We start from the raw sequence: 219113 nt of genomic DNA on the forward strand, positions 1-219113 counted from the left end.
GTGTAAAAGCAAGTCGCTGCATCAGCCTTGATAGGACACAGTGCTTTAAACAATGCAAAGGCCACCTGTGATGCAGAGGCATACTCTGGTATCACCACGTTGATACTTCCATAGCATGTATTACTCTGATGGTGATCGATATTGATAATATCTCGACCCTCCAGATCAAACCCCAGTCTATCCACACTCCCGCAGTCACAGGAGATTATCAAACTGTCTGCATAATCCATATGATGCTTGATCTTTTTAAAGTGTGGTAAAAAATTAAGATACAGGGGTAACTCAGTTGAAGCATTCACTATTTCAACTTTTAACCTTTTGTCTTTACTTAACAATGCATAGATACCCAAAGCCGTACCCAAAGTATCAGCATCCGGATTGAGGTGCGAAAGTATGCTGACAGAATGTGCAGACGCTATCTTAGATCTGACTTCTTCATAAGGGATACTCTCAATCATCATTTTATTCTTTCATGGTTTAATTCACACAGTCTGAGATTATATACAAAGAGTGTTAATGAAGTGTTACTACTCTACCTTCATAGACAAATCTATCCAATTTGCCTGATGAATAATAGCTCCCGAACTAATAGCATCGACTCCCGTATCGGCAATCTTTTTGATCGTATCAAGTGTCACATTCCCACTGGCCTCAAGCAAAATATGAGGATAATGTTCATTTCTATATGCAACAACTTTTACGGTCTCTTCTGTAGACATATTGTCGCACATCACGATATCTGCTCCTGCTTGCATGGCTTTCTTGGCCATTTCCAAACTTTCACACTCTATCTCAACCTTTGAAGTAAAAGGTATTTTTTGTCGTACCTCTTTCATAAAAGCATCAAGATCCTCTATGGTCTGTAAATGTGTATCTTTGAGCATAAGACAGTCATCTAAGCCCATACGGTGATTGATCCCCCCACCGCAGCGTACGGCATACTTCTCAAACTCACGCAATAAAGGTCTTGTTTTTCTTGTATCCAGCAACTTCACGCCCGTATCTTTAATGGCATCCACATAGGAAGCCGTCAAGGTCGCTATAGAACTTGCATGAATGACCATATCCAAAATAGAACGTTCTAAAGAGAGAATGGTTTTTGAGTCTCCGGAGATAAAAAGAAGCTTTTCACCTTTACTAAAACGGCTGCCATCATTTTTTTTCCACTCGAGTGTCAGGTCATACATTTTTGCAAAGGCATCTATATACTCCTGACCTGCCAATACACCATCACTTTTTGCAATAATATATGCGCGTATGGGCTTACTGGTACTGATACGAGAGAAGAGGTCTCCACGTCCTAGGTCTTCGGCCACTAAAGCCTTTAAAAATTTCTCTTTTAACATTATTTTATCGCCAGCATGCGTTCTAATGCCACATTGGCATATTTGATCGTATCAGGGTCCACTACGATCTCATTGATAGGCTTGTTATCCTCTATCGATTTGAGTGTATTGTAGAGATCTTCCAACGTTGTTTCATTCATCGTAGGACACTCCGGTTTAGTGGAGGAGAGGACATAAGTATTCCCTTTTCTCATTCTATTCACAAGATTGTACTCTGTACCGATGGCTACTTTTTGTTCAGGGTCAAGATCATTAACATACTTGATAAGCTGTGAGGTAGAACCTGAAAAATCTGCTGCAAGCACCACACTTGGATCACATTCTGGGTGTACAGCGATTTTAATGCCAGGGTACTTGTTTCGGTAGAACTCAACATCATCTACTGTAAAGAGCTGGTGTACAGAACAGAAACCATTGAAACAGATGATATCTGCCTCTTTAGGATCACACTCTTTCCCTTCTTCCTCTACACCGATCACACAAGATTTCAATCCCATCTGTATCGCAAAGTTCTGCCCTAGACATCTATCTGGGACAAAGAGGATCTTTTTCCCGCTCTCCAAACCTTTCTCAATGATCTTGAAGGCATTGGAAGAGGTGCATACAAGTCCACCCATCTTTCCTACCTTTGCTTTGACTGAAGCATCAGAGTTAATATAGGTAATAGGCAGGATATTCTCTTTGGCAATACCTCTGTCTACCATATACTGTACCGATTCGTCAAAATACGATCCATCCATCATACGTGCCATAGCACAACAGGCGATCTTTGGCATGAGTACACGTTTTTCAGGCGCAATAACCTTGACGCTTTGCCCCATGAAACCGACACCACAAAAAACGACCCAAGGGTTTGTATCTGCCTGACATCTGCGTGCCAGCTCGAGACTGTCACCCGTGATATCAGCCATTTCAAAGACTTCATCACGCTGATAATAGTGTGCCACTACTGTAACATCCAATTCTTTTTTTAGTCTGTCTATTTCTGCTTTATAATCTATACTCATCTTATATATCCTTATCTATTGTGGCTATTTTATCAAAATTCGGTTAAAATTGCAGTATAAATTTTTATTGTGGACGGATCATGGACTTTTTAACAAATCAGAATATTTTACTTTATCTCGCAGCCTATCTTATAGCCGGGATCCCTTTTGGATACCTGCTTGCTAAACAATTTGCAGGGGTTGACATCAAAGAAGCCGGTAGCGGTAATATAGGTGCGACCAATGTGCTTCGTGTAGTAAAAGAGAAAGATCCTAAACTGGCAAAAAAACTAGGGGCGATCACACTCTTCTTAGATGCTATCAAAGGTGCGCTTGTGATACTCGTAGCAATGATGCTTGATGCACCCGAAAGCGTACTCTGGACCCTTGCAGTACTGGCTGTCGTGGGTCACTGTTTTTCTGCATTTTTGTTTTTTGAAGGGGGAAAAGGCGTGGCTACCGGCTTTGGTGTACTGCTTATTATGATGCCTATCCCTGCGTTGATCGCTATTGTTGTGTGGCTGATCGCAGCCAAAGGATTGAAGATCTCATCACTCTCATCACTGATTGGGCTCGTAGCGTTCATTATCGCCTCTTATCTCATCTATCCTGAAGTACCTGGAATAGGTTCTCATGCACCTATTTGGATCATTGCATTTATCATCTTTTATAAGCATATTCCAAATATCGTAAGACTCTTCAAAAAAGAAGAAGGCAAAGTCTAATATGACCATTCACATAGAGGATCTAACTTTTGATGTGATCATCGGCTTACTGGACTTTGAGCGAGACAGACCTCAACGTGTTATCATCAACCTTCAAGCTTCCTATGATTACAGCGATGATCAGTTCATTGATTATGCAGATATGGTACTGCTGATACAAAATGAACTTAAAGAAAAGCGCTATGAACTTTTGGAAAATGCGCTTTTAGGGCTCAAAGAGATCCTCTACACTACCTACCCACAGCTACAAACACTTTCACTCAAGATTTCCAAACCGGATATCTTAACCCAATGTACAGTTTCCTTAAGTAAAACTTGGAATTTTTAAATTTTTTTTAAAAAGCGCTATTTTTTATGCTATAATATTAAATAAATCTTAAAGATTCAAAAAAGGTGCATGTTATGAGAATATTGATCATAGAAGATGAAGTGGCACAGAGTAAGACACTTTCAGATACGTTGACACAGGAAGGTTATCAGAATGATGTAGCTGAAAATCTTGATGATGCAAGATATTTTCTGCAGATCAGAAACTACGATCTAGTACTACTGGGATGGCCATCTGGCAGTGATAAGAATCTGGATATTATCTCTACTATCAAAACAGAAGCACACAAAACGTCCGTCATTGTTCTTTCTGAACGGGAGGACAAAGAGAGCGAGATCAAAGCACTGAGATCCGGTGCCGATGATTTTGTCAGAAAGCCTCTTGATTATGATATTTTACTGGTACGTATTGAGGCAAAACTAAGATTTGGTGTTTCTAACATTATCGAGATAGAAGACCTCATCATTAATCCTGAAGAAGAGAAGATCATCTATGAGGGTGAAGAGATAGAACTTAAAGGTAAACCATTTGAAGTCTTGACACACTTGGCTATGCATAAAGATCAGATCGTCTCTAAAGAGCAGCTGCTTGATGCGATCTGGGAAGAACCGGAGCTGGTAACACCGAATGTCATTGAAGTTGCCATCAACCAGATCCGTCAAAAGATGGATAAACCTTTAGATATCACTACGATCGAAACGGTCAGAAGACGCGGTTATAGATTCTGTTTTCCTAAAAAGATCTCATAGATCAAACGCCCCTAAGAGCACATTGAAGTATTTTCCTCCTCATTTGGATGAAAATACTTCATTCAGCATATAAAACTACTCCTTTTTACCATGCTATAATGAGAGATAGAGTCTATGATTTCATCAAAAAATATGGTACAAAATTGCTGGAAAAATAGATGATACATCCTGTTCTATTTTACCGAAAAACTACCAAAGTAAAATTTTATTATAAATTCACAGATAATTTAATTTAAGCATAAGCTTTGTTCCGTTATAACTCGTATAAATAACATAAGACAGAGGAAACCATGGCATTAATGATTACTGACGAATGTATCGCATGTGATGCATGTAGAGAAGAGTGTCCTAATGAGGCAATCGAAGAAAATGATCCGGTTTATATTATCGATCCTGACAGATGTACAGAGTGTGTAGGTCATTTTGACGAACCTCAATGTATCGCGGTTTGTCCTGTAGACTGTATTATCCCCGATCCTGACAATAGTGAGACCGTTGAAGAGTTAAAATTCAAATATGATAAACTGCAAGAAGAAGAGTAAATAATCTATGTCAAAACGAACTGCTATCATTGATATCGGTTCGAACTCAGCAAGACTTGTGATCTTTGAAAAAACAAGTCGATATGGCTTTCATCTGATTTGCGAACAAAAATCCAAAGTTCGTATTGGTGAAGCTGCTTATGAAAAAGAGGGGTATCTTCAACCCATCGGTATCAAAAGAGCCTACTTCACCTTAAAATCCTTCCTTCATACCATAGACAAATATCAGGCAAATAAAACACTTTGTATCGCTACGTCTGCACTGAGAGATGCACCGAACGGAAAAGAGTTTGTCCAGTGGATACAAAAAGAACTTGGACTTTCCATCAAAGTGATCGATGGCAACAAAGAAGCAAAATATGGTGGTATAGCTGCAGTGAATTTACTGCCTATCAGTGAAGGGATTAGTATAGATATCGGAGGGGGGTCATCCGATATGACACTTATAAAACATGGATACATCGTCGATACCTACTCCCTTGATCTTGGTACCGTAAGACTCAAAGAACTCTTTTTTGACAAAGGTGTGAACCCTTCAGAGATCAATGAAAAAGCTAAAGCATACATACAACATGAATTAGAGAAGCTTCCAGAGCATTTTAGACATACACTGGCCATTGGTATAGGTGGGACTGCAAGAACACTCTCTAAGGGTATTATGAAACAAGTTGCATACCCTTTAGATAAACTCCATGCTTTTACCTATAATGTGAGTGAACATAGATCCTACCTCGATGCCATCCCGCTCTCAAGTGCCAAGAACCTTAAACGATTCGGATTGAAAAAAAACCGTTATGACACCATACGTGAAGGGACACTGATCTTCAATGAAATACTCTCCCATATTGGTACAGAAACGGTTATTTCAAGTGCAGCCGGTGTAAGAGAAGGGGTATATCTTGAGCAACTTCTTAAAAAAGATAACCTCAAATTTCCAAGCCGTATTAATCCCAGTGTTACCTCTATCTTAGATAGGTTTCAACCTCTGGTCAATATACAAAAAAACCAGAAAACAAAACGTAAACTGGCTTCAAACCTTTATACAGTGCTGCAACAAGATATTAATGATAATAAACAGTATGAAAAAGAACTTCTATGGGCAGTAAAACTCTCCAGTATTGGACAAACACTGACGGTTTATAGATCACATCAACATGCCTTTTATATCGCCATGCAAGAGCTCAACCATGGTTTTACCCATGAAGAGATACTTCTTATATCATTCCTGTTGCGGATGAATGAAAAAGAGCTTTTAAACAAACCTCTCTTTACACACTACAAACCACTTCTTCCGGAAAAAAGTACACTGCTTTGGCTAAGCTTTATCTATACGCTTACCGTACTTCTACAAGAAGCTTCTAACAATGCCGGCATCACATTTACCTATACAAATAAAACGCTTCGTATCATCTCTGACAAACCCTTATACTTGGCAAAAGAGAAAGTAAAAGCTTTAGAAAAACCCATACCGTTTGCCATCATTATAGAAGATGAAAGTACATTGCCTAAAAATAAAAAATTGGGGATTTAAATAGGAGGTAGCGAGCAAGGAGTAAACCTTGCCTTTTGAATGGGGTGATTCTAGAATTTGGTTCCCATGGAGAACTCAAATGCTTGTGTTCGATCATCAACTTCTTCATCTATCGGATACGAGAATACGAGATTGATCGGTCCAAATCCTGACTGCCACTCAACCACCACACCCGTAGATGATCTTGTGATCTCATTAAAACTATCCTCACCGATCATACCGTAATCATAGAAGAATGCCAGTCTCATCTTTGCTGCCTCAGAAAGAGGAATACTGGCTTCAACACTTGCAGAGGCTCTATGTTTACCCCCCGTACGTGTATATGTCGTTGGATCCAATGGAGAAAGAGAGTAAGGGTTATACCCTCTGACTGATCCTATCCCCCCTAAAAAGAGTTTTTCCGCGATTGGAAGATATGCATCATCATCACTTAGAATCGTTGTCATTCTTCCTTTAAGGCGTAAGATAAGATCATAATCGATCCAATCTTCCAAGCCATAAAAGAATCCTACTTTTGCACTTGTCTTAAAAATATCTGCAAAACCACTAGGATATTGCGTCGCATTATAATCATCTCCATCCAATTGTCCATATTCAAAATTCAGTGCTGCGATCATTCCTTCTCTTGGTACATAGAAATCATCTGTGTTGTCAAAACTTATACTTGCAAACAGGGAAGTCTTTTTATACTGATCATTATAAAGATTAAAATAATAGTTATCGAACAATGTGGAATTTGTATCATTCATTGTTGACTGATTATCGACATATCCCAACCCCACGGAAGCATGGAAATATCTATAAAATTCCCTTCCTATGTTCACTGATCCACCTAACTGATCTTGTGTATAATCTATATACTCATACTCTTTTTTGTAAAGACTTACACCCAGACTATACATACTGTCCCACACTTTTGGATTGACGAAAGAGAGCGTATAATTAGTTGACCTTTTTGATACTTCAAAGCCTATAGTCGTATTGATACCCGAACCAAAGAAGTTTCTGTCTGAAATAGAGGCATTAAACATTAACCCTTCCCAACTTCCGTATCCACCACCCGCAGAGATCGTACCTGTGGAGGTCTCTTTTACTTTTACAAGAAGATTGATCTTGTCTGCTGAGATCCTTTGACTCTCAACATCGACTTTTTCAAAGAATCCTGTTCTTCCCAATGCATTCTTTGAGTCTTTAAGATCTCTGGCACTGAATGTATCTCCAGGTGCCAAATAGATATAACGGCGGATCACCCTGTCTTTAGTCGTGTCGTTACCCGAAATGATCACATCATTGATCGTCACAACTTCTCCTGGTTGAACTACATAATTAAGGTTAATGATCTTCTTTTCGGGATCTTTATGCATTTGCGGAGAAACTTTGACAAATGCATAACCAAGGTTACCGACCTCTTCTTCCAAAATACTTATATCTTTTCGCATACGCTTAATGTTAAATATTTTACCTTCTTTCAATATCAGTTCATCTTTAAGATCTTCGGTATCAAGCCCTTTGACATCCTGGGAGATGCCTATGGTTCCTACACGATACTGTACACCCTCAATAACTTGATAATCTACTTTAGCCTTATAAGAACCAAAATCTACCCTCATCAGCGGTTTACTTACATAAGCATCCAAATACCCATGTCTCATATACACATCTTTGACTCTATACGCATCATATTCAAGCTGGTCTACCGTCGCTTCACCATTATTTCTCCAAGGCATCCAACCAAGGAAATCTTTTTCTTTGTTCGCCAGCTCTAATTCAAGATCACTTTGAACCAACTCCTCAGCACCTACGAAGTTTTGTTCCTCGATAATGATCTTCTCACCTTTGTTGACATCAAACGCGATCGCAATACTGCTTTCCCCTATAGGTGTTGTACTCACATCAACCACTGTGTCGTAATAGCCTTGACTCTCCAACTTGGCGATCAGTGTTCTTTTGGCTTTCTTCACACGTCTCTCATCATAGAGATCACCCTTTTTAAGGCCTATACCCTCCAAAAGCTTCATACCATCATCACCTGATCCATACCCTTTGATATCGACATTTGCGATAGCCATTTTTTCTTTAAAATGATAAATCAGTATCCCACCCTGTTGGTCTACCCACACATCTTTAAAATATCCTTGCGCAAAAAATTTTTTAATAGAAGTATTGATCTTTCCAGCATTTATCTCTTCACCTACATGGATGCCGGCGATCTCTTTTGCAGATGTTGGAGAAAGATGCGAAAGACCTTCAAATTTAATCTGTGTGACTTTCTGAGCTGAAAGGAGTGAACCTATAAGCATCCAAGAAAGTAATATCTGAGCCAGTACCGTCTTTTTGATCATCATTAAGCCTTCGTGTAATTTGCCACTATTCTATCTGTTTTTCAATAAGAATCTCATAAGAAACAGATAAATCATGCTATACTCTTTCAAAAAAGAAAGTAGGTATTTTATGGCTAAAATCAAAGTCGGTATAGTTGGTTTAGGTCTGATGGGTGGTTCTTTAAGCCTTGCGCTTAAAAAACATTCCAAAGACTATTATTTCATAGGACTGGACCATAATGAACTTCATTGCTCACAAGCACTTCAACTCGGTCTCGTTGATGAAATCTGTACCTCTACCGAAGCACTCAAAAGCTGTGATATCATTTTTCTTAGTATACCTGTAGATGGCATTATCTCCGTTTCTCAACAATTAGGGCCTTTAAATGATAGATGTACCGTGATTGATCTGGGCAGTACAAAAGAGAAGATCTCTCTTTCTATTCCTTCAGATATCCGGCATCATTTTGTGGCGGCACACCCTATGACAGGTACCGAAAAGTTTGGGCCTACTGCGGCACTTGAAGACCTCTATACGGACAAAGTTGTCGTACTTTGTGACCTTGAAAAAAGTGGGGTACATCAACAAAATGTTGCCAAAAAACTTTTTACCGACATAGGCATGAATATCGTCTGTATGGATGCAAAGGAGCATGACAGACATGCTGCATTCATCTCTCATATGCCCCATGCGATAAGTTATTCCTTAGCAAACTCTGTCATGGCACAGGAAGATTCAAAAAGTATTGTTGCACTGGCAGGCGGTGGATTTAAAGATATGAGCCGTATCGCGAAATCTTCTCCCAATATGTGGGAAGATATCTTCCGACAAAACAAGAGCAATGTGCTTGAAGCCATCAACTCATTTCAGTCAGAACTGAAAAAATGCCAAAAGATGGTAGAGAATGAAGAGTGGGAGACGTTGAACGACTGGATGAGAGAGGCCAATACGTTACATGATATTTTAGACTGACACAGCCTACTAGCATTATGAAACTTTTCACGACTGCTTAACGCGATCCACCATCTCTTTAAGTATTTTTTTGTCTATCTGGACAGATGTATCACCGTTTTTACGGGCATAAAGTTTACGGACCATCTCTTCTATTTTGGCATCCTCGCTCATATGACCATACAGTATCTTCAATGCTTCTGACTCGTTATAAGGACTTTCCGTTCGTCTTATGACTAGAGGCAACCATTTTAGTGTAGACATGAACAGCATACCTAAAGCAAAAGCTGCTGCCAACATCCACCATGCTACACTTTTTACCTCTACCTCTTTTTCTACTACCACCTCTTTGGTCTGTACAGGTTGTGATATCTTTGTTTGCACCACACCGTTTGTATGGGGTTTTGCACTTGATGAAGATGCAGCCGATGACTTCTTAATGGTAATATCGTAGGCATTCACAGCTAGCTCTTTGAGCTGTTTATCTTTTGGTCTTAACATAGAAAAGCTTCGTGTGGGGATCCTAAAATCCTCTTCAGCTATAAAGGCAAAACTTTTACTGTAATTGCTATAGAGCTCTCCATCAATCACCTTCGTCTCTACCTTAGCTTCATCGCTATACACGGTTACTCCAGCTATCTCATATTTAGGGAATTCAAAACTTTCCAGGTTACCCTTCCCCTCTATCTTCACGGTTAGATTGACCGGTTTGTTGGCTTTTACCTCCTGTGCATCAATCGTTGTATCGATCGTGAAGTCTCCTACGAGATCACTCTCTTGAGCCTGAGGGAGAACTTCTATCTGCAACGTGTTTGATGCTGTCTGCTTCCATTTTGTTCCAAAGGTCATCCCGAAGATATCTCTTCTGCCTCTATCTGCTACACCTACTTTGGCATAGGCCGGGCTTACTGTAAAATTCCCTTCTGCTTGAGGGGTAAGAAGATAGCGTACCTCTTGAACCTGATAGTTGCCTTTGATATAGGCATTTTGATCACCCACATCTGTGACGGTAAATCCCGGGAAACTTGGCGGTGTATACTGTATATCCTGTGAGAGTCTTACACTGTTCTTCAAAGCAAAATAGACCGTCACCATGAGAGATTCACCTACCATCACCTTTGTTTTATTTGCACGCATCTGCAAAGAGAACATATCACCGTTCTGCCCTAATGATGCGCTGGATTTAACGATCTTTATCTCAATAGGCTGGGTGTTATACTTTTTGCCATCGATCTTCACTTCATAAGAAGGGATCGTTACATTTTGATCAGGAATAAAAGTAAAGGTTTTAGTCGTCGCATGCTCACTTTTCATTTTTCCGTTGATATAGCTATAAGAACTGCTACTTCCAGAATTCGTCCCAATGACTTTATGTCCATCGATCTTTTGAATATCCGGGAATTCTGCGTCATCTCCTATGGCTTTAATGCGTAGCTCAACAGCATTACCACTGACAACCTCTGTACTTGATACCGTGGCCTCTACACCATCGGCCCGCATCACTTGTAAGACCAATGTCAACACCAATAATACTTTACCAAGGTTTCGCATCTTCACTCCTTTGACCTTTTTTACCTTCACCCATCTGATACATCATCGTAGGTGTTTTTTTCTGTCCCATCTTTTTCATAAGACGTTTTAACTCTTGCTCTTTAAGCTTCTCCTCTTTACTCATCTTCTTGGGTTCTTTGGCTTCAGATGATTCGTTATCACCTTTTTTCTCTTTTTGGGCATCTGATTTTTCCTTATCACCCTCTTTTTTCTTCTGATCTTCTTTCTTTTTTTGACTTTTGTCTTTTTGATCTTTTTTTTGCTCTTGCTGTTTTTTATCTTGATCTTTTTGCTCTTGATTCTGTTTTTGATCCTGTTTCTGCTTCTTGTCTTGATTTTGTTCCTGGTTTTTATTTTGGTCCTGTTGGTCTTGTTTCTTTTGTTCTTCTTCTTTTTGCTTCTGTTTTTTTGCTAACTCAAGGTTGAATTTTGTATCTTCATCCTCTTTCACCTTCAAGGCTTTTTCATATGATTCAATAGCCTTATCCCACTCTTTTTTCTGGAACTGAGCGTTACCGATATTATGTAATCTAGTTCCTTCATCTACACCTTCTGCCTTTTCATAGGCTTTGATCGCATCATCATATTTTTTATCTTTGTATAATGCATTTCCTATGTCATACTGTTTTTGAGGACTCTTTGTATCTAAACTGTTTAACAGAGCGGCACTCTTACCATACTCTTTTGCCTCATAAGCTTTATTTGCCTCTTTGATGGTTTTGAAGTCGGTAATTCCGGCATGAAGCAAAGCACCTGTACTTAGCATCACTAAGATCATCCTTCTCATACTTTTCTCCTTCTGGGCATCGAACTCAATGAAATAAGCAGAAGCAACAGTCCAAGTCCCAATGGATAATAAAAATACTCCACACGCTCTTTCACGGTCACCTCTCCCTTCTGCTGGTTTTGATATTTGCCTTTTATCACGGAAACCAGCTGCTTTATATCTTCTTTTCCTGTACTTGCCACCACATATGCACCATCATTCTCTTTGGCTAATTCACCCAATGCATCGTTTCTTTGAGTGATCGCTATGGTACCGTCTTCAAGCGTGAAAGGTTTGCCATTCTCGTCGATCACAGGTGCTCCTTTTTCAGTTCCTACCAGTACAACATAAAGGTCGATCTTATTTGATTTCAGTATCTCTGCAAACCCTGCAATGGCTTCTTCATCTCCACCATCTGTAAAAAGAATAAGTATCTTAGGTTTCTTTTTTTCTAGTAAAGAGCTTGCCAGCTCACCCAAAGCGGAGAAATCTGTCGAACCCATGTTGATATAGCTGTCATCTACACCTTCCACCATCATTTTCAAGGTCTCTTTGTCACTCGAAAAAGGTGCCAAGACAAAAGGACTGTATGCAAAGGCCACTACACCTATCTCATCGCTCGGCATGGCATCAAAAAAGGTGTTCATCTTCTTTTTTGCGAAGGTCAAACGGTTAGGATAGACATCGGTACTCCGCATAGAACCGGAGATATCCAGTGCAGTCAACAATGTCAATCCCTGCACCTCTACTGTTCTGTCACCTTTTTCAATCACCGGTCTGGCCATTGCAACGATCATCAGAAAGAGTGCTAAGAGCATCAGTATGTTACGTACAACCATAGGCATACTCTCATCTGTCGCACTCAAACGTTTCAGTACCTTCTCATCAAAGATACGGGCAAGTCTCTCCTTATTTGTAGAGATGAGAAATGCAAAGATGACAAAAGGCACGATCAGTGCCCAAAAAAACTGCGGATTGACAAAACTCATCGCTATAAACCCCTACTGTTTCTAATATAGACAAACATCAACAGACTCAAAATGGCCAAGAAAAGCGGGTAGATATAGAGGTAGGTATGCTGTACGATCTTTTTGTCATCGATCTTTGTTGCCTCAAGCTTGTCTATCTCATCATACACTTGAGAGAGTGTCGCTGCATCCTGCGCACCAAATGCCAGTCCCTTACCTGCATCTGCCAATGCCTTCAGATACTGCGCATTATAATCACGGGTATCACCTACACCGATGGCATAGAGTTTGATATCACGCTTCTCTATCAAACTTTTCACATCTCCGAACGGTACCTTGCTCATATTATCTATACCATCGGTAAGTAAAATAGCGATCTTGGACTGGGCCTTGCTTTTGCTCAAAAGATTGTAACTCTGTACTATCGCATCGTTGATCGCCGTTCGTTTCCCTGCCATCCCCATCTCTTGCATTTTTGTGATATCTGTTAAAAACTTCTTTTCAAAGGTAAGCGGTGATGCGATAAAAGCAATGTCTGCAAATGTGACCATACCTATACGGTCATTCTCTCTTTTTTCTATAAAGTCACCCACGACTTCCTTAACGACATCAAACTTGTTTTTCCATGGATCGGAAGGGTCAAACCCTTGCTGTCGCATCGAATCACTTGAATCAATGATCAGTACGATGTCGCGTCCCTCTTTTTTTGTATTCGAGTAGCTTTTTGTAAGTACCGGAGAAGCCAAAGCGACCACAGCGGTTGTGATCCCTACCCATTTTAACACGGAGAGCAGGGAGGACTTACCTGCACTCTTAGCCATCAGTGTATTGACATGAGGGAAAAAAATAGCGCGGCTTCTCTCTTTACACCAGTGGCTGCAAAGAATGAATATGACTAATACCCCTAGTAGGTATGGATACTCAAAACTAAACTGACTCATCCGCCACCTGCACATAAAGGTTAAATTTATTCAGGGTATCCTGATCTACCGTATCTACCTCTTTTTTATATTTATACTGTTCAAGTAGTGGTTCGAGTTGAGAAAAAAGTTCTTTTCGTCTCTCATCTGTTGCCAAAAGTCTTGCATAATGTGTGGCTTCATACGCAGACTTCTTCGTCTCTTTCCAGTCTATCTTTTTCATGGCTTCAAGGTAGCCTTTGGCAAGATTGATCTTTCTGTTATCCCAAAGTTTTTTCGCTATAAAAAATACAATAGCCAGTAGCAAAAAAATAGCAAAGTCGATCAAACCCCAATAGATATAATAAGAACTGTCCGGTATCTCAAGTAAAGGTTTAATGTCTCTAAGTTGCTCGTTTACATTTGCTGTTTCATTCGTATCCATTACTATCACCTCATTCTTTTCATTAATTTGAGTGCCGGTTCTTCATGCGTATAGATCTTGGAGAACCGTATCCCCTGTTTTTTGAACTGTTTATAGAGTTTTTCATCATTGTCATGTAACGCTTTCTTGTAGTTTTTCAGTGTAGCACTGTTCACATCTCCTTCAAAACTCTGTTTACTCTCCATATCTATGAGTCTGAGATACCCAAGTTCAGAAGGATTCTCTTCAAACCTGTCACGTACCATCACGGCAAAGACATCATGTTTTTTACTCAGCAGTTTCAAGTCTATATCACCTACAAAGTCAGACACGATAAAAAGCAAAGACTTCTTTTTTAAACGGTTATGCAGCGTCTCGACCAAGGCAGAAAAATCACCCTCTTTTCCTATCGGGTCAAATGCATAGACATCTTCCACTGCTTTATGTACGGAAAAAAGTTTTTTACTTGCCTTGCTTGCTTCATACAGCTGATCTGCAAAGATCATATGTGAAAAGAGATCACTGTTCTTTACAGCAGAAAAACCAAGGGTAGCCACGACTTCAGCGATAATGTCCGACTTTTGTTTTACGGTGCCAAAATAGACAGACCCGCCGAGCATCGAAACCACCACGACATTAAGCTCCCGCTCCTCTTTGTAGATCTTTACAAAAGGTTTGCCTAGTTTTGCCGTTGTTTTCCAGTCTATCTTACGTACATCATCACCATAGACATACTCACGGAGCTCTGCAAACTCAAAGCCTTCACCCTGAAAGAGAGAGGCATTGTTTCCCAGCATATCTCCATAAACCTGCTTTTTGGTTTTTAGGATAATTTTCTTTACAGCTTTGTTCAAAACAAATACCTCTAAGGAATTGGAACAGCAGCTAAAATCTTCTCTATGATCTCATCTTGTGTCACCTCTTCTGCCTGTGCTTCATAAGAGAGTATGATACGATGGCGAAGGATCTCTTTGGCGATATACGCGATCTCTATCGGTGACACATAATCCTGCCCTTTCAAATAAGCGATCGCACGCGCAGCCTTATACATATCGATACTCGCACGCGGACTTGCGCCAAATTCGATATACGCTTCAAGCTCTTCAAGGCCGTATGCCTTAGGATCACGTGTTGCAGAAATAAGTTCTATGATATAGGCTTCGATCTCTTCATCCATATGCACCTGAAGCGCTTCTTCTCTGATCTTATTGAGATCTTCAATGGTCGCTACCTGCTGGATCTCTTCAAAGCTGTTATTCGCTACTCGTCTTGCGATCTCCAACTCTTCTTCTTTGGTGTTATAACCGACCACCACTTTCATCATAAATCTGTCAAGCTGCGCCTCAGGAAGTTCATAGGCACCTTCTTGTTCTACCGGGTTCTGTGTCGCCATGACCAAGAATGGCAGATCAATTTTGAAGGTTTCGTCTCCGATGGTCACCTGCCTCTCCTGCATCACTTCCAAGAGTGCAGACTGTACTTTGGCCGGAGCACGGTTGATCTCATCGGCAAGTAGAAGGTTGGTGAAAATAGGGCCTTGTTTGATCTTAAATGTATTGTTGGATGGGTCATAGATCTCAGTACCTATGATATCAGAAGGAAGTAGGTCCGGTGTGAACTGAACACGTTTAAAGTTCAGTCCCAGTGTCTTTGCCAATGCATTGACCGCGGTCGTTTTTGCAAGTCCTGGGACACCCTCTAGCAGGATATGTCCGCGACAAAGTAAACCTGCCAAAAGTCCTTCGATCATCTTATCCTGTCCGACAAGGACTTTAGAGATTTCTGTTTTGATGTTTTCTATGGTTTGACTCAAGTTACTCTCCTACATTTTTATGTGAAAAGTATACTTTTGTGAGGTTAATTGAAGGTTAATATCTGAGTCTACTACTTCAAATACCCCATGGCTGTAGCGATAATGTCATCATCATCCTTACTAGGTGATTTCAATACCACTCTCTCTTTGGCCTCATCTATGAATTCGATAAAGACATTTTCACCATACGAAGAGACTTTGGAGATACCTTTTTCTCGTGCCAGGACCTTCATCACGATCACATCAATGAACTGTCTGGTGATAACATCGAGCTTTCCAAACCGGTCTGCTATCTCTGCCTCGATCTCATAGACCTCTCCTGTAGTTTCGCAGAGTGAGAGACGCCGATAGAGTTCGAGGCGCAATCTGTCCTCTTCTATCAACTCTTCATTCAAATACGCATTAATGGAGAGTTTCATATCGATATTCTGTGCTACTTCCTTGTCTTGTCCTGAGAGTTCTTTAATGGCATCTTCAAGCATACGCAGATAGAGGGAATACCCTATCTGCTTGATATGCCCGGACTGTGCTTCACCAATGATATTCCCTCCACCCCGTATCTCAAGATCATGGAAGGCAAGGACTGCACCGCTTCCCAGATCGGAATGTGACTCCAATGCAAGCAGACGGCGTTTTGCATTCTCTGTCAACCGTTCCTTATCCGTGACCATAAAGTAGCAGTACCCCTCCTTAACTCCACGTCCCACACGTCCACGAAGCTGATGCAGATCTGCGATTCCAAAATTGTCCGCACCATCCACGATCATGGTATTGGCATGCGGCATATGTATCCCTGACTCTACGATCGAAGTAGAGAGCAGGACATCATACTCCCCGTCTCCAAAAAGCATCATCTCATCTTCCGTCTCTTTTGCGGAGATCTTAGAGTGAAGCACTGCGATGCGCAGTTTGGGAAGTATCTCAAGCAGTTGCTTCTTTTTCTCTTCTATCCCAGCGATAGAGTTAAAGACATAAAAGATCTGTCCGCCGCGCCGCATCTCACGGAGTATGGCTTCTTTTATCACTTTATCATCATAACTTTTCACAAAGGTACGTACCCCTTGACGCTCTGTAGGCGGCGTAAGGATCTCAGAGAAAGACTTGACTTCAGACATTGCAAGATTCAAAGATCTTGGGATCGGTGTGGCAGACATGCTAAGAAGGTGCACATCGATAGAGATCTCCTTGAGAGCCTCTTTTTGTTTTACACCGAATTTATGCTCTTCATCGATAATGACAAGTGCCAGGTTCTTGAACTTTGCTTTGAGTAGCGCATGGGTGCCTACAACCACATCTATAGTTCCTTCCTGCAACCCTTTAAGCGTAGCATTCTTCTCTTTTGTCGTAGAAAACCTGTCCAGTTTGGCTACTTTGATATCATGACCGGAAAAACGCTCTTTAAGGCTTTTGTAATGCTGTGAACTCAGCAGAGTCGTAGGGGCGATCATCATGGCCTGGTAACCATTTTTGACCGCTACGAACATCCCGTTCATTGCCACCTCTGTTTTTCCGAATCCTACATCTGCAGAAAGCAGTCTGTCCATCATCCGGCCTGAACTCATATCGTCCAACATATCGTTGATGGCACGTTCCTGGTCTTCGGTATGTACAAAACCGGCCTCTGCCATAAAGATAGCATGCTCTTCCATGTCGATTTTGAGTTTGATACCTTTTTTCAAATGACGTTGTGCAGAGAGGTTGATAATCTGTGAAGCGATCGCAAAAAGCTTCTCTTTGACTTTTTCTTTGAGCTTCTTAAAACTGGCTTTCCCCAGCTTGTCAAGTATCGGTAATACACCGCCTTCAGCTACATAACGGTCTACCACTTCAAGGTTCGAGACGGGGATGAGCAACGCATCTTCATTTTGATAATGCATCACTACAAATTCACTGGTTGCACCCAGTACATCACGTTTTTCTATCCCTTTAAAGATACCTACACCGTAATTTTCATGTACCACATAGTCACCGGGCTTCAGTTCATCCAGTACCAGTGTGGCTTTCTTTACCTTTTTACGTTTCACAGGTTTATTGAGTGAGAGTATCAGCCTGTCTGCACCTAAAAGATTGACGATACCCTCTTGGTAGACAAACGCTATATTTTGAAACGACTCCAGCTCTGACCCACGTACAATACTCTCATTTTTAGCGATAATCGTGATCTTTTTGTCTTTGTGTGATTGGAGTAATTTATTGGGGTCTACTGCTTCTAAATCACAATATTTATGCCCTTCCGGAATGGCTGGAAGTAAAAATGACTCCCGTGGTACAAGTGGTGTACCCAGCTCATAGACTTCTTTGAGTTCATCATCCAAAGCAGATGCCAAAACGCCGTCAAAAAGTGTTAAAGCACTCTCCCCCAGATCATCGAGGTGCCATAACCCCAATGAATCGATGTCTTTGACAAAGGTGTCATAATTGCTTCGTTCAGTTCTGCTTTTAAGGGCTTCATGCTGGGTTTTATTAAGCGCCAAAAATGCCGGTGTAAAAGTCAAGGATTCCAACTCATCATTGGAACGTTTCTGAGTACCTTCATCATAGTACTGGATGGTCTCTACTTCCTCATCAAACAAAGAGATACGGTAAGGTTTGTCTGCATCTATAGGATAGATATCTATAATATCACCACGAAAAGAGACCTCCCCATGACTCGCAGCAATATCCGTAAAATGGTATCCCCACTGATAGAGGGTATCCTTGAGTTCCTGCATATTTAAAGTATCACCGAATTCTATAGTGCGGGTCTCAAACAGTTCTGCTTTTGGGAAAGGGATAAGCAATGTACGCAACGGTGAGACAAGTATCTTTTTCTTTGTACTTTTATAGAACGAAGCCAACTGTATAAACAATAGATGTATCTCTTCATCATACGCACGCAGATCTTCCCCTACACTCACTCGAAGGTCTGGTAGTACAAAGGTGTCAAATCCAAGTAAAACGGCTATATCCCGTATCTGAACTGCTTCCTTGTCATCTTTACAGATAAGGAGTTTTTCTTCCTGTAACCCTTCTAGGTATTCGTAAATATTACTTTGGTACATCACTCTTCTTTTGCATCCTGTTTAAAAATTCTTCTACAACATAAAATGACCCAAATACCAGGTACTGCTCATTTTTGTCTATCTTACCCTCAAAGTAGCTATAGTCAATACCTACTTTTTGAATGGCTTTTTCTATCTCGCTTAAAGTGGTCGCTCGTTGTGAATCGATGGGAATGATCTCCACATGTTTGACTTTGGGTTTCAGTGTTTGCAGCACTGCTTCATAATCTTTATCATCAAGACTGTTATAGATGAGAACCACCTTTTTATCTAAAGCTTTCTCTATGGCCTTTGCCGCTAAAGGATTATGTCCCACGTCGATACGGATGTTTTTTGTCAAGGGATAAAAACGTCCAAAAAGTTCCAATGTGCGTAGATCATCGATCTGATAGGAGATATCCAAAATATCCAAAGCCTGTAGTGCCACTGAAGCATTCTCTACCAGATAATTGCCCCAGGATCTTTCCTCTGCAATAACTCCTAATTGTGTCACTCTCTCACTTGGACATTTGGAAAGATAGAGTTTAGCACCCTTCACCTCTGTTATCTCTTTGGCAACTTCTAGTACCTCATCATAGACTTGTGGTGCCAGTAACACCTTTTTTTGGATACTTCGTATCTTTGTACCGGCTATGGCTTCGATACTTTCACCCAAAAAAGCCTGATGGTCAATGCCTATAGGCGTGATGACAGAGAGTGCTTTATCACAGACATTCGTCGCATCAAATTCTCCGCCCAATCCAGCTTCCAAAACCATCAGGTCGCAATTTTCAAAGACAATAAAAGCCAACAGTGTCGTATACTCAAAGTAACTCAAACTTTCACTCAACGCTTTACCCAGGATACCAAAAAGTCTTTGATGCGCCACTTCAAGCACTTCATCTGTACTGTCACGGCCATTGAGCCAGATACGTTCATTGAACTTTAAGATATGGGGGGATGAGAAGTGTCCCACCTTAAGACCGCTTTTATAGGCCAGATGCGCGATCATACGGCCAGTTGAACCCTTTCCGTTGGTACCTACGATATGCACGGTTCTAGGGTGTTTAATATGAGATTTTAATTGTCCGTAGGCGATGTGTACACGCTCGTGGTCTATCTCTTTATAGTAAAGAGGTTTATTTTGAAGAAATGTATCAAAAGAGTCCATCATTTTACTTCTTTTAACATTCCTTTAGCACTCACATATGCCAAGAACTCATCCAATGCTTTCCCCAGTCCTATACGTATAGCGTCTATTCTCAATGCAGAAGAGGTCAATGAACTTGCCTGAATATCTGATTCAACAATACTACTAATGGTTTTCGTTTCTCTACCTGCTTTAGTTACCATATCAAACTTCACTCTGATAACTGCACGGTACCGAGTGACATAACCATTTTCATAGGAAAGTGGTATAAAGCTGCTTCCTGCATAAGAGAGTCGGATTTGACTTTGTGCCTCTTCTTTAGAAACGATACGCCCCTTAAATCGTGTGTAGACCAGACGGTTCATCTCATCTTTTACATAAGGTGCATTTTCAGGCTCAGCCCTATCAACAAGCACCTCTACATACACAGTATCGGAAAAAACATGTTGGATCACATGAGAAGAGGGTTTATATCCGCATGCACTGACAAGTAACATCATACTAATAGTCATCCAAAATTTTACAGTAGTACGCATACGTCCCTCTCTTCTTATCATTGTTTAGCTCGGTTTTACAGCTAAATTGACCAATTTATTCGGTACAACGATCTCTTTGACGATCTGCATGCCCTCAAGCCACTTAGCACCTTCTTCTTTAGCTTTTGCAAGGATCTCATCTTGGCTGGCACTAGGAGAGATCTCAAACTCCGTACGCTTCTTCCCGCCGATCATCACAACATAAAGGATGCTCTCTTGAACAAACACCTCTTCTTTTACTTCAAGTAGTGCTTTGAGGTTTTCCCTTTCAAAGAGTACTTCACTCAGTTCACTTGCTGCATGCGGGATGATAGGCTCAAGGAGGTTGAGCATCACATACATTCCCTCGCTCCATACCTCAGTGCTTTCTTGTTTATCAAGCGCGTTCATCGCCTCCATACACGCTGCAATCAGTGTGTTGAACGCAAATGTCTTTTCGTATACATCTGCTGATTTCTGTAATGCCTCATAGATCTTTTGACGTGCAAGTTTAGACTCTTTTGAAAGGGCTCCGTGCTCAATCACAGGCAATGTTTTACTTGTGACTTTATCCGCTCTGTCATAAAGTTTTTTAATAAATCTGAAGGCACCCTCAACAGCATTATCATTCCACTCAAGCTCTTTTTGCGGTGGCGCAGCAAAAAGGATAAAGAGTCTTGCCGTATCTGCCCCATACTCTTCGATAAGCTTATCAGGGTCTACGGTATTCCCCTTGGACTTACTCATCTTCGCACCATCCATGGTAACCATCCCCTGTGTAAGCAATCTGTTAAACGGCTCATCGATATTGACATATCCCAGGTCACGAAGTACTTTCGTGAAGAACCTTGCATATAGTAAGTGAAGGATCGCATGTTCGATCCCGCCGATATACTGGTCAACACCCAGCCAGTAATTCGCTTCTTCTTTATCGATACCTACCTCATTCCACTTCTTAGGATTGGTTGCATAACGGAACTGGTACCAGCTTGACTGTACAAAGGTATCAAGTGTATCTGTTTCACGAATAGCCTCTTCTCCACATTTTGGACACTTACAATGTTTCCATGTCGGATGGTTTTCAAGCGGATTTCCTTCACCAGTGATCTCTACATCTTCAGGCAGGGCAATCGGAAGATTTTCTATCTTTTCAGGTACCAGTCCACAAGATTTACAGTGAACAAACGGGATCGGCGCACCCCAGTAGCGCTGACGGCTTACACCCCAGTTACGTAGCTTGAAGTTAGTCGTACCCTTACCAAATCCTGCCTCTTCAAAGGTTGCGATGACTTTCGCCTTAGCCTCATAATTATTCAATCCGGTAAATGCAGCGGAATCCACCAATTCACCCTCACCCGTATATGGCAGTTCTTCTCCACCGCTGATCACTCTTTTGATCGGAAGGTCATACTTGCTTGCAAACTCATGATCTCTCTCATCGTGTGCAGGTACAGCCATAACAGCACCGCCACCGTAACTTGCAAGTACGAAGTTCGCTGTCCATACCGGGATTTCTTCTCCTGTGAGTGGATGAACTACAGTGATTCCAAGCGGATATCCCTCTTTGTCTGCCTGTGCTCTTTCACGCTCACTCATATTTGCAATCACTGTGATCTTACCTGCTGTCTCTTCATCGATTAAGTTATGCTCTACGATGTACTTCGTAATAGGGTGTTCTGCAGCAAGTGCCGAGTAGCTAACACCGTAGATCGTATCAGGACGGGTAGTAAATACTGAGTATGTGTCAAACTTGCCGTCAAGCTTTGCCTTACTCTCTTCGCTCAGTTCAAATTCAAACTCGAGTCCCTGAGACTTTCCGATCCAGTTGTTTTGCATAGTAAGTACCTGGTTTGGCCATTTACCCTCAAGCATTTTCAGGTCTTCAAGCAGTTCATCGGCATACTTGATGATATCGAGGTAATACCCCGGCATCTCTTTAAGTTCGACAGGGTTATCACAACGCCAACAGCATCCCTCTTCCACCTGCTCGTTCGCCAAAACCGTATGACAATCTTCACACCAGTTTACTGTCGTGGATTCACGAAAGAGCAATCCCTCTGCAAACATCTTGATGATAAACTCCTGCTCCCACTTGGTATAAAGCGGATCACAGGTAGCGAACTCACGTGTTTTAGAAAAAGAAAGGCCTAACGAGTTAAGCTCTTTTCTCATATAGTCGATGTTAGAATAGGTCCAATCTTTTGGATGACGTCCATGCTTGATCGCAGCATTCTCTGCAGGCATACCGAATGCATCCCAGCCGATCGGGTGCAGTACGTTGTAGTCTTGCTTTCTGTAGTAACGCGCGATCGCATCACCGATTGCATAGTTGCGTACGTGACCCATATGCAGTCTTCCGCTAGGAAAAGGAAACATACTCAAAATATACTTTTTCTTCTGAGTTAAAGAATCTGATGGCTCAAATGCCTGCTCATCGTCCCACTGTTTTTGCCATTTGGCTTCAATCTCACTTGGATTGTAACTCATATTTTCTCGCTTCATTGTTGTGATTATTTAATAAGGGGGATTATATCCAATATGGGGTTAGAGATGCATTGAAAGGGATAGATATCTTATCCCCCCTCTACCTTATGTCCGTGTGTCAAGAGTTACTTCCAGAATCCAAACTTATGTAAAATATTATTGTCACTTTTATACCAATCAAAAGTAAAATTTAACTACAATAATAGCAATAAAACCAAGGAGTTTGTTTGTCTTTAGCATTAGCAAGAAAATACCGTCCTGCAACCTTCGATGACCTCATCGGACAAGAATCAGTTTCACAAACACTCTCACTTGCACTTGAGGGCAAAAGACTCTCTCATGCCTACCTTTTTTCGGGACTAAGAGGAAGTGGTAAGACATCGACCGCACGTATCTTTGCTAAAGCACTACTCTGTGAAAAAGGTGCGACTTCACATCCTTGCGGTACCTGTACACATTGTATGATGGCAAGTGAAAGCAGCCATATGGATATCATCGAAATGGATGCCGCTTCCAACCGTGGTATAGATGACATTAAAGACCTTATTGAACATACCAAATACAAGCCGAGCTCCGCACGTTACAAGATCTTTATCATCGATGAAGTGCATATGCTTACCAATCAAGCCTTTAATGCCCTGCTTAAAACACTTGAAGAACCGCCTGATTTTGTGAAGTTCATTCTCGCAACGACAGATCCGCTAAAACTGCCTGCGACCATCCTCTCCCGTACACAGCATTTCAGGTTCAAAAAAATCCCTCAAAACCTTGTACTCAAGCACTTGGAACATATCCTGGACCTTGAGAACATCGAGTATGAAAGAGAGGCTTTGGACATCATCGCGCGTTCTGGTGCGGGGAGTCTGAGAGATTCTCTAACGTTGATGGATCAGGCCATTGTATACTCTAAGAATTTCGTTGATGTGAATACGGTTACAGGGATGCTTGGTATCATTGAACCTAGTCACTTGGAGACATTGCTCTCCGACATCATGGCCAAAGACACGGCAAAAGTATTAGCCTTTATCAAAATGGCAGCAGACTATGAAGCTGAAATGATCCTGGATGAATTGACACTCTATCTCAAAGATCTGCTGCTCAATGCCAAAGGCAAGTTCAGCCCGATGATCATAGAGCGTTTCTTCAGGGTAATTGCAGAATCTAAAAGCTTACTTGCTCTTGGAAGTGATAATGGATTTGTACTCTCCCTGGCGCTCTTTAAAATGATGGAGTCTTTAGAGATCAAAGATATCGATACCATGATACGTGGCTTGGAACAGGAGCTCCAAGGAGTTGAAGTCTCTGAGATCATGGTGACCACTCCCTCAAGTGATTTGACTGCATCCTCTGAGGTCATCACGATCACTGAAGAGGAGATTGACGCTACACTTCCTAAAACTGCAGCACCTAAAGCAGAACCTGTCATAGAGGAGAAAAACGATGAAGCTTCACCTGAGATTACAGAAACACCGGTCATAGACAATGAACCTACTTCTCCTATACAAGCTGCACAAGAAGAAAAAGCTCCTGCCGATATACAACCGGTAACCCACCCAGAAGTCATACAACCTTCTACACCAGCCATAAACCCACATCAAAAAACATTTGATGCCCTGGTACAAAAACTGTATGACAGAGACTATGATCTAGGTGCCTGTTTCGAACGTAATATCTCTTTTGAGAACTTTGAAGATAATAAATTGACATGGGCTTCTATGGCAGAAGGTGAAGATAAAAAAATGCTCATTACACATTGGGGACTGATCAATATGTTCGTGAAAGATATTTTCGGTTTTGAAACGAAGATTGTAAATATCCCTAAAAAAAAAGTGAATAGTGCTCCCCTAGAGGAAGAAGCAGAGGAGCCTCAAAAAGAGGCTCCTGTACATCAGGATGCAGATTCGGCTTCCATGATAGAAGATATCGAAATGAAAAGCTCCTGTATCGCTCCGGATGCCGGAGAGACAGAAGCAGCCAAAGAGAAAGATCCCTCCACCTTGCTGGAAGAACCTATGATTAAAGAAGCTATCGCTCTCTTTGATCCTAAAAAAGTAAGGATTAAGCGTAATACCTAAAGAGAGTTCTTCTCTTTAGATATCCATCCATGCCTGTGTCACAATTTTGGGTTTATCATCATAGATCTTGATTTTCTCAGCCCCTATACAGCGCCCTTCATCATCGAGTTCAAATACAACCATTTGAAGGAGTGCTTTACATTCATCAGGTACATTGAAATGACCTCCAAGTCCTGTAAGTACTCTTTTAAGTGGTACTTCAGAATCCATTCCTATCACACCGTCCCGACAACCGGTTAAGCCTACATCTGTTACATAACAGCAGCCTTCATGGATCTGCAGATCATCTGTCGCAACATGGGTATGGGTTCCAAGTATTGCAGAGACATCATCTTTAAGCATATGCAGGATCACCTGTTTCTCTGAACTTGCTTCAGCATGCATATCAAGAATGATGTGTTTAAAGCCTTGTGCTTTTAACTTCTCTACCTCTTCAACGATCATCGTAAACGGATTATCAGCCATGGGCATTGTATAATGCCCCATAAGATTTAAAATCGCTGTTTTATGTCCCAGAAGCGTTGTTTCATAAATACCTTTGCCCGGTGTAGCCTTAGGATAGTTCATAGGACGTATAAGAGGGTAACGCTCAAAGATATCAAGGATCTCTTTTTTATCGAAACTATGGTTACCACCCGTCATCATATCGATGCCGTACCCCAGTAGTTCAATGCAGTTTTTTTCCGTTAAACCAAAACCATGACTCGCATTTTCATAGTTGGCTATCATAAAGTCTACAAAATGCTCTTGTTTGAGACGTTTTAAATGACGTTTGATCATCAAACGCCCTGGTTTACCTACAATATCACCGATAAACCCTATTTTCAATTTTATACCCTATTTAGTGTTTGATTTTCCAGTAAAAGGAAGCAGTGCACTGGCCCATGTTAAGCCGCCACCGAAAGTATCGAGTAGCATAAGATCACCTGTTTGTAGTCTGCCTGATTCCCAAATATCATTCAATGCCATAGGTATGGAAGCAGCAGAAGTATTCCCGTATTTACCTACAGTAAGAACCACCTGATCCTCTCTCATCTTCAGTGCATCCCCTACTGCTTTGATAATACGGTAATTTGCCTGATGCGGGATAAAATGCGGTATATCATTCGCATTGATATTATTTTTGGCAAGTATCTCTTTGACATCTTTTGTCAATGTTTTCACTGCCAGTTTAAAGGTTTCATTTCCCTTCATTTGCACAAAATTAAGCCCTTGATCAATCACCTCTTGGCTTGCAGGATGCACTGCACCAGGTGCAGGTGTCACCAAAAAGTCTGCATAAGATCCATCTGCACTTGCATGGATATCAATAAAGGCTTCATCTTTATTCGATGTAGCCGAGATTACTGCAGCACCTGCACCGTCACCAAACAGGATACAAGTACTCCTATCTGTATAGTCAACAACGGAAGAGAACTTTTCCGCTCCAACCACCAGAACATTTTTCTTCATTCCAGACTCTATAAATGCTTTTGCGATCGTAAGCAGATAGACAAATCCACTGCATGCCGCAGAGATATCAAAGGCTTGAACATCTCTAATACCGATCTTGTCTGAAATAAGACATGCTGTAGAAGGCATATTGAAATAATCAGGTGTCACAGTTGCACAGAGAACCAGATCTATCTCATCTTTTGAGAGACCTGAACGCTCTATTGCCAATTCACAGGCTTTTGCAGCCATATCACTTGTATACTCATCTTCTGCAGCTATATGACGCTCTTTTATACCCGTACGCTTTACGATCCATTCATCGGTGGTATCTACCATCTTTTCAAGATCTGCATTGGATAAAATCTTTTCAGGTACATAAGCACCTATAGATCTGAATGCCGCATATATGGGTTTAATTGGTGACATAGTTGTCCTTAACGAATAATATAAAGTCTGTTATTTTACCATAAATTTATAAGTTTTAGGGGGTGTTTTCACTTGGTGGCTGGTCTAAGGTACACAGGTACCTTAGACTTATTTATTGTCAGAGAGAAGAATTTCTATGGTTTTATTGACATCTGACTCTGTATAGCGAATCGCCTGGAATATTGCATTTTTGATAGCTTTAGCGTTAGAACTACCATGAGAAATAATGGCACATCCATTAATACCCAAGAGCGGTGCTCCACCATACTCTGCATAGTCAACTTGCTTCTTCATATTGCCAAACACTTTTCTTTTCATCATCAGTGCACCGATCTTTGCCGGTAATGACTTTCGGATATGTTGTCTCATAAGCGTAAAGATAGTCGATACCACGCCTTCACTGGTCTTCAGTAGTATATTACCTGTAAAACCGTCACAGACCACTACATTCACATTCCCGTTAAAGATATCTCTACCTTCGACATTCCCCACAAAACCTTTTAAACCTTGTAAGAGTTTAAAGGCTGCTTTTGTCAAAGTATTCCCCTTGGAATCTTCGGATCCATTCGATAAAAGCCCTACCTTAGGTGATGCTATACCCAGGATCTGTTGTGCATAGGCTTCACCCATCGCACCAAACTCATACAGGTTTTGAGGAGTACAGTCTGTGACCGCACCTACATCCAGTACCAATGTTTTGGTAGATACAACACTTGGCATCAATGTGGCTAGTGCAGGCTTTGAGATATGCGGTAATCGCCCTATACGCAATGTAGCCAATGTCATGGTTGCACCACTGTGACCCGCTGAAACGACAGCAGATGCTTCTTTCTCACGTACAAGTTCTACCGCTTTATAGATAGATGACTCTTTACGCTTGAGTGCATCCGTTGCCTGATCACTCATCGATATGACATCTGAAGCTTCAACAATTTCAACTTTGTCTGCATAATACGGGGGGAGGAAAGAGCGTATCTCTTCAGTGTTACCTACTAAAATAGGGAGGAATTTTTCAGTTTCCAGTGCTTGAACCACACCTTCTATAATAGGCTCAGGACCAAAGTCCCCGCCCATAGCGTCAATCGCGATCTTGATCATTAAGATTACGCTTTAGTTTTTTTGTACTCACCAGTAGTCATATTCATGTGGTGAGGCATTCTCCATGTTCCATCTGCATCTTTCACTGGCATTGGTAATGTCAATTTGTAATGTGTTCTTCTTTTCGCTGCTCTTGTGTGGCTCACACGTCTTTTAGGTACTGCCATTTTATATCCTTTGTTACAATTTTATTTAATATTCTACTTCAAAATCTTCATCACTATCGACACATTTGCTACAATAGTTATAAGCATTTTTAAATGTATTTATTTCGCTCTGTAGTATGTACGAAAGATCAATTTCGCCATCTAAAAACTCAATTATATCTAAATCATCTTTATCTTCGGATACTATATCGCTCAGTCTAAGTTGCAGTTCATTGTCCACGTCATAGTTATATGTGTCTCCACATCTATCACAGTCCAACTCGATACTGCCACTCATGTGTGCATCTAAAGTTACTTGATGATAACCGCTCTTCTTTAAAGTGCCTTCCAGCGTTATCCCCTCTGAACTCAGTTCAATGGGTTTCGCTGTAGAACCTACCTTGTCAAAAGCTATCTTCACAGTTTAAGCTTAGTGAATTTCTCTCTGTGCAAAAAAGAAGTTAATTTCATTTATTGCATTTTCAATAGAGTCACTACCGTGTACTGCATTTGCATCGATACTCTCAGCAAAGTCTGCTCTGATCGTACCAGGCTCAGCTTCAGCAGGGTTTGTAGCACCCATCAGCTCTCTGTTTTTAGCCATTGCATTTTCACCTTCAAGTACTGTGACAACCACAGGTCCTGAGATCATGAAATCTACAAGATCTTTAAAGAAAGGTCTTTCTGCATGAATCGCATAAAATGCTTCTGCATCTACACGAGAAAGTCTAGTTTTTTTCGTTGCTGCAATTCTAAGGCCTGCTGCTTCAAATCTTGCAAGAATCTGTCCTACAACATTTTTAGCTACTGCATCTGGTTTGATGATTGATAATGTTTGTTCCATACTTATATTCCTAAGCGATTAATTTACTTCCAAAATGAGATGTAGTGGAGAGTATTCGGGCGGAATTTTACCTAATAAAGTATTAAAATAAGTTTAAGTTTTGGGAGGGTTAAAGGGGTAACTATTGAGACTACCAGAAGGTAGTCTCTAAGAAGGACTAAAGATTAGTCTTCTACAACATTTCTATGTGCTGCTCTGTCTTCTAATGAGATATCATCTCTCATTGGCATTTCAGCATCTGGATTTTCCATTACATAGTTTAGACCATCAATGTAGTTTTCACCATTGAAGTGATCTTTATGTTCAGCTGTGAATGGCATATCCCAAGTAATACAACCTTCAGTTGGACATGCTTCTGCACATGCTGGAGAATCGAAGTGATCTACACACTCAACACATTTGTCAGGGTACACATAGTAGTACTCCTCACCCGTTGGATTATCATCCTCGTCTACAATTGCTTCTACTGGACATTCGTCAATACAAGCTGCACAGTTTATACATGTATCACCAATAATTACTGCCATATTTATTCCTTTTTATATAAGATAGCAAACTATAGCTAAAGATTTTTAAAAAAACATTAAACATATTAGATAATTTATTAAAATATATCAAAAATATTCAATTTATGACACGATACTAAACACTAAATATTTAAATATTTTTTGATATCTTCTACCCTATCTGTTTTCTCCCAGCTAAAGCCTTCTTCTTCTCTTCCGAAGTGACCATACGCTGCTGTTCTGCGGTATATAGGTCTAAGTAGATCCAACGCATCCATAATACCTTTAGGGGTAAGATCGAAAAGTGATTCTACACACGCTGTGATCTTTGATTCATCCACTGTTGCGGTCCCATGTGTATCTACATAGATAGACACCGGTTTAGCCACACCGATTGCATACGCTATTTGCAGTGTGGCTTTATCACATACACCTGCAGCTACAAGGTTTTTCGCTACATATCTTGCCGCATAGGCAGCTGAACGATCCACTTTTGTAGGGTCTTTACCAGAGAAAGCACCCCCACCATGAGGGCAAGAACCCCCATAGGTATCTACGATGATCTTTCTACCTGTAAGTCCGGCATCCCCTTGAGGACCACCGATCACAAAACGTCCCGTAGGGTTGATGTGATAGGTAATATCATCAGAGATCAACTCAGCTGGTATGACTGCTTTGATCACTTCTTCAAGTACCGCTTTTTGTACCTGTTCAAGCGTCACTTCCGGATGATGCTGTGTAGATACAACGATCGTATCTATCGCAACAGGTTTGCCATCTACATACTTCACTGAAACCTGCGCTTTTCCATCCGGACGCAAAAACGGGACAGTACCATTTTTACGAACCTCAGCCAGTTTAGCTGTGATCTTATGTGCCAGTGAGATAGGCAAAGGCATAAGCTCCTTAGTCTCATTACAAGCATATCCGAACATCAGTCCCTGATCCCCCGCACCGATCTCACCTGAAGCTTGATCCACACCTTGATTGATATCCGGGCTCTGTTCTCCTATGCCATTAAGTACTCCCGCAGACCTATAGTCAAAACCATAACTTGCATCTGTGTACCCTATCTCTCTTACAACCTCTCTTGCAATCTCTTGCATCGGTGCATACGCTGTTGTTTTTAGTTCTCCTGCAATAACACAAAAACCATTACTCAATAACGTCTCACAAGCCACTCTCGCCTGTGGATCTTTTTCGATGATATAATCAAGTATAGCATCTGAGATCTGATCAGCCATTTTATCCGGATGACCCTCGGTTACCGATTCACTTGTAAAAATGTATTCGTTAGCCATTTTTTTCCTTTATTTAGTTTCTCATTGAAGTATGGCAAAGCCATGCTTCAATTTCCCAGAGAATATACCCTTTGGAGTACCTTTCACTGAAGTTTCACCATTTGGTTCAGAGAATTTTGAAATATTTGTTCACTGTCACTGAACTTGATACAATACCTCAAAAGGTACTGTATCAAATACAGTTCCGATGCAGAAGAAACCTCTTCTACACGATTCTTTCTGCCAATTGTTCCGGCAATATCCCCAAGGACTCTTCTACCAACTTAGTATTACCATGTGTAATAAATGCATCAGGATACTCGAATGTTGTCAAGGCTACATCTTGTACCTTGTGTTGGCTTAAAAGTTCCAAGATCGCTGAACCTACACCACCTTGTGCTGCAGAATCAGAAAACACAAACCATTTTTTGTACTGCGTACTCAATCGTAAAAGCATCTCCTCATCCAACGGCTTTACAAAACGAAGATCCAATATAGCAGGGTTTACTTCAACCAATTCAGCCACCTTTTGAGCACGTCCGACACCATTACCATACCCGATAAAGAGTATCTCTTCACCCTCTTTGAGCAACACAGACTTTCCTAACTCATAGGCTGGACTCTCTGTGTCTTCTGCCAAAAATGCCCCTCTAGGGTATCTAAAAGCACAAGGATGGTCATACTCTTTGGCAAATCTCATACAATGTTTCATCGTTGTTTCATTGTAGGGTGCCAGCAGTGTCATATTAGGAATGCTTCTTAAATAAGAAATATCAAAAGCACCCTGATGTGTCTCTCCATCCTCTCCTACAATACCTGCTCTGTCCAGCGCAAAAGCGACACCTATATCCATCAGTGCTATATCGTGGATGACCTGGTCATATCCACGTTGCAAGAATGTGGAGTAGATCGTACAAAATGGTTTAAACCCTTCTTTTGCCAATGGACCCATAGAAGTCACAGCATGCTGCTCTGCTATCGCAACGTCCCAAAAACGTTCAGGGTATTTTTTAATGGCCGCACTTAAACCTGTACCGCTTGGCATAGCAGCTGTCACACCTACCACTTTGTCATCTTCATCTGCAAGTTCTACCAAGGTGTCTGCAAAAATAGCAGTTGCTGCCTTAGCCGCCCCTGCTTTTTTAGGTGCTTCACCTGTTTTAAGATCAAAAGCACTGACCCCGTGCCAATGCTCTTTTGTACCCTCGGCTATCTCATACCCTTTCCCTTTGGTGGTCTGTGCATGGATAAGCACCGGTTTACCCAGTGCTTTAGCTACTTCCATCGTCTCTATAAGAGATTCAATGTCATGTCCGTCTACGGGTCCAATGTATTCAATACCCATCTCTTCAAATATAATACCCGGCGTGATAAGCTTAAAAGACTCTTCAAACCTCTTTGCCATATAGGTCGCACCCTCAGGCAGATGATCAAGGACCTTTTCTACCCTGCCTTTGAATTTCTGGTAAAATGAACCGGCCATTGTTTGAGAAAGCAGTTTACTGATCGCACCGATTGGTTTGGCGATACTCATTTCATTGTCATTCAAGATGATCACTACAGGGTATTTTCTGTCGCCCAGTTCGTTCAGGGCCTCATACACCATCCCTGCACTCATACTTCCATCACCGATGAAGGCAACCGGTATTCTATCCTCACCTTTCAACGCTATAGCTTTAGCTGCACCTACTGCCAGTGAAATAGAGGTCGAACTATGCCCTGCCACATAATAATCATACTTGGACTCTTTAGGTTTGGTGTATCCGCAAATGCCGCCAAACTGCCGTAAAGAATCAAACCTGTCCCATCTGTCTGTCAAGAGCTTATGGGCATATGCCTGATGGCTGACATCAAAGATAAAAGGGTCCTTCTCTACATCAAACACTTTATGCATAGCCACGATCAGATCTGTTGCACCCATAGTAGAACTCAAGTGTCCCCCATTTTTACTTACCGTATCCAATATCTTTTGTCTGATATCTTCTGCTAAAGTATTGAGTTCATCTATCGAGTGTGCTTTTATATCTATCATCTTTTTATTTCCCTAGTAAATAGGCATTGAGCAGTTTTTTTGTGAAAACGATCTGTGTATCATCATACACCAAACCTAATTCATCTGCTAAATGTTTCAGTTCTTTTTTTGTTACTTTGTTCATCATAGTATGCTGGACTCTATGTTCGATAAAATCATCTAAAATAAAAGGTTTCACCTCTATTTCATCTGCTTTCACAACCTCTACTTTTTTCAAGCTATCACTTCTAAAAAGTGTTTAAAGAACACATCATTTTGTTTGACTGTTCCTATCGTGATTCTCATGGCATTCAACCCATAAGAAGCAAGGTTACGGATGATGACACCACGTTTAAGCAGAGCATCTGCTATCTTTGTAGCATCCATGGTTTCATCAAACATATAGGTGATAAAGTTCGTATAACTCTCTATATACTCAAATCCCTGCTCCTCTGCAAACGCCTCATACCGCTTGATCTGCTCCTGATGCAAAGCTATGGACTCTTCCACGAAACTGTTATCCTTGCATGCTTCTATAGCTACGGCCAAAGAGAGTGTAGAGATGTTGAATGGCGGTCTCATTTTATGGAGTTCTTTAATGAGTTCAGCCTGTGCGATACCGTATCCTACACGCATACCGCCCAAACCATGTGCTTTGGAAAATGTACCCAGATAGATGACATTCTCATACTTCAGCAGGTCATTTGGCGTAATTGCATATTGTGGATCTTTGGCTGCAGCATACTCCATATAAGCACCATCTACAACGACCAACGTATCCGAATCTACAGCATCAATGATCTTCAGAACCTCTTCTTTACTTGTTGCATCACCTGTAGGATTATTCGGCGTACAGAGGTAAATGATCTTTGGTCTATGCATACGGTAGGCTTCCATAAACTCATCATATTTATGCGTATAGCTTGCCGTACGAAGGATCTTTGCACCCATCTGTTTTGCATAGATCTCATACATGGCAAAGGTCACTGCAGACATCAGTACAGAAGCATTCTCATCCAAGAGTGCACGTGAGATGAACTCTATCACTTGGTCAGAACCTGCACCTATAATGATGTTGTTATCCTGAACATTAAACTTTCTGCTCAATGCAGCTTTAAGTTCGAACATACTGTCATCCGGGTAAAGGTGTGCAATATCCGCATTGGATCTGATCACTTTTGCAATAGCCGGGTTTGTACCTATCGGATTTTCATTTGATGCAAGTTTCACCACATCTTTAGCAGCAATACCAAATTCACGTACCACAAGCTCTATCGGTTTACCCGCTTCATACGTTTGTATATTCTCTAATACTTTGTTAAATTTCATACTGATTTTTCTCCCTCACTGCTTATTTCTTATTTTAAATATCGTCTATCTCTTTGACATAAGAACCTAATATTTTGATCTCATCTTTATGTTTTTCCAAAATAGGTTTGATATGTGCATCATTTTGGTGTCCATGAAACTCTATAAAAAAGATCGACTCCCCCTCTACGATATGCGACTTGATCTTTGTCAAATTCACATGTGCTTCTTCAAAATCATTGAGAAAATTCACTAAAGAGCCCGGTTTATTCGAAAGTCTTACCAATAAAGAGGTTTTATCATTTCCTGATGATGCATTTTCGAAGTCAGAGATAATGAAAAATCGTGTTCTATTGTTCGTATCATCTTCTACGTTATTGAAACGTATAGGCAGGTTATTCAACTTTGCTGCCACTGCAGGACAGAGTGCTGCTGCGGTTTCATCTTTCAAGGCAAGTTTTGCTGCTTTGACGGTAGATTCCACAGGAATATGTTCTACCTCATCCAGTCCCAGGTCCTGTAAAAACTTACGGCACTGTCCAAAAGCGATATCTTTAGAATAGATCTTTGTGATCTTTGTAATATCATCACTGACGGTAGCGAAGGCCATATGTACATCCAGACACACTTCAGCGATAATTTTTAGGTCATACTCATCCAGACAGTTGATCGTATCACTTACAATTCCGTTAGAAGAGTTTTCTATCGGAATCACACCAAATTTGGCTGTGCCTTTTTTTACTTCACGAAAAACGCCTGGTATAGAGCTGATAGGCAAGTATGCACTCATGGCTCCAAACTTGCTTTCAGCTGCCTGATGCGTAAAACTGGCTTCTGGACCTAAATATGCTACACCTTCAGGAAGCTCAAGATTTCTGGCTACAGCAAACATCTCCAAAAAGAGTGCATCGATCGCAGCATCTGTCAGTTTACCTTTATTTTGACTTTTCAGACGATTCAGAATGGCTTGTTCACGTTCAGGACGGTAGATAGGAGCCCCTGTAGTATTTTTAACTTCGCCTACCTGATGCACCAACTCCATACGTTCATTGTAGAGTTTTAGCAATGCATCATCGATATTGTCTATCTTATCTCTCAGCTCATCTAAAGTCATATCCTCATCCTGCCTTTTTGCTTTACTTTTCCAAATACTCAAGCTCTAAACGTACCTGATCTTCATACGTTTCACGCTGACGTATGAGTCTGTCTTTTCCACCTTGCAGTGCTACTTCTGCAGCTTTTGCACGTGTATTATAGTTACTTGCCATCGTAAAGCCATAGGCACCAGCAGAGTGAACCACGATAAGGTCATTATGTTCCAGAGGCGGAAGAGGTACATTTTTACCGAAGAAATCTCCACTCTCACATACCGGTCCTACCACATCAGCAGGTGTCTTTTCCCCCTCTTTGAGCACCGCTTCAATCTTATGATAGGCATTATAGAGGCTTGGACGTATAAGGTCATTCATCGCACCATCAACAATGACAAAACGTTTCCCGTCATTGACTTTTTCATAAAGTACCTTGGTAAAGAATGCTCCTGCATTGGCTACCATGTAACGCCCTGGTTCACAAAGTAGTGTCACATCAAGTCCTTTGGTCGCCTCAAATATCGCCTGTGTATACACCTCAGCAGGGATCGTGACTTCATCATCATAGACTACACCGATACCCCCGCCCACATCAAAGAACTTAATATCGATCTTGATCGCCTTGAGTGAACGTACCAGGTCTGCTACAATCATACATGACTCACGTATAGGTTCGATCTTTGTAAGCTGCGAGCCAATGTGGAAATGTATCCCCACAGGATTTAAAAACTCAGACTTATTGGCATAGATATACATACGTTTTGCCATATCTATCTCTACACCGAATTTGTTCTCATGCAACCCTGTTGAAATATACGGGTGTGTCTGCGGGTCGATATTAGGATTGACACGGATAGAGATACGGGCTTCTTTACCCAGCTCTTTAGCCACCATCTCTACACGTTTCATCTCCGCTTCACTCTCTAGGTTGAGAAGTAAAATATCCTGTTCCAGTGCTTCACGTATCTCATCATCACGTTTCCCCACACCGGAGAAAATGATCTTGTATTTATCCACACCTGCGGTCAGGGCACGTTTGACCTCACCGATACTCACACAGTCAGCACCGGCACCAAGCTTTGCCAAATGTGCAATCACAGAGAGATTTGAATTTGCTTTTACTGCATAATTGATAAGTGATTTTTTACCTGCAAACGCATCTTTCAGTGTGGTATATCGATTTTCAATATAATCAAAATCATACATATACAAAGGCGTACCATATTTGTCTGCCAATGCTTTATAATCAATATTCATTTATACTATCCTATATGCTCAATACCTTGAGTCTATTTTAGGGTGATTTTATCTAAAAGTTGATTAAAAGGTACATTTAACGTACTGCAGGGGATTACAGAAGGCTTCTTTCATTTGTAAAATAGATATACATAGCATAGACCCATAACATCATTACAGGCAATATCGCTGTCAATTCAGGTAGTAAGACACCGTTTGCACCCATTTGACTCAAACCAAACAATATCCCCCAAATTCCAAATGTTACCCCCAAAGAGAGTGCGATCACTCCACCCATATTCATCATTCTGGCATGAAACGGAAGTTTGAAAAATAAAATGAGTAACAGGGCCAGTGAAAAAAGTGGTACGATCACTTTATCGTACAAGGATGCTCGGATCTTATCCGAACTTAGATTTTGTTTATGTAACAACTCCCAAGTCATAAAGGCATCCCGTATATTCAATGCTTTCCCCTCATACAGTGACTCTATGATCTTAGGTTTATAGCCCTCTAATGTCTCTATACGCTCTTTATGTTCTACGGTATATCTTTTCAATTCGCCATTTTCATAGATATGTGTTTTCAACGTCGCATCATGTGCCGTCCATCTTGCACCATCAAATGTTGCTAAAGGCGCATTGATCGTATACTGTACCTGATACCCTTCGACTTTAAAGATCGTAATATCTTCTATCTTTTTTTCTATAGGATCAAGTTTGGTGATATAGACGAAGGTATCGTTGTATTTGAAAAAAAGGTCATTCACATCATAGGTACCCAATTTATTTTCTAAAAGGAATTCTGCTTTGTCTTTTGCATAAGAAAACTCTGTCGTATGTAAGATTAAAAAAATCATATAGGTCAAAGAGCTTACTGTGAACAATGGCAAAAAAAGTCTTTTTTTATCATATCCAAAGGCATGAAACGCACCCATCGTGTTATTTTTAACCAGTGAGAGCTTCGTCATAATCAGTGCGAAAACGATGGCCAAAGGGTAAAGTAATCCCAATGCTTCCTGCCACATGTAAAAAATATAGAGAATTTTATAGTTTGAAGCAACATCAAGTTTCTGTAGATGTTGAAAATAATCAATCGCAGCAAAAGCAAAAGAGAGTCCAAACAGTATCGACAATAGATTTTTACTATAGAGTTTGGCTAAATATCCAAAGTGTAATGAAGGATTCAACAGACTCATACACTTAAGCCTTCTATAGACTTCAAACTGTACTTTGACTTCACTTCATTGAGTTCCTCTTGAGATAACACTTTACAAGCTTTTGCAACATGTGTTATCAAACGCTCTAACATGAGATTTTCTTCTTGGGAAAAGTCATGCAGTACATAATCTGCTACCTGTGACTTGTGTTCGGGCTTACCCACACCTACCCTCACACGCAAATACTCTTTTGTAATATGTGCATCAAGTGATCTGAGTCCATTATGCCCACCATGGCCTCCACCTCTTTTAAAACGTACCGCACCAAAAGGGAGATCAATATCATCATGGATCACAATAATATCTTCAAGTTCCACTTTGAAAAAATGTTTGACAGGCTCTACAGAGCTTCCTGAAAGATTCATAAAGGTGGTAGGTTTTAAAAAAAGTGAATTGGCCGCGCGATAAAGCTTGCCCTGAAAAGAATTTTTGGAAATATCTCTGGCATGAAAGTCATTGACAAGCTTGTCAATGACTTTAAAACCTATATTATGTCGTGTGTTTTCGTATTGTGATCCTGGATTACCTAGACCTACGAAAAGTATCACAACTGTGCTTTCATGCTACGATTATTTAGCTTTGATCACACCACAGATAGCAACATCTGGTCTGTCCATCATTTTACAGTTTGCTGGTACTTCAACATCTCTGATAAGGATAGAGTCATCTCTGTTCAATGGTGTAACATCAAGATCAAATTTCGCTGGCATATCTTCGATAGTACCTCTTACTTTTAATCTTCTTTTAGACATAACAAGTACACCTTTGTTCTTAAGTCCAACTGGTGTTCCGTGAGTCACAACCGGTACAAGGAAGTTTGTCACTTGACCTGGTACTGCTACTCTTAGGTCTACGTGAGTCACATCGCCATTTACTGGGTGTAGTTGATACTCTTGAATAAATACATTGATCTCTTTATCGCCAACTTTCACTGGGAATGCAAGTGTCTCTTTATTTCTTACAGTTCTTGCAAATTCACCACGTTTAAATGCAGCGTTGATATTTTCAACACCATTTGCATAAATGTTCGCGATTAGATAACCATCTCTTTTAAGCTGCTTTGCATTACGCTTACCGATACTCTCTCTAACGATACCTTCTAACATATTTGTCCTTTGATACATGTGTATAATTTTTTACCCCATCAATTGCTTCATAGAGTAAAATAGACGCGAATTATACCCAATTTGTATTAAACTATGCTTCATCCTCTTTAAATCCAAAGACATCCACCTCTTTTTCATGGGCATGTTCATCCACGATCGCACCTTTTCCGACACCCTGCATTTTAAGTTTCATATCTGATGGATTTGTTGCATATTCAAGTGCAATCTCTTCTGTGATCTCACCTCTACGGAAAATATCCAAAAGTGCCTGGTCAAAGGTCTGTGTACCGTAGATCTCTTTCCCTTCAAAAAGAGCATCAGGGATCTCTGCATCTCGGTTCTCCGCTATGAGTTGTTCGATCCTAGCTGTTTTTTTAAGGACTTCAATCCCCGCAACCCTTCCTCCACGCTTTGTAGGAATAAGTCTTTGTGAAATCACACCCTCAAGTACCGAAGCCAAAGACATACGGATACGGTTCTGTTCTTCATTCCCGAACATACCGACAATTCTATCTATCGTCTCTTTTGCATCCAGTGTGTGCAGCGTTGAAAAAACAAGGTGTCCAGTGTTGGCTGCATGCAGTGCGATATCGATCGTCTCCAAATCCCTCATCTCCCCGACAAGTATAATATCTGGGTCTTCTCTCAGTGCAGCTCTCAGTGCATCGGAAAAGGAGTGCGCATCCGGACCAATACCTCTTTGGTTGATCAGGCATCCTCTGTCTTTGTGTACGAACTCTATCGGGTCTTCAACCGTGATGATATGTTTTTTTGATTCTCTGTTGATCTTGTCCAAGATCGCTGCCAAAGTCGTTGACTTACCAGAACCTGTCACACCGGTTACAAGTACAAGACCTCTTTGTATCTCTGCAAATGTTTTGATCACCGGTGGTAAATTCAGTTCATCCAGTGTCAATATCTTCACCGGAATAATACGGAAAACCGCGCTCAAACCATCCATTTGATAAAAGAAGTTCACACGAAATCTACTATCCTCTCCCATGACATAAGAAAAATCCAGGTTTCTATCTGTTTGTAGTTTCTCATATTGATCTGCAGTCGTGATCTCTTGAGCCAACTTATCCATCATCTCTGCACTGAGTTCATCTTTGCCCAATACTTTGAGTACACCATGTACACGTACTCTGACTTGTGAACCTGACTTAAGGTGAAGGTCACTCCCATTATGACTGATCATTGTTCTAAGATAGAGCTTGAGTTTTTCTTCCATGCTGGTCCCTTTAGCCTGTGATTTATTTTAAAGTGTCAAGCATCTCTTGGAATGCTTTTTCAAATGCTTCAAGTCCCTCTTTTAAGAGTTGACTATATACTTTATCCATATCAAACCCGTTATCAGCCAGTTTTGTGAAATAGCCCTTGATCTCACTCTCTTCCAAAGGGAATTGAGGTGCCGGTGCTTTTTTGGCTATGAAGGCTTCTATTGTTGCAAGAGGTGCTGTATTGACAGAGTGTGGTGCAAGCAATTCTCTCATATAGTAATCTGCCGGGAGGTCATCACCTTTCACACCAGTACTGGCAAAAAGTGTACGTACACTAGGCGTATGGTTGGATTCAATAAGATTATAAATCTTTGCAGCATTGTAAATACCTGTTTTTGAAACATCGATCCCCTCTTTTTCCAGATCAGTATCGAGTAGCCTGTCAAAACGGCTTACAAAAACAGAGATCACTGCTTCTGCTCTCAATCCGCCATCTTTTTCAAAACAATCCAAGCCTTTTTTCATCGCCTTCAAAGCTTTTTTGGTCTGTTTTGGGGAGAAGATAAGTGTGGCATTCACAGAGATACCTGTACTTAGAAGTTGGGTCATAGCATCATATCCTGCTTCTGTGGCAGGTACTTTTACCATCACATTAGGCTCACCGATAGCCTCAAAGAGTCTTTTACCTTCGGCAACCGTCCCTTCTGTATCGTTTGAAAGGAAAGGGTCGACCTCTATGGAGATATACCCATCATTTCCTTCATCATACAGAGGTCTTAATGCCTGTGCAGCAGTACGGATATCTTCTATCGCCAGTGCTTCATACTTCTCTTTTGGGCTTTTTCCTGTAAGAGAAGCCAACTGCTCTTTATAAGCAGGAGAAGTGGTAATCGCCGAAGCAAAAATAGACGGATTACTCGTAGCACCATTAATGATACCTTTTTCAATCAATGCAGAAAAATCATTTTTAAGGAAATCTCTTTCTACAAAATCTAACCATAAAGAGAATCCTATATCTCTATTTACCATCTTTGTACTCCCAGATAAAATGCTGCCATGAACCAAAATCTGTAGGTTTTTTAAGCGTCTCTTCCAGTGCATCAAGAAAGATATCTCTCTCAACCACCTCAGCCCCCAAGCCCATCATATGATCTGTTTTCATTTGACAATCTATAAAATCATAGCCTCTACTGCCTAAAACATCACTTAGTGCTTTAAATGCCACCTTGGAGGCATCAGGAACCAAAGAGAACATTGACTCACCAAAAAATGCTTTCCCCAGAGCAATGCCGTAAAGTCCACCTACCAGTTTCCCCTCTTTATAGACTTCCACACTATGTGCAAAACCCTCTTCATGCAGGCGACTATAAGCTTCTTCTATCTCACTGACAATCCAAGTGCTTTCTTGCCCTTCTCTATAGACTGTTGCACATTGTTTGATGACTTCCGAAAATCTTTTGTCAAAAGTGACCGTGAATTTTCCAGATCGCAACACCCTTCTAAATGATTTACGTACCTTAAAATTTTCAGGATAAAGAAGAAGACGTGGGTTGGGTGACCACCAGAGTATCGGATCCCCTTGACTGTACCAGGGGAATATCCCTTTTTTGTATGCTGCTATCAATCGATCAGAAGAGAGATCTCCTCCGTAGGCAAGAAGACCTTCATCAGAAGCTAAACGCGGATCGGGAAATGCGGTAGAATCCTTACTCAACGGAGGGATCAAATAGTCATCTTCCTCAAACACAGACGCCAACTATTTATCCCTTCCTCTTGGTAAGTCTATTTAACTTATTTACTATCAAATGAAAAATCTAATTTCTCATTCTTGTAGGTTACTTTAACTGAACCACCTTTTTTAAGTTTCCCAAAAAGGATCTCATCGGTGAGTGCTTCTTTGACCTTGGCATCTATCACACGTGCTATGTGTCTAGCACCATAACGTTCATCGTACCCCTCTTTGGCCAAATACTCTTTGGCTTTTTTACCTAAGGTCACTTTGACATCTTTAGGTTTAAGTAGCAGGTTGAGTTTATCTAACTCTTTCTCGACGATAGTGACAAGGGCATCCAATCCTAATGGATTGAACTCTATGGTAGCACTCAGACGGTTTCTAAATTCAGGAGAGAAAAACGCTGCCAGTGCTTTGTCTGTTTTGATCGACGTATCTTTATTGAATCCCATGACATTTGCTTCTTTAGTACCGATGTTCGAGGTCATAATGAGTATCACATTTTTAAAATCAGAGACCACACCATTGTTATCTGTCAACTTCGCACCATCCATCACCTGAAGTAGAATATTCATGATATCAGGGTGTGCTTTTTCAATCTCATCAAGCAATAAAACCGTATGCGGGTGTTTTTTGATCATCTCGGTCAACAATCCTCCCTGCTCATACCCTACATATCCTGGAGGTGCACCAACCAAACGGCTGATACTATGTGCTTCCATGTACTCACTCATATCCAATCGTTCAAAATGCACATGCATCGTTTTTGCAAGCTGTGTCGCAAGTTCTGTCTTACCGACTCCTGTAGGACCTACGAACAGAAAACTTCCTATAGGTCTATTGGGTGCATTGAGCCCTGCATAGGAACGTTTGATCGCCGTTGTCAATGCAGTGATCGCTTCATCTTGTCCGATGATATGAGAAGCCAGATCTTTCTGAAGTGATTTAAGTTTCTTCGTATCATCCGTACCTATCACCGTTGAAGGAAGCTTCATGATCTTCGCGACACTCTCCTCAATATCTTTAGGTTTGACTGTGACACCCTCTTCTCCTCTAAGCATAAAGTGCGCACCCACCTCATCGATGATATCCATCGCTTTGTCAGGCAGGAACCTGTCATGCAGATACTTTACAGAAAGGTCGATAGCTGATTGTAGTGCCTCATCCGTGAATGTGATCTTATGGTAATCCTCATATTTATGTTTGATACCCTGCAAGATCGTCATTGTATCTTCAAGACTTGGCTCTTCCACATCCACTTTTGCAAACCTACGACTGAGTGCCTTGTCTTTGTCAAAAAAGTTTCTAAACTCTGCATAGGTCGTTGCCCCGATACACTTCAGGTCACCACGTGCAAGTGCAGGTTTAAGTAAATTGGATGCATCCATGCTTCCGCCGCTTGTTGCACCTGCTCCTACCATCGTATGGATCTCATCGATAAATAAAATGGCATCTTTCTCTACAGTAAGTTCCTTAATGATACCTTTGAGACGTTTTTCAAAATCACCTCTGTATTTCGTACCTGCAACCAAAGAACCCATATCTAGAGCAAACACTTTTGAGTTTTTAAGAATCTCCGGCACATCTCCTTCAGAGATCTTCAGCGCCAAACCTTCAGCAATAGCCGTTTTACCTACGCCTGGCTCACCCACAAGCAGAGGGTTGTTCTTCTTACGTCTACAGAGCGTTTGCATCACACGTTCTATCTCGTCTACGCGACCTACCACCGGGTCTATTTTGCCTGTTTTGGCCAAGGCTACAAGCTCTACGGTAAACTGTTCTAAAAGAGTCTCTCCCTCTTTCTTCTCTCCTGTACCATCTTTGACTTTATCATAACGATGTGAGATCACCTCAAGTATATCTACACGGGCTATACCCTCTTTTTTCATCAGGTACACCGCATAGGAGTGTTCCTGCATAAAGATTGCTGCTATCATATCACCGATACTGGCCTCTGTCCTACCTGCACTGTGGATATGTGTCATCATATCATTGATAGCACGTGAGAGCGCTACAGTCTCAAATGGTTCTACCGCTTCTTTCAGCGAAGGGATGGTCTTTGCAATATGCTCGGTGATACCTGTCTCCAATCTCTTAAGATCTGCATCAAGTATAGAGAGTATCTCTTGACCCGCTGGACTTTTTACTATCGACAAGAATACATGTTCTACGGTTAAATATTCATGTCTGTTCTCTTTAGCATATCCTACCGCTGCCTTAAATACATCATTCAGTGCAATACTAATCATATTAACTATCCTCTTCAATGGTTGCGAGTAATGGGAACTCATTTTCTTTGGCCTTTTGCTTGACCTGCTGTGCTTTAGTTTGTGCTATCTCAAAGCTATATACACCACATATAGCTTTATCTTTTTCATGTATCTGCAACATGATCTGTTCTGCCTGTGTATGTGTCTTATGGAAGATCCCCATCAGGACTTCCACAACAAAATCCATACTCGTATAATCATCATTGTGCAGTAACACTTTGAACATTTGTGGTTCGTGTAACTCTAAATCTAGCTCTAACTCTTCTTCAAACTTTGGCATCTTATGTTAAAATCCTCATAAATTATTCTATACTATTATACAAAAAAAATGGAGAAATGCAAGTGCAATCACTTTTCATCACCGCCACAGGCACGAATATTGGCAAAACACATACCACGGTTCAACTCGTTGAAGCTTTTGCTTCCAAAGGTTTATCTGTGGGTGTATTCAAACCTATCGAAACAGGTGTAAATACCCTACCTGCTGATGCCAGTTTACTCTTAAAAGTTTGCCAAAAGGTAAACAAGAATTTCCTTGATCTTACTCCGGAAGATATCACTGCGTATACTTTTCCCCTCCCCGCAGCCCCTTTTTGTGCGGATACAGAACAGATCATTGACCTAAACAGGATCATGGAGAAGTACAATGAGCTAAGGCAACTCTGTGACATCCTTCTGGTTGAGGGTGCGGGTGGCCTTATGGTCCCCGTGACAAAAGAGTATATGATGATAAACTTGGCTAAAGATCTCAATGCAAAAGTTCTTCTGGTCACCCCGAGCAAACTGGGATGTATCAACGATACACTCCTCTCTATGAGTGCACTTCGAACCTATGATCTGGAGTTTGACTGGTGTGTAAACCTCTTTGAGGACAAAGAGAGTTTTGCTGAAGTCACACAGCCTTTTTATGATGCAGTCTTCCCTGACTGGTGGAGTGTTCAGGATCAGTTAGAACGATATACAACACTTATAGTTGATAAAAAATAGATTAATAAAAATCTAATGCTTTATGATCGTAGCACAATACATATACTAACATTGCGAGGGATACGCTAATAATGTTAGCATCACTACATACTTACTTATCTTTACTGAAAACAAAGATTACATCCTTTAAAACATCAAAGAATATACTCCATAAGTCTCTTTATTACAGTACATTTATTCTATGGAAAGTTACAAGTATTCCCTACCGATTTTTGTTTAGTGCGGAGTATCGGTCACTTATTTTATTAAAATATTTTAAAGGAGAGTATGTTCATCAGATATCAAACTATACAACATACAACAGATATCCAGATATTTTTTATAAAACTAAGGAGTTAATAGGAAACAAAAAAAATATCAAAATACTTTCCTTTGGTTGTTCAACAGGCGAAGAAGTATATACACTTAGACAATACTTTCCAAATGCATTGATTATCGGTGTTGATATTAATAAACACAATATTCAAAAAGCTATATCTAAAAATAATGACCCTAAAATTATTTTCTCGTACAAAATTGATGAAACCATCCAAAACAATGGACCATTTGATATCATTTTCGCTTTAGCTGTTTTACAAAGAACACAAAATAGACATGCAAGTACCTATGATAGTAGTCATATATACCCTTTTAACAAATTTAATACACAGATCACACAATTAAATTTCTATCTAAAATCAAATGGAATTTTTGCCATAGATTTTGCTGATTATCTTTTTGAAGATACTGATGTTGCATCACAGTACCATGCTTTAAAAGGATCACATAATGTTATTTCTGATCGATTAATGTTTAAAGCAAATAATCAAAGAATGAAAAATAATGTCTTACTACATCGCATATTTCTTAAAAAATAATTTGAATATATTTCAATATGCGCAATCATTTATGCCCTAAAAATTTTTAAAGACCCATATTTTTATAAATATATTTTACCATCAATCGGATATAATACAAAAACTAAAAAGGATCAAAATGCAACATTTGGTAGATACCACCACCCTATCTGATACACAAATACAACAACTACTTCATGATGCCAAAGCCTTTAAAGCCCAACGTCCTTCCCAACTGCTTAGAGACAAACTGCTTATTACCCTTTTCTTTGAAGCTTCAACACGTACACGCAGTTCTTTTGAAGTCGCGGCCAAAAGACTAGGTGCTGCTGTCGTGCACCTTGATCCGGGTAAAAGTTCTACTAAAAAAGGGGAATCTCTCGAAGACACCTTTGCAAACCTTTGTGCCATGGAACCAGACGGGGTCATCATCCGTCACTCTGAAAATGATGCACCGGGGATCTTAGCTGACATGCAGATGACTTCTGTCATTAATGCTGGTGCAGGCAACTATGCACATCCGACCCAGGCACTCCTTGATCTCTTTACCATGGTCGAACATTTTAATGGTGACATACAGGGGAAGACCATTGCCATTGTAGGTGATATAATAAGCTCACGCGTGGCAAGCTCGGGTATCCGTCTGCTTACACGTATGGGAATGAAGGTCATTTTGATTGCCCCCAAACCTTTTATGCCCAAGAGCGACCTGCCTCAATATGAAACACTTGAAGATGTCATAGACAAAGTGGATGTCATTATGTCTCTTCGAGCGCAACTGGAACGTCATGCTTCTCCTATCTTTGATGATTATCAGGAATATGCACAACACTACTGTATCAACCACGAGCGTTTAGGAGATAGAGATATACTGGTACTGCATCCCGGTCCGGTCATGAGAAACATAGATATCTCTGATGCAATGCTTAAAGATGAACGATGTAAGGTACTTGAACAGGTTAAAAATGGAGTCTATATGCGTATGGCTATCTTAAAACTTCTTTTATTGGATTCATAACAGATTCCTACTTTTTTTATTCTCAAGGTTTTATATTTACTTATTTAATGATAGCGAGGGAGCTCTTTATGACATGGCTTAATAAAGACAATGGTTTTGAACGGATCAACACCCTTGCTAAACAACGTACCCCTTTTCTTTTTATCATCTCTTTTGACAGTGAAAGGATCTTCGCCAAATCCCTTAATGAGCTGGATGATGACATTTTTTATAAACTGGAAGATTGGCGTAACTACCCTGTACAGAAACGTACCGAAACATTCACGTTCTCCAGATCTCCTGTGGATTTCATCACGTACAAAAAAGCGCTCGATAGCGTACTCGAAGAGATACGTTCTGGCAATACCTATCTGCTTAACCTCACATTCAGAACACCTATAGAGAGCTCTTTCACCCTTAAGGAGATATTCACCTATGCCAGAGCTAAGTTCAAACTCTATTTTAAAGATGAATTTATCTGCTTTTCTCCGGAACGTTTTGTAGAGATAGAAGAGAATATCATAGCCACCTATCCTATGAAAGGAACTATAGATGCCCATCTGCCAAATGCAAAAGAAACCATTTTGTCCGATAACAAAGAGATGGCAGAACATGTGATGATCGTCGATCTTATGCGTAATGACCTGGGTATCATCGGTTCAGACGTCAAAGTAGAGAAGTTCCGATATGTCGAAAAGATCAAAGCGGGGGAAAAAGAACTCCTGCAGATCAGTTCCAAGATCACAGCAGTGCTTCCTGATAACTGGAGAGATCATTTGGGTACGCTTCTCAGCCAGTTACTTCCCGCAGGTTCAATCTCCGGGACACCTAAAAAGAGTACGGTCAATATCATCAATCATGTAGAGAATTTTGAGAGAGGATTCTATACAGGTGTCTTTGGTGTTTTTGATGGTAAATCCTTACGGTCTGGCGTAATGATACGTTTCATTGAAAAAGAAAATGAAAAGCTTTTCTACAAAAGCGGTGGAGGGATCACTATAGATTCTGATGCCAAAAGTGAATATGACGAACTGATAGATAAAATCTATTTGCCCTTAGAGTAAAAGAAAATACAACTCTATGCTACTCACTTAAACGTTTCAACGTTGTTGCAATTTTTCCCAAAATTTTGTACACTGTTTTCTAAAATTGTTGAAAGGTGTATCATGTCTAAAGTTTTTTCAAACATTCTTTTCTCGCTTTTTTTACTGCTTCAAAATAGTGCCATAGCAGACGAAAATGAAACCAATGGTACCCAAACAGAGGTCATCCAAGAAAAGCAAAAAGTACAAGAGCCTAAAAAAGAACTTTCCGAAGCACAAAAAGAAGCTATCGCTGCAGAAGAGGCCGAGTTGCGTGAAGCAGGAATGGAACCTGAGCCTCTACCCGAATAAAATTAAGGACATCCCCTTGTGGGTCTGTGTATCCATACATAGTCCGGGTCATCCTCTACTTTGGAGAAATAGAGTTCTCCTGACTCTCTCCACGGATCTATGATGATCCCCTCTTTGATTTTTCCGCCTTTGTCTACCACCACCAGGGCATTATGTTCAAAAAAGTATTCTCCCACATTTGCACCTACTAAATGAAACTCAAAATCAGGATAGTGCTTCTTGGATAAATAGAGATACAAAGCATCACTCCAATGGTAACAAAGTCCTTTTTCACGTACACCCACAGTCACTAAAAAATTGTGAAACTGTGGAGGATAGGTCATTTCAAACGCTTCTGTCAGTTGTCTAGTTTTATGAAAAATATCTTTGGAGAGCTGTATCGCTTCACTTTGTGGGATAGTGCTGTCCATTGACTGAAAAAGCAGTGAGAGTTCTCTGATCTTGTTTTGTGATACTGTAGGGACAGTCACTGCACACCCTGCTAAAAAAAGAAAAAGGATGAGGAATTTAAAAGAGTATCTGTGCATAGTGATCTGGAAGATAAGAAATAATAGCTAAGATGAGTAGTACCATGGTACTACTATAAACCCATATCCATTTTGGATCTTTTGAAAGTACAAAACCACCTATAAATCCTACGATCAGTCCTCCGATATGTGCACTCACATCTATGGAAGGGATAGAAAATCCTATCACAAGGTTGATCGCGATGATGATACTAAAGTCTTTCATAAATGCTTTGGTATGTGAAGCTATCTTTTCTCTATGTGCCAGAAAAAATCCTGCCAATGCACCAAAAACACCAAAGATCGCACCAGATGCACCCACACCTACAGAGACGGGGTGTATATACAAAGAGACAAGTCCACCAATGATCCCAGAGAAGAAGTAGATGCTTAGGTATGACTTTGTATCAAAATACATCTCTGCACCACGGCCTACAAGATACAAAGAGAACATATTCATCAGAAGATGGGTCATACCGCCATGCAGGAACATGGCAGTCAACAGCCTCCACCACTCACCTTTAAGCACAGTCAATGGACCAAACAGTGCACCCATATCTACAAGCACCTGCATATCCATATCACTCAGACTCTGGCTTAATAGTGCAGAGAAAAGATAGACTACGCTACTGGATGCCAGCAGTATATAGGTAAGTCTGTAACGTTGGATATCACCCTTCATAGATAGCATCTGCGAAGATCACGCCATCCACACCACCTCTGGCAATCTTGCTGATCTCTTTTTCACTATGAATGAGCACAAGAATACGGGTATCAAAAAGATACTCATTCGCTATAGGCTGGATCATCAATGCATCATCTTCTTCACAGATAATATATTTTGCCCCTAAAGCATTCGCAAACAGTGCATCTTCCAAATTATTGGCTACGACTGCAAAAGGTACATTGTTTTCTTGACAATGTACAGCATAGGTATGAGAGTCAACTAAAGGTTCCAGTAAAATGATATCATCAGCCTGACTCTTCTCAATACCTTTGATAGAAAAAACTTTAAAAAAACGATTACTTTTTATCCATGGGTGTCCAATAATGATCATGTGTATTCCTTTATAGTTTTATGGTGTACATTCTGGAGAACAGTAATACTTACCGCTTACAATGATACTCTCTTTCACTGTCACATAGGTATGGCATGTTGCACATTCCACAAGTGTATCATCATCCAACTTTTTATCATGTGGGCTTTTCCCAAATGTCGGAAGTTTTCCGCCAAAAAACTTGTAGATAAGCACAGCGGCAATAGCAAAAATAAGTAGTTTTAAGATCATTCTTCAGTCTTTATATAGAGGTAATTTCGTTGATTTTTTTGTACTATATCATATCTTAGCTGATGTTGTACATCTTCTATCTCATCAAATACACGTGACCCTTTATAAAAGAGATACTCAGTGTGTGTATCACTGACCTTAGAGGTCAGATCTAAAAGCAGTTTTGTATTGGTCACTGCACGAGAACTGATCATATCAAACGCATCATGCTCCACGCTTTCAACCCGCTTGGCTTCTACAGTGACATTAGAAAGTCCCAGGTCTATGGCAGCATACTTTAAAAAAGAGACACGCTTCTTAAGAGGCTCGGAAAGTACTACCTTGGTATCGGGCTGTGCTATCGCAAGTACAAGCCCAGGAAATCCTGCACCAGTTCCTACATCTAACAGTGTTTTTGGTTTTTTGATAAAAGTCAAAGGGTAGAGTGAATCCACGATATTCACATAGATGGCATCGACGCTTTTAGCTCCCGTAAGATTATGGATCTGGTTCCATTCATTCAAAAGTGAAGCAAAACGCTCTAGCTTTACGATGATCTCACTTGACAGTAGGATCCCTTCTTTATCTAAGTGTTGTGACAGATTCAATTTGGTGTTACCTCTATCAACCCACTCACTAGTAGCTTATTCACAAAATCAGAAAGATCTTTTTCCAATACTTCTTCTTCCACATCGTACTGTTCCAACATAGCATTAAACACCTCTTGCAGAGTTCCATACTCCTGCATCGCCTGCCAAATAGCCGTACCTACTTCATCCAACCCGAAGTAGTTTTCACTCTCCATATCCAAAAGTACCATTTCACCGTCGACTTTTTGTGCGAAAACCGTCTCTACAAATATCACTGTTTGATTGAGGTTCATGTTATTTCTCTTATTTTTGATAAATTATAGCATTTATTTGAGTATAGGAGTATAAGTGTACTCACATAGATAGGTTAAAATTTAGCTTTTTGTATTGAACTTTCCACATTTAGATGATTTCTCATAAAAAATAATGCTAGATTCATGTATATCATAAATATAATTTAAGATTTTAAGAGTCATTTAATCGGAAATATACAATAATTTGTAATGTTTATATAAAAACTAGCTCTTTTTAAATATTATTTTGTTGTGCCAAACTGGTTGTGAAGCAAGGACGGACAGCAATGGGTCTTACACTGTAAAGATCGCCAGGTTACCAAATACATATCTATGTATTCCCTCTTACTTATCCTTTATTTTATCTCTATCAAATTTTATTTAATTCAATATTATTTTGGTGTGCCAAACTTGTTGTGAAGCAAGGACGGAAAGCCATGGGTCTTATACTATAAGATCGCCAGGTTGCCTAAATAAATTATATTATTTTTAACAGAACATAAAATATGATTATTGTTTTTTGGGAGAAAGTTATACATTTTTAGACTTTCTTTACATTCATTTGTTATGATTCCCCGCCAAATCAAATAGAAATGATAGTAAAACTATAATTTGATGTTGAAAATAATTTATTATTATAGGAGATATAATATGCGAAACAATAAATTCTTTAACCTTTATGCCATCCTTTTGTCTATATTGACTTTTACCTCGGCAATGTTTGCATCACCTGGAGAAACACCACGTAAAATCATCGTTTTCCAAAAAAGTTTCTCGAATAAAGCTGCGCAAGTAGACTTAATAAAAAAAACCGGTGCGATACCCATCAAACCGCTGAAGATCATCAACGGTATGGCAGTCTATCTTCCGGAGCAGGCACAAAGTGCACTTGAAGAGCATTTAGGTGCAGAAATCGTACGTATCGATGAGGATATTATAGTGCATGGAACTGCTCCGGGTGGAGGAGAACAACCACTGCAAGAGCTTCCGTGGGGCATTGACAGGATCGAAGCAGATATCGCCTGGGGAGACTCCAACGGTACTATGGTCAATGTTGCCATCCTCGATACCGGAGCTAATCTCGATCACTTGGACCTGATCGACAATATCAAAGGAAACTATAATGCCATCAGTTCAAGAAAAAGCGCTGCAGACGATCATGGCCACGGGACACATGTCACAGGTATCATCGGGGCAGTGAATAATGCTATAGGTGTTGTCGGTGTGGGTCCACAGGTAAATCTTTATCCTGTCAAAGTTCTTGACCGTAAGAACGAAGGATTTTTGTCTGATATTGTTGACGGGATGCAATGGTGTATCGACAATAATATGCAAGTGATCAATATGAGCTTTGGTTCTCTTGCTACAAACCAGGCATATCACGATGCATTCATCGCTGTCCATAATGCAGGTATTGTACAGGTCGCAGCTGCTGGAAATACCGGTGGTGCTATTCTCTACCCGGCAAAATATCCTGAAACAATCGCTGTCTCATCCGTCGACTTGGCAGATCAGCTGGCTGCAAGTTCAGCAAGAGGTGCAGAGATCGATCTTGCTGCACCTGGCGTAGGAATTAATTCTACTGCAATCGATGGATTATATACAACGATGAGTGGAACCAGTATGGCAGCACCTCATGTTACAGGAGCAGTTGCATTGTTGCTCGCTACAGATGGAACACTGACACCAAGTGAAGTCAAGGTAAAACTGAAAAATACAGCTGAAGATTTGGGATTACCTACTATAGAACAGGGAGCAGGTCTCATTCGTGCGGATCTAGCGATCCAATAGATATATTACAAGTGTTGAGAAGTATTTTCTTTTCAACATTTGTATAAAATGCAAAATATATGACTGCTTTTAATGATTAGGCAATTCTTAACATTCTATGTTAATGGTGGAGAAGGTGATATCCTATGAAACTTGTCCTACGGATTTAGGTGACCCATCCGGATGGCCATTATTTTCATTATTACTTCCTATCCCGCCCAATGTTTTATTGACCTGTAATTTATTGATGGTAGGCTTGTTCCATCTCTTACAAACTCTATTGAGTTCTGAATTTTTCAACATTTTTTATACCTTTTGTATGCTTCAATAGCTAATATCAAATTTGTAATTGCGGTAATTGTACCATAATCTGATTTAGATAAACTGTCTTTAAGGGAAAATTCAGCGATGTCATGAAAAATGGAATTTAACTTAAAATATTCATTTTTCTTATCTTTAATACTATAGTATTGCATCCATTTAGTTTGGGCTTTCTGAGATATTTCCATATATTTTTCCACTCTTTTGGGCTCATATTTTGTGTTTGACCAGATCATTTCATCTGGTAACAATCCATCAATAGCCTGTCTAAATAAAAATCTGCTTCTACCTTCTTGACGAAACATTTCTTCTGGTACACCAAGAGCAAATTCAACGATCCGTTTGTCAAGCAACGGATAACGATATTCTATTTTATGTGAGACCCCTGATGTATTCCAGGACTCAATTCTAGTTTGAATCAAACCATCATAAAGCGCATTCAACATATTGTTTCGTACTCCAACGGACATTAACAGTTTATAGTTAGGACCCAAAGCTTTAATTGATTTTTTCATAGACGGTTTAATATAATTTAATATCCTGTTAAACCTGCAGTAGGATCCACTATATATACGGTAAAGCCAATCAGGCATAGAAGGCAGTATCACTTCTTGGTAAAACCTTTTAATAAAACCTAAAACCGGATATCTTGATCTCAATCCTTCTACACGTAATGCGTTATACGCTCTTTTAAATTCTCCCCTCCAAAAAAACCCTGCGATATATCCATAGCTGTTATTTGAAATGAATTCATCACCACCGGTTCCAGATAAAATCACCCTAATATTCTTTTTGTTTACATATTTCTGTATTTGATGTTCATACCAGAAAGCTATGCTATCACCTTGTGTTATATCAACTGTTTGGTACAATTCAAAAATGTCTTCTTCTGACAGATCAATAGCCTGATGTTCAATATGTTCAAGTGAAGCAATCTTCTTGGAATTCCCCCATTCAAAATAATCCATATCTGTATCTTCATTTAAGACAGGGGTCCAATTGAATCCAGTCAGCTTATAGCCATTTTTACCCAGTTGTCTTGCTGCCAATACAGCTATTGAAGATGAGTCAATACCCCCACTTAAGTGCGAAGCAATTGGATAAATAGAACGAACTCTCACATTTACTGCCATCTCCAATAGCTCTTTTGCACGATCTATGTATTCATCTAAGCTGTTATAGTGAATTTTAGGACATTCTTCTGCTTTCCAATAGGTATCTTCTTTGTTCTCATCTACCATAATCGTAATACTTGTTGCAGCGTGTAACTTGTATATATTTTTATAAAAAGTCATATCTAAATCTGATAATAAACCAAACTTCAAATAATGAGCCATTGCATCATCATTGAGTACCTTTTTAATATCAAAATGGGACAAAATAACTTTAATTTCATTTGAAAAAATAAACTTATTATCATCCACATAATAATAAAATGGTTTTATACCTATATGATCTCTGGCACAAAACATCTGCTGCTTTTTTTCATCCCATATCGCAAAAGCAAAATCACCCAACAGATACTTTGGACACGCTTCACCCCATTTCTCATAGGCAGAAAGAATAAAATCACTGTCCGTTATCTGATCTATCGGACTATCTGTCATTTCAAGCTTCTCTGCCAACTCTTCACGGTTATCCAGACGGGCATCCATAGTAATGATTTGGGATTTTTTTCTATTTGGAAGATGTTCCAGTTTTGATTCGGGAGTGTTCCATAGCATAGTATGACCAAGTGCTACCGGACCATCTACCCATGTCCCTCTCTCATCTGGTTTCCAGTAGGACATAGCCTCAAGCATGGTATCAACGATCTTTTTATCTACAGATCTACCATTACGGTTAAAGATACCAAAAATACCACTCACATGTGTCCCTTTGTTAGTTTTCTATCATAGATATTACAATGATCCCTTTTCAAAATTATACCGATACCAATATTCCATATTGATAATAGTCCAAAGGATAACAATATATTTAATCGTTTTATCTTCATACTCTTGTCTGTACTTGTCAATAAGCGATTGTTCTATAAGACCAAGTTTTACTATATAAGGGTCATCAAGCAAGGCACCAAGGTCAATGGCATCAATTTGCTGTCTGATGGGTTCAGAGAACTCTGCTTTATCTTTTCTATCTCTGATCTTGTCTGGCAAAATTCCATCCATCGCTTTTCTTAATATCCATTTTATGGTTCTTTGTTTGTATTTCATTTCAGGAGGTAAAGAGAGTGCAAACTCTACCAGTTCAAGGTCAAAATAAGGATGGCGGTACTCTATACCAAAATGATTCTCTGCAGCGTGAAAAAGGTTACCATCCATGACTGTAGAGTAAAATGCCGAAGTTATCATATCTAAATCGTTTTGATATGCGGGGTTTTTCATACCAACTACTTGACTCAGGTCTTCTATCTCACTCCCTTCTTTTAAAAAAGGATTTGTCTCATTTTTACCAAGTAATACTTTTATAACATCAATAACTCTTTCACCCAACAAAGGTTTAATGATATAAGCTTTAATAACACTCCATGGCTTAGGATAAAACTTTAGCTCTCTGTAGAGTGTAAAAAATTTAAAACGTCTAAACAAATCATATAGAATATAAGGAGTTCCTGTAAAAAGATGGTCTCCTCCTTGTCCTGTGATAACAATTCTTTTTCCGTCAGTTTTCATCTTCTCAAGCATAGGAAGTGACATGGCAAATGTTAAAGTTATAGGCCAATTTGGACTGATTTTATAAAGATTATTTAATGAATATATTTTCTTATAATCTAGTTTTGATGTACTGATTTTCTGATGATGTAAGTGATATTTTTCCAAAATACTATCAACATACTTACCTTCATCACATTCTAAACCCTTGAAGTCCATAGAATAACTATCAATTTTGTAGGGAGTAATACTTTGACTTAGTACAGAAACGACAGAAGAAGAGTCTAATCCCCCACTCACTTCAAAAGCTGTTTTGTCTAAGTTTGAAACACGTTTCTCTATTGCATGTGAAAAAAATTTAATAAACTTTTTTGTAGCTTCATCTTTAGTGATTTCATAATTTATTTTAATCTTTTCAGGATACCAATAACGCTCTAGATATTCTTTCCCATCTTTGATAGTCAAAATATGCCCCGGAGGAAGACGATAGATCCCTTCATACATGGTGTCAGTATAATCAACAGTACGTTGATAAAGCATCGTTCTCATAGATTTTAAATTTGGTTTTTTTTGCATATGAGGAAGATTAAGAAGTTCATCTATATTGGAGGAAAACTTATAGCCATCTTCTGTCTTGGTAAAATACAGTGATTTTACTCCCAAAGGATCACGGGCACAAAAATAGTACTTATTTTCAGAGTCATAAAGAACAAATGAAAAGTCTCCACCAAGATGAGAAAGTAAATCATTTCCCCACTCTTCATAAGCATAACAAAGAATTACATTCCCTGAGAGATTAGCATCTTCTATATCTAATTTATTTTTTAAATCTATCGTATTATAAAGCGAAGTTTTTGAAAAAATAATATCCAGCATAAATAAAATTTAATTCTAAGATTGATTAGAACTAAAACCAAAACCATCAAATTGAAATGAAAGCGATCCACCTTTAGTTGATTCTTTTATTCTTCCTATCTCTTTTAATTGTGGTTCACTATAACTCTTTTTCTCACTGTATTTTTTCATATTGTCATTCTTCTTTGAAATTGGCACTTTATCTCCCTAAAATATTCGTAACACTCCATTAATCTAACACTTATCATAACTATATTAAATTTGGAAAAAAATTATACTGTGTTATATTTAAATAACAATAAGTATTATATTTTAATTTAATTCTTTACTATGAGCACAAATCATATCGTGGACTTCATCCAGTCTCTCCATATCCCATGGTACTTGCACATGGAAAACCTTTATGCTATTTAACATCTGAGAAAGATACTTTAGTCGTATCAGTTTTAGATGAGAGAACATATAGAGATAGTTGGGCAGAAGAAAATCAAACTTTGCAAAACCTTTAATTTCTTTTATAGTGATGTCTGCATCGCCTTCTACACCTTTAAGTGCATAAAAAGCATGAATGGCTTTAAAGTGTGTAGTAAAGTTTTCAACTCGATACCCCAACTCTTCAAATTTCCTGTAAGGTCTATGATAAGGATGTGACCCCACAGCCATAAACTTACCGTCATCTATGAAAGTCGGTACCTTGTCATCTGAGATGAGAGTATGCCCCTGTTTGATGAAGTAGTCTGTCATTGTAGATTTTCCACCCATAGATGGAGCGATGAAAAAGATAGGTTTCCCCTCCACTTCCACTGCTCCGGCATGGAGGAAATCATACATATTCTCCAATGTCATGAACAGTGGTAAAAGCAGATGAACAAACCAAAAACTCAACAGATTTACATTACCTTTTTCACCTATTTCATAGTAGATCTTCCTCTCTCCGCCAAGCCAGTAAAATCGGACCACATCCTTGACTTCATAACACCAAGGCTGCCCTGTTTCACTGCCATTAAATACACGGTCACTGTAAAGATAGACCTTACGACCATGGGCCCAGTATAATGGAAAACCACAGGTGATGGCACTTTTAAGGACATCAGGTACTTTTGCAGAAAGTTCTACTTCATACCGTGAAGCGGTCTCATGAGATAGATCTAGGGGAAAGTCGATATCACTTTTGATCTTTGTACCGTATACTGTCATTCTTTTCCCCATTCAAACGTCGAAATCACTGTAAACTCTTCATATCCTTTAGCACCCGTAAGTATGACATCGCCACACTGAGACCAGGCGTGTGCTTTCATCTTCTCTTCAACATTTTTATCTTTTGCTACCCCTAGATGAAAGACCCCTGGAATACCGCGTTTTTGCAGCATTTTTTGAGCGGTAAGTGACTGTACCAGACAAGCACTCTCCCAGGGAGTATGCGCAGCGGCTCTAGTAACTGTCTGCCCCACTAAAGTAGCGGTCTGCATTTCATCATCCGTTAATGGAGTCATCTCACCTTTGCTTTTTTGATGTTCCAAAGAATGGGTTAAACGTTTAAAAGAGACACTCAAAATCGCTGCACGCATGATGCCAAGCATCATATAGGCTTCCAAGAAGAGTTTTTTCTCTTTGTTTGTTAAGTTAACAAATTGTTGTATTTTTCTCAGCATCAAACTCTGCCTGTATCAGTCCTATTTTTCGAAGTTCTTCATAACTTCCCTCTGCCTTTACATACCCATCATCAATGAAATAGATATGATCTGCCTGCTTGATCGTTGTCGTTCTGTGTGCAATGATAATCGTGGTACGACCTTTAAGAAATGCCTCCAGTGTTTCATAGAGATGATACTCTGTTTCGTTATCCAATGCAGATGTTGCTTCATCAAATATAACGATCTTTGGATCTGAAAGTATCAACCTGGCGATGGCGAGCCGCTGACGCTGACCACCAGAGAGACGGATACCATTTTTACCGATACACGTTTCCAATCCATCTTCTAATTTGGCTACAAACTCTTCAAGTTGTGCAGCTTTCAGTGCTTCGTAGATCTCTGTCTCACTTTTCTCTTTAAAAAGAGTGAGATTCATACGAATAGTATCGTTGAAAAAGAGTGCTTCTTGTAGCATGAGTGCCGTATTCTCGCGTACAATGGGTAAGCCTATCTTCTCTATAGGAACATCTCCATAAAGTATCTCTCCCCTATGTGAAGGATAAAACCCTACCATGATTTGAGCAATGGTTGTTTTCCCGCTTCCACTTGGACCGATGAGTGCGATCTTTTGCCCTTCTTTTGCTTTTAAATTAATATTATGCAGTACTTCTTTCCCATTGCCATAGGAAAAAGATATCTCTTTTAATTCTAGGGAAGTCGTTTTTTTATCTTCAAATGGGTTACACTCATGTGGATAATGTGGCTCATGGGAAAGAGTAAGTAATGTATTGATACGTTCAAGTGCCGGTTTGATAGTTTGATAGGAGATGACCAATCCCATCAATTGCTGCATAGGAGAAACAAGCGTAGAAAGGTAAAAAAGAAAAGCTATCATCATTCCAACGGTTAAATCTGAATATGCCACTGCAGCTATACCCAGTCCTCGAAAGATATCCACTACCGTATTGGTCAAAAGTGTAGATGAAGTTTGTGCAACAGAAGCTTTGTAACCATAGTCAAGTGATGCCGACTCGATCTCTTTTGCATGTCCCTGAAGAATACCAAAGAAGCTTCGTTCCTGGTTACTTACACGTACTTGTACAAATAGTTCTAAAGTTTCATTGAGGAGTTCATGATAAATTTCATAGGCTTTATATTGACGTCGAAGCAGTTCTCCTGTCTTACGTCCCAAAAGTTTAGAAAAAGCTAAGAAAAAAGGGTTGAGTAAAAACACCAATAATGCCAAGACCCAGTTCATCCAAAGCATGATCACAGCAATACCCAGCAGCATGAGAGAAGCACTCAAGAGTGTGGTAACTATCTGTCCGGAAAAACCACTGATACTCTCTACATCCTGCACACTCTTTGAAGCGATGTTCCCCGACTTCAGTGACTCATATTCTGAAAGTGAGATACGTTCTAAATGATGTAAGATTCGATGTCGTAGTAGATAACTTATCTTTTGTGTGATTTTAGTTGCGTAGAAAGTTTTTTTGTTATTCAAAAAAAATGCTAGAAATCTCAATGTGAGTATCACTGCGAGTATCACAGAGATATACAACCAAACTTCAGAATTCCCAAAGATACTGGAAATGAATTCTGTCATCTTCCCTGGATGCCCGAGCAGGACCTCGTCTATCAAAAGAGGCATAAGCATTGGTATAGGAAGCAAAAGCAACGTTGCACCTATCCCCAATAGGTTGGTACGCCAAAAATCTCTCTCTTGTGCCTTTATCTGATCATGGAGTGTTTTAAATGTATACTTGCCTGTCATCTTAACCTATTGTTTTATTCCGTACATTAAGTTAGGTAACCTGGCAATCTTCTCTGTTACTATCAAATGATAGTATGAAAGACCCATGGCTTTCTGACCCTGCCTCACAACAGGTGTAGCATTTATCTTATCAATTTTTATGAGTATATCATAAAAATTGATATTTTTTTAGTAATGACGTTAAAGCAGATGTCCCATCTGGTCTTTTTTCACTTGTAAATACCCCTCGTTATGAGGATTAGGCGTGATCTGGATAGGAAGTCGTTCTATGATCTCAATGTCACCCAGGCTCTCTATCTTTTTAGGATTATTGGTCAGCAGTTTGAGTTTTTTAATGCCAAAATGATGTAAAATGAACTCAACCACTTCATAGGTACGTTCATCTGCCTTAAATCCTAATTGATGGTTTGCTTCTACAGTGTTAAAACCTGCATCCTGGAGAGCATAGGCATTCACTTTATTGAGCAATCCTATATTCCGTCCTTCTTGACGATGGTAAATGATCATTCCACCCTCTTTTGCAATAAGTTCCAGTGCATATTGCAATTGCTCGCCACAGTCACACTTCACTGAGCCAAGTGCATCACCGGTCAGACATTCAGAATGTACACGTACGATCGGTTCATCCGATAAGTTATCTGTAAAAATGGCCAAATGCTCTTTACCTTCACCATTTTTTGTGACTTCTTTAAATGCTTGTATTTTAAATATGCCATATTTGGTTGGTAACGTAGCGATTTGTGATATATCTATAGTAATCATGATGAGATTATACTTTAAGAATGGACAATTAATAATTAATAATCCATAATTAGTGTAAAATACATATTTAATTATCATGCAAAAAGAATAAAACCCTTTTTTGCTACGCTAACGCTGTGTTTCTACAGTAAAAAGCTCACATGATCAGTCACTACAACAATCAAGGAATACTATGTTCGCACGTTTTAGAAGAAAAAGAATCAATCCCGTCCTAAGAGACCTCCTTCAAGAGACACACCTCAATGTCAATGATTTCATCTACCCGCTTTTTGCAAAAAACGGTACGGGTATCAAAGAAGAGGTAGCCTCTATGCCTGGTGTTTTCCAAATGAGCATTGATGAGATCGTCAAAGAGTGCGGTGAACTCAAAAAACTTGGTATCTACTCTATCATCCTATTTGGTATCCCGGATACTAAAGACTCTGTAGGGTCTGATGCACTGTGTGAACATGGTATCATCGCACAAACGGTACGTGAGGTCAAAGCTGCACACCCTGATATGTTTGTGGTTACGGATCTCTGTTTCTGCGAATATACTGACCACGGACACTGCGGTGTACTTGACCCGGTACTCCACACGGTTGACAATGACATTACACTTGACAACCTGGCTGCACAAGCCGTTGTCCATGCTAAAGCGGGTGTCGATATGATCGCACCTTCAGGTATGATGGATGGGATGATCACTGCCATACGTAACGGATTGGATGAAGCAGGATTTGTAAACCTTCCTGTCATGTCTTACTCCACCAAGTTTGCTTCAGCCTATTATGGTCCTTTCAGAGATGTGGCTGAATCGAGCCCAAGTTTTGGAGACAGAAGATCTTACCAAATGAACCCTGCGAACAGAAATGAAGCCATTCAAGAGAGTATAGAAGATGAAAAAGAGGGTGCAGACATCCTGATGGTCAAACCTGCACTTGCTTACCTTGATGTGGTAAGAGATGTGAAGAACAACACTTCATTACCTTTGGCTGTTTATAATGTTTCTGGTGAATACTCTATGCTCAAAATGGCAGCAAAAGCAGGTGTGATAGACTATGAGAAAGTGATGATGGAAACACTCCTTTCATTTAAACGTGCAGGTGCGGATATCATCATCACCTATCATGCAAAAGAAGCAGCCATACTTTTAAACAAATAACCCATTTATCCCCTGCACATACCTAAAAAGTGCAGGCCTCTACAACTTTCAACCCTTTTATGGTAGAATAATCTCTTTTAAATTTTCAACCCTTTTCTTATCTATAATTTATGCAAGGTTGAAAGATATGAGGATACAGTGATGAGACACTTTTTAACACTCAAAGATTTTACAAAAGATGAGATCTTGGAGATGATAACATTAGCACAGAAGATAAAAGCACAGACAAAGCAACGTAAGTTCGTTCCTTACATGGAACACCAGACACTTGGGATGATCTTTGAAAAGAGTTCTACTCGTACGCGTGTAAGCTTTGAGACAGGTATCTACCAACTTGGTGGTGTGGGACTATTCCTCTCTGCCAATGACATACAATTAGGGCGTGGTGAACCGATGAAAGATACGGCTCGTGTGATCAGCCGTATGGTCGATATGGTGATGATACGTACCTTTGAGCAGTCAAAACTTGAAGAGTTCGCAAATTACTCTAAAGTACCTGTGATCAATGGTCTCACAGACTCTTACCATCCTGTGCAACTCATGACAGATTACCTCACAATGATAGAACATGGTAAAGACAAAGATCCTGTGGTCGCCTATGTCGGTGATGGTAACAATATGACACACTCCTGGCTGATGCTTGCAGCGAAACTTGGTTTTGAACTGAGAGTGGCTACACCTAAAGGGTATGAGTGTGATGAAGGGATCGTCAAAGAGGCACTTGAAATCGCCAAGCAAAGCGGCGCGAAGATCACTTTTGGTAACGATCCTCAAGAGGCAGTCAAAGATTGTGATGTCGTGACCACAGATACTTGGGTCTCTATGGGACAGGAAGATGAAAAAGAAGAACGTGTTCGTGTATTCAACGGCTATATGGTAGATGAAACGATGATGTCATTGGCTAAACCTGATGCCATATTCTTACACTGCTTACCTGCATACAGAGGCTACGAAGTGAGTGAAGAGACCTTTGAGAAACACGAAGAGGTCATCTTTAGTGAAGCTGAGAACAGATTACATGCACAAAAAGGTATTATGGTGTGGTTGGATGCACATCGTAATGACAGCAACGACTAAATGAGTACTATAGATTTCGAAAAGTTCAGTAAATACTCCAAGCCGGGTCCGAGATATACCTCTTACCCTACAGCCTTGGAGTTCAATGAGAACTTTACCTATGATCAATATATTCACTACCTGGAAAATGCAAAGGAGAAACTCTCCTTGTATGTACATCTACCCTTCTGTAGATCCGCATGTTATTTTTGTGGATGCAATGTTGTGTTCACTTCCAAAGAGAAAAAACTCTCTACGTACATTGAGTACCTGAAAAAAGAAGTAGATCTTTTGGCTCAGCATATCGATACCTCTCGTGAAGTGATACAATTTCACTTTGGCGGAGGTACACCGACGTACTACAAAGCCTTTGAACTCGATGAGATCGTGACCTATATCAAATCAAAATTTCCCAACTGGAGTCAAGAGGCTGAGATCAGCTGCGAGATAGACCCCCGTTTTTTTAACGAAGATCAAATGAAAGTCTTTCAGAAACATGGCTTTAACCGTATCAGCTTTGGTGTACAAGACCTGGATGAGAAAGTGCAAAAAGAGATCCATCGTATACAACCTTTGGAACTCACGCAAAAAGCAGTAGAGCTTGCCAGAAAGTATGGTATAAAATCTATCAATACTGACTTCATCTATGGATTACCTTACCAGACTCTGGAAACTTTCAAAAAGACCCTTGAACTCTCCACACAGCTCAATCCAGATAGAGTGGCAGTCTTTAACTATGCTCATGTACCTTGGCTCATGAAAACACAGCGCAAGTTTGATGAAACAACACTGCCGACACCGGACGTAAAATTGCAGATCTTCCAATACACTATTGACTTTTTTGAAAGTAATGGATATAAAATGGTAGGTATGGACCATTTTGCCAAACCTGAAGATGAACTTTTTGGGGCTATCGAAAAAGGTGAACTTCACCGAAACTTCCAAGGCTATACGACAAAAGGCGGCGCGAACCTAGTGGGTATCGGTCTTACCAGTATTGGTGAAGGTGAACGTTATTATGCGCAGAACACTAAAGATATGAAAGTCTATGAGGCTGCACTAGATGCAGGAAAACTGCCCTTTGAGCGAGGGGTAAAACTAAGTGATGACGACTACCTTCGTAAAGCAGTGATCATGGAGCTTATGGCTAACTTTTCCATAGATATGAAAAGGGTGGAAAATGAGCATCACATAGACTTTAAAACATACTTTGCCGATGCCTTGGAAGCCTTGCAAGAGTTTGTAGAAGCAGACCTAGTCACTATAACTGAGGATAAGATCACCGTAAGTACTACGGGTACACTGCTTATACGAAATATAGCGATGCCATTTGATGCCTATATGAAAAAGTATGCCCAAAGCAAGAAAAGTTTTTCAAAAACGGTATAATACCCCATAAATAATGTCGACCTGACACCCTTAAAAGCGAAACGATTCGAGAAGGTCAACGATTTTTTCCTACTTTTTCTAAAAAAGTAGATAACAAAACCTTGAACAAGAGGAATTATGAGTAAACAATTAGAAGAGATTTTCAACTTTACCGATACCAGTGAAGCCTGTATCAAATGCGGTAAATGTATCCCCGTATGTACCATTCACCAGGTCAACCCGGATGAGACGACTTCTCCACGTGGGTTCATTGACCTTTTAGGTGCCTATCAGCAAGGACATTTGGAATTAGATAAAAATGCAAAAGATATCTTTGAAAGCTGCTTTTTATGTACCAACTGTGTCGATGTCTGTCCTAACTCATTGGCAACGGATATGGTCATTGAAGAAGTGCGTGCAGATATTGCTGACAAATTTGGTATTGCATGGTTCAAACGTGCATTTTTCTTCTTGCTTCGCCACCGAAAGATCATGGACCTGATGATGAAACTTGGATTCATGTTCAAAACCTGTGCCTTATCTGTGGATGAAAAAGGCAGAGGGCTTAGAGCAAGGTTTTCTCTTCCAATGGTAAAAAAGGGAAGACTGCTTCCATCCATGGCAAAAACAAGCTTTTTAAACAGCCATCCTGAAGAGATACCAGCACCCGTGCAAGAGAAGAAAAACCCTCGTGTCGCCATCTTCATCGGATGTCTTGCCAACTATAACTATACCGATATCGGTGAGAGCTTGGTAAAGATACTGGCCAAACTGAACATCGATGTCTTCATCCCTAAAAAACAGCTCTGTTGCGGTGCACCTGCTTACTTTACCGGAGATGTGAATTCTGTAGAGTTTATGACCAAAAAGAATATCGAATACTTTGAAGGTTTTATGGATGAATGTGATGCCATGTTGATCCCTGAAGCAACCTGTTCAGCCATGGTAAAGCATGATTGGCAGGTCTTCTTTGAAAATCACGATATGCCTGAATGGAAAGAACGTGCACAAAAAGTAGCTGAGAAGATCCATATGGCCACTGCATGGCTCTATAACAATACCGATCTAGTCAAGCTACTGGAAGAAAAAGGTAAAAAGTTTGATGATGTCGTCACGTACCATGACCCATGCCATGCAAGGAAAGTACAGGGTATCTGGCAAGAACCGCGTAATCTACTTGCGCAAAACTATCCGATGCAAGAGATGAGCGATCCAAACCGCTGTTGTGGGTTTGGCGGTGTCACCATGCAAACCGAGAAGTTCCATCTCGCAGAAGCGGCTGGAAAACCTAAAGCAGCCATGATCAAAGATACAAATGCCAAGTATGTCAGTGCAGAATGCTCTGCCTGTAGAGTACAGCTCAGTGAAGCGATGAACAATGCCGATGTGGAGACGATCTTTAAAAATCCTTTAGAGCTTATAGCTGAGGCACTTAAGGATTGAACCCTCTGAAAAACCCATTATGAGTGCGCAGGCTGTTAAGAGGGTTCAATTAACCAAAACGGCAGGCATCCCCTGCCTTGATCACAAAGATATTGTATCCATCAACATACTTATAGTCCAATCCACACCCTAATTTTTCCAAGATATTATGCACAATATAGAGTCCCAGACCAAAACCTGAACTTCTTTTTTCTTCTTGGGAAAAAGGCTCTACATAATAAGAGAGCGGATGCTGCAGCTTCTCACCTTTAGAGCTTATCTCTAAACCGTCCCCTACGGTTTTGAGTGTGACATGTTTGTCTTTACTGTATTTTATACCATTGTCCAATAGATTTTTAATGGCTAAAGCAAGGAGTTTGATATCTGTGGCTAAAGCAACATTTTTCACATCTACCGTCACATTATCTTTCGCCATCATCAAAAGTTCTTGACTTCTACGTATTACTTCATCAAGCATCACATACTCAAAAGTAGGTTCGAAGCTTTGCGTGGTCACTCTCTCTATCTCTGCAAGCTCTGAGATCAGTTCATTCATCCGTTCAAAGGCACGTACAAGTATCTTCTTACTTGCTTCATCTTCCATCATTTCAACTACGATGCGCCCTTTGGTAATAGGTGTTTTAAGCTCATGCATCACATTACGCATAAAAAGGTTTTTAGAGGTACTCAGAGCATTGATATGCACAATAGCATCATCAAAACTTTTTGCGATCTTACCTATCTCATCATCATAGAGATAGGTAATCCGTGTCTGCATATCACCCTGTGCAAATCTTTGTATCTGTTTATGTAATTTTTTTAAAGGATAGAGCTTTCTTAAAACCGCCAGATAGAGTATAAGAAGCACCGCAATAAGAAACACACCCAAAGCCACAGCGATCTCGAAATAATAATTCTCTGCCCTGTCATCTTCCAACAAAAGATTATGCTGCATGCGTTGTACATAGATATAATGCTCATCTTCTATTCTGAATACCCTTACTTGTCCAAGTGAGGAACCTCCGGTAAACACTGTTTCACCCTCTGTCTCTATCTGTTTTTTGATCTTTGTGGCCTTCTTCTCAGAAAGTGGCTTTACACGTAGGTCTTTATAGAGTGCATCCAAGTCTTCTTTTCCCGGATTAAGCTGTAGTTTTGAGAGAAAGGTAATGGAGATAAGTTGATAACGTTTATACTCTTCGATCTTATGCCGGTCTTTATCCCAGGAGAGAAAAAGTAAAAATGTGGCGATCAAGATCAAAATTGCTACAGAGAAGAGAATATGTATAAAGGTTGTTACAGATAAATTTCTCATACTCTGTCAGTTAAAAGGTATCCTACACCACGGATCGGTTTAATGTAGATGTTGTCAGGATCGATCTTTGCGATCTTCTGTCTTATTCGTGAAATGATCACATCGATATTTTTAATAGAACTTTCATCATCAATATGCTCACTTTCATATAAAAGCTGTTCTCTTGAGACAGAACCATTTTTATGCTGCAGGAGCATGCCTAAGATATCATACTCTGCAGCAGTGAGTTCCAAGGACTTACCTTTGAACCGGATCTCTCTGGCATTAGGATCAGCAACAAAAAGTGCCTCTCTTTCCTGCACTTTCTCATCCACACTGTGTGTACGTCTCAAGATCGTTTTGATACGTGTCACCAGTTCTCTAGGATCATAGGGTTTTGGCATATAGTCATCTGCCCCGCGTTCCATACCGATCACTTTATCGGTGATATCATCTCTCGCCGAAGAGATAATAATCGGGATGTTACTTAGTTCACGTATCTTAGGGATCACTTCCAACCCATCCATACCCGGCAACGTCAGGTCCAAAATGATCAGGTCAAATTCATGCTGGGTTAAAAGTGACAGTCCTATATAAGGGTCTTCAGCACCTATGACTTCCATATCATATTTTGTAAGATAGTTTGTTAAGATGAGTGCTAATTCCGGATCATCTTCTATAATAAGTATTTTTATAATGATGTCTTCCTTCTATAACTTAAGTGATGAGTTTACTTTGTTCTTTATGATTATAATCTATATATACTTTAGTAATCGCTATCAAAAATGATGTAATCGCTGGCCCCAATATCATCCCCCAAAAGCCGTAGGTACTCATTCCTGCAATAATAGAGAAAAAGATAACGATCTCATTGATCTCAATCGTACTTTTTAGAAGATCCTCTTTGATCACTTTGATAATCACAGGTTTGATGAATGTATCTGCAATAATCGAAATAACCACAATAGAATACCCCGCAATAAAAATAGCCGTGTTTGCATCCATATTTGACCAAGAGTACAATGTCACGGGTATCCAGACTACCGCCCCTCCGATGACAGGTATCAACGATGCAAAACCATAAATAACCCCCAAAAGCAACCCGTTAAACCCAAAGTAACTCATCATGATCCCAAAGAGAAAACCTTCAAAAATGGCTGTCACGATAATAGAATAAAAAACCACTTCCATCGTAGAGGAAACCTCATGTATCATCTTGGCACTTTTCATCCTGCTCACAGGCATCAGTGCGCGTATCAGATCAAAAAAGCCTTCCCCATAGAAATTAAATATGAAATAAAAGATAAGTACAAGAATCATGTTCTTCACAAATCCAAGACCGGCACTCCCAGCTGTGGTCATGTAAGATGTTGACTCTTGGATATACCCGGCGATCCTTTCATCACTCAAACCTATCTGACTCCACTCCTTGAGATAAGGTATCTTTTGTGTAAAGGTTTGAACGACCGAGGTAACCTCATTAATGGTTTCAACATCAAGTTTGGCGATATACCCTACCCCTGTGGTGGCCATATAGACAATAGGAGCAAAAAGTATCAATATCAAAAGCAAAGAAGTAAAAATAGCACTCAACTTTCTGGAATTAAAATACTTGATCAACTTTTTTGTCAGGTTATAGGTTGCCATAGTCAGTAACATCGCCACCACAATAGAGAGTAAAAATGGTTTGTAGATACTATAGGCACCCATCAGTGAAAGTACAAAAAGTATGGTGATCGTGATACTTTTATTCGTTATCAAAAAGTCCGTCCTTCACTCCACCAAGCTTAAAATGTTCATAACTCTTTTGTGTAGCAATACGGCCACGTGCGGTTCTCTCTATATATCCATTGGCTATCAGGTAAGGTTCCAAAACATCTTCGATAGTACCTTCGTCTTCACTTAGTGCAGCACCTATGGTACTGAGTCCCATAGGTTTGTTTTTCGCAGAGACCAGCAATTCCAAAAGTTGTATATCTTGTTCATCAAATCCTAAATTATTGACACCCAGTTCATCTAAAGCATATTGGGCTCTTTGCAATGTCACTTCTTCTTCATTGGCCACTTCGGAGAAGTCTCTTACGCGTTTAAGCAAACGAAGTGCGATACGCGGTGTGCCCCTGCTTCTACGTGCTATCTCCGTTGCCGCATGTATTTGCGCCGGCTTGTCCAATTTCTGGGCAGCTTGTGCAACAATCTGTGCTAATTCACCAGGTGTATAAAACTGCATACGGAAATGCATGCCAAAACGCTCTCTAAGAGGATTAGAAAGCATCCCTGCCCTTGTCGTTGCCCCGATCAGTGTAAAGCGCGGCAGGTCTATCTTTACTGTTTGTGCAGCAGGTCCAGAACCTATGATGATATCTAAACGGAAATCTTCCATAGCCGGGTAGAGTATCTCTTCTATCGCCGGAGACATACGATGGATCTCATCGATAAACAGAATGTCACCCTCTTCGATATTGGTAAGCAGTGCCGCTAAGTCTCCCGCTTTTTCGATCATCGGTGCAGCGGTCGTTTTTATATTGGCTCCCATCTCTGTAGAGATAATATTTGCAATGGTAGTCTTCCCTAAGCCTGGAGGTCCAAAAAAAAGAATGTGGTCTAATGCCTCTTCTCTTTTTTTACTTGCTTCTATAAAAACTTTCAGATTCTTTTTGATCTTCTCTTGACCGATATACTCATCCCATGAACTAGGACGAAGTGTTGCTTCATAAGAGACCTCTTCATCAAAACGTTCTATTTCAACCATACGTTCCATCTGTTACTCTACCACCAATCGATTGACTACTATGCCTGAACCTTCAACGGAACGTGCGACCGAACCTGCCAAAAATTTCTGCTTTTGCGTATGCACGGTACCCCATAAAATGTTTTTATCGTTTTGTGTATCCACTTTAATATCCATATCACGTAATGCCTGCGTTGTAAGCAGTTTATCGTGTATATCAGAAGCAGAACCTGCTCTTGCTACCGGACTCTGTACCGATCTGTTGTCACTGCAGCCATCTAAATATAACCCTGTAGCCATTCCCATAGCAAGTAAACCTTTAGTCATTTTTCCCTGTCTCAATAGGTATATTCATCACTAGGAAATTCTCTGGCTTTGACCTCATTACGATAGGCCTCAAGCCCTTCACGTACCTGTTTTGCTCCATCAAAATACTGCTTGACAAACTTCGGTTTAAAAGCTTCAAAGAATCCGAACATATCACTCCAAACAAGCACCTGTCCATCTGTGGCATTCCCTGCCCCTATACCGATGGTCGGGACAGAGACCGCTTCGGTGATCACTTTTGCCGCTTCTGCTTTCACCCCTTCCACTACGATGGCAAATGCACCGGCTGCTTCGATTGCCTTGGCATCTTCAATCAGTTTATCAATGTCAGCCTGGTCTTTTCCACGTATTTTATAGCCACCCTCACTGCGTATGAACTGTGGCATGAGTCCTATGTGTCCAAGTACAGCAATGGAGTTTTGTGTCAATGCCTCAATGATATGCGCTCTCTCTTTACCGCCCTCTATCTTGACCGCTTGTGCGTTGGTCTCCTGATACACTCTTGTTGCATTTTTGACTGCAACTTCAGGTGATGTGTACGTACCAAAAGGCATATCCATGACGATCACAGGTAACGTTGCGCCATTGCAAACCGCTTGTGTATGATAGATCATCTGATCCATGGTTGCAGACAGTGTATCTTCTTTTCCCAGAAAACTCATATTAAGACTGTCGCCGACAAGTATCATCTCTACTTCACCATCAAAAATCTGTGCAAACAATGCATCATACGCTGTCACCATAGTAATAGGTTCAACGCCTTTCATCTTTCCAATGGCCGGTAAAGTGACTTTTTTGTCTATTTTTGGGGTATGAATACTCATAGTCTTCCTACATAGTTAAGTATTTCCTACACGTCCTTGCTTTGCTTAGAGCGCTTCGGTTTAGACACTCAAGAGAAGAAACTCTCCTTCTTATCTCATTTGTCTCATTTTATCTAAAAAATGTATAATAACAAAAATATATTACATATTGTCATAAAAGAGTTCACATTGAAAAATTTAGTTGCCTATATTACCACCGGTTTTCCTTCATTGGAATTTACTGTAGATGCCGCTTTGGCTTTGGCAGAAGCAGGTGTAGATACCCTTGAACTGGGCATGCCTTTTTCAGACCCTGTAGCCGATGGTCCTGTCATTGAAAAAGCCAACCTGAAAGCCTTGGAAAACGGTTTTAAACTTGACCATCTGTTTGAAGTGTCTGCGAAGATAACGCCCCATATAGATACATTATGGATGGGATACTTCAACCCTTTTTACCACAAAGGACTAGAGACTTTCATCACTGAAGCAAACAAAGCCGGTGTGAACGGTTTCATCATTCCAGACCTTCCTTTAGAAGAAGCAAAACCTTATAAACCGGCCATAGAAGCCGCGGGTTTGACCCTGATAGATTTCATTGCGCCTACAGACTCCAAAGCACGGATAGAGCAGATTGTGACGGATGCAAAAAAATTCATCTACCTAGTGGCATATGCAGGTATTACAGGTTCTGGACAGAGTGAAGATCTGCAGCCGATCATCACAGATATCAAAGCATTTACAGATACACCGGTCTATGTAGGATTCGGAGTAGATGAAAACACTGCCAAAGATAAAGCCAAAGGTGTAGATGGGGTGATCGTTGGTTCTGCTTTTGTCAAAGTGCTTTTAGATGAACATTTGAGTGATAGCCAAAAGATCACAAAGATCTCTGCTATTGCAAAAGAGATCAAAGAAAAAATAAACAGCTAAAAGGAGCATATGATGGATCCAGGTATAAAAATCGGTATTATTCTGTTAGTTGCATCGATTATTATCGTGGGTGGCGGATATTACTATATGACCAAAAAGCTCCCCAAAGAGTAATTATTCAACCATAAAAGTGTATTAAATAATTTCGAGTATAATACTCTGAATTACAGAAAGGGTTATACTCTATGGAACATTTTATCTGGAACGTCAATCCCAATATCTTAGAATTAGGTCCTTTACAGCTTCGTTGGTACGGTCTGCTCTTTGTGGGTTCATTTTTTCTTGGACTGATGATCCTCACCAAGATCTATAAACGCGAAGGCAAAGATCCTGCTGTTCTTGATTCCATGCTGATCTATGTCATGGTAGGTGCAGTACTGGGTTCGCGTTTGGTACACTGTTTCTTCTATGAACCGGAGTTTTATCTCTCCCATCCCCTCGAGATACTTAAAGTATGGAAAGGCGGGCTTGCGAGCCATGGTGGACTTGCAGGTGTACTGATCGCACTTTATCTGTTTGCAAAACGCTATCACACATCCTATATGTGGCTACTTTCACGTGTTTCCATACCTGGTGCACTGACTGCGGCCTTTGTGCGTTTTGGTAATCTTTTCAATTCAGAGATACTGGGACTCCCGAGTGACAAACCCTGGGCTATCATCTTTGCACGTGTCGATATGCTCCCTAGACATCCCGTGCAACTCTATGAAGCATTTTCCTATATTATTATTTTCCTCCTATTGATTGTCATCTATCGTAAAGTGACGCCTGCTTTTGCAACCAAGATACTTCCTGCTGTCTTTTTAATTACCGTCTTTACTGCGCGTTTCTTTTTGGAATATACCAAAACCAGGCAGGCAGCCTATACGACAGATCTTCCTTTTACAACAGGTCAAATATTAAGTATACCTTATATAATATTGGGTATCTTATGGATGATATGGGCATTTAAAAGTGTATCGAAGGATCAAAAATATGACAAAGCCTCTCATAGCTAAATATGCACTCGGTATTGACATCGGTTCAACGACCGTAAAGTACGTAGTGTGCGATGAACATTTTAATATACTCCAAAAAGCCTATACCCCCCACGATACCAAACAAGCCCCGACACTTTTAAGACTCCTTCAAGAACTCTCCCTTGCACACCCTGATATCTATAACCACATAGACAAAGTCTACATCACCGGTTCAGGCGCCACCCGTATAGCACCCACGATCAATGCACGTTTTGTACAAGAGGTGAATGCTGTTGTCCTGGCCGTTGAACATCTCCATCCTGATGTAAGGGCTGTTGTCGAACTAGGCGGACAGGATGCGAAGATCATGCATTTTAAAGTCAGTGAGGATGGTAAGAAGTCCGTACTTAGCTCTATGAATGACAAATGTGCCTCAGGTACGGGTGCAACGATCGAGAAATGTACGATGAAAGTAGGCATGGAAAGCGATGAGGTTCAGAAACTTTCTTTTGAAACAGACAAACTTCACCATGTTGCAGCCAAGTGCGGGGTCTTTGCCGAAACAGACATCGTAAACCTTGTCAAAACCTCTGTTCCTTCGCATGAGATCATGAACTCACTTGCTGATGCCATCGTGATGCAAAATCTCACTGTCCTGACACGTGGGAATACCCTGATGCCTAAAGTCCTGCTTCTTGGAGGTCCCAACACTTACCTGCCATTTTTACAAGAGTGTTGGCGTATGCGTATCAGTGAACTATGGGATGAGCGTGGTGTACAGTATGACAAAGAGAAGATCAATGAACTCATCATCGTACCTGACAATGCCCAGTATTATGCTGCGTTAGGGGCCGTGATCTTCGGTGAAGGCGAAGCGAACCATGACAAACCTTTTACAGGTCTTATACAGCTTAAAACCCTGGTCGACACAGGAGGAGTGACACAAAATGAGAATGATGATACCCCTCTGGTTTCCAGCCCTGAAGAGTTACAAGCCTTTCAAGAAGAGTACACGATCAAAACGTTCACCCCTCCTCTACTCACAGAAAAAACCACCTGTTTCTTGGGTATAGACGGAGGTTCCACCTCTTCCAAAGCAGTCTTGTGTGATGCACAAGGAGAACTGCTATTGAAGGTCTATCAACTCTCCAAAGGGAACCCCATAGAAGATACCCTGGAGTTACTACAGAAAATACAGGCACAAGACCCACATCACTTCTATGACATTCAGGGCTTAGGTGTAACAGGTTACGCCGCGGATGTACTCGGCGGTGCACTCAATGCAGACGCGAATATCATCGAAACCATCGCACATATGAAAAGTGCACAAAAAGCCTTCGGAGAAGATATCAATGTCATCTGTGATATCGGAGGGCAGGATATCAAAGTGCTTTTCATGGAAAACGGCATGATGAAAAATTTCCGTCTTTCCAACCAATGTTCTGCAGGTAATGGTACCCTGCTTCAAAGTATGGCAAAACAGTTTGGTGTCCCTGTAGAAAACTACGCATACACCGCCTTTACAGCCAAAAAAGCGCCACTCTTTAACTATGGTTGTGCGGTGTTCCTGGACACGGACAGGGTCAACTTTCAAAAAGAGGGCTACAGCAAAGAAGAACTCTTTGCAGGCATTGCCAAAGTCTTGCCTAAAAATGTCTGGCAGTATGTCGTACAGGCACCCAACCTCGCTGCTTTTGGAGACCATTTTGTGCTGCAAGGTGGTACCCAGTACAATCAAGCTGCCCTTAAAGCCCAAGTAGACTATATCAAAGAGAAAGTACCGCATGCCAGAGTAGATGTACACCCTCATCCCGGAGAAGCCGGTGCCTATGGTGCAGCACTAGAAGCCAAAGATATGGTCGAGCAACGAGGGTATGCGACCTTTGTCGGTATGGAAGAAGCATTACAGATGACCTACACCTCCAGAACCGATGAGAGCACACGTTGTCACTTTTGCAGTATCAACTGTTCACGTACCTTTATAGACACACAAACCCCTTCATCTGACACTGTACGTTACATCGCAGGATTCTCATGTGAAGAGGGTACCGTGGAGTCCCATGAAGCACTCAAACTACTTAAAGAGGGGAGAAAAGCATTACAGAAAAACACCCCTAACCTTGTCAAAAAAGAGTCCATGTCACTCTTTGCACCTACCTATGACCTGGAGACAAAACCTACAGCTGCAACTCAAGTCAAAGAGCAACAGGTCAAAGTGACACTGGGTGGCTGGGGACCGACATTAAGAAAAGAGGTCACCAGAAACTTTTTGGAAAGTAGCCAAGAGAGTAAAACTTACAGAAAGAATCTGCAGATAGCCATACCCAAAGTGCTGAACGTTTACTCTTTGGCCCCTTTTTTACGTACCTATCTCGAAGCACTTGACCTTAGTCCTATGAACATACAGTTTTCAGGTTTTTCCAATGAAGACATGTTCCTGGAAGGGGCAAAATACGGCTCCGTAGATTCTTGCTACCCGGCAAAAGTGGCCCAATCTCATGTCTATTCACTGATGTACTCTAAAAAGTTTTCCAAAAAACACTTTGATCATCTCTGGTTCCCTGCGGTCACCCATCTTCCCGGCTATCTCAAACATACGATGGGCCAAACATCCTGTCCTATCATCTCAGGTACACCAAAAGTAGTCTACTCTGCCTTCACCAAAGAGAAAAACCTCTTTGAAGAAAAAGGCATTGATTACGTAGAAGATGCACTCAATTTTGACAACCATGACTTACTGAAAAAACAGCTTTTTCACACCTGGAGAGATAAACTCCGTATCACTGAAGATGAGAATAACTGGGCAGTAGAGCAGGCATGGAAAGCGTTGGATCAAAATGATGCGAAGATCATGCAGGAGGGACGCAGTATCTTAGATGAAGCTGTTGCTAATGACGAGATCGTGATCTTACTGCTAGGACGTCCTTACCATTCAGACCCGGGACTGAACCATGAAGTCTTGGACGAATTCCAATCCTTAGGGTTTAAAACACTCTCCATGCGTGCCATTCCCAAAGATGAAGATTATCTGATGCAGTACTTCAAAGAGGATGTCGACTTTGGTTATGTTGAATCCCCTTATGACATACGCGATGTATGGGCAGAGAACTTTTCAACCAATTCTGCACAAAAGGTCTGGGCAGCCAAATTTGCAGCACGGCATCCTAATGTTGCCGTACTTGACCTTTCCAGTTTCAAATGCGGTCATGATGCACCGACCTACGCGATCATTGATAAAATATTAGGGGCAAGCCGTACACCACACTTGACCCTGCATGATATCGATGCCAACAAACCCGGCGGATCCATAAAAATACGTGTGAAGACCTTTGCCTATACACTGGAACAATATCAAAAACGACTTACCCATCCACAACAGACAACGCACAATCCAACACAAGAGGAGATAAGAGTATGAGTGAAGTATGCAGTAACATGAGACCTCCCCAAAGTAATGGTGATCTGTCGTTCATCAATACAACCCAGACACAATGGAGGGATGTACCACAAGAAACTATCAAGTATGCACCCAAAGAGGAAACTATTCTGCTTTCGGGTGGATTGACCATTTTGCAGGATAAGCTCATACAGTCTGCCCTGCAGTCACTGGGGGAGAATTATATCTCTATCCCCAACCCCGATTTTGAATCCTTTCAAAAAGGGAAAGCTTTTGGAAACAGAGGCCAGTGCAACCCTACCTATTTCACTGTCGGGAACCTTGTCAAATACTTACAAAAACTTCGTGATGAGAAGGGTCTGAGCAGTGAAGAGATTGTACGAAAATATGTCTACATCACTGCAGGTGGTTGTGGGCCTTGCCGTTTTGGCATGTATATTACCGAATACAAAAAAGCCTTGAGGGATGCAGGTTTTGATGGTCTCAGGATCACATCTTTTGACCACGACAAAGGCATTTTTCAGGGAGATGAGATCGATGATGGAATTTTGAACTTCACCCCTCACTTTTTTATCACCCTCACCAAGGCGGTGATCATCGGTGATATCATGAATATACTTGGCTACAAGATGCGTCCTTATGAAGTAGAAGTTGGCAGTGTCGATGCAGCCATGAAACAGTGTGAAGATCTTGTCTCTGAAGCATTCTTAGAAAAAAAGAGTTTGGTAAAAACATTATGGAAATGCCGAAGGGTCTTGGAAGAGGTAAAACTCGACCGATTGCAGCCCAAAGCCAAGGTCATGGTCATGGGTGAATTTTGGGCGGCTATGACAGAAGGTGATGGAAACTACAACCTACATCGATTTTTAGAATCCGAGGGTGCAGAGTGTATACCGCAGCCTATCATCAACCGTTTGCTTTTAAATCTTTGGGAAGCAGAACGTGCTGTACACAAAAGGGAAAATCTACAGGTTGAAGATGCCAACAAAATAGACTTCTCTTCTGTGAAAACACGGGTGCTTATCAAGCTGGGCAAGGCAGCGATCAAAACCCATTTCGCCCTCTATGCAAAAGCCATCGGTCTCCATGACTATGAGATACCTGACATGGATAAACTTGCCCGTTTGGGACAAGAGTACTATACACTTGACTGTGACGGGGGTGAAGGGCATTTGGAAGTAGCACACCTCATCGAAAGTGTCAAAGAGAACATTTCACACCTTGTCATCTCCGTCAAACCTTTTGGATGTATGCCCTCTTCTTCGGTCTCAGACGGGGTACAGTCGCTGGTCACAAGCCGTTTTCCTGAAGCCAATTTCCTTGCCATAGAGACATCAGGAGAAGGCGCAGCGAACTTTTACTCACGTGTACAGATGGCTCTGTTCAAAGCAAAACAATCGGCAAAAGAGGAATTTGAAAATTTAACACTGCCAGAGGAGATACCGGATAGAATACACAACTATCTCTATCAGCCTAAAAGTGAAAAAGCAGGTACTGCTTCACAATTGGTCGCAAGTTTAGAAGAGAGAAGGCTTTAGCCTTCCTCTGTCTTATGGATAATATCAGCCAACCCCTCTTCTTCGGCTTCATCAATATCCAGTGCTTCTACTTCTCCAGCCTTGGCATCTCTGAATACTGATCTATCCAACTCTTTTTCACTCTTAGCCACGATACAGGTCACAACAGCATCCCCTGTGACATTCACAGAAGTACGTATCATGTCAAGCAGTCTGTCAACACCCAAAATGAGTCCTATGCCTTCTACAGGAAGTCCTACCTGCACAAAGACCATGGAGAGCATGATGAGCCCTACACCGGGTACGCCTGCCGTTCCTACGGAAGCCAGCACAGACATAAGTATCACCGTTAGATAACCGCTTAACCCCAGTTCAACGCCATACACATTTGCTATAAAGACCGTCGCCACTCCCTGCATGATGGCCGTACCGTCCATATTGATCGTGGCCCCGAAAGGTACAGTGAATGAAGCCACCGAGTTATCTACCCCCATACGCTTTGTCACAGATCTCAGTGTGACGGGTATGGTCGCATTGGAACTTGCTGTGGAGAAAGCAAAGACCTGTGCATCCCGTATCTTCTGTAAGAACATTTTAGGACTCAGCCCGGAAAAAAGTTTGAGTAGGATCATCAGCGTGCCAAAAAGATGCAGTAACAACGCAGCCACAAGCACCAGTACATACCCGGCCAGACTGATAAGAAGATCCAAACCGAGTTCAGAAATCGCTTTGGCAAGCAATGCAAACACAGCGACAGGTGCTACAGACATAATGATATTGACCATATGCATCATCGCTTCATTAAGAACTTCTACCCCCTCTGCAATGTTTTGTGCTTTTTTCCCTACCATTAACAATGAGATACCGAACAAAATAGAGAAGAAGATGATCTGCAACATATTCCCGTAAGCAAAGGCATGAATGACATTATCAGGGATAATGTTGATGAGTACTTCCGAAAGAGGTGGTGCTTCCTTGGCTATGAAAGTTGTTGTAGCTGTACCATTCGCACCAGAACCAGGGGCCACTATGATCGCCAAACCTATAGCAGTAGCGATCGCGATAGCCGTCGTTAACATATAAAGTCCAAATGACTTTACCCCTACACTTCCCAACTTCCGTACATCTCCTATACCCAGTACACCCGAGATAAGTGAGAAGAAGACCAAAGGGACCACAAGCATCTTCAGTGCGGTAATGAACATCTTTCCTATGATATAGAAGATTCCTCCTACGACATACTCCTGCACAAAACTGCCTTCATTGTTCCAGCCACCGATATTGATCACCAATCCTACAATGATCCCCAGGAGCATCGACCATAATACTTTTTGTGTGAGTGTCATATATGTTGTTCCTCTTCCCTTATATTCCCAGATTCTAGATACCTATTTATCTATCTTTAAACCATATTTTCTTTGTTTGTCTATCCGAAAAACCTACGTGTAATGGAGTCGATCAGGATTGCTGCATTATAACAAAAAACGTTATTTTCTCACCCTATTGACAAATTAACTTAAAAGTGTTACACTCCGCCATCTTTACAGATATGGGGATGACTTGGTTTCGACTGGAGTAGTCGGGGCTATGTGCATGTCGGACTGGGCAATTCCGTTACGCGGCCCACACGCGAATAAACGCAAACAATACAGATTATCGTCCAGCTTACGCAGTAGCGTAAGTCATTAACCCCGCTAACGCGGAGGACTGCTTCGCCGGTGAGTGTCATCTTAACCGGATTTTGAAGTATCACATCTGATGACTATGCTCCCTGGAAGCTATGCCAGGGTGTGAGAATTTTAGCTCGTCTTGTAAAGTTTTGAGTGTAGTACAAAGCAGGATTAAAATTAACAACACTGACTAAGCATGTAGAGTCATGGTTCTATCTATTTTAGGACAGGGGTTCAATTCCCCTCATCTCCACCAAATCACAAAATTTAAATCACTTCCTTTGCGATATCAGCAGATAATCCTGTTGTAACTTCATAAGAAATAGTCCCAAACTGTTTTGCAGCCACTTGTGCATCATCCATCACACACACTTCTTCTTTATCTGACTCAAGAGAGATAGAGTCCATAGAGACACGTCCTAGTACAGGTAACCCCTCACTTGTGACATAAGGTTGAGCACTATTCCCTCTAGACCATCCATCACCATAGCCTAGATCATAGGTAGATACTGTCATATCCTCTGTAGCGATGAAGTCCCCTCCGTATCCTATGCGTTCTCCAGCTTTTAATACTTTGCTTGATATCTTTTTAGCATGTAGTGACATTACAGGATATAGTGTCACTTCATCAAAAAGGTGCGGCAGTTCATTGTATCCATAAATACCAATTCCTACACGGACAAGATCTTCATCAAAACTTTTACTTCTAAGAATAGCGGCTGTATTATGCGAATGTACTCTTACATTCGTAAAACCGGCTTCTTTTACTCTCTGTTTCACAGTTTCAAACTGCTTCTGCTGCCAAAAGAATTCAGAGCTCAATTCATCTGAACTCCGGTAATGCGTCATCACACCGATAAGGTCTACCCCTTGTTCTTCGATCAAAGCAAATGCTTCATCCAGCTCATCCAAAGCTATCCCGTTACGGTGCATTCCTGTGTCTACTTTGAGTTCTACTTTTGCACCTTTTTGGGCTTTTTTGATATCTTCCAAAGTATTGATCGTAAAAGAATACTTCTCATCTTTTATGATACTGTCACCCAATATCAGTATCGTTTCAAAGAGGGATCTTATCTGCTCTGCTTCTGCCGTTTTACGTACGACTGCATGTCTGATACCAAACTCTGATGCCAGTTTCCCCATCAGTTCCAGCCCATGACCATAGGCATTGTCTTTAAGGACAATTGCGATCTTCTCAACTGAGCCAGTTTTTAGTGCAATTTGGTTAAGATTATGATAGAAATTTTGTTTATTTATTTTAATAAATGCCATGACGAGATTATACCAAAATAGATAATAAAAAGAGGTCCATATGATTACTATGCCGGCTGAATGGGAAAAACAGCGTGCTGTACTATTATCTTTCCCCCATGAAAAGACAGACTGGCATGATCCAGACAATCCAGCAGACTTGGAAGCCAGTCTCTCACCATTTATACGTATCGCACAAGCAATCGCTTATGGAGAGGCCGTTTACATCATCTGTAAAGAGAAAGAAAAAATTGCAAATATGTTCTGTTCCACACGGAATATGACTTTCATAGAGATACCTACCAACGATACATGGATACGTGACTACGGATACATCAGTATAAAAGAAAATGATGAAGTAAAACTACTTGACTTCACCTTCGATGGCTGGGGAGGCAAATTTGAAGCTTCTCTTGACAATGCTGTCAACACTGCTTTACACCAAAAAGGATACCTTGGTACTACGCCTCTTGAACATATTGATTTTGTTCTTGAGGGAGGGTCGATAGAAAGCGATGGTGAAGGAACCATTCTCACTACCTCTACATGCCTTTGTAACCCGAATAGAAACGGTGGGATAAGCAAAAAAGAGATAGAAGAGAAACTACGTACCTACCTGGGTGCACAAAGAGTTCTATGGCTGGACCATGGGTATCTTTCAGGTGATGATACAGACAGTCATATAGATACCTTGGCAAGGTTTGTCAACAAAACGACCATCATGTATGTCAAGTGTGAAGATACAAAAGATGAACACTATGAAGCACTACAAAAAATGGAAGCACAACTGAAAAACTTTACCACAGCAGAGGGGAAACCCTATACATTGATCCCACTCCCCATGTGTGAAGCAAAATATAATAATGAAAATGAAAGACTGCCTGCAACCTATGCCAACTTTCTCATTACCAACGATGCACTGATCTACCCTACCTACGATGATAAAAATGACACTAAGGTGGGAGAGATATTTAAAGAAGTATTTCCTGACAGGGAAATCATCCCTGTGAATTGTTTAAGACTGATAGAACAAGGCGGAAGTCTGCACTGCTCTACGATGCAGATAGTATATTAAAAAGGATTTTTATGAAAACAGCACTGATCCAACAAGCTTACCATGGCAGTAAAGAACAAACCCTCCAAGTCACTTTAGAGAAGATAAAAGAAGCTGCACAAAACGGTGCAGAGCTTGTTGTCTTACAGGAGCTTCACCAGACAGAGTATTTCTGTCAAAGTGAAGATACCAAATTTTTTGATTATGCCGCTCATTTTGAATCTGATGTAGCATTTTGGGGCACTGTTGCAAAAGAGAACCATGTCGTTCTGGTCACTTCACTTTTTGAAAAACGTGCAGCAGGCCTCTACCATAACACAGCCGTCATCTTCGAAAAAGATGGTTCTGTTGCAGGGAAATACCGCAAAATGCACATCCCTGATGACCCCGGCTTTTATGAGAAGTTTTACTTTACCCCGGGAGATCTTGGGTTTGAACCGATACAAACTTCAGTAGGGAAATTAGGTGTACTGGTCTGCTGGGACCAATGGTACCCGGAAGCTGCGCGAGCCATGACACTCAAAGGGGCAGAAATACTTATCTATCCTACTGCTATTGGCTGGTTTGAAGCAGACAGTGAAGAAGAAAAAGCAAGGCAACTAGACAGCTGGATCACCATACAGCGTTCTCATGCCATCGCGAATGGATTGCCGGTAATAAGCTGCAACCGTGTAGGCTTTGAAGCGGACAGTGCCGGTGTGATGGCCGGTACGCGTTTTTGGGGCAACTCTTTTGTATGTGGTGCACAAGGAGAGATGCTGGTACATGCGGATGACAAGAGTGAAACCATACTCTATTCAGAGATCGAACATTCACGCACCAAAGAGGTACGTGATATCTGGCCATTTTTACGTGACAGACGTATAGAGGAGTATAGTTGTTTACTCAAAAGGTATTGCGACTAACATTTTTGCTGTTGTGGCATATGAGTCAACAGAAATTTAATTTCGCTCAAACCACCACATAAATGCAAACATGAGGCCTGGTGTTTTGGCGATGTTTTCATCATAGATCAGTTTCTTTGCATCATCTACAGGCAGGTAGACAACCTCAATCTGTTCATGATCCACACCACCGCCTTCACTCACTTTCATACGCTCTCCGACTTCGGCAAAATAAAGTGTCTGTTTACTCCCTGCAAAGCCAACCGAAGTATGAAAAGAAGTGATCTTTTCGATGTTTGAAAGGGGAACATCATAGCCGCACTCCTCTTCGACTTCCTCTTTTACAATTTCTACTAAAGAAAGTTCTTTATCTACGATACCTGCACACAGTTCTACAGTCATACCATTTTCATTATTCAAGTACACGGCTGGACGAAACTGTTTGACCAAAACAAATGATCGCTTTTCTTTATGATATAGAAGAATGGCAACACTATCATGTGCTTCAACGATCTCCCATGATTTTTGAATACCCTCTTGTTCATAAGTGGCAAAGGATGTTGTTATGAATTGGGCATTGACCAAAGGCTGAAGTTTAAAGTGCTTGATCCGTTTTCCCATCTTCCACACCTATGCTCATTTGTTCATATCCCTCCCAAATAAAAGGGGTACTTTTTTCTTTAAGATATGCCAAAAGCTTTTCTTCATTCTCTTTTGCATTCTTGATCACGACTTTTTTGTATTTTGTTTTAGTCACATCTTTATATTCAGTAATTTTCTTTAAAACGGTATCTTTGATCGACGTCTTACGCAGTACTCGCATCGGGTCTATCCATCTTCCGTTTTTCTTTAGCCCAAAATGTAAATGAGGGCCCGTACTTCTTCCTGTACTACCAACATACCCTATGATCTGACCTTTCTTCACGTGCTCTCCTCTTTTGACACGTATCCGACTCTGATGCGCATAGAGTGATTCATATCCTCCAGAATGCTTGATCTTCACCACTTTACCATATCCTCTCATACGGCCGGAAAAACTAACCTTTCCTGAATTTACTGCAAGAAGCGGTGTACCTCTTCTTGCACCAAAATCTGTACCATGATGTGGACGATATCGTTTTAATATAGGGTGATATCTTCTATGACTGAAGGAAGAAGTGATACGAACATGACGTAAAGGCATACCAAAACGGGAAGAGGTACTTTTTACAGGGACCCTACGGGTATAGGTTACTTTTTCTTTACCTGTTACGGTATAGGCTTGAGACTTTTTAGTGCTTTTATAGCCGTAGCCATCTTCATCTGCATAGATAAACTGCCGTTTCTTTCTAGATTCAAGCAGAGCGATTTTAACATAAGGCATAGTGTGTGGTTGGCCCATTCTCGTTTTTTGTGAATAGATAAATGAAACTTTATCACCCTTTTGAAATTTTTTTGTGTTGACCGTACCTTTAAAAAGTTGTCCTATTTTATCTGCCAATGAAGGATGATACAAGGCATTCGTAACATCTGTATACAGATTTGTTTCTATGGTAACCGTAGCACCGTATTCTTTTTCTTTATACTCTATAGGGATAATGTCGAAGCTATATACATCACTGTTGTGCTCTTTAGCCAACCTTATCTGCATCTCCTCTCCTATCGGGATCAATGCCTGTTCAAGTGTACCATTATGATCTTTCAATTCATAAAAAAGTTGATCCCCCTCTATTTCAGAGAGAAACTGGATATCTGCTTTTGAAATATCACTAAGTATCTCTTTAGAGATCTCTTTAGAGTCTAAATATTCTGAAAATGTTTTCCCTTTTTCCCAATGTCCAAGTGTCACTTTCGCACCAAATAAGGAACTTGATATCAAGATCCATACCACTATTTTTTTAAGACTTCCCATTCGCTACCGTTATCCCTACTGCTTAGTTGGATATTATTATAACTTAAGTAGGTTAATCTACCTGCTACACTACAAACATCAATAAACTTTTACTATATTGTTTGTATAATCAATACGATTATTTAACACTTAAAGGACCGCTATGCGCAAAATAGCTCTTATCACTCTACTCTCTTTACCACTTTTTGCAGGTTTTTTTCCTCAAACAGTGTACACTTCTGTCAAATCTGTAAAAGGAGATACCATTACACTCAATAAAAAATTTCCTGTCGATGGTATGAGTGGTGTTGTAATACATAATTACGGCAATGACCTGACAGCGATCACAAGTCGTATTGCCCAAACTTCATCGGGTGAATCCGTAGCATTGGTCAGTAAAGATATCCTCCATCATGATGAGCTTCCTACTATCAAAACACCTATTTCAGTGAAAGACAAGGTCATCGGCGGATACCTTTATGAGAATGTGCTTCTTTTAGCACCGGATGCAGATACCTATGCAAAAATCACCTCTGCACATCATAAAAAATGGATACATCCGGATCTTTTTGCCATGTATCTTTCTGCTGAAGGGGAAGAACAACCAACAAGAGAAAACCTTGCGCGTTTTGCAAAAAAATATCAAGTAGGTCTGGTCTATATCGTACGTAAGAACTCTGCTGTACTTTTAGACCCTATCTCTGCAAAAATCGTCTCTGAACAGTCCATGACAGATCTTCCTGCTAAAGGGTCATTTCCCTTTTATATGCGTTTGAAATCACTTAATTCAGGATGGTTCGGCAGTGACGTCGAGGGCAACTATTACAATACAATGAAATCTTTATAATGGAAGTCAATCATGTTAGATAAAAAACACATCAAATATTTTGAAACACTTGTCGGGGAAGAGAATGTCTACAGCGACAAAGCTCACCTTATCGCATATTCTTATGATGCTACACGTACACGCTATGAACCTGAAGCCGTTATCTTTCCAAGAGATGAAGCGGATGTAAGTGCCATTCTCAAATACTGTAACGAACACCAGATCGTCATTACGCCAAGAGGTGCGGGTTCAGGATTTACGGGTGGTGCACTTCCATCTCAAGGTGGTATCACTTTGGGCATGGAAAAGCATATGAACAAGATCCTAGAGATCGATATGGAAAACATGGTAGCCGTCGTACAGCCGGGGGTCATCAATATGGACCTGCAAAAAGCAGTTGAAGAAGTAGGACTTTTTTATCCGCCTGATCCTGCCAGTGAGCAGTACTCTACGCTCGGAGGGAACGTCAGTGAAAATGCAGGGGGGATGCGTGCAGCAAAATACGGTCTTACCAAAGACTATGTGATGGCCCTTCGTGCCGTACGTCCGAACGGTGACATCATCCGTGCAGGGAAACGTACCATCAAAGATGTGGCCGGTTATAACATCGCAGGTATTCTTATCGCGAGTGAAGGCACATTGGCTGTGATCACAGAGATCACACTGAAGCTCATTCCTAAACCTAAGTTTACCAAAGCCTATATGGGTATCTTCCCTTCGGTGGATGATGCGATGAATGCAGTATTCAAATCACTTGCAGCAGGGGCAAATCCTGTAGCTATGGAGTTTATGGATGACCTGGTGGTCCAGGCACTCAAAGAAAAACTGGGCATCAACCTGCCAGAAGATGCAGGTGCACTGCTCATCGGTGATGTAGATGGAAATGTGATCGAAGAGGTAGAGTTTCAGTTAGAGACCTTGGAAAAATCATTTAAAGAGAATGGTGCCCAGGAGTTCATCATTGCACATGACGCCCAAAAGAGGGATGAACTTTGGTATGCGAGACGTAATGCTTCCCCATCCATCACGATCTTTGGAAGCAAAAAACTCAATGAAGATATCTCTGTACCAAGAAGTATGCTGCCTGAAGCACTGGAACGTATCTACGCCGTAGGGAACAAATATGGATTTAAAGTGCCATGTTTTGGACACGCAGGGGATGGTAATATCCACGTCAACGTGATGGTAGATGGTTCGGATGAGCAACAGCTTCATGATGGACACAAGGCGATAGAAGAGATCTTTGAACTCGTCGTAGAGATGGGAGGAACTCTGAGTGGGGAACATGGTATAGGAACAAGTAAAGCACCGTTCATGAACATCGCATTTAATGAGGTAGAGCTTGATCTTTTCAAAAGTATTAAACAGGCATTTGACCCGAATAACATACTCAATCCGGGGAAAATGGGATTACCGAACTGACAATTCACACTTTTTGACATAACCTCTCCAGGTATGTCACTTTAGATTGAATATATGCATTCCCGTGTTTTCCACGGGAGTTATGGAGGAATCAATGAATATGCAAATCCATCCTCAATTCAAAAAAATCCTCAAAACCTATTACATCTTTTTACGTGATTTTCTCGGTGATCTTTTTGATAGCAGATTGGGACACTATGCCTCCAGTTTGAGTTGGAGTACCCTTTTCTCTATCATTCCTTTCCTTGTGATCATACTGGCTATTTTTACTACCATGCCTCTGTTTCATACGATGTACGTGAAAGTAGAAAAACTTATTTTCGCCAACCTTCTGCCTACGGATTCCAAAGTCATTATGGAATACCTTAATACCTTTATAGAAAACTCAGACAAATTGGGCTATATAGGGGCATTTTATGTGATATTTGCTGCAATCATGTTCTTCAAGGACTATGATTATATCGTGAATGACATCTTTTCAACACCTAAACGAACGATCTGGCAGGCACTAAAAACCTATCTTTTGCTGATCATCACCATACCAACGATGATGGCTGCCTCTTTTTACCTCTCCGCTGAGATACAAATATATCTTGATAAAAGCAGTATCACCAGTATCATCCATCTTTATGAAATTATCCCTTACTTCATCGTATGGATGATGTTCTATATCGCCTACCAACTCTCTCCGCATACCCGTATAGAGGTCTCCGCTGCACTGGGAAGTTCCTTCATTGCCTCTCTTGTTTGGTATCTTTCAAAAAGTGCTTTCGTCTTCTATGTGGTACACAATAAGACCTATGCAAGTATCTATGGGAGCATCAGTATCGTACTTTTTTTCTTTTTATGGATCTACATCTCATGGGCTATCTTTATCCATGGGCTTAAATTTTGCGCACTACTGAACAAAAATGAAGAGATAGAACATATATGAGACCCCCTCAATCAATGACAAATGATTGTCATTTATAGGTTCGGAACCGTAATGGTGGAGCAACGCAACCTCTCCTGTAGGACACCACAATATTCATACTAAAAAAATGTAATGGGCATAGAGTACTGCCAAACCTGTCAGTGACCAAAAAAGTTTTTTACTCCATATGGCCCCAATAGATATGCTGATATACCCAAATAGTGCCCAGAGAGGTAAAAGTGACTCTGTACTGATTTTTGGCAGTGCAAACAATGCTAACAAACCCGTATCCAACAGACTACCAAAACCCAGTAGATGTAAGAACATCACAAAAGGATAGAAAGGAATGAACAGCAGGGAAAGCCAAGGTGATAAAAGTTGATATCCACTTGTCACAGGGAAAACAGTATGTAAAATAGGTAGCATCAAAACAAAGATACCTAAAGGTATCAACACTAAAGTGATCATCCATGTATGCAACCCTTTTCTATACTGTAACAATAAAAAGATATAAAACACTCCTGCTACAGAGAGTCCGAAACTAAGAGAAACCAGCAGATAAGGGAAGAGTGCCACAAGTATCAGAATGATCGTCGTTAAAAAAGTAAAACTCAGTAGTTCCATACCCAACAAAAGTACCATCCATCCGACCAGTACCATTGCATAAGACCGCAGAAGAGAAGGTGGAAAATCGACAAACCATAAGTAACCACCTAAAAGTAGCATAGCTACGGCCCCTACATCAAACAATGCATGGCGGTATGGAAAAAAGTGTTGCTGCAGTGGTCTATAGAGTAACAAAAGCAAACCATAGACCAATCCCCACAATATCCCTAGATGGAACCCACTCAAGGCAACAAGATGGCTGACACCGAGCATACTGATCTTTTCTCTTAACTCTTTCTCCAGAAAAGTCACAGGAAGAGGTTCTTGGGCTTTCATGCGACTTTTCACATAAAAGGTACCTAGATAATCACTAAAAGATATCTTCTTACTGGGGAATATCTGTAGACGTAGACGTTTGTGATCGAAATTGTCTTGACTGTAATTCGTTGTATAAAAAGTCAACCCCTCATCACTTCGGAGCTTAAGAACCTGATACTCTTGATCTCCTTTGGACTTTTTATACAGATTCAATACATTTGCATGGGTATAGTAAAAAGGTTTTGAAATAAAATCTCGATAGGCTTGGTATTCAAAAAAGAGCCGGATCAGTATGACAAGTAGAAAAAAGAGTATCACCCAGATAAATGTTTTTGTTTCTGGAAATAGTTTTGGTTTTTCTAATTGCACCGAAACTCCTTCAAAGTGAACTCTCTTGAGAGTAGATTCTAGTGCACCCTATATTGCAGGCAACTCTATATTTCCTGTGTTCATAGGGATATCAGCATCTTCATACTCTATTTCAAAGGCCGGCCCTGTTGGTGCATCCACAAAACGTGTAAAGTTCTTTTGGAAAATGAGGTTGACGGTACCCGTAGGTCCATTTCTCTGTTTCCCAATAATGATCTCGGCATCTTCCTCAGGTTTTTTTCTAAACTCAGAGGTATACTCTTTACCTTCTGCTTTGGCTTTCATCTCTTTTTCTTTCTCTTGTGCCTCACGGTAGACATCATCACGGTAGACAAAAAGGATGATATCAGCATCCTGTTCTATCGCTCCCGACTCACGCAGGTCAGAGAGCATCGGACGTTTGTTGTCCCTGCTCTCTACGCCCCGGTTAAGTTGGGAGAGAGCCAAAATAGGTATCTGGAGCTCTCTTGCCAACTGCTTCAGCCCTCTTGATATCTCAGAGACTTCCTGTTGCCTTCCCTCTCTACCTTCACCACTCATTAGCTGCAGGTAGTCTATGATCGCTACAGAAATCTCAGGGTGTTGTGCTTTGAGTTTACGAAGCTTACTTCGTACATGGTGGATGGTCGCATATCCCCCGTCATCGACAAACAGTTTTTTCGAGGCGATATCCTGTGTCGCAGCGGCAAGATCACTCCATTGCTCATCTTTGAGGTCCCCTACCCTTAGTGCTTGAAGCGGTATGGAGGTTTTGGCAGAAAGCATTCTGAGCATGAGCTGTTCTGCTGGCATCTCCAGTGAGAAAAAAGCCACCCCTTCATTACGCTCTATCGCTTTGAGTGCCATGTTGAGTACAAAGGCTGTTTTACCCATCGCAGGACGTGCAGCGATGATCACCAGGTCCCCTTTACCAAATCCGGATGTTCTGTCATTAAGGTTTCTAAACCCTGTATCTGTACCGATGAGCTTAGAGTTACCCAGTGCTTTGAGACGTTCTATCTCCCCCATCATGGACAACGTGATCTCTTTAGATTCTCTAAAGTCATCAGAGGTGGAGTTCTGCGTGATCTCATAAAGCTTTTTCTCTACCAGATTCATGACATCTTCAGCAGGCAAGTCATCTTCTATCGTGACCTTTTTGATCTCCGTAGCAAGTGTAGCCAATGCCCTTTTGCTTGATTTTGCCTTGATCTCTTTGAGATACGCCGCTGTATTGGTAATAGGATTGGCTGAAAGCAAGTCCAGCATCGCAACTTCATCAAATTTACCCATGGCATTGAGTTTTGAACGCAAGAACTCATCATCCAAGGGTTTTTCTTCTGCACTAAGCTCTTCCATCGCAGCAAACACATGCTGATGAAAAGGCAGGTAGAAATCCTGTGGTTTCAGCTTCGCTGCGATCTCCTCGTAGGTTTCCGGATCAAAAATAATGGCAGAGAGTACTGCCCTTTCGATATTTAGGTTGTACATATTTTCCATTATTTATTATCCTCTGCGAATTTCTCTACCTCTTGCACAAATCTCTCAACCAACTCACCTTCAGGGAGTCTAGCAACCACTTCCCCTTTAAGCATAACTAGTCCAGAACCTTTGCCATAGGCTATAGCGACATCCGCATGTTTGGCTTCTCCAATGGCATTGACCACACAACCCATCACCGAAACATCCATAGGTGTTTTAATGTGTGCTGTTCGTCTTTCTACTTCGGCTACTGCACTCACCAGATCTGCCTCTATACGTCCACAGGTAGGACAGGAGATAATGTTCAGTCCCTCTTTCATCCTGCCACTGTCTTTGAGTATAGCTTTACCGACTTTGATCTCCTCTTCTAATTCTCCAGTAATGGAAACACGCATCGTATCCCCTATCCCATCAAGCAACAGGGCACCTAAACCTATAGCAGACTTGATAGTCGCATGAAATACCGTTCCTGCTTCTGTCACACCCAAGTGAAAAGGGTATTCATTTCTAGGACGTAACATTCTATAGGCATCAACCGTTCTATCTACATCCGAAGCTTTCAGTGATACCTTAATATCTGTAAACCCTAGATCTTCCAAAAATTTAATGTTGTACTCTGCAGAAGCGACCATACCTTCAGCTGTTGCACCATACTTTATGTCAAACTCTTTTTCCAATGAACCGGCATTCACCCCTATACGTATAGGTAGGTTTCTATCCTGGCAGGCTTTGACGATCTCTTTAATACGTGATTTTTCACCAATATTACCAGGATTCAGACGGATACAGTCCACCCACTTTGCTGCTTCCAGTGCAAGTTTATAGTTAAAATGAATATCCGCGATGAGGGGTAAAGAGATCTGTTCTTTGATAGCTTTAAGTGCAAGTGCATCCTGCATCTCAGGTACCGCCACACGCACCATATCAGCCCCGGCAAAATGCAGACGGTTTATCTGCTCTACAGTAGCTGCAACGTTATGGGTATCACTGTATGTCATAGACTGCACAGAGATAGGAGCATCACCACCTACAGCAACATTACCTACATAAATTTTTTTTGTTTTGACTCTTTCTTTCACGGTTTGCCTTTTGAATAATTCTCTAATTTTACCTAAACAACCTACAACGGATATTAAGCGAAATCCACAGGGTCAAAATCTATCTCTATCTCTCTACAATCTACCCTGTGTAAAGCCTTAAGCAGAGGGACCCTGTGCTTGGCTCTCAATAAAATATGAAACCTGAATTTATTGGCTATTTTCTCTACCGGTGCTTTACCGTGTCCCACTATCTCTATTTCTTCAAATGCTTTGAGTTTGGTCACTGTATCCAGTGTAATCTTACTTGCTTTGCTTTCATCTTTATGCGCGATAAGTATTCGTGCCAATGAGGCAAAAGGCGGATACTCTGCCATCTCCAAGAATGCCAGTTCATCTTTGATAAAAAGTTCATAATCGGCCAAATAGGTTTGAAAGAATTCCGGATCACCCGTCTGTACGATGATCTGGGCTGCTTTTGCCCGTCCACTTCGACCAGCGATCTGAAAAAGTAAGGACATCGCTCTCTCACGTGCCCTGTAATCTGCCAGTCCCAGGATGTAATCAAGCCCCATAATGATACTCAGGGTGATATTTGCATAGTCATGCCCTTTACTAAGCATCTGTGTACCCAGAAGCAGTTGGCTCTCTCCACTCTCAAAACGCTGTAATGCTTCTTTGAGTTTTTTAGCCGTGGTGATACTATCTTTATCGAACTGCTCTATCTGTATCCCTTCCACAGCTTCAGAGATCACTTCTATAGCTTCTACAGTTCCCATACGTTCACTTTTAAGCGGTGTATGACCACAATGGATACAGGTATCCCGTATAGGTTCCGTATAGTTACAGTAATGGCATTTCAAATGTCTGTGTTTTCTGTGTAGTGCCATCCCCACTGAACAGAAAGGACAAAGATGTGTCTTTCCACAACTCTCACAATAGAGATACTTGAAGTTTCCGCGTGTAGGAAGGAACAACAGTGACTGGTCTCCTGCTTTATAGTGTGTATCTATAGTATCCAACATCGTATTGTTGATCCTGTCTCCAGAGATGAATGTGTACTTTTTTTCTGTCTCTATATAGGGTTTATCAAGCTTGATTACATCATATTTATAGTACGAACTCATCGAAGGTGTTGCAGAAGCCAATACCACTTTTGCACCCAATTTACTTCCCATCAATACAGCCACATCGCGTGCATGGTAACGAGGTCTTGTCATCGCCTTATAGCTATCATCATGCTCTTCATCCACAATGATAAGTCCGAGATTAGACAGTGGTACAAAAAGTGCAGAACGTGCCCCCGCCACAATACGTATCTCTCCTGACTCTATACCTTCCAGAATAGACGCTTTTTTCTTCTTGGTCAACTTGGAATGCCACATCGCCACACTCTCACCAAAATAGACCTTGAGACGCTTTTCCATTTGAGGTGTCAGTGAGATCTCAGGCATAAGAAAGATAGAAGTTTTCCCCTCTTCCATCATCTTTGCCATCAGCGAAATAAAGATCTCTGTTTTCCCTGAACCCGTCACACCAAAAAGAAGGGCTTTCTCTTTTTTGAGGAGTTGATCATAGGCTTTTTGTTGTATGTCACTTAATTTCGGAAGGATCTTCTCTTCTATTTTCTTAGGGAGTAAGTCGGTCAGTGAAGTATTTTTAAATGGAATAAAAAGGGAGATCGCCTCCCCAAAAGAAGAAAAATAATACTCAGAGATAAATTTCGCTATCTCCATCTGTTCCCGATTATAATTCGTATTTAAAACAGAAGTTATCTCTGCAGTTTCAAATTCAGGTTTTTTTACCTTTCTAAAAATCACAGCTTCATTCACTGTTGTTTTTAAAGGTACAGCTACAATGGAACCAATATTTAATGATTGATGAGTAGCGTAAGTCAAGCTTGGAGCACTTGACCTAATAAAATAAACCTCATAATAATATAAAAAAGAATTTGTCAAATGGCTAACTTCATCTCTCTATACTTGATATGTTTTCTCTCACAATAACAAGGAAAAAACTAAATACCACTACCCATTGCAGCACATGTCCCACTAAGTTTATTATTACTTATAGTAAAAGTACACGTACTACCATCTGGTGCAGTCCATGTCAAACCTGACCAATCGGAACCTAAGGGGTACTCTAATAATGCTATGGCTTCCGTAGTAGTAATCGCATCATAGTTACCTTTTAAAATTCTTTTTTGTCTCTCAGTAGCAATAGCAGAACGCAAAGCCCCTACTGTTGCTCTAGCCTTTGAAATCTTAGCATCATCTCTTGTAGCTGCAAGTTTTGGTACAGCAATAGCAGCAAGTATCCCTATCACTACTATCACAAAAACCAGTTCAATCATTGTAAATGCTCTTCTATTTATAATTTTCATTTCTGCCCTCCATTTTAATTATTATATCATATATTTACAATATCCTATACAACTTCCCTACTTAATAACTTCCCTTTTTTAATAAGACAGTCACTATTGTTTTCATCAAAATAATAAAATCTTGTTCAATGGACCAATTTCTGACATACCAAGTATCAAGTTGTACCCTTTCATTATAGTCCACATCATTACGTCCACTTATCTGCCATAGACCTGTTATTCCCGGTTTTACTGCTTTAAAATATCTAAAGTATTCTCCATATTTTTTGATCTCATCCTGAACAATAGGTCTTGGTCCAACAAGAGACATTTCCCCTTTCATAACATTTATTAATTGAGGTAACTCATCCAAAGATGTTCTACGTAAAAATGCTCCTATCTTTGTAATTCTTGGGTCATCTTTTAGCTTAAACTCTTTCTGCCATTCTTTCCGAATGTCAGGATCACTCTCTAATAACCCTTCAAGTATCTGTTTGGCATTTAAATGCATCGTTCTAAATTTATAAACATCAAAAGGCTTTCCATTTTTTCCTATACGCTCATGTTTAAAAATAGGTTTTCCTTTGGTTAATATAAAGACTAAAATATATAAGATAAGTATAATAGGAGAAAATAATAGGATTAAGATACATGTCATGATGAAATCAAAAACCATTTTAAACATTTTATCTACGGGGTTTAAAAGGTTATTCCGTGTACTGAATGCTAACCCACGATGATTAATAGATGTAAATACTTCTGCATTTATCAAAGGTATTTTTGCCATACGTGGTAAGACAATGAGACGATTTACATGATTTTGTAGAAATTCCATATAATAAAAAGTATGCTGTACAGAATAATTGTCTATTGCCACTACAGCCGTATCAAAATTATGTATCTTGAGTGTAGATTCTATCTCTTTACAAGTATTTTTCATCCCTTTGTCAATAAAAATATATTTTTCAACATCAAAACCAAAAGCATTATCTTTTGTAAACCATTGTTTAATATTCCCGTATCCAGATGTGTCACATACCACTATAATATCTTCCCGTAACCAAGGGAGCATCATCATGTGACGTTTAATAACATACATTGAAACAGGAATCAATCCATTTAAAATAAAAAAAACTAAAACGTATAAACGTGAATAACTTTCAGACTCTTTTAAAAGAAATATAATGGAAAATATCGTTATCAATGCTAAAACATTCGCTTTGATTATTAGGTATGATTCATTTGAACTAACCATTCGGCTATGGAAAAGTTTAAAATAAAAATAAAAGAACAAATAAATACCAATTTGCCAAATATATTTACTCATAGGATGATCTTCTATATGTTCAATAAGCAATGAAGAAACACCATAAGCAGCCATAAGATTTATCACTAATAGAAGCGTATAAAGAGATGTTTTAAATAATGTATATCTCATTTTATATACTTTCGTTTTAACATATTTACAGCTTTTAAAATCAAGTTTTCACCTTCAATATTTTTCACTTTTATTTCTTTGACCTTAAGTTTATGGTGAAGTAACCATACATTAAACAAACGTTCTCCTAAAAAACCAAATATACGCTTCTGGTACCTATCATATGCAGAAATATCCACTCTCTTTTCAACTTCAAATAGTATAGTAAAAAGCCAAAGACAGTAATCATCATAATATTTACTTTTCATAACAAACATATTATAAAGGTATAAACTTTTCTGATCCATCACTGCAATAAAAGCCGGCATATATTCTGGGAAATACTCTCGTAAAACTTCTTCTAAGGTATCTAAATCTTTTTTATAATGTGCATGGTCATAATGACTTCGTACAGTTTCAATATAATACTTTCTCTTTCGCGGCACAACAACATCATATTGACTCATATAATGCATTATATCACCTTCACTTAAAATCCTAAATTTTCCAAAAGATTCTGTTCCTTCAAAATAACGTCTATAATGCACTAAACCACAAAAATCACTTTCTTTAAAATATTCATTTTTCCAAGCCCAATATAGTGCACTCAATTCAGAAAAAGAATCATTTTTGTGAGAAATACTCTCTCCACTATCATCTCCTAGATAACCAAAATCATTTTGATGAAGTATACTTCCTACTTGTATAGGTATATATATCTCATTCTTAGGAAATCTGTACTGCTTATGAGTTGCAACCAATATTTTAACTTTCAAATCTATCCTTACTTAAATGCCTAACTTCTTATTGTTTATATTGCTCTACATCATTAATATATCACTCAATTTTTTTGAAAAATCTCTTTTGAATGCATCCAGAATTGCAGTAAACAGTAACTTTTTATATAATTTCTTATTCACATAAAATTTATTTTTATTAAACCAAAATGGTATTTTCAAAAATGTTATTGGAAGATATAGCCATTTGGAACTTATTCTATACATCTCAATCCTATTTCTATATGTATAGTAAACTTTCCAGATGGGATCATAGATATCTTTTTCATCTATAAGAGTACTACAATCATGCGTAAACTTTACATTTGGCATAAAAAGTAACTTATGCTTTTGCATTGTCATTTCTAGCGTATAGATCAAATCATCGGCGTAAATAAATAATTCTTTTCGTGGTAATCCAATTGTTCGTACAACACTAGCTTTTACAAAAAAACCTACAAAGGTTGAAGCATCAATAGAAATATTCGTTTCCTTTTTATAGCTCTCTTCTGAAACATAAATAGATTTTCTTTTTAAAAATGTATCTATAAATATTTTCATATTTTTAAAAGGATTAAACCTTACTTTATTCATAACACTTATTGCACCATTAGGTAGATAAACAGCTGCCGCTACTGCACTTATTTCATCTAAAGATTGTCCCTTAAATGTTGAAATTGCTCCTTTTTTAGGATATGAATCATCATCATAACACACGATCCAATCTACATTTTCTTGTTCCAATGCAAGTTGTATCCCCACATTAAATCCACCTGCACCACCAATATTTTCATCTAAATGCTTTACAACTAATCGTTCACTTTTAAAACTATCCAAATACTCTTTTGTACCGTCATTAGAATTATTATTTACTACAACAATTTTTTCTAGGTCTTCTTGAAGTGAATTGTCTATTGTATATTTTAACTTTTCTAACCGATTATAAGTAACTATAACGGCTGTAACTGTTCTTTTCATTTTAAGCCAATGGATCCACTACAAATGTAGTCATTGTTTCACTCTCTTTTAAAGTTAGAAATTTATCGGCAACATCAAATGCTTCTTTTATTGTAACATCCATATCTAAGTACCGATAAGTACCCAAACGACCTACAAATGTAATATTTTTTTCCATTTCTGCCAATTCAATATATTCTTTTAATAATAGTTGTTTACCGGTTAACCTGATTGGGTAATATGGGATATCATCTGATCCACACTCTCTACTGTATTCTTCAAAATAAACTGTTTTATCATGTTCTTCCCACGGTGCAAAATGTTTATGTTCACTAATACGGGTAAATGGAATATTCGTATCACCATAATTCATAACTGCTGTTCCCTGAAAATCACCTTCTTCACGTTGCATTTTAAAATCCAAGGTTCTATAATCAAGTCTTCCTAGCTTATAGTCAAAATAAGCATCCAAAGCTCCGCTGTAAAATACATGATCATAATTAGTACACTCTTCTCTTTTAAATACTCTATTAAAATGAAGTGTAATATTTTGATGATCCAGTGCCTTTTCAAAAACTTCAGTATACCCATTTTTAGGCATACCCTGAAATTTATGTGCAAAATAATTGTCATCATAATTAAACCTTACGGGCAAACGTTTAAGTATGCTTGCAGGTAGTTCCTTTGGATCTAATCCCCACTGTTTGATCGTATATCCTTTAAAAAATGCTTCATAAAGATCTTTTCCTATAAACTTCAGTGCCTGTTCTTCAAAGTTCCTAGGTTCTTCTATCGACTTATCGGACAAGCTCTCTATAAATGCCTTTGCCTCTTTGGGAGAAAGTGCCTTCTGAAAGAATTGATTAATAGTATGCAAATTAATAGGTAAGGAGTAAACCTGTCCATTGACTGTTGATTTCACCCGATTTACATAGGGCATCATTTGAGTATGTTTAGTCATAAAGTTCCAAGCATTTTCATTATCGGTATGAAAAATATGAGGACCATACTTGTGAATCATCACTCCACTTTCTTCATCACGATAACTATATGAGTTACCCCCTATATGGAACCTTTGTTCAAATACTTCTACTGAATAACCTTCTTCGGCTAACTTCTGGGCAATGACTACACCGGAAAATCCTGAACCTACAACTGCAATTTTTTTCATAATATATTCCTTTTTATAAACCATGGATTTTCAATATATTTATAGCTAATCCAACCAAATAATATGGACAACAAAAAAGCTATAATAAAATATTCTACTAATAATATAGGAGTAACCTGAATATGAAAAACTTCTACAAATATTTACATACAAACCATATATGGATGTGTAATAAATAAATTGAAAAACTAATTTCTCCTATAAATTTAAAAAAGTTAAACTCCAAATTCTTCAAAATATAAATTTTATTGCTTGAAAATATCACTAAAGATACTAAAAATTCGCCCAGACGAGATGCAACAAAATTACCAATAATATAGAATAACTCCTTAAAATCTGAATGCTTTTATTTTTCATTATGGTTCTAACTTAATAACTAAAATAAACTAACTTTTTCACCATTACCTCACTCAAAAAATACGATATTGTATTTGGACTTTTTACACTTTATCTTTTCGAAAAAATTCTTTGTGCCAGAACTCTTTTGATGTCATATATGGGTATGCATTACGATATTCTTCTATCAAACGTTTTCGTTTAAATACAAACTTCATTGTAAGTACACTAAACTGGAACATAAGCTTCCAAAATTCTTTTTTACTATGTGTTAAAATGACACCTTCATTTGTTGCAGAATGGTACATACAAATCTTTGGTCGTCTGAAAATCATTCCGACCTTTGCATTGGTTTTTTCAATAATTGCTGGTGCTTTAAATAAAAAGCTCGGCAATAAATGGCCATTTAAAAAAATAAATTTACTAATTTTACTAATTCCTGCATCATAGAAAAGTCGATTTTTATCAGGATTCTTGAATACATAGTATAAGTCTGATAATTTCATCTTATGAAGGCTTTTTTCGATTACTATGTCATAATTTTCGTAACCTTTACAAGCAGTTGAAACTGAAATTGGCTGCATCTTTTCTTTTTGTGACCAAGGACGGACTTCTTCAAAAATATTTTGCATTAAAAGGTTCTCTTCAAAAAATTTTGGTCCTTTCATTACATCATTAAATGCTTTCAGGCTTGCCCAAGCACTTTTGTACTGATATCTGAAAGCAAACAGCATAACAAAACGCAAAACTATAAGCAAAATAGTAAAGTTACTCGAACTAAGTCGGTCAAAATGTATATGATGTAAAAGATGAGAGCGGTTATCTAGATAGACTTGAAGTGGTGCCTCTTTGTAAAAAAAATCTTCCTGCCATGAACCAATACCGTTAAGTGTGATCCATTGAAAACCATTACGAAAACAAAAGTCAACATCATCCCCGCGTACAAAAAAAGGATATGGGTAAGTGACATCTTTTATCGGGAAAGCAAAAAACCACCACCCCCCATAATCAATTGATTTTTCAACTTCATTATCAAGGATATTCTCTACTTTCGTAAGATCAACATTTAGACCAACAGGACGACAATATCGATCAAATTTTGCACCTTTTTCATGTTGAACACCAGGTTTGGACAAAAGCATCATTGAACCAATAACTGCAACTTGATCTTCTTTTGAATATTCAAGAACTTTATAAGTTCTCCATATACTTTCAAGTTCACATGATGCATCGTCATCCATAAATAAACAATGGGTTACATTATTACTTTGTTCTTTGTAATGATAAAGTCCTCGCGCAAAACCTCCAGACCCTCCAAGATTCTCATTCTGAATAACTGTTATATTATATTGACTTTCAAAATTTAGTGATTTTCCATTATCAATTACAGATACAGAACACTGCATTTTATTATCATGAAGATAATGTTTTAGCCGATCTACAGTTTTACTAACAGCATCTTCTCGTTTATACGTTGTAATGACAATTCCAAGGTCTACATTTCTTACTGGCTCTGTACGTGTACCATAAAACATATTTTTTACTGATGAGTTTTCTAATGCAATCAATTCAAAAAAGATCAACCCATCTTTTATTTGTTGATTGGTATCTATTTGAAAGGTTTCATCTTGATAGCTATCACCATTCCTCAACTCATGTACAGCTATAACTGATACCGATTTTTCACTACTATAATGATAAAACTTTAGTAGAAAATGTCCCTTGTGAGTAATAGAAAACCAAAGGTTGTCTATACCAGTATTTACATACCACTTGCCTATACTAAAACTATTAAAATATGTATCGAAACGAATTGCTGCTCGCTTTTCAAGTATAAAAGATTTTTGTTCTTTAGAAAAATACGCATTCCCCTCGGTCCTAAAATAAAGTTGCTCATCATAAGCACCTTCCATTTCACTACTGATAATATTATTTAAAATGTTTATTTGACTCATTACCTTCCTTCATATAAGCTTCATAGACCTATAGTATTATCAGTATTTCCATCCATACCAATTTGATGACGATCTTAATCTTTTTTTTCTAAAAAATTAAAAAAACCTTTTTGTAGCTAAGTCCTGAATAGAGTTCATACTCTTACCCAATTTCTTATATTATTTTAACAACAACTCTTTCACCACAATATGCCAAATATTGAAATTTTATTTCTCTCTTCTCTACAAACTCAAAAAATGCTTTCATTTCATGTTCTTCATAATTTGGATAATTGAAAAATTCATCAAAAATCACAACACTTCCCTTATCTAAATAGGGATAGATATGATCAAAAACTGTCTTGGTTGATGAATACAGATCACAATCTATATGCAGTAATGCACATTTTCCATTGTAATTTTGTAAAAAAAAGGGCAAGGACTCATCAAACCATCCTTTAATTAATTGAATATTTTCATTAACTTTTGGCAAATTTCCGCTTAAATTAAAATCAAATATATGATAACCATTCCAAACTTCCGGCAATCCTTCAAAAGAATCAAAACCATAAATTTTAACATCTGGAGCCAGCTTGGAAAATTGGTTAATAGAGCTCCCAGAGTAGACACCAAACTCCATTATGTCACCTTCAAATCCTTTCTCTTTAACACTGTAAGCCAAAAATTCTTCATAATCAGTTATGCAGATCGCATGCTTCATATTTTTATAAATAAAGTCAATAGTATTTTCTTGTGCAACTTCACAAACTTTATAGAAAAGTTGTTGTGGTTTTCTTGGATCATTATCATTAATAAGATCAAGTTTTTCATTTATAGAATCAAGTCTGGCACTGATCGTATCTTGCCTTTCAATTAACCTTTTTATATTCGAGCCAACATTTAATAGATCAATAATCTTATTCTTTATTTTCAACAGTGTCACTTACAATCTCCCAATGATAGTCAGGTACAAAAATTCCATCCTCATAGTTATTTTCAGATATAACATTAACATCATAAACACGTTCATGTAGATCATATGGGATCACTATATTAGTATCCCATATACCTATACTGATAGCATACTTGCCTCGTAATAGATTAAAATTATTTAATATACATTTTATCTTTTCTTCTTTATGGTTTAACTTTATATTCTGAAATTTTTGAGAAATACCAAAACAGTTAATCCCTTCTTGATTAAAAAAAGCAATGCTCACAGAAGGTTTGCACTCTAAAATTTTTTTTGCTGTATATTTAAATTCTATCTCTACACGCTCATGTGTCTTCAAAGTAGTTAACGTATCGAATGATACCGGCTTTGTATTTATAAATATTTCCGTTATCTCTGCTGCACCTGTCCCAAAACGAGATTTATAGCTTCCCCAAGCATATTCAGTAGAAATTATATTCAACTTTTCTATTTGAGATATACTTAAGGAATCAGTAAACTGATAGGCATATTTATCTAATACTGATAAAGCTTCTCCATCAATTTTTATTTGTGAGTTTTCTAACCATATCACACGATTTACTAATCGTCGTAAAACTGTAAGGTCATGAGAAACAAATAACAATGTTTTTTCAGAATCTAAAATAAACTCTCTCATTTTATCAATACATTTGTTTACAAAGAAAATATCACCGACACTAAGTGCTTCATCTACAATTAAAATATCTGGTTCTACATTAATAGCAACAGAAAATGCAAGTCTTGCAAACATACCACTGCTATAAGTTTTAACTGGCTGATCTATAAACTCTCCGATATCGGCGAACGTTATTATGTCATCAATACGTTGTTCCATTTCAACTTTAGTGTAACCCATGATCGTACCATTTAAATAGATATTTTCAAGACCTGTCATCTCGGGATTAAAACCAGCCCCTAATTCCAATAAAGATGCTACTTTTCCGTTGACTTCAACTTCACCTTCAGAAGGAAATGTGACTCCTGTTAAAATTTTTAACAATGTAGATTTACCTGCACCATTTTTACCAACAATACCTACTGTTTCACCTTTTTTTATTTCAAAAGAGATATCCTTCAGAGCATAAAAATCATGATGATATTTTTTACGAAATGGATGGAGTAGCTCTTTCAATCTATCCTGAAGTCTGTCAAAAAGATAATACACCTTAGAAAGATTTTGAATTCTTATTGCAGTTTCTTGTTTCATTAAAGCACATCCGCAAAAGAGGGTCTTAGATATTTGTATGTCACTCTACCTACAACTAATAATATTCCTGTAATCATCCAAAAAAATATTGTCATATTATTGTGTTCCCAGAACCATACTTTATTAATAAAAACATCTCTATATCCATTAATAATATAAACCAGTGGATTCAATTCTATTATCATATGATACTTTTTGGGCACTGTGTCTAAATTCCAAAAAATTGGTGTTATCCAAAAACCAAATTGAAGTAGCATTGTCACCAATGGATTAATATCTTTTGCAAATACTGCGAAGGTCGATGTTATCAAAGATATTCCATACATTAAGATAGTTAATGAAAATAAATAATAAACAATTTGAATATAATAAATATTTACACCATAGCCATATGCCATGTAAATGATCACCATAACCATTAAAAAGAATATGTGAATAAAAAGTGCAGTAACAATTTTAATTATTGGAAGTAGTGATACTTTAAAAACAATTTTTTTTACTAAGTAGCTATTTGCAACAATAGATTGTGTAGCTTTTGAAACCCCTTCATTAAAAAAAAACCATGGTATCATTCCAGAAAGTAACCACAAAATAAATGGATAGTCACCAACTGGCTGTGCTTTAAAGCCAACTTGAAAGACAAACCAAAAAATCAAGATAGTAACAATCGGTTGCACAAATGCCCAAACTCCACCAAAGAAGGAACCTGCAAACTCCTGCTTAAAATCATTTCTAATCAATGATAAAAATAGATTCAAAAAATATCCCTTCGGTTATCGCTATTTATATTAAAAATATTCCAAAACTTATGGCTATATTCTGTAAATTGATAATATTATATTATGACAACCCTTACATATACCACTTGAAACTTCACTCTCTTCTATTGCTTCTTTAATTTAAAATCTTTATGTGGGTCGTTTTACCAATCTTCTCAAAGAGATTTTTGTCATATACATCAAATAGCATTGCATGTATGAAAAAGCTATCATAAAGTACTTTATCTAACCAAATGAATTTATCGCGATAAGCGATAACCTGTCCTTCTGGTTTTTCTTGTTTATGCTCAAATAAGTACCCTTATGTTCTTTTATTATATTCAACAATTTTGAGCTCTAAAACTATTGTTTACTTACTTTCAGCATCAGCGACCTTCCCATCAGAACTATCCAAAATATAAGTATATTCTTCAAGTAGGTGTAAATGGATTTAATCATCTTGTAATTTTTATTGATAAGGATAAACCTAATGTCATAGTCTGTTAATCTCCTTTTTAAAAAATTATTAAGCATAGCAAAATAATCTAACATAGTGCGATTCAACAGAACATAGAAATCACATTAGATAAACTTTAAGAAAATAATACTTCCAGCAAACCCAGCACCAACAATAACACAGTCAAACAACTTCTATCCTTTATAAACCTGCCAATAGGAAAATTATAAAATAAACTTCGATATACTAGCCTTTATATACTAAATCTTGATATAATCGAATGTATCATTTTTTACACTAGTCCTAACCCCTCCAAAGAGAATAAGATGATAAAAAAATATTCATTTTTACAAATTAAAGAAGACAGAAAATCTCTTTTTTTAACTGCTTTTTTAAGTATTATCCTCTTTTGGATAGGTCTTGGTATTGGGGACAATATGTCAGACTTTCGTTTCTGGATTGACAATACATGGATGACTGTAAAACTTGAATGGCTTTTTGTTATAGTATATATTATAATCACTGCTAAGTTACCGTCACTCTATATTCTGTGGGGAAAATATAGATTTGTCACGCTTATTGCAGCATTATGGTTGATAACAGTAACACTTTCCTATTTTATCTCTCCCTACTATAGTTGGCAAAATCCACTCGCCTTTATGAGATATGCAGAGACGATATCTCATTTTATTTTTTTTCTGTTTCTTTGGGATTTTTTTAACCGATACCGTGTTGATTACCGCATCATCTTTTCATCTATCATTCTCTCTACTTTAGTAGTGATGAGCTATTTCATATATATTCATTTCACTTTCCCTGATTTAAAAGCGGACTTACATGTCTTCAGTATACGTTCAGATAAGCTTGTTTTAAATACACATATACATAGAATTGGCTATCAGGTAGAGACGACAATTGCATTTGCGATCGCATTTCTTTTTTCAAAAAACCATAAATATATTTCTATCATTCTCATAGGAGCACTGTTTCTATTTTTATTATGGCTTGGAGGAAGGGCTTCTATACTTGGTATAGTAGTCTCTTTACTGGTTATGTTATTCTATTTCAGGCAAAAATTTTCTTTAAAAATTTTTATCTATTCTGGCGTAATCATTACCTTGCTTGGATTCATGGCTTTATATTTTAATTTCCTGGACCTTAGTTATTTTACGCATGCCTTGAAAAAAACATTTCAAGCAGGATCTCTCGAGCATCTAATGAGCGGACGCATTCAGGTCTGGTCTTTAGTTATAAAAGAGCTTCATACTGATTGGCTACTGGGTGCGGGTCCTCAAAGTTACTTTTTCTATCCGGATAGACATCCCGATGTCATACATGCACATAATTGGATATTACAGATGCTTGGAGAGTGGGGTCTAGTCGGTACTGGTCTTTTTGGTATTCTTTTCTATCATGCTATACGATATAGCATGATACATCATCTAAGACAAGTGGCCTATACCAATCCTTATAACCTGGTCGCCGGACTTGTTATCCTCTCCTTAACAATCACAGGACTTTTTAGCGGGACTTACTTTTTCCATCAGACATCGGTATATCTAGCTCTGGCTTTTTCCCTATGGGTTTCTCCCTCTGATATACAGAAATCAAACTGCTAGAAAGTAACTAGCCAATACTTTTGATCTGAAAGCACTAATAGTTAAATATTTTGTATTACAACAAAGTCTCAAGAAACCCTTGATACCCATTTATATTTCTCACATCTATACCCATTAGGAGAGGATGAAAAAATATCTATAACATATTTTATCATTACGATGGCAGAATAGATTACATCACTAAACATACTACATTGCAAAACACCATACATATTTTTCAAAGATTTCATATAAAAAATAAGCATGTATCTGAGGTGAAAGTATTTTATTGATTAGAATTAAAGGATTACTTTAAAAAGGTGATGATAAAAAATTAGAATTTATTGTATTTAAAAGGGGTTATAAAAAAGTGAGATACAAAAGTGTATCTCACTTCAGGTAGGTTAGGTAATTAGAGATTAATAACTAACTCTTGATCCACCGAATGTATGTGTAGTAATCAATGAAGCTGGAGCAGAACCTGATGTTGCTTCTGATACTGACACTGAATTTGTTGCAAATGATGCAGTAACCAATGTATTGGCTGCTGCTGCAGTACATGCTGGTGATTTTGTCCAGCTAGTAAGATCCGTTCCTGTTGTACCTGCAGTACCCGCTGTATATGCAGCACCTGCATCATTTACACAAGTCTTAGCATCTGCGATTGCTTGTGTTAATTTTGCATCATCTCTTGTTGCTGCCAATTTAGGAATAGCAACTGCCGCCAAAATACCAATAATTACGATAACAAAGATCAATTCGATCATTGTGAATCCGCGTCTCATGTTGTTCATGATTAACTCCTGAAGAAAATAAATTTAGCACCAATTCAATAATTGGCCTTATGGATGGTACTCTTAATAAGCTTTAAAAAAGTTTAATATTTTATAAGAATTTATTATTTATTTTAATTAAAATCAAATTTTACTCACTGTATACTATAAATCTATATGTATGTTGTTTCATTTACATGCGCCTTATGTCATTTAGAAAAAGGGGAGGAGAAATGTGAATACTTATCATAAAAATAACACAGTATCTACTATGAGAACAGGATGGACCATACTAGAACTTATCTTCATTTTGATTGTTATAGGGATACTCGCTGCAATTGCGGTCTCAAAGCTAACTGCGACCAGAGATGACGCGAAACTCTCTGTTGATGTTTCAAATATGAATGTCTGTATAAGAAGTGTTGCGGCACACTATACTGCTACAGGAGTTATGGACATCAATATAGCACCCTGCAATGGTATAAATTGTTATACGATTGATATTGATGGATCCAATATGAATGTTGGCATTAATACAAGTGCTCCCAATTATTGTGATGATATAGAAAACGTAGGTGGGCACCTGATACATAATTACCAGTTTGCTGGAACAAGTATTCAAAGATAAAAAGGAAGCCTCATGCAAAAAGAATGGTCATCATTTAGAATAACATTGATACTTTACCTGGTTATTCTTATACTCCCTTTCAGTTTTTATTTCGTGTATACATCATTTCAAACGATGCGAAATGATACAAGGATTGTACACCAAAGTTCTTGGACAGCAGGGGCAATGGTCCATCTTGCGCTTATGCAAAATGATCAAGAGACGGTAGCACATATAGATAAATCTCTTCAAAAGTTATCTCCTTGGGTTTCAAAGAACAATGATTCAAATCTCTATATAGGAAGTCAGACACTCTCTGAAGATTTTTCACAAATAGAGGCTTGCTGGGCTACTTACAAAGAAAATTATTTGAAACATGACAATACAGATAAGACTCAACAAAGTCTTCAATGTTATGAACTCACTGATACATTTGCAACTGTTATTGAGAAAATGGTCTATTTGAAACAGAATAAGATCATTAATGTATTTTATATGAGTCTTGCTCTTGCTATGATCTTTGCTCTTTTAATGATCTATCTAGTAAGGGCCTATATCCATCAACAGATGAAAAAACATGCCATTCATGACCATGAGACCAAGCTCTTTAATAAAACATATTTCTGTGCTGAACTGAAAACCTCTTGTGCCAGAGCGGTACGGAACAACGCTCCCCTCTCTCTTCTCTCTATTTCTATCGATGATTTTGGAAAAGAGAGTAAACACTATAGTCAAAAGATGCAAGCATACCTGCTTAAAAGTTTCGGAGGCTTGATCACCTCTTTGATCAGAGAAAGTGATGTGGCATGCCGATATGATGACAATCATTTTTCTATACTTTTGCCTGATACATCGGAAGAAAATGCATTGATTTTGGAGAAACGTGTACATGAAACACTTGAGAAACACGATTTTGGTGCGATACCGGAACTCAACTTCAAGTTTGCAACAGCTCATCTTCACTACAAAGAGACACCTGAAGCATTCATGGGGCGTATCGAAACGTTGTTAAAATAAACCCCGGAATGGTTTTTTATAGACCATCCAGGGTTTCAATAAGTAGTTCGATCTCATTTTCATAAGAGGTCGCCTGTTTGGCTAACCGCAGATAGGCCTTAAGCAGCTTATCTGGCTTGTTGTCTTGATGTAAGTTTACTCCTGCTGCTTCTAAGTCCTTGTTTACAAAGTCTGCAAAATCATCTTCAAGTTTGATCTCATAACGATTTCCTGAAACAGTAAGTCCAACATTTTTCATGGTATACCTTTACTTATACTTATCTTTATGCTAAGAGTGCTTCAACCTGTGCAATGATCTTTTCTATCTCTGCATCTTTTTCTTCAAGTTCGGTTCTGAGTGCCGCGATTTGTGCCTCTTGTGCATTTTGAGATCCGGATGCATTTGCAAGTTCTGCTTTAAGTTGAGCATTTTCACTTTTCAGTGCTTCATGGTCTGCTCTCCACTGCTCTATCTTCTCTTGTAATTTTTGTAATGCTGCCATTGTATTCTCCATAATTTCTTTGTGTTATAATAGCAAAAATTTAAAAAGAAACAACATAAAAGTAGAGGTTTATTTTGCCAAATTTTACGGTATCAAGTCCATACCAACCTGCCGGTGATCAACCCCAGGCCATAGATACACTTTCAAGCTCCATAGAGGCAGGAAATCAATACCAGACCTTGCTGGGTGTTACAGGTTCAGGGAAAACCTACACCATGGCAAAGATCATAGAGAAAACCAAAAAACCCACCCTCATTATGACCCATAACAAAACACTCGCAGCACAACTCTACTCAGAATTTAAAAGCTTTTTTCCCAATAACCATGTAGAGTACTTCATCTCATACTATGATTATTATCAGCCCGAAGCCTATCTACCACGACAAGACCTATTCATAGAAAAAGACTCTTCCATCAACCAGGAGTTGGAACGTTTGCGTCTAAGTACAACAGCGAACCTGCTCTCACATGATGATGTCATCGTCATCGCTTCAGTCTCTGCCAACTATGGGTTGGGTAGTCCCGATGACTACCGCTCCATCGTACAGAAACTTTGTGTGGGAGATGAGTATAACCAAAAAGCCCTACTTCTCAGACTGGTAGATATGGGGTACAAACGTAATGACGAGTTCTTTGACAGAGGTGATTTTCGGGTGACAGGTGAAGTCATAGACATTTACCCTGCCTACTCTGAAGAGTTTGCCATACGTGTAGAGTTTTTTGGGGATGAGATAGAAGCGATCTATGGCTTTAACTCACTTACAGGAGAAAAAGAAGAAGGTGTCAAAGAGGTCACTATCTACTCAGCCAATCAGTTCATCGTCTCTAAAGAGAAACTTGCCCGTGCTGTCAAGAGCATAGAAGAGGAGCTCGAAGAGAGACTTGCCTATTTTCAAAAAGAAGACCGTATGATCGAGTATAACCGTCTCAAACAGCGTACGGAGTTTGACCTGGAGATGCTGGAAGGTACAGGGATGTGCAAAGGTATCGAAAATTATTCCCGACATCTTACTGGGAAAAAAGCGGGAGAGACGCCTTACACCATGATGGACTACTTTGAAGCGATGCACGATGATTATCTTGTTATTGTGGATGAGTCCCATGTCTCTTTACCGCAGTTCAGAGGGATGTATGCAGGGGATAGAAGCCGTAAAGAGGTCCTGGTTGACCACGGTTTCAGACTCCCCTCTGCACTGGACAACCGTCCATTGATGTTTGACGAGTATATCCATAAAGCGCCTCATTTTCTCTTTGTCTCGGCTACCCCTGCTCCACTTGAACTAGAACTTTCTTCCGCCGTAGCGGAACAGGTCGTACGCCCTACAGGACTGCTTGACCCGGAGATAGAAATCATTGACAGTACGTACCAGGTGGAAAACCTCCATGACAAGATGAAACCGGTCATCGCACGTGGCGAACGTGTACTTGTCACAGTGTTGACAAAAAAGATGGCAGAAGAGTTGACAACCTACTACAATGATCTTGGACTAAAAGCCCGCCATATGCATTCGGATATGGATGCGATAGAACGTAACCAAACCATTCGTTCTCTACGTTTAGGTGAGTTTGACATCTTAGTGGGGATCAACCTGCTTAGAGAAGGGCTTGATATTCCAGAAGTCAGTCTAGTGGCTATCCTTGATGCAGACAAAGAAGGGTTTTTACGTTCACGAACCTCTCTCATACAAACAGCAGGAAGGGCTGCAAGAAATGCCAATGGACATGTGCTTATGTATGCGAAAAAGATCACAGATTCGATGCAATTCACCATCGATACCACACAAGCCAGACGAGAAAAACAAATAGCCTATAATAAAGAACATGGTATTACCCCTAAGACCACACTCAGGGTCCTTGACACAGACCTCAAAGTAGAAGATGCAGGCGAACTCTACAATAAACAGAGTAAACTGGACAAAATGCCAAAAGCAGAACGTCAACAAATGGTCAAAGAACTCAAGGCAAAGATGCTTGCCGCTGCAAAAAATTTGGACTTTGAAGAGGCTGCCAGACTGCGTGATCAGATAGCAAAAATCAAAAAATTGTAGGTTTTTGCTATAATACACGTAAATCTTAAAGTATATAGGCAAAATGCATGGCGTTAGATCTCTCTTCTTCACAACTCTATTTTAACCGTGAACTCTCATGGCTGCAGTTTAACTCACGTGTTCTGGCACAAGCACTGGATGAACAACTACCACCACTTGAACGTCTTAAGTTCCTTGCTATCTACGGAACAAACCTTGATGAATTTTATATGATACGTGTGGCAGGGCTTAAGGCACTCTATAAAGCAGGGATACAAGAGACCGGGCCGGACAAACTGACGCCAAGTCAGCAGCTCGAGCAGATACATGGATACCTACATAAAGAACACAAAGTGTTGGAATCATGTTACACTTCTATCATCTCTGAACTGCACACCCATGGGGTCAATGTAAAGAACCACGATGCACTCAACCAAGATGAAAAAGTGGAAATAAAAGAGAAGTTCTTTAATGAAATTTATCCTGTGATCATTCCCATAGCCGTCGATGCCACACACCCTTTCCCTCACCTCAACAACCTTAGTTTTGGTTTGGCGCTGACACTGGAAGATGACTCTAAACATATCAAACATGGACTTGTGCGTATCCCTAGGATACTTCCTAGGTTTATACAGTTGGGACAAACATTTATTCCTATAGAATCTGTGGTTGAGCACTTTGCCTCTGAACTTTTTCCTGGATTCAGTCCTTTGGCCTCTACACCTTTCAGGGTCACAAGAAATGCAGATATCGAGATAGAGGAAGAGGAAGCCGATGACTTTTTGGAGATCCTTCAAGAAGGGTTGCGTTCCAGAAATAAAGGTTCTCTGATCCGTCTTGAACTCATCGATGGTGCAGACGCTGATCTGATAAACTTTTTACTCTCTCATCTCAATCTTGATGACAAAGATATCTACTCTTACAAAACGCTCCCACTTAACCTGGGAGGTCTCTGGCAAATCGTAGGAGATAAAGCACTCTCGCACCTTGTCTTACCTACATTTAGCCCAAAAATACTCCCTCCGTTGAACAGTGAAAATATCTTTGAGGCGATCGAAAAACAAGATGTGCTGCTTTACCATCCTTTTGACAGTTTTGAGCCGGTCGTAAAATTCATTAAACAAGCTGCCGCAGACCCCGAAACGATCACTATACGTATGACACTCTACCGAGCCGGTCCAAACTCTCCTATCGTCAAAGCACTGATCGATGCCGTACGTGACGGGAAACAGGTGATGGTACTTGTCGAACTCAAAGCAAGGTTTGACGAAGAGAACAATTTACGTTGGGCAAGAGCACTTGAAGATGTGGGTGCACACGTAGTCTATGGTATACCTGGGCTCAAAGTACATGCCAAGATCGCACAGGTGATCAAAAGACAAAATGGGAAACTGAAGAGTTACGTACATCTTGCAACAGGAAACTACAACCCCAGTACCTCGAAGATCTATACCGATATATCATATTTTACAACCAAAGAAATTTTCAGTACAGATGCGACGCACTTTTTTCACTTCCTCACAGGTTTCTCTACCCATACCAAACTTGATACGCTTTTCATGTCACCTACACAGATCAAGCCAAAGCTTCTCAAGCTCATAGAGAAAGAGTATAAACATGGATCTGAAGGGCATATCATTCTGAAAGCAAACTCTTTGGTAGACGCCGATATTATCAAAGCACTCTATATCGCTTCACAAAAAGGGTGCAAGGTCGATCTTATCATCCGTGGGATCTGTTGTTTAAGACCGGGGATCAAAGGTATCAGTGAAAATATTACGGTCTCTTCTGTCATAGGGAAATACCTGGAACATGCACGTGTCTACTTTTTTAAACACGACAAAATCAAATGTTACATCGCTTCTGCTGACCTCATGCCTCGTAACCTAGTCAGACGTGTAGAGCTTATGACCCCTATCTTGGAAGAGAACCTGAAACAGAAGATAGAGCAGATCTTGATGTTGCAGCTTGCAGATAATACCTTACGTTGGAAACTGCAAGAAGACGGAAACTACACCAAAGTACCACCTCTTGGTAAAACGGTCAACAACCATACTGTATTGGAAGAGTATGTCAACAAGATCCATGATAAAACAAAAAAAGAGACACCTGACTATGTAAGCCGTTTGGCAAATCGTATATTAAAGGATAGTTAATGATCATAAAATTTAAAGAGTGGACACCCAAGCTAGGACCTAATGCCTGGATCGCTGAAGGATCTTCTGTGATCGGACGTGTAACCATGGGAGAAGATGCTGCTGTATGGTTTGGCTGTGTGGTACGTGGAGATGTACACCACATTACCATAGGAGACAGAACCAACATCCAAGACCTCAGTATGATACATGTCACACACCATAAAAAAGCAGATATGTCAGATGGACATCCTACGGTTATAGGTAATGATGTCACCGTAGGTCACCGTGTCATGCTTCATGGCTGCACAATAGAAGATGCCTGTCTCATAGGTATGTCTGCCACCATACTCGATGGGGCTGTCATAGGCAAGGAATCTATCGTGGGGGCAGACAGCCTGGTCACAAAGAACAAGGTCTTCCCTCCCCGAAGTCTCATCATGGGAAGTCCTGCAAAAGTCGTACGTGAGTTGACAGATGAAGAAGTCGCAGAACTCTATGCCTCTGCTAAACGGTATGTCTCTTTTAAAAATGAGTATCAGTAGACATCAGCTATTCAAAAATGAAACAGACCATCACAAAAAGTCTACAGGATATGCTCTCTAAAGATGTCATCCTTTTTGTCATCAAGATAGGATTCATCTCATTGGCACTTACACTGCTGTTCGCATGGAATATCTGGGGTCTACTAACAGACATCATTGCTTCATATCTCTCATGGATCCCATGGGAATGGTTACAGACATCAGGAGCATCTATAGGAACCTTTTTATTGACCTATATGCTTTTTATCATTATTGTCTCGCTGCTTACTTCACTTCAGAGTGAAAAGTTACTGGTCTCCTTAGCAAAAAAACGTTATCCTGATGTTCATGTCGTTGGCAGTGCCAATATGACCACTTCCATCCTCTTGACACTGAAAGCCAGTATCGTTTTTCTGTTGCTTTTCATCCTCACCCTGCCCTTACTTTTTATACCCATATTGGGTCAGGTATGGGTACTCTACTTGTGGTCTATCTTACTGAAGGAACCGACTATTTATGATGTAGGAGCACTCTTCATCAGAGAGAAAAAAATACGTAAAGAGAAAAAGAAAAAAACAAGCATTTTGGCTATGATAGCTGCACTCTTTAACTATATTCCTTTAGTCAATATCTTTGCCCCTGTATTTGCACAGATACTCTTTTTGCATCACATCCTGGGAAAAGAAAATAAATTTTAACTCTCTTTTTCTTTTTTGAGCCTTCGCTCTTTCTTACTGGAGACGGAAAAACGTAACAATTCATCTGCACTCTTGACATATTCCGGCACTGTTTCCAAGCTTTTTTCCATCACCTTTGCAGCACATAGCGCATCGCTAAAAGCACGATGATGCGTAGCTGTTTCTATCTCTAAAAAATCTATCAGATAGGCAAGACCATACCGTTCGCTCTCAAAGGTACGTCTGGCAAGATCGATCGTACAGAGTTTAGGGTTCCCGATGTGCCCCAGGCCAAATCTGTCAAAAGAGGCATTCAAAAAACTATAATCAAAATTTGCATTATGTGCGACAAACACCGCATCACCCATGAAATGTCGTAATGCTGTCAATGCTTCTTTTCTAGTGGGTGCACCGATGAGATCAGTGGGTTCTATACCTGTGATCTTCGTAATATATTCTGGTAAAAACGCACATTCAACAAAAGTTTCAAAACGGTCTATGATCTCCCCGTTCTGCACCATCACTGCACCGATCTCTATGACCTGTGAAGTCCCTGGTTTACTCCCGTTCGTTTCTATATCTATGACACAATAACGCTGTTCTTTATGTGAAGTAAAACAGGTTTCAAGTTTATAGTGTTCATCACTTAATTGAGAAATAGGATAGCCTGAAGCTTGAAGAAGAATGAAGATCGTTTCGGCATCTTCCAGTAGGGTTGTATACTTTGTAACAATATGTTTGTATTGTTCTTCATGCAATATGCCTCCATGTTTACGAAAGGCTGTAGTAAGTTCCTCAAAGACTTTTTGCATTGGCTATAAATTGTTGCACTTTTTTAGGGTCTTTTTTCCCCTTAATGGATTCTACACCGGAACTTACATCCACACCGTAAAAACCAAGTTGTTTCACTTGTTCCAGATTCTCAGGGGTTAAACCTCCCGCCAAAATGATCTTAGAACAATCTATGCCATTGAACCATTCAAGATTCAGACGTTCTCCCGCACCGCCATAGACTTCACTGTAAGCGTCTACCAACCGGTATCTGTCTTGGAATTTTGTTAGATCCTCCGGACCTTTTGCACGTACCACAGGCAAAGTCTGTAAACCGATGGCAGCCAAAGACTCTTCATCTACATCAAAATGGATCTGTGCACGTGAAATATCAGAATATCTACACACCGTATCGATCGTCTCTACACCTTCATTGACAAAAAGCCCTACTCTTTCCACAAAAGGGGGAAGTTGATCGATGATTCTTTTCGCTGCTGCCGGTGTGATGTAGCGTGGTGATTTATTATAAAAAACAAAACCCAATGCATCTGCTCCACACTCTACGGCATGCAATGCATCTTTCAAGTTGGTAATACCACAAATCTTCACTCTCATATACACTTCCCTTTTATTCTTATTTTAATGCAGAAATGGCTTTTTCTATACCGTCTGGATGTTTATAGACAAACGAACCGGCCACCACAACATCAACACCTGCTGCTTCCAACTCTTTGACATTTTCATCATTCACTCCGCCATCTACTTCTATCAGACATTTTGGATTGCGTTTCTCTATCAATGCTTTTAAGCGCTTTGCTTTTTCTACAACCGAAGGAATAAATTTCTGTCCTCCATAACCTGGATTCACACTCATGAGAAGTACCATATCTACCTCTTCAATTAAAAACTCTATCGCTTCAATCGACGTATGTGGATTCAGCGTGATCGCAGGACGTATACCCAACGCACGTATTTTTTGGATAAGTCTATGAGGATGTTTCTCCTCTTCGATATGAAACGATATAAACTCCGGTTTCAAAGGTGCGAAAAGGTCAACAAAAAATGTATTATTCTCTACCATAAGATGTATATCCAAAGGTTTAGTTGCAACTTGAGCTACTGCTTCCACAACAACAGGTCCTATGGTGAGGTTTGGTACAAAATGGCCATCCATCACATCGACATGGACAAGGTCACATCCACCCTCACAAATGGCGGCAACATCACGCGCCAAATGTCCAAAATCGGCAGAAAGTATACTTGGGGCTACTAACATAAATATCCTCTTGTGTTATTTTAATTTATTATAGCAAAATCAAACTTTTGACCTAGTGCTATGATACCGCATTACAGTACTATTCATCCAAGAATATGCTTATAAAAAATGTGCTGATTCTCTTATAAACTTCTCTATTTGTCCCTGTTTTCTATTTTGATACTTACCAAAGAGGTATCTTAAGCAAATTTTATGCTCTAATCGTCTATAATCCCACAAAATATTCATCGTTTTACATTTGACTGATACAAAAACGATTAACTTAAAGGACATACTATGGCAAGAAGATGTGACATTACGGGTAAAGGCCCATTGACAGGAAACAACGTTTCTCACGCAAACAACAAAACAAAAAGAAGACAACTTCCAAACTTGAGATCTGTAAAGATCACACTTGAAGATGGAACAACTAAAAGAGTTAAAGTGGCTGCTTCTACACTTAGAACAATGAAGAAACGCGCTGCTCAAGCTGCTACAGCTGAGTAAGTCCCTACCTTTGGGACTCTGGCTGTGAAAGCCACACAAAAATTTAAAAAGTTTCTCGGTTGGAGAAGCGCACCCAAACCTCATATTACACTAAATGATGAGTATTATGGTCATTTAGCCCCTTTTAGACTACCCCTTATACTTACTGTAATTGTTATGCTTATCGGTACGATGGGCTATATGCTTATTGACGGTTTTCCGCTTATGGATGCCATTTATCAAACAGGTATCACATTTACTACCGTAGGTTTCGGAGAGATAAAGCCCATATCAGATATGGGACGTATTTTCACCATCACGCTTATTATCTTTGGCTTTATTGTCTTTTCCATCGCTATAGGTATTATCGCAGAAGTCGTCAAAAAAGGTGAATTTCAAAAAACTGTCAAGGAGCGTAAAATGCTTTACGAAATTGCTAGACTTAAACACCATTTTATTGTCTGTTATCATAATGAATTTACAATACAGGTAACTAAACAACTTCGTGAAAACCACATCCCTTTTGTGGTGGTTGACCCTAGAGAAGATATGGAAGAGATAGCAAAGAAATACCATTATCCTTACTTTGTAACAGCTGAACCCCATACAGAAGAAGGCATCTTAAAATCGCACCTCTCTTCAGCCAAAGGTGTGATCACGCTTGCAGACAACATTGCAGACAATATTGCAACCATTGCTTCTGCAAGACTCTATGAATCAGAGATACACCGCGGGAAAAAGTTCCTTATCATTGCAAATGCCAAAAGCAGTGAAGATGACCAAAAACTGCTTAAACTTGGTGCGGACAAGGTCGTCACTGCAACGAAACTCATGGCACAGCGTATCAATGCTATGGCAGCACGTCCGGACATGGAAAACCTTCTCCAAGAGTTCCTTTACAAAACAGATACCCCTCTTGATATGGAAGAGGGAAAAGTCTTTAAAACATCATGGCTTGCACTGAAAAAAATCAAAACTGCCCGTTTTAGAGATGTGGCAAATGTGACTGTGATCGGTATACGTCAGAAAGATGGCAGATTCATTCCTATGCCCAAAGGAGATACGATCATTATGCCAGAATCCAAGCTTTTACTTATCGGTACAGGTGAAGGTATCGCTAAAGCAAAAAAGATCATCCGTAAAAAAGAAAAACCTGAGGAACTTAAATATGTATAAGCTTATTCCACTTGAAAACGGTCTAGAGAATGTAGAAGGATTCTTCTGTGGAGCGACCAATGTTGGTATGAGAAAAAAACCTGTCAACTCTGATAGTTCTGAACTGGATGGTGATGTTGCTTTTATACGAAGCGAACAACCTTGTGATATCTCCGCTGTCTTTACGAGCAATACATTTCAAGCGGCACCTATCAAACATTTTCAAAAATATCCTAAAGGTTTTCAAACCAACTTTGTCCTCATCAATGCCAAAAATGCCAATGCCATGACAGGGGATAAAGGTATAGAAGATATAGAATCCATTATGTCTATACTCAGTACCAAACAAAAAGTACTGAACCCTGTAATGAGTTCTACGGGTGTCATAGGATACCGTTTGCCTATAGACAAGATCACCTCTGCGTTTGATACACTGGACTTTAATGCTTCAAATTCGCATCAGGCAGCCCGTGCCATCATGACCACTGACAGCTTCAAAAAAGAGTTGGCATATCAAGTAGAACTTGAAGATGGGAACACATTTAATATCGCAGCTATCTGTAAAGGTGCAGGCATGATAAACCCTGCGATGGCTACCATGCTCTGTTTTGTCATTACCGATGCCAAAATCCCCAAGTCTGACATGGATGAACTGCTTACAGAGGCAACAGAGGGCTCATTTAACCGCATCTCTGTAGATGGTGATACCTCTACCAATGATACGGTCATGTTACTTGCAAACAAACAAAGTTCCCATTACAATAAAGAAGCCTTTGCTGAGGCCCTCAACAAGATCATGTTTGAACTGGCGATGCTTATACTCAAGGATGGAGAAGGTGCTAACAAACTGGTAGCCTTTGAAGTCAAGGGTGCCAATAGTGAAGAAGACGCGAAGAGAGCAAGTATGGCATTAAGTAACTCTCTTCTGGTAAAGACTGCACTCTTTGGAGAAGATCCAAACTGGGGACGTATTGCTTCAACCATAGGCGCATCCGGTATAGCCTGTGATGATGAAACCCTTACCATACATTATGATGACCTTCTTATCTACTCCAGTGAATTTAGGGAGTTAGACAAAGTACGTGAAGAGAAGGCATACAAGGTCATGAAACAAGAGCGTTTTAAAGTCACTTGTGATATCGGCTTAGGTGATGCCAGTTATACATCCTATGGCTGCGACCTGAGTTACGAATATGTAAAAATAAATGCAGAATACCGAACGTAAAAAATTGTAATTTTAACTCTTTGCTAACCACAAAAAAGTTATAATTATAGAAATATTAATACTAGGAATTACCATGTTACACGAATACAGAGATGAAATACACGAACTTAAACAAAGTAATGCACACTTTGCAAATATCTTCGATAAACACAATGAACTTGATAAACAAGTAGAAGATGCAGAAGCGGGTCGTACGATTTTAACGGATGTAGAGCTTGAAACACTTAAAAAAGAAAAACTTCTTTTAAAAGATGAGGCCTATAAAATGATCTTAGACTATAAAAATTCTCAAGCATAATCATAGTCTTCAACACCCCATGGGTGTTGCCCATATATTAACCTTCTTACCCTATAATATCTTTAGTCAATTATAGGAACACTCATGAAATTATTACCATTCATACTTATTACCCTGTTTACAACAATAATCCATGCTTTAGAACCTCAAGCCATCTACTATGGTAAAGTGTTGGAGATACAAGGTGCCATGGGATACAAATATCTTAAAGTAGATGAAAATGGTACTCAACATTGGGTCGCCATAGCAAATGCACCAGTTGCTGTAGGTGATAGGATCGGCTATGACAAGAGAACTGTAATGCATGACTTTAAGAGTAAATCACTGGGGAAAACATTTAAAGAGATCATCTTCGCCTCAGATGTTTATCTTCCTCAAAAAGTACAAAGACCTAAAAGTATGAAAGAGATGCTGGGATTAGGCCATCAAGATCCCCACAAAGGTATGAGAAGAGGTATGTCACCCGAAAATGAGGAAAAACCTGCAAAGCCCTTTGTGAAAAAAGACTCTTATACGGTTGAAGAGGTACATATGTGGAGAAAAAGTCTGGAAGGTCAGATCATCTCTTTAGAAGGTACTGTCTTTAAAGTCTCTCATCAAATCATGAAACGTGACTGGGTGCACTTGGGCGATGGTACAGGTAATGAGAAAAAACTTACCGATGATCTGGTATTCACAGCTGCTTCAACCAGTATCAAAGCTGGAGACAAGGTCATTGCCACAGGTAAAGTTATTGTCAACAAAGATTTTGGATATGGTTACTTCTATAAAGTCCTGATCCAGGATGCTACATTTAAGGTGAAATAATATGGCTACGTTTAAAAGTATAGAAGCATTCCCGGAAGCGCTTCTAGAGACACTGGACATACTGGGTTTCACTACGATGACCGAAATACAGGAAAAGGCTATCAACCCTATCCTGGAAGGTAGAGACATTTTAGCGCAATCCAAGACAGGTTCCGGGAAGACATTAGCCTTTGGCTTACCCTGTGTAATACAGACAGATACCAATAACTATAAACCTCAGACCCTTATCATTACCCCAACACGTGAACTCTCCGATCAAGTAGCGGTGGAACTGAGAAAAGTTGCAGCCTACAAATCCAACCTCAAAATACTGACTCTCTATGGTGGTGTGCCACTTCGTACACAAGCCGAATCACTCGCCAAAGGGGCACATATCCTCATCGGTACACCCGGACGGATACAAGACCACTTGGCGAAAGGGACACTGATCCTTGACACTGTCAAAACACTGGTACTCGATGAAGCAGATCGTATGCTGGATATGGGCTTTTATGATGAGATAATCAAGATAGGGTCCAACATGCCACACACAAAACAGACCCTGCTCTTCTCAGCAACATTCCCAGAGAAAATAGAAAAACTCGCCAACGCACTATTGAAACAGCCCATGACCATCAAAGTAGACACGGTTCAAGAGGGCGATAAGATAGCTGAGATAGTCTATGAGACATCTGATAAATTGAAGACACTTACTGCCCTGATCCAATCCTATAAACCAGAGTCACTCCTTATTTTCTGTAATACTAAGGCAGAAGTCGTTTCTCTCACTGATATATTACATCAAAAAGGGCATTCTGTGATAGACATCCATGGTGACCTTGAACAAAAAGACCGTAACGAATCTGTGATCGCTTTTTCCAATGGGTCCAAACGCATTATGGTGGCCACAGATGTTGCTTCAAGAGGTTTGGATATCAAAGACATCGAACTGGTCATCAATTATGATCTGCCCTTTGACCAAGAAGTCTACACCCACCGCATTGGACGTACAGGACGCGCAGATGCCAAAGGTACAGCCATCTCGCTCTATGGTCCAAGTGAGAGTGAAAAATGCGCTTACATTACCTCTGCTGCACGTACAGCAGAGATGAAAGAGTTACGTGTAGATGCAACTTTTAAGATCCTCTCTGAGTATGATACACTTTGCATTAATGGCGGTAAAAAAACCAAGCTTCGTGCAGGAGATATACTCGGTACTTTATGTAAAGAGATAGGTATTGACCCTAAAATGATAGGAAAGATAAATATTACAGACACAAAGTCGTATGTTGCGCTACATCATACTGTCACAGACAAAGTATTGAAAGCATTAAAGAAAACACCGATCAAAAAGAAGAGATATATCACCTGGATATTGAACTAATCTTCCAATATCTTTTGTCTTCTTTTGTGTCTCACGATATAGAAAAGTGTGATCAATATGACACAAAATAGTGCGATCAATGTGGCAGAATGAAGATACTCAGAGATAAGTGCTTCATTGGAGCCCATTAGGTACCCTAAGGCCACTAAAACGATCACCCATATACCTGCTCCGAATCCGGAATAAAAAGCAAATTTAGCCATATTCATACGTGCAAGTCCTGCAGGCAGAGAGATGAGTTGCCGTATACCTGGAATGAGTCTACCGTTGAAAGTGGAGAGTTCTCCATGTTTAGTAAAAAAGGCTTCAAGTTTCTTTAACGTTTCTTCTTTAATAAAAAAGTATCTTCCATAACGTAAAATGAACTTTCTTCCAAAATGCATCGCCAGATAATAGTTAAAAAGTGCTCCTGCTACAGAACCCACTATACCCGCTAAAACTACCATATACAGGTTCATTTCACCTTTAAATGCCAAATATCCTGCAGGTATCATAACAATTTCACTGGGAAAAGGGAAAAAAGTGCTCTCAAGGAACATAAGAAGGAAGATACCCCAGTACCCCATATCACCAATGTAACTTACAATGGTTTGGGCTATCTCGTGTATCATAAAAAGGTATTAGTCACTATTCGCTATATGCGCCAACAGCTGTAAGTCTTTTATACCGCTGATCAAGCATTTCATCTACAGAAAGTTCTTTCAGTGCTTGTACACTCTCTAGGAAATACTTTTTAAGTACCTCTGCTGCGGTTTCTTTATCACGATGTGCACCTATAAGAGGCTCATCCAGTACATCATCTACCAAACCGTGTTCAAGTAGATCTGTTGGTGTGATCTTCAGTGCTTTCGTCGCAGCTTCTACTTTGCTCGGGTCATTCCATAAGATCGCAGAACACCCTTCAGGTGAAATAACGGCAAATACAGAGTACCGCATCATAGCAAGTTTATCAGCAACACCGATGGCAAGTGCTCCACCTGAACCACCTTCACCTATCACAACAGAAACCATAGGTACTTTCACAGAAGCAAATTCAAACAGGTTTTTAGCGATAGCCTCACTCTGACCTCTCTCTTCTGCTCCAAGACCAGGGTATGCACCCGGAGTGTCTATCAGCATCAATACAGGAATGTCAAATTTTTCTGCCATTTTTACTGCACGTAGTGCTTTTCTATAGCCTTCAGGATTTGGCATACCAAAGTTTCTTTTGATCTTGTTTTTAACGCCACGTCCCTTTTGTTCACCGATAAGCATCGTCTTCTGTCCATTGATCCAACCAATATAACATAAAATAGCCGGATCATCTCTAAAGGCGCGATCACCGTGAATTTCATACGCATCATCCATCAAAAGTCTGATGTAATCCAAAGCATAGGGTCTATCCGGGTGGCGGGCAAGCTGAAGTTTTTGAAAGTCACTCAGTGAACCATACGTCTTGTGTACTTCTTTGTCCAGTTCAGCTTGATACTTATTTACAGCCTCGATATTTTCTATGGCTTGTGCCGATACAAGCTCTTCTTGTATCGATTCAATCTTGCTCTCAAAGTCTAAATAAGTTGCCATGCATATACCCTTATATCTTCTTAAAGATAACTACGCCGTTTGTTCCACCAAAACCAAATGAATTACTCATAACAATATTGATATCTGCTTTTCTAGCTTCATTAGGTACATAATCCAAATCACAGTTTTCATCTGGCGTTGTATAGTTGATCGTCGGAGGAAGTACCCCATCTCTCATTGCCATAAGAGATACTACTGCTTCAATGGCACCTGCTGCACCAAGACAGTGACCCACTTGACCTTTGATAGAACTTACCGGAGGACAGTTCTCTTTCCCCCCAAACAACTCTTTAAGTGCTGCAGTTTCATTTTTGTCATTGATCGGTGTTGACGTACCATGCGCATTGACATAGTCTACTTTTGGCTCGCCTGCCATCTTATACGCACCCTTCATCGCTCTGAGAGGCCCATCCATCGTTGGTGTAGTGATATGGTTTGCATCACCGCTTTCACCAAATCCGATCAGTTCACCATAGATCGTTGCACCTCTTGCAACCGCATCTTCATACGTCTCTAATACCAATGCAGCGGCACCTTCACCCATTACAAAACCGTCACGACCACTGTCGAATGGTCTAGAGGCAGTTTGAGGATCATCATTTCTTGTAGAGAGTGCTTTCATTGCAGCGAATCCACCGATACCCACTTCACAGATAGCAGATTCTGCACCCACGACCAACATTTTATCTGCCGTACCGACCATGATAGATTTTGCAGCCTCACCGATAGCATGTGTACCTGCAGCACATGCAGTCACAGATGAAAGATTTGGACCTTTAAGTCCTTGATAGATAGAGATAAAACCACCCAGCATATTCACCAAAGAAGATGGGATGAAGAACGGAGAGATCCTTCTTGGTCCTTTTGTTGCACATACGACTGAGTTCTTTTCGATATTTGGTAATCCACCAATCCCTGAAGCAGAAGCCACACCGAATCTCTCCATATCTACATCTTCTGGAAGTTTAGCATCTTCCATAGCTTCCAACGCAGCTTTAAGGCCAAGTTGTATAAATCTATCCGCTTTCTTTGCCTCTTTTGCATCAAGCACAGTGAGTGGATCAAAGTCTGTAATTTCACCAGCGATACTGACAGCATGCTTTTCTGTATCGAACGTCTCGATAGTTTTGATACCACATTTCCCTTCTAAGATTGCAGAAAATGCACTTTCTTTATCTAGCCCTAGAGAATTTATCATCCCTAAACCTGTCACTACAACTCTTTTCACTGGCTCTCCTATTCCATTTTATATAAAATATATATGAATATTTTTTGAAATACTCATATCTATTTTATCAAATCCCCCGAAGGGAACTTAACTTATACGTTTTCGATAAATTTGATAGCGTCAGCTACAGTTGCAATTGCCTCTGCTTGGTCATCAGGGATTTCGATATCGAATTTCTCTTCAAGTGCCATTACCAACTCAACAACATCAAGACTATCAGCCCCAAGATCTTCTACGAATTTAGATTCCTCTTTCACCTCATCTGGGCTCACATTTAGTTGCTCAACAACTACTTCTTTTACATCATCAAATAATGCCATTGACTTTCTCCTTAAGTTTGTTAAAAATACGGGTAATTATAACAAAAAAAGTATAAAAAGCTTATACGTTTCATCAAATAGGTGTTTGTACTATCCTAAAGTTGATTTTTTAATGAGGTAGTGGGAAGAGAAAAAAAGATCCCTTCCCGTAGTATTAGATTAGAATTTATATTTTATATTTGTATAAAAATAACGTCCAGGCTCATTAAGAAGCATTACATCGCCACCGCCTGCAGTAAGTAAAGTCAAATCTTTATAAGTGTTTGATACTGCATAAGTCTCATCAAATACATTGTCAATACCTACGGTAAGTTCAAAGTTTTTACCAAATTGTTTTGTTCCCTTTAGATTAAGTACGGCATACCCATCTAATTCTTGTTCACCATTGTCTGAATCAAAATCTGACCATTCATCAGATGCGACTATTTCTGCTCTCAATGCCAAACTATCATCATAGTCATAGTTTACTGCCAAGTTAAGCTTAAATGGTGGGATCTCAGGCATATCTGTATCTAATTGCCCACTTAGGGCATTTTCTTTTTCACCTCTTTGGTAAGACATTCCATAATCAAAGTAGAGTGCATCTGTTGCAACATATGTTCCACTTAAATCAAAACCATAGATAGTCGCGTCTACATTTTCAAATGAATGCATCATGTTGTTTGCATTATAGGCAATAAAATCATCTAGTTTCGAATAGAATGCTTTTGCTTTGATCGTAGCATTTTCATACTTCTTTTCAACACCTAGATCAAACTCATAATTAACGGTATTTTCCAAATCTGAGGTACCAACCATTGGGAATGAAGGTGGCATACTCATCATCATCATCTGAATAAAATACAACTCTCTTGCATCAGGTACTCTTGATGATTTACCAAATCCGGCAAAATATTGAGTACTTTCATTCGCTTGATACGTTCCAAATATATAACCATTAAGTTCATTATAGTCATTATCTGGCTGTTGTGTAGTATTAGGATTCTGAGAAGTGATCTTCGTCTCATCATATCTTAGCCCAATATCTAGTGTCAATTTATCCATTTTAATCTCATCTTTAAGGAAAAATGCATAATTTTTAGTATCTACATCATCAATACTCTTTGTACCAGACCAAGACCCCATTCCTATATATGCTCCATCCCAATTACGTATGCTATAGTCTAACCCTGCAGTAATAGTATGATTATCTACATCAAAACTGTTCTTAAGTTTTGCTCCCTGCATCTTCGTTGTAAGTGCATGTGTCGTTTCCATATTATTAGCAGAGTTTCTATATTTATTTGACATTGGATGATCCACTTCTGATTGAAAGAGTTGAAGGTTTAACTCTTTAGAATAAGTACCTAAATCCTTTGCAATATACTCGATATTATAAATATCTGAATCATCATAAAGGGCATCCATTCCAGAAGATGGGTACAATACATCATCACTTCTATTTGCTGTATAGCTCAATCTTAACTCTTGATTATCTGTGATATCCCAGAAAAGTTTCGCCATAAATGTCTTTTTCGTATAAGCGTCCATATCCTTGTATACTGGCTGATAACGTGTCATATTAGAAACTCCTACCTCTTCCATCTGCTCTGCAAAATCGTTACCGTCACCATCTTCATACTGTTCACTTTTCTCAGTTGAACCAGAAAGTAAAACTCTTACATTGTCTGTGATACCCCCACTAAGTGAAAATGCACCTTTTTGGTAGCCCCAAGATCCTAAACCTACGTTCAATTCACCTGCAAACTCTTCTTCTGGTTTCACTGTATGGATCTTTACATCTCCACTGAGTGAACCAAACTCTTCTACATTGAATGGACCTTCATTGATCTCAATATAATCTACATTGTTTGTCAATACATGAGAGACTGGCGGATCCATTCTGTTTGGACATGCACCATAGACTTTTGCGCCGTCTATTGTAATATTGATATTGTCTTTTTTCTGTCCTCTTAAGATAATATCATTTGCGACACCCGATCTTCTTACAAGTGAAACACTTGCTGACTGTTTAAAAAGTGCTTCTCCCAAATCGGCTGACTTAATGTCTTCTCCACTTACATCTTTAACCACTTCTGTATCTACTTTTGTGGCTACGTTTATCGATTCTAACTCAACTTCGGCAGCATTCAAACACACTGAACATACCAAAGAGAGGTAAATTCCCTTTTTCATATAACTCTCCTCAATTAATTTGAGTTATGGTGTCATAGTTGTGTTAATTAAGTGTTAAATCTATCTGATTTGATAGAGAAGTTTGATGGTAATACTTTTTGGTAGCGAAATAGGTGCATTTTTGGTATCTATAGGAAACGCACTTTTTACAGCATTTCGTGCAGAACTATGGAACACTTTAGGCCCGCTTACAGAGATATTTCCCACTTGTCCATTGCTCAAAATAGTAAATTCAACCTTGATCGTACCCTGCATGCCTCTTCTTTGTGCAATACGTGGATATGATTTGTGCTTGTTTATTTTATCCCTGATACTTGCAAGAAATTGATTTTTCTGTGCAGGAGTGATGTTTGCTCTTCGTGAAGAAGCTTTTTGTCTCCTCTGTTTTTTCTTGGCGATTTTCTTACTCGTTCTTGTCTTCGCTTTAGGTTTTGGTTTTTTCTTAACCTCTTTTACAACCGGTTTAGGTATTACTTTTTGCACTACAGGTTCATGCGTAGGTTCCTCTTTGACTTCAGGCTCCTCCTCAGGAACAAGTTCTTTAATGATCTCAGGTTCAACAACAGGCTTTTCTTCGACAACAGGTTCTTCTTTAACGATAGGTTTCTCTATCACTTTTTCTTCTTCTATCTCCTCCTTTTCCACCTGTTCTACGGAAGCAACAGCTTCAGCTTGAAAAGAACATAAGCATAGCTGCGTCGTTTTCTCTTCTGTTTTTTGTGTTGAGACAAGATAACGATCTTCCATATAAAAAAACAAACTTATCATGAAAAGGTATATAAGTGAAGTGCTAAAATAAGAGATAAAATGGCGATGTTTTAACATATTTAGCATAGAAGAATCTTTTTTGGGATGTATTATGACGGAAAAACGTTAAGGAAGTGTTAAAAAGAACAGAAGGAGTTTGTATTTAATGAGGGGGGGTCATCCATACAAGACACCTTCTATGTTCCACTTATTTCGACGTAAAAGAATTATGACGAAGAAGTGTTAATTTAGTGTTAAGCTAAATAAATATTTTGCATTACTTTGTATTTGGATACTCAGGATGACAATATTCAGTACCGAGTGAACAACATCCATCAGCAATACCTTGATTTTTCAGCCCTTTGTCAAATGACCAGTAATGGTTATAGCTACCATCGCGCAAGAAACTGAATACTGTAACAATATCTGTTGCATTTTCAGACTCTGCTAATGCAATATCTCGGTTCAAATCATTCACATCTACTACTTCAATAATACATCCAACTTTAAGCGCATCTATTTCTGATGGAGAACCCTGTGCAACAAGATTCTCATAGAGTGTTTGTATCGCTGAAATATCATAGGTTCCCGCATTCATCTCTTCTATGGGTGTGTTCATATATCCTAAAGGTTCCAAATCCACATTGGTAAAATTCACATCATCACTCAATTTATATTTTTGAATAAGCTCTTGTACCACAGCAATATGCTGATATTCCCCATTACTTGCAATTTTTGTAAACTGTTCTGTACCATATTGATCATACAAAGCATTGTAGACATCATATGCCAATCTTTCTTCATTTCCCATATAAGCAAGTGTATTAGTTAATTCTTGAGACAGTTTTGAAACAGGTGCATCAAGCGCAATTTCTACCTCGGTAGGTATTGAAGAGGATTCAACCACACTGGAAGATCCACCACCACATCCCATGATACTCAACACTAGACCACCAACCAACACACTTTTGAATAAACTATTTTTTTTCAATGTACACTCTCCTTCTCTTTATATTTCTAATATCATAGTAGAGAAGTGTTAAGTAAGTGTGAAATTTATAATAAAAATAATATGAATTTATATTGTTAAGCGGTGTGAACTTTCTCCATGTTTAAACTCACCGTAGTACCAACACCTTTTTCCGACTTGAAATGGATCTCTATACCCTCTTCATCACAATATGCTTTGACCAACGCAAGTCCTATGCCTTCCCCGTCTTTTCTATCATCTGCCTGATAATAACGTTCATGCACACGTAAAAGTTCTGTACTTCCCATACCCACACCCTGGTCTTCCACACTTAATATATGGTTATGCAGTGTGACAACTATCGGTGTATCCTTGGAAGAATACTTCATTGCATTGGAAACAATGTTATCAAACATCTGTTCAAAACCTATTTTATCTACTTCTATCTCATACTGTTCCAGACTGAGTTCAAACGGATTCCGTCTCTGATCTTTGAATACTTCGATCCTATCTTCAATTAATGATTGAAGATCAAAACGCTCTTTTTCTATCGTATGCATCTCTTTATGAATACTATAGACCAACTCATCATAGAGTTTTTTGAGTCTTACACTGGCATCTTCTATACGTTTGATACGCTTTAAGGATTTTTCATCTTCCATGGTTTTTTTTAACATGGATGTATTGGCTTTGATCGTAGAGAGCGGAATGTTAAGTTCATGAATAATATCATTGGTAAGAGAAGTCAGCGTATCTTCCATCTGTTTTTTAGGTGCAAAAATAAGTGTAGAGAGCACATACCCCCATCCTATGGCTACGAGTAGAACCAAAGCACCTGCTATAAAAAAATTAATCTCAATGATATTCCAATTCCCTAAAAAACGATACACGGCAGTCAGCAACGTGAACATAGTCACAAAATAGATAACCGTACCGAAAATAATCTCTTTTTTACGACTCAGCATTTAGTGCTTCGCTTGTACTGAATTTCACATAAATCATTTAGTGATTTATTGCATTGTATTTTAATACTTATAATTCTTGTCATTTAATGCTCATCTGGTACCCTACACCACGTACATTCTGTATCTGCGTAGGGAAATATTTTTTAAGTTGTGCGATATACACTCTCAAGGCACCATCACTGGCTTCCTCTGAAGCACTCCAAAGACGTTCTTTGATTTGATCTAAAGGGACCACGCGTCCCTGACCTTCTAACAAAGTGAGAAGAAGTTCACTCCCTTTCATACTCAACTCCAGTACCTGATCATTTTGATACAAAGTCTTTGTCAATATATCGAACTGATACGCTCCTATCTGTACGATCTGACTGCGTACCTGTCTACGTAACACTGCCTGTATTCGCAGGAAAAGTTCATCCAGGTCGACAGGCTTCTGGATGTAATCATCTCCTCCTTTTTCAAACCCCTCTTTGAGCGATGCTTTATCTTCTCTGGAGGTAATAAAGATACAAGGGGTTTCATCTCCGCTTTGACGTAATTTTTCTAAAAGTTCAAAACCATTTTCATACGGCAGATTGACATCAAAAAGATAGAGATCAAAAATATGCTCATAGGTGAGATCAAGTGCACTATAGGGATCTAGGGTACAGTGTAGAACATGTCCCTCTTCTTCCAAAAAGTCTTCCAGGGTTTCATTGAAGAGTTTGTCATCTTCTAATACCAGTATCCGTGCCAATACTTTCCTTTGCTTGGATATTTCATCTATGATTATACCTCAAAGTTATTTACATGCTAATCCAATTTCATGCTATACTTTGATTTCAAACCCAGATGGAAGGTAAATTATTGAAACTCGATCAATCATTTTTAAAACATAAAGAGGGACAGATCTTGCTGCTTGGACTTATGTTATTAGGCGGCTACTTCATTCTTGTTTTACTTTGTGCTATTTTTTATTCAGATTATTTTCAGGAATTACTCAGTATCACGGTCACGAATGTTATATTTGGACGAATGGCAGGACTCTCTATAGGTGTAGCTTCACAGATGAACACTACGTTTCTTGTGCTCTTCAACTTTTTCATTGAAACCATTATGGTTCTCATTTTATATCCGCTTTTCGTATTCAGTTGGAACAAGCTTGACTTCCTCTCATACCCTCCCCTTAGCCGATACCTGGAACGCTCTAAAATAAATGCCCATAAATATGAGCCCCTTATTAAACGTTATGGGGTCATTGGGCTTATTTTATTTGTATTGACACCTTTTGCCATGACTGGTCCGGTGGCAGGAAGTTTTGTCGGATTTCTAATCGGATTTAGACATCGCGTGACTCTGACTATTGTACTTACAAGTACTTTTGTAGCTATTAATATATGGATCTATTTGATCAAGAATTTTGAAGAAGAACTGGTTGCATACAGTGACATACTTATGATAGGTCTGTTCATAGCTGTCGCTGTATTACTGTTGTGGTATTTTGTTAAGAAAAATTTTCGTTGAAATTTTTCTTGGATATTACATAAACATCCCGCCATTGACTTTAAGTGTCTCACCTGTAATGTAAGAAGAGTGATCAGAGAGCAAAAATGCTACGGCTTCAGCAACCTCTTTAGGTTCACCGAATCGACCCATCGGTATCTTGGCTGTGAATGCATCTTTGACCTCATCTTTAAGCACATCTGTCATCTCTGTCGCGATGAAACCCGGAGTGATCGTATTGTAACGGATATTCCTAGGTGCTGCCTCGATCGCAAAACTTTTTGTCATCGCGATCGTTCCGCCTTTACTTGCCGAATAATTCGTTTGCCCGGCATTTCCTGTTTCACCTACGATGGAAGAGATATTTACCACAGAACCAAAACGCTTTTTCCCCATCACTTTGAGCGCTTCACGACACCCTATAAAGGTCGATGTTAAGTTTGCATTGATCACATCCATAAACTCTTCCGTTTTCATACGCATCGCCAGTTTATCTTTGGTAATACCTGCATTGTTCACAAGATATGCAAGCTCACCGTCTGCATCAACAATGCTTTTTATCCCTGCTACAAAAGCTTCATCATCACTTACGTCAAATCCTATCACTTCAGCTCTACCGCCTTCAGCTTCTATCCCTGCTTTTACAGCATTTGCTTCAGCCTCTCCGGAACGATAATTAATCCAAACTTTCAAACCGAAAGTTGCAAGCCTTTTCGCTATCTCTGCACCTATCCCTCTGCTCGCTCCTGTGACTAAAACATTGTGACCTGTAAATTTCATTTTGACCCTTTTTTATACTTTTGATAAAATTGTACCATGTTTTTATGGTACAATTGCAGAAAGGACAGATGCATGGAAAATAAAATTAAAAAATCAGTAGCTACCTTACTTGCTCATATCATCAAAATTGATGATAGAGATATCGAAAAAGAAACACCGCTTTTCTGTAAACTGATGGAAATTGATTTTGGTTGTAGTCCTGAAGAAGCAAAAACCTTTTTAAAAGAAACATTGCAAGAAGAATATGACCTTGATGAGCATATTGCTATCATCAATGAGGCTTTATGTGATGACAAACTCAGTAAAATGCATATCCTCGAGCAACTGAATCATATTATCTACTCAGATACGATCACACCTAATGATTATGAAGAATTTGAAAAGATCAAAAAGGCACTTTTCTCCTGCTGATCTAAAAATCTGTCTTAGATCAACGGTGCATCCATCTCTTCAGGTATATCCAATCCCATCAGCTTCAATACTGTAGGTGCCACATTATTCAATCCACACCCCTCTTTTACTTCTGTGACTCCATCAGCAATGACAAAACACCATACTTCACCTACCGTATGGTTGGTTAGTACATGCCCTTCACTGTCTTTCATCTCCTCACAGTTTCCATGATCAGAAGTAAGTACCACCGCATACCCATCCTCTTTTGCTTTATCGAGTATTAAGCCAAGTTCCGTGTCAACTGCATTTACCGCTTTAAGTGCTGCTTCATAGTTACCCGTATGACCTACCATATCTCCATTGGCAAAATTCACTACGATAAGATCATAGGATTCATCCATCGCCGTTCGTACGGCTTCACCTACCTCTGGTGCAGACATCTCCGGTTTCATATCATAGGTCTTCACATCAGGACTTGGAATGAGTACCCTGCTCTCTCCTATCATAGGCTCTTCCACACCGCCATTCAAAAAGAAGGTCACATGTGCATACTTTTCTGTTTCTGCCGTGTGAAGTTGTCTCAGCCCTGCATCACTGACCACTTCTGCCAAAGTATGCTTCGGTGTCTCTTTAGGAAAGAGTATCGGATAAGGGAAAGTTGCATCATATTTTGTCATCGTTGCGATATTAAGGGGTGTAGCCTTGCATGCAAACTCATCAAAATGTGCATCTCCCAAAGCTGTTGTGATCTCACGTACTCTGTCTGAACGGAAGTTCGTGATAAGTACCACATCATCCTCTTCCATCCCTCCATACGATCCAAAGGCAACAGGTTCCATAAACTCATCGGTTTCATTCTTTGCATAACTCGCATCAATATACGCTTCTGGGCTCAATGAAGTTGACGGTGTGGCCTCAGCAATAGCACGATACCCTTTTTCCACTCTCTCCCAACGGTTATCCCTATCCATAGTAAAGAAACGACCGCCTATAGTTGCAATAGAGATATCTTCATCGCAGATCTCTTCTATTTGATCCACATAGGTCTTCGCCGAAGTAGGACTCACATCTCTACCGTCCGTGATCAAATGTAAAAAGACTTTTTTCCCTCTGCTTTTTGCAAGTTTTGCCAAACCGATCGTATGTTCGATATGTGAATGTACGCCTCCATCACTCAGCAAACCTATCAAATGCACACGGTCACTCTTCTCCAAAATACCATTGAGCGCCTGGTTTTTTTCTATACTTCCATCTTCAAGTGCCAAAGAGATCTTTACCAGATCCTGGTACAAAATACGACCAGATCCTATGGTCATATGTCCTACTTCAGAGTTCCCCATCTGTCCTTCAGGCAGCCCTACGCTCAAACCATGTGTAGAGATAAGTGCTCTTGGTGCTGTTTCAAAAAGTGTGTCATAGGTAGGTTTAGTCGCATCTTGAAATGCATTACACGTACTGTCAGGTTTACACCCGATACCATCGGTGATGATTAAAACTGTTTTTTGTCTCATATTTTTTCTTTTCGTAGTATTTAATTGAAATAATAGTAAAATAAACTTTCTTAAATCTTTAATACAAAATTTTAAACGAAAGTCGCCCATGCTATACGAACTCTCCCAACTCTTAGATATTAATCTATTCGGATACATCTCAGTACGTGCAGGCGTTGCATTTTTTCTCGCTTTTATACTGACACTCTTTATCATGCCAAAATACCTTGCCTGGGCTATCTCAAAAAAAGCAAATCAACCCATCAGCAAATATGTACCTGCACATGAAGGGAAACGTCATACACCAACCATGGGGGGTGCAATATTCCTGGTCTCTACACTCATTGCTGCCTTACTTACTGTAGACCTATCCAATATCTATATACTGGGCGGCCTAATCACGCTCATTGGTTTTGGTTTCGTTGGGTTTAAAGATGACCTGGGAAAAGTACTTGCAGGGGACAACCTGGAAGGCCTTACCCCCAGAGGCAAGATGGGATTACAGATCATCGTTGCAGCAGTTTCCACAGGACTGCTTCTCTACGGAGGGTTTCCAACAGAGTTCTATGTACCCTTTATCAAAACGCCTCTATTTGATCTAGGGTATGCAGCCATCCCTTTTTGGGTACTTGTGTTTTTAGCTACGACCAATGCGGTCAATCTTACCGATGGGCTTGATGGACTGGCAACGGTACCTTCTATCATTGCATTGGTCTCACTCGGACTGATCATCTATGTGACAGGTCATGCCATCTTCAGTGAGTATCTACTGGTCCCGAATATCAAAGGTGTAGGGGAAGTAATGATACTTGCTGCCGCACTGATCGGTGGTCTGTTCGGTTTCTTATGGTACAACTGCTACCCTGCGGAGATCTTTATGGGAGATACCGGCAGCCTTGCCATCGGTGGTTTTCTGGCCTATCTTGCCATTTTAGGGAAAAGTGAGATCCTGCTTATTCTTATCGGTCTTATCTTTGTTATTGAAACTGTCTCTGTCATACTGCAGGTAGGAAGTTTCAAACTGCGTGGAAAACGTGTCTTCCTTATGGCTCCCATTCACCACCATTTTGAACTCAAAAAATGGGCAGAAAATAAGATCATCATCCGTTTTTGGATGATCTCTTTCATTGCAAACATCCTTGCACTCATCTCATTTAAGTTCAGATAATGATGAAACAGACAAAACCTACACTCTTTGGTTATGGCCTTACTACCAAAGCGATCGCAAAAAAATTAGGCGGCGGATGTACTTTTTTTGATGACAATGTCACAGAAGCCTATACTGACGAAGCAGGTAATCACATACTCCCTTCTGCTCTTTTTGATCCCGAAAAAAGTCTTTTGGAAGTCACTACACCTAGCCTGAAACCTGATCACCCACTGATCAGATCTGCAAAAAACCTGCTCAGCGAATATGATTACTTTGAAAAAGAGATGCCTTTTAGCATTTGGATATCAGGGACCAACGGTAAAACAACGACCACACAAATGCTGACCCACCTCTTGGCCAAACGTGGTGCACTCAGTGGAGGGAATATCGGTACACCTTTGGCAGAGCTCGATCCCAATGCCCCTATCTGGGTACTGGAAAGCTCTTCCTTTGCGCTTCATCACACCAAGACAGCCTCACCGGACATTTATCTTCTGCTTCCTATCACGCCGGATCATTTAGACTGGCACGAAACACCTGAAGCATACAAGGCAGACAAACTCAGACCTCTGCTCACTATGAAAGAGGGGGAACTGGCACTGGTACCCAAAGGCTTGAACCTTCCAAAGACCCATGCCTATGTCGTTGAGTATGACAGTAATGCATTTCTCGAAACATATTTTGGGCTGGATAGTAGCCAGTTGCGCTTCAAAGGTGCATTTTTGCAGGATGCACTCCTTGCACTTGCCGTGACCAAAGTACTGTTTGATGAAGCAGATTATGACTTGATGAATGCATTTATACTGGATGCCCATAGACAAGAAGAGTTCAAAGACGCAGAAGGAAGACTCTGGGTCAACGACTCCAAAGCAACCAATCTTGATGCTACGATCCAAGCTGTCAAAGGCTATGCCGACAAACACATCCATCTCATCCTGGGCGGAGATGACAAAGGTGTAGATCTGACCCCTCTTTTTGAAGTCATGGAACCGCTTAACCTTACACTATATACTATAGGGGCAAATGCTGACAGGCTTTTAACTCTTGCCAAGAGATACCATGTGAAAGCTATAGAATCACTAACCATAGACAATGCTGTAAATCAGATAGACAATGTGCATACACAAGAGAGTGTTGCTCTTTTATCTCCTGCTGCAGCCAGTTTTGATCAGTTCAAATCTTATAAACACAGAGGTGAGACTTTTATGGCATTGGTAAAAGAATTAAAAAAATAATTTATTTTTTATTTTATGTGTCGATTTTTAAGTTTCAGCTGTTATAATTCTATCCACTTAAACAGACATCCCGTCTTTAAGTTGGCTCCATAGCTCAGTTGGTAGAGCAAAGGATTGAAAATCCTTGTGTCGGCGGTTCGATTCCGTCTGGCGCCACCATTAACCTTCAATAATCACCCAAAAAACATTCAAAATCATTAACCAAAATCTTAAAAATTAGTGCATTTGCTTAAAAATCATTTAAAATACTCTTCATTCTGTAGATTATTTCCTATCTTTGAACCCTCTAAACCCTACGTGAAAAAGGGTATCCTGCACAATTATTAACTTTTTGTTAACTATTTATTAATTTTATTGACATTATTCAAAAATTTAGGTTATACTTATGTTGTATTCAAACAAATTCAAGGAGATTACAATGAAAAAAACATTATTACTTTCAGTAGTAGCGTCAACAATGATTATGGCTGGTGGAGATATCGCTCCAGTTGAGCCAGTAGTAGAAGCACCAGCAGCAGCGTCTGCATGGGAATTCAGTGGAAATGCTGTAGTTTACTACCAAACACAAGACAACAATGTATCTGATGTATTTGATCAAGAATCATCTTCAGCACAAGCTGGTATTGAGCTTAGAGCTACAAACAGTGATGTATTTGCAGGAATCGGTGCAGGTGTTGCTGTAAACGGACTTACCACACTCAACCTTGAGAACTTTATGGTTTCTGACGTAATGCACGGTACAGGTAATGGTGATATCGATGATATGACTGATGGTGGATGGATCTCTGAAGCTTACTTGACTTACGGATTTGGTAACACAAGCCTTAAAGCAGGTCGTCAAACACTTCCAAAAGCACTTTCTCCATTTGCTTACTCTGAAAACTGGAACGTATTTAAAAATACATATGATGCAGTTTTAGCTGTAAATACTGATATTTCAAATACAACTTTAGTATATGCATATGTATATGGTGCAAACCAAAATGGTTATGGTGTTGCTAACAACATCACTGACTTCAACTCAGTAAATGGTAACGATGGTGTACATATGTTAACTATTCAAAACAAATCAATTGATGGTTTGACATTAACTGGTACATGGTATTATGGACAAGAGTTTATTACAACTGATGATCTTAATATTCTTTGGGGTGATGCGAAATTTGCAGTTGCTGGTGTGAATGTAGCACTTCAAGGTGGTCAAATTACTCATGATGCAATGGCTAATGAACCAACTGCATTTGGTGCAATGGCAGGGTATGACTTTGGTATGATCAATGCTTCAGTTGCATATTCAACAGTAGATGAAGACAGTGGCGTAACAGGTGTTGGTGGACCGGCAGGTGTATTTAACATAGGTGGTCAGCAAACACCACTTTATACTCAAATGATCATCAATGAAGGTGCTATTGCTTCTGACAATGATACATGGGTAGTTAGAGCAGATATGGATGCACTTGGTGGTAATTTTGCTGCTGCATATGGTATGACATCAGATAATTCAGCTGCATCTCTTGACTACAATGAGTTTGACCTTACTTATGCAACAAATGTATTTGAAAATGTAAATGTAGCTGCTTCATATGTAAATATGGACAGTGATGCAAATCCAGATGCAGAAAACCTAGTACGTTTCGTTGCTAGATATAACTTCTAAGAATCATTCTTAATGACTTTAGAGTTCAGGCCTTTGCCTGGCTCTAACCTTTCTTTTTTCTTTTCAAATCCTTTAAATTTTTTCACTCTTATACATTTTTTTATCTTTTGGCTATAATGCTGAAAAAGTTTAACATACAAACGGATACCAATGAACAGTAAAAAATTACACCTGGTCAGCCTGGGCTGTACCAAAAACCTTGTCGACAGCGAAGTGATGCTTGGCCGTCTAAAAGAGTATGAGATCACTGATGACAATACTCAAGCCGATGTCATCATCGTAAACACGTGTGGTTTCATTGATGCAGCCAAAGAAGAGAGTATCAATACCGTACTGAGCCTCCACGATGAACGTAAAGAGAACTCCATCTTGGTGATGAGCGGATGTTTAAGCGAACGATACAAAGAAGAACTACAGACAGATATGCCAGAAATAGACATATTTACTGGTGTGGGTGACTATGAGAAGATCGATGAGCTCATCGCTTCTAAACAGAGTACCTTTTCTCCAGAAGTCTATCTTGCTACAGAAACGTCTGGAAGAGTCATCACCGGTTCTAACTACCATGCCTATATCAAGATAGCAGAAGGGTGTAACCAAGCCTGTTCTTTCTGTGCTATTCCCAGTTTTAAAGGAAAATTGCACTCACGCTCGCTCTCTTCTATCGTCAAAGAGGTAGAAAATCTTGTCGCCCAAGGTTTTTATGACTTCTCTTTCATTTCACAGGACAGTTCCAGCTACGGACGTGATATGGGTCTCAAAGATGGACTGGTAGAGCTTATCAAGGGAGTAGAAGCTATAGAAGGTGTGCAGTCTGCACGTATCTTATACCTTTACCCAAGTACGACAACTTTTGAACTTGTCGATGCCATTTCGGATTCTGAGGTCTTTCAAACCTATTATGATATGCCTATTCAGCATATCGATGATGGAATGCTCAAAACTATGAAACGCGGCTTTGGAGAGAAGAAGACCATCGAACTGCTTGAGTACATGAAAAGTAAACCCGGTGCTTTTTTACGTACCTCTGTGATCGCAGGACACCCTGGCGAAAGTGAAGAGAGTTTTAATCGCCTATGTGACTTCATGGAAACCTTCGAATTTGACAGATTTAACACCTTCCACTACTCTAATGAAGAGACAACCGCTGCCTACACCATGGATCAGGTCGACGAAGAGACCATTGACCAAAGAGCACAAATTCTTGGAGAGATAGCAGAGAAGAGTACGCTCAAGTCACTTGAAAAGATGGTAGGTCAAACAGTCACTGTTGCTATAGATGGGGAAAGTGATGAACACGAGTACCTGCTTTCAGCTAGACCGCTTATCTGGGCCGTGGATATCGATGGGGAGATACTCATCAATGATACTTCTGATCTACCTGTGGAGTACGGGAAAAGATATGAGGCAAGAGTCACAGAGTTAGTGGGTACCCAGCTGCTTGCTACATTGATCAAGGCACTCTAAACAAGCTTATGCTTACACTCGACCTCTCACACCTCAAAGGGAAAAAGAATTTATTGGCTTTTTCTGCGGGTGTGGACTCCTCTGCACTCTTCTTTTTACTCTTAGAGAACCATATAAAGTTCGATATTGCCATAGTCAATTATGGTACACGCGAAGCAAGTGATGAAGAAGAGATGCATGCAAAAGCCCTTGCTAAAGAACATAAACTCTATTGTCACAGCATTAAAGCCCCGGCATTTCACAGCCATTTTGAAAAACAGGCTAGAGACTTTCGCTATGAATTTTTTGAGTCCCTTATTACCATAGAGGGATACGATACCCTGATCACAGCACATCAGCTCAATGACCAGTTGGAGTGGCTGCTTATGCGACTTAGTAAAGGAGCAGGCTTAAGTGAACTGCTGGGCCTTGAACCTGTGACAAAGAAGAGACACTATGCCCTCATACGTCCGCTGCTCGCCTACAGCAAACAAGAGTTGCTACGTTACCTTCAAACAAAGGGGTATCCTTATTTCATTGATGAGAGCAACACGGATGAAAATTATGAGCGCAATAAATTCAGAAAACACTTCTCCGATGCACTGATAAATGAATACAAAGAAGGCATCAAACGCAGTATGGAATACTTGAGAAAAGACAAAGAGGTACTTGAAAGCGGATTTGAAACGCTCTACAATAACAAACTGCTACACATTGTCAAACTACATACTCCATCTGCCAAGGTCAAAGCAGCGGATATCACCCTCAAAAAACTCGGCTATCTCCTCTCGGCGAAACAGCGTCAAGAGATCGAAAAAGAACCCTCTTTGGTCATAGGTGGAGCTTGGAGTACAGTACAACAAGATGACCTGCTCTTTGTTGCCCCTTATCTCACTACTGATATGCCAAAAAAATTTAAAGAACTCTGCAGGGTGTTAAACGTACCAGGTAAGATCAGGCCCTACCTTTTCAAGGAGCATATTGATCCTTCAGAACTTGTTTTCAACTAGTGATCTTTTGCATCTGCCAAAGGGTGCGCCTTCATGTACTCCTGCATTTTTTTCACGCTTCCAAGCTTCGTATAGACCTGTGTAGTTGCCATCGTTCCATGTCCTAACAGTTCACTCACATCTGCGATACGTGCACCATTATTGAGCAAATGGGTGGCAAAAGAGTGTCGCAGTTGATGCGGTGTTACTTTCAGACCTTGTGCCTTGAAAAGTTTTGTAAGTATATAACGTAACTGCGCAGCGTTCATAGGTGAATTTCCTTTTTCAAACAGATACTTTTTAGGAGATCTTCTCTTAATATATACAGTGATGAGTGCCTGCAAACTCTCCAATAGAGGCAACTCTCTTACCTTGTTTCCTTTCCCATGGATCTGTATCCATCCCTTATTGATATCTTCAAGTTTAAGACTACTCAGTTCAGAGATACGCAATCCCAATCCATACAACATAGAAATAAGCAATTTCTCCTCTAAATTGGCACGACTCAATACTTCTTCAATGTAGTTCTTTTCAATGGGCTTAGGGAGGCTTTTAGGTACCTTTATCGACTCATCCCCAATAAGTTTGATATTCATATGACACTGATCTTCGAGGTATTTTGTAAATGAATGTACCGCTGAGAGTTTTTTGACGATGGTCTTTTTATGATTTTTAACGATCTTAAAACGAAAAGGGGTGATATCCAGTACAGTGACGCCATCTGCTTCATACACATGGCTCTCTTCGAGCATCTGCCTTAAAGCGATCTCATATGTCACGATAGACGTTTCAGAATAACCTCTGACATCAAACAAATAATTCAAAAACTCCTCAGATACCTCTTGAAGTTTAGATTTCATCTTTTAATGTACCGTATGTGCTAACATTTTATCACGTAAAAATGTTCTGGCTTCATCCATTTCCATCCCTTCCAAAGAAACATTTTCCAAATAGAAATCGATGGTAGTGAAAGGTTTGGGAATGACAAATCTGTCCCAACTCTCAAGTTGCCAATACGCTTTAGGTATATAATTCACTGTCAATACTGGTGCTTTGGCCTTGTGTGCCAAGGCTATCGCACCATCACTGATACTGTGGCGTGGGCCTCTGGGTCCATCAGGCGTGACCAGAAGATCATCCCCTTTTTTAAGTGCTCTAAACGCTTCTAAGAGTACCTGTTTGGCTCCCCGACTGCTGGATCCTCGCAAAGGTGCTATAGAAAAATACATCAGTATCCTTGCGATCATCTCGCCATCAAAATGCCTTGAGATGATCCCTGAAGCCAACTGTTTTTTATGAAAATAGCGATAGGCTTGGGGAGACATCAGCAGTTCACCGTGCCAACAGACGACAATAGACTGTTCTTGTGTGATCTCACCTGTAACATGAAAGTTTTTTTTGGAAGTAAACCAATAAAAACGCATCAGAAGATAGCCCAGCGGAGGGAGTAAGACTTGAGCAATGCTTCTTGAGAGTGTTTTAAACATTGGCTTTCCTAAACAAGCACTCCATCAAGAGCACCCCGGGAGGTTTTCGTCACTTTGACATCTACTATTTTACCTAAAAGCTCTTCACTTCCCTGAACAAAAAAGAGTTTACCGTCATCCGAACGTCCAGAAACCCTTCCGTTAGGCTTGAGTTCATCAAAATAGACCTGATGTACCGTACCTAACTGTGCATCCATGATCTCATCCAGGATCTCTGTATGTCTTGCCTGAAGTCGTGTCAATCTCTCTCCTGCTACATCGCTGTCTATCTGGTTATCAAACTCTGCTGCTTCAGTATGCGGACGAGGAGAATACTTGAATGAGAACATCTGCTCAAAACGTACTTTTTCCAGTACATCCATCGTATCTTCAAAGTCTGCATCGCTTTCGCCCGGGAATCCAACGATAATATCTGTAGATATGGTTGCTTCAGGACACAGTGTACGGATCTTTTCACAACGATTCAGGAAATTCTCTTTGGTATATCCTCTTTTCATTGCTTTCAATAGTGAAGTAGATCCGCTTTGAAGAGGCACATGTATCTGTTTACATATCTTAGGATTAGAAGCAAACTCCTGAATGAAAGCATCATCCATATGTAAAGGGTGAGGAGAGGTAAATCGTATACGCTCCAATCCTTCTATCTTAGAGATCTTTTGCAACAACTGCGTAAAGTCACAGCTCTCTTCAGAAGATCCGAATCGTCTTCCGTAGTTATTGACATTCTGTCCAAGAAGCATCACTTCCTTTGCACCTGAAGCCACTGCTTTGGTGATCTCCTGTACGATAAGGTCAGAAGGGATGGAGATCTCTTCTCCACGAGTTGCAGGTACGATACAGAAGGTACAGGATTTATCACATCCTATGGAGATATTTACCATCGCCTTGTAAGGGTTGCTTCTGTACTCACCAAAGGCATAGGTACTTTCATCAAAATCTGTACTGACCTCTACGGCATGCTTTTTATGGACCACTTCAGTGATCTTCGACACATTTCTTGCACCCAATACAAAGTCTACAGAAGGTGCACGTTTGATGATCTCATCACCTAAATGAGAAGCGGTACATCCTGTCACACCTATTTTTGCAGAAGGTTTTTTGTGTTTGTTAAAGACACCGATCTCTGAAAAGAGTTTTGCTACAGGCTTCTCTCTAACAGAACAGGTATTAATGATAATAAGGTCAGCATCTTCTAGATTTTCAGTGATTTCGTAGGATTCTTTTTGGTTCAATTCTGCGATCATATGTTCACTGTCACGAACGTTCATCGCACAACCAAGTGTTTCTATAAATAATTTTTTACTCAAATGTTATCTCTTCTTTAATGGTGTAGTTTTCTGGACTAAAGCCCAAAAACTATGCTTACGCCAAGCCTACCTTAGAAGCAGTCTTATGCGATAATGTGTACTTCGTAGATATATTCATTATCATCCAGCCCGTACTTGACTTCTCTCATATATACAGAGAACCCTTTTTCTTCAAAATATTCAATTAACTCTTTCAGCTCTTTATGCGAGTTATCTTTATCAAAATAAAAGATAGATCTATTCGCTAGCTCGTCTTCTATTTTTTGCAACTCAATCGTTTTCGGCTTCGCTTTAAGTGTTGTTCTAGCAAGTTTCAGTTTCATCGATGGGTACCTTTTAAATTATATTATTTATTCTTCCGATTTATATAACAATTATACTTTATTTTCTGTAAAGCTTAGGTTAGCTATAATAATCAACTTCAAAAACAACACCTCCCAAGACGTTATTGACACTGTTATGTTACCTCTTGTAGCGGTATATTGTATTGATTAGAAAAAACATTTATAAATAGGAAAAATCATGGAAAAAATATTAGACATCATTGAAGCGATCGCACATGAAAAAAATATCTCCAAAGAGCATGCGATAGAAGCCTTTAAAGAAGCTTTGATCAATACAGCTAAGAAACTTACAAATTTTACAAGTACCTTTGAAGTGATCATCGACAATGATACAAAAAAATATTCTATCTATAAGGTCATCACCGTTGTAGCTGATGATGATGAACAACTTTATGTAGAAGTCGGGAAAGAGGGAAACAAGCAAGAAATCGAGTCTGACAGTTTCATTGCCCTATCCGATGCACAAGAGTTTGATGACTCTTTAGAGATTGGAGACCAGTTAAAAGAGGAATTTATCCTGGAAGAGCACGGACGTACAGCTTCAGCAAATCTTTTCAGAGAACTGGAGTATCATGTACAAAGACGTATAGAACAGGACTTGTTTGAAAAATACAAAGAACAAGTAGGTACAGTCATGTTAGGTACCGTTAACCGTGTGGATGCAGATGACAACACGCATGTTGAGATCGGTGAACTTAAAGGTATTCTTACACAGAGAAACCGTATCAAAGGTGAGAAGTTTAAGCGTGGAGACTCCATCCGTGCACTTCTCAGATATGTCAGTGTTGACCCGGATCATGGTCTTTTCCTGGAGCTGACAAGAACTTCACCTAAATTCCTGGAAGCACTTATGGCCAATGAAGTTCCAGAGATCGATGATGGTGTAGTGGAGATCGTTGCTGCAGCAAGAATCCCGGGAGAAAGAGCAAAAATAGCACTGAAGACAGAGCAGATGAATGTTGATCCTATCGGTGCAGCTGTGGGTGTCAAAGGGGTACGTATCAATGCAGTAAGCCAAGAGCTTAATGGTGAAAATATCGACTGTATCGAATTTTCTCCGATCCCTGAAGTTTTCATTACACGTGCATTGAGTCCTGCTATTTCACAAAGTATCAAAGTAGATGCAGATGCGAAAAAAGCAGTGGTAAATATTACAAGCGATCAAAAAGCAAAAGCGATCGGTAAATCCGGAATTAACATCCGTCTGGCCTCTATGCTGACAGGGTATACAATAGAGTTAAACGAAATTGAAGGGGTCACGGAAAGACAAGTAGACAGTTCAGAAACTTCAGAAGCGACAAAAACAACTGATACATCAGCACTCGAAGATCTCTTTAGATAAAAGAGATGCGTAAAAAGTGAGTCGTTAACTCACTTTTTAATGCGACAAGTCGTACTTTATTTTACTTCTCGCCTATCATCGTAGCAAAACTCTCCACATCCAAAGACGCAGATCCAACCAAAACACCATCCACACCACGAATTGCAGTGATCTCTTGAATATTTGCTGGCTTGACACTGCCTCCGTAGAGTAATGGTTTTTGTACGGTTTGCTTTAACGCTTGATGGGTAGAAGCTATCTCTTCAACCGTGGCAGATCTTCCTGTTCCTATCGCCCAGATAGGTTCATAAGCAACAATAAGATCTTTATAGCTGATATCAATACCGTCAAACTGTGCCAACAGATACTCCATCACAGCTTCATCGCCCTTTTCTCTTATCTCAAGCGGTTCACCGATACAGTAGAGTATTTCATATCCCTGCTCTTTAAAAAATGTAAATTTTTGGGCTACTTTGTCTTGAGACTCACCTAAATGTTCTCGTCTTTCACTGTGTCCGATGAGTATGGTTTTGATACCAAATTCCTCAAGCTGCTCTGTACCTATTTCTCCGGTAAATGCACCGTTTTGTGTCGGATAGGCATTTTGTGCACCAAGCGTAAAATCACCCTCATACTTGCCTAAAGCTGTTGCAGGAGGGAAGATATAGACTTGGTCTTCGGGTTTTTTTTCAAGCAGCTTTTCATTCAATACTTCAATGTATTTTTCCGTTGATGCTCTGGTATGATTCGTTTTAAAATTTGCTGCAAAAATCAATCAAAATCCTTTTACTCAAGTGCTTCAATTCCTGGCAGAGAAATACCTTCTATCAATTTCAGACTTGCTCCACCACCTGTACTTACGAAGGTCATCTCATCAGCATCACCGGCACGCTGTGTTACATCAGCAGTATCCCCACCACCTACAATCGTTGTTGCATGTGTTTGTGCAATGTTGTTTGACATTGCGAAACTACCTTTTGAATATCTGTCCATCTCATAGACTCCCATAGGACCATTCCATATGATCGTTTGTGCATCATTAAGTGCTTCACGGAAAAGCCTTGAAGATGCAGGACCTATATCCAGTCCCATCCAACCTGCAGGGATCTCTTGTATAGGAAGAAATTTCACTGTCGTCTTCTCTGAAAACTCCGGCGCTACCACCACATCAACCGGTAAATAGAGTTTAACCCCCAGCTCTTTGGCTTTGGTCATAATACCTTTTGCCTCATCCAACAGATCATCTTCAACCAATGAATTACCCACTTCATATCCTTGTGCCTTCAGGAAAGTAAATGCCATTCCACCACCGATGATGATCTTGTCTACTTTATTGATAAGGTTTGTCAATGCCTGGAGTTTACCAGATACTTTGGAACCCCCAACAACTGCGATAAAGGGACGAACAGGATTTTCAAGTACTTTAGAGAAGAAATTGATCTCTTTACTCATAAGGAAACCTGCTGCTTTATGGTCTGCATCAAAGAATTTGGTGATCGCATCGATAGATGCATGTTTTCTATGACAGGCACCAAAGGCATCATTGATATAAAACTCTGCAAAACTTGCCAACTGTTCTGCAAATACCATATCATTTTCTGTTTCCCCTGCTTCATAACGAAGATTTTCAAGTAAAAGCATATCGCCTTCTTTCATAGCCGCTGCTTTCGCTTTAGCATCTTCACCCACGACATCTTCTGCCATAAAGATATCATTTTCTACTTTGAGTAAGGTGCGCAGTCTTTTTGCGATAGGTGCCAATGAATACTTCTCTTCATACTTCCCTGGTTCCGGTCTTTCATAGTGTGAAGCAAGAATGATTTTACAGTCTCTGTCGATACAATAACGGATTGTCGCCAAAGCAGAACGTATACGTCTGTCATCTGTAATGTTCCCAAATTCATCCTTTGGTACATTAAAATCACATCTTATAAAAACTCTTTTACCATCAATCTTTAAATCTTTTAATGTTTTCATCTATTCCCTGTCTTACTTTTTACTTACATGTACTGCCATGTCTACTAAACGGCGAGAGTATCCCCACTCATTGTCATACCAAGAGAGTACTTTTACCATGTTGTCTCCAATCACCTGTATAGTATCGAGCGGTACGACTGTACTTAACTCTTCACCCACAAAATCTTGAGAAACCCTGTACTCTTCATCCACACCTAAAATACCTTTATGTGATCCTTCACTGGCTGTTTTAAATGCAGCCTGTACCTCTTCAACTGTCACGTTTGTGTTAAGGGTTACCGTCAGATCGACCATAGAGACATCCGGTGTCGGTACTCTTATCGCCTGCCCATTCAACTTGCCTGAAAGTGCCGGAAGTACTTTAGAGATGGCCTTAGCTGCACCCGTTGTTGTAGGTACCAAATTGGTTGCTCCAGCACGTCCTTTTCTCGGGTCTTTTTTATGTTTTGCATCCAAAATAGGCTGCGAAGAGGTATAAGAGTGGATCGTAGTCATCAACCCTTTTTCTATACCAAATACATCATCCAACACTTTTGCTACAGGCGCCAGTCCGTTTGTCGTACAGCTTGCATTGGAGATGATCGCTTCACCTGCATAATCCTCTGCATTTGCTCCAAGTACGAATGTTGCCGTGTCATCTTTTGCCGGTGCAGAAAAAATCACCTTCTTTACACCATTGTCCAAATAAGGCTGTACACTCTCCGCTGTCAAGAATGCCCCTGTACACTCCAGAACAAGATCAGCACCACAAGAGGCAAAATCCAGCTTAGAGAGATCACGTTCTGCAAATATCTTTGCTTTCGTTTTACCGATGTTCAAATATCCGTCGGCTACAGTAACATCATTACGTCTTCCATGGACAGAATCATATTTCAGGTTGTACTGGATCATCTCATCAGTACCGGATGCATTCACTGCAACAAGTTCAATATCATCCCTATCTGCAATAATACGCGCCACACATCTACCAATTCTTCCAAGTCCGTTAATTGCTACTTTTACAGCCATACTTTACCCTTATGATTATTATGCTAAAATTACGCAATTTTACAGTAAATGAGGTTAGTATTTGGTTAATCATCAAAAGCCTACTATAGCTATCTTTGGAGGGAGTTTCGACCCTCCTCACAAAGGACACCAACTTATCGTTGAAAAAGCTGTAGAAAAGCTGCAGATCGACCAACTGCTTGTCGTACCTGCCTATCTGAACCCTTTTAAAACATCTTCACTGGCTGATGCCGCTACACGGCTTGCTTGGTGTCATATGTTGTTTGACCCCATAGAACGTGTGAAAGTGGATGATTATGAGATCAAAGAAGGCAAAAGTACCGTAACCTCACAAAGTGTAAAACATTTTAACCAGAAATACGATGTCAAGTATCTGATCATAGGATCTGACAATCTGTCAACATTGACAAAATGGCATGCGTTTGAATGGCTGAATGAAACAGTGACCTGGGTTATAGCAACACGGGATGATCATCATTTAGATACGGATGCACTTAATAGCTGGGAACTTCTGCCTATAGAAGCACCTATGAGTTCAACCCAAATAAGAGAAGAAAAAGATTTACAATTTATTGACGAAAAGATCAGAGAATCTGTCAAACATATATTAGAAGGGCAACACCATATGACAATAGACGAAAGAATAGCAAACATCGTAAAAATCCTTGACGATAAGAAAGCCGAAGAGATTGAGGTATTTAACCTTGATGATGCAGATTATATAGCAAAACGTGTAGTGATCGCTAACTCACTCAATGGAAAACACACGCTTGCACTTTTTGACCATCTCAAAAAAGAACTCAAAGAACAGGGGGAAACGTTTATCGCTTCAGACGCTACAGACGAATGGACAGTAGCAGATTTAGGCGATATCCTTATCCATATCATGATACCTGAATACAGACAACGCTATTCACTTGAAACATTTTTAAACGAACTTGTTGAAAATCAGAAAAAGAAAGATAGTGATCCTGCATAGATGAATTTCACTTCCAATACTGCAAATGACAATGATCTGTCATTTGCCTAGCCTACTTCATGACCCGAACCCGTCAACCACTCCAATAACAAAAACAAGCCTATGGTCACCAGCGGCGAAAAAATGATCCAACCAACATATTTCTCTCTTACAAGATAAAGTATCAATCCTCCCCATGAAATAATCATCAGGATCAAATGTGCCAGATATATGGGCATGACCGGACGTGTTACATTCCCCGCAACTGCCAATGATAGGATAATACCAAGCGTAAGAAGTGCTGTAAAAAGTTTTTTGATATTTTTGTTTCGATGGTATTGAAAAGCAATGAGTCCCAATGTAGCCAGTACCGCTAAAATAATGAGTGCTTTCATCAATACTTCTCCCCTTTGAAGAAGCCAAAAAGCCCTTCAAATTTTTGCTAAACGTTATAGATATTATAACTTATCGACCGTCTCGATCCCGAGTATATCCAATCCTTGTTTGATGGTCTTGGCCGTCAGGTCAGCCAAGAGTAAACGACTCATCTTAGTTACATCATCAACACCCTCTTTGAGGATAGGATTCTGTTCGTAAAAACGCATAAAGAGTGTTGCCAGCTCATAAAGATAGGTCGTGATCTGGTTAGGTGCCGCATCTACTGCAGCACGGTCGAGTACATCTTCAAAACGGAGCAACATCGTAGAGAGTCTATGCTCCAATGCATCACCGATAATTATATCACCCTCCATAGGACCGTCATACTTTCTGAAGATACTCTGGATCCTTGCATAGGCATACTGCATATAGAGTGAAGTGTTACCCTCAAAGCTCAACATCTTGCCCCAGTTAAAAATATAGTTGGATTCACGGTTGATCGAAAGGTCCGCATACTTTACGGCCCCGATTCCTATGATCTTGGCCAATCTTTCCAACTCTCCTTCCGAATAGTTCTCTTTGTCATTGATCGTCTCTTTGGCTTTTGCAACAGCCTCATCAAGCAGTTCAATGAGTTTGACTGTACCGCCTTCACGTGTTTTGAATGGTTTTCCGTCTTGACCCATCATCGTACCAAATGCGATATGTTCAAGCTTCACATCTTCAGGAACAAAGCCTGCTTCTTTTGCCACCCTGAAGACCTGTTTGAAGTGCTCTCCCTGTCTTGCATCCACCACATAAGAGATACGCTGCGCCCCTAATGTCTGTGCTCTGTAGCGTAATGCAGCAAGGTCTGTAGTGGCATAGAGGTACCCCCCATCACCCTTTTGAACGATTACCGGGACTTCCTCGCCTTCCAGGAATACACATTGTGCACCGTCACTCTGTGTCAATAATCCTTTTTCATCCAGATCGCTGATCACACCGTGCAGGTAATCATTGTAAAAACTCTCTGCGCGTACATCTTCGCGTGTCAGATTGACACCGAGTTTTTCATATACCTCTTCACAATGTCCTAAAGAGATATCTATAAACTTTTGCCAAAGTGCTAAACAGTGAGTGTCGCCGCTTTGGATTTTTACGACATACTCTCTGGCTTTATTTGCAAATGCCTCATCTTCATCAAAACGTCCTTTAGCATCTTTGTAGAACTGCTCCAGGTCTTTTAAACTTACCGACCCCTCTTCGTGTATCTCTTCGAGGTAGGCAATGAGCATTCCAAACTGTGTACCCCAGTCTCCGATATGGTTTTGACGTATGACATCATCCCCAAGATAGGTTAAAAGGTTTGCCAATGTATCACCGATAATAGAAGAGCGCAAGTGTCCTACGTGCATCTGTTTGGCCATGTTCGGACCAGAATAATCTACTACTACCTTGACAGGTGTTTCACGTTTTTCTACACCAAGTCTGCTGTCTTTACGTGCTGATTCACATTGTGAAGCAAGCCAAGAGGGATTAAGCCATAGGTTGATGAAACCCGGACCTGCTATCTCTGCTTTTTCGAGTATTCCGGTCAGATCAAGGTTTTCTATGATCTCTGTAGCGATCATCCTAGGATTCTTACCTAAGGGTTTAGCTAAGGCCATTGCCCCATTGAACTGGAAATCACCGAATTCGGCTTTGGTCGCTTCGGTGACACTCATAGGCTCGTGTTCTATACCCGCCTTGGTAAAAGCTTCTTTGATAACGTTATTGATCTGTTGTTTTAATTTCATTGGTCTTCCGTCATAGTTAATATGGAATTGTAGTAGAAAATAGCTTCATAGCTATTTGGAGGAATAATTATTTCAACACTGAGCAATGAACTGCTCAGTATCAAACTTAAGCGTTTTCGCTTTTTTTCTCTTCTTTTGAAGCTTCAACCTTGGGCTCTTCTTTAGAAGCGATCTCTTTAGGCTCTTCTTCATCTTCTTTGATTGCTTTCTTGAAGTCTTTGATACCTCTTCCCATACCTTTAGCAAGATCTGGAATCTTTTTTGCTCCGAAAAGAAGTACAACAATCGCTAATACGATCAATAGTTCCGGCATACTTGGCATACCCATGTTAATCCTTTATATTTCGCTACAGAGAGCATTAATTTGAATAATTATACTGCAATATGTTTAATCTTAGTTATTTACCAACCAATGTTCAACAAATTTTTCCTCATCTTCTGCACTTTGTTTCAATCTCGCTGCCTTGGCCACGATCACAAAACGTTTTGTTGCTTCCTCCACTGTATCATTGATAATGGTGAAGTCATACTCACCCACTGCTTTGATCTCGCCTTTTGCATTTTCAATACGCTTGACTATGACAGACTCATCGTCGGTTGAGCGTGCACGAAGTCTTGTCTCCAACTCTTTGAGGGTCGGCGGTGTGATGAATGCGGATGTCGTAATATCGTTCATCTTTGCACGTACAAGCCTGTGGCCCTGTACATCGATATCGAATATCACCAGTTTTCCCTCATCCAAAGCTTCTCTTACAGGTTTGAGTGATGTACCGTAATAGTTACCGTGTACCTCCGCATACTCAAGAAAATTTCCCGCTTTGATATCCTCTTCAAAACTCTCTTTACTTACAAAAAAATAATCTTTGCCATCCTCTTCACCTACTCTGGGAGCACGTGTGGTCGTCGATATGGAAAAATAATATTCACCGATCTCATCTGACGCTGCGTTGATAATGGTGCTTTTACCTGCACCGCTTGGACCTGAGAGTACTAAAATAGCCCCTTTTTGCATTATTGATCATCCTCTAATTTTATTTTGATTTTCGTCTCTTTGCCTTTTAAAAGTTTTTTTATCTTTTTAGGTTTCATCTGACCCAGTGCAGCCCAGATCGCTACTTCGATACGAGAAAGTTCCTCTTCATTTACTCCTGTCTCCTGCTTTGTCTTAGAAAGTGTCCCCTCTCTCTCTTCTGGAGCATTTACAGCATCATAACTCAATTCTTCGACTATTTCATTCTCTTCTACGATCTCCAATCCGTCAGCGATCAGTTGTTCTTTGATCACTTCCACTTTACGCGCTTCATAGTCATCATCGCTCAAAGAGATGGTATTTTCATTCTCTTCTATCTCATCATCCATCTCTAACAATGCTTTGATCTTTGCTACTTCATCCCTGTCCAGTACTTCTGGAAGGCTCATATCTTCTTCCAGTTCCGACATAGTATCATCCTCTTTCTCTTCTGTAGATCTAGAAACAATATCCGGTAAAATCTCATCCTCTGCCTCTTTATTTTCTAAAGAGAATGGAAAAATAGAGATATCTTCTTCTATTGCAGTTCCTTCTTCTCTTTCATCAGCATCATTCGGAGTAATACTTTCAATCACATTGATGATCTGCGAAGGTAAAAATGGTTTCTTGATAGTCTCATCAAAACCCATCATCGCTTCACCAGCATAAGAGATAAAAACTTTTTTTCTTGCATCTAATGCTTCAAGTAACACTTGCACATCATTGACATAAGAGACTTCATCCACAAAAATGATATCATATGACGCTTTCTTCACTGCATCTGCACTCACTACTTCATCCAGTGCTATATTTTCATCTCTTGTACAAAGTGCGAGCAATCTTGAGACAACAGGATTGATGTTAATGAGTAGAATGTTCATAAAAAGCTCTCTTGGATAATTTGTTATTATTATAATATAAATCTGGTTAGGAGTTGGTTGTTTAAAGATAATGTATTGAAGTAAAATAGGCCTTCTTATACGTTGTGTTCAGATTTTACGTGATTTTATTGCGTTATACATTCAGCAGTAAAAGAAAACGCGTGATTGATACAAAAAAGAAGTGGTACACCCATCAGGATTCGAACCTGAGACCTTCGGTACCGCAAACCGATGCTCTATCCAGCTGAGCTATGAGTGCACATTTAAAATGTAGTAGCGATAATTTAGAGCGCAATTATAGCAGAGAAATCTTTATTTATCAAGTAAATTCATAGGGCCAAATAATTTGATTGCTTTGGGGTTGGAAATGAATGTATGATTGTAGGGATGTTCCAGTTCGATCGTTTCAAATCTATCGAGTGAAAATTGTCTCTTTAAGTCCTTTGCATGCGTACCGAACAAGATAAGTTTTGGTGCATTTTCTTCCATGGCATTCAACAGTGTTTGGATAAAAGGTTTCCATGCTTTGATATGTTTTTTCGTACTTTTTTTGTCTGTAAATATCAGTGCCGTATTTAAAAGAAGTACCCCGTTTTTTTCAAAGTTACGCCGAAGGTCATCTATAGAATCGATCATTGCTGTTTTATCTAATTTGGTAATGGCTTCCTGGGAAGTATCATCTGTTGTCAACCTATGGCTAGCGACGAGGGCCATCTTCATAAAATTACGCAGACTTGTTGCACGGTTGACCTCTTTACTTAAACCAGAGGCTGAAAAAAGGTTCTGCACTTTAGTATCGATAAAAGCATACCCCCCGGCGCTCTCTTTTCTTGGATAAGGGTCCTGTCCAAAGAGGATGTATTTTACTTTCTCCTTAGGAAGTGTGTTAAAGGCATTCAGGTAGTTTTCTTTGGTAGGGAAGTAGTCCGCATCTTCTTCTAAAAATCTCTGATACTCTGCTTCAAGAGAGGCATACGCTTCAGATAAAACTCTTTCCCATGAGCTCTTGGACATTAATCTCTCTTTTTGAGTTTATCAAACTTGATGATCAGTTCTATCTTACTTACAGGGATACCCAGTTTTTCAGAGACAGAAGCTTTACTTTCACCTGCATTGATCAATTCCATCACATCATCCAAAGAGGAGAAGTTCTCTATCACATCTTTCACTGCAACACGTGATGCTTCATAGTTTGCTATCGTCACATTTTTGACGTCCAGTATTTCATTGAGTTTTTTATTCTCTTTTGCTAATTTACTGTTTCTACCCACAAGCATCAACAGTATGATCACCAACAGTGCCAATAATCCTAAAACTGTCATATCCATCATTTCCATCTTATAGAACCTCCACGATAATTAAAATTAAAAAAACAAATCCCAGGTAACCATTCACTGTAAAAAAGGCTTTGTCTATTTGTGTAAAATCTTTGTTGACGATGTAGTGTTCATAACCCAACATGATAGTAGAAAAAACTATAGCGAGCTGTGCCCAAAAAGCCAACCCTGCAGCCACTACAAAAGCAGCCCAAAACACAATGGCAAAAAAGTGGAATAGCCTTGCGATCCACATGGTCTTGTTTGCCCCAAACTTAGAAGGGATAGAGTGCAACCCATGGGCTTTATCAAATTCGATATCTTGCAGAGAGTATAGCAGGTCAAATCCTGCGACCCAGAACATCACACCCATTGCCAGATAAATAGACCATAAAGTGATCTCGCCGTTTACTGCCACTACACCTGCTATAGGTGCCAGTCCCAAACTTACCCCTAAAATAAGGTGTGCCATTGAAGAGAAACGCTTAAAAAATGTATAGGCCCCTAGTACAATCAAAATAGGCAATGAGAGCTTAAAAGCCAAACTGTTCACGAAATATGCAACCACCATAAACAACAAGGCATTCAATACTATAAATCCTACCATTTGTTCATTTGACACTCTGCCGTCTACAGAAGGACGACCTTTGGTACGAGGATTCAGTCTGTCAATATCTCTATCAAGATAACGGTTCACCCCCATAGCAAAGTTTCTCGCAGTGACTGCTGCCATTGTACCTAAAAACAGCAGCTTCCAGCCAAACCAACCTTGTGCAGCAACAAGCATTGCTATAAAGATAAAGGGTAAGGAGAACACTGAATGCTTAAACATGACCAATTCTGAAAAATGGTTCAATTTCTCTTTAAAACGATTCACTGTTTCACTCTACGGATGAGGGATTTTCAGTTTAGAGTTCAGTGACCATGCGATGATCAGTACTAAAACAACGATAACGTATACATTTGTGATCACTCCATAGGCATTCAGGAGATAGAGGATCCATAAAAGAATAGCACCTAAAGGTGTAGGCACACCTTCAAAGTACTTTTCAACCTCTCCAACATCCACTTTAAGGTTAAATTCCACCAGTCTTCTCAAACCATTGATGATATACCAGATAAATACCAAACCCAACAGCAGTTCTTCTACACCACTAATACCACTATAGTGTTTGACTGCATAAAAAAGTAAAAACGGCGGCATGACCACAAAAGAGAGGAAATCTGCAAAACTGTCAAGTTGGATCCCAAACTCTGTTGAAAGACTGTATTTACGTGCCAGCTTGCCATCAATAATGTCACAGGCACCGCCTATCCATGCTAAGACGATAGCGGTGAAGAAATCACCTTTCACGATAAAAAATATTGCCATGATACCTGCTGAGACATTCAAATAGGTTACCAGGTTGGCAATGTTAAAACGGTTGTTCTTGTCAAATAAATTCATTCCTGCCCTTCTATATCTATAGTGGTATTTTATCCTTTTTGGGGTTATGGTATGATTACGCTATGAGAAGTATCAAAATACACTACAGTGAGGCACTAAATGCCGAGTCTTAAAACCTTTAAACAGCTTGCACTCATCGGTCCTACTGCCTCAGGAAAGACAGCACTTTCCATCAAAATAGCACAACAGATGAATGCCTATATTCTATCACTCGATTCACTCTCTATCTATAAAGATATTGATATTGTCTCTGCAAAACCTACGTTGAGTGAACGAGAAGGTATTGTACATTTTGGTATAGATTACCTCTACCCTAATGAAAATTTTGATGTCACGACTTTTATCAGGCTTTATCATGAGGTACATAGACGCTGCCTGGAGGATAGGAAAAACCTTGTGATCGTTGGTGGGACCAGTTTTTACCTCAAAATGCTCATAGAAGGTATCAGTGAATTACCCAACATTTCAAATGAGACCGATGCAAAAACCAAAATATATTTACAAGATTTACAAAAGAGCTATACGTGGCTTCATCGGTTAGATACACAGTACATGTCAAAGATTGAATCCAATGATCCCTACCGTATAGAAAAAGCATTGAACATCTATTTGGAAACCGGCCTGACCCCCACACAATATTTTAAACAATTTCCACCGCAACCTACTGTAACTGAACCACTTCCTATCTATCAGATAGAGATTGAAAGAGAAAAACTTCGTGAACGTATCGCCTTGCGTACTAAAATAATGATCAATGATGGTTTGATCGATGAGATATGTACACTGGAGAAGAAGTATACACGCTCACCCAACTGTATGAAATCTATAGGGATCAAAGAGACATTGGCTTACCTGGACGGGATCTATGACAAAAAAATGCTTAGTGAAAAAATCACTACCAATACTGCACGATTGGCTAAACGCCAGACAACATTTAATAACTCTCAGTTTGATAACGTGATAAAAGGGGATGTAAAAATGTTGGAAAAATTGTTATTGTAAGAGAAAAGGTCGGAACATCAACCTTTCTACACGCTCAGCGCTCAACGCTGAACGCTAAATCTTAGTACCCGCTGGCACTGATCATATAATAGATATATGATACAAGCGGCTGTACATAGAAAATGGCTGCAACAGTTGCAACAGTCGCGAAACCGACCATGGCCATCAATGGTTTAGAGATGTTATAGTAGACTACATCCACATCTTTTACCGGATCTTTCAAGAACATATACACCACAAGTTTCATATAGTAATATGCAGCGATCGCTGAGTTAAGCCCCATGATGATCGCTAACCAGATATAACCAGCATTTACCGCTGCCTGCATCACATAGACTTTACCCCAGAACACTGAGAATGGAGGTACACCCGCAAGAGAGAACATAAAGAGTCCCATGATAACTGCACCCATTGGCATGATCTGGATCAGACCCGCAAACTTTTCATACGGATGGTCATAACGTGAATCAAATCTTCTCTTTTTATGACGTGATATCCACAACATTGAGAACGCACCAAGGTTTGTAAACATAAAGAGCGCATAGTATAAGAATATTGCTGTGTTACCCTCTGTGGTATCTAGTGCCAATGCTGCTATGATAAAACCTGCATGAGAGATAGATGAGTATGCAAGCATACGCTTGACATCATTTTGTACCAATGCCATGATATTTGAAAGTGTCATCGTAAGTACTGCAATGATAAGGATCGTCCATCTTACCCATTCGATACCAAGATCAATATACATACCAAAGAGTCTGATGCTTACTACAAACGCAGCAATTTTAGGTACCACTGACATATATCCAGCCAACGCTGCAGAGGCTCCTTCATAAACATCCGGTACCCATGTATGGAACGGGAAGAGTGAAAGTTTGAAAGCAAAAGCAACAAGTAACAATACGGATGAACCAAATACCGCGATCATTAATCCTGTTTCATTCAAGCGCGTCGCCATAACCTCTGCTACTTTATAAAGTTCTACTGAACCTGTGAGTGCATAAACAACTGCTGAACCCATAGCAAAGAATCCTGCTGCCAGTGCACCCATAGTAAAATACTTCACTGCAGCTTCATACGAGTTCGCTCTGTTATGCAATGCGATCAGTGTATAGAGTGCAAGCGATGCTGTCTCAAGTCCAACAAAGATAAGGATTAAATTATCTGTCGCTACCATGAACTGGAATCCTGCGATCATAAATAAGAAAAGTGCAAAGAATTCAGGATATGAATACTCATGGAATCTCTTGGATGTCAATGCCAATGGTATGAATATCATTGAACCACCAATGATCATCAGCTGAGATACAATAGATATACCATCAATCAACATCACATCAAAGAATCCGCGTTCATTGACATTGAGTCCCAATACAGAACCAAAATCAACGAATAGTACCAAGATCGTTAACATGACATACAATGATTTATGTAATTTTCCATTAAGAAGATCAATGATCAAAATAATCAAACCACCAGCAATCGCTATAAGCATAGGTGCTAGTGTAATAAGGTTCAGGCTTTCTAAACTCACATTAATTGGCTCTAACATTAGTTTGCCTCCTTACTTGATTTTGCAACACTTATCATATCTTTTGCCTCTTGTGTAATTGCTTTTTCATCCATAAAGCTTAACAATGCTTTTACAGAGTTGTCTATCGGTTCAAGTACTGGTTTAGGATATACTCCTAACCAAATGACTATTGCAACCAATGGGATAAGTGACCATGTTTCTCTACCATTGAGATCTTTGAGTTTTTTGTTCTCTTCATTATTCAATGGACCAAAGAAAGTACGTTTCATGACTCTTAGCATATAAACGGCACCTAAAATAATAGAGGTTCCTGCCAAAATAGTCATCATTGGTGATACTTGGTAGAAACCAAGAAGTACAAGGAACTCACCGACAAAACCGATAGTCAACGGTAGTCCGACCGATGCCATCAGCATGATCCCGAATATCACCGCAAACTTAGGCATCACGGATGCTATACCACCAAATTCAGACATTAACTTCGTATGTCTTCTGTCATAGATCATACCCACAAGCATAAAGAGTGCACCCGATACGATACCGTGAGACAACATTTGGAATACTGAACCTGACAAACCTTCTGCATTCATTGCAAAAAGACCAAGCATAATAATACCCATGTGTGATACTGAAGAGTATGCAATCACTTGCTTCATATCTTTTTGCGCATAAGCGATCATAGCTGTATAGATAATCATGATAAGCGATAACACTGCAATCGGTGTGATAGCCAAGACAGATGCATCCGGGAACATTGGAAGGGAGAATCTAACAAATCCATAGGTACCCATTTTAAGAAGTACTGCTGCAAGAATAACCGAACCGATCGTAGGTGCCTGCCCGTGTGCATAAGGAATCCATGTATGAAACGGGAACATCGGTACTTTGATCGCAAATCCGATAAAGAACGCTGCAAATAGCCATAGCTGATAATTTACAGGTAAAACCAATGCATACCAGTCTGTGATGGCAAAACTCCATACCCCTGTAAGGTTATGGTAAATATATGCAACAAATAACATACCAACTAGCATAATAAGTGACCCCATGAATGTATAAAGGAAGAATTTGATCGCCGCATACACTCTTAATGGTCCACCCCATGCACCAACGATATAAAGCATTGGTACAAGAGAAAGCTCCCAGAATAAATAGAAGATAATAGCGTCAAGTGCGACAAATACACCTACCATAGTCATCTCTAGGAAAAGGAGTGTTACGATCATATTTTTAATATTTTTTGTTTCACCCATACTTGCCATACCGATCAGTGTCATCAATGTTGTCATAAGAATAATGAACAATGAGATACCATCAGCACCAAGATAATAGGATATCCCCATATCAGGGATCAACGGGATCATCTCTACAAACTGCATACCTGCGTTTGATGTATCAAAACTAAACCATAACCATAAAGAAAGCAAGAATTCAATTGCAGCTACAGTAATACCGTAAGTTCTTGCACTCTCTTTATCTACTATAAACCCAAGCAATCCTGCAACTGCTGGGAAGAAGACCAATATACTTAAAATATTTTCCATTTTTACCCCTTAACCTATCATCGCTGAAATCGCAGCAATTACCAATAACAGTACCGCACCAACAGCCATCCAGTTTAGATAGTTTGAAAGGTTACCTGTTTGCATACTTCTTGTTTTATCACCAGAACCGTAAAGGAACTTCGCAATGTTGTCTACAGTTGCATCTACTATTTTCAGATCCACCTGTGTCCAGAATTTTTCAGAGATCATCATATATGGTTTAGTAATGAACTCTTCATAGAATTTAGGCACATAATACTGGTTAGCAAGTAGTTTATAGAAGAAACCGTTCTCAACTTTTTCACTTCTTTTCCAAGCATTCTCACCTGTTCTTGCATATCTAAAGTATGCATACGCGATACCGGATACAGCAAAGAAGATAACGATCAGCCCTAAATAGGTTGCCAGGTGGTGTGTATGCTCAGACATTTCATACTGTACACTATTGCCTATCTCATAGATAAATGCTTTATATTGTCCCATAAACCAGCCTGTGATGATTGCAAGTACTGCAAGAGGAGACATCGCTACGAGTACAAATCTATACATTTCATGTGGATGGAATCCTAACGGCGTGTGGCGGTCTTCACCATGGAACGATAGGAATATTTGTCTAAATGAATAGAATGCTGTCATACCAGCAGTGATCACCAACATAGCCCATAAAACATAGGTATGTTCATTAAATGCTGTCTCAATAATCGCATCTTTTGACCAGAATCCTGCAAGTGGCGGTAGACCAGCAAGTGCAATGGAAGCGATGGTCATGTAGATCCATGTCCCTCTCATCTTCTTTCTTAGTGCCCCCATCTTAAAGAGATCAAGCTCATCATGCATCGCATGCATTACGTTACCTCCACCAAGGAAGAGGAGTGCTTTAAAGAATGCGTGCGCTGCAAGGTGGAACATTGCGATCCAGTACGCACCAAGCCCTGCTGCAGCAAACATGTATCCTAACTGTGAAAGCGTAGAGTAGGCAATAATTCTTTTCAGGTCACGTTCAACCAGTGCCATAGATGCTGCGTAGAATGCAACAAAGGTACCAAGTGATGCAATGAAGAAACTCACCCCTGCAACTTCTTCCATACTGTACAATGGATTAGATCTAATGACCAGGAAAACCCCTGCTGTTACCATTGTTGCTGCGTGGATCAACGCAGAAACTGGTGTAGGACCTTCCATCGCATCTGTTAGCCATGTGTGAAGTGGGAACTGCGCTGATTTACCCATCGCACCGATAAAGAGTGCGATTGCAGCCGTTACTAACACTGTTTCACCAAGATATGGAAGTTGTGCAAATACTTCATCATACTGCAAAGAACCCGTGTTCCAATAAAGGATAAAGATACCGACCAACATACCAAGGTCAGCGATACGGTTCATAATAAATGCTTCATTTGCTGCCCATGAAGGTGAGATAGAAGGATTGTCTTCTCTTGCCTGGTCCGGCTTATGGTACCAGAAACCAACCAGTAGCCATGAACAAACACCAACACCTTCCCAACCTATAAACAGACCGGCAAAGTTATCTGACATCACAAGTATCATCATAGAGAATACGAAGGCAGAGAGGTATGAGAAGAATCTGTTGAAACTCTTATCATGGTCCATGTAACCGATCGCATAGATATGTACTACAGTAGAAACCAAAGTCACCACTGTCATCATTGTAACCGATATCTGGTCAACCACAAAACCAAACGGTATGTTCAGATCTCCTGCATTGATCCAATCCATCATCGTTACATGTACGACTGTACCTGTCGTGTAAAGATTGTATGCCAATGTTGCCGAAGCAACGAATGCTACACCTATAAGTATAGAACCAACAATACCTACAAATATTTTTCTTTCACTCATACCAAATAAAGCTGCAAAAAGAGAACTTACAAATGGTGCAAAAAGTGCTACATATACTAAATTTTCCATTATTATCCTCTCATACTTGCAAGGTCGTCAAGATCAAGACTTCCCTGTTTCTTATACAACACGATCAATATACCCAGACCCACTGCCACTTCACTCGCTGCAATCGCAATGATAAAGAATGCAAACATTTGACCTGTCAAGTCATTGTAATAATGTGAAATCGCTGCAAAGGCTATATTGACTGCATTCAGCATTACTTCTGTTGCGAAGAAAAGCATTAAAAGGTTTCTTCTTCTAAGTACACCGACCAATCCTATAGAGAAGAGTATCGCAGATACGATCAAATAGTGAGAAAGACCTATCATCATTTTTCATCCTTTACTATCATAATTTCATCATCTGCACCCATATCTTCAGTGAGACTCACATCCATTTTCTTACCAGCAAGTATAATTCCAGCGATCATTGCTACGAGCAACATGAGTGCGGCTACTTCAAACGGTACAAGATACTTTGTAAAGAGCACGATTCCAACATCCTGTGCATTACCTACACCTTCATGCATTGGGTAAAGTGCCTGGATATTCTCGCTGAAGATCGGTGCTGCGAACATCAGTACCAATACCAATGCTGAGAGTCCACCAAGCAAGAAGACTAAAGCATTGTTTGTATTTTTCTCTTTGATATCTCTTGTTGCATCAAAGAACATCATCGCAAAGGCATAAAGGGCCATGACAGCCCCAACATAAACAACAAGTTGAACGACACCAAGGAAGTCTGCACCCAAAATGAAAAAGAATCCAGAGATAAGTACCATACCTGCTGCGAGAGATGTCATCGCATAAAGTATATTTTTACTCATCACTGTGATCAAGAAAAGTCCTATTATTAAAGCCGAAAATAGGTAAAAGGCTACGATTTCATACATTCTACTCTCCCTAATATGCTAGTGGTGTTTTTTTAATGTTTTCATCTGCATTTGGAGATATTGCACCAAATCCGTCATACTCTTGCTGTAAGTTCAGTTTGTCAAGAGGTGTCAACATATCTTCAAAGAGAGAGAATCCAGCCCTTTGCTCTGCAGCGTTCTCATAACGCGGCCCGTGAACAATAGCAAGTTCCGGACAAACCTCTGCACAATAACCACAGAAGATACAACGACCGAAGTTAATGGTATATTCACTCACTTCTTTACGTTGGTTTTCATCATATCTTGTATCCATAGAGATACAATTCGAGATACATATCTTTTCGCAAAGACCACAACCGATACATCTGTAGTTACCTGATTCAAGTAATCTAAGCATGTCATGGATCGCTCTGTATCTCGGAGAGATTGGCATTTTTTCAAATGGATACTTGACTGTATGCATATCTCCTTTAAACAGTGCTTTAAACATTGATCTCATTGTAACCCATAACCCTACAAAAAGCTCACCTTTCACGGTTCTTTTCGCTACTTGCGAGAACTGTTCCATCGCTGTTTCAGGTTTTCTTCCTACATCAACGGTTGTGTAGTTTTGTGTCCCTACATTTCTGTTTTTAAATTGTTCTAAACTCATACCTACTCCTTATACCATTACCACGATAGCAGTGATCAAGATATTGATGACTGCGATTGGCATTAATACTTTCCAACAAAGCCACATTAACTGATCTGGTCTAATATGTGGCCATGATGCTCTTACCCATAACATCAAGAAGAAGAAAAATGCAATTTTAAGGATAATAAACAACCATCCAAAGTCACCTGCTGCATCAAATCCACCTAAGAATACGATCGATGCAATAATAGCAACGGTGATCATGTTCGCATACTCACCGATAAAGAACATACCCCATCTCATACCAGAATACTCGGTTGCATAACCAGAAACAACTTCTGCTTCATGCTCAAGAAGGTCGAATGGTGTTCTGTTCGTCTCTGCGAATCCTGCAATGAGGAACAGTACAAACGCTACTGGTTGTTGCCAGATCAGCCATGAACCGATACCACCGGCTTGTGCTTCATTAAAGTCCACAAATGACAGTGAGCCCACTAACATGATCGGTGCCAAGATAGAAAGCCCTGTGACTACCTCATAAGATAAAAACTGAATCGCTGTTCTCGCTGATCCTATAATACCCCATTTGTTCGCCTGTGACATACCTGCCAAAAGCGGTCCGTAAAGTCCTGCTGCCATCATACCAAGTACAAACAACACACCGATGTTCAAATCAGATGCAATAGAGGGTACAAAGGTATCACCAAGCAAAGGAATAAACTCAGGAATTGTAAAGTCTGGAAAAACCGGTACAGCAGAGAGAGCAATAAATGCTGTTGCTGCTGTAATCACAGGTGCAATCATAAAGATGAATTTGTTCGCATTCTGCGGGATGATATCCTCTTTTGTGAAGAGTTTAATACCATCTGCCGCAATTTGTAGTAAACCATACGGTCCTACGTGCATCGGCCCAAGACGTCTTTGCATAAATGCAAGCACTTTTCTTTCTATGTATGTACCAAAACCTGCAATTGCTGAAATCACTGCCAAAATAATAATGGCCTTAATGATCACACCTAATGCTGTAACTTCTGGTAAGTTTTCTATAAGTGTTGTTTCCATATTACACCTTTCTCAATGTTACTGTTTGATATCTAGATCCGCCAAAGAGACCATATACATCTTTAGCAGCTTTAAAATCTGGAACTTTTACAATGTCACCTTCGATCTTTTCATCAGCAACTACATCTAAAGTAATGCTTCCATTTTCAAAGACTACTTCTACTTTTTCGCCCAAGCTCTCTGCTTTGGCTGGACTTGCATAGAGTGCGAATGCTTCAAAGATCTCATGTGCTTTATCTGTAAAGTCATTGAACTGTCTCGCAGGGTTACATCTGTATGCGATCTCACCTTCAAGTGCTGCACTCTCATCAAACTTCTCAACTGTCGGTAATCCTACCTCTTGCACGGTGACATCCAGTTTATATCCGCGGTTATCTACACCGGCATTCGTATATGAATTTGGTAAAGAGTCAAATGCTACAGCTTTAAAGCCTTTAGACACAGGAAGCATCTCTGTCCAGTCAATCGTTAACTCTGGTGCACCTACAAGTGCTTTTACAATGTCATTTAACTCATATCCATCGTATTCTAATGCCGCATTGGTAGGGAGTACTCTTTTCGCCATAGAGGTTAATGTTCCCTCTTGTTGGTTCATTGCCGGCATATCCAGGTCGCCATCACCCAGTGCAGAGAGTCTAAAGTCACCATTTTCGTTGTACCCGACTGTATAACCAGAACATTCATCGTCAAGATCACAGATCAATGCAACACCCAGTGCATTTGACTTTGGTGGCGTCATAACAACATCAATGTTACAAGTTGCTTCAACAAGTGCTACAAGTTTAGCAAGATTTTCAGCTTTTTCATGGAAGTAAAGATCTTCACCTACCATCAATGAGAAAGCCTCTTTTTTCTTCATCATTTTGTCAAATGCATCATCAAATTTCTCAGAATCCTTACCTAAAAGTGTCACAAGTCCGTTGATCGTTACAGTGATCTCTTTTTCAACAGTCTCTTTGACTTTTTTAGATACTTCTTCCTCTTCACCAGTCTCTTCATTTTTTACCATCTCTTTGACAGTCTTCATGACCTGTTCTTTAACCGTTCTTGTCTCAGAACTTTTAAAGCTATCAATATACTCTTTTACATCTGCAGGAAGTTTCTCTTTATCTGCAAATAGATCTAAGATAAGGTAAAGTGCTGCTTCTTCCAGACCTGCTTTGTGAACAAATGTTTCAACCGTCTTACCAAATGTAGGGATCAATGTGTCACCTACCGGGTGGAAGTAAAGTCCTGCACCTTTGTTAAGCTTTTGTACGTTGTTGAACGCATATTTAAGTGCTGGAGAGTCATTTCTAAGTGCCGCACCTACAGAAATAACAAAATCACTCTTCTTCATGATCGCATCTGTATCTGTAGAGTATAAAGAGCTACCTGATGCTGCTGCATAGTGACCTAAGAATTTTTGGAATGCTCTGACCTCTGGATTATAGAGTTTAAGCCCCATTTTTTCTTTCAGTGTCTGAAGCATCATCGCTTCTTCATTTGTGATCATAGCGTTAAAACGGATAGTATCCGCTTTTTTAAACGCTTCAAGTGCTGTATTGAATGCTGCTTCATCTTTCGTTACATCTCTGTTTTCATAGTCATAGGCAAAACGTGCTGAACCATCCAATGAGACATAAGACCATTCATTCGTAACACGGTAGATCTTTTCAGATCTGTCTTCAATCGATGTATGTTTCACTTCATAATAAATTTGTGCACCATCACTCGAGTGTGCTGCCACAGCAGGTATTCTTCTTAAATCCCATGCATTTGACTGATAGACAAAGTCACGGCTTACGAGTGCACCCACCGGGCATACTGCGATACATTCACCACAGTCTGAACAGTTTGTCTCACCTGTACCGTTGCTCGGTGCGATCACAGACTTTTGAAGTTTATTCCACATAGCGTATGCATCTTTAGGCATCGTGTCTTTATAACCCTTATCAAGATCTGCACCGCCTCTTTTTGCCGTAGTGATCGCTGCATCCCCTACCATATCTTTACAGACAGTAGTACAACGTTCACATACGATACAGAGACCCGGGTCATAATGCAATACTGATGACCAGTTTGTTGTCTCTCTTTTTGTATCCGGGATCATATACGATTGTGAGTCTACCCCAAGTTCAAGTGTATAATTCTGTAATTCACACTCACCAGACTTATCACATACACCACACTGAAGTGGATGGTTCACATCATAGACTTCCATGATAGCTCTACGTTCTTCGAGGATATTTGGTGTCTCAGTAGTGACTTCCATCCCCTCTTTGACTTTAGCGTTACATGCATATACCTGTTTACCATCTGCCTCTACTAGACAAATACGACATGCCAATGTTGGCGAACATCTTGTCAGGTAACATATAGCCGGGATGAAAACATCATTAGCACGAGCAGCATTAAGGATATATTCACCTTCTTTTGCTTTGTACTCTATACCATCAATCGAAATTGAGACCATATTATCTACTGTTTGTACTTCACTCATCGTTGTTTCCTATTTTTTGATTGTTTATTTTTTCAAAAGCTAGTCTGCTAAATCTATAGGAGGATAGCAAAGATGCACTTAAGTTTATGTCAAAAGTCGGATTTAACGCAATGGTTCCTTTCATAGATGTATCAATTTTAAACACACGTTCAAATTTAACCCCCTCGATCTCAAAAGAAATCATGTCCCCATCTTGCAATTTTGTAGCCGTGGAAAACTGTTTAGAACCGATCAAAACACTCTCTCTCAGACACTTTTCCATCGCATTTTCAACTTTTCTATAGGTATAGGTCACTGCACCGTCATACACAGGTAGATCATCTATTTCATCGAGGGTAAAATCCCTTATTCTCTCTTGGGGTATCACTCTGCTAATACAATGATTCTTTAGATCATCATCACTGAGTTTCTGAAAGCCTTTATCTTTAGGTAATTGGTTACTGTAGTCTATAAAATTCTTGGCATCCAGTCCTACTATAGTGGCAATGCTATTTAATTCACTTATATTTAAGGTTTCTGTATCATTATTAAGATACACACATTTATCACTATTTACATAAGTACCCTCTTTGCAAGTGTCATAGTCCACACTTTGACCTTGAACGTCATCATCGAGGTCACAAATCAATGCTACACCTAAAGCATTTCGTAGAGGTGGTATACATAAAACATTGACTCCTGCGTACATTTCCAGAAACGCTATCAATTTTGCTATCTGTTCTGCTTTTGGATGCGTATAGAGATCACTTCCTATGATCAAAGATACTGTCGTTTTATCACCGATAAGGCTATTCATCGATTCCAGCTCTTCTTCTCCTACATTGCTTTCCGCACTGAGGTAACCGATATCAAGGTCATCCAAAATATCTTCTATCTCTTCAGGAAGTGTTACATCTTGCAGTAGTGCATATGCCAACAATGCGGCTACACCCTCTTCACTCCCTACTTCGTATTTTATAAACTGTGTGATACTCGTTTGAAGTCTTGCATCTTCTATAGGATGCATGTAAACAAATTGAGGCTTTTTTTCTTTCAGCACCTTGTGAACCAAAGATGTTGCCTCTGTACTTTCATCCTGAAACCATACACCAAAAGATATCACTACATCCGAAGCAGACAACGTATCTAAATCTCCTTTAAAAATATGATACCCGCTACTGCTGCTATATGCCTTTAAAAAATCCTGATACACTTTTGCTTCAGGGCATATCAAATGTTTTCCCTGTTTCTCTTTTAATAATTGAAAGATATGTGCTTCTTCATTCGTAATAGCTGCTGAAAAAACAATACTGTCAGCTTCAACTATTTTCTCTTTTTGACTTTCATATCTGGACTCCACGATCGTCTCTTCCTCCTGCTGATCTTGCCTTTAACTACCTTGAACAATACTACCTTATTGTCTTTGTATAAAAATGCTTGGGGTGATTGTATTAGAAAACAAATTAAAAAACAAAGTTCTGTGTTAAAATGTATCACTAATGATTCATAGAGCTCTGTTTTAAGCCTTTATCATACTTCTTGATGTTACGTATACTCACATCGAAGCTCAACTTATGAAAATTATAAATTCCATATAGATATTTTTTCAATTCTCTATGTTACAATTTACATCAAAATAAAGTTTTATAAGGGTAAACATGATACATGAAAACGGAAAAGTAGTAGACATTGCGATTATTGGTGCTGGACCTGGTGGTATGGCAGCTGCTATCGAAGCAAAACTAGCGGGTATTGAGAATATTGTTGTGATCGACAAAGCGCCTCACCACAATGATATGATCCACAAGTTTTACAAAAAAGGTAAACGTGTTGATAAAGACTGGATGGGTATCAAATTTGAATTCACTGGTAACGTTACTTTTGAAGAGTGTTCTAAAGAAGAGTACATTGAGCAAATGGATAAAAAACTTACTGATGCTGGTGTACTTGACAGATTTGAGTATAACCATGAGATCATGAGAGTTGAAAAAGGTGAAGATGGTCTTTTCTCAATTATTTATGGTACTGATGGTGTAGATGAAGCGTTGGAAACGTTGAAAGCTAGAAACGTTATCCTTTCAGTGGGTCGTATGGGTAAACCAAACAAACCTAAATATAAGTTCCCTAGAGAGCTTAAAGATGTTCTTAACTTCAACCTTTCAAAAGTTCAAAATGGTGAGCATGTAATGGTTGTCGGTGGTGGTGACACTGCAGGTGAATACGCTTATGGTCTAGTAGAGATGGAAGGTATGGAAGATTGTGTGGTAACACTTAACTACAGAAAAGCAGAAATCACACGTATGAACCCGATCAATACTGAAATGTGTACAAAGTATCTTGACAATGGTAAAATTGTTAACAAAATGGGTGTAGATGTTGAGAGCGTTGAGCCTTCAGCAGCTGGTAAGATCCAAGTAAACTTTACTGATGGTTCAACAGGTGAGTATGACAGAGCGGTATATGCACTTGGTGGAACGACTCCAAAAGATATCCTTGTAAACTCTGGTGTCAAAACTGGTGAGTGGGATGTACCTGTATACAATGAGGCAACATTTGAGACAAATGTAGAAGGTCTTTATACGATCGGTGATGTTGTAACAGATCAAGGTTCAATTGCACTTGCATTCAACCATGCGAGTGATGCAGTAAAAGATATTGCATCTAAACTAAAATAAATCCTCTATACTGTGCTCTTGACTGAGCATGGTATACGTATACCTACGCTAAGACTCTTTCTTGGAGTATCGTATCCCCCAACGTTTCATTTTCCACTTAACAATAATGATGAAGAGTTGTTTGATTGATATATGTGTTGTAGTATATGAAAACCATATAACATCTTCACACAAGAAAAGATGCTATATGTTATAAAACAGCAGGCTTCTATTCAGCGTTTTCTGTCTCAGCCTCTTCCGATACAGCTGCAGCTTTTTCAGCCTCGATCTTGGCAGCTCTCTCCTGCTTTGTCGCTTCATCTACTTTTTTGACGACAATAGTCCAGTCCACTTCGTTGAACTTGAGTGAATTCATCAAGTCATGCCCAGTTGCTTTGATCACATCAGCAGATTTTTGGATAGAAGTGAAATCCCCTACTTCAAAAAGGAAAATTCCCACTTCCCCTACTTTTAGTCCCTGATCAATAAGCTCGACCATTCTATCATAGAAATCATCTTTTAAGTGTCTTAAATCATATCTTTTCATGGTCTCTCCTTATCTGTCAACTTCACCGAATACGATGTTGGTAGAACCAATGATCGTAACGACGTCTGCTATATATGTACCAACAAGAAGCTCTTGAAGAAGTCCTGTATGGAAGAAACTCGGTGCTCTACACTTGAGCCTGTAAGCATACGGCTCACCCTCTGACTTGATATAGAACCCAAGTTCACCCTTTGGTGACTCTGTCGGACTGTACACTTCACCTTTAGGCGGTCTCATACCTTGAGTAACAAGTACAAAGTGCTGCATCAATGCATAGTTTTGTGTCATGATCTCTTCTTTTGGTGCTGAGATATACTGTGGTGAGTGTGCCATCAATTGAGGTTCAGTCTCAGCATACATAGGAATGAGCTGTCTGATGATTCTTGTGGATTGTCTTATCTCTTCCATATAGAGTCTATAACGTCCATATGAATCACATCTTTCACTCACCGGCACATCAAAGTCAAGCTCTGAATAGAGTTCGTACGGCTCTTCTTTTCTGATATCATACTTCACACCTGAACCTCTAAGCATTGGACCTGTACAACCCCATGAAAGTGCATCTTCAGCAGAGATAACCCCTACATCTTCCAAGCGCATTTTCCAGATACGATTTTCTGTAAGCAGTGCTTCATACGTATGCTCTACTTCATAGTCTACTTTGTCACAGAATGCTGCGATATTTTCTAGCCAACCTGCAGGCAGGTCAAGAGGCACACCACCGATACGTACTGCAGAGTGTGTCAATCTTGCACCACAATAGTCTTCCATTAAGTCCATCGCAAATTCACGTTCACGGAATGCATAAAGAAATACGGACATTGCACCGACATCCAGAGCATGCGTTGCAATGAAGAAAAGGTGTGAAATAACACGGTTAAGTTCAAGCAACATCGTTCTGATCACTTGTGCTCTTCTTGGTGCCTCTACCCCGATCAGTTTTTCAACCGCCAAAGCATAGGCATAGTTGTTTGAAGTTGAAGCAATATAGTCAAGTCTATCTGTCGTTGGTAAAAACTCGTTGTATGTCATGTTCTCCGCCATCTTCTCGATACCTCTATGAAGGTAACCGATGTCCGGATAAGCTTTTACTACTTGTTCACCGTCGAGTTCAAGCACAAGTCTTAACTGACCGTGTGCCGAAGGGTGCTGAGGACCAAAGTTGATAACCATTGTGTTGTCGTCACGCTCAAAGTTGAGGTTCTCAAAAAATGGCGTTAATTTATTAGCTACTTGCATCGGCTCCCCTATTTTCTTTCGTCTAATTGCTTAGCTGATTTTTTATTATAGTTCACTAAGAATGTTTCACTATATTCAACGGCTTGTTCTTTTTCACCTTCAGAAATATCCGCACCGAACGGTACTTCATATCCTACTCTTGAGAAACGTTTTGTATCGTGTCTGTCCACTTTTGCAGGATCTCTGTTTTCCGGTCCGATGATATCTCTATACTCTTTTCCGAAGATCTTATCGACTTCGTACCATGAAGCGAACTCATCTCCATGTAGAGGATAGGTTTTAAGTAATGGATGTCCTTCCCAGTCATCAGGCATGATGATACGTTTAAGGAATGGATGGTTGTTTACTTTGATACCGAACATATCGAACATTTCACGCTCTGCAAAGTTCGCAGATTTGAAAAGAGGTACAACGCTCTCAATCGCTTCACCTTTTTTAATACGACATACAACCCTTACTCTTTTGGCTTCATTGACATTCAGAAGCTGGTAAAAAAGCTCAAATTCTCCGTCTTTTGCCAAATAATCTACCGCTGATTGCTCAGAACATTGTGTGTATCCACATTCTTCTTTCAGTGTTTTAAGTACAGAAACATTATTGGTTGCATCGATGTGTACAATAAGCTGTCCGATCTCTATATATGACTCCTTCGCTTGATCACCTAACGCTTTCATTACTGCTGCGAAATGCGCATCTTCTACTTCACTTCTTGGTACACGTGGTGCCACCCAGAATCTATCTGTATAGTATGCTTTGCCTTGAACGTTGTCTTTTGGTACATATTTTCTCATTAGATCAACCTCGCTCTTTTACCCGTTTGATTGGTTAAGTCTTGTTTTGTGTTCTTCTTCATATCGGCAGACTCTTTACGAATCTTCTTTTGAAGCATCATCAGTGCGTACTGAAGTGTTTCAGGTCTTGGTGCACATCCAGGAAGATAGATATCTACAGGAATGATACGATCCACACCTTGTACGGTTGCATAGGTGTTGAACATACCACCGGTATTTGCACATGATCCCATAGAAATCACCCATTTAGGCTCTGTCATTTGATCATAAAGTCTTCTGGCGAACTCAGAGTGCTTTTTGGAAAGTGTTCCGGCAAGGATCATCACATCTGCTTGTCTTGGAGAAGCTCTAAAGATCGTTCCCATTCTATCGAAGTCATAACGTGAAGCTCCCGATGCCATCATTTCGATCGCACAACATGCGAGTCCATACGTAAGCGGCCAAAGTGAATTTGAACGCCCCCAGTTTACGAGTTTGTCTACCGAAGTCAGTGCTATCGGCAAGCCAGCAGAGCTGGCATAATTTACTTGATGCTGTGCCATTCAAGTGCTCCTTTCTTCCATGCATATACGAAACCAATCGCAAGTAGTAAGATAAATAGTATCATCTCAGCAAAACCAAACCAACCGAGTAATTTAAAGTCGATCGCCCAAGGGAACATAAAGATGATCTCTACATCGAACAAGATAAACAAAAGTGCTATCAGATAAAACTGTGCAGAAATGGCATTAGGTTGCTTAGTCACCTCTGGTCCACATTCGTATATACTTAATTTAAGTCTTTCCGTATCAAGTCTTGCAAATTTTCTACTAACGAAACGTGCAGCCCATAGCGTCGCCGGGAACGCCACTGCTGTCAACGCAAATAAAACAAATACACCGAAATACGGATGTTCTGTAATTACATGAGTCATGTTAATCCCTTTAATTTCATAAATTCTCTTTAAAAAACGAGCAAAGCTCGTTTTCAATTCCTCACACTGAAGTTCACCTTAGGCTTAAGTTTTCACTTGCTTTTTCCAGTAGAGAAATTCCTTTAGAATATTAGCTTCATATTATCTAAAAGATGATTAAAAGATTTTGGGAGGACTCAGTCCTACCCATGATTACGCTTTGGTATGTAACAAGATGTAACGATGCATAAAGAAAATAGCGCTACAATATCAAATAAAATTATAATAACTATAAGGAACGACAAGATGACTCTTGTAAAAAACCCTATGAATGTACTCTATTGGATCACTATGGCAGGCTTACTTTTTTGGTTTGCCTACTCAAAAGGATGGATACTTGCCAACTTTGAATCCATAGATGCCAAACAAGCCATATATTTGCTGGAAAATGACGACAATGTTACACTTCTTGACGTAAGGACCATAGATGAGTATAAAAGTGGTCATCTCAGAGATGCGACACTCATTCCCGTAGATGCATTGAGTCAAAATCTGAGTATGCTCAAACAAGATAAAGATAAAAAGATCATTGTCTATTGTAGAACAGGAAGCAGAAGTGTTACTGCTTCACGCATATTAGAAAAGAACGGCTTTACCCCTCTTAATGTCAAAGGAGGGATCATCCAGTTGATCGGTGCAGGAGCTACACTTGTAAAATAAATGTCTACGCACCGCACTCTATACAGTACTGAATATGTTTAGGTGTCCGCTTATGACATACACTGCACACTCTGTTTAACTCCTCTTGGCAAAAACCACAATAGTTTTTACTATAGTCCACCCTGTTTCTACAGTTTGGACATCTGCTTTGATTATAAGCATCGATGTAGAGTGTCTTTTCTTTCATCTCTTTTCTTAATTTTTCTCTCTTGGCAACACTTCTTTGTATAAAGAAAACAACCAGACCGATACTTACAATACCAAGAAACATCAAAAAGTAGTATCCCAGGAATATAAAGCCGTATTGATATAAAAAAGTAATGATCTTCTCTAAAAACCTTTTGGGGATGATATGAAAGATCAAACGCAATACATCAATCAAGATGGGAAGTAGCGTAATGATAATGATATGGGAACTGATCAATGTGACAAGTTTATTTGGCACCGATACCTTTCTTACAGGACTTGTAGAGAACCGATGGGCCAAGAGAGATAAAAGCAATAAAGGCAGGGTAAATTTTAATAAATACAAAAATGATATGAAGGGTTGCCAAAAGGCATAGGAATCATACTCTTTGTTGAATGTCTCTCTATTTGTATTGACAAAATCAACATACTCCTGGTAGCCTTTATAGGCGGATACTGCCTTGATCTCTTTGATCTGCTTATCAATACTCTTCTCTTTTTCAAGCAAAGTGTAGTATTTATCTCTAATCTTTTTATCTCTATCTTGCTGGGTAGCAGATATTTTTTCGAAAAGTGCAGTATTGTATCTTCTTTCGATGCTATTGATCTCAGAGAGCACATTTCGTTTGTCATTTCTTAAATTGTTTTTGAGTTCTTTGTTATTTTTAAATAGATCAGATAGTGCAAAAACAGCTATTTTCTCATAAAGCTCTGTACATAGCGGTGCCACTCTTTTGTCTATATAGGTTTGAACTTTTTGACCACTGTAGTATGCTGAATGGGTGGGGATATAAAATGATCCATATTCCGAAAAAGGGAATGTATCATAGATATATCCTCTTGTGGCACTGTTCCAGACACTCCTTTGGTATTCTGGATCAAAATGGTTCTTGCATTGGTAAGGGTACTTGACACTGACCGAGGGAGACATATCTTTTTCAGAGTCTATCCCCGTTAAAATGGTAACAAATAAAAAGATATCCAGTATGATGATCAACACTATGGAAAATTTAGAAAAGGGTTCATTGTTGAACGTAAAAAGTGTTGATTTCGTTTTTGTCATGAATGATCTTATGTGAGAAAACATCTGAATCCTTTCGTTAAATCGTTAAGATTACACTTTAAAGCCCATACTCTTTGTCCCTTCAAAGCTGCTACCGAGCTCTTTCTCGATCTCTTCAAGGAAGTCCTGGTTCCCAAATACACTCTCTTCACGTACCGCTACTTTATAGGCTGTATTCTTGATGATAAGATTGATCTGTCCTCCGGTGAGCTCGTATTTGGAAAGTTCTGTCATATCAAATCCCTCTTCATAATCCGCATTTTCGGGAAGCATGAACTGCCACAGTCTAAGACGCTGTTTTTTCCCCGGTTTTTTAAATTCGATCTTATAATTGAAACGTCTTGAAAAAGCCTTATCGATGTTACCGAGCAAATTGGTTGTAGCGATAAGTATGCCTTCAAACTTTTCTATCTGTTCGAGAAAGATATTTTGCATCTGGTTATGCATCTTATCTGCCGAACTTCCTGTTCCTTCGCTTCTTGCACTCAAAAACTGGTCTGCTTCATTGAGCAGTAAAATAGGATCCACCTTTGCTTTTGTACGTAACTCTTTAAAATCATCAAATATCCTGCGTACGTTCTTTTCACTCTCTCCTACATACATAGAGAGAATCTTGGAACAGTCAAAGGAGAGTATAGGACGTTTGAGTGTTTTCGCCAGACTCATCGCTGTCATTGTTTTACCTGTACCTGCGGCACCGTAGAAGATAATACGTGCATCAATGCCTTTACGTTTGTCTTTAATCCCCCACTCTCTTAGTTTCTTAAATACTTCCTTGTCAACCTGCTTGACAACATTCTGAAGAGTCTCTCTTGTTTTAGGATGCAGTACGACATCATCTAAGGTCGTTACGGGTTTCAAATACTCGAAAAGCTCTTGTTCCTGTACCAGTGCATCCAACTTGAGCTTGGTGACTTTTTTGCTTTTTTTAGGATGTATGATACGCTGCATCACCTCTTCTTGCAGATAGAAAGAGCGGCTGACACCCCCAAACATGTTTAATATCTCTTCATAATCGATGATATCCTCAGAGATGAGTTTTGCACCATCTTCAAGCAGCGCACGGTTCTTTATCTTCTCGTACTCGTCAAAGCTTATGAGTTCTATGAGGGTGTTCATGTCCCTAAATTGACCTTCTCCCCCACTGTACTCCTCTTTAAGCAAGGCCAGGAATATCCGTTTTTCTTTCTCATCAAGTTCTTTCTCTTTAAAGAACTCTTCAACGACAATAGGTGTTTCTGTCATTTTGACACGCTCTTCTATACGCGTTGTCAAAAGTGTCAATTTGTTTTTCAATCGACCTATACTCAGTGAATTGTCTGCAAATCCCTGTTTGAATGTAGCTATTTTATGTAAAAGTGAGACCATATCAAACTGATCCTGAAGATACTCAAGATGGTCTGTATAAGGTTTGACTTCCGGAAGGAAGATTTCCAATGATCCCTCTTCCAATAAACGTAACAGAGAGATACTTGGCGTCACAGAAGTACTGAGTAGTTCCAACGTAGATGCTTCATGTGCTTTAACCTGTCCGAAACTCACCTGTATCATCCATCCTAGGTCCAAAAGGTTTTTGATCAATCCGAGTTTTTGCAGATAGACATACCCCTCTGATGAAAAATTCTCTTGCAGTATCTCCAGTACAGAGACTTCTTCCAGTCCCCTCACGTAACGTTTACAGATATACTGTACCAGAGATGCCTCTTCTTTCGTACATTTCAAATGTTCAAAGATCAATGTTTTCTTCACATCTTTTGTTTCAATGAAGTCAATAAGGTATTTCAATGTGTGTTCCTCATAGTTAATAATTTGAGTATAACAAATATTTGCTATACTTTGAGTAATACATTCACATATAAAAAGGGGAGCAGGTGCGTACAGTCTTGTTGATGACTCTAACATGTTCTATAGTCATAGCTGAACCTGTCTGTGCAAGGGATAGTAAATAAGCGATGTTCCTGTTTAAAAATTTGTTTTCGAAACCTCTTTCTGTACCACTTACCGTCACTTCAAATAATGGCTTTCATCTCAGACCCGTTGCACAATTTGCTTCATTAGCCAAATCGTTCTCCTGTCAGATCACTGCAACCTTTAACAACAAAAGTGTTGATACCAAAAGTGTCAACGCTCTGCTTTCACTCTCTTTGGAAAAAGAAGATACCTTCACGTTGGTTGCTCAAGGCAAAAAGGCAGATGAGGCACTCGAAGCACTGCAACGGCTTTTTGAAATGCTGATGCAAGATGACACAGAGATCAAACAGATCGAAAAAACTGCTTACAGTTATGAAGGTTTAGTCATAGAGGGAGAGATCATTTCTGAAGGTATTGCCATTGCGCCTACCTACACCTATCATAAGACAGAGGTACAACATGACAGTGAGATTGATTTTGAAGATGCTCTCTCTGAAAGTATAGAGGAACTAAATACACTATATCACACCAAAGAAAAGGATGAGAATGCCGCTATTTACCTTGCACAAAAAGAGCTTCTGGCTTCTCTAAGTACAGACTGTCAAACCTTGGCAGAACTTGAAGAAAAAGTCGAAGAAGAGTCCGAAAAACTTGCAGGCACAAAACTTGATGCTAAAAAAAGTGATTATCAAGATATCCTCCAACGTGTCAAAAGACATTTGGGGATGGAGATCAAAGTCACTTTCCCCGATACCCCCTTTATACTGCTAGGCAGTGACCTGCTTCCAAGCGAAATAGACCATCTTCAACAAACAAATGTTGCAGGGGTTGTCTTGAAAGAGACTTCTATCAACTCCCATACAGCCATTTTACTTCGTTCTGCGGGTATCTTTTCTCTTATCGCAGATACCCAAGACATTGCCGAAGGTGAGACTATCATACTCGATGCGCATGCTGGAGTGATCGTTCAAGACCCAAGCGATCATGATCTTAAAAAAGCAAAAGAACATCTGGAAAAAGATCATACACAAAAAGCACGCTCTGCCACAAAACGTTTTGAACCAGCCGTCACAAGGGAAGGAAGATCTATCAAAGTGTTTGCCAATGCTGCAGATCTAAACACAGCACAAACAGCAAAAGAAGAGGGTGCAGAAGGCATAGGTCTTTTACGTTCAGAATTTTTATTTAAGGATCTCAAACCCTCTTTAGAAGAACAGCAAAAAGCCTACAAAGAGATCTTTGAACTCTTTGATGATATCACCGTCCGTACACTGGATGTGGGTGGAGACAAAGCCCTGCCTTATATAGAGATACCTTCTGAAGACAACCCTTTTTTAGGGGTGCGCGGGGTACGTCTATTTCACACCCATCCCGAACTTATGGAAGAGCAATTGCATGCGATCTTCCTCGCTGCAGGAGATAAACCTATCAAGATCATGTTCCCTATGATCAGTTCTGTGGAAGAGTTCACGCAAACAAAATCCTTTGCACAGAACGTAGCCCAAAAATACCAGCTAGATATTTCACACCTTCAATTTGGCATCATGATAGAAGTACCATCGGTACTTTTCTTGTTGGAATCCCTCAATGATGTCGTAGATTTCTACTCCATCGGTACCAATGACCTGACACAGTATCTTTTTGCCATAGAGAGAACACACACTCTACTCAAAGCGGATGCACTCTCTCCGGCACTCTTTTCTGCCATAGAACGCATTCTTGATACCGCAACCAAACCTGTCAGTATCTGTGGTGAACTCGCTGCAAACAAAGAGGCCATACCCAAACTTTTAAACCTAGGCATGGAGACGTTCAGCGTTTCTCCAAGAAGTATCGCGCAAACAAAAGAGGAGATAAGAGATGTTTAATCTACTTCAACGCATCGGAAAAGCACTGATGACCCCTATTGCCGTCCTTCCTGTGGCTGCACTTCTGCTTCGCTTGGGCTTTGGCGATATCTTTGACGGGCACATAGCCCTGATCATGAAAAGTGCCGGAGATGCGATATTTTCTCATCTTGATCTCCTTTTTGGTATAGGTATTGCCTATGGATTGGCCAAGAACAATGATGGTGCCGCAGCACTTTCAGGTGCAATCGGTGTACTCATCGCCAAAGCGGTCTATCTCAGTATAGACAAAGAGGTGAATATGGGTGTTTTTGTCGGTATTATCATCGGTGTCATTGCTGGTACCCTCTATAACCGTTATCATGCCATCAAACTGCCGGAATTTTTAGGCTTTTTTGGAGGAAAACGTTTTGTGCCCATTATCACCGCGATCTCTGCCATAGGGGTCGGTATACTTGCCGGATATTTCTGGCACTTCGCGCAAAGCGGTATCGATGCATTTTCAAATGCCATTATTGGCTTAAAAGAAACAGGTACCTTCATCTACGGCACACTCAACCGTCTGCTTATCCCTCTAGGACTGCACCATATACTCAACTCTGTGTTCTGGTTCCAGCTTGGAGAATATACCTATCTACAAGAGGGGGTACAGGTAGTGGCTAATGGAGATCTGCATCGTTTTTTTGCCGGAGATAAAACCGCAGGTATCTATATGTCAGGTTTCTATGTCGTCATGATGTTCGGTCTGCCTGCAATGGCCTATGCTATCTACCTCAACACCCCAAAACACTACCGTAAAAAAGTAGGTGCCATTTTGGCCGGTGTTGCCTTTACCTCATTTCTTACAGGTATCACAGAACCCCTGGAGTTCCTCTTCTTGTTCGTAGCCCCTCTGCTCTTTGTACTGCATGCCCTGCTTACCGGTCTGGCACTTGCAGCAGCACAGATGTTGGACATTCATGCAGGATTCGGGTTCTCGGCCGGCTTCATAGATTATGTGATCAACTACAAACTGGCAACCAAACCACTGCTTATCCTCCCTCTAGGCGCAGTGTTTTCGCTGATCTATTTTTTCACTTCCTACTACACGATCAAACTCTTTAAGCTCACTATCTTTAAAGAGATGATAGAAGAAAAAACCATCGAATCGGATGAGGAAACACAAGCATTCATTGCTGCTTTGGGAGGAGAAGACAATATTATTCATACCGATGCATGCATTACACGATTGCGTATGCAGGTACATGACAGTTCGCTGCTTAAGGACGATGCCTTGATACGTTTAGGTGCAAAAGGGGTCATCCGTCCGGATAGACGCAGTGTCCAAGTGGTATTGGGGACCAAAGCAGAGAGTGTTGCAGAGAAGATCAAAGCATTCCTACATCGAGGCTAACTATTTGTTAAGATTGTATTAGCCGTATATTAACTTATACACACTATACTTATAACAAAAACTTCAGGATATATCTATGCGTACAGTTGTCTTGTTTTTCTTCCTTGTACTGCTAAGTGGCTGTTCTTTGAACAGGCTGTTTGCCCCAGGAGAGATCAATAAAGTCACTGTGGTAGAGTATACACCCTACATGAAACACCACCGGGCATACTTCACAAGAACAGAATTAGAAACGATCAAAGAGGATCAAAAATACCTCTATCTTTATGATAAAAAAAAGAGGCACGTTGGCTTGCTCCTTCATCCTAAAAACGACTATATACTCTACAATCTCACCAAGCCGGAACAACCAGCACTTACACTACATGTGACTCCAAAAACAACCTATACCCATGTACTGAAAACTTTCAGGCGTAAGGGATTTACCCCCGTAGATTCTTTAACCGATGTAGGGGTTATCGTATCTGTAGCACCCAGAAGATACAAAGGAATCAAAACACTTTTGGTTGATGTTCAAGACTATTCATCTCTTCAAGATCTCTATAAAAAGGCCATTCGGACCTATAATGCAAACGAGATCAAAGATATTCAAACCAAACTGCCAAAACAGTTAGTCTATGAGTATTATAGACGCTACGAAAAGCGGGCCCATACACGAAGACATTTGGCACAGCTACAGATCATCGCTCAAAAGCTGCAGATCAAAACTCAAGAAGAGATCTATACCTACTATTTGAAGGAGGCAGATCAGGATGCACTAACTGCGTATCTTTCACAAAAAGAGACAAGGAGTTCACTCTCAAGACGTCAGTACAAACTCTTAAAAAAAAGAAAAAAGTTCTTGCAGGAGGAAAAACTCTTCAATGAAGGATCGCTTGAAGATCTCATTGCTGCATACAAAATCAATAAAGATCCTAAATACAAAGAGCGTATCCTGTCACTTATAAAAGAGCAGCAGGAAAATAAATAGGCACTACCGGCTATTTGACAAAGATCACATTGTAAAGATTCAATTCGATCTTTGTTCCTTTATTTTTCTTACTTTGTATCTTGATCGGTATGGTCAATTCATCACACAGTTTTTTCACAATATGCAATCCTATCCCTATACCTCTATCTTGTTCTTTATAATATCGATCAAACACCCTCGAAGGGTGTTTGATACCTTTTCCTGTGTCTTGTATCGTTAAACTACTCCCTAGCAATACAATATCCACATCACCATTGACACTATTATATTTACCGGCATTGCTTAAAAGATTATCCAAAATACGGGTAAATGCATCTTTGTTTGTCTCCAAAGTCGTTTTGTCTATTGCTATTTTATAGTTCACATCAGGGTAGAGTACCTCAAAATAGTGTACACGATCCTGTACCAACTCCTTCAATGAAAACCTTTCTGATTGTGCTGGAACTCCCTTAAGAAAGATACGTAGATTATCCTGTAATGAGAGTATACTTTGGATGTTATTTTCAAGTCTCTGTATTTTTTGGTTGTCTCCTATCTCTCTTTTAAATAGTTTTAAGTTGATAAGCATAGAACTCAGAGGGGTATTGAAATCATGAAGGATATCTTTTACGAACTCCTCATTGATACGAAGTGCTCTTTGCAACGGCATCAGTGCATAGAAAGAGAAGAGAAGGGAGACAAATGCAGCGAAGACAGAGTAAAACAAGAACTTTCCATACAGTTTATTGGCCAACTTTCCAACCCTCTGTAGATAATTTTCTTGTGAGTACATCACTTTCATCAAATACTTTTCTGATGTCGGTACCTTGAAATAGCTATAAAAACCGCCATCCTGATACAGAATGTTCTCTTCTTTGTTTTCATCCTTATCCACAAAGTCTGTGGTGAGACCTGCACACTGTAAGGAAAAGGCACACAGTTTCATCTCTATATGAATTTTATCTTCGATCTCTACCTTTTTAATTTGATATTCATTCCAAAAATTAATCGCCAGTAAGACTTCCAAAAGTATCAGGAATATCAAAAAACTTTTGAGAAATGATTCTCGCTCATATCTTTTCAATCATATACCCCTTTCCGCGTATATTTTTGATCTCTATGCCTAACTTGTTCTTTAACTTTGCAAGATTTACACGCAGGGCATTGGCTGAAGGCTGTTCTAAAAAATCCATCAATAGATAACTCTCTACAATTTTATTTTGTGATGTGATAAGTGCATGAAAAAGATTCTGCTGCACATCTCCCAGGCCTATGGTCTGTCCAGATTTTTGCAACACTCTTGTGACCGGATTATACGTGATGTCCTTCAGACAAATCAGTTCCTCCTCTTTTTGATATTTTCGTTTAATGCGTATCAGTAGTTCTTCAGGATCAAAAGGTTTTTTGATATAGTCTTCCGCTCCTAAGGCAAAACCTCTGGAAATGGAGTTGATATCCGTGAGGGCCGTGATGTAAATAGCAGGGGTTTCATCTCCTGCATCTTTGAGTTCCGAGAGCACATCAAACCCATCGACCTCAGGTACATTCACATCTAAAATGTACAGGTCATACGCATGGTTAAACGTAAGGTCAAATACTTCAGGTCCTCGATGTGCCACATCTATAGTATAGCCTTCAAGTTCCAAGAACTCTTTCAGGCTATCGCATAGGATCTGGTCATCTTCAAGTAATAGTATTCTCATAATATTAGAGTATACTACCAGTAATATTAATTAAATATTATATGAAATTATTTCTTTTTCTTAGGCATTTTAAGCACGATAAGAAATGCGACCAAGATCAACCCGTAGATCACATAATAATAAATATTGTCACTCATAGGCATTAGTTGACCTCCATGATGATATCTTGGCTTTTGACGATATTCAATCGTTTGTCGATACTTTTCACATCACTTTCCTCAGCAATGATCACAGGTGTGATGATGTCTTTGGCATGCTCACGAACGTAGGATAGATCGACACGAATGATAGGGTCTCCTGCCTTGACCTCGTCTCCTTCATTCGCGAGGCGTTCAAAACCTTTGCCCCCAAGGGCCACAGTCTCCAAACCGATGTGGACCATGACCTCCAAATCTTTTGTACTTTTAATGCTATAGGCATGGTTGGTAGAAAATATTTTTGTGATCTTCCCATCTATGGGTGCAGTAAACACATCTGACATAGGTATGATCGCTACACCATCTCCTACTAGTTTTTGTGAAAACACCTCATCCTTCACACTTTCCAGTGCTACGACCTGTCCATCTACAGGTGCCTTGATCTCTCTTACTTTGCGCTTTAAAAATCCGAACATTGATCTACCTTCTATACTTTACTTCACCATTCACTATGGTTGATATGATACTGAAATTTTCATCAAAGATGACTATATCCGCATCATAGCCTTCTCGCAGTACCCCTTTAGGTATACCCAGTTTTGCTGCCGGTATCTTTGTCACAGCATTGACAATTTCAACAAGTTCCATTGAGGTATGTTTACTCATATTTGACAATGCTTCATTCATCTTCAGTATAGAACCAGCAAGTGTCCCATCTTGAAGTACTGCTTTGCCTCCATCTACCTCGACACTTTGTCCACCCAGATCATAGATGCCACATTTCATACATCCCGCCCGCATCGCATCGGTGATAAATATCAGCTTCTCTTTTTTGATCTTCTGTACCAGTTCAAGCGTAGTAGGATGTGTATGTACCAAATCAGCGATAATGTCACAGGTCACATCCGAGTCAAAGACCGCGCCTACGATCCCGGGTTTTCTGTGATGATAGGGGTTCATGGCATTGAAAAGATGTGTTGCATGAGAAATACCCCAGGCAAAACTCTCCTGCGCTGCTTCATAGCTGGCATCAGAATGTCCGATACTTAAAATAATATGCGGATACTCTTTTGCCACAAGCTTGATAAAATCTTCACCTCCCTCTACTTCGGGTGCCAATGTGATCATTTTCACTTCCTGCATATACTTCTCTATCAGTGCAAGACTGGGTTCCTGAACATATGCTTTGTCCTGTGCACCATGTTTGGAAGCATTAATAAAAGGTCCCTCAAGATGGATACCCAGTATTTTTGCTCCTGTGACTTTTCTGGCATGTCGTTGAATGTTTTGTAATGCCTTGTCAATCGCCTTGTCTGACATGGTCATCGTGGTAGCCAAAAAAGAAGTAGTTCCCGTATGAAGCAAAGTCGTCGAAAGTGTTTCAAGAGCAGTTGGCGTAGCGTCCATCACATCACTCCCGCCACTCCCATGTATATGCAGATCGATAAATCCTGCACTCACATAAGCACCCTTTGCATCAATCGTCTCAATGCCTTCCAAGTCTGTTCCCTCTGTAATATTGACAATCTTGTTGTCAAACAGAAGCGTCTTACCCTCTACGATCTCATCATTGATAAGAAGTTTTGCATTTGTGATCGCTTTCATCTGTTTGTCACACTTCATCCCTGAGATGTTCTTTGAGCACACGTTTTAGTACTTTACCCGTAGCATTTTTCGGCAATGTCGGTATTACATGCGTCTGTTTTGGTATTTTATAGTTGGCAAGATGCTCTCTCATATATGCTTTTAAGGCAGCTTCATCAAGATTCTCTATCCCCTCTTCAAGTTCCACATAGGCAACAGGCACTTCACCGCTCTTTTCATCATGAATACCTATAACAGCAGATGCGGATATCCCCTCAAATCTGTCTATGACCTCTTCTACCTCACGAGGATAGATATTGATACCTTTTGAGATAATAAGATCTTTTTTTCTATCTACGATGAACAAAAAATCTTCATCATCCATATATCCTACATCACCTGTAAGCAACCAACCTTTGATGATCGTCTCTTCTGTTGCAGTAGGACGGTTAAGATACCCTTGCATGACATTGTCACCTTTTACAATAATATCTCCTATGGCACCACGATGCACTTCATTCAACTCATGATCTACGATCTTGATCTGATAGCCATATAAAGCTGTACCTACAGACCCTGCCTTTTGTTTTTTCAGCGTATTCATACACACTGCAGGACTTGCTTCGCTAAGGCCATACCCCTCAAGCAGTGTAGCTCTTTTAAACTTTTTTGCCATCGCATCCAGTGTTTTAGCCTGTAGGGCGGCAGCTCCGGAAATAAATGCCCGTATATTATTGAACCACATAAAATACCATGGGAGTTTAGCCTTTGCCAATGCATTATAGACATCGGGGATACCAAAGAAAAGTGTCACCCGTTTTAACAGTGTCTGTTTAAAGATATTGGAGAAAGGCTGAATTGATTTGATGATCACAATACTCATGCCTACATACATAGGGAGCATTACAGCGATAGAAAAGGTAAAAGAGTGGAACATGGGAAGAAATACGATCCCTCTGTCTCTGGGTTTCACATGAATGTGCTTCATACCAGAACTTCCGTTTGAAAAAATATTCTTATGGCTCAACATCGCACCTTTGGGTTTTCCGGTTGTTCCAGAAGTATAGATGATCACTGCTGTATCTTCCAAGGCTGTATCGGTATGGGTAACAGACAGGTCTGTTTTTAATGCTTCTTCAAACGTATAATGTTGTTCTCCCTGGACACTCTTCTCCCCTTCCCAAATAATACAGTTACACAAGTTGATCGCTTTGCTGCGGTTGACAACTTTCTCGTGGATAGCAGAGGCGACAAGTACGGAAGACCCACTGTCCTCTAAAATATAACTCAGTTCATCTTCTTTTAAAAAGGTGTTGACAGGGACAACAATAGCCCCCAGTTTTGAAGCAGCAAAGATCGTATAGACGAACTCAGGAGAGTTACGTAAAAAAAATGCGATCTTATCACCCTTTTTTACACCTTGATCCACGAGAAAAGCAGCCAGTTTATCTGCTGCTACTAAAATATCTGCATAAGTGATCTTCTCATCATCCACAAACAGCGCGACTTTTTTTCCCCGTTTTTTAGACTGATAGGCAATAAGTTCATAAAAGTTGTTAAACTTGTAGTCCATCTTAGTACTCGTATGCCACGCCTACAGTTGTTAAGAATGCTCCACCTTCATGAAAGGTACCCATACCCTTGATAGAACGTGATTCTTTACTGTCATATAAGAATGCAGCACCCCAAGAAAGGTCTTCTGATTGTTGATAGCGGAATCCCATAGAGAAGACCTTAGCATCACTGTCTGGCAGTTCAAACCCTATGGTTTCTTCTGGTACAGGTGTCTCATCGATAGCAAACCCCATCATCGCTGTGATCTTGTTAGCCATTTCAATCGTCGCACCCACCCTAAAGGTATTGGTATCTTTCCAATCTTTTGCGATCGGATCATCAAAGGGGGTAAGGACTATACCTGTTCCTGTATATTCAAAATCCAAAGCTTTATATGCTGACCAAAATGTTCTTTCATAATTAAACTCTAATGTAAATGTATCATTCCATGTTTTAGACACAGCCAGATTAAGTGCCGCAGGTAATGGAACAGATACACTTGCATCATCATGATATAATTGATCACCCCCGCCATATAATGTAGCTGTACCCTCTTCATCTAAATCAATATTAGATCGATACGTTACAGCTAGATTAATATCTGAAGTCGGCTTATACGCCAGTGCTAAATTATAACCTAATTCAAACGTATCACCTTCCATATCACGTGCTATATCCGCTAGAGCAAGCTGTTGATTATATGCATCGGCAGAATTACTTTTCACCACCCCTTCGCTATAAATCAATCTTACACCACCACCAACACTAAAATGATCAGAAACTTTATAAGAAATACTTGGATTTAATTCTATGACTTTTAAAGTAAACTCTTCTGCGATTGCTTTTTGTACCGGAGTCGTCCACCTTTTAGTCAAGCCTCCTGGTACCACTAAGCTCACACCCCATCTAAAATCACCCATAGCTTCAGAAACATAATGCAAAAATGGAATAGGAATATCTTCTACTTCTGATTCACCTGAATATGCGGGTAGACTTTGGAACTCATTTGATGGAAGATGTGCCAAAGTAATACCGCCCTCTACATAACGTTTACCTCCATGCATAAAAGCCATATTTGCAGGGTTAAAATATGCTGTATCAGCACCACTGGTATGTGCAACGTATGCTGCACTAAGTGCCATTGAATTGAGTGATTGTTCAGGGATCTTGTATCCTCCGGCCATGACGACTGAACTTGTGATCGTACTTAGTGCTAAACCTCTTACTATTCTATCCATCATTCTTCCTTCTATTGCAACTTTAATCTTCGATAAAAGTATACAATGCATTAATCTCCTGCGCCCAGATCGACTCATCGATCGTTTCTAAGACAAGGGGTATATCATCCATACGCGAATCATTCATGATGAATTTAAAAGCATCCCATCCGATCTCTCCCTGACCTAACGAATCGTGCCTATCAACCCTTGAACCCAACTTTGGTTTAGAGTCATTGATATGCATACCCATGAGATACTCTCTTCCTACTACTTTATCAAAAGCGTTCCATGTTTCATCATAGGTTTCCTTGGTACGAATATCATATCCTGCTGTAAACATATGACAGGTATCGATACAAACACCTACACGTCTTTTATCCTCTACCTTATCTATGATATGTGCCAAATGTTCAAACTTATACCCAAGATTAGATCCCTGACCTGCCGTATTTTCTATGACCAGTTTTACATTGGAATCTTTGGTCGCTTCTATGGCTCTATTTAATGATTCTGCTATGACATCAAGACACTGCAACTCTGCATGTATGAGCTTGTCATGATACTCGGGGTCTTTTTTAGGGATCTTTGTCAAATGAGAACCTGGGTGGAAGTTAAGCCTGTCAAGTCCTAAAATACGGCAACGTTCCAACTCATCAATAAAGGCTTCTCTAGATTTCTCAAGTTTTTCTACTTCCGGGTGCCCCAGATTGATGAGGTATGAGTCATGCGGTAAAATATGTTTCGGCAGTATCCCGGATTTTTCAAGATTTTGATGAAATGCATCAATGGTTTTTGTTTCTAACGGTTTCGCAACCCACTGTCTTTGATTTTTCGTAAAAAGTGCAAATGCTTTGGCCCCTATAGCCATAGCATTTAACGGTGCATTATCCACACCTCCACTTGCACTTACATGTGCTCCGACAAATTTTGTCATCTTTGTACCTTAATATTGTTTTTTCACTTGTATAAGTATAGAATTGATTGTATCACGGAAAATAATCTGCTGGTTTAAAACACTATAATCGATATTATATTTATCCTTTTTTACGATCTTCTGTGTAAACCCGTCACCCTTTTTTTCTAGTCCCATCCCATGAAACAGAGCTCTTCCTCTGAATATATTTTCCAATAAGTCTTCCGGGTACATTGCACTTAAGACTTTTTGGTTGAAATCACGTTTTCCCATACACTCTAGCAGACTCATACATACCGAAGTTTCAGATATTTCCAGGGACATCAATGCCTGTCCGGCACCATAGATCTCTATTTTGATCTCTTCCTCATTCTCATAGATGAACCCCATATCGGCATACTTGAAAGTAGGTGTTTTGAACATGATATAGGCAGAATTTTGCTGCACATACTCTTTAGATGCACAGGCACTCAAAAGAAAACCCATGATAAAAATCGAAAAAGTTCTTTTAAAATTCATCTTTTTTTCCTTATTTTAGATAAATTATACACTATCTTAAGAGATTTTTAAGCACCCTATCTATATAATGCCATCCACAAGTTACAGATGGCCCCATCGTCTAGCGGTTAGGATCCATGGTTTTCATCCATGTTACCGGAGTTCGAGTCTCCGTGGGGTCACCATTTTTAACTTGTAACAACTCAATATAATGTGGCCCCATCGTCTAGCGGTTAGGATCCATGGTTTTCATCCATGTTACCGGAGTTCGAGTCTCCGTGGGGTCACCATTTTTAACTTGTAACAACTCAATATAATGTGGCCCCATCGTCTAGCGGTTAGGATCCATGGTTTTCATCCATGTTACCGGAGTTCGAGTCTCCGTGGGGTCACCATTTTTAACTTGTAACAACTCAATATAATGTGGCCCCATCGTCTAGCGGTTAGGATCCATGGTTTTCATCCATGTTACCGGAGTTCGAGTCTCCGTGGGGTCACCATCTATTCACACTATTATCTTCAATTTTATGCAAATCCTGTTCTCATACAAATTACATAGAGCCTTGATATCTCTCTAGACCTCTTACATCATCAAAAGCATTCAGGGTTTTCTTATTTTTAGCTTCTAAGAAGAGGGTTTCAAACGCGTCATCCTGTACAGGTTCTGAGAAATAATACCCCTGTAAAATATCGCATTTTTGATCTACAATGAACTTGCGCTGCTCTTCGTTCTCAATCCCCTCTGCAACGATCTTCAACTTGAGATTTTTAGCTATCGTAAAGATCGTTTCAACAAAGCATTTATCTTCCTCATCTTCAAGATGGTGTAATTCAGAGATGAATGACTTGTCGATCTTGATCTCATTGATAGGTAACTGTCGAAGATAACTTAAAGAGGAGTACCCTGTTCCAAAGTCATCCATTGAAAAACGAATACCGTAATTTTGAAGGACCTTCATGTTTCTGATCAGTTTTGTGATATCTTCTGCAACAGAGGTCTCTGTGATCTCAAAGATGATCTTTGACCGTTGTGCCTTGGTAAGATAGGTGTCACAAAGATATTTCACATCATTGATAAATTGATAATGAAAGAGTTGCCTCATACTGACGTTAATAGACATTTGTTCTAACACAATACCCTTTTCATCCCACTTTTTAAATGTGATAAAGGCCTCTTTTAATATATAGTATCCCAACTCTATGATGAATCCTGTTTTTTCAGAGATTGGTATAAACTCAGTCGGGCTCACCTCTCCCAACGTTTCATTATCCCAGCGGGAAAGCACTTCACAACCGATAATTTCATTCTCAGGGCTGTACTGTGGCTGGTAGGTCAATGTTATTTCATTCCTTTGAAGTGAGAAATGTAACAAGCGTTCTATTTCAAGTTTCCATTCGACATGTTTTGCAAGTGTATCATTGAAGAAGATAATGCCATTCCTTCCCTTTCCTTTAGCCTCATACATGGCGATATCCGCTTCTTTGATAAAATTACTGGCTTCCATTTTGGGATCACTGATAATACTCACACCGATACTGGCACTGATGTATAAAGAATGCTCTTCAATATGGTAACTTTCTCTGATCGATGTCAGTAACTCCTCGGAAAACTGAGATGCATTATGAAGACACTCCTGTTCCGTTGCAAATGAAGCACTGAGAATACAAAACTCATCTCCGCCCAGACGGGATACAAAATTTTGATGCTTTTTACTAAGCACGCGCATACGGTCTGCTGCTTGACAAAGCAACACATCCCCGATATCATGGCCCAAAGTATCATTAATGGTCTTAAAATGATCAAGATCGATCAATAACAGATAAATATGCTGATGATCATGTTTTTGGCTTTTCATGGCGTCATTAAGCAGTTCGATAAAATAGCGTCTATTCCCCAGTGTCGTTAAAGCATCATGATAGGCCTGGAATTGACTTTTAATAAGATAATTAAAGGTATTGTGCGCAGCATAGAGCAAAACACCACCTAAAACGATGGTAAAAAATGCCAATAGATAACTATAGAACTCACTTACAAAGATAAAATAGAGGGTCAAAGGCAGCATAAGCGTGACCAAAGTAAACACAGCCAGCTTTTTTTGTGAGGCCAAAATGGTCGCAGAGACAACAGTAACCCCCAATTGTGTTGCTATGGCCACATAATGTAACTCTATATCACTACGTGATGTATATATCAGAAACATAATCGTCCAAACAGAGAAATAACTGAATAAAAAGTATCTCAGTTGCCCAAGCCACTGTTCTTTTTGTTGCATATTAAGATCATTCTCTAAAAAGCTCCTATGTAATCTATATCCCCAAAAAGAGAGTAACAGTACAAAACAAAACCATAAAAGTTCAGGAAACAAAGAAGAAGAATAGAGCCATCCGATATAAAGATAGCCTATACCGGTACCGGCAAATAATGCGATCACCACAAGTATCTGTTTGTGCATAAAATCATAAAAGTGCATATTGTCGAGCATAGCATACCTTGAAATCGTTCTGTATGAGTTTTTATACTGATTGTGTGACCTGGCGATCTTTTCATCCACATCTATAAAATAGAGTATGCAAGACCCATGGCTTTCTGGCCCCGTCTCACGACAGGTGTAGCTTTTTTACAAAAGTATCATATATTATAAATCATTTACATTAAACTAATATGATAATTCTAAACATAATCCATTATATTTACTTATGTTACTTTTTTCAGTAGTAAAAATGTTACAATCATTGAATGTATAATCCATTTTAGCCGATGTATAGCTGGCTGGATAGATCGTATTGGTTATTTAAATGAAGTTTGGTGGAGCATAACGGGATCGAACCGATGACCTCTTCGCTGCCAGCGAAGCGCTCTCCCAGCTGAGCTAATGCCCCAAAGATGTGAAACATAGGATTCTAGCACAAGATAGATATATTTTTACCTATCTTGTAAATTTTTTACGAACGTTCTGTGATTTCAAGCAGATGGTACCCAAATTGTGTTTTTACCGGACCATGTACGACACCTACCTCATCATTAAACACGACTCTGTCGAACTCCGGTACCATTTGTCCCTGACCAAATCTTCCCAGTTCTCCACCTCTTGCGCCTGAAGGACACGTGGAATTCTGCTTCGCTGCTTCTTCAAAGGTAATCTCCCCTGCATTTATCTTCTCTTTGAGTTCCCTACAGAGTGCTTCGTCATTGACCAATATGTGTCTTGCTGATGCTGTTGCCATTATTATCTCCTTGCTTTTGATTGAATCTGCATCGTTTATATACTATTTGTCCTTGATTTCAAGTAAAATAATCATATCCCCGCTTCAAAAGCAACCAATTCACCTTTTTTCAATCTAGGTATGATATCGGTTCTTATCTTACGTATGAGAAAACTCTTTTTCTCAAATGGTATCTGTTGTGAACTTGCGATACTTTTTAATTTCAAATCATAATGCTTGATGAGAAAATTGCGCAGTACACTGTTGAGTTCCTCTTCATTCATGACTTCCAGACTATCATCTACACTGAGCCCTACCAGTCCGGGATGTTCACTCTCTCCATTGATAAGTGCCGTAAACAGTTCGGCATAGGTACCGAACATCTCTATATCCATGACACTGAGCACATTATCTATAAGGTTAGGATTTTCAATGAGTGTCTTTAAGATACTCAAGTGCGCCACATCATCTCTTTTTTGTGTAAAACTCTCTCTTGCTCTGGCTACATTGGTCTCTTTACCAAAAAGTGAAGGAGCTATGCCCACCAATGTCGCTGCCATAGGAATGTACGCATCTTTGATGATCTGGCTAAGTGTATCAAGATACTGTTTCACTGCACCAAAAGCGGCTTCTTTTGCTCTAGGATCATTTAAATTATACATCGAAACGATCATCTCCAGTACAAAAGGGATCAACGGTTTGGCATTACGAAGCAGCTTCGCTACGGTCTCACTCTGCCCCTTGGCTATGAGATCCGCAGGGTCCTGCCCATCAGGAAAGAGTACGACCCCACCGTCAAAACCTGCCACTGACAACATCTGGGCCGATTTCAGTGCTGCAGCTACACCTGCCTTATCTCCATCATAAGCCAGGATCACTTTTGGATCTCCTTTACGCAATAGAGGCAAATGCTCAGGTGTCAGTGCAGTTCCCATCCCGGCGACCGCTTCTTTAAAACCTGCTTGATGGAACATCACGACATCCAAATACCCCTCACACACAATGATCTTTTTATTCTTATAGATGCTCTCTTTTGCCAAGTGATACCCATAAAGGAGTCTCGACTTATTAAACAGTTTAGTTTGAGGGGAGTTAATGTACTTTGCAGGATGGTTCGAAATGGTCCTGCCACCAAACCCTACCAAAGAGCCACTTGTAGAATAGATAGGGAAAGTGATCCTTTCCACCAAACGTGCATAGTAACCATTGCCGTTTTCATTTTGGGCGATGATCCCTGCCTCAGCTGCCTTAGGCAAAGGAAGCAGAGCCCTTTGTAGAAACTGTATCACTTCCCCTCCGCTTGGTACATACCCTATCTCAAACGTTTCAATGGAGTTTTGGGATATTCCCCTGTCAAGCAGATACTTCATCGCTGTTTCATTATGATTGAGATTTTTCACATACCATTGACCTACGGCTTCAAGTACACGTTTTGCATCAGAGTAATCCGAGCTTCCTTTGGTATATGTCAATGAAAAGTTATGCATGGAAGCAAGCTTCTCTATCGCTTCAGGATAGGAAAGTTTTTCTAACTCCATCACAAATTTAATGCTGTCTCCCCCTACGCCACAACCAAAACAGTGGTAGATCTGTTTACTTGGGCTGACAACAAAAGAAGGGGTTTTTTCTCCATGAAAAGGACAGTTTGCTTTGTAGTTTGCTCCCGCTTTACGTAACTCTATATAGCTACCAATCACATCTACAATGTCAATACTGTTTTTTAAGGATTCTATCGAGGCATTATCTATCATTCTAAAATTATATCTAATTAGATATAATTTAAGGACGTAAACAGAGTAAAGCGTCTACAACTGATTATTTAAATCTTTTCTTCATTGCTCTGTTTCTCATAAGGATTATTTTGGAACATATATTACCTGCGTATAATGACCCTCTTTTCAGCATTATGCTTATTGTGGTGATCTCTCTTATCATTGCCCTCGTTACCTATGGCTGGGGGTTGCATAAACAGCAAAAAGAGGAAGGGAACCTGCTCAAGTTCTTGGAAAAGTTTGACACTGCCGAGTGTGCCTTGGAAACAGCGGACATGCCTTTTGAACCGCATATGCTTAAACCACTTACCCTTCTGGCAAAAGCATTTGAAAATGCCGGAGAGTACCACAAAGCCATTAGTATTTATCTTTTCCTTATTAAAAACATTACCCATGATTCAGGGAAAATAGAACTGATGGAACGTCTGGGCAGTACTTATCTTCATGCAGGATTCATGGAACGGTCACAGTCCATTTACACAGAAGTTTTACGCAAGAAACCCCGTAATGTGCAAGCCCTTTATGAACTGGGGATCGTGTATGAGATCATGCAAAAATACGATAAAGCTAAAGAGGTCTTAGGCCCTCTAAATATGTTGGGAGAAGATACAACATCACTGGAACAATTCCTGGATCTTTCAGAGCTCCTTGCAAATAAGACCTTGGCCATACCGGAGAAAGTAGAGAGACTCGAACAATTATTAAAAGAGGCCCCAAGCCTCTATAGACATATCATCAAAGCGCTTTTACTGCTTGATACCAAAAGTGCCTGGGAGAGCATTGATCCCAAACGTATCAAAGAGCTTCTTGACGTCCTTTGGTTCTTACCAAATTCACAACTCGATTTAGATATAATCACATCAAATAAACAGCTGCAAACACTTTACTATGCGAAAGGGTATCTACAGAACCCCGCAAAACAAAGTGGTATTTTCAGTGTGGATATGTTAGCGACGGCTAGAGAAAATGGGTTTGAAGAGGGAGATCTGATCTTCTCCTACCTCTGTCAAAAATGTAAACAGAGTTTCCCTGTCTCTTTCAAACGATGTCCTAATTGTATGGCTATAAATACGGTTAAAGTTGAGGAAAAAATTGCAAAATCAAGCCCGAAAACAGATTACTCTTTACTCTGATGGTTCCAGTCTGGGAAATCCCGGACCTGGAGGGTACGGAGGTATCCTGGAATTCAAGGGTGTGCGTAAAGAGTACTTTGGCGGAGATGCACATACCACCAACAACCGCATGGAACTTCAAGCTGTCATAGAGGGGCTGAAGCTTCTTAAAGAACCTTGTGATGTAGAGATCATCTCTGACAGTTCCTATGTGATCAAAGCTATCAATGAATGGTTGGATGGCTGGGTACGCAAGAACTTTTCCAAAGTGAAGAATGTAGACCTATGGAAAGAGTATCTTGAAATATCAAGCCCGCACACTATACGCGGTACATGGGTCAGAGGGCACAATGGTCATCCTGAAAATGAACGTTGCGACGAACTGGCACGTAACGAAGCAGAAAGAATAAAATTAACACTATAGGAGAAATTTATGAATGATTACAGTCAACTGGAAGAACGACTGAACTATACATTTAAAAATAAGCAATTGATTATTGAGGCTCTAACCCATAAGAGTTACAAAAAGCCTTACAATAATGAGCGGCTTGAATTTTTAGGAGATGCCGTACTTGACCTCATTGTAGGAGAGTACCTTTTTTCCAAATTCCCCAATTCAAATGAAGGTATTCTCTCAAAGATCCGTGCTTCACTTGTCAATGAAAGCGGATTTACACTTTTAGCAAGAAAACTCGATCTTGGTTCCTATATCTACCTCTCCTTGGCAGAAGAAAATAACAATGGACGCAACAAACCTTCACTGCTCTCCAACGCCTTTGAAGCGATCATCGGTGCAATCTACCTTGAAGCCGGTTTAGCCACGGCCAAAGAGATCTCTATCAAACTCCTGGAAGAGAGTCACCCAAAAATCGACCTTGACTCTCTTTCAAAAGATTATAAAACCGCTTTACAGGAACTCACACAGGCAACCCACGGCGTGACACCTAACTATACGCTTTTAGACTCTTCAGGACCAGACCATAAAAAAGAGTTCGTGATTGCAGTCACACTTGATGACAAAACCATTGCTACAGCAAAAGGTAAAAGTAAAAAAGAAGCTCAGCAAAAAGCAGCGGAACTTGCATTAAAGGAATTAAAAGCATGAACACCTTTGGAAAAAAACTGACCCTCACTACGTTTGGTGAATCCCACGGTAAAGCGCTTGGATGTATACTTGATGGTGTACCTGCCGGACTTAAGATCGATGAAGCATTCATACAAAGTGAACTTGACAGACGAAAACCCGGAAAATCAAAACTGGAAACAGGACGTAAAGAGGCAGACAAAGTAGAGATCCTTTCTGGAACATTTGAAGGGGTGAGTACAGGGACCCCTATCGCCATGATCATCTTCAACACCAACCAAAAATCCAAAGATTATGAAAATGTGAAAGATCTCTTTCGTCCCGGACATGCGGATTTTACCTACTTTCATAAATATGGTCTGAGAGACTACCGTGGTGGTGGAAGAAGTTCGGCAAGAGAGACCGCTGCACGTGTAGCTGGTGGTGCCATAGCAAAACTGATGCTCAAAGAACTGGGGGTCTCGATACAGAGCGGCCTTTGTGAAGTCGATGGTATCAAAGGAAGCGTTCAGGATTTTGAATATGCAAAAAATTCCAAGATGTACGCCCTTGATCCTGCCAAGGAAGCGGCACAGGAAGCTGCGATCTTAGCAGCAAAAGAGAATCATGACTCTGTGGGTGGTGTGGTCCTTACGACTGCCACAGGGGTGCCTATAGGATTGGGTGAGCCACTCTACTACAAACTCGATGCCATACTTGCAGAGGCAATGATGGGCATCAATGCAGCCAAAGCGGTGGAGATAGGAGACGGTGTTGCCAGTACCCATCTCAAAGGAAGTGAGAACAATGATGAGATCACCCTCAATGGATTTACTTCCAATCACTCCGGCGGTATGCTAGGGGGTATCTCCAATGGGGATACGATCGTGGTGAAGACACACTTCAAACCAACACCTTCTATTTTTCAAGAACAGCAAACGATCACGACCCATAATGAAGAGGTGAAATGCAACCTCAAAGGAAGACACGATCCATGTGTTGCTATCAGGGGTGCTGTCGTATGTGAAGCGATGATGGCACTGACATTAGCAGATATGACGTTGCTGAACATGGGTAAAAAAATGGATCACCTTACGGCCATTTATCAAGCTTAAAAAGAGTCCTGTCAACTTTTAAAACAGTGCAGGTTCATCCAACCCTTTTACCCTAAACGTTTTACGATGCATTTCACATCGGTCATATTTGAGTAAAGCCTCAATGTGGGCTTTGGTCCCATAGCCTTTATGTTTCTCAAAGCCGTATTGGGGATATTTTTTTGCCATCTCTATCATCTCTCTGTCATGTGTGACTTTTGCCAAAATACTTGCTGCACTCACTTCAGCTACTTTCGTATCTGCCTTGACCATCGTGCTAATATTTGGAACTCCAAAACTGCTGTTCCCGTCAAAGAGATACGCTGCGTCAGCCAAATGCTTCTGTATACTTTGTAAACCTGACTGTAAACACTTGGAGATACCCATCTCATCCACCTTTTTGGCCGAAAAAGTGACGATATGATACGCTGAATTTTCGATCACGATCGGGTAAAGTGCCTCACGCCTTTTTTCTGTCAGTTTCTTGGAATCCATCAATCCCTCAATAGGATTTTTCAACACCACCCCGGCGATCACCAATGAACCGGCCAAAGGACCACGACCAGCTTCATCTATTCCGCATAATGGTTTAGAGGTCATCATTCAAAAGAGTCAAAAACTCTTCCCCGTATCGTTCAAATTTCACTTCCCCTATCCCGTGTACTTCGAGCATCGTCTCTTTATCCTTCGGAACCTTCATACTCAAATCTTTTAACGTTTTATCTGAAAAAACGATATACGGAGGAATACCTTTTTCTGAAGCGATACGTGTACGCAGATCTCTAAGCTTGTCATACACTTCCACATCGTAATCATCAAAATAGGTCACGCGTTTTTTAACCTCAGATTTTTGTACTGTCAGTCTCTCTTTTTTAAGTTCTATCTGGTGTGCACCTTTGATCACTTCTATGCCAAAAGCTGTCAACCGATAGACTTTAAATTCACCTATCTCCACTGCATTCAATTCCAATAACTTGTCACCTATTGTCAACCATTGTGATTTACTGTACTCTTCTCCTATACCATAGACTGAAAGGGTATCATGTCCATTTTGGAGTACCCTCTGTTCTTTACTCCCTTTCAATACATCTATCACATAGTGTAAACCAAAACTCTGCTCCGTACGTAAGATGGTGGAAAGCAGCATACGTGATGCTGTAGTAATGTCTACCTTTTCACTTGCTGGTGCTGCACAGTTGTCACATGTGTCTCCACATTCATCTATCCGATCATCAAAATAGGCCGCAATACTCTGATGCCTGCAGTTTTCAGAATTGGCAAAACGTACCATACTGTCAAGCTTGTTGAAGGCATGTTGTTTGTAAGGTGTTTCGGGAAGATCTTCTATGAACATTTTTTGCTGCACGATATCCTGTGCGGAAAAGAGCAGAAGTGTTTCAGATGCCAATCCATCCCTCCCAGCACGTCCTATCTCCTGATAATAGTTTTCCAATGTCTTTGGCATGGTCATATGCACCACAAAACGGATGTTACTCTTGTCAATCCCCATACCAAACGCAATGGTTGCTACCACTATCTGTACTCTGTCAGCTACAAAATCCGCATAAGTCCGGTTCTTCTCTTCAGTAGAAAGTCCTGCATGATACGCTCTGGCTTCGATACCTTTGTTTTGTAAAAAATGTGCAACTGCTTCTGTGGACTTTCTTGAAAGTGTATAGATGATACCGGACTCATCTGTATGCAGTTTCAAAAACTCCATTAACTGTGCTCTACCATCTTTGATACGGTGTCGCGCATGAATGGTCAAGTTTTCACGGAAGAGTGAACCCCTCACACGTTTTGGATCTCGTAATCCCAAGTTACTAGCGATATCACTTTCGACCGCATGGGTCGCCGTGGCTGTAAATGCGGCTATAGGTGTCGTTGCAAACTGTTCTTTGAGTAACGACAGACGCCTATAGTTCTCTCTAAACTCATGCCCCCACTCACTCACACAGTGTGCTTCATCGATAACGAAAAAGTTGATCGGAAGCTGATGCAACAGGTTTAAAAAGTACGCATTGGTAAGGCGTTCAGGTGCCACATAAAGCAGTTTTATCTCACCTGCTCTCAAACGTGTTTCTATCTGCTGACTCTCTTCCAGATCTTGCATCGAAGAGAGCATCTCTGCAGCGATACCATTTTCCTTCAGTGCGACTACCTGATCATGCATCAATGCGAGCAATGGTGACACCACCACGGTAATGCCTTCCATCAGCAGTGTAGGAAGCTGATAACAGAGTGATTTCCCCCCACCTGTAGGAAGTATCATCAATACATCCTGTTTTGCCAGGATAGCATCCACTACCTCTTCTTGCAAAGGTCTAAATGAGCTGTGTCCGAAATAGTGTTCAAGGGTTTCTAATTTATTCATACTGAAAGTGTAGCGTGTCTAAGGTCAAAGAGAGGAAAAACATGTCAAATTGTCATGTTTTTATAAAAAATGTCACCATCAAATTGTGCCGTGACCGAAGGGAGGAAATGCCCTTGGGGTACATGTTTTTAGGAGAATTTATACCCTACCCCCCAGACAGGATGAAAATAATTCTGTTCATTTTTGGGGTCTATTTTGTTTTTGAGCCGGTTAATTGCCACATTCACCGCATTGTCATTGACACCTTCTCCATCCGATCCCCATACCTCATCACGAAGGAAATCTCTTGTCAATGCTTTATCGATATTTTTCATAAAGGTATGCAATAAATTAAACTCGAGGTTGGTAAGTAAAACACTCTGTCCATCAACCGTAAGCGCTTTATTTTCCAGATCCATAGTAAGTAATTTATATTTGATACGTTGTTGTTTTTGCAGCACCCCGGAACGCTTAAGCAGTGCTTTGACCCTAAGTGTCAATTCTTTAGGGGAAAAAGGTTTACTCATATAGTCATCACCCCCTGCTTCAAATCCCTCTTCAAGTTCAGATTCTTTATCTTTGGCAGATAGGAATATCACAGGGATATCATAGCCTATTTCTCTGAGATAAGCGACAAAATCGCTTCCCTCCATTCCAGGGAGGTTACGGTCAACAAGCATGAGAGAAGGGGTTTCCTCCTCTAAGAATTGTTCTACATTTTCCGTCGAGAGAAAACCTGTCACGGCATACCCCTCTTTACTCAAATGATACTCTATCAGTTCTAAAATATCTTCTTCATCTTCGATAACAACTATTTCTATATTTTCATTTTGCATACGCGCATTATAACATACACTGCACATCGTTTCTATTTAGAGTTTGCCACCCATTCGTGCAAATATGACACGCTGTGATACACTTTCTAAACGGTCTATGATCTTAAGGTTCTTCCTTATATGTTTCAAAAGATTAAAATACTCTTCTGCAAGCCCATCTGCATTGCCTATTTGTTGTATGACATCTTTTTCGAGTAGTGTATAGATATCATCTGTTTTACTGTATTCCACATCAATTCTTGCAGCCAATGCTTTAACTTGGTCATTGTCATCAAATGTTTGCAACATTTCAATGGTATAATCAAAAGCATTCAGTGTACAACGATTAATGCTCAAGGAATCCTGGATGAGTTGTGTCATCTTGTCATTTTTTTCCATGAGCATACTTTGCATATTTTTAAGATAGCTGTTGATATTTGTACGAATACGGTTCAAAGCAGACGTGATTTTCAAATAAGAGACCAGTTCCCTTAGATCTCTTGCTTCTGGTGTATATTTTGCAAAGATAAGTACAATATCATTGTCTATCTTCTCTGTCTCTTGACTGATATCTTTCAGTCTACTTCTCGCCTCTTCCAACTTCACTGCATCAATTGCCTGAAGTGCTTCAAGTCCCTCTTTATTTGCTGTAGCCAAACCTTCCAATACACTCAGTACGTCCGCTCTTACAGCCAGTCTTGCTTCTTGATATCCTGGTAACATATTTTATCCTTTATCCAAATCTTTTTTCTTTTTGCTCACTTCTAGTCCAACAGACTGATACAGGAAATTACTAAATGATTTCTCGTAAAAGTTTGCCTCTGGCAAATAGATTTATCCAAATCTACCTGTGATGTAATCTTCTGTCAACTTCTGTGAAGGATTCAAAAAGATCTTATCCGTTTTGTCATACTCTATTAGATCGCCCAGGTACATAAACGCAGTATAATCACTCAAGCGACTGGCTTGCTGCATGTTATGTGTCACGATCACCACAGAGACATCTTTTTTCAGTTCCGCGATCAACTCTTCAATCGCTCCTGTTGAGATCGGGTCAAGTGCCGAGGTTGGTTCATCAAAAAGTAAGACCTCCGGCTTGAGTGCCACAGCTCTGGCGATACAAAGTCTTTGCTGCTGTCCTCCACTGAGCCCAAGTGCACTTTTGTTCAATCTGTCTTTTGTTTCGTTCCAAATAGCAGCATCTTTCAATGCTTTTTCTACACGTTCCTCTATTTCAACTTTATCTTTAACCCCTGCAAGTTTCAACCCATAAGCAACATTATCAAAGATACTCATAGGAAACGGTGTAGGTTTTTGAAAGATCATTCCTACCTGTTGACGTAACTTGATGAAATCATTCTCTTTTTTAAGATCCAGAATATTCTGTTTTTCATCATGACTACTATAAAGGTTAATCTCACCTTCATACTGGTTTCCAGGATAGAGATCATGGATACGGTTCATCGCACGCAAAAGTGTGGATTTACCACAACCACTGGGGCCGATCATCGCTGTAATTTTATTTTTTTCTATAGGGAGGTTGATCTTCTTTAATGAAGGTGCATCCACACCGGCATAGGTAAAATAAAAATCTTTAATATCCATTATAATGTTATTTTCTGCCATATTATTTTCTGACCTTTTCTATTATTTTTTATTTCTTGTTATATATCGACCAAGCAGATTGATACATAATACAACCATTGTAAGCACAAAAGATGCTGCCCATGCCAACTCTCTACTTTGCTCATCGGGATAGGTTGCAAGGTTGTAGATACTTACCGTGAGAGAGGGAAACTGCTCTGTGAGGTCCATGGTAAAGAACTGGTTATTCGCTGACGTAAAGAGCAATGGTGCAGTCTCGCCGATGATACGTGCAAATGAGAGTAGAACACCCGTTGTAATACCTACTTTCGCTGCCTTGATGACTATCTGCAAGATGATCTTATGTTTGCTTCCTCCCAAGGCAATACCCGCTTCTCTAAGTTCTTTAGGTACCAGTGCCAGCATATTATCTGTGGTACTGATGATAATAGGTATCATCATAATAGCCAGTGCAACGATACCTGCCCAACCGTTATACCCACCAAAAGGATCCACAAACAAGGCAAAAACAAATACACCGATCACGATCGATGGTGCTGACATCATCACATCACTTAAATTTCTTATAACAGAAGCAAGCTTGCCGTTGTTACTATACTCCCTAAGATAGATACCTGCCATCATACCAAGCGGCACAGCCAAAGCACTTGCCATAAGTGCCATGGTAAACTGTCCTACCAGAAGGTTTCTTATTCCTCCACCGACAAGGTCATTGGTAAAGGTCTCAAAATGTAAACTTGTAATACCTTTATAACTCAAGGTCACAAGTATCCAAAATAAAAATCCTATACCTATCAGTGCTGACAGCGAAGATAGAATTAAAATAATTTTATTGAGTATGAGTCTATTCATGATACTGCCTTTTTCATACTGTTTTTCTTCCTAGAAAATAGAACTTGGCCACAGAGATAATGGCAAAACTGACGACAAATAAAATTAGTGCAAGGTAATACATACTGCTCATCTCAAGATCTTGTGCCTCTGCAAAATTATTTGCAAGTAATACAGGAATCGAAGTCGTAGGATCCGTCACTCTGCTTGGAATGCTCATCACTGAACCGATAAGGAATGCCACTGCCATCGTCTCACCCAATGCACGTCCAAGTGCCAGGATAATAGACCCGATGATCCCTCCCTTGGCATAAGGCATGACCACATCCTTGATCACTTCAAACTTGGTAGCACCCATCGCATAGGCTGATTCTTTGAGCACTGACGGTGCGGTATTCATCGCATCTCTGGTGATCGCTGCCATAAAAGGAATGATCATGATCGCCAACACGATACCCGCGGTCAATAACCCTACACCGTTCCCTCCCACCGTTGCCTGTACGATAGGGGCAAAGTAAAAAAGTCCCCACATTCCATAAATAATGCTTGGAATAGCTGCCAGTAACTCGATGGCTATCGAGACAGGCTTTACCAGTTTTTCAGTCGCAATTTCTGTTAGAAAGATTGCAATTCCCATCGCCAATGGTGTCGCAATCGCCATAGCGATCAGTGTACTGAGTAAAGTACCTATGATAGGTACATACCCGCCAAAGATACCGCCTTCATCATCTTCATCCGCTTCCCACGTTTCATTGTATAAGAAATCAAAGCCAAATTCGTGCAATGCATCTTGTGCATAAGAAAATAGTACCGCAAAGATCCCTACCAAGATAAAAAAGGAGAGTGTCGCAGAGAAAAAAGAGAAATTCTTAAAGAGTTTACCACTCATGTAACGCCTTCATAATTAATTGGGAGGATTGTAATAAAAGTTGGTTACATTTTAGTTACAAATCACATTCTTTCTAGGATAAATATATTCAAGGAGTGAGAAAATCAGTGTGATTTGTGAAGAGGCTCTCCAAATGGAGAGCCTGGGGTGTGTAGTGTTTAAAACGTTTTATTTAATTTTTTTAGCTTCCCAATACTTTCTGATCTGATCTTTAGTGGATGCAGGAAGTGGCACATAACCAAGATCTGTTGCTGCTTTATCCCCATTCGTATATGCCCAGTCGATAAATGCCGTTACTTGTTTATTTGTTTCCATTTTTTCTTCCGGAAGCAAGATAAATGTAGCTGCTACGATAGGGTACGAAGTAGCACCTGCCGGGTCACCGATCACCGCATAAAAATCATTGTCAGCCGTCCAGCTTGCATATTTGGCTGCATCTTGGAAAGATTGTAACGTTGGATTGATATATTGACCTTCTTTGTTTTCGATCTGTGCTGCGGCCAATCCTAATTTTTCTTTATATGAGTACTCAATATACCCGATAGAGTTTTTGATCTGCTGGATATTTGCTGATACACCTGAGTTTGATTTACCTGCAACCACTTTTGCTGCTTTCCAAGTAGGTTTTTTGCTTACTTTGATCTTTTCATCCAATTTGTTCAAGAAGTATGTAAAGTTAAAGGTTGTACCTGACTTGTCAGCTCTTACTGCTACTGTGATAGGCTCATGTGGCAATTTTAAACCGGCATTTTGTGCCATGATCGCTTCATCATCCCAGTGTGTAATGCTTCCACTAAAGATACCTGCGATCGCTGCACGGCTTAGTTTAAGTTCTCCATCTTTTATACCATCGATGTTATACGCTAGAACCACTGAACCCACGACTGTAGGGAACATATAAAGTTTATCTTTTTTAAGCGCTTTTGGCTTAAGCGGTTTATCTGAACCAGCAAAATCAACCATTCTTTTAGTAATGGATTTGACACCGTCACCAGAACCTGTTGGTGTATAATTCACTTGATTTTTTGTTGCAGCATAATACTCTGCTGTCCAAGCCTTATATATAGGCCCAGGGAATGATGCCCCTCTACCTTTAAGTTCATCAGCATTGACTGCTGAGAGTGCTACTGAAGCTGCCACTGCTGCCGTAAGAATTTTTTTCAATGTCATGGTTTGTTTCCTTGAGAAATAAATTGTCCTCTTTGTCCATCAGACTTGGGATTGGACGAAGTATAAAACAACTTGGAAACATTTTGGTTACAGAATGTAATCAATTGGAAAAATATCGCTTTCGTTTTGTCTCTTTGAGTAACTTTAGGTCTGTGATGATAAAACCATCTATACAATGGTTAAAATCTTTGTCATATCCAAAATCCAAGAATTGTACACCACCCTCTTCACAAAGCTCAGAATACTGTTTGAACAGTGTAGGTACCGTATATCCCATAAATCCTAACTCTTCTTTGAGTGTTCTCATATCCGCTTTGTAGTCCACGCCGGTAAATACATTCTTACAATGCTCCTCTACCCATTTTGATGGGATATACGGTACTTTATGTTGTACCAATGTCTCTTTTGAAGCAAAATATGTTTGATAAAAGTAGATCATCATCCCTCGTGCCTTTTGGTTAAAGGTATCACTTAAACTCACCGCACCAAAAAGATACTGTATGTCAGGACGGCTTTTTATATACGCCCCTATACCCTGCCAAAGATAGTCTAATGCTCTGGAGTTCCAGTATTTTGGCTGTACAAAACTTCTTCCAAGTTCTACACCTTTTTCCAGATAAGGTTCAAACTTCCGATCAAATTTAAATAGTGTATTGGTATAAAGTCCCTCCATGTCAAAATCATGGATGATCTCTTTACATATCCCCAGGCGATAGGCACCTGCTATCTCCAGTGCTTCATCATCCCATATGATCAAATGCTTGTAGTAAAAGTCATAGCCGTCTATGTCACGTTTTTTACCGCTTCCTTCCCCTACATGACGAAAACTTATCTCACGCAATCTTCCTATCTCTTTAATAACACAGTTCTCTATTTCGGATTCATAGATGATAATACTTTTACCATCCATTGTTTTCCCTAAAGGTATACCATTTTTAAGTTCTGCTTTCAGTTCACTACGTGCTTCTGGCACAGATATCTCATTATAGGTTGCAAATATCGGTTTATGATTTTTTGATACTTTATAGAAGTGTTTTCTTAGAAGCTTCACTGTCTCTTTTCGTGAGATATTTGGTACATTATAGGCATCAAAAGGGATCGTTTTCCCTATAGTAAATTCGATATTTTTCCCTTTTGCTTTAAACATCTCATGCGGCAATGTTGCCGTTGCCAAAGAACGATTCAGCATGGAAAGTAGATAAAAATTGTTAGAATTCTTCGCTCTGATGTAAATAGGAAGGATAGGTGCCTGCATCTTGGACGCGATCTTTAAAAATCCGCTTTTCCATGGTGTGTCTTTGATTCCATTGGGCTTTGCTCGGCTTACTTCTCCCGAAGGAAATATGATCACTGCCTGTTCTGCTTTCAATGCATCATATATATTTTTAACGGTCTCTTTGTCCATTTTCCCATTGATATTGTCTACCGGGATAAGAATATCTCTGAGGTTATCAAACTGCGACAAAAAAGAGTTTGCAACGATCTTGATATCTTTTCGCACATTTTTAACTAGATGCAGCAATGCCATAGCATCGAGTGCACCCAATGGATGGTTGGCTATGATAACCGTACGTCCATAAGTGGGGATACGCGTCAGCTCATTGGTCTTCAACCCGATAGAGATATCAAAATAATCAATGATCGCTTCTACATAAGAAAAGGTATCCTTATGGGCATTCATCGCTATGAAGGTATTGATCTCATTTTCGTGAAACAACTTTTTCATTCCACTGAACAATAGTTTTTTTGCTATATTTGGGAAAGTCTCAATTTCGGGATAATGGTGCACCATATAATTTTCTACACTGATTTGCATTAGGCTATCCTATAAGTATGATTGATGACATCAACAAGATGACGATGTACAGCTTTGACTTTCGTATGTGCATGAAAAAGTGCTTCAACCACTTCCCACTCTTCATAGATAGTACTGATAGCCTCTTCTTCATCTAACGAAAAAGTTTTTGCAACTCTTTTAGCAAGTTTTGCTATCTGTTTGTCCGATATTAAGATTTCATCTTTCATAGATCTCTCCATTAACCTTATATAATATAATAAGATAAAGTGATAACATATTTATAACAAGTGCATCTACATGGAGAGGTATTTGAAGAGTATCATCATACAATAATGGGAAGGGCATACCCTGTATTACTGGAACTTATATCCAATCCCTCTTACAGGGACAATATACTCTTTATCTTCATGGGGATCGATCTTTTTCTTCAAACGGTTGATCGTCACATTGACAGTACGCTTTTGGATATCTTCATTCTCATTCCATATATTCTGAATCAGATATTCTCTTCCAAGGGCTTTATTTTTATTTTTGATGAACAGGCTAAGGAGTTCAAACTCTAACTTAGTCAGTTCTATCTCCTGACTGTCTATATATGTCTTACGCGTATTAAAATCCATGATAATGTCTCTAGCTGTTAATCTCTCATGTTCTATCGCATTGGTACGTCTAAGGATCGCTTTGACACGATAGAGCAGCTCTTTCATGTTAAATGGTTTTCGTAAGTAATCATCTCCTCCCCGCAAGAAGCCCTCTTCTATCTCCTCATCCCTATCCTTTGCAGAAACGAACATGACAGGTATGGTTACACCTTTATCCCGAAGATAACTCACAAATTCACTTCCTTCCACCCGGGGAAGTGTACGGTCTACAAGCATCAGATCTATATTCTCTTGTTCCAGTATAGACTCCACACCTTTGGTAGAAGTAGCCCCGATGACCTTATACCCCTCTTTGAGAAGATGAAACGTTTCTAATTCAAGTAAATCTTCATTGTCTTCAATACTTAAAATTGTTGCCGTAGGATCGATTGCTTTTACCATGAACAAACCTTTTTGATCTCTATTAATCTTTATATGTCTCAAAGTACATATTATTCATGAAGGCATAGTATAAAAAAGTGGTTTCATTTTGGTAACATTTTCTATCCTAATGTACCCCCCCCTTTTTTTTATATGGTTATCAATCTGTTATCCATTGCTTCTACAATTTTATATGCATTTTATAAAAAAGAATTACGAATTACTGCTTGCATCTATGATATTTTTGATGATAATTGCTTTACACTATCCATTTTACAAAGCGATCATTCTTATGCTGGAGTTCATTGTGATCATAGAAGTGGTCAAAATGATTTCCGAGTTCATAAAAAAGAAAAGATTACGAATGAGGTATGTGATCGATGTGTTTATTATCTTTTTGACGCGGGAGGTGATCATATTGACAACACACCCAGACAAAGATCACCAAGAGATACTCTTTTTACTTTTAGTGATCTTTGTCTTTTTTCTCTTTAGAATTTTAGCCGTACAGTTTTCACCTGCACACTCCAAAAGGAAAAAATCACAGACAAAATTTTAGAGCAATTTATATCCAACACCCCAAACAGGAGCAAAATACTCTTTCACTCCTTCTGGATCGATCTTCTTTTTGAGTCTGTTCATTGCTACATTGATGGTTTTATCATGAAAGTTTGCACTGTCATCACCCCAAACTTCATCCCGTAAAAAATCTCTATCCAAAGGCTGATTTGGATTCTTGACAAAGGTATGGAGCAGTTTAAATTCCAAGTTGGTCAACTCTATGCGCTGATCCTCTATGAAAAGTTCACGTTTCTGCAGATCCAATATGAGGTCTCTGTATTTCACTTTATCCCCAGATGTAGCACCACTACGCTTCAATAGTGCGGCTATTCTTAAAAGGAGTTCTTTACTGCTGAAGGGCTTTGTCATATAATCATCGCCTCCAGAGTGGAACCCTTCTTCCAAGTCACTCTCTTTGTCTCTTGCCGTCAGGAAGAGTACTGGTATATCATACCCCAGGTCCCGTATTTTCGAGACAAATTCACTGCCTTCTACACCAGGAAGATTTCTATCTACGATCATAAGGGCAGGATTTTCTTCTTCTAGGAACTGTTCTACGTTTTCCGTAGAGAGGAACCCTGTAACAGTGTATCCTTCTTTCTCAAGATGATACTCAAGAAGTTCTAAAATATCTGGTTCGTCTTCAATGACGATGATTTCTATATCTCTGTTTTGCATCCTATAGCATAGTATATCTTGATAACAATTTGATTACAAAAAAGCGAGAAAAAGAGAGGTTTTTAGGAGGATAACGCAGGTATTTCTACCCACGTCAAAACGATACATACTTTGTGTAAAAGCTGATACGGTACAGCAAATTTTTCTTAGCTCGCTACACCTTTAAGTATGAAGAAAATAATAGCAGAAAGCCCTGCTGCTGCCGGTACAGTTATGACCCATGCCGCTACGATCTTTTTCACCATACCACGCTTCACATAATTTTCACGCAATGAACGCTTCAAGCTTTTTACTTTTTTCTTTTGCACTTTCACCGCTTCAATTAATTCGACTTGTCTTTTATAATCCCCTGCCGCTTTCAATTCTGCAAGTTCCGCTTTCAGTGCATTGTGCTGTTCTACTTCTGCATGAAGTTTCTCTTGCTTGACACTCATATCTTTACTGTCAAGCCACTCTCTAAGAAAACCTACACCAAATACTGCACCTACTGCAATATGCGTTGAAGATACAGGAAGTCCAAGCTGAGAAGCGATAACCACTGTGATCGCCGCTGCCATCATAATAGAAAAGGCTCTCATTTGATCAAGTTCAGTAATCTCAGACCCTACTGTTCTGATAAGTCTTGGTCCAAAAAGTGCAAGACCTACAGAGATACCCACACCACCAACAACCATCACCCATAAAGGGATCGCTGCTTTTTCAGAAACTGCAAGTGTGGTCAGTGCATCATTGACTGCAGCCAAAGGACCTACAGCATTGGCAACGTCATTTGCACCATGTGCAAAACTTAAAAGTGCCGCTGCAAAAATAAGAGGAATGGTAAAAAGCATATTGACCGCTTCTCTAGTATTCTCCAAACCAACCACTTTTTTTGCTACGCGAGGCTTAACGATCAAGAATGTGATCACTCCTCCGATCACACCTAAAATCAATGCCACAGAAAAAGGTGGTTTCTTGGTTTGAGGTAAGAAACTCAACAATTCTGTGATCGTTCCCCAGATATGTTTAAACCCTTTAAGCGTCAAATAGGTAACAAAGGCTGCTGACATGATAGCAACAAGAGCAGGTACTACCTTTTTTGCTGCAGTTAATCTATCTTCCTTATAAATGATCTGTGATTTGATCACATAGAGGAAAATAGCTGCGATCACTCCACCCAGTACAGGTGAGATCACCCATGAAGCAGCGATCTTACCCATGGTTCCCCAAGACACGATAGCAAACCCACCTGCTGCTATACCACCTCCAAGAACACCACCCACGATAGAGTGTGTAGTTGAAACTGGTGCTTTAAGCCATGTTGCGAGATTCAGCCATAGTGCTGCGGCAAGCAGTGCCGCTGACATACCATAGACAAAAAGCATAGGGTCATTTCCAAAGGCATCTGGAGAGATGATCCCTTTTTTGATGGTACCTACCACATCACCACCTGCGATCAGTGCACCACCTGCTTCAAAAATAGAAGCGATAAAAACAGCTCCACCTATGGTCAATGCACCAGAACCTACTGCAGGCCCTACGTTATTGGCAACATCATTCGCACCAATGTTCATCGCCATATAGGCACCAAATACAGCTGCCAGTACTAAAAAGCCTCCGTGTGTTACTTGTCCCATGACGCTATTTGCATAAAATGCTACGGCTACAGCAAAGCCCGCACCCAGTATCATCTTTAATGTATTGTTCATCTACATTCCTTCATATCTATATTAATCGTGGAAGTATAGTAGAAAAGTATTACAATTTTGTTACCAAAATGTAACCAAATAAATGTGAATAAAAAGTGGGGGGGAGATTAAAGGAGTCAAGATGGGCAGTCTATGCCCATCTTTAGGAGTTTACATGATATCTTGGACTAGAATGTAATAATCGCGTCTAACTGCACACGCTCGTAGTCTGCATCTGCAGGATCACCCACTTTGCTTCCATAGAGTGTATTGATGAAATAAGTAGCGGCAAGATATGTGTTTTTGCCAAATTTATATTTTGTTCTGATAGCATGACCTTTAGCAGCCGTACCACCACCGAAGTTATCTGAGTCAGAGTGTGCACCAAATACCGCATCTTCTTGGATATCAGTATAAGAGTATTTTAACTGCCAATCACCAACTTCTTTAGCTTTACCGAGTTGAAATGCCAAATCGTATCCAAAGTTATTATCATCTGCAGCTGTGTTATATGCAACACCGGCAGCAATTGCAAATGGTTTACCAAGTACATCTTTGAACTTGAGTTCTCCAAATCCTTCAATAATATGATAATTATTTGCATACACGTCACCTACTAAAGTGTTACCCATATCTTTACCGTAAAGAGGCGTATTTCCTTTTAACCCATCATAATAGTAGATACCAGCACCTAGATTCAGTGTTGAACTCGCTAACTTTGTTTTTTGTACATATTGTGCTAGAAAAAGGTTAACATCGTCTGTAGTATCAGGAACATTTTCCGCATAACTTGGTTGGTTAATACCTGCAGTGATAATCTTTGTATCGTCTTGGTACTGATAGTTCACCCCATTCATTGAAAGATCGTTATCCCAAACAAGCTGTGATTTAATAGGTCTATACATCATATAAGGCGATCTACCTACTTTCCAAGTAGAGTTACCAGATGTATAATCAAGAGCTAAAGCAAAGAATCTAAGCGACGGGAAAAAGTAGTCTGACAGACCTTCAGTAGGCTTATTTGCCTCAGCAAAAGTTTGGTTACCTGAAGTTGGGTTACCAAAACCACTTCTCATACCAACTTCAAATTGAAGATGATCTGTAATATCAATATGTGCGCCTAGTCTTAAACGATATCGACCAAGATAAGCATTTTTTTCACTGCCATCATAATAGTCAGTCTCTTTACTCTCATATCTTAATCTCAAATCACCCTTAAAGTGAACTCTATCCATAAAGTTTTTTTCAGCTACTTGAGTTGCGTCTTTCACTTCTTCTATTCGTTCAATTGGGTGGGTAATGTCCGATTCAGCCATTGCTACTGTCGCTAGGACGGCCATTGATAGTACAATTTTTTTCATTTTGTTTGTTCCTTGTTTTATGAATTGCGGAAGTATAAAACAAATTGGTTACAAATTGATTACTATATGGTTACAAGTATCAAAGCCTTTAGAATTTAGCAGATATTTTCAAACTCAAAGTTCTTCCATTCTTGAATTTTCTTGTTATACCATCCCCTTGTCTCCACACAACTTCTTCGTCTAATAGGTTTCCTGCTTTAAGCCTCGTTTCAAAATCATATCCATAGTTGAATTTTTCTATCCACACAAAATCCAAAAGTGTTGCAGGTGCCTCATACTGATCTAACTCTTTGTTTGGCCCATCGATCACACCAACCTTACGAATACGCTCTGCCATATGATTTAAATTCAAAAGAGCCGATCTATTGTCATTTTCATACCCAAAGGTAAAATTCACAACATATGGGGATAACCCTTGGAGATCTCTGGTATCCGATGTAAAAGTTTCTTTTTGCTCTTCCGTTAAAGAGACTTCAGAATAATTATAAGAGAAATTACCCGAAAAATAATAGTTAGACCATTTCGGGTTGATAAAATCCAAGTTTTTTCTTCCATCAATTTCAAAACCATACAATGTTGCAGAATCAGTATTGTCAAAAGAATAAATAGGTAATGATGTGGATGGCCTCATTACATCTTCTATTGGTTTATCCATATACTTATAAAAAAGTCCTAGTTTCACATTTTCATTTTCTGAGAAAAAATGACTGTATTTTAGATCAAAATTATAAATAATTGTATTCACAAGCTCAGTATTTCCTACTATCGTAGCAACATCAAACGGATGAAAATACTCACCTTCAGTAAACTCTCTCATATCTGGCATGATATAGGTTTTTGATGCTGCAAGATCAAAGATATTGTTGTCATCATGTTTATACTTAATACTTAGTGAAGGAAAATAATCATCAACTTTGAGTGTCTGAGGCACTAAGATAACATTATTTCTTTGTGAAAAATCAGGGTTAGATTTATCCAGTTTAAATTGATCTATCTTCTGCTCTAGATTTACATATCTAAGTCCCCATACCATTTCAACATCCTCACGAGGTCTGCTCATCCATGAAATATAAGGACTGGTTTCATCCACATACCCATTAAAAGAATCCTCTGCCTTAAAAAGTGTGGCAATCTGAAATAATCTATAATCATAGGGATAATCAGGTATGACATAATTACTATAAATTGTATCTATATCTGAGAACAGTTCACGATCGGTCACTGCTAGATTATTCGTCTTGTCAAGATAATACTTTCTTTGTCTAGAGATTCTCTCCTTAGATGAAATATTGATTCCATACTCAATATATTCGTCAGGATTAAAAATTTCAATCTCATGTTTATTCTTAAGATACAAAGCATCCAATGTATCATCAGAGGTTACACGGTTTGCCAAATGGTTACTCTGAGTGTTATCGTTAAATGTCACATCTCCTTCTGTGATATAGATATACTGATAGTTGTTTGGCTGATAGAATTCAGCTGTACTTCTTTGCAACCCAAAATTAAAATTAGAGTCCATATCAAGGAGCTTATAATCAAAATCCCCACTGATTTGATCCACATTCATTTCTCTCTGTTCCCAGTTCAAATTATAATATGTCATATGCGAATAGTTTGATCCGATAATACCATCCGTCACCCTTGTGGTTTTTACAGCATTATTCGTATAGAGTTTTGTATATTTCAGCGTCAATACATCCAGATAATTATATCCAATGTTCAGCATACCGCCATGAGAAATATCCATGGTGGTCTGATCTATGGTACCATATTTGGTAGGTTCAGGTATTTGATTTCCATCAGCATCATAGTCATAACCAAAGAACTCCTCAGGTCTATAGACCCTATCCTGAGAATAAGAATAATTACCATAAATTGTTAGATGATGGTCCTCATTAATATCAAATTTTTTAGCCCCTTCAATAGATCCTCCAAACCCAGGTAACAATGTTGATTCATATACATTATAAAAACGATTAATATACATTCTAGTATATGCTGACAATTCTTCCGGAGTAAAGTCCCTTGTAGTAAAAGTAGGTGTTCTCTCACCTACTTTTACCTCGGTAGCATCCAAAATAGCTTGAGGAATACTTCTAAAACTATAGTCATATCCCGTCCAGTCGGAACCTGATCCAAGAGAGTCTACTGTTGCTTCTCCCGTATAATTATTGAGCTTTCCTTCTAACGATATTTTGATAAAGTCTTCATCAAACTTCTCTTTGGTTCTGATATCTATATACCCCCCACCAAAACTACTTGGTATATCGGCAGAGGCACTCTTTTGCACTTTCATGGAACCGATGACCGACGAAGGGAAAATATCTAAAGGAACCGTTCTTTTCAATGGGTTAGGTGACGGTAACGGTAATGAGTTTAACTCTACATTTGAATATCTTTCCCCTAAACCTCTTACATAAATATTTCTACCATCCACCAAGGTAACACCCGTGACCCTTTTCAGTGCTGCAGCCGCATCTGAGTCCCCTTTTTTCGATAACTCTTCCGAACCAAGTATGTTCGCAACTGCATTGATATTCTTCTCTTCAGCCATGATATCTTCGATACTACCTTCGATCTTCGGTGCAAGGACGACAAACTCTTCCAGCTCCATACTTGCCGGGGTTAACTTTACTGTTCTTGAAGTGGTACCATCTTTTTTAACCACTATTCCTCCGATCGTCTGTGCACTATATGCTGAATGTACGACAGAGATGCTTAACGTTTTTCCTGAAGGTACTTTGGCAGAAAAACGGCCATTCGCATCTGTTCTCACATCTACCGCCGTACCTCTGACAAAGACTCTAGCACCAGAGATCGGTGTATTGCCTTCTGAAGAGACCACCTGACCTCTAAGTGTTCCTTCTCCTGTGACTTTTTCTTCTTTTCTCTCGAGAGATTTTGCTACAGCAACAGGCATATCTATATCGATGCTGTCTGCCCCGCTTTTAGAGAGTGTAGCTATCATTTCGGTATCTCTTCCTTCTTTGATCGAAACAGGTTTTTTAAAATACCCCAGGTTTTCGCCTGCAGTATTTTTACCAAAAATTTCTATCTGGTGTCTGCCCGCGATAAGCGCTATCTTAACCACACCATCCTTATCTGTCTTGAAAACCTTTTTACCATCCACCTTTATTTCATTATTAGGCAGGGGTTTCCCCTCACTAAAAAGCAATACCGAAAGCGTACCCTCTTTTAATTCACTGGCCACTACTGCCAATGGTAGGATCATTAAAAGCAATAATTGCACTAATTTCTTCATCTATATACACTCCAGACTGTTACTTCTACATTTTTCGATATTTTTACGGATCACCGTTGATTTAGAGAAGAGTTCATCATCTTCAATCTTTTTAAGATGTGCTTCTGCACTATCATAATCTTTGACCATATAGTATGCATATGCTAATGCATAGCGCATGTTGTCATTTTGTAAAAGACCATATCTATCCAAAGCATCTTTGATTCCAATGATCTTCTCAAACTCACCTTTACCGATAAAGATCGCTACTTTCTGTTTGGTCTTTTCTTCTTTATCCGTCATCATTGAATTGAGATACAATGCATGTGCAAGCTCTCCATTTCTTCTGTACATCTCTGCGGCTTCTTTAAGATAATTCGGATTATACAAAGAACCCTTCTCAAATAGATCGGCAGTGACATGAGGCATATCTTTTTGGTTATAGTAGTGTCCAAGCAGTATGTATACTTTTGCTGAAGAAGGGAACTTTAGTTTTGCCTCTTCAAGCACTTTGATCGCCTCCTCTGATTCACCCCCACTTTGAAGCATCTGCGCTAGAGAGATATACTCCTGTGCATTTGCCGGTAGCTTCTTCATATAGGCTTTTGCTGCAGCAATCGAAGCTTGATAGAGCTTTAACTCCGCAAAATAGTAAAACTTCTGTTTCAACAACATTGCATCGTCAGGGAAAAGCTTTGCCCCTCTGCTCAGTGCATCGATCGCAGCACCTTTTTGATCAGCCTTCCAGTAACACTCTGCTCTAAGTGTAAACAGGGAGGCACGGGCACGTCCTTTTTCTCCTGCTGCATCGAGTGCATGTACCGCATTGATATACTGTTCCGCCTTATAATATGCCTGAGACAGATAGATATAGATCTCTTCTATCTGCTCTTTTCTTAATTTTTCCGGATCAAATGCAGGTTTTTTTACTACAGATGCTTCTTCTTTCTTCTTTGAAGAGAAAGCACTGAAGAGATACTCTCTTTTAGGCTTCTCTTCTACAGGTGGCGTATAAGACTTTTGTTGAGTTGCGATAATCGCTTTTTTAAATGCACTGATAGAGGAGTCGTAATTCTCATTTTTCAAAAAGATCAATCCTCTCATATTATGGTATTTATCCCACTCGATCTTTGTATGAGAATCTTTTGCCATCTGTAGCTCTTCAAGCGCCTTGTCGTACTTTCCATCATAATACATAATGGTCGCGATCTCCATATGATTGATCGTCTGCGCTTCAGGCTCTCGTGCCTGAAGTGTCACAACAGAGAAAAGAACACATGATAATGTAATAATTTTTTTCAACATCTTTTAACCTTAATTAAAATCAAAGCGGACTTTCTGTTTCGCCCACACTTTGACCGGATTGCCTTTATATTTTGCCGGAGCAAAACGCCAGCTTCTTACACCTCTCAGCGCTGCCTGGTCAAATACACCTGCAGGACTGGAAGCGATCACTTTTGCCAGTTCAACACTTCCGTCTTTACCGATAAGCAGGTTCACGATCACATACCCTTTGATATGTTTTTTCGCTGCTGCAGCCGGATACTCCAATGGAGCACGTGCAATCACTCTCGGCTTGCTGTCCACTGTACCTTCACTCATCGCTGCATCTGCTGCCATATCACCTAAAAGGCTACTACCGTCACCTATGATATCTCCTGTAGCAAATTCAGGGATGTTCATAGCAATTCCACCAAGCATCGCCCCTAGATCTGGTAACGGTGCTTTTGGCTGTGCTTTAGGTTTTGGTTTGGGTTTGGGTTTTGGCTTCTCCATTTTTGGCGGCTGCTTTGCCATCTTCATATAACGCATAGGGTCCTTGACTTTTTTCTCTTTCTTTTCGACCTTTGCATTAAATGAAACTACAAGCCCCATCATCAAAAGAGCACCAATACCCATGGACCATAAGGCATATGATTTGGCACGATCTCTATTAAACTGTTTATTGGCCATAATAGGTTATCCCATCTCTTTTGATGTGGACACAGCTACATCTTTTGCCCCTGACATACGACACTCATCCACTACATCGATCAATGTCTCTACCGGGATCGTATCATCAGAGATGACCAGTACGGACTTTTCTGTCGAGGTACGTAATAGATCTCTTAACTTGCTCTGTATCGCCCATAATTGCACTGGCTGATTGTCAATGTAAACCTGGGAGGTATTGTCAATATACACACGTACCACTTTCGCATCTGACTTACTTGCACTCGCGGCAGATGGACGTTCAAGATCCAGTTTCATATCTTTGACAAACGTAGTGGTTACCATAAAAAAGATCAATAGGATAAAAACCATATCGATCAATGGAGATACGTCTACATTGTCTACTTCTTGTTTCTTTGGTCTAATTCTCATTCTGCATCCTTCGTGGATATAATATCTGTGATCTGTTCAAATTCAAGTTCATAACGTTCTGCCTTTCTGTCAAGCACACGTCCTATAATCAGTCCAGGGACGGCAACGACCAATCCAAGCTCAGTGGTAAAAAGTGCTTTGGAGATACCTCCGGATATGCTTGCACCCTGAGCGAACATAGAACTGCTTTGCAGGGCATCGAATGTCTCGATCATCCCCATAACAGTTCCAAGTAAACCTACCAGTGGTGCAAGTACAACGATCGTCCTGATCATGATTCTATAGCTGTTTACATCGCTATAGTACGGCAACAATACCCCGCTAATATGTTTTCTCATATTGGCCCCTATTTCTTTGGCCTCTTGTGCAGCTTGCAATGCATCAGCTACGGCATAATCAAGCATGCCTCTCATAGCCTGTGCTTCACCTCTTTTTTCATGTTTATTGATCAAACGGCGAACATTCCCTTTGGTCCCTCTATTAAGAATAAAATAACGATATCCCAAACCATACCAGAGAAAGAAATTGAGTATAAAAAGCACCCACATGACCACTCCTCCGGTATTCATAAGCTCAACAAATCTGCCGATTAACTCAAATGGTGAAAGCATCTTAGCCTCTATACTTCTCATAAAGGTTTACTATGTGCAATGCTTTTTGCTCCATAGAGTCCTTAATACTCTGTGCCCAGCCAGAAAGGAGGTTTCCGATCAACAAAAGCGGGATCGCTACGATAAGACCTTGCATGGTTGTCACAAGTGCTGCAGAGATACCGCCTGAAAGCAATTTAGGGTCACCTGTACCAAACTCTGTGATCACTTCAAATGTTTCGATCATTCCTGTTACCGTACCCAAAAGTCCCATCAATGGCGCAACCGCTGCGATGACCAGTACAAAACTACCAAACTTGTCGATCTGTGTACTTTCATTAAGGATGTTTTCCATAATGACATCTTCAACGTGTTCTCTATTTTTATCAATATTTCTAAGCGTAGACTTGATCACTCTTGCTGTAGATCCTTCAAAGCCTTTGATTGCATCCAGTGCTTCATCCTTTTTGCCACTCTCAACTTTTTCTACCACGATCTGCGTAATATCTTGCACATTCGTACTTGCTCTCATCAAGTTGATCACCCTTAATCCTAAAAGAACCAGACCAAAGAGTCCTAGTGCAAAGATAATGTACCCGATGATACCACCGTCTTCCATCGTATCTACAAATGTTTTCTCTGTCACGTAATCAACCTCTTTATCAAGGTTTTCATAGGCAAAGATATCAATTGTCTCAGTCTTCTCTTTAGCGAACATTGCCTTGGCATCATCAGATGAACCTACAGCATTCCAAAGTTTATAGTTACCATCACCTGCTGGGGCAAGTGCTCCGGCTGCTTCTTTAGCGATACCGTATGCAGCAATATTTCCTACTTTTACGATATCACCTTGGACCTTTTTCCCATCTGGCAGATAGAACGCACCTTTTTCATTTCTCAAAGAAGAGAGCTCACTATAGAGTGTTATAGATCTGCCAAATGCTTGCTTGATCTTCTCTACATCATTGGTTGTATTAACATCAGCGATTTTCACCCCATAAGGTTCAAGTGCCAAACGCGCCTGGTTGACCACATTACCTGTAAGCCCTCCATTATCTTCTTTCTCCGCTAACATTTTAGAAAGTTTTTCTAGTTTTTCACTGCTTACTTTTGTCTTTTCTGATACTTCAAGCAGTTGTGCCTGAAGTGCCTCTACCTTCTCTTTAGACGCTTGAAGTTCATTGGCCTGTTGTACTGTATCTATTTCAAGTCTCTTTTCCAGTTCTGCTTTTTGTGCTTTAAGGAATGCATACTCTTTCTGGTACGCTCTTTCAAGTTCCCCTGCCTGGAGAGATACCGAAAGTGAAACAAATGTCACGATTGTGAAAAATAGTTTAGTGATTGATAATGCCTTCATTAGTTAACTCCTCTGAGTAATAGTGCGTTGGGCAAGGTAAAGTACCCTGTACGGATCTGTTTTTGCAATGCATCAAAAAGATCAATGATCTGATCACGTTCAGTACTGTCTTTTGTCACTACATAACTGTATGTATTTCCCTCTTGTTTCACATACCCGATCCTCTCATCCGGTGTTGCAAAATACATCATGACTGAGCCCACTTTGGCGATCTTTGCCATAGTGGCTTTCCCATCAAGCATGATCTCTTGTTTGAACTGCCCGATCTCTTTTGTCAAACGCAATGCATCATCATAGCTTGCCCATGTCAAGGCAAGTGCTTTCTCTTGAGAAATCGTTCCATTTTTAAGATCATCTTTGATCTGATGAAGCGCAGCTACTCTCTCTTCCACTTTGAAAGGGATACCACTTTTGATCTCTTTTTCGAGGGCAATCAGTGCGTCATTGACAATAGGCTTAAGATCTACCGTAGCACTTCCCATCGTTTCTAGCTTTTTTTCTGTTTTTGCAATATTTTGTTGCGTAAGCTTTAATGAAGTTTCTTGTCTGTTGATCTGTGCTTCACTATCAGAGGTTTGAAGTGCATAAGACTTCATCTGCGCTTTGTATGCTTCTTTATTATCATCGATTTGTGTATAGAGAGATTCTACTTGTGATCTGAGCTCCATGATCGATTGAACCATGCTGTCATCCTTTGCCGCATGAAGCATCGTACCCGAAATAGCTAGAGCTGCTGATATAGAGATCAGTCTTGTCATTTTTCCCATTTTTTTTCCTTATGTATCATTAAAAAATCGGTATGGATTTTAATTTGTGGAATAGTGCCTAAAATTCATAACAGAATGGAAACAAAACTTCCATGTGGATGTGATGTATGTTTTGTTATGCATAAGTGGCGAGACAAGGAATCCCTGTCTCACATCAATTTTTACTTATATGTAATTGTATTTCCTGCTGCTCCACCATCATCAAATGCAACTTCGAGTGCGGCTGCTGATGTACCGGTAAAGTCTAAGCCAGTCCCTGTAGTCATTGCGACATTTTCAAATGAAGTAGTTGCT

At 39.7% G+C, this 219113-nt stretch carries 212 protein-coding genes, 7 tRNA genes, 1 other RNA gene, 1 pseudogene and 4 riboswitches (1 of these 225 cut by a window edge); of the genes and pseudogenes, 65 read left to right on the forward strand and 156 right to left on the reverse strand.

Features of this window, described 5'->3' with window-relative positions; all coding sequences use genetic code 11:
- From PF327_RS02100 to nadA, 3 genes are all read right to left on the reverse strand, one after another.
- Nucleotides 1-461, reverse strand: the beginning of a protein-coding gene (locus PF327_RS02100) for a DHH family phosphoesterase (RefSeq protein ID WP_289401126.1). The gene continues 508 nt to the left of window position 1, outside the view; the window shows 461 of its 969 coding nt (coding positions 1-461); it begins with the start codon at nucleotides 459-461; its stop codon lies off the left edge, out of view.
- A 66-nt stretch (nucleotides 462-527) separates the two neighbouring features.
- Nucleotides 528-1346 carry a carboxylating nicotinate-nucleotide diphosphorylase gene (gene nadC, locus PF327_RS02105; protein WP_289401127.1) on the reverse strand — a complete coding sequence of 273 codons (819 nt, stop codon included), beginning with the start codon at nucleotides 1344-1346 and terminating at the stop codon, nucleotides 528-530.
- Nucleotides 1346-2353 (reverse strand): quinolinate synthase NadA, encoded by a 1008-nt coding sequence (nadA, locus tag PF327_RS02110; protein ID WP_008244391.1) that lies wholly within the window; start codon nucleotides 2351-2353, stop codon nucleotides 1346-1348. The genes nadC and nadA overlap by 1 nt, the downstream gene beginning before the upstream one ends.
- Nucleotides 2354-2433: 80 nt before the next feature.
- On the opposite strand from nadA, the gene plsY reads away from it, so the two are divergent.
- From plsY to PF327_RS02135, 5 genes are all read left to right on the forward strand, one after another.
- Nucleotides 2434-3057: a glycerol-3-phosphate 1-O-acyltransferase PlsY gene (gene plsY, locus PF327_RS02115; RefSeq protein WP_289401128.1), complete on the forward strand. Its 624-nt coding sequence runs from the start codon at nucleotides 2434-2436 to the stop codon at nucleotides 3055-3057.
- A 1-nt stretch (nucleotide 3058) separates the two neighbouring features.
- Nucleotides 3059-3385 carry a dihydroneopterin aldolase gene (locus PF327_RS02120; RefSeq protein WP_008244395.1) on the forward strand — a complete coding sequence of 109 codons (327 nt, stop codon included), beginning with the start codon at nucleotides 3059-3061 and terminating at the stop codon, nucleotides 3383-3385.
- Nucleotides 3386-3459: 74 nt separating this feature from the next.
- Complete coding sequence (hsrA, locus tag PF327_RS02125; protein ID WP_008244396.1) at nucleotides 3460-4134, forward strand: homeostatic response regulator transcription factor HsrA; 675 nt, start codon at nucleotides 3460-3462, stop codon at nucleotides 4132-4134.
- Between the two features lie 290 nt (nucleotides 4135-4424).
- A complete protein-coding gene (locus tag PF327_RS02130; protein WP_008244398.1) occupies nucleotides 4425-4676 on the forward strand; it encodes a YfhL family 4Fe-4S dicluster ferredoxin in 252 nt (83 codons plus the stop codon).
- Nucleotides 4677-4683: 7 nt separating this feature from the next.
- Nucleotides 4684-6207, forward strand: a complete 1524-nt coding sequence (locus PF327_RS02135; protein ID WP_289401129.1) for a Ppx/GppA phosphatase family protein — start codon at nucleotides 4684-4686, stop codon at nucleotides 6205-6207.
- 50 nt (nucleotides 6208-6257) lie between these two features.
- Here PF327_RS02135 and bamA read toward each other — a convergent pair whose 3' ends face one another.
- The gene (bamA, locus tag PF327_RS02140; RefSeq protein WP_289401130.1) at nucleotides 6258-8549 is read right to left on the reverse strand and encodes an outer membrane protein assembly factor BamA; all 2292 of its coding nucleotides are present in this window, start codon (nucleotides 8547-8549) and stop codon (nucleotides 6258-6260) included.
- Between the two features lie 109 nt (nucleotides 8550-8658).
- On the opposite strand from bamA, the gene PF327_RS02145 reads away from it, so the two are divergent.
- A complete protein-coding gene (locus PF327_RS02145; protein ID WP_008244403.1) occupies nucleotides 8659-9501 on the forward strand; it encodes a prephenate dehydrogenase in 843 nt (280 codons plus the stop codon).
- Between the two features lie 27 nt (nucleotides 9502-9528).
- On the opposite strand, the gene PF327_RS02150 is transcribed toward PF327_RS02145, so the two are convergent.
- The 11 genes from PF327_RS02150 to leuS form a co-directional block, all read right to left on the reverse strand.
- The gene (locus PF327_RS02150) at nucleotides 9529-11031 is read right to left on the reverse strand and encodes a BatD family protein (RefSeq protein WP_289401131.1); all 1503 of its coding nucleotides are present in this window, start codon (nucleotides 11029-11031) and stop codon (nucleotides 9529-9531) included.
- The gene (locus PF327_RS02155) at nucleotides 11015-11818 is read right to left on the reverse strand and encodes a tetratricopeptide repeat protein (RefSeq protein ID WP_289401132.1); all 804 of its coding nucleotides are present in this window, start codon (nucleotides 11816-11818) and stop codon (nucleotides 11015-11017) included. Before PF327_RS02155 ends, PF327_RS02150 begins: the two co-directional genes overlap by 17 nt.
- Nucleotides 11815-12786: a vWA domain-containing protein gene (locus tag PF327_RS02160; RefSeq protein ID WP_289401133.1), complete on the reverse strand. Its 972-nt coding sequence runs from the start codon at nucleotides 12784-12786 to the stop codon at nucleotides 11815-11817. Before PF327_RS02160 ends, PF327_RS02155 begins: the two co-directional genes overlap by 4 nt.
- A gap of 2 nt (nucleotides 12787-12788) precedes the next feature.
- Nucleotides 12789-13706 carry a vWA domain-containing protein gene (locus tag PF327_RS02165; RefSeq protein WP_289401134.1) on the reverse strand — a complete coding sequence of 306 codons (918 nt, stop codon included), beginning with the start codon at nucleotides 13704-13706 and terminating at the stop codon, nucleotides 12789-12791.
- Complete coding sequence (locus PF327_RS02170; protein WP_289401135.1) at nucleotides 13693-14109, reverse strand: hypothetical protein; 417 nt, start codon at nucleotides 14107-14109, stop codon at nucleotides 13693-13695. Before PF327_RS02170 ends, PF327_RS02165 begins: the two co-directional genes overlap by 14 nt.
- 5 nt (nucleotides 14110-14114) lie before the next feature.
- Nucleotides 14115-14942 carry a DUF58 domain-containing protein gene (locus tag PF327_RS02175; RefSeq protein WP_289401136.1) on the reverse strand — a complete coding sequence of 276 codons (828 nt, stop codon included), beginning with the start codon at nucleotides 14940-14942 and terminating at the stop codon, nucleotides 14115-14117.
- 11 nt (nucleotides 14943-14953) lie between these two features.
- Nucleotides 14954-15901 (reverse strand): AAA family ATPase, encoded by a 948-nt coding sequence (locus PF327_RS02180; protein ID WP_289401137.1) that lies wholly within the window; start codon nucleotides 15899-15901, stop codon nucleotides 14954-14956.
- A gap of 71 nt (nucleotides 15902-15972) precedes the next feature.
- A complete protein-coding gene (gene mfd, locus PF327_RS02185) occupies nucleotides 15973-18942 on the reverse strand; it encodes a transcription-repair coupling factor (RefSeq protein ID WP_289401138.1) in 2970 nt (989 codons plus the stop codon).
- Nucleotides 18929-20095, reverse strand: coding sequence for a bifunctional folylpolyglutamate synthase/dihydrofolate synthase (locus PF327_RS02190; RefSeq protein ID WP_289401139.1), 1167 nt, complete (start codon nucleotides 20093-20095; stop codon nucleotides 18929-18931). Before PF327_RS02190 ends, mfd begins: the two co-directional genes overlap by 14 nt.
- Nucleotides 20092-20628, reverse strand: coding sequence for an LPS assembly lipoprotein LptE (gene lptE, locus PF327_RS02195; RefSeq protein ID WP_289401140.1), 537 nt, complete (start codon nucleotides 20626-20628; stop codon nucleotides 20092-20094). The genes PF327_RS02190 and lptE overlap by 4 nt, the downstream gene beginning before the upstream one ends.
- Nucleotides 20629-20631: 3 nt before the next feature.
- Nucleotides 20632-23073, reverse strand: coding sequence for a leucine--tRNA ligase (gene leuS / locus PF327_RS02200; RefSeq protein WP_289401141.1), 2442 nt, complete (start codon nucleotides 23071-23073; stop codon nucleotides 20632-20634).
- A 224-nt stretch (nucleotides 23074-23297) separates the two neighbouring features.
- Between leuS and PF327_RS02205 the strand changes: the two genes are divergently transcribed.
- Nucleotides 23298-25145, forward strand: a complete 1848-nt coding sequence (locus PF327_RS02205) for a DNA polymerase III subunit gamma/tau (protein ID WP_289401142.1) — start codon at nucleotides 23298-23300, stop codon at nucleotides 25143-25145.
- Between the two features lie 15 nt (nucleotides 25146-25160).
- Here the strand turns inward: PF327_RS02205 and PF327_RS02210 are convergent, their stop codons facing one another.
- The 21 genes and pseudogenes from PF327_RS02210 to PF327_RS02310 all read right to left on the reverse strand — a co-directional run bounded on the left by PF327_RS02210 (nucleotide 25161) and on the right by PF327_RS02310 (nucleotide 44352).
- The gene (locus tag PF327_RS02210; protein WP_008244452.1) at nucleotides 25161-25973 is read right to left on the reverse strand and encodes a TIGR00282 family metallophosphoesterase; all 813 of its coding nucleotides are present in this window, start codon (nucleotides 25971-25973) and stop codon (nucleotides 25161-25163) included.
- A 9-nt stretch (nucleotides 25974-25982) separates the two neighbouring features.
- Nucleotides 25983-27005: a beta-ketoacyl-ACP synthase III gene (locus tag PF327_RS02215; protein WP_008244453.1), complete on the reverse strand. Its 1023-nt coding sequence runs from the start codon at nucleotides 27003-27005 to the stop codon at nucleotides 25983-25985.
- A 108-nt stretch (nucleotides 27006-27113) separates the two neighbouring features.
- Nucleotides 27114-28103 carry a phosphate acyltransferase PlsX gene (plsX, locus tag PF327_RS02220; protein ID WP_008244454.1) on the reverse strand — a complete coding sequence of 330 codons (990 nt, stop codon included), beginning with the start codon at nucleotides 28101-28103 and terminating at the stop codon, nucleotides 27114-27116.
- 5 nt (nucleotides 28104-28108) lie between these two features.
- Nucleotides 28109-28270 carry a 50S ribosomal protein L32 gene (gene rpmF / locus PF327_RS02225; protein WP_008244455.1) on the reverse strand — a complete coding sequence of 54 codons (162 nt, stop codon included), beginning with the start codon at nucleotides 28268-28270 and terminating at the stop codon, nucleotides 28109-28111.
- 25 nt (nucleotides 28271-28295) lie between these two features.
- The gene (locus tag PF327_RS02230) at nucleotides 28296-28670 is read right to left on the reverse strand and encodes a YceD family protein (protein ID WP_008244456.1); all 375 of its coding nucleotides are present in this window, start codon (nucleotides 28668-28670) and stop codon (nucleotides 28296-28298) included.
- Between the two features lie 9 nt (nucleotides 28671-28679).
- Entirely contained in the window at nucleotides 28680-29093 is a 414-nt protein-coding gene (gene ndk, locus PF327_RS02235; protein WP_008244457.1) for a nucleoside-diphosphate kinase, read from the reverse strand.
- Nucleotides 29094-29410: 317 nt separating this feature from the next.
- A pseudogene (locus PF327_RS02240) lies at nucleotides 29411-29620 on the reverse strand (4Fe-4S dicluster domain-containing protein); the annotation flags it as partial.
- Between the two features lie 122 nt (nucleotides 29621-29742).
- Nucleotides 29743-30900 (reverse strand): methionine adenosyltransferase, encoded by a 1158-nt coding sequence (gene metK, locus PF327_RS02245; RefSeq protein WP_008244460.1) that lies wholly within the window; start codon nucleotides 30898-30900, stop codon nucleotides 29743-29745.
- Between the two features lie 205 nt (nucleotides 30901-31105).
- Nucleotides 31106-32911, reverse strand: a complete 1806-nt coding sequence (dxs, locus tag PF327_RS02250; RefSeq protein WP_289401143.1) for a 1-deoxy-D-xylulose-5-phosphate synthase — start codon at nucleotides 32909-32911, stop codon at nucleotides 31106-31108.
- 4 nt (nucleotides 32912-32915) lie between these two features.
- A complete protein-coding gene (locus PF327_RS02255; RefSeq protein ID WP_289401144.1) occupies nucleotides 32916-33128 on the reverse strand; it encodes a hypothetical protein in 213 nt (70 codons plus the stop codon).
- Nucleotides 33125-34219, reverse strand: a complete 1095-nt coding sequence (gene hisC, locus PF327_RS02260) for a histidinol-phosphate transaminase (RefSeq protein ID WP_289401145.1) — start codon at nucleotides 34217-34219, stop codon at nucleotides 33125-33127. Before hisC ends, PF327_RS02255 begins: the two co-directional genes overlap by 4 nt.
- Before the next feature lie 34 nt (nucleotides 34220-34253).
- Entirely contained in the window at nucleotides 34254-35312 is a 1059-nt protein-coding gene (gene pheA, locus PF327_RS02265) for a chorismate mutase (RefSeq protein WP_289401146.1), read from the reverse strand.
- Nucleotides 35313-35334: 22 nt separating this feature from the next.
- Entirely contained in the window at nucleotides 35335-36546 is a 1212-nt protein-coding gene (lysA, locus tag PF327_RS02270) for a diaminopimelate decarboxylase (RefSeq protein WP_008244470.1), read from the reverse strand.
- Nucleotides 36547-36640: 94 nt separating this feature from the next.
- On the reverse strand, nucleotides 36641-37723 hold the full coding sequence (locus PF327_RS02275; RefSeq protein ID WP_289401147.1) for an LptF/LptG family permease: 1083 nt from the start codon (nucleotides 37721-37723) through the stop codon (nucleotides 36641-36643).
- On the reverse strand, nucleotides 37720-38292 hold the full coding sequence (pth, locus tag PF327_RS02280; protein WP_289401148.1) for an aminoacyl-tRNA hydrolase: 573 nt from the start codon (nucleotides 38290-38292) through the stop codon (nucleotides 37720-37722). Before pth ends, PF327_RS02275 begins: the two co-directional genes overlap by 4 nt.
- Before the next feature lie 21 nt (nucleotides 38293-38313).
- Entirely contained in the window at nucleotides 38314-38850 is a 537-nt protein-coding gene (locus tag PF327_RS02285; protein WP_008244476.1) for a 50S ribosomal protein L25/general stress protein Ctc, read from the reverse strand.
- 91 nt (nucleotides 38851-38941) lie between these two features.
- Nucleotides 38942-40081 (reverse strand): type IV pilus twitching motility protein PilT, encoded by a 1140-nt coding sequence (locus PF327_RS02290; RefSeq protein WP_289401149.1) that lies wholly within the window; start codon nucleotides 40079-40081, stop codon nucleotides 38942-38944.
- Nucleotides 40082-40103: 22 nt separating this feature from the next.
- Nucleotides 40104-41099 carry a transaldolase gene (locus PF327_RS02295; RefSeq protein WP_289401150.1) on the reverse strand — a complete coding sequence of 332 codons (996 nt, stop codon included), beginning with the start codon at nucleotides 41097-41099 and terminating at the stop codon, nucleotides 40104-40106.
- Nucleotides 41089-41826, reverse strand: coding sequence for a leucyl/phenylalanyl-tRNA--protein transferase (gene aat / locus PF327_RS02300; protein WP_289401151.1), 738 nt, complete (start codon nucleotides 41824-41826; stop codon nucleotides 41089-41091). The genes PF327_RS02295 and aat overlap by 11 nt, the downstream gene beginning before the upstream one ends.
- A 35-nt stretch (nucleotides 41827-41861) precedes the next feature.
- Nucleotides 41862-44051 (reverse strand): ATP-dependent Clp protease ATP-binding subunit ClpA, encoded by a 2190-nt coding sequence (gene clpA, locus PF327_RS02305; protein ID WP_008244483.1) that lies wholly within the window; start codon nucleotides 44049-44051, stop codon nucleotides 41862-41864.
- A gap of 1 nt (nucleotide 44052) precedes the next feature.
- Complete coding sequence (locus tag PF327_RS02310) at nucleotides 44053-44352, reverse strand: ATP-dependent Clp protease adaptor ClpS (RefSeq protein WP_008244485.1); 300 nt, start codon at nucleotides 44350-44352, stop codon at nucleotides 44053-44055.
- Between the two features lie 56 nt (nucleotides 44353-44408).
- Here PF327_RS02310 and bioD point away from each other — a divergent pair, with 56 nt between their 5' ends.
- From bioD to PF327_RS02335, 5 genes are all read left to right on the forward strand, one after another.
- Nucleotides 44409-45059 (forward strand): dethiobiotin synthase, encoded by a 651-nt coding sequence (bioD, locus tag PF327_RS02315; RefSeq protein ID WP_289401152.1) that lies wholly within the window; start codon nucleotides 44409-44411, stop codon nucleotides 45057-45059.
- Nucleotides 45060-45130: 71 nt separating this feature from the next.
- On the forward strand, nucleotides 45131-45916 hold the full coding sequence (locus PF327_RS02320; protein ID WP_289401153.1) for a class I SAM-dependent methyltransferase: 786 nt from the start codon (nucleotides 45131-45133) through the stop codon (nucleotides 45914-45916).
- 118 nt (nucleotides 45917-46034) lie between these two features.
- Nucleotides 46035-46913: an aspartate carbamoyltransferase catalytic subunit gene (locus PF327_RS02325; protein WP_289401154.1), complete on the forward strand. Its 879-nt coding sequence runs from the start codon at nucleotides 46035-46037 to the stop codon at nucleotides 46911-46913.
- 68 nt (nucleotides 46914-46981) lie between these two features.
- Complete coding sequence (locus PF327_RS02330) at nucleotides 46982-47956, forward strand: aminodeoxychorismate synthase component I (protein ID WP_289401155.1); 975 nt, start codon at nucleotides 46982-46984, stop codon at nucleotides 47954-47956.
- Nucleotides 47957-48058: 102 nt separating this feature from the next.
- Nucleotides 48059-48286, forward strand: coding sequence for a hypothetical protein (locus tag PF327_RS02335; protein WP_008244490.1), 228 nt, complete (start codon nucleotides 48059-48061; stop codon nucleotides 48284-48286).
- A gap of 2 nt (nucleotides 48287-48288) precedes the next feature.
- Here the strand turns inward: PF327_RS02335 and PF327_RS02340 are convergent, their stop codons facing one another.
- From PF327_RS02340 to PF327_RS02365, 6 genes are read right to left on the reverse strand one after another with little or no spacing between them, the layout of a single operon-like run.
- Nucleotides 48289-48756 (reverse strand): hypothetical protein, encoded by a 468-nt coding sequence (locus PF327_RS02340; protein WP_289401156.1) that lies wholly within the window; start codon nucleotides 48754-48756, stop codon nucleotides 48289-48291.
- A gap of 37 nt (nucleotides 48757-48793) precedes the next feature.
- Entirely contained in the window at nucleotides 48794-49483 is a 690-nt protein-coding gene (locus PF327_RS02345) for a rhomboid family intramembrane serine protease (protein WP_289401157.1), read from the reverse strand.
- Complete coding sequence (locus PF327_RS02350) at nucleotides 49464-49850, reverse strand: hypothetical protein (protein WP_008244493.1); 387 nt, start codon at nucleotides 49848-49850, stop codon at nucleotides 49464-49466. The genes PF327_RS02345 and PF327_RS02350 overlap by 20 nt, the downstream gene beginning before the upstream one ends.
- 18 nt (nucleotides 49851-49868) lie before the next feature.
- Nucleotides 49869-50081 carry a PP0621 family protein gene (locus PF327_RS02355; RefSeq protein ID WP_289401158.1) on the reverse strand — a complete coding sequence of 71 codons (213 nt, stop codon included), beginning with the start codon at nucleotides 50079-50081 and terminating at the stop codon, nucleotides 49869-49871.
- Nucleotides 50078-50668 (reverse strand): 16S rRNA (guanine(527)-N(7))-methyltransferase RsmG, encoded by a 591-nt coding sequence (rsmG, locus tag PF327_RS02360; protein WP_289401159.1) that lies wholly within the window; start codon nucleotides 50666-50668, stop codon nucleotides 50078-50080. Before rsmG ends, PF327_RS02355 begins: the two co-directional genes overlap by 4 nt.
- Nucleotides 50665-50943: a PqqD family protein gene (locus PF327_RS02365; RefSeq protein ID WP_289401160.1), complete on the reverse strand. Its 279-nt coding sequence runs from the start codon at nucleotides 50941-50943 to the stop codon at nucleotides 50665-50667. The genes rsmG and PF327_RS02365 overlap by 4 nt, the downstream gene beginning before the upstream one ends.
- 244 nt (nucleotides 50944-51187) lie before the next feature.
- Nucleotides 51188-51267: riboswitch (cyclic di-GMP riboswitch) on the forward strand.
- Nucleotides 51268-51337: 70 nt separating this feature from the next.
- Nucleotides 51338-51416: riboswitch (cyclic di-GMP riboswitch) on the forward strand.
- Between the two features lie 178 nt (nucleotides 51417-51594).
- Here PF327_RS02365 and PF327_RS02370 point away from each other — a divergent pair.
- Nucleotides 51595-52734, forward strand: a complete 1140-nt coding sequence (locus PF327_RS02370) for a S8 family peptidase (protein WP_289401161.1) — start codon at nucleotides 51595-51597, stop codon at nucleotides 52732-52734.
- 123 nt (nucleotides 52735-52857) lie between these two features.
- Here PF327_RS02370 and PF327_RS02375 read toward each other — a convergent pair whose 3' ends face one another.
- The 8 genes from PF327_RS02375 to ribA form a co-directional block, all read right to left on the reverse strand.
- On the reverse strand, nucleotides 52858-53016 hold the full coding sequence (locus tag PF327_RS02375) for a hypothetical protein (RefSeq protein WP_289401162.1): 159 nt from the start codon (nucleotides 53014-53016) through the stop codon (nucleotides 52858-52860).
- On the reverse strand, nucleotides 53010-54902 hold the full coding sequence (locus PF327_RS02380) for an asparagine synthase-related protein (RefSeq protein WP_289401163.1): 1893 nt from the start codon (nucleotides 54900-54902) through the stop codon (nucleotides 53010-53012). The genes PF327_RS02375 and PF327_RS02380 overlap by 7 nt, the downstream gene beginning before the upstream one ends.
- 33 nt (nucleotides 54903-54935) lie before the next feature.
- Complete coding sequence (locus tag PF327_RS02385; protein WP_289401165.1) at nucleotides 54936-56561, reverse strand: asparagine synthetase B family protein; 1626 nt, start codon at nucleotides 56559-56561, stop codon at nucleotides 54936-54938.
- A gap of 15 nt (nucleotides 56562-56576) precedes the next feature.
- Nucleotides 56577-56738 (reverse strand): hypothetical protein, encoded by a 162-nt coding sequence (locus PF327_RS02390; protein ID WP_289401166.1) that lies wholly within the window; start codon nucleotides 56736-56738, stop codon nucleotides 56577-56579.
- Between the two features lie 114 nt (nucleotides 56739-56852).
- Nucleotides 56853-57737 carry a phosphoenolpyruvate carboxykinase (ATP) gene (locus tag PF327_RS02395; RefSeq protein ID WP_289401167.1) on the reverse strand — a complete coding sequence of 295 codons (885 nt, stop codon included), beginning with the start codon at nucleotides 57735-57737 and terminating at the stop codon, nucleotides 56853-56855.
- Complete coding sequence (locus PF327_RS02400; RefSeq protein ID WP_289401168.1) at nucleotides 57734-58192, reverse strand: lasso peptide biosynthesis B2 protein; 459 nt, start codon at nucleotides 58190-58192, stop codon at nucleotides 57734-57736. Before PF327_RS02400 ends, PF327_RS02395 begins: the two co-directional genes overlap by 4 nt.
- The gene (locus PF327_RS02405) at nucleotides 58164-59948 is read right to left on the reverse strand and encodes an ABC transporter ATP-binding protein (protein WP_289401169.1); all 1785 of its coding nucleotides are present in this window, start codon (nucleotides 59946-59948) and stop codon (nucleotides 58164-58166) included. Before PF327_RS02405 ends, PF327_RS02400 begins: the two co-directional genes overlap by 29 nt.
- 31 nt (nucleotides 59949-59979) lie before the next feature.
- Nucleotides 59980-60078: riboswitch (cyclic di-GMP riboswitch) on the reverse strand.
- Between the two features lie 50 nt (nucleotides 60079-60128).
- Entirely contained in the window at nucleotides 60129-60710 is a 582-nt protein-coding gene (gene ribA / locus PF327_RS02410; protein ID WP_289401170.1) for a GTP cyclohydrolase II, read from the reverse strand.
- Nucleotides 60711-60882: 172 nt separating this feature from the next.
- On the opposite strand from ribA, the gene hemB reads away from it, so the two are divergent.
- From hemB to PF327_RS02430, 4 genes are all read left to right on the forward strand, one after another.
- The gene (gene hemB, locus PF327_RS02415) at nucleotides 60883-61854 is read left to right on the forward strand and encodes a porphobilinogen synthase (RefSeq protein WP_289401171.1); all 972 of its coding nucleotides are present in this window, start codon (nucleotides 60883-60885) and stop codon (nucleotides 61852-61854) included.
- A gap of 141 nt (nucleotides 61855-61995) precedes the next feature.
- On the forward strand, nucleotides 61996-62931 hold the full coding sequence (argF, locus tag PF327_RS02420) for an ornithine carbamoyltransferase (protein WP_289401172.1): 936 nt from the start codon (nucleotides 61996-61998) through the stop codon (nucleotides 62929-62931).
- Nucleotides 62932-64299: an oxygen-independent coproporphyrinogen III oxidase gene (gene hemN, locus PF327_RS02425; protein ID WP_008244514.1), complete on the forward strand. Its 1368-nt coding sequence runs from the start codon at nucleotides 62932-62934 to the stop codon at nucleotides 64297-64299.
- 117 nt (nucleotides 64300-64416) lie between these two features.
- The gene (locus tag PF327_RS02430) at nucleotides 64417-65721 is read left to right on the forward strand and encodes a (Fe-S)-binding protein (RefSeq protein WP_289401174.1); all 1305 of its coding nucleotides are present in this window, start codon (nucleotides 64417-64419) and stop codon (nucleotides 65719-65721) included.
- Nucleotides 65722-65770: 49 nt separating this feature from the next.
- On the opposite strand, the gene PF327_RS02435 is transcribed toward PF327_RS02430, so the two are convergent.
- The 6 genes from PF327_RS02435 to panB are packed head-to-tail and all read right to left on the reverse strand — an operon-like array spanning nucleotide 65771 to nucleotide 70876.
- Nucleotides 65771-67015: an ArsS family sensor histidine kinase gene (locus PF327_RS02435; protein WP_008244516.1), complete on the reverse strand. Its 1245-nt coding sequence runs from the start codon at nucleotides 67013-67015 to the stop codon at nucleotides 65771-65773.
- Nucleotides 67012-67692, reverse strand: a complete 681-nt coding sequence (locus PF327_RS02440; protein WP_038000240.1) for a response regulator transcription factor — start codon at nucleotides 67690-67692, stop codon at nucleotides 67012-67014. The genes PF327_RS02435 and PF327_RS02440 overlap by 4 nt, the downstream gene beginning before the upstream one ends.
- A gap of 19 nt (nucleotides 67693-67711) precedes the next feature.
- Nucleotides 67712-68755: an AI-2E family transporter gene (locus tag PF327_RS02445; protein WP_289401175.1), complete on the reverse strand. Its 1044-nt coding sequence runs from the start codon at nucleotides 68753-68755 to the stop codon at nucleotides 67712-67714.
- Nucleotides 68742-69755, reverse strand: coding sequence for a Holliday junction branch migration DNA helicase RuvB (gene ruvB, locus PF327_RS02450; RefSeq protein WP_008244522.1), 1014 nt, complete (start codon nucleotides 69753-69755; stop codon nucleotides 68742-68744). The genes PF327_RS02445 and ruvB overlap by 14 nt, the downstream gene beginning before the upstream one ends.
- 3 nt (nucleotides 69756-69758) lie before the next feature.
- On the reverse strand, nucleotides 69759-70052 hold the full coding sequence (locus PF327_RS02455; protein ID WP_289401176.1) for a BON domain-containing protein: 294 nt from the start codon (nucleotides 70050-70052) through the stop codon (nucleotides 69759-69761).
- 11 nt (nucleotides 70053-70063) lie between these two features.
- Nucleotides 70064-70876 carry a 3-methyl-2-oxobutanoate hydroxymethyltransferase gene (panB, locus tag PF327_RS02460; RefSeq protein ID WP_289401177.1) on the reverse strand — a complete coding sequence of 271 codons (813 nt, stop codon included), beginning with the start codon at nucleotides 70874-70876 and terminating at the stop codon, nucleotides 70064-70066.
- 168 nt (nucleotides 70877-71044) lie between these two features.
- Between panB and trpA the strand changes: the two genes are divergently transcribed.
- The 4 genes from trpA to PF327_RS02480 all read left to right on the forward strand — a co-directional run bounded on the left by trpA (nucleotide 71045) and on the right by PF327_RS02480 (nucleotide 77679).
- On the forward strand, nucleotides 71045-71785 hold the full coding sequence (gene trpA, locus PF327_RS02465) for a tryptophan synthase subunit alpha (protein WP_008244526.1): 741 nt from the start codon (nucleotides 71045-71047) through the stop codon (nucleotides 71783-71785).
- Between the two features lie 185 nt (nucleotides 71786-71970).
- Nucleotides 71971-72783 carry a prolipoprotein diacylglyceryl transferase gene (lgt, locus tag PF327_RS02470; protein ID WP_289401178.1) on the forward strand — a complete coding sequence of 271 codons (813 nt, stop codon included), beginning with the start codon at nucleotides 71971-71973 and terminating at the stop codon, nucleotides 72781-72783.
- Complete coding sequence (locus PF327_RS02475) at nucleotides 72761-76162, forward strand: BadF/BadG/BcrA/BcrD ATPase family protein (protein WP_289401179.1); 3402 nt, start codon at nucleotides 72761-72763, stop codon at nucleotides 76160-76162. The genes lgt and PF327_RS02475 overlap by 23 nt, the downstream gene beginning before the upstream one ends.
- Entirely contained in the window at nucleotides 76159-77679 is a 1521-nt protein-coding gene (locus PF327_RS02480) for a hypothetical protein (RefSeq protein WP_289401180.1), read from the forward strand. Before PF327_RS02475 ends, PF327_RS02480 begins: the two co-directional genes overlap by 4 nt.
- On the opposite strand, the gene PF327_RS02485 is transcribed toward PF327_RS02480, so the two are convergent.
- Complete coding sequence (locus PF327_RS02485) at nucleotides 77676-79004, reverse strand: dicarboxylate/amino acid:cation symporter (RefSeq protein WP_289401182.1); 1329 nt, start codon at nucleotides 79002-79004, stop codon at nucleotides 77676-77678. The genes PF327_RS02480 and PF327_RS02485 overlap by 4 nt on opposite strands.
- Nucleotides 79005-79209: 205 nt before the next feature.
- Between PF327_RS02485 and ssrA the strand changes: the two genes are divergently transcribed.
- Nucleotides 79210-79584: a transfer-messenger RNA gene (gene ssrA / locus PF327_RS02490) on the forward strand.
- A gap of 11 nt (nucleotides 79585-79595) precedes the next feature.
- Here ssrA and PF327_RS02495 read toward each other — a convergent pair.
- Nucleotides 79596-80600: an alanine racemase gene (locus tag PF327_RS02495; protein ID WP_289401183.1), complete on the reverse strand. Its 1005-nt coding sequence runs from the start codon at nucleotides 80598-80600 to the stop codon at nucleotides 79596-79598.
- A 40-nt stretch (nucleotides 80601-80640) separates the two neighbouring features.
- Here PF327_RS02495 and PF327_RS02500 point away from each other — a divergent pair, with 40 nt between their 5' ends.
- Together PF327_RS02500 and PF327_RS02505 are read left to right on the forward strand one after the other, a co-directional pair.
- Nucleotides 80641-81654, forward strand: coding sequence for an agmatine deiminase family protein (locus PF327_RS02500; RefSeq protein ID WP_289401184.1), 1014 nt, complete (start codon nucleotides 80641-80643; stop codon nucleotides 81652-81654).
- Between the two features lie 11 nt (nucleotides 81655-81665).
- Nucleotides 81666-82538: a carbon-nitrogen hydrolase gene (locus PF327_RS02505; RefSeq protein WP_289401185.1), complete on the forward strand. Its 873-nt coding sequence runs from the start codon at nucleotides 81666-81668 to the stop codon at nucleotides 82536-82538.
- Between the two features lie 36 nt (nucleotides 82539-82574).
- Here the strand turns inward: PF327_RS02505 and PF327_RS02510 are convergent, their stop codons facing one another.
- Both PF327_RS02510 and PF327_RS02515 read right to left on the reverse strand, forming a co-directional pair.
- The gene (locus tag PF327_RS02510) at nucleotides 82575-83138 is read right to left on the reverse strand and encodes an NUDIX domain-containing protein (protein WP_289401186.1); all 564 of its coding nucleotides are present in this window, start codon (nucleotides 83136-83138) and stop codon (nucleotides 82575-82577) included.
- Nucleotides 83113-84408, reverse strand: coding sequence for a peptidoglycan DD-metalloendopeptidase family protein (locus tag PF327_RS02515; RefSeq protein ID WP_008244549.1), 1296 nt, complete (start codon nucleotides 84406-84408; stop codon nucleotides 83113-83115). The genes PF327_RS02510 and PF327_RS02515 overlap by 26 nt, the downstream gene beginning before the upstream one ends.
- Before the next feature lie 142 nt (nucleotides 84409-84550).
- Between PF327_RS02515 and PF327_RS02520 the strand changes: the two genes are divergently transcribed.
- The 3 genes from PF327_RS02520 (at nucleotide 84551) to PF327_RS02530 (ending at nucleotide 87569) form a co-directional block, all read left to right on the forward strand.
- The gene (locus tag PF327_RS02520; protein ID WP_289401188.1) at nucleotides 84551-85234 is read left to right on the forward strand and encodes a plasminogen-binding N-terminal domain-containing protein; all 684 of its coding nucleotides are present in this window, start codon (nucleotides 84551-84553) and stop codon (nucleotides 85232-85234) included.
- A 12-nt stretch (nucleotides 85235-85246) separates the two neighbouring features.
- Nucleotides 85247-86635, forward strand: coding sequence for an FAD-binding oxidoreductase (locus tag PF327_RS02525; RefSeq protein ID WP_289401190.1), 1389 nt, complete (start codon nucleotides 85247-85249; stop codon nucleotides 86633-86635).
- 94 nt (nucleotides 86636-86729) lie between these two features.
- Nucleotides 86730-87569, forward strand: a complete 840-nt coding sequence (locus PF327_RS02530; RefSeq protein ID WP_289401192.1) for a YihY family inner membrane protein — start codon at nucleotides 86730-86732, stop codon at nucleotides 87567-87569.
- Between the two features lie 93 nt (nucleotides 87570-87662).
- Here the strand turns inward: PF327_RS02530 and PF327_RS02535 are convergent, their stop codons facing one another.
- The 13 genes from PF327_RS02535 to PF327_RS02595 all read right to left on the reverse strand — a co-directional run bounded on the left by PF327_RS02535 (nucleotide 87663) and on the right by PF327_RS02595 (nucleotide 103230).
- Nucleotides 87663-88841, reverse strand: coding sequence for a ComEC/Rec2 family competence protein (locus tag PF327_RS02535; protein WP_289401193.1), 1179 nt, complete (start codon nucleotides 88839-88841; stop codon nucleotides 87663-87665).
- Nucleotides 88842-88889: 48 nt separating this feature from the next.
- Nucleotides 88890-90320 (reverse strand): replicative DNA helicase, encoded by a 1431-nt coding sequence (locus PF327_RS02540; protein ID WP_008244556.1) that lies wholly within the window; start codon nucleotides 90318-90320, stop codon nucleotides 88890-88892.
- On the reverse strand, nucleotides 90320-91381 hold the full coding sequence (gene ispG / locus PF327_RS02545) for a flavodoxin-dependent (E)-4-hydroxy-3-methylbut-2-enyl-diphosphate synthase (protein ID WP_289401194.1): 1062 nt from the start codon (nucleotides 91379-91381) through the stop codon (nucleotides 90320-90322). Before ispG ends, PF327_RS02540 begins: the two co-directional genes overlap by 1 nt.
- A gap of 53 nt (nucleotides 91382-91434) precedes the next feature.
- Complete coding sequence (locus tag PF327_RS02550; RefSeq protein WP_289401195.1) at nucleotides 91435-93297, reverse strand: primosomal protein N'; 1863 nt, start codon at nucleotides 93295-93297, stop codon at nucleotides 91435-91437.
- A 59-nt stretch (nucleotides 93298-93356) separates the two neighbouring features.
- Entirely contained in the window at nucleotides 93357-93722 is a 366-nt protein-coding gene (locus tag PF327_RS02555) for a type II secretion system protein (protein ID WP_289401196.1), read from the reverse strand.
- Between the two features lie 61 nt (nucleotides 93723-93783).
- Complete coding sequence (locus PF327_RS02560; RefSeq protein ID WP_289401197.1) at nucleotides 93784-95139, reverse strand: exopolysaccharide biosynthesis polyprenyl glycosylphosphotransferase; 1356 nt, start codon at nucleotides 95137-95139, stop codon at nucleotides 93784-93786.
- A complete protein-coding gene (locus PF327_RS02565) occupies nucleotides 95136-95894 on the reverse strand; it encodes a DUF4422 domain-containing protein (RefSeq protein ID WP_289401198.1) in 759 nt (252 codons plus the stop codon). Before PF327_RS02565 ends, PF327_RS02560 begins: the two co-directional genes overlap by 4 nt.
- 45 nt (nucleotides 95895-95939) lie before the next feature.
- A complete protein-coding gene (locus PF327_RS02570; RefSeq protein ID WP_289401199.1) occupies nucleotides 95940-96872 on the reverse strand; it encodes a glycosyltransferase in 933 nt (310 codons plus the stop codon).
- Nucleotide 96873: 1 nt separating this feature from the next.
- Nucleotides 96874-98022 (reverse strand): UDP-galactopyranose mutase, encoded by a 1149-nt coding sequence (gene glf, locus PF327_RS02575; RefSeq protein ID WP_289401200.1) that lies wholly within the window; start codon nucleotides 98020-98022, stop codon nucleotides 96874-96876.
- Nucleotides 98023-98462: 440 nt separating this feature from the next.
- On the reverse strand, nucleotides 98463-100313 hold the full coding sequence (locus tag PF327_RS02580; RefSeq protein ID WP_289401202.1) for a glycosyltransferase: 1851 nt from the start codon (nucleotides 100311-100313) through the stop codon (nucleotides 98463-98465).
- A gap of 154 nt (nucleotides 100314-100467) precedes the next feature.
- A complete protein-coding gene (locus PF327_RS02585) occupies nucleotides 100468-101235 on the reverse strand; it encodes a TylF/MycF/NovP-related O-methyltransferase (RefSeq protein WP_289401203.1) in 768 nt (255 codons plus the stop codon).
- Complete coding sequence (locus PF327_RS02590; protein ID WP_289401204.1) at nucleotides 101210-102472, reverse strand: ABC transporter ATP-binding protein; 1263 nt, start codon at nucleotides 102470-102472, stop codon at nucleotides 101210-101212. Before PF327_RS02590 ends, PF327_RS02585 begins: the two co-directional genes overlap by 26 nt.
- Complete coding sequence (locus tag PF327_RS02595) at nucleotides 102472-103230, reverse strand: ABC transporter permease (RefSeq protein ID WP_289401205.1); 759 nt, start codon at nucleotides 103228-103230, stop codon at nucleotides 102472-102474. Before PF327_RS02595 ends, PF327_RS02590 begins: the two co-directional genes overlap by 1 nt.
- Nucleotides 103231-104013: 783 nt before the next feature.
- Between PF327_RS02595 and PF327_RS02600 the strand changes: the two genes are divergently transcribed.
- On the forward strand, nucleotides 104014-105306 hold the full coding sequence (locus tag PF327_RS02600; RefSeq protein WP_289401206.1) for an O-antigen ligase family protein: 1293 nt from the start codon (nucleotides 104014-104016) through the stop codon (nucleotides 105304-105306).
- A gap of 398 nt (nucleotides 105307-105704) precedes the next feature.
- On the opposite strand, the gene PF327_RS02605 is transcribed toward PF327_RS02600, so the two are convergent.
- Nucleotides 105705-106079, reverse strand: coding sequence for a type II secretion system protein (locus PF327_RS02605; protein ID WP_434481328.1), 375 nt, complete (start codon nucleotides 106077-106079; stop codon nucleotides 105705-105707).
- 214 nt (nucleotides 106080-106293) lie between these two features.
- On the opposite strand from PF327_RS02605, the gene PF327_RS02610 reads away from it, so the two are divergent.
- Together PF327_RS02610 and PF327_RS02615 are read left to right on the forward strand one after the other, a co-directional pair.
- Complete coding sequence (locus tag PF327_RS02610; RefSeq protein WP_289401207.1) at nucleotides 106294-106686, forward strand: type II secretion system protein; 393 nt, start codon at nucleotides 106294-106296, stop codon at nucleotides 106684-106686.
- A 12-nt stretch (nucleotides 106687-106698) separates the two neighbouring features.
- Nucleotides 106699-107682 carry a GGDEF domain-containing protein gene (locus PF327_RS02615; RefSeq protein ID WP_289401208.1) on the forward strand — a complete coding sequence of 328 codons (984 nt, stop codon included), beginning with the start codon at nucleotides 106699-106701 and terminating at the stop codon, nucleotides 107680-107682.
- A gap of 16 nt (nucleotides 107683-107698) precedes the next feature.
- Here PF327_RS02615 and PF327_RS02620 read toward each other — a convergent pair whose 3' ends face one another.
- Both PF327_RS02620 and PF327_RS02625 read right to left on the reverse strand, forming a co-directional pair.
- Nucleotides 107699-107920 carry a hypothetical protein gene (locus PF327_RS02620; protein ID WP_008244593.1) on the reverse strand — a complete coding sequence of 74 codons (222 nt, stop codon included), beginning with the start codon at nucleotides 107918-107920 and terminating at the stop codon, nucleotides 107699-107701.
- Nucleotides 107921-107945: 25 nt separating this feature from the next.
- Complete coding sequence (locus PF327_RS02625) at nucleotides 107946-108164, reverse strand: hypothetical protein (RefSeq protein WP_289401209.1); 219 nt, start codon at nucleotides 108162-108164, stop codon at nucleotides 107946-107948.
- Nucleotides 108165-108238: 74 nt separating this feature from the next.
- On the opposite strand from PF327_RS02625, the gene uvrB reads away from it, so the two are divergent.
- The 4 genes from uvrB to PF327_RS02645 are packed head-to-tail and all read left to right on the forward strand — an operon-like array spanning nucleotide 108239 to nucleotide 113548.
- The gene (uvrB, locus tag PF327_RS02630) at nucleotides 108239-110212 is read left to right on the forward strand and encodes an excinuclease ABC subunit UvrB (protein ID WP_289401210.1); all 1974 of its coding nucleotides are present in this window, start codon (nucleotides 108239-108241) and stop codon (nucleotides 110210-110212) included.
- Between the two features lie 47 nt (nucleotides 110213-110259).
- Complete coding sequence (locus PF327_RS02635; RefSeq protein ID WP_289401211.1) at nucleotides 110260-112347, forward strand: RNA degradosome polyphosphate kinase; 2088 nt, start codon at nucleotides 110260-110262, stop codon at nucleotides 112345-112347.
- Nucleotides 112347-112871: a gamma carbonic anhydrase family protein gene (locus tag PF327_RS02640; protein WP_289401212.1), complete on the forward strand. Its 525-nt coding sequence runs from the start codon at nucleotides 112347-112349 to the stop codon at nucleotides 112869-112871. Before PF327_RS02635 ends, PF327_RS02640 begins: the two co-directional genes overlap by 1 nt.
- A 17-nt stretch (nucleotides 112872-112888) precedes the next feature.
- Complete coding sequence (locus PF327_RS02645; RefSeq protein WP_289401213.1) at nucleotides 112889-113548, forward strand: EI24 domain-containing protein; 660 nt, start codon at nucleotides 112889-112891, stop codon at nucleotides 113546-113548.
- On the opposite strand, the gene PF327_RS02650 is transcribed toward PF327_RS02645, so the two are convergent.
- The 3 genes from PF327_RS02650 to rpe are packed head-to-tail and all read right to left on the reverse strand — an operon-like array spanning nucleotide 113545 to nucleotide 115574.
- Nucleotides 113545-114285 (reverse strand): 3'-5' exonuclease, encoded by a 741-nt coding sequence (locus PF327_RS02650; RefSeq protein WP_289401214.1) that lies wholly within the window; start codon nucleotides 114283-114285, stop codon nucleotides 113545-113547. The genes PF327_RS02645 and PF327_RS02650 overlap by 4 nt on opposite strands.
- A gap of 37 nt (nucleotides 114286-114322) precedes the next feature.
- The gene (locus PF327_RS02655) at nucleotides 114323-114913 is read right to left on the reverse strand and encodes a phosphoribosylanthranilate isomerase (RefSeq protein ID WP_008244604.1); all 591 of its coding nucleotides are present in this window, start codon (nucleotides 114911-114913) and stop codon (nucleotides 114323-114325) included.
- A 19-nt stretch (nucleotides 114914-114932) separates the two neighbouring features.
- Entirely contained in the window at nucleotides 114933-115574 is a 642-nt protein-coding gene (gene rpe, locus PF327_RS02660) for a ribulose-phosphate 3-epimerase (protein ID WP_008244605.1), read from the reverse strand.
- A gap of 276 nt (nucleotides 115575-115850) precedes the next feature.
- Between rpe and rpmB the strand changes: the two genes are divergently transcribed.
- The 6 genes from rpmB (at nucleotide 115851) to dbpA (ending at nucleotide 120887) form a co-directional block, all read left to right on the forward strand.
- Nucleotides 115851-116060, forward strand: coding sequence for a 50S ribosomal protein L28 (rpmB, locus tag PF327_RS02665; protein WP_008244606.1), 210 nt, complete (start codon nucleotides 115851-115853; stop codon nucleotides 116058-116060).
- A 24-nt stretch (nucleotides 116061-116084) separates the two neighbouring features.
- On the forward strand, nucleotides 116085-117215 hold the full coding sequence (locus PF327_RS02670) for a potassium channel family protein (protein ID WP_008244607.1): 1131 nt from the start codon (nucleotides 116085-116087) through the stop codon (nucleotides 117213-117215).
- A complete protein-coding gene (argJ, locus tag PF327_RS02675) occupies nucleotides 117208-118419 on the forward strand; it encodes a bifunctional glutamate N-acetyltransferase/amino-acid acetyltransferase ArgJ (RefSeq protein WP_289401215.1) in 1212 nt (403 codons plus the stop codon). The genes PF327_RS02670 and argJ overlap by 8 nt, the downstream gene beginning before the upstream one ends.
- A gap of 73 nt (nucleotides 118420-118492) precedes the next feature.
- A complete protein-coding gene (locus PF327_RS02680; RefSeq protein WP_289401216.1) occupies nucleotides 118493-118717 on the forward strand; it encodes an HP1242/YdcH family protein in 225 nt (74 codons plus the stop codon).
- Between the two features lie 84 nt (nucleotides 118718-118801).
- A complete protein-coding gene (locus PF327_RS02685; RefSeq protein ID WP_289401217.1) occupies nucleotides 118802-119524 on the forward strand; it encodes a hypothetical protein in 723 nt (240 codons plus the stop codon).
- Between the two features lies 1 nt (nucleotide 119525).
- Nucleotides 119526-120887: an ATP-dependent RNA helicase DbpA gene (gene dbpA / locus PF327_RS02690; RefSeq protein ID WP_289401218.1), complete on the forward strand. Its 1362-nt coding sequence runs from the start codon at nucleotides 119526-119528 to the stop codon at nucleotides 120885-120887.
- On the opposite strand, the gene PF327_RS02695 is transcribed toward dbpA, so the two are convergent.
- From PF327_RS02695 to PF327_RS02735, 9 genes are all read right to left on the reverse strand, one after another.
- Nucleotides 120884-121498 carry a DedA family protein gene (locus PF327_RS02695; protein ID WP_289401219.1) on the reverse strand — a complete coding sequence of 205 codons (615 nt, stop codon included), beginning with the start codon at nucleotides 121496-121498 and terminating at the stop codon, nucleotides 120884-120886. The genes dbpA and PF327_RS02695 overlap by 4 nt on opposite strands.
- Before the next feature lie 16 nt (nucleotides 121499-121514).
- A complete protein-coding gene (accA, locus tag PF327_RS02700; protein ID WP_289401220.1) occupies nucleotides 121515-122450 on the reverse strand; it encodes an acetyl-CoA carboxylase carboxyl transferase subunit alpha in 936 nt (311 codons plus the stop codon).
- Between the two features lie 10 nt (nucleotides 122451-122460).
- A complete protein-coding gene (locus tag PF327_RS02705; RefSeq protein ID WP_008244614.1) occupies nucleotides 122461-123678 on the reverse strand; it encodes a beta-ketoacyl-ACP synthase II in 1218 nt (405 codons plus the stop codon).
- Nucleotides 123679-123770: 92 nt separating this feature from the next.
- The gene (gene acpP / locus PF327_RS02710) at nucleotides 123771-123998 is read right to left on the reverse strand and encodes an acyl carrier protein (RefSeq protein ID WP_008244620.1); all 228 of its coding nucleotides are present in this window, start codon (nucleotides 123996-123998) and stop codon (nucleotides 123771-123773) included.
- A gap of 159 nt (nucleotides 123999-124157) precedes the next feature.
- Nucleotides 124158-126173, reverse strand: coding sequence for a TonB-dependent receptor (locus PF327_RS02715; protein ID WP_289401221.1), 2016 nt, complete (start codon nucleotides 126171-126173; stop codon nucleotides 124158-124160).
- 60 nt (nucleotides 126174-126233) lie between these two features.
- Complete coding sequence (locus PF327_RS02720; protein ID WP_289401223.1) at nucleotides 126234-126920, reverse strand: energy transducer TonB; 687 nt, start codon at nucleotides 126918-126920, stop codon at nucleotides 126234-126236.
- A gap of 277 nt (nucleotides 126921-127197) precedes the next feature.
- On the reverse strand, nucleotides 127198-127911 hold the full coding sequence (locus tag PF327_RS02725) for a ferritin-like domain-containing protein (protein WP_289401224.1): 714 nt from the start codon (nucleotides 127909-127911) through the stop codon (nucleotides 127198-127200).
- Between the two features lie 95 nt (nucleotides 127912-128006).
- Nucleotides 128007-128855 (reverse strand): sensor histidine kinase, encoded by an 849-nt coding sequence (locus PF327_RS02730; protein ID WP_289401225.1) that lies wholly within the window; start codon nucleotides 128853-128855, stop codon nucleotides 128007-128009.
- 79 nt (nucleotides 128856-128934) lie between these two features.
- Nucleotides 128935-129588 carry a response regulator transcription factor gene (locus PF327_RS02735; protein WP_289401226.1) on the reverse strand — a complete coding sequence of 218 codons (654 nt, stop codon included), beginning with the start codon at nucleotides 129586-129588 and terminating at the stop codon, nucleotides 128935-128937.
- 110 nt (nucleotides 129589-129698) lie between these two features.
- Here PF327_RS02735 and PF327_RS02740 point away from each other — a divergent pair, with 110 nt between their 5' ends.
- Entirely contained in the window at nucleotides 129699-130355 is a 657-nt protein-coding gene (locus PF327_RS02740) for a small multi-drug export protein (RefSeq protein ID WP_289401227.1), read from the forward strand.
- 15 nt (nucleotides 130356-130370) lie between these two features.
- Here PF327_RS02740 and fabG read toward each other — a convergent pair whose 3' ends face one another.
- Nucleotides 130371-131114, reverse strand: a complete 744-nt coding sequence (fabG, locus tag PF327_RS02745; protein WP_008244628.1) for a 3-oxoacyl-ACP reductase FabG — start codon at nucleotides 131112-131114, stop codon at nucleotides 130371-130373.
- Nucleotides 131115-131186: 72 nt separating this feature from the next.
- Here fabG and PF327_RS02750 point away from each other — a divergent pair, with 72 nt between their 5' ends.
- On the forward strand, nucleotides 131187-131525 hold the full coding sequence (locus tag PF327_RS02750; RefSeq protein WP_289401228.1) for a TerB family tellurite resistance protein: 339 nt from the start codon (nucleotides 131187-131189) through the stop codon (nucleotides 131523-131525).
- A 14-nt stretch (nucleotides 131526-131539) separates the two neighbouring features.
- Here PF327_RS02750 and gpmI read toward each other — a convergent pair whose 3' ends face one another.
- Nucleotides 131540-133018 carry a 2,3-bisphosphoglycerate-independent phosphoglycerate mutase gene (gene gpmI / locus PF327_RS02755; RefSeq protein WP_289401229.1) on the reverse strand — a complete coding sequence of 493 codons (1479 nt, stop codon included), beginning with the start codon at nucleotides 133016-133018 and terminating at the stop codon, nucleotides 131540-131542.
- Between the two features lie 88 nt (nucleotides 133019-133106).
- On the opposite strand from gpmI, the gene mraY reads away from it, so the two are divergent.
- From mraY to tilS, 6 genes are all read left to right on the forward strand, one after another.
- Entirely contained in the window at nucleotides 133107-134165 is a 1059-nt protein-coding gene (gene mraY, locus PF327_RS02760) for a phospho-N-acetylmuramoyl-pentapeptide-transferase (RefSeq protein ID WP_289401230.1), read from the forward strand.
- A complete protein-coding gene (gene murD, locus PF327_RS02765; RefSeq protein ID WP_289401231.1) occupies nucleotides 134165-135382 on the forward strand; it encodes a UDP-N-acetylmuramoyl-L-alanine--D-glutamate ligase in 1218 nt (405 codons plus the stop codon). Before mraY ends, murD begins: the two co-directional genes overlap by 1 nt.
- A gap of 83 nt (nucleotides 135383-135465) precedes the next feature.
- Nucleotides 135466-135541 (forward strand) — tRNA-Phe (locus tag PF327_RS02770).
- Between the two features lie 259 nt (nucleotides 135542-135800).
- Nucleotides 135801-137039: a hypothetical protein gene (locus PF327_RS02775; protein WP_289401232.1), complete on the forward strand. Its 1239-nt coding sequence runs from the start codon at nucleotides 135801-135803 to the stop codon at nucleotides 137037-137039.
- Between the two features lie 150 nt (nucleotides 137040-137189).
- Nucleotides 137190-138506 (forward strand): 30S ribosomal protein S12 methylthiotransferase RimO, encoded by a 1317-nt coding sequence (gene rimO, locus PF327_RS02780; RefSeq protein WP_289401233.1) that lies wholly within the window; start codon nucleotides 137190-137192, stop codon nucleotides 138504-138506.
- Nucleotides 138507-138514: 8 nt separating this feature from the next.
- Nucleotides 138515-139495: a tRNA lysidine(34) synthetase TilS gene (gene tilS, locus PF327_RS02785; RefSeq protein WP_289401234.1), complete on the forward strand. Its 981-nt coding sequence runs from the start codon at nucleotides 138515-138517 to the stop codon at nucleotides 139493-139495.
- Here the strand turns inward: tilS and PF327_RS02790 are convergent.
- From PF327_RS02790 to PF327_RS02805, 4 genes are all read right to left on the reverse strand, one after another.
- Nucleotides 139492-140334: a tyrosine-type recombinase/integrase gene (locus PF327_RS02790; RefSeq protein ID WP_289401235.1), complete on the reverse strand. Its 843-nt coding sequence runs from the start codon at nucleotides 140332-140334 to the stop codon at nucleotides 139492-139494. The two genes, tilS and PF327_RS02790, sit on opposite strands and share 4 nt — an antisense overlap.
- Before the next feature lie 3 nt (nucleotides 140335-140337).
- Nucleotides 140338-140961: a lysophospholipid acyltransferase family protein gene (locus tag PF327_RS02795; protein ID WP_289401236.1), complete on the reverse strand. Its 624-nt coding sequence runs from the start codon at nucleotides 140959-140961 to the stop codon at nucleotides 140338-140340.
- Nucleotides 140962-140969: 8 nt separating this feature from the next.
- A complete protein-coding gene (miaB, locus tag PF327_RS02800; protein WP_289401237.1) occupies nucleotides 140970-142268 on the reverse strand; it encodes a tRNA (N6-isopentenyl adenosine(37)-C2)-methylthiotransferase MiaB in 1299 nt (432 codons plus the stop codon).
- 83 nt (nucleotides 142269-142351) lie between these two features.
- Entirely contained in the window at nucleotides 142352-142591 is a 240-nt protein-coding gene (locus tag PF327_RS02805; protein WP_008244647.1) for an HP0268 family nuclease, read from the reverse strand.
- Between the two features lie 199 nt (nucleotides 142592-142790).
- Between PF327_RS02805 and nusA the strand changes: the two genes are divergently transcribed.
- A complete protein-coding gene (nusA, locus tag PF327_RS02810; RefSeq protein WP_289401238.1) occupies nucleotides 142791-143954 on the forward strand; it encodes a transcription termination factor NusA in 1164 nt (387 codons plus the stop codon).
- 61 nt (nucleotides 143955-144015) lie between these two features.
- On the opposite strand, the gene PF327_RS02815 is transcribed toward nusA, so the two are convergent.
- Genes PF327_RS02815 through gap form a run of 3 tightly spaced genes read right to left on the reverse strand, consistent with a single transcriptional unit; the run spans nucleotide 144016 to nucleotide 146918 of the window.
- A complete protein-coding gene (locus PF327_RS02815) occupies nucleotides 144016-144708 on the reverse strand; it encodes a triose-phosphate isomerase (protein WP_289401239.1) in 693 nt (230 codons plus the stop codon).
- An 11-nt stretch (nucleotides 144709-144719) separates the two neighbouring features.
- Entirely contained in the window at nucleotides 144720-145910 is a 1191-nt protein-coding gene (locus tag PF327_RS02820; protein WP_289401240.1) for a phosphoglycerate kinase, read from the reverse strand.
- A gap of 12 nt (nucleotides 145911-145922) precedes the next feature.
- A complete protein-coding gene (gene gap / locus PF327_RS02825) occupies nucleotides 145923-146918 on the reverse strand; it encodes a type I glyceraldehyde-3-phosphate dehydrogenase (protein ID WP_008244654.1) in 996 nt (331 codons plus the stop codon).
- Nucleotides 146919-146979: 61 nt separating this feature from the next.
- Between gap and nadD the strand changes: the two genes are divergently transcribed.
- Nucleotides 146980-147897 carry a nicotinate (nicotinamide) nucleotide adenylyltransferase gene (gene nadD / locus PF327_RS02830; RefSeq protein ID WP_289401242.1) on the forward strand — a complete coding sequence of 306 codons (918 nt, stop codon included), beginning with the start codon at nucleotides 146980-146982 and terminating at the stop codon, nucleotides 147895-147897.
- A 47-nt stretch (nucleotides 147898-147944) separates the two neighbouring features.
- Here the strand turns inward: nadD and PF327_RS02835 are convergent, their stop codons facing one another.
- From PF327_RS02835 to PF327_RS02880, 10 genes are all read right to left on the reverse strand, one after another.
- A complete protein-coding gene (locus tag PF327_RS02835; protein WP_289401243.1) occupies nucleotides 147945-148274 on the reverse strand; it encodes a hypothetical protein in 330 nt (109 codons plus the stop codon).
- A 60-nt stretch (nucleotides 148275-148334) separates the two neighbouring features.
- Nucleotides 148335-150032 (reverse strand): arginine--tRNA ligase, encoded by a 1698-nt coding sequence (gene argS / locus PF327_RS02840; RefSeq protein WP_289401244.1) that lies wholly within the window; start codon nucleotides 150030-150032, stop codon nucleotides 148335-148337.
- Between the two features lie 106 nt (nucleotides 150033-150138).
- A complete protein-coding gene (locus PF327_RS02845; RefSeq protein WP_008244663.1) occupies nucleotides 150139-150360 on the reverse strand; it encodes a Sec-independent protein translocase subunit TatA/TatB in 222 nt (73 codons plus the stop codon).
- Between the two features lie 66 nt (nucleotides 150361-150426).
- On the reverse strand, nucleotides 150427-151044 hold the full coding sequence (gene gmk, locus PF327_RS02850; RefSeq protein WP_289401245.1) for a guanylate kinase: 618 nt from the start codon (nucleotides 151042-151044) through the stop codon (nucleotides 150427-150429).
- Nucleotides 151044-151922, reverse strand: coding sequence for a hypothetical protein (locus tag PF327_RS02855; protein WP_289401246.1), 879 nt, complete (start codon nucleotides 151920-151922; stop codon nucleotides 151044-151046). The genes gmk and PF327_RS02855 overlap by 1 nt, the downstream gene beginning before the upstream one ends.
- 182 nt (nucleotides 151923-152104) lie before the next feature.
- Nucleotides 152105-152181, reverse strand: a tRNA-Arg gene (locus PF327_RS02860).
- Nucleotides 152182-152234: 53 nt separating this feature from the next.
- A complete protein-coding gene (locus PF327_RS02865) occupies nucleotides 152235-152936 on the reverse strand; it encodes a uracil-DNA glycosylase family protein (protein ID WP_008244665.1) in 702 nt (233 codons plus the stop codon).
- Nucleotides 152936-153259: a hypothetical protein gene (locus PF327_RS02870; protein WP_008244666.1), complete on the reverse strand. Its 324-nt coding sequence runs from the start codon at nucleotides 153257-153259 to the stop codon at nucleotides 152936-152938. The genes PF327_RS02865 and PF327_RS02870 overlap by 1 nt, the downstream gene beginning before the upstream one ends.
- 1 nt (nucleotide 153260) lies before the next feature.
- Entirely contained in the window at nucleotides 153261-154115 is an 855-nt protein-coding gene (mqnP, locus tag PF327_RS02875) for a menaquinone biosynthesis prenyltransferase MqnP (protein ID WP_289401247.1), read from the reverse strand.
- A 9-nt stretch (nucleotides 154116-154124) separates the two neighbouring features.
- Nucleotides 154125-154685, reverse strand: coding sequence for a CDP-alcohol phosphatidyltransferase family protein (locus PF327_RS02880; protein WP_008244668.1), 561 nt, complete (start codon nucleotides 154683-154685; stop codon nucleotides 154125-154127).
- Between the two features lie 99 nt (nucleotides 154686-154784).
- Here PF327_RS02880 and miaA point away from each other — a divergent pair, with 99 nt between their 5' ends.
- Complete coding sequence (miaA, locus tag PF327_RS02885) at nucleotides 154785-155687, forward strand: tRNA (adenosine(37)-N6)-dimethylallyltransferase MiaA (RefSeq protein WP_289401248.1); 903 nt, start codon at nucleotides 154785-154787, stop codon at nucleotides 155685-155687.
- Nucleotides 155688-155748: 61 nt separating this feature from the next.
- Here the strand turns inward: miaA and nuoN are convergent, their stop codons facing one another.
- Genes nuoN through PF327_RS02930 form a run of 9 tightly spaced genes read right to left on the reverse strand, consistent with a single transcriptional unit; the run spans nucleotide 155749 to nucleotide 167061 of the window.
- The gene (nuoN, locus tag PF327_RS02890) at nucleotides 155749-157239 is read right to left on the reverse strand and encodes an NADH-quinone oxidoreductase subunit NuoN (protein ID WP_008244672.1); all 1491 of its coding nucleotides are present in this window, start codon (nucleotides 157237-157239) and stop codon (nucleotides 155749-155751) included.
- On the reverse strand, nucleotides 157239-158765 hold the full coding sequence (locus PF327_RS02895; protein WP_289401249.1) for an NADH-quinone oxidoreductase subunit M: 1527 nt from the start codon (nucleotides 158763-158765) through the stop codon (nucleotides 157239-157241). Before PF327_RS02895 ends, nuoN begins: the two co-directional genes overlap by 1 nt.
- Before the next feature lie 9 nt (nucleotides 158766-158774).
- Nucleotides 158775-160694 (reverse strand): NADH-quinone oxidoreductase subunit L, encoded by a 1920-nt coding sequence (nuoL, locus tag PF327_RS02900; protein ID WP_289401250.1) that lies wholly within the window; start codon nucleotides 160692-160694, stop codon nucleotides 158775-158777.
- 2 nt (nucleotides 160695-160696) lie between these two features.
- The gene (gene nuoK / locus PF327_RS02905; protein ID WP_008244681.1) at nucleotides 160697-160999 is read right to left on the reverse strand and encodes an NADH-quinone oxidoreductase subunit NuoK; all 303 of its coding nucleotides are present in this window, start codon (nucleotides 160997-160999) and stop codon (nucleotides 160697-160699) included.
- The gene (locus PF327_RS02910; protein WP_008244683.1) at nucleotides 160999-161562 is read right to left on the reverse strand and encodes an NADH-quinone oxidoreductase subunit J; all 564 of its coding nucleotides are present in this window, start codon (nucleotides 161560-161562) and stop codon (nucleotides 160999-161001) included. Before PF327_RS02910 ends, nuoK begins: the two co-directional genes overlap by 1 nt.
- A gap of 10 nt (nucleotides 161563-161572) precedes the next feature.
- Nucleotides 161573-162196, reverse strand: a complete 624-nt coding sequence (gene nuoI, locus PF327_RS02915) for an NADH-quinone oxidoreductase subunit NuoI (RefSeq protein ID WP_289401251.1) — start codon at nucleotides 162194-162196, stop codon at nucleotides 161573-161575.
- A 9-nt stretch (nucleotides 162197-162205) separates the two neighbouring features.
- Nucleotides 162206-163240 (reverse strand): NADH-quinone oxidoreductase subunit NuoH, encoded by a 1035-nt coding sequence (gene nuoH, locus PF327_RS02920; RefSeq protein WP_289401252.1) that lies wholly within the window; start codon nucleotides 163238-163240, stop codon nucleotides 162206-162208.
- A 1-nt stretch (nucleotide 163241) separates the two neighbouring features.
- Nucleotides 163242-165722: an NADH-quinone oxidoreductase subunit G gene (locus PF327_RS02925; RefSeq protein WP_289401253.1), complete on the reverse strand. Its 2481-nt coding sequence runs from the start codon at nucleotides 165720-165722 to the stop codon at nucleotides 163242-163244.
- Nucleotides 165715-167061, reverse strand: a complete 1347-nt coding sequence (locus tag PF327_RS02930) for a hypothetical protein (RefSeq protein ID WP_289401254.1) — start codon at nucleotides 167059-167061, stop codon at nucleotides 165715-165717. Before PF327_RS02930 ends, PF327_RS02925 begins: the two co-directional genes overlap by 8 nt.
- A gap of 298 nt (nucleotides 167062-167359) precedes the next feature.
- Between PF327_RS02930 and PF327_RS02935 the strand changes: the two genes are divergently transcribed.
- Complete coding sequence (locus PF327_RS02935) at nucleotides 167360-168376, forward strand: NAD(P)-binding domain-containing protein (RefSeq protein WP_289401255.1); 1017 nt, start codon at nucleotides 167360-167362, stop codon at nucleotides 168374-168376.
- Between the two features lie 208 nt (nucleotides 168377-168584).
- On the opposite strand, the gene PF327_RS02940 is transcribed toward PF327_RS02935, so the two are convergent.
- Genes PF327_RS02940 through PF327_RS02960 form a run of 5 tightly spaced genes read right to left on the reverse strand, consistent with a single transcriptional unit; the run spans nucleotide 168585 to nucleotide 171845 of the window.
- Complete coding sequence (locus PF327_RS02940) at nucleotides 168585-168902, reverse strand: NADH-ubiquinone oxidoreductase subunit E family protein (protein WP_289401256.1); 318 nt, start codon at nucleotides 168900-168902, stop codon at nucleotides 168585-168587.
- A gap of 9 nt (nucleotides 168903-168911) precedes the next feature.
- Nucleotides 168912-170141, reverse strand: coding sequence for an NADH dehydrogenase (quinone) subunit D (gene nuoD / locus PF327_RS02945; protein WP_008244694.1), 1230 nt, complete (start codon nucleotides 170139-170141; stop codon nucleotides 168912-168914).
- Between the two features lie 8 nt (nucleotides 170142-170149).
- Entirely contained in the window at nucleotides 170150-170932 is a 783-nt protein-coding gene (locus PF327_RS02950; RefSeq protein WP_289401257.1) for an NADH-quinone oxidoreductase subunit C, read from the reverse strand.
- Complete coding sequence (locus PF327_RS02955; RefSeq protein ID WP_008244697.1) at nucleotides 170932-171474, reverse strand: NuoB/complex I 20 kDa subunit family protein; 543 nt, start codon at nucleotides 171472-171474, stop codon at nucleotides 170932-170934. The genes PF327_RS02950 and PF327_RS02955 overlap by 1 nt, the downstream gene beginning before the upstream one ends.
- Nucleotides 171456-171845 (reverse strand): NAD(P)H-quinone oxidoreductase subunit 3, encoded by a 390-nt coding sequence (locus PF327_RS02960; protein ID WP_008244699.1) that lies wholly within the window; start codon nucleotides 171843-171845, stop codon nucleotides 171456-171458. Before PF327_RS02960 ends, PF327_RS02955 begins: the two co-directional genes overlap by 19 nt.
- A 285-nt stretch (nucleotides 171846-172130) precedes the next feature.
- Here PF327_RS02960 and PF327_RS02965 point away from each other — a divergent pair, with 285 nt between their 5' ends.
- On the forward strand, nucleotides 172131-172544 hold the full coding sequence (locus tag PF327_RS02965; RefSeq protein WP_289401258.1) for a rhodanese-like domain-containing protein: 414 nt from the start codon (nucleotides 172131-172133) through the stop codon (nucleotides 172542-172544).
- Nucleotides 172545-172548: 4 nt separating this feature from the next.
- On the opposite strand, the gene PF327_RS02970 is transcribed toward PF327_RS02965, so the two are convergent.
- Both PF327_RS02970 and PF327_RS02975 read right to left on the reverse strand, forming a co-directional pair.
- On the reverse strand, nucleotides 172549-173793 hold the full coding sequence (locus PF327_RS02970) for a zinc ribbon domain-containing protein (RefSeq protein WP_289401259.1): 1245 nt from the start codon (nucleotides 173791-173793) through the stop codon (nucleotides 172549-172551).
- A gap of 51 nt (nucleotides 173794-173844) precedes the next feature.
- Nucleotides 173845-175578 carry an ATP-binding protein gene (locus PF327_RS02975; RefSeq protein ID WP_289401260.1) on the reverse strand — a complete coding sequence of 578 codons (1734 nt, stop codon included), beginning with the start codon at nucleotides 175576-175578 and terminating at the stop codon, nucleotides 173845-173847.
- A gap of 167 nt (nucleotides 175579-175745) precedes the next feature.
- Here PF327_RS02975 and PF327_RS02980 point away from each other — a divergent pair, with 167 nt between their 5' ends.
- The 3 genes from PF327_RS02980 to PF327_RS02990 all read left to right on the forward strand — a co-directional run bounded on the left by PF327_RS02980 (nucleotide 175746) and on the right by PF327_RS02990 (nucleotide 179914).
- A complete protein-coding gene (locus tag PF327_RS02980) occupies nucleotides 175746-177572 on the forward strand; it encodes an HPr family phosphocarrier protein (RefSeq protein WP_289401261.1) in 1827 nt (608 codons plus the stop codon).
- Nucleotides 177565-178944: a PTS transporter subunit EIIC gene (locus tag PF327_RS02985; RefSeq protein ID WP_289401262.1), complete on the forward strand. Its 1380-nt coding sequence runs from the start codon at nucleotides 177565-177567 to the stop codon at nucleotides 178942-178944. Before PF327_RS02980 ends, PF327_RS02985 begins: the two co-directional genes overlap by 8 nt.
- 76 nt (nucleotides 178945-179020) lie before the next feature.
- Complete coding sequence (locus PF327_RS02990; protein ID WP_289401263.1) at nucleotides 179021-179914, forward strand: hypothetical protein; 894 nt, start codon at nucleotides 179021-179023, stop codon at nucleotides 179912-179914.
- Nucleotides 179915-179924: 10 nt separating this feature from the next.
- Here the strand turns inward: PF327_RS02990 and PF327_RS02995 are convergent, their stop codons facing one another.
- From PF327_RS02995 to PF327_RS03030, 8 genes are all read right to left on the reverse strand, one after another.
- Entirely contained in the window at nucleotides 179925-180977 is a 1053-nt protein-coding gene (locus PF327_RS02995; RefSeq protein WP_289401264.1) for a sensor histidine kinase, read from the reverse strand.
- Nucleotides 180964-181596: a response regulator transcription factor gene (locus PF327_RS03000; protein WP_289401265.1), complete on the reverse strand. Its 633-nt coding sequence runs from the start codon at nucleotides 181594-181596 to the stop codon at nucleotides 180964-180966. Before PF327_RS03000 ends, PF327_RS02995 begins: the two co-directional genes overlap by 14 nt.
- Before the next feature lie 142 nt (nucleotides 181597-181738).
- Nucleotides 181739-182209 carry a PTS sugar transporter subunit IIA gene (locus PF327_RS03005; RefSeq protein WP_289401266.1) on the reverse strand — a complete coding sequence of 157 codons (471 nt, stop codon included), beginning with the start codon at nucleotides 182207-182209 and terminating at the stop codon, nucleotides 181739-181741.
- 4 nt (nucleotides 182210-182213) lie between these two features.
- Nucleotides 182214-183356, reverse strand: coding sequence for an N-acetylglucosamine-6-phosphate deacetylase (gene nagA, locus PF327_RS03010; protein WP_289401267.1), 1143 nt, complete (start codon nucleotides 183354-183356; stop codon nucleotides 182214-182216).
- Nucleotides 183346-184890 (reverse strand): long-chain-fatty-acid--CoA ligase, encoded by a 1545-nt coding sequence (locus PF327_RS03015; protein WP_289401268.1) that lies wholly within the window; start codon nucleotides 184888-184890, stop codon nucleotides 183346-183348. Before PF327_RS03015 ends, nagA begins: the two co-directional genes overlap by 11 nt.
- Nucleotide 184891: 1 nt before the next feature.
- Nucleotides 184892-186109 (reverse strand): OmpP1/FadL family transporter, encoded by a 1218-nt coding sequence (locus tag PF327_RS03020; RefSeq protein WP_289401269.1) that lies wholly within the window; start codon nucleotides 186107-186109, stop codon nucleotides 184892-184894.
- Nucleotides 186110-186131: 22 nt separating this feature from the next.
- Nucleotides 186132-187025, reverse strand: a complete 894-nt coding sequence (gene nfo / locus PF327_RS03025) for a deoxyribonuclease IV (RefSeq protein WP_289401270.1) — start codon at nucleotides 187023-187025, stop codon at nucleotides 186132-186134.
- Between the two features lie 9 nt (nucleotides 187026-187034).
- On the reverse strand, nucleotides 187035-187523 hold the full coding sequence (locus tag PF327_RS03030; RefSeq protein WP_289401271.1) for a hypothetical protein: 489 nt from the start codon (nucleotides 187521-187523) through the stop codon (nucleotides 187035-187037).
- Nucleotides 187524-187612: 89 nt separating this feature from the next.
- On the opposite strand from PF327_RS03030, the gene PF327_RS03035 reads away from it, so the two are divergent.
- From PF327_RS03035 to PF327_RS03050, 4 genes are all read left to right on the forward strand, one after another.
- Nucleotides 187613-187687: transfer RNA gene (locus PF327_RS03035), tRNA-Glu, on the forward strand.
- A 30-nt stretch (nucleotides 187688-187717) separates the two neighbouring features.
- A tRNA-Glu gene (locus PF327_RS03040) sits at nucleotides 187718-187792 on the forward strand.
- Between the two features lie 30 nt (nucleotides 187793-187822).
- Nucleotides 187823-187897: transfer RNA gene (locus PF327_RS03045), tRNA-Glu, on the forward strand.
- 30 nt (nucleotides 187898-187927) lie between these two features.
- Nucleotides 187928-188002 (forward strand) — tRNA-Glu (locus PF327_RS03050).
- Nucleotides 188003-188053: 51 nt separating this feature from the next.
- On the opposite strand, the gene PF327_RS03055 is transcribed toward PF327_RS03050, so the two are convergent.
- The 4 genes from PF327_RS03055 to dnaG all read right to left on the reverse strand — a co-directional run bounded on the left by PF327_RS03055 (nucleotide 188054) and on the right by dnaG (nucleotide 192457).
- Nucleotides 188054-189985, reverse strand: a complete 1932-nt coding sequence (locus tag PF327_RS03055; protein WP_289401272.1) for an EAL domain-containing protein — start codon at nucleotides 189983-189985, stop codon at nucleotides 188054-188056.
- 40 nt (nucleotides 189986-190025) lie between these two features.
- A riboswitch (cyclic di-GMP riboswitch) is annotated at nucleotides 190026-190126 on the reverse strand.
- Between the two features lie 180 nt (nucleotides 190127-190306).
- Nucleotides 190307-190382, reverse strand: a tRNA-Ala gene (locus PF327_RS03060).
- Nucleotides 190383-190445: 63 nt separating this feature from the next.
- The gene (locus tag PF327_RS03065; protein WP_289401305.1) at nucleotides 190446-190748 is read right to left on the reverse strand and encodes a peptidylprolyl isomerase; all 303 of its coding nucleotides are present in this window, start codon (nucleotides 190746-190748) and stop codon (nucleotides 190446-190448) included.
- A 50-nt stretch (nucleotides 190749-190798) separates the two neighbouring features.
- Nucleotides 190799-192457 carry a DNA primase gene (gene dnaG, locus PF327_RS03070; RefSeq protein WP_289401273.1) on the reverse strand — a complete coding sequence of 553 codons (1659 nt, stop codon included), beginning with the start codon at nucleotides 192455-192457 and terminating at the stop codon, nucleotides 190799-190801.
- 110 nt (nucleotides 192458-192567) lie between these two features.
- On the opposite strand from dnaG, the gene PF327_RS03075 reads away from it, so the two are divergent.
- Genes PF327_RS03075 through aroC form a run of 4 tightly spaced genes read left to right on the forward strand, consistent with a single transcriptional unit; the run spans nucleotide 192568 to nucleotide 195768 of the window.
- Nucleotides 192568-193611 carry a tetratricopeptide repeat protein gene (locus tag PF327_RS03075; protein ID WP_289401274.1) on the forward strand — a complete coding sequence of 348 codons (1044 nt, stop codon included), beginning with the start codon at nucleotides 192568-192570 and terminating at the stop codon, nucleotides 193609-193611.
- Nucleotides 193571-194014 (forward strand): ribonuclease HI, encoded by a 444-nt coding sequence (gene rnhA / locus PF327_RS03080; RefSeq protein WP_289401275.1) that lies wholly within the window; start codon nucleotides 193571-193573, stop codon nucleotides 194012-194014. The genes PF327_RS03075 and rnhA overlap by 41 nt, the downstream gene beginning before the upstream one ends.
- 9 nt (nucleotides 194015-194023) lie before the next feature.
- The gene (gene rnc, locus PF327_RS03085) at nucleotides 194024-194695 is read left to right on the forward strand and encodes a ribonuclease III (protein ID WP_008244748.1); all 672 of its coding nucleotides are present in this window, start codon (nucleotides 194024-194026) and stop codon (nucleotides 194693-194695) included.
- The gene (aroC, locus tag PF327_RS03090) at nucleotides 194692-195768 is read left to right on the forward strand and encodes a chorismate synthase (RefSeq protein WP_289401276.1); all 1077 of its coding nucleotides are present in this window, start codon (nucleotides 194692-194694) and stop codon (nucleotides 195766-195768) included. The genes rnc and aroC overlap by 4 nt, the downstream gene beginning before the upstream one ends.
- 18 nt (nucleotides 195769-195786) lie before the next feature.
- Here aroC and rnhB read toward each other — a convergent pair whose 3' ends face one another.
- The 11 genes from rnhB to PF327_RS03145 form a co-directional block, all read right to left on the reverse strand.
- Complete coding sequence (rnhB, locus tag PF327_RS03095; protein WP_289401277.1) at nucleotides 195787-196350, reverse strand: ribonuclease HII; 564 nt, start codon at nucleotides 196348-196350, stop codon at nucleotides 195787-195789.
- On the reverse strand, nucleotides 196337-198121 hold the full coding sequence (gene recQ, locus PF327_RS03100) for a DNA helicase RecQ (RefSeq protein WP_289401278.1): 1785 nt from the start codon (nucleotides 198119-198121) through the stop codon (nucleotides 196337-196339). Before recQ ends, rnhB begins: the two co-directional genes overlap by 14 nt.
- Before the next feature lie 128 nt (nucleotides 198122-198249).
- On the reverse strand, nucleotides 198250-198936 hold the full coding sequence (locus tag PF327_RS03105; RefSeq protein WP_289401306.1) for a response regulator transcription factor: 687 nt from the start codon (nucleotides 198934-198936) through the stop codon (nucleotides 198250-198252).
- A gap of 36 nt (nucleotides 198937-198972) precedes the next feature.
- Nucleotides 198973-199638: a PhoU domain-containing protein gene (locus PF327_RS03110; protein ID WP_289401279.1), complete on the reverse strand. Its 666-nt coding sequence runs from the start codon at nucleotides 199636-199638 to the stop codon at nucleotides 198973-198975.
- A gap of 111 nt (nucleotides 199639-199749) precedes the next feature.
- Nucleotides 199750-200541 carry a phosphate ABC transporter ATP-binding protein PstB gene (pstB, locus tag PF327_RS03115; RefSeq protein WP_289401280.1) on the reverse strand — a complete coding sequence of 264 codons (792 nt, stop codon included), beginning with the start codon at nucleotides 200539-200541 and terminating at the stop codon, nucleotides 199750-199752.
- Nucleotides 200542-200562: 21 nt separating this feature from the next.
- The gene (gene pstA / locus PF327_RS03120; protein WP_289401281.1) at nucleotides 200563-201372 is read right to left on the reverse strand and encodes a phosphate ABC transporter permease PstA; all 810 of its coding nucleotides are present in this window, start codon (nucleotides 201370-201372) and stop codon (nucleotides 200563-200565) included.
- Between the two features lie 13 nt (nucleotides 201373-201385).
- Entirely contained in the window at nucleotides 201386-202240 is an 855-nt protein-coding gene (pstC, locus tag PF327_RS03125; protein WP_248575891.1) for a phosphate ABC transporter permease subunit PstC, read from the reverse strand.
- Between the two features lie 168 nt (nucleotides 202241-202408).
- Nucleotides 202409-203410 carry a phosphate ABC transporter substrate-binding protein PstS gene (pstS, locus tag PF327_RS03130; protein ID WP_289401283.1) on the reverse strand — a complete coding sequence of 334 codons (1002 nt, stop codon included), beginning with the start codon at nucleotides 203408-203410 and terminating at the stop codon, nucleotides 202409-202411.
- 100 nt (nucleotides 203411-203510) lie between these two features.
- A complete protein-coding gene (gene olsF, locus PF327_RS03135) occupies nucleotides 203511-205226 on the reverse strand; it encodes a bifunctional ornithine lipid synthase OlsF (RefSeq protein ID WP_289401284.1) in 1716 nt (571 codons plus the stop codon).
- Nucleotides 205226-205435: a hypothetical protein gene (locus PF327_RS03140; protein ID WP_289401285.1), complete on the reverse strand. Its 210-nt coding sequence runs from the start codon at nucleotides 205433-205435 to the stop codon at nucleotides 205226-205228. The genes olsF and PF327_RS03140 overlap by 1 nt, the downstream gene beginning before the upstream one ends.
- A gap of 126 nt (nucleotides 205436-205561) precedes the next feature.
- Nucleotides 205562-206251: a response regulator transcription factor gene (locus PF327_RS03145; RefSeq protein ID WP_289401286.1), complete on the reverse strand. Its 690-nt coding sequence runs from the start codon at nucleotides 206249-206251 to the stop codon at nucleotides 205562-205564.
- Between the two features lie 226 nt (nucleotides 206252-206477).
- On the opposite strand from PF327_RS03145, the gene PF327_RS03150 reads away from it, so the two are divergent.
- On the forward strand, nucleotides 206478-206789 hold the full coding sequence (locus PF327_RS03150; RefSeq protein ID WP_289401287.1) for a phosphate-starvation-inducible PsiE family protein: 312 nt from the start codon (nucleotides 206478-206480) through the stop codon (nucleotides 206787-206789).
- Here the strand turns inward: PF327_RS03150 and PF327_RS03155 are convergent.
- The 10 genes from PF327_RS03155 to PF327_RS03200 all read right to left on the reverse strand — a co-directional run bounded on the left by PF327_RS03155 (nucleotide 206786) and on the right by PF327_RS03200 (nucleotide 218819).
- On the reverse strand, nucleotides 206786-207469 hold the full coding sequence (locus PF327_RS03155; RefSeq protein ID WP_289401288.1) for a response regulator transcription factor: 684 nt from the start codon (nucleotides 207467-207469) through the stop codon (nucleotides 206786-206788). The two genes, PF327_RS03150 and PF327_RS03155, sit on opposite strands and share 4 nt — an antisense overlap.
- A 146-nt stretch (nucleotides 207470-207615) precedes the next feature.
- Nucleotides 207616-209157: an inorganic phosphate transporter gene (locus PF327_RS03160; RefSeq protein ID WP_289401289.1), complete on the reverse strand. Its 1542-nt coding sequence runs from the start codon at nucleotides 209155-209157 to the stop codon at nucleotides 207616-207618.
- Between the two features lie 167 nt (nucleotides 209158-209324).
- Complete coding sequence (locus PF327_RS03165; protein ID WP_289401290.1) at nucleotides 209325-210476, reverse strand: putative porin; 1152 nt, start codon at nucleotides 210474-210476, stop codon at nucleotides 209325-209327.
- Nucleotides 210477-210585: 109 nt separating this feature from the next.
- Complete coding sequence (locus PF327_RS03170) at nucleotides 210586-213762, reverse strand: carboxypeptidase regulatory-like domain-containing protein (protein WP_289401292.1); 3177 nt, start codon at nucleotides 213760-213762, stop codon at nucleotides 210586-210588.
- Complete coding sequence (locus PF327_RS03175; protein WP_289401293.1) at nucleotides 213763-215046, reverse strand: tetratricopeptide repeat protein; 1284 nt, start codon at nucleotides 215044-215046, stop codon at nucleotides 213763-213765.
- 9 nt (nucleotides 215047-215055) lie between these two features.
- Nucleotides 215056-215694, reverse strand: a complete 639-nt coding sequence (locus PF327_RS03180) for an energy transducer TonB (protein ID WP_289401294.1) — start codon at nucleotides 215692-215694, stop codon at nucleotides 215056-215058.
- Between the two features lie 6 nt (nucleotides 215695-215700).
- Nucleotides 215701-216105, reverse strand: coding sequence for an ExbD/TolR family protein (locus PF327_RS03185; protein ID WP_289401295.1), 405 nt, complete (start codon nucleotides 216103-216105; stop codon nucleotides 215701-215703).
- Nucleotides 216102-216737, reverse strand: a complete 636-nt coding sequence (locus PF327_RS03190; protein WP_289401296.1) for a MotA/TolQ/ExbB proton channel family protein — start codon at nucleotides 216735-216737, stop codon at nucleotides 216102-216104. The genes PF327_RS03185 and PF327_RS03190 overlap by 4 nt, the downstream gene beginning before the upstream one ends.
- Complete coding sequence (locus PF327_RS03195; protein ID WP_289401297.1) at nucleotides 216718-218052, reverse strand: MotA/TolQ/ExbB proton channel family protein; 1335 nt, start codon at nucleotides 218050-218052, stop codon at nucleotides 216718-216720. Before PF327_RS03195 ends, PF327_RS03190 begins: the two co-directional genes overlap by 20 nt.
- Complete coding sequence (locus PF327_RS03200) at nucleotides 218052-218819, reverse strand: DUF3450 family protein (protein WP_289401299.1); 768 nt, start codon at nucleotides 218817-218819, stop codon at nucleotides 218052-218054. Before PF327_RS03200 ends, PF327_RS03195 begins: the two co-directional genes overlap by 1 nt.
- Nucleotides 218820-219113: the final 294 nt, after the last annotated feature.

The sequence above is a fragment of the Sulfurovum xiamenensis genome (assembly GCF_030347995.1).
In the GTDB taxonomy this organism is placed as follows: Bacteria; Campylobacterota; Campylobacteria; order Campylobacterales; family Sulfurovaceae; genus Sulfurovum; species Sulfurovum xiamenensis.

What these genes read in the sequence shown, in the direction of transcription:
- PF327_RS02870 (WP_008244666.1), bottom strand. Translation starts at nt 153,259, where the DNA reads ATGGAAATGATGGATATGACAGTTTTAGGATTATTGGCACTGTTGGTG.
- PF327_RS02645 (WP_289401213.1), top strand. Translation starts at nt 112,889, where the DNA reads ATGAAACAGACCATCACAAAAAGTCTACAGGATATGCTCTCTAAAGAT.
- hemB (WP_289401171.1), top strand. Translation starts at nt 60,883, where the DNA reads ATGTTCGCACGTTTTAGAAGAAAAAGAATCAATCCCGTCCTAAGAGAC.
- PF327_RS02285 (WP_008244476.1), bottom strand. Translation starts at nt 38,850, where the DNA reads ATGTTAGAAGGTATCGTTAGAGAGAGTATCGGTAAGCGTAATGCAAAG.
- PF327_RS02960 (WP_008244699.1), bottom strand. Translation starts at nt 171,845, where the DNA reads ATGACTCATGTAATTACAGAACATCCGTATTTCGGTGTATTTGTTTTA.
- PF327_RS02160 (WP_289401133.1), bottom strand. Translation starts at nt 12,786, where the DNA reads ATGAGTTTTGTCAATCCGCAGTTTTTTTGGGCACTGATCGTGCCTTTT.
- lgt (WP_289401178.1), top strand. Translation starts at nt 71,971, where the DNA reads ATGGAACATTTTATCTGGAACGTCAATCCCAATATCTTAGAATTAGGT.
- PF327_RS02530 (WP_289401192.1), top strand. Translation starts at nt 86,730, where the DNA reads ATGAATATGCAAATCCATCCTCAATTCAAAAAAATCCTCAAAACCTAT.
- PF327_RS02520 (WP_289401188.1), top strand. Translation starts at nt 84,551, where the DNA reads ATGCGCAAAATAGCTCTTATCACTCTACTCTCTTTACCACTTTTTGCA.
- ruvB (WP_008244522.1), bottom strand. Translation starts at nt 69,755, where the DNA reads ATGGAACGTATGGTTGAAATAGAACGTTTTGATGAAGAGGTCTCTTAT.
- leuS (WP_289401141.1), bottom strand. Translation starts at nt 23,073, where the DNA reads ATGAGTTACAATCCAAGTGAGATTGAAGCCAAATGGCAAAAACAGTGG.
- rpmF (WP_008244455.1), bottom strand. Translation starts at nt 28,270, where the DNA reads ATGGCAGTACCTAAAAGACGTGTGAGCCACACAAGAGCAGCGAAAAGA.
- dxs (WP_289401143.1), bottom strand. Translation starts at nt 32,911, where the DNA reads ATGATAGATATAAAAGCACACTCGATAGATGAACTCAATACTTTAGCA.
- PF327_RS02495 (WP_289401183.1), bottom strand. Translation starts at nt 80,600, where the DNA reads ATGGCATTTATTAAAATAAATAAACAAAATTTCTATCATAATCTTAAC.
- PF327_RS03110 (WP_289401279.1), bottom strand. Translation starts at nt 199,638, where the DNA reads ATGTTACCAGGATATCAAGAAGCAAGACTGGCTGTAAGAGCGGACGTA.
- argJ (WP_289401215.1), top strand. Translation starts at nt 117,208, where the DNA reads ATGTATAAGCTTATTCCACTTGAAAACGGTCTAGAGAATGTAGAAGGA.
- murD (WP_289401231.1), top strand. Translation starts at nt 134,165, where the DNA reads ATGATGAAACAGACAAAACCTACACTCTTTGGTTATGGCCTTACTACC.
- bioD (WP_289401152.1), top strand. Translation starts at nt 44,409, where the DNA reads ATGCAAGTGCAATCACTTTTCATCACCGCCACAGGCACGAATATTGGC.
- pstA (WP_289401281.1), bottom strand. Translation starts at nt 201,372, where the DNA reads ATGAATAGACTCATACTCAATAAAATTATTTTAATTCTATCTTCGCTG.
- miaA (WP_289401248.1), top strand. Translation starts at nt 154,785, where the DNA reads ATGCCGAGTCTTAAAACCTTTAAACAGCTTGCACTCATCGGTCCTACT.
- rimO (WP_289401233.1), top strand. Translation starts at nt 137,190, where the DNA reads ATGAACAGTAAAAAATTACACCTGGTCAGCCTGGGCTGTACCAAAAAC.
- PF327_RS02965 (WP_289401258.1), top strand. Translation starts at nt 172,131, where the DNA reads ATGACTCTTGTAAAAAACCCTATGAATGTACTCTATTGGATCACTATG.
- nuoD (WP_008244694.1), bottom strand. Translation starts at nt 170,141, where the DNA reads ATGCAAGTAGCTAATAAATTAACGCCATTTTTTGAGAACCTCAACTTT.
- PF327_RS02720 (WP_289401223.1), bottom strand. Translation starts at nt 126,920, where the DNA reads ATGGAAGATCGTTATCTTGTCTCAACACAAAAAACAGAAGAGAAAACG.
- PF327_RS02935 (WP_289401255.1), top strand. Translation starts at nt 167,360, where the DNA reads ATGATACATGAAAACGGAAAAGTAGTAGACATTGCGATTATTGGTGCT.
- PF327_RS02510 (WP_289401186.1), bottom strand. Translation starts at nt 83,138, where the DNA reads ATGGGAAAACGGATCAAGCACTTTAAACTTCAGCCTTTGGTCAATGCC.
- PF327_RS02635 (WP_289401211.1), top strand. Translation starts at nt 110,260, where the DNA reads ATGGCGTTAGATCTCTCTTCTTCACAACTCTATTTTAACCGTGAACTC.
- PF327_RS02145 (WP_008244403.1), top strand. Translation starts at nt 8,659, where the DNA reads ATGGCTAAAATCAAAGTCGGTATAGTTGGTTTAGGTCTGATGGGTGGT.
- argF (WP_289401172.1), top strand. Translation starts at nt 61,996, where the DNA reads ATGAGACACTTTTTAACACTCAAAGATTTTACAAAAGATGAGATCTTG.
- PF327_RS02170 (WP_289401135.1), bottom strand. Translation starts at nt 14,109, where the DNA reads ATGGATACGAATGAAACAGCAAATGTAAACGAGCAACTTAGAGACATT.
- PF327_RS02940 (WP_289401256.1), bottom strand. Translation starts at nt 168,902, where the DNA reads ATGAAAAGATATGATTTAAGACACTTAAAAGATGATTTCTATGATAGA.
- gpmI (WP_289401229.1), bottom strand. Translation starts at nt 133,018, where the DNA reads ATGAGACAAAAAACAGTTTTAATCATCACCGATGGTATCGGGTGTAAA.
- dnaG (WP_289401273.1), bottom strand. Translation starts at nt 192,457, where the DNA reads ATGATAGATAATGCCTCGATAGAATCCTTAAAAAACAGTATTGACATT.
- PF327_RS02485 (WP_289401182.1), bottom strand. Translation starts at nt 79,004, where the DNA reads ATGACACTCACACAAAAAGTATTATGGTCGATGCTCCTGGGGATCATT.
- PF327_RS02150 (WP_289401131.1), bottom strand. Translation starts at nt 11,031, where the DNA reads ATGCGAAACCTTGGTAAAGTATTATTGGTGTTGACATTGGTCTTACAA.
- PF327_RS02120 (WP_008244395.1), top strand. Translation starts at nt 3,059, where the DNA reads ATGACCATTCACATAGAGGATCTAACTTTTGATGTGATCATCGGCTTA.
- nuoI (WP_289401251.1), bottom strand. Translation starts at nt 162,196, where the DNA reads ATGAGTTTAGAACAATTTAAAAACAGAAATGTAGGGACACAAAACTAC.
- PF327_RS02365 (WP_289401160.1), bottom strand. Translation starts at nt 50,943, where the DNA reads ATGAACCTCAATCAAACAGTGATATTTGTAGAGACGGTTTTCGCACAA.
- PF327_RS02795 (WP_289401236.1), bottom strand. Translation starts at nt 140,961, where the DNA reads ATGTTTAAAACACTCTCAAGAAGCATTGCTCAAGTCTTACTCCCTCCG.
- mfd (WP_289401138.1), bottom strand. Translation starts at nt 18,942, where the DNA reads ATGTACCAAAGTAATATTTACGAATACCTAGAAGGGTTACAGGAAGAA.
- PF327_RS02750 (WP_289401228.1), top strand. Translation starts at nt 131,187, where the DNA reads ATGGAAAATAAAATTAAAAAATCAGTAGCTACCTTACTTGCTCATATC.
- dbpA (WP_289401218.1), top strand. Translation starts at nt 119,526, where the DNA reads ATGGCTACGTTTAAAAGTATAGAAGCATTCCCGGAAGCGCTTCTAGAG.
- PF327_RS03195 (WP_289401297.1), bottom strand. Translation starts at nt 218,052, where the DNA reads ATGAAGGCATTATCAATCACTAAACTATTTTTCACAATCGTGACATTT.
- PF327_RS02155 (WP_289401132.1), bottom strand. Translation starts at nt 11,818, where the DNA reads ATGAGAAGGATGATCTTAGTGATGCTAAGTACAGGTGCTTTGCTTCAT.
- lptE (WP_289401140.1), bottom strand. Translation starts at nt 20,628, where the DNA reads ATGATAAGAAGAGAGGGACGTATGCGTACTACTGTAAAATTTTGGATG.
- PF327_RS02580 (WP_289401202.1), bottom strand. Translation starts at nt 100,313, where the DNA reads ATGAGTCAAATAAACATTTTAAATAATATTATCAGTAGTGAAATGGAA.
- pheA (WP_289401146.1), bottom strand. Translation starts at nt 35,312, where the DNA reads ATGACTTTAGATGAGCTGAGAGATAAGATAGACAATATCGATGATGCA.
- plsX (WP_008244454.1), bottom strand. Translation starts at nt 28,103, where the DNA reads ATGATCAAGATCGCGATTGACGCTATGGGCGGGGACTTTGGTCCTGAG.
- nadA (WP_008244391.1), bottom strand. Translation starts at nt 2,353, where the DNA reads ATGAGTATAGATTATAAAGCAGAAATAGACAGACTAAAAAAAGAATTG.
- bamA (WP_289401130.1), bottom strand. Translation starts at nt 8,549, where the DNA reads ATGATCAAAAAGACGGTACTGGCTCAGATATTACTTTCTTGGATGCTT.
- PF327_RS02275 (WP_289401147.1), bottom strand. Translation starts at nt 37,723, where the DNA reads ATGAGTCTGTTGAATCCTTCATTACACTTTGGATATTTAGCCAAACTC.
- PF327_RS03180 (WP_289401294.1), bottom strand. Translation starts at nt 215,694, where the DNA reads ATGGCCAATAAACAGTTTAATAGAGATCGTGCCAAATCATATGCCTTA.
- aroC (WP_289401276.1), top strand. Translation starts at nt 194,692, where the DNA reads ATGAACACCTTTGGAAAAAAACTGACCCTCACTACGTTTGGTGAATCC.
- PF327_RS02375 (WP_289401162.1), bottom strand. Translation starts at nt 53,016, where the DNA reads ATGTTGAAAAATTCAGAACTCAATAGAGTTTGTAAGAGATGGAACAAG.
- PF327_RS03185 (WP_289401295.1), bottom strand. Translation starts at nt 216,105, where the DNA reads ATGAGAATTAGACCAAAGAAACAAGAAGTAGACAATGTAGACGTATCT.
- pstC (WP_248575891.1), bottom strand. Translation starts at nt 202,240, where the DNA reads ATGAGTGGTAAACTCTTTAAGAATTTCTCTTTTTTCTCTGCGACACTC.
- PF327_RS02615 (WP_289401208.1), top strand. Translation starts at nt 106,699, where the DNA reads ATGCAAAAAGAATGGTCATCATTTAGAATAACATTGATACTTTACCTG.
- PF327_RS02895 (WP_289401249.1), bottom strand. Translation starts at nt 158,765, where the DNA reads ATGGAAAATATTTTAAGTATATTGGTCTTCTTCCCAGCAGTTGCAGGA.
- ribA (WP_289401170.1), bottom strand. Translation starts at nt 60,710, where the DNA reads ATGATTACTATAGATATATCACAAATCGCTACGTTACCAACCAAATAT.
- PF327_RS02680 (WP_289401216.1), top strand. Translation starts at nt 118,493, where the DNA reads ATGTTACACGAATACAGAGATGAAATACACGAACTTAAACAAAGTAAT.
- PF327_RS02570 (WP_289401199.1), bottom strand. Translation starts at nt 96,872, where the DNA reads ATGAAAAGAACAGTTACAGCCGTTATAGTTACTTATAATCGGTTAGAA.
- PF327_RS02640 (WP_289401212.1), top strand. Translation starts at nt 112,347, where the DNA reads ATGATCATAAAATTTAAAGAGTGGACACCCAAGCTAGGACCTAATGCC.
- tilS (WP_289401234.1), top strand. Translation starts at nt 138,515, where the DNA reads ATGCTTACACTCGACCTCTCACACCTCAAAGGGAAAAAGAATTTATTG.
- PF327_RS03005 (WP_289401266.1), bottom strand. Translation starts at nt 182,209, where the DNA reads ATGTTCGGATTTTTAAAGCGCAAAGTAAGAGAGATCAAGGCACCTGTA.
- PF327_RS02310 (WP_008244485.1), bottom strand. Translation starts at nt 44,352, where the DNA reads ATGCCAAAGTTTGAAGAAGAGTTAGAGCTAGATTTAGAGTTACACGAA.
- PF327_RS02655 (WP_008244604.1), bottom strand. Translation starts at nt 114,913, where the DNA reads ATGAGAGTGAAGATTTGTGGTATTACCAACTTGAAAGATGCATTGCAT.
- glf (WP_289401200.1), bottom strand. Translation starts at nt 98,022, where the DNA reads ATGAAAAAAATTGCAGTTGTAGGTTCAGGATTTTCCGGTGTAGTCATT.
- PF327_RS02455 (WP_289401176.1), bottom strand. Translation starts at nt 70,052, where the DNA reads ATGACTAAAGGTTTACTTGCTATGGGAATGGCTACAGGGTTATATTTA.
- PF327_RS03145 (WP_289401286.1), bottom strand. Translation starts at nt 206,251, where the DNA reads ATGGTAAAAGCAATCGATCCTACGGCAACAATTTTAAGTATTGAAGAC.
- hsrA (WP_008244396.1), top strand. Translation starts at nt 3,460, where the DNA reads ATGAGAATATTGATCATAGAAGATGAAGTGGCACAGAGTAAGACACTT.
- PF327_RS03055 (WP_289401272.1), bottom strand. Translation starts at nt 189,985, where the DNA reads ATGCTCGACAATATGCACTTTTATGATTTTATGCACAAACAGATACTT.
- mraY (WP_289401230.1), top strand. Translation starts at nt 133,107, where the DNA reads ATGCTATACGAACTCTCCCAACTCTTAGATATTAATCTATTCGGATAC.
- panB (WP_289401177.1), bottom strand. Translation starts at nt 70,876, where the DNA reads ATGAGTATTCATACCCCAAAAATAGACAAAAAAGTCACTTTACCGGCC.
- PF327_RS02320 (WP_289401153.1), top strand. Translation starts at nt 45,131, where the DNA reads ATGTTAGCATCACTACATACTTACTTATCTTTACTGAAAACAAAGATT.
- PF327_RS02355 (WP_289401158.1), bottom strand. Translation starts at nt 50,081, where the DNA reads ATGATCTTAAAACTACTTATTTTTGCTATTGCCGCTGTGCTTATCTAC.
- PF327_RS02350 (WP_008244493.1), bottom strand. Translation starts at nt 49,850, where the DNA reads ATGATCATTATTGGACACCCATGGATAAAAAGTAATCGTTTTTTTAAA.
- PF327_RS02295 (WP_289401150.1), bottom strand. Translation starts at nt 41,099, where the DNA reads ATGGTAAATAGAGATATAGGATTCTCTTTATGGTTAGATTTTGTAGAA.
- PF327_RS02435 (WP_008244516.1), bottom strand. Translation starts at nt 67,015, where the DNA reads ATGAGAAATTTATCTGTAACAACCTTTATACATATTCTCTTCTCTGTA.
- PF327_RS02215 (WP_008244453.1), bottom strand. Translation starts at nt 27,005, where the DNA reads ATGTCACCAATTAAACCCATATATGCGGCATTCAGATCTATAGGTGCT.
- nuoH (WP_289401252.1), bottom strand. Translation starts at nt 163,240, where the DNA reads ATGGAAACAACACTTATAGAAAACTTACCAGAAGTTACAGCATTAGGT.
- PF327_RS03175 (WP_289401293.1), bottom strand. Translation starts at nt 215,046, where the DNA reads ATGTTGAAAAAAATTATTACATTATCATGTGTTCTTTTCTCTGTTGTG.
- PF327_RS02370 (WP_289401161.1), top strand. Translation starts at nt 51,595, where the DNA reads ATGCGAAACAATAAATTCTTTAACCTTTATGCCATCCTTTTGTCTATA.
- gmk (WP_289401245.1), bottom strand. Translation starts at nt 151,044, where the DNA reads ATGCAAAAAGGGGCTATTTTAGTACTCTCAGGTCCAAGCGGTGCAGGT.
- PF327_RS03020 (WP_289401269.1), bottom strand. Translation starts at nt 186,109, where the DNA reads ATGGATAGAATAGTAAGAGGTTTAGCACTAAGTACGATCACAAGTTCA.
- nuoL (WP_289401250.1), bottom strand. Translation starts at nt 160,694, where the DNA reads ATGGAAAATTTAGTATATGTAGCACTTTTTGCACCATTTGTAAGTTCT.
- lysA (WP_008244470.1), bottom strand. Translation starts at nt 36,546, where the DNA reads ATGAATATTGATTATAAAGCATTGGCAGACAAATATGGTACGCCTTTG.
- PF327_RS02605 (WP_434481328.1), bottom strand. Translation starts at nt 106,079, where the DNA reads ATGAACAACATGAGACGCGGATTCACAATGATCGAATTGATCTTTGTT.
- metK (WP_008244460.1), bottom strand. Translation starts at nt 30,900, where the DNA reads ATGGCTAACGAATACATTTTTACAAGTGAATCGGTAACCGAGGGTCAT.
- PF327_RS02385 (WP_289401165.1), bottom strand. Translation starts at nt 56,561, where the DNA reads ATGCTGGATATTATTTTTTCAAAAACTTCGCTTTATAATACGATAGAT.
- nagA (WP_289401267.1), bottom strand. Translation starts at nt 183,356, where the DNA reads ATGAAGTGTGACAAACAGATGAAAGCGATCACAAATGCAAAACTTCTT.
- PF327_RS03150 (WP_289401287.1), top strand. Translation starts at nt 206,478, where the DNA reads ATGATAATTGCTTTACACTATCCATTTTACAAAGCGATCATTCTTATG.
- PF327_RS02820 (WP_289401240.1), bottom strand. Translation starts at nt 145,910, where the DNA reads ATGAAAACATTAAAAGATTTAAAGATTGATGGTAAAAGAGTTTTTATA.
- PF327_RS02590 (WP_289401204.1), bottom strand. Translation starts at nt 102,472, where the DNA reads ATGAAACAAGAAACTGCAATAAGAATTCAAAATCTTTCTAAGGTGTAT.
- PF327_RS03030 (WP_289401271.1), bottom strand. Translation starts at nt 187,523, where the DNA reads ATGAATTTTAAAAGAACTTTTTCGATTTTTATCATGGGTTTTCTTTTG.
- PF327_RS03165 (WP_289401290.1), bottom strand. Translation starts at nt 210,476, where the DNA reads ATGGCCGTCCTAGCGACAGTAGCAATGGCTGAATCGGACATTACCCAC.
- PF327_RS03200 (WP_289401299.1), bottom strand. Translation starts at nt 218,819, where the DNA reads ATGGGAAAAATGACAAGACTGATCTCTATATCAGCAGCTCTAGCTATT.
- rnc (WP_008244748.1), top strand. Translation starts at nt 194,024, where the DNA reads ATGAATGATTACAGTCAACTGGAAGAACGACTGAACTATACATTTAAA.
- PF327_RS02430 (WP_289401174.1), top strand. Translation starts at nt 64,417, where the DNA reads ATGAGTAAACAATTAGAAGAGATTTTCAACTTTACCGATACCAGTGAA.
- rpmB (WP_008244606.1), top strand. Translation starts at nt 115,851, where the DNA reads ATGGCAAGAAGATGTGACATTACGGGTAAAGGCCCATTGACAGGAAAC.
- acpP (WP_008244620.1), bottom strand. Translation starts at nt 123,998, where the DNA reads ATGGCATTATTTGATGATGTAAAAGAAGTAGTTGTTGAGCAACTAAAT.
- nuoN (WP_008244672.1), bottom strand. Translation starts at nt 157,239, where the DNA reads ATGTTAGAGCCAATTAATGTGAGTTTAGAAAGCCTGAACCTTATTACA.
- PF327_RS02505 (WP_289401185.1), top strand. Translation starts at nt 81,666, where the DNA reads ATGAAAACAGCACTGATCCAACAAGCTTACCATGGCAGTAAAGAACAA.
- PF327_RS02925 (WP_289401253.1), bottom strand. Translation starts at nt 165,722, where the DNA reads ATGAGTGAAGTACAAACAGTAGATAATATGGTCTCAATTTCGATTGAT.
- PF327_RS02480 (WP_289401180.1), top strand. Translation starts at nt 76,159, where the DNA reads ATGAGTGAAGTATGCAGTAACATGAGACCTCCCCAAAGTAATGGTGAT.
- PF327_RS02910 (WP_008244683.1), bottom strand. Translation starts at nt 161,562, where the DNA reads ATGTATGAAATCGTAGCCTTTTACCTATTTTCGGCTTTAATAATAGGA.
- plsY (WP_289401128.1), top strand. Translation starts at nt 2,434, where the DNA reads ATGGACTTTTTAACAAATCAGAATATTTTACTTTATCTCGCAGCCTAT.
- PF327_RS02775 (WP_289401232.1), top strand. Translation starts at nt 135,801, where the DNA reads ATGAAAAAAACATTATTACTTTCAGTAGTAGCGTCAACAATGATTATG.
- PF327_RS02325 (WP_289401154.1), top strand. Translation starts at nt 46,035, where the DNA reads ATGCAACATTTGGTAGATACCACCACCCTATCTGATACACAAATACAA.
- PF327_RS03190 (WP_289401296.1), bottom strand. Translation starts at nt 216,737, where the DNA reads ATGAGAAGTATAGAGGCTAAGATGCTTTCACCATTTGAGTTAATCGGC.
- rnhB (WP_289401277.1), bottom strand. Translation starts at nt 196,350, where the DNA reads ATGATGACCTCTAAACCATTATGCGGAATAGATGAAGCTGGTCGTGGT.
- PF327_RS02135 (WP_289401129.1), top strand. Translation starts at nt 4,684, where the DNA reads ATGTCAAAACGAACTGCTATCATTGATATCGGTTCGAACTCAGCAAGA.
- PF327_RS02955 (WP_008244697.1), bottom strand. Translation starts at nt 171,474, where the DNA reads ATGGCACAGCATCAAGTAAATTATGCCAGCTCTGCTGGCTTGCCGATA.
- PF327_RS02500 (WP_289401184.1), top strand. Translation starts at nt 80,641, where the DNA reads ATGATTACTATGCCGGCTGAATGGGAAAAACAGCGTGCTGTACTATTA.
- PF327_RS02730 (WP_289401225.1), bottom strand. Translation starts at nt 128,855, where the DNA reads ATGCTGAGTCGTAAAAAAGAGATTATTTTCGGTACGGTTATCTATTTT.
- PF327_RS02950 (WP_289401257.1), bottom strand. Translation starts at nt 170,932, where the DNA reads ATGAGAAAATATGTACCAAAAGACAACGTTCAAGGCAAAGCATACTAT.
- olsF (WP_289401284.1), bottom strand. Translation starts at nt 205,226, where the DNA reads ATGCAAATCAGTGTAGAAAATTATATGGTGCACCATTATCCCGAAATT.
- PF327_RS02985 (WP_289401262.1), top strand. Translation starts at nt 177,565, where the DNA reads ATGTTTAATCTACTTCAACGCATCGGAAAAGCACTGATGACCCCTATT.
- PF327_RS02540 (WP_008244556.1), bottom strand. Translation starts at nt 90,320, where the DNA reads ATGGAAAATATGTACAACCTAAATATCGAAAGGGCAGTACTCTCTGCC.
- PF327_RS02165 (WP_289401134.1), bottom strand. Translation starts at nt 13,706, where the DNA reads ATGAGTCAGTTTAGTTTTGAGTATCCATACCTACTAGGGGTATTAGTC.
- PF327_RS02130 (WP_008244398.1), top strand. Translation starts at nt 4,425, where the DNA reads ATGGCATTAATGATTACTGACGAATGTATCGCATGTGATGCATGTAGA.
- recQ (WP_289401278.1), bottom strand. Translation starts at nt 198,121, where the DNA reads ATGAATAAATTAGAAACCCTTGAACACTATTTCGGACACAGCTCATTT.
- PF327_RS03140 (WP_289401285.1), bottom strand. Translation starts at nt 205,435, where the DNA reads ATGAAAGATGAAATCTTAATATCGGACAAACAGATAGCAAAACTTGCT.
- PF327_RS03015 (WP_289401268.1), bottom strand. Translation starts at nt 184,890, where the DNA reads ATGGACTACAAGTTTAACAACTTTTATGAACTTATTGCCTATCAGTCT.
- PF327_RS02715 (WP_289401221.1), bottom strand. Translation starts at nt 126,173, where the DNA reads ATGAAAAAGGGAATTTACCTCTCTTTGGTATGTTCAGTGTGTTTGAAT.
- PF327_RS03155 (WP_289401288.1), bottom strand. Translation starts at nt 207,469, where the DNA reads ATGCAAAACAGAGATATAGAAATCATCGTCATTGAAGACGAACCAGAT.
- clpA (WP_008244483.1), bottom strand. Translation starts at nt 44,051, where the DNA reads ATGATTAGTATTGCACTGAATGATGTATTTAAGGCAGCGGTAGGATAT.
- hisC (WP_289401145.1), bottom strand. Translation starts at nt 34,219, where the DNA reads ATGAAATTTAACAAAGTATTAGAGAATATACAAACGTATGAAGCGGGT.
- PF327_RS03170 (WP_289401292.1), bottom strand. Translation starts at nt 213,762, where the DNA reads ATGAAGAAATTAGTGCAATTATTGCTTTTAATGATCCTACCATTGGCA.
- PF327_RS02335 (WP_008244490.1), top strand. Translation starts at nt 48,059, where the DNA reads ATGTCTAAAGTTTTTTCAAACATTCTTTTCTCGCTTTTTTTACTGCTT.
- accA (WP_289401220.1), bottom strand. Translation starts at nt 122,450, where the DNA reads ATGGCAACTTATTTAGACTTTGAGAGCAAGATTGAATCGATACAAGAA.
- PF327_RS02290 (WP_289401149.1), bottom strand. Translation starts at nt 40,081, where the DNA reads ATGGAAGAAAAACTCAAGCTCTATCTTAGAACAATGATCAGTCATAAT.
- PF327_RS02625 (WP_289401209.1), bottom strand. Translation starts at nt 108,164, where the DNA reads ATGGCAGCATTACAAAAATTACAAGAGAAGATAGAGCAGTGGAGAGCA.
- PF327_RS02600 (WP_289401206.1), top strand. Translation starts at nt 104,014, where the DNA reads ATGATAAAAAAATATTCATTTTTACAAATTAAAGAAGACAGAAAATCT.
- PF327_RS02845 (WP_008244663.1), bottom strand. Translation starts at nt 150,360, where the DNA reads ATGGGTATGCCAAGTATGCCGGAACTATTGATCGTATTAGCGATTGTT.
- rpe (WP_008244605.1), bottom strand. Translation starts at nt 115,574, where the DNA reads ATGTTAGTAGCCCCAAGTATACTTTCTGCCGATTTTGGACATTTGGCG.
- PF327_RS02880 (WP_008244668.1), bottom strand. Translation starts at nt 154,685, where the DNA reads ATGAATTTATTTGACAAGAACAACCGTTTTAACATTGCCAACCTGGTA.
- PF327_RS02790 (WP_289401235.1), bottom strand. Translation starts at nt 140,334, where the DNA reads ATGAAATCTAAACTTCAAGAGGTATCTGAGGAGTTTTTGAATTATTTG.
- pstB (WP_289401280.1), bottom strand. Translation starts at nt 200,541, where the DNA reads ATGGCAGAAAATAACATTATAATGGATATTAAAGATTTTTATTTTACC.
- ndk (WP_008244457.1), bottom strand. Translation starts at nt 29,093, where the DNA reads ATGGAACAAACATTATCAATCATCAAACCAGATGCAGTAGCTAAAAAT.
- PF327_RS02395 (WP_289401167.1), bottom strand. Translation starts at nt 57,737, where the DNA reads ATGACAGTATACGGTACAAAGATCAAAAGTGATATCGACTTTCCCCTA.
- PF327_RS02805 (WP_008244647.1), bottom strand. Translation starts at nt 142,591, where the DNA reads ATGAAACTGAAACTTGCTAGAACAACACTTAAAGCGAAGCCGAAAACG.
- PF327_RS02560 (WP_289401197.1), bottom strand. Translation starts at nt 95,139, where the DNA reads ATGAGATATACATTATTTAAAACATCTCTTTATACGCTTCTATTAGTG.
- gap (WP_008244654.1), bottom strand. Translation starts at nt 146,918, where the DNA reads ATGGCTGTAAAAGTAGCAATTAACGGACTTGGAAGAATTGGTAGATGT.
- PF327_RS02330 (WP_289401155.1), top strand. Translation starts at nt 46,982, where the DNA reads ATGACATGGCTTAATAAAGACAATGGTTTTGAACGGATCAACACCCTT.
- nusA (WP_289401238.1), top strand. Translation starts at nt 142,791, where the DNA reads ATGGAAAAAATATTAGACATCATTGAAGCGATCGCACATGAAAAAAAT.
- pstS (WP_289401283.1), bottom strand. Translation starts at nt 203,410, where the DNA reads ATGACATTGAAAAAAATTCTTACGGCAGCAGTGGCAGCTTCAGTAGCA.
- PF327_RS02990 (WP_289401263.1), top strand. Translation starts at nt 179,021, where the DNA reads ATGCGTACAGTTGTCTTGTTTTTCTTCCTTGTACTGCTAAGTGGCTGT.
- PF327_RS02855 (WP_289401246.1), bottom strand. Translation starts at nt 151,922, where the DNA reads ATGAACATTCTACTCATTAACATCAATCCTGTTGTCTCAAGATTGCTC.
- PF327_RS02685 (WP_289401217.1), top strand. Translation starts at nt 118,802, where the DNA reads ATGAAATTATTACCATTCATACTTATTACCCTGTTTACAACAATAATC.
- PF327_RS02345 (WP_289401157.1), bottom strand. Translation starts at nt 49,483, where the DNA reads ATGCTATCTATGAAGGGTGATATCCAACGTTACAGACTTACCTATATA.
- PF327_RS02980 (WP_289401261.1), top strand. Translation starts at nt 175,746, where the DNA reads ATGTTCCTGTTTAAAAATTTGTTTTCGAAACCTCTTTCTGTACCACTT.
- PF327_RS02405 (WP_289401169.1), bottom strand. Translation starts at nt 59,948, where the DNA reads ATGACAGGCAAGTATACATTTAAAACACTCCATGATCAGATAAAGGCA.
- argS (WP_289401244.1), bottom strand. Translation starts at nt 150,032, where the DNA reads ATGAAATTAAAACAACAGATCAATAACGTTATCAAAGAAGCTTTTACC.
- PF327_RS03160 (WP_289401289.1), bottom strand. Translation starts at nt 209,157, where the DNA reads ATGAACAATACATTAAAGATGATACTGGGTGCGGGCTTTGCTGTAGCC.
- PF327_RS02970 (WP_289401259.1), bottom strand. Translation starts at nt 173,793, where the DNA reads ATGACAAAAACGAAATCAACACTTTTTACGTTCAACAATGAACCCTTT.
- nadC (WP_289401127.1), bottom strand. Translation starts at nt 1,346, where the DNA reads ATGTTAAAAGAGAAATTTTTAAAGGCTTTAGTGGCCGAAGACCTAGGA.
- PF327_RS03000 (WP_289401265.1), bottom strand. Translation starts at nt 181,596, where the DNA reads ATGAGAATACTATTACTTGAAGATGACCAGATCCTATGCGATAGCCTG.
- PF327_RS02475 (WP_289401179.1), top strand. Translation starts at nt 72,761, where the DNA reads ATGACAAAGCCTCTCATAGCTAAATATGCACTCGGTATTGACATCGGT.
- PF327_RS02400 (WP_289401168.1), bottom strand. Translation starts at nt 58,192, where the DNA reads ATGCTGAGAAAAATACAACAATTTGTTAACTTAACAAACAAAGAGAAA.
- PF327_RS02515 (WP_008244549.1), bottom strand. Translation starts at nt 84,408, where the DNA reads ATGGGAAGTCTTAAAAAAATAGTGGTATGGATCTTGATATCAAGTTCC.
- PF327_RS02525 (WP_289401190.1), top strand. Translation starts at nt 85,247, where the DNA reads ATGTTAGATAAAAAACACATCAAATATTTTGAAACACTTGTCGGGGAA.
- PF327_RS02555 (WP_289401196.1), bottom strand. Translation starts at nt 93,722, where the DNA reads ATGAAAATTATAAATAGAAGAGCATTTACAATGATTGAACTGGTTTTT.
- PF327_RS02190 (WP_289401139.1), bottom strand. Translation starts at nt 20,095, where the DNA reads ATGATGGACTCTTTTGATACATTTCTTCAAAATAAACCTCTTTACTAT.
- nfo (WP_289401270.1), bottom strand. Translation starts at nt 187,025, where the DNA reads ATGACAAAATTTGTCGGAGCACATGTAAGTGCAAGTGGAGGTGTGGAT.
- hemN (WP_008244514.1), top strand. Translation starts at nt 62,932, where the DNA reads ATGAGTACTATAGATTTCGAAAAGTTCAGTAAATACTCCAAGCCGGGT.
- nuoK (WP_008244681.1), bottom strand. Translation starts at nt 160,999, where the DNA reads ATGATAGGTCTTTCTCACTATTTGATCGTATCTGCGATACTCTTCTCT.
- fabG (WP_008244628.1), bottom strand. Translation starts at nt 131,114, where the DNA reads ATGAAATTTACAGGTCACAATGTTTTAGTCACAGGAGCGAGCAGAGGG.
- PF327_RS02695 (WP_289401219.1), bottom strand. Translation starts at nt 121,498, where the DNA reads ATGATACACGAGATAGCCCAAACCATTGTAAGTTACATTGGTGATATG.
- PF327_RS02865 (WP_008244665.1), bottom strand. Translation starts at nt 152,936, where the DNA reads ATGTCCAAGAGCTCATGGGAAAGAGTTTTATCTGAAGCGTATGCCTCT.
- PF327_RS03105 (WP_289401306.1), bottom strand. Translation starts at nt 198,936, where the DNA reads ATGCAAAATGAAAATATAGAAATAGTTGTTATCGAAGATGAAGAAGAT.
- PF327_RS02620 (WP_008244593.1), bottom strand. Translation starts at nt 107,920, where the DNA reads ATGAAAAATGTTGGACTTACTGTTTCAGGAAATCGTTATGAGATCAAA.